Raw genomic sequence first — 230,686 nt, 5'->3', positions numbered from 1 at the left:
GTAATAGTCGCCCGATCGAATAACCACAAGCGGTCGATCAGCTTACTAAAAGAACCATATCGTTCATCATTCACTTGTATAGTTTGCACTTCGGGAATTTCAAGTTCAACATTGGTACACTCCACAGGGTTATCATCGAAAAAAACAAAACTATCCAACGAAAGAGAGAGTTCTTGCGATAAATCAACAATATTATTCGGTTTAGATGCCCAGTTGATTCTATATGCTGTAATATGGCTCTTCTTCAGGATCATATCTTCTCTAGTTTCAAAAACGTTCCAAACATCCTCTTCGTTATTTTTGCTGCAAAGACAAATGATCATGCCCTGCTTATACTGCTCCACGACGAATCTCTGCAAACCTAAACTTCTCTCGTCTAATACAATTCCTTCGGCACCATCTTCGGCACAGACTCCCTGCCATAGTGTATTATCGCAATCCAGGATAATCACCTTGTGCATTGGCTCTGAAAGAGAGCTTATCTTCCGGCATATGGAAGTTCCGATCACACAGAAAAAGGAGTAACTATAGGGAATCTGAGCAGTATTATCAGCATATTCATCATAGTATGTTTCAATGTCGAGACCATTTTTAATTTGATTTGAACTTAAATTGTGTACATATTTAAGGTCAGCTATTTGTGATTCCAGTAATCCCTCTAGATGAGCAAACAGCTCCGAATTTTCTGCAATGATCTCAGGGGATTCAGGACATATACATGTAATTAAAGGCAACGGATTGTGTGAAGAAAACCGTCTGATAGCCTGGATCAATTCTTCCACATTTTGCTGGAGCTGATCACTCTCTTCTACAGAGAACTTAGATCTTCTTGTCCCTGTTAATAAATCTGATATTCGAACAAGCAAGACATTAACACCGTTTGGATTGGATGAGAGAAAACTAGATGGGTCTAACAACTGCAGAAAAACTTGATGAGATGGTGCAAATTTCACGTGCGCAGAATACTTCATTTTTTTATTCCAGTAAACGATAGACTCTTCTACCATATCTGAAGTGAACGTGGAGGCTATCACTATATTAGAGATACTTTGTTTTCTTTCATGAATTCTTTTCAAGAGAGAAACTCCATCACCTTGAAACTTTAGGGTTGGGTTATCCATTCCTTTCTCCAGAATATTGATGAATAATTCAGACAACTCTTTAATCGTTTCTTGAGCAAACAAAGCTGCATTGTATCCAAAACTTCCTACGAGTTCACCTGCAACATTCTCGGTAAGCGTAACAAATAGATCAAATTCTGTTTCACACTCTGAATAAGCTACCGGTTGTACGGACAAAGAAGAAGATGAGCAATCCGCCATATCCACTTTCAAATAACTAAACATAACTTGGAAAATCGGATTATGATGAATGCTTCTTACAGGGTTCACCATCTCAACGATCTTCGAGAATGAAATATCTTGATTGGATAAGGCCGATAGAACCGTTTTACGAATACGTTGAAGTAATATTTGAAAAACCGTATCTTCTTCGACCACTATACGGAGTGGCATGGGTTGAGCGAAAAAACCTATCGCTTTTTCAAATTGTGGGGATGATCTCCGATCCAAAGGAGTACCAATAACCAAATCATTTTGGCTTGAAAATAGCTGTAACATTGTTGCAAAAGCCGTGAGCATAGTGACATATGGCGTTACTCCTTGTTCCTTACAAAAAATACGCATACGATCAGATAACTCTGCGGAAATTTGGAAAGTATGTTGCTTGCCTTTAAAGTTACGGATTTCAGGTCGCTCGTAATCCACTGGCAACTCGAGTAATAGGGGTGCATTCTTCAAATGCTCTTTCCAGTAATGAGCCTGATTCTCCAGATCTACACGCTTCATTCGCTCTTTGTCCCAAGAAAGATAATCCGTAAATGCAATGGATCTAGGCAACTGAACTTCTTGTTCTGGCGAACTGTATATTTGTAGCAAATCATTCATCGCTATAAACATCGATTTCAAATCTGCGATTAGATGATGCGAAACAAAAAGAAGCGTAAATTCGTTACTCTCACGTTCAAACACGGTGATTCTTGTCAGTGGAGCCTTTTGTAAGTCAAAAGGTTTGCTTGCCTCGTGAACTAGCATTCTCTCAAGATCATCACTTTCGACACGATGATGGGTGAAACTGCATGCCATATTTTCTTCATCTGATACCTCTTGAAATACAACATCATCTTCCATATGAAAAACAGTTCTAAAGGTTCCATGTCTTCTCAAAAGTTTTTCCCAACTTTTTTGTAATCGTGGAATATTTAAATTGCCTTTAATCTCGAATACAACTGGCACCTGTAATTTAAAATCACTTATACTCTCAACAAACCAAAGCCTTTTCTGATCTTCTGACAACTCAAATTGAGAGACGTCCTGCAAGGGAATGTCTACATCGATTAACGTAAGCTCTGATGACATAACTATGTGGATTAACCCATGAATAGATAACTCTTCTGAGAATAGAGTTTCTATATCCAACCTCACACCAAATTCACTCTCAATGAGAGAACGAAAACTAATCATCTCAATCGAATCAAGGCCAAGAGAAGACAGAGGAAGCGAGCGTTCCAAATGAGTCGTTTGGACCCCACTTTGCATTAATAGATGCTGTAACCGTTCTCCAATGTATTCTTGCCGATCCGTATCATCTAAGCTTTGAAGTTTTTCTTTAGTCAAACCTTGCTTATCGGTAGTGTGTTTAGAAAATAGATCTACTTCTTGCTCTATATGGCTTTGGATCACTTTTAACTGCTGTGATTCAAATAACTCTTTACAAGCAGAACGCATCACTTTACCGCTGGATGTTTTAGGAAGTGAACCTTGCTTAATAAAAATAATGCTGTGAGCCTTAATACCAAAGTGTGATGATAGTGCTTCCCTCATTTTGTTTGCTAATGGATTGGTGGACTCCTCCCGGTATTGGCGAGATAGTTCCTGGACTATAACTAACCCTTCTGTCGCTTCTGTGGTTGTAGCAAAAGCAGCACAACCCATAGAAACAAATGCCTTGTCCAAAGACTCCATTGTAAATTCGATATCGGATGGATAATAGTTTTGCCCTCTTATAATAATTAGATCTTTTAGTCTGCCGGTGATGTAAAGTTCATTTTTATGAAGAAATCCTAAATCTCCAGTCTTATAAAATGCTCCCTCATTTTTAACATTCATACGATCTTCAAACATAGGCATAACATGTTCTTCGTTATAATACCCTTTAGCAACGCTCTCACTTCTTACACATACTTCTCCAATTTCCCCTTCAGAACAGATCAGAGAGGATTCGGGGTCTACTATTAGTAGTGACTGGCTTTCATATGAAACTCCACAGCTCACTAGGGGAACAGTTTGGGGATGGTCAGGTTCAGTCGCTGAAAACTTACCCTTCTTCAAATTTTCCCGATTTGCATACAACATTTTGGAGGAATCATCCAAGTGGCCGCCTGTAACATATAACGTTGACTCAGCCATACCATAACATGGTAAAAAGGATTCAAACTTAAATCCACATGGAGCAAACCTCTCGGCAAACTGCTTTAAGATGGAAGCTTGTATGGGTTCAGCACCTGTAAATGCAACCTTCCAATGACTCAAGTCTAAAGGTGACAACAGGTCATCTGAGATTTTTTTAAGACAAAGATCATAAGCGAAATTCGGCCCCCCACTTATCGTCACTTGAAGCTCACTGATGGTCTCCAGCCACTTGATTGGAGATTCAATAAAATCGTTTGGAGCCATTAAATATATAGGAAATCCTGTATATAGAGGTTGTAAAATTCCACCGATCAGTCCCATATCATGATAAGGTGGCAGCCAAACCATACCAACACTATCTTGACCACTATTAAAGGCGTCCTGAATCACTTGCGAATTATGTAACAAATTTTGATGACTAATCATAACACCTTTAGGATTACCTGTTGACCCTGAGGTGTACTGAAGGAAAGCTGTGTCCTCTCTTTCGATCCCCCCGGGTACCCATTCACTGATTAAAGATTTCGTATCATCTATACGATCAGTAGTCATATTAATCAATCCCGTGCCTTGAAAAGCAGCATTTATTTTAGACGCCCATTTTTCAGATGACAATGCGACCTTTGCACCCGAATCCTTGGCTATCTGCAACACTCTATTTGAATATCTTTTGGTCAATGGTGGATAGGCTGGCACCGCGATAACTTTCGCATACTGACATGCAAAAAATGAGCAGATATACTCTAGGCCAGGCTGTTGTAGAATCAGGACACGATCTCCCGGCTTTACCTCCATCAACAACGAGGAAGCAATCCGTCTCACCCGTGCTTCTAACTCTTGATACGTCATTGGACTCCGTCCATTATCATCTATGAACGTGTAAGCTATAGAATCTGGCTGAACTTTTGCCCGATAGCTGATAATATCCGCAAATGATGAGAATACACTGTTTATCGTTGAAGACATATAAATCACCTCATTAATTTTTTCAAATATGGAATGACAGCTTTAAAAGCTCTATATGCTCGATTTTCATTGGTAATTCAACTTCCCATATTACGAGGAAAAGAAAAGAACTACTTGAATAAGGTATTCATGATCAGCTTAGATACTTGGCTTATTTGGCTAAAAATATAAAAGTGGTCGCCAGGAAAAGTCGTTATTGTACATTCTGAATTAAAAAACGTTCCCCATTCGGACATCTCAGACTCCAAAAAAGACTCTCCTTCACCGTATAACACAGTAACTGCGCTATCTAGAGGTTCTCTACTAATGGGGGATTCAAACAATTCCAGAGCTTTGAAATCTGCTCTCAAAACAGGTAAATAAGTTTTCCGTAAAACATGATCATCAAAAATCTCTCGCGAAGTTCCACCAAGTTTATAAACCTGCTCAAAAAATTGCTCGTCAGGTAATTCATGAATCCAATGTGATTTCATGGTATGAGGTACTTTGGCGCTTGAAATAAATAAATGTTTGGGTAAACGTCTATTCTTCGTATATATTTTATGAGCCATTTCAAAAGCAATCCGGCCCCCCATGCTATGTCCAATAAATGCAAATTCCCCTTGATTCAGAATTTGTTTTATATTTGCATAAACATCCTCCAACATATCTTCCATATTATCCAGAAGAGGTTCGGAAAATCGGGTTCCTCTACCAGGAAGTTCCACTAAAATCAAATTCACAGGATGTTTCAGTTCTCTTTTTAACAAGTTATATGACATAGTTGTTCCACCGGCATGGGCAAAACAAAATAAATTCATGTTCTAAAACCTCTATTCTTGTGAACATCAGATTTGGCAACAGGGCTTTTTTTAAACTGAAATTTTCCGAAAAATCGCTTTTATTTCCCCTGTAAAGAAAGAAGATATAATGTTTTTATTCCTTGTTTAGAGAACCACGGTTTAATCGCTCCATTCCACCAATAATTAATAGAAATCGTAGCCTCGCGACTAATCGTATTGACCCAGTGCCACCAAAATAAAGGTATAAACAACATTTCTCCTGGTTCAAGCGTGCATTCATAATAAGGAACATCTTTATACTTAGAATGTTTACTGAAATCGGGGTTCAATGTGTTGATTGGGCTTAAGTTTGCATTTTTGGATCTAACCGATAGGGCATACAGATTGCGAGATTGTGATGGTTCAAAGAGAAAAACTTTTTTCTTTCCTGTTACTTGTGCCAGGAAGTTTGATGAGAAATCATAATGGATTGGAGTAATATTCCCGCCTGAACCAATCCAAAGATTAATCGTTGGACTGGGAGATTTGATATATATAGGAGATTGGATGTCATTCAGTAGTTCGGGAAACACATCCGGTAAAGATTTGTGTTGTAAATAATAGATCTTTTTTAATTTTTCCGGATTCTCTATCATGCTCAGATAGTCATGAAAATCCATTTGCTCATAGTCCGTCGCTTGCCAACCCTGTTCCGGCTTTGACGGGAACATCCCATTTTCAGACACGGCTACCTGTACCTTCTGATTACCAAGAGTTGACTTGAAATAGTCGGTTCCCCATTTCGACATAGCCGGCCAATCTTCCATCACTCCAGTGAGAACAACAGGTTTGCCTGGTATTAGATATTCTTTCAAAAACTGCTCATATGAAAGATTACTCCTTCTGCCAATTTCATTTCTGTTCATTTGATATCCTCCTGGTGGATTGAGTTTTTGGTTACCTGGATATTTATGGTGCGACTTGGGGAAGTTGCTCCCTTATAATTCATATCCGGAATGACTCCCAACCCTTTAATTGACATAAGAGACGAACTTTGCAACAAATGTTGTAAAAATAAACAGACTTGAATTTGAGCATACTGTTTTGCGACACACATGTGATTTCCCACACCGAAGCCAATAAGAGAATTAGGATTATTCATTTCCCCAACAGATCGCTCATAGCGTGAGGGATCGAATACGAGTGGATCATTGAAGTTCTGCTCGCATCGGTGACTCAAATAAATGTTAGCCACAGCGATACTTCCTTTAGGAATAAAAAAATCGTTGTATTGTACTGTCTCCATGGCATATCTAGCTACATAAGGAACAGGTGGATACAACCTTTCTACCTCTCTGACAAGATTTAAAGTATATGGCATTTGGTTAAAAATATGTGACGTGTCTAAAGAACTAGAGTTCACTTCTTGACTCACACGATCCATAATATGCGGGTAAAATACTAAGGCAGCAACCGCATAAGTAAGCATGTTAGCCAGATCTCCTTCTCCAAATTCCGTTAACATATAGGCGTAACCAATGAAAGTTTCCTCGTCCAATTTATCCTCTGAATTCTCGTACGCTTCTAGTAATGAAGTCAAAGCATCGTCTGACGGATTGTTTCTTCTCTCTTGAATTAATTGTTTGATAACATCCCATATCACGTCTTTTGCCCTCATAGCTTGTTGGTACGTACTATTTGTTTTGTTGCTCTCCTTCCCCCGGTTAAGAAGCAGCCAGTACCCCTTCATATATCTCTGATGAAGATCAGTCCCTGGTTCAATTCCAAGCATCGTTCTCAAAACAATATCCAAGGTTAACTCTTTCATTTCTGCAAATAAGTCAATTTCTCCATCCCAAGATGCAATTCTTTTCTTCATTAATGGTGACATCGAGGCAACATATTTCTCCAATTGCTTCGGTCGAAAAGCGTTCATTACAAGCTTACGATGTTGTTTATGTTCAGCACCATCCTTCGAGGCAAGAGACGGGGGGCCTGCCTCAGCGATGGGCTGACGCTGGAATTTCTCCACGCCGGTAGACATCATAAATTTACTAGCATGGATGCCATTCATCAGTGTGTACTTCTGGATTTGTACGATAGAGCCGTATTGATTGTGAAGCTCATTCATCAAATCAAGCACGTCTTGTCGCCAGATCAGACGAGATAAGTAAAATAAAGTTTTGAGAGCCCCCGGTCCGGGGGCTTGCTTCACATTTATGTTCTCCATTTGTTTACTCGTCATCTCGACTCCTCCATGCTTTTAATGACATCATGCATGTTTCGGTGGAAATAATATTCCAACCGTTCTTTAATTGAGCCTACCAATTGTTTCGCTGATGAAGTCTTAACATAGGAGGGGTGATACTCAAGTGTGATAACTAACTTCCCGTCACGGTTAAGGATAGCGTTTAATTCGATAAGATGTGACAGCTTATTACGTTTATCCCATACAGAAGCAAACTGTTCATTACACTCCTGTAAGCAAAGAGATTCCGGTACAATATCATTAGATTGCTGAGCATCACCAAAGTAATTAAATAAGATTTGAGGCTTTATTTGCTTCAATTGTTCATTCCGATGATAAGCAACGGCTAGTGTATAAGAAAAACCATTGGATGGAATCTCACGACGTTGCTCTGAGATACTGTTTATCACGTCAGAGAAGTCGGCATCATTCACATTGAAAACTGCAGGATACATTGTGGTAAACCAACCTACGGTTCGAGATACATCTACTTCAGGGACGATACTCTCTCTTCCATGTCCCTCCAAGTCGACCAAAATCTCTTCGAGTCCGTAAGCGCCTTTTACCCCTTCTAATAATGCCGCTAGTAAAACATCATGTAGGCTTGTACCCGTGTGATACTCCATAACTGAATGTTGTAATGCTATTGTCTCCTCTTTTGTAAACTCTACATATTCAAGCTGGTAGTCTTGCAACGTACCGTTAAAATCTCCATCATAAATTAAGCCTTTATTGGAATCGATCTGCATCCAGTAGTCCACATCTAGCGAGCTGTTTTTAGCATAACGCTCTAACTCTGTGCTCCAATCTAAGAAAGAAGCTGTCTTTAAAGGCAAAGAGTTGGATATTTGAGATTCATATAACTTTATAAAATCCTCAATAATAAATCTCCAGGATACTCCATCAATTAATAAGTGATGTACAAAAATAAACAATCGCTTTCCCTTTTCACAAAGATCAATCACCGTAGGCTTAAATAATAAATCGTGATGTAAACTGGTTTCCATCTGCATCTTTCTTGTTAATTCCAACATATAATTCTCTCTATTATCTTTTTCTACGAAGGAGAGGTCGACATATTCCATTTGAAGTGATACATCGTCATAACGTCTAATATATTGTTTAATTTCACCTTGCTCTTCATAGAAACAAGCTCTCAAGATGTCATGATGCTTAACAAGAGCCTTAAATGTGCTTTCCAGTAATTCAAGATCCACATCATCTGTGATCTTAAACATATGTGCCATATTATAGTAATGCGGATTGGGGTGTTGCCTTTCGAAAAACCATCGTTGAATAGGCGTTAGTGGCACAAACCCGTGAACTTCGTCTTGCTTGATCCACAGCTGTTTTTCTGATTGCATGTTCTGAACAATACGCATGACGTTTCTATATTTGAAAATATCTTTTACTCTAACCTGCATGCCTTGTTCCTGCGCCCTTGGCACGACCTGAAGAGCCTTAATGGAGTCCCCTCCTAAATCAAAAAAATCATCTGTTATCCCAATGGAAACCACATTTAAAACATTGGACCATATTAAAGCAAGTTTTTTCTCGGTTTCATTCCGCGGCACTTCCGTAATCTTCCTTACTTGATTCAACTCCTCTGGCACAGGAAGAGCATTACGGTCTACTTTACCATTACGAGTTAAAGGCATGGTCTCCACTTCGATAAATTGATGTGGCAGCATATACTCAGGGAGAGCTTTGGCAACATGTGCTCTAAGCTTCTCATCTGTCACTTTACTTCCATTCGTTTTGTAGTATGCATACAGTTGTTTGGTATCTCCTTGACAACCTCTATCTGTAACATAAGTTTCCTTTATCGCTGGATGAGCCAACATGACTAACTCAATTTCTTCCAACTCAACTCGATATGATCTGATTTTCACTTGTCTATCTTTTCTTCCTAAATATTCCAGATTACCATCAGGCAAGAATCGTACCAAGTCTCCCGTACGATATGCTTGGACAACCTCTTTTCCAGGGGGGTGAAAAGATATATATTTTTCTTTCGTCAGTTCATCATTTTTGAAATATCCTCTAGATAAACTACTTCCCGTAATAAGGAGTTCTCCTGCAACGCCTATTGGCACAATTGTCAGATGATCATCGACCACATAAATATTCGTATTTGAGATTGGTTTGCCGATCAAAGCGGTAGTGCGACCACCGAAATTATGTTCATTTAAATCAAATACGATACAACCTACTGTTGCTTCTGTTGGGCCATATTCATTGTAAATTAACTCAGGTCCTCTATTTAGAGAAAAGGCACGTCCTAACAAATTGGTCGTCAACGCTTCTCCCCCAACGATATATCTCGAAACCGGGACTTCACATGGCGCTTCTGTTAAATAAGATAGGTGAGCAGGTGTTAACTTCATGCAAGTGATGGTATCATCGAAGCTTATTTTTTCTAATACTTCATCAAATTCTCCATCGAACACCTTGATCGTTCCCCCACCTAACAAAGGAGCAAAGATGCTGGTTACGGTCAAATCAAAGGTTAATGGAGAATACAGAGGCATGACAGGCTGTATTCCATCGCCGAAATAGTGAGAAAGAGACCAGGAAATATAATTCACGATACTTTTATGTTCGACCATGACTCCCTTCGGTTTGCCTGTGGAGCCAGAAGTAAATAGGATATAGGCTAAGTCACTCGCCACGTGCTGTCGCTCGAAATGCTCTTGTTTCGTAAAAGTTAAAAGTTTACGATCATACTGTTCTTTGTATTTTTTCCCGCCATTGATGGATTGAAGGTTTTTATCAAACGTAAGAATAGCATCATATCGAAAGAGTGTCAGTTCATTTTCAATCGTGTAAATTTTATCACTTATTTCAACCGATTTTAGGGAAGCGAGATCGAGTCGCAGGTCACAGATGTACTCTTGGGGGATGAACAGTTCTGTTTCCCATTCTGTTTTTGTACGATACCGTGCACCATGTTCCTCTTTAAAAATCGCAAGAGTACTGATCAGTTCATCCTTTCGATTCTGATCCATAATATCTCCCAGAAAGATTATTCCCGTATCTTTTAGAAGTGGCGTGGCGTCCGCAAGTACATTTCTTAAATAATTGTGACCATTGAAACAATGGATAACACTATTCAATATGATAATATCGAAAGATTGCTCCATGACTTGAGAGATGTCATGAGCAGCCAACACCTTGAAGTCAACGTGATTTAAGTTTAACTCTGCAGCTTTTTGCTTGTTTTTCTCGATGATTGCCTCGGAAATGTCTGTTCCAAGATAATAGCCCACTTCTGGGGCCAACTTAAACAATGTCAGTCCAGAACCGCAGCCAATTTCTAATACTCTGACTTCAGGATGCAGATATTTCTCAAGTTTAAACATAACGTTATTTTTGTATTCTTCCATTTCGGCTGCACTCAGTAATTCACCAGTATAACTACTGACCCATCCACTGCCACCGATTTGATCATTATAAGTCTCGGCAACATAATCCCAAATCTGAGTGTTCATCAATTCACTCTGTTCCTCTTCTACTTCTTGCAGTATGTCAACACTATCCAAACAAACGTACGTGCGGAAGTTGGCACACTCCCATTGGAGTTTATTGATGGCTGCCAAAAACTCTTTTTGGGTCAATATGAGCTTTATTTCTGTTTCTTCAATAATTTGCTTGGAACGAAGCAAAGGCTGTTTGGGATCAATCGGGACATAGGCTGCACCTACAGAAAGGACAGCCATTAGCGAAACAATCATATCTACGCTATTGTTCATATATATACCGATAATATCTCCATTGTTCACACCAAGTGTGTTGTGCATTGCTTTTGCAAGCTGCTCCATATGTTGATGCAATTCCTGATACGATATCGAAGTTTCCCCTTGCATAATTGCAGTCCGTTCCGGATGTAACTGTACTTGTCTTTCGAACCATTCGTCCAGCGTCACTTCATCGATCTCTGTTGTTGAACCGCCCGAATACTTGAGCAATAGCTCCAATGAGCATGGGGAGACGAAATTAAGCTTGTGTAGAGGTTCCGCGGGTTGAATAATCAAATTCTCAAGTAAAGTCAAATAGTTAGCAACGAATGACTCTATCATGTCTTCACTATAAATATCTGCATAATATTCAAATGTACATAATAATGCGCCATCCTGCTCCTCGATAAAATCAAACTCCATGTCCCATTTCGTACTGATATGTTGCACTTCGTTTAGAACTTTGCTCTCAATATGAAATGCTTGATTATCGCTTTCTTCAAGCTTTATATTTTGCAGAACAACATTGATATTAAATAGCGGCGATCGACTCGTATCCCTTATCAGGTTAAGTTTGTCAACCAATAAATCAAACGGGTACTCCTGATTTTCGTAGGCCTCAATTACATTTTTCTTCACTCGTTGTAATAAAGCCTCAAAAGATTGTGTCTCATCAACTTCAGTACGCAGTGCAAGCGTATTGACAAAAAAACCTATAACGTTTTGATAATCATAATTCGTGCGTCCTGAAATCGGAGAACCAATGATCAGATCACGTTCTCCTGTATACTTATGAATGAGAGCAAATACAGATGACAACAAGGTCATATACAGAGTAGCCTTGTTTCTCTTTGAAAGTTCAATTAAGCTGGCAGCTTTGCTCGCTGGGATACGAAAAGGATACCTTGCCCCCTTAAACGTAAATACGGGAGGACGCTGTTTATCTCCTACAATTTCGCTTATAGGTAAGTCACCGGAAAGTTTCTCTAACCAGTAAGACTCCGCATCAGCAAACACGTTCTTATCAAAATTTTCCTTCTGCCATATACTATAATCCTTATATTGGTATGAAATTATATCTAATGGTTTTTCTTGTCCAGAGATCACCCCCTGATAGATAGCTATCAAATCATTGTAAGCAATATGTAGCGACCACCCATCTGCAACAATATGGTGGATGGATACGATGCAGTAATTCACATCTCCGCTATGAATTAACAAAGCACGAGCTAAAGGTCCCTCCAATAGATCAAATGGTTCATTTCGGAATTGATTAATACGGTCTAGCACATGTTCAACACGTTCTTCATATTCGAAAGAAACAGGTGTTTCATCTAATATTATCTGCACCAGTTCTCCATTTTGTTCTGAGAAAACAGTTCGGAGGCTTTCATGCCTTTGTACAAGAAGGTACCACGCAGTTCGAAAAGCAGAAACGTCCAGGTCGCCTTTTAGCTCGTACACTTGAGAAATGTTATAAGCGATCCTCTGTTCTTGAAGCTGCTCCATAATCCATAATCTCCTTTGTGCAAAAGAGACGGGATAATGTTGCTGCCCAGATACAAAGTCACTCTCTGTGAATGCTGGTTTTTGAACTGTATCCTCCAGAATAATGTTTACTAAATCGTTCACTGTAGGGTTTGTAAACACCATTTCATATGCAAAACTTTTTCCGAAATTTTTATTAATTGCATTCATTAGCTGCATTGCAAAAAGAGAATCTCCACCAAGTTCAAAGAAATCATCGTCATATTTAATGGCCGTAACACCCAATATTTCTTTCATAATAGATGCGACTTTCTGTTCAATATTTGTTAAATCAGGCATAGTTGAATTTGATGAAATTTCTACTTGTGCTTGTTCTCCAACTTGAAATGGAAGATTTACCGGGTTACCTTGCTCAACCCAATGTCTTTTTCTCTCCAATGGATATGCTGGTAGAGGAGTACGAACATATGCGCGATCTTCTAGAACCCACTTTGGAATTCCACCACGGATATATTCAACCGCTTGGTTATCATGAGCTTCGTCTAAATCTCCAGCCCCAGAGGATAACATTCCTTCAGAAAAGAAGACTCCAGCCCCTTCGAATACTCCTGAGCTAACCAAGGATCTTAACTTTCCTTTTAAGTCTGCTTCATCCATTGCAATGATCGCTAGACGACATTTGTGATGATGTCTTCCCGTCATCAACGTATAACAAATGTCACCCAAATCAGGTCTATCTTCATACGAAGAGAAATACCTTTCGAATCTAGCAATATATTCTGTTAACATTTTCTTGTTTTTGGCTGAAAGTACGAACAGGTATGGGGAACTGGACATATTCTTTATGGATATTCTTTCTGGAGCTTCTTCAAGAACAATATGCACATTGGTGCCGTTAAAACCAAATGCGCTAACGCCTGCTCTACGAGGTACCCCGTTTTTTGTTTCCCAGGGAGTACAACGATCCACCACATAAACTGGAGACTTTATAAAATCAATAAGAGTGTTCGGATTCTCGACATGTAATGTGGGTGGAATCATTTTATGTTTCAGTGATAAAACCGTCTTTATAAGTCCAGCAATTCCTGAAGCACCATTAATTAAATGGCCGATATTACTCTTGACTGAACCAATTCCACAAAACTGCTTTTCCGAAGTAAACTGGGCAAACGCTTTTGAGATGGCATTAATTTCAATAGGGTCACCTAATTTGGTCCCAGTACCATGCGCTTCCAGATAAGAAATAGTTTCCGGTTGTATCTTTGCCTGTTTCCATGCGGATACCATCATCTCCGCTTGTGCAGCAGGATTAGGAGTCGTTAAACCTGCTGAAAATCCATCATTATTAATCGAACTTCCCGCCAATACTCCATATACATAATCGCCATCTTCCAGTGCTTTACTAAGAGGTTTTAGGATAAGTGCGCCCCCTCCTTCACCGCGCACTACACCATTGGCATCATTATCAAATGTTTTGCATTTTCCAGCCTCGGAAGCAATTCCAACCTGATATGCGGTGTCTGTCGTTGTATCTACCGGGAACATATAGAGATTGATTCCTCCGGCTATGGCCATATCACATTCCCCTGTACGTAACGCCTGAATGGCATAGTGGACAGCTGCTAACGAGGATGAACAAGTTGTTGATACCGCTATGGCCGGGCCTTTTAAGTTAAAAAAATACGATATTCGAGATGCAATAAAAGGTACCAGGTTTCCTGGAACAGCAGATGGTACAGATTCACCTATCGCCATGCCATACTCATTGCTACAGTTACCGATATACACACCAGTCCTAGTGTTCGCTACCTTTGACTTACCGTAACCAGCATCTTCAAAGGCTTCCCATGCCATCTCCAAAAAAATTCTCTGTTGAGGATCAATATATTTCGCTTCGCCAGGTAAAATATCAAATATATCATTATCAAAATATTCGACTTCATCGATATAACCTGCTTTCCAATAGGGTTGATCATTTGTGAAGATATCAGGGTTAACCAATTTTAAATAAGGATCGGTATCCTTTCTTCGCTGCTCAGGGAACTCACCTACACAATCCACACCCTTAACTAAGTTGTCCCAAAATTCGTCTGTATTCCGAGCTTTAGGCATTCTGCAAGATAGTCCTATGACCGCGACTTGTTCGTCCTTGGAGACAGTAGATGATGACTTACCGTATGATTGAAGGAGGCTGTTTGCGACCTCTTTTGTAATTTCCTTATTTTTGAGCAATTGTAATACCGTCTTTATATAGTGCTCCATAGTACCCTCTTTTCTACTCTTCTGTATCAGAGTGGGGAATTTAAAAGAACCAACGTAAAGAATGTAATCCAAACCTGCCCTGCACATCCAACATGGATAGAGAACTTAACATTCAGCGCTCAGCGCTTATTAAGTTCTCCTCCTCTATATTCTTGCTTTTCATATTTCGGACTATACCATCTCTTCTTCAATCAAGTTTTTTGCGACTAACTGTGCAGATAACTCATTGATCCTACTTTTATACTCTTCTGAGGATGTATTTTTATGTTTCAATATACTTTTGATACATTGGTGAGCACGGATGAGAGCATGTTCAGAATCATCATTTAATAATACTTCATCTTGAATATGTCTTAATTCACGGTATAAATCAGCCACTTCTTTCTCTACCAGAGCATACTTCTCGTTTCGATTTTTGGTGGATACAGCGAATAATAAACATTTGTTAATAAACTGAGTAGGGGTCATGATTTGCCTGGAGGTTTCCCCCCTGCCCCAGACGTCTATTATTTTGTGGATTTTGTTTACATTCTCTGTAGAGAAACGAGTCATATCGGGAAAGTCTGATTGAATTAACTTGGTCAGCGTTTGTTTCGGCCCCACTTCCACCGTATGAGTAATTCCTTCTTCTCGCATAACCTGTATGGTCTCGAACCATCGGATCGGATTGATCACTTGATTTATAAGACTGCTTTTTAACTGAACAGGGTCATGAAAAGCAGCAGTCACATTCGAGAAAACCGGATATTTCATAGGACTGAAACGAATATTTTCTTCTATATAGTTAGCGAGAAATTCCGATGCTTCATGCATTAAGGGACTGTGAAAGGCTCCTCCCACCTTTAACAATACTGTTTTCGCTCCCTTTTGTTCCAAATCATTCCCTGCTTTAATTACGGCTGATTTGATTCCGGAAATGATCGTTTCTTTTGAAGAATTGAGGTTAGAAGTAACAACTACCCCATGTCGGGCATTTATTTCATTGCATACTTCGTACACTGTCTCGGGGGCACAATCAATGATAGCCATCATTGCTCCTTCCGATCGTAAAGCACAATCGGCCATAAATTGCCCACGCTTGTGAACAAGTTTAACGGCATCTCCCAATGATAGAGCACCTGAACAAGAAAGAGCTGAATACTCCCCTAAACTGTGTCCTGCCATACAATTCGGGATGAGCTTCGTTTCTTGCTCTAACACTCTGAATGTAGCAACACTCATTGTTAGAATTGCGGGTTGAGCAAACTCTGTACGAGTTAATGTGGACATATCTTGTTCGGAACACAACTTACCTACATCAAAACCAACAGATTCACTGGCTTCTTCAAAAGCCTCACGAGCCAGAGGGAAGGCATGAATCAAATCGCGGGCCATTCCTGCATATTGGGAACCTTGTCCTGGAAATAACAACGCAACTTTCAGCAATAGTTATCCCTCCCCTTTATTGTTTCTTCTGAATGAGCATCAGTGCCTCATCCAAAGAAATATCATCATTATCCAAATCATCTAATACGTCCAGAATTTCATAGTTCGTTTCGCTTCCTGCAGATACTTCCTGAACCACCCCAACCACTTGGCTCAGCAAATAATCAGCCATGGAAGCAATTGTCGGGAAGCTATATAAATCTCCTACTTCAAAACTTTCCGACACTTCACTATTTATCAAACGAATCAGTTTTACAGCACTCAGTGATGTTCCACCAATATCAAAGAAGTTTGCCTCCACATCCACTTTTTCGTAACCCAAAACATCCATCCATATCGCGTGTAGTTTCAGTACAAGCTCCTCGTAACTAATCTCTCCTAGAAAGATCTGTTGCTTCCCAAGCTCTTCGCGGGTAAGATCGGACTCCTCAATCTCTTGTAAAAGTTCATCTGAAAAACGAATTTTAATCATTGGTAGTAAATTCTTTGTCACCTGCAAATCAAAATCGGAAATAACAGTCAGGCTCATTTGCTTGTTCATAACTTGTTCAAACGACTCAATAAAGTTTTCATAGTTTAGTGGTGGAATAATCGTATCTCTAATCAAATATTCATGTTTATCCCCTGTTAGAATCTCCGTTAGGTTTAACGTAATCGTTTCTCTTCCCGATAAGGTTCTGTAATCTCCATAGGAATCCAAATAAGCATTAACCGTTGTGCAATCACCATTTTTGGGGCCTCCCATGATCGATGATATGGAGGACATTGTAATAAAGAAATCTAGTTTATCTTGTATTGTTAATTGGTCTAACAACCATGAGCCGTGTAATTTACTCATTACTGCTTCTTCAAACTGACCATCCGCCAGGTCTGCTATTGTTTTTCCATAGATCTGTTTAATGGCAAAAATAACTCCATCAATTCTCCCGAATTTTATACGGATATCATCCAAAGCTTTAGACAATGACTCATGATTGGTGACATCCACCGTCATGACTTCGATCTCCGAACCGGATCGTTCAATTTCCTGAAATCCTGTAATCTGATGAAAGAGTCGTATATTCTCATCCTTGCTTCTTAAAATGGTGTCCCAAGTGTCTCGCGGGGGAAGGGTACTACGATTGAGCATGATTAATTTTGCCTGCCCCTTGCGAGCTATATATTTTGCAACTTCAACCCCAAGATACCCTGCACCCGCTATGACATAAACTCCGTCCTTCTTAAATGGCGCTTGTCGATCAGGAACTTGGTCTAGGGAAGTCCGTTTTAGAATGGGTGTGTATCGTTTTCCTTTTCGGTAAACTACGACTTCGTCACGGTCATTTCGGCCCTTTAACAACTCCATCATCACCTGATCAGCAATCTGCTGGACGCTCTCCTCCATTGCATCCACATCCACTGTAAGGGAAGAAATTTTAGGATATTCCTGTGAAATAACTTTGACAAGCCCTGGTAATGTAGCTCTTACTGGATATACTTGCTCTTGTGTACCATCTATTAAATGGGCATAAGAAGTAATTACGTTAAATTGGAATGCCGCATCTACCTGTCGTTCTCCTAAAGCCTTCATCAAATATAATGCACTATATGAGCCTCTATACTGAGATTGATTCATCGACTCCAGCGATTCCATGCTGTCATCCTCAGGGTGCACTGTCCACATATGGAGCACTCCTCGGATTTTATCGATACGATCTACGCCGAGGGATTCAACTAAACGGACATAATGCCCTTTATCCGAAGCGTTTATTATGAATTTATTCTCACTTATTTGAAGGAATGATTCCCCCGCAACCAGTTCAATCACGATTTGTTCTCGTTTTTCCAGCAGCATTCGTAGTGTCTTTGATAGCTCCCCTTCGTCGGAGAATAACATCCATAGTCCCTGCTTCTCCATGCTAATTTGCTTCTGCACAGGATCTTTTTGAATCCAATCCGGTGTAAACAAAAATTGGCTTACATCGCGCTTAGGGCTATCGAGGTCATTAACCTCCAAGGGAGGCCAGTATCTTTTGAGGTCAAATGCATAGGAAGGTAACGGTATTTTCCAACTTGTCTTTTGCTCATACCAGAAATCCCAATCTATTGGAGTCCCTTTTGTGTAACATTCAGCCACAAGTTCACACTGACTACGATTCAACTGTGCCTTTTCCAATGCTGAACTGTTTTTTAGCTTTTGATCGTCAACAATAGCGTAGTATACTCCTTGTTGACTCAATGATTTCATAACCTCTTCATAGTTATCTCGTGTAACACATAGTTCCGATATTTTTTTAGAAAGATCCTCAATGGAGCTTGTAATAATTGCGATTCGATGACTATCGTGATCTCTGCACATATTGGAGGTATAACAAATTTCCGTCAGAGAAAAGTTCACATGATTACCCAAGAAATCAGAATAGCGATATAGAGTATCTACCAAAGATTTATCATTCTTCGCTGACAGGGTAAACACATGCAAACCTTCATACTGAAGAGGCTCAGAGCGAGTAGGTGCCTCTTCCAAAACAACATGGCAGTTAGTTCCGCTGATGCCAAAGCTGCTTACCCCCGCGCGTCTAGGTCCTTCATCCGACAACCAGTCCGTAAGATTATGGTTCACCCGGATAGCAGACTGTTCAAAGTTGATTAAAGGATTTGGTGTATGATAGTGAAGTGAAGCCGGTATTTTCTTATAATATATGCTTAGAGCGGTTTTAATTAATCCTGCCATGCCTGCTGCCGCGTCTAAATGACCTATGTTTGTTTTAACTGAAGCAATGGAACAAAATTGTTTTCTCTCTGTATATTTATTAAATGCCTCCATCATAGCCTGAGCTTCGATAGGATCTCCCAACTTCGTACCTGTGCCATGTGCTTCTATAAATTGTATTGAATTAGGATCTACTCCTGCCTGTTCCCAAGCACTGGTCAGGAGATCAACTTGAGCTTCTGGATTAGGTGAAGTGATTCCGTTGGATCGACCATCACTATTCACTGCACTTCCTTTAATGACAGCGTAGATATGATCTTTCTCACGCACGGCATCGGATAGTTTTTTAATAATGACTACTCCTGCACCTTCCCCAACATTGGTTCCGTTTGCTGACGCATCAAAACTTCTGCATCGTCCATCGGAAGACTCATTACCCATCTTTTGGTCATCGCTAAATACAGGAAGAAGAATGGTACTGATCCCACCCACGATAGCTGCATCTGATTCACCTGTTGCAATGGATCTACAGGCCTGATCCAGCGCTACTAAAGAGGAAGAACACGTTGTATCGATGACAATACTAGGCCCTTTTAGATTAAGGAAGTATGAAACTCGGGATGCAATGACTGCACCTAAGTTTCCAATAACTACATTTGGATCATCATTTGGAAGTAACTCCTTATAAACATTCTCTGCAGAATGACCTAAGAATACGGCTGTTCTCGATCCATTCAGTTTTTCCTTCGTATAACCGGCATTCTCAATTGCTTCCCAGACAACCTGAAGAAATAATCTTTGATTGGGATCCATACTTACCGCTTCAGCTGGAGTAATGTGGAAAAATGCCGGATTGAATTGGTCAATTCTGTCCAAATAACCACCGAGTCGAAGTGGTATATCTTTATATCTATCAAAAATCTCTTTTTTAACCCGCAATACGTCATCTTTACGCGATTCTGGAAAAGAGCCAATGGCGTCAGTTCCATGGATTAACATGTCCCAAAATTCTTCTAATGAATTCGCTTTCGGGAATCGACAGCTCATTCCAATAATTGCAAATGATTGATCCTCGGATTGAGAAGCTCTTTTCTTGCCCTCCATCAGTTCTTGTATATATTCCACGCCTTCTTGGTTTGAAATGGATTGAGATGCTACTTGTTGTAGTATAAATCGTTTAACCTTTTCCATTGTTTCGCTCCTTTGTGTTAACAAATTAAAGGTTGGATATTCGTTGTTCTGCAGCAGTGGTAGTAATTTTCCCTGCTCTAAGTTCTTCCATGATGACATCCAATGAATCTTTAATTTGTAACGATTGATTTGACTTCACCTGAATAAAATGGGCCAGCATATGAATTGTATTCTGGGCAAACAAATCGGCAACGGTAATCGGCACGCCATACCTGTTATCAATCACGTTATACAGTTTAAGCAGCAGGATTGAGTTCCCACCTAGATCAAAAAAGCTATCATGAATGCTAGAAATCTTTATATCTAAAATACTTCCCCATATTTCAATCAATTCGCTTTCAAGCTGCGTCTTCGGGTAAACCGGTAGACTCTCCTTTTCTTCACGTGCTAGCACAAGAAGAGCACGTCGATCAAGTTTTCCATTTAAAGTAAGTGGGAATTCCTTCAAACATTTAAACCTCGTAGGGACAAAAGCTCTTGGTAGCCTCCTTGCCAACTCCATTTTTAAGTTGTCCAGTCGCGCATCCCCTACATAAAAGGCGTAAAGATATTTATGAATCCCATCACCGATCACTAAAACAACGGATGCTTCGACACCCTCAATCCGGTTTAAAACACTCTCAATTTCTCCTACTTCTATACGTATGCCACCAACTTTTACCTGTCCATCTTCCCGACCGATAAACTCAACAACTTCCTGTTCTGTCCATCTAGCAATATCTCCTGTCTTATAGATGCGTCCCCCCTCTAAAAAAGGATCAGGGAGAAAACGTTCCTGAGTCAATTCAATGTTATGGAGATACCCTCTTGCCACTCCCTTACCGCCAATATACAATTCGCCTTCCACGCCTACCGGAACCGGCTCCATCTCTTCATCTAATATATAGTAACGAGAATTGGGTAAAGGTTTCCCAATAGGAACATTGCCATAGTGACTCTCGATATTACTATATTTGGATGAATAATAACTGGAGTCAATTGTTGCTTCCGTAACCCCGTAACTATTCACAATCTCAACATGGTTTCCGAATCGCTGTACCAGTTGTCTAAAATCCTGATCCGAAACTTTATCCGATCCTAAGATCAATAATTGCAGATCTGGAAGAGACAAATTATTACCATATATATATTCCATTAAAGGAATGATAAGAGCAGGTGTAGATTCGAACAGAGTAACTTGATGATGTAAAAGTAACTTATGCACGGATGGAAGCTCGAGTCGTTCATGATCCGGACATATAATTAAGGTTCCCCCACCAATCAAGCTTCGCATAAAATCTCCTGTAAATACGTCAAAAGAGATACCTGCTAACTGGAGAATTCTTACTTCACGAGAAGCGAGCTCATACTTGTCTTTCCAACTTTCGGTTACACTCAATACATTCTGATGTTCGACCATTACCCCTTTGGGTCTCCCCGTTGTACCCGAAGTGTAAATCACATATGCTAGCGATTCTGGTTGAATTCTTTTGTTGATATTCTCTAATGATTCTTTTGCTAGTTCTTGACTGAGATTATTTATGTTGATCAGTTCTGCAGAGCACGTTTCTGCAAGTGCTTCTTCATGGTTGGTTAAAACGAAGGCTGTCCTGCTATCTTCAACCATGTACTTGATTCGTTCTTTCGGAAAAGCGGAGTCCATAGGCAAAAATGCCCCACCTGCTTTCGAAATTGCCATGATCGATATTACAGCAGCAATGGAACGATCCATCCATACGCCAACAATATGCTCTGATCCAACTCCTTTTTGGAGCAAATACCGGGCAAGACGGTTGGATTGCTCATTGAGATATTGATAAGTAATGGATTCTTCGCCACACACTACAGCTGATTCATGGCTTTTCAATCGAGCCTGCTCTTCCAGAATTGTATAGATGGCTTGATGTTTTTGTATCTGAACAGGCTCGAAAGGGCTTAACCTATTCAAAAGTTCTATACTTTCCATTTTAGTTCTTTTATTCAATTCTCCTACATATAAGGATGAATTTTCTAACAAACGCAGTAAAAATCCCTTCATACCTTCAAGTAACTCCGTTGCTGTGTAATCTGATATTTGTTCCGTATGGTAACTTATTTCAATCACAACATTATTTGAAGGTTGTATCGTTACTGTAATTGGATAGTTGGTAACTTCACGAACTTGCACAGATTCGACTTTAACGGGCATAACCTCTTGTCCATAACTGGTCATAGGATAGTTTTCGTAAACGAGAATACTCTCAAACAGAGGTTCACTCTTCGTTAATCCACTCCATTCCTGAACACTTAACAATGGGGTGTGCTCGAATTGAGAAAGTTCTACTTGCTGCTCTTGAATACGCTGTAACCATTGAAGCACATCTAAGCTTTCTTCCACCTTGATGCGTACAGGAAGAGTATTGATAAACAAACCAATAGCTCCATTGATTCCATTCATATCTACTGATCGGCCTGAAACAACCATTCCAAACACAATGTCCTTTGACTTGGAATAGCGAGAAACAACCAATGCCCATAGCGCCTGAAATACCGTATTTTGAGTCATCTTATTTCTCTTAACAAATTCATGTAAATCATTCGATAAGTCGGTAGACAATTCGTACTTCAAAACCTTATAAGGTTCCGTTGTATCCGATTGCAACATATGCCCCCGAACGAAATGTTGTAATTCATAACCTGCGAAGTAACTCTTCCAAAATTGTTTTGCTTCAGTGATATCTTTTGATTGTAGGCGTGCAATGTATTGATCAAATTGTACAGCAGGATTAAGCTTTAAAGTCGTTCCTCTGCAGAAGATGTTATAAATTCGAAACACTTCGTCTAGAAGCAAGGATTGGGACCAGCCGTCAAGTATAATATGGTGGTGGCTCCAGACAAAGAGCTGTTCGTCACCTTTCATCCGATGCAACGATACACGCATAAGCGGGGCCTTCTCTAAACAATATCCTCGCTCAAGATCTTTCTTTAAATAAGAAATACGGAGCTCTTCTGCTTCATCTTCTGTTAAGTCACCTGCATCTAGGACAGATACTTTAAAGTCCAGTGTCTTGTGTACGATCTGCCTCGGTTGCTCTAGACCTTTCCAAATAAAGGATGTTCTTAATATGCTGTGTCGTTCAATTACTTTTTTCCATGCGCGTTCGAATGCTTTTATATCCAATTCCCCATACAGTTTACAGCTATACTGCTGCGAGTATTGTCCGGAATCCGGGGATAACACCGTGTGAAATAATAAGCCTTGTTGCATGGGAGATAGGAGATAGATGTCTTCGACATGATCAATATTAATAGCATGTGCTAAGCAATGTGACTGTAATGCACTGTACTCCGATGGACTAAACTCGGCTGCAGGATAATCCATTTCTGAAATAAATGCCTGTCCATGATTCACGCCCAGATGCACTATTTCATGTATGGCTGACTCCCATGCACTCAACAACGTTTGAACCGTCTTCTCTAAAAATTTTGCTTGACTGTACTTAGTGTGAATGGTTAATTTCCCATCTGAAATTTCAGAGTTAAATTCCAAGAGATAAGGCATTTGATTTTTTGGACTACGATAATCACCTGTGGGGTCGCTGCTCATTCGAATCTGTGTTTCCAGATTAGACGTAACATCCGTCTTTCCAAGGAAATTAAATAGGATCTGCGATGGTTCTATTTCTTTAGAATGAATCTGCGGTTGATCTGACAAATACTTGATAACACCATAACTTAGCCCCTTATGAGGCACTGACCTCAGTTTTTCTTTAGCATGTTGAATACACGCATGAATACTCTCTGACTCGCCTATGTTAAGCAGAATCGGAAACATTGAAGTAAACCATCCAACCGTTCTCGAGACATCAACATGATCAAACAAGTACTCTTCACGACCATGTCCCTCAATATCCACTTTTACGGGGTTAGCCTCATCAAGCCAATGGTAAAGTGCTCGGTTTAGAGCAGCTATTAATGATTCTTGAACTTTTAGTTTTGCCCTTTGAGGTAGTGTATGAGTTAAGTGTCCTGTAATCTCTTCGTTTAACCTCAGCGTTATGGTATGTGCGGTTTCCTCAGTAGCTACGCCAAATGAATGATCAATTGGCAATTCTTTGCCCTTACCAGTAATACTTCTCCAATAATTCACATCGTCTATGGGAATTCCATCGGATAGCGCTGATAGCTTCTCAGCCCATTCTTTATATGATGTCGTTTTAAGCGTAAGGCTTAGTTCTTTTTGACGTATAGCTTGATCGCATAACAGTATTAAATCTTCAAAGATGATCCTCCAAGAAACCGCATCTATGATCAAATGATGAACTGCAATGAACAAACGACTTTTTTGACCAGCTCCCAAATTGAAAAACTTGCATTGAATCAGTTGTTCATTCAAATCTAAAGACGCTTGGCATATCGTTGCATGTCTTTCTATCCGTTCCAGACCTATAATAGGGTCAATGTCTGTAAGGTCTATCTGCTCAAGAATGGAACCCGATATCTCGTTTGAGATGAATTGTTTCCATCCCTCTTCTCCCCTTATAAATCGAGTGCGTAATACATCGTGATGTGATACAAGCATTTGTAATGCTTCTTGAAGAATGGATACTGTTATGGAGGGTTCCGTCTCAAACATCATTGCCTGATTCCAGTGATGTGGTTCGTCGAAATTCTGTTCAAAGAACCATTTTTGGATAGGAGTCAGAGCCACTTCCCCGGTAACCTTCTTCTGCTCTGCTTGTACCTCCGTTTTATCTTTTGCCACCTTTGCAAGTCTTGCAATAGACTGATTTTGAAATATATCTTTGGCTGTGAGGTATATCCCTACATCCCTAGCTTTTGTAACCATCCGTATACTAGAGATAGAGTCTCCTCCGAGTTCGAAGAAATTATCATCAACGCCAATGCCTTGTACCGAGAGAACGTCCTCCCATATTTTAGACAATGATAGTTCCAATTCAGTTTCTGGCGGTGCGTTTACGGTTTGAACTGCTAAGGCAGGTTTGTATTTGGCGATCGTATTCCTATCCACTTTTCCGCTTACCGTTAGTGGAAACTTTTCAAGTTTTACAAATTGTCTTGGAATCATGTATTCTGGTAGCTTCTGTAACAGCCATTCTCTTAAAATAGAGCTTGAAATATCATTCCCATCATCAGTTAGGATATAGCCAGTCATTGAGCTTCTCCCATGATGATCTTGGTCAGCGATAATTACACAATCAGAAATATGATCATGCTCTTGCAGTACAGACTCAATTTCACCAAGTTCAATCCGTAACCCATTTATCTTAACTTGATGGTCCAGCCTTCCTAAATAAGCAATGGTTCCATCAGGTAGCAATTTCACCAAGTCTCCTGACCGATATAAGGAACAAATTACTCCATCTCCAAAGGAATGGGTAATAAATTTCTCTTCTGTTAACTCTTTTCGGTTCAAGTAACCTTTAGCTAACCCAACACCCTCAATAAATAATTCTCCTGGCACTCCAAATGGGACAATAGCCAAATTTGCATCAAGTACATGCAACTTAATATTTTTAATCGGTTTCCCAATCGTAACCATTTTATTTAAATGTTCTAGACTACACTCTTCCCAGCTCACATCAATAGAGGCCTCGGTAGGTCCGTACATATTAAACAACCTAGCCTCCAGTGTAGTTAAACATCGTTTCTTCAACTCATACGTCAATGCCTCTCCACTGCATATCACCTGGCGTAAAGAGTGACATTGCTGTACACTTTTTTCCTCAAGAAACAGCTGAAGCATAGAAGGTACAAAATGAATAATCGTTACCCTTTGCTGAATAATGGTTTGCACAAGATATTGCGGATCCATATGTCCATCCGGTTTAGCGAGCACCAGCCCCCCTCCATAGGATAAAGGCCAGAAGAATTCCCATACGGAAACATCGAAGGTATACGAGGTTTTCTGAAGCACACGATCCTCTAATTCCAAATGGAGTTCATCTTGCATCCACACAATTCGATTACTAACTCCTTCATGTCTTAATACAACCCCTTTAGGCATCCCCGTAGATCCTGAAGTGTACAGTACATATGCCGGATCCTCCATCTGCACATCGATAGTTGGATTCATTTCCTTAGATAAATCGATATATGCTTTATCACGCTCGACATGAATACACTCAACATCAAAATCAACAAAAAGTTGATCAACATCTCGGTGAGTAATAATCCATTCAAGTCCAGAGTCATTCACGATATATTGTAATCGCTGTTTTGGAAATGATGGCTCCAATGGCACGTATGCGCATCCAGCTTTTAATATGGCCAGCAAACTTATAATCATCTCAAAAGAGCGATGCATACTAATGCCTACAAACGAGCCTTGTTTTACACCCTTATTGATTAGATAATGGGATAATTTATTGGCTCTCTCATTGAGCTCTCCGTATGACAAGTGATCCCCCTCGAAGAATAAGGCAGATCTTGAAGGGTGCATTTCAGCGCGTTGAGTGAATAATTGATGTAGCCCTTTCAACAAATATTTTTTATCCGTTGCATTTCGGTCAATTAAAATAAATTGTTCTTCTTCTGGAGTAAGTAATTTCAACTCAGAAACCACTCGAGTTGGATCACTTGTAATATCTATCAACAAATTTTGATAGCTATTCAACATTCGTTCAATGGTTTCTCTGTCGAACAAGTCGGTTCGATACTCGATATAACCTGCCAGATCGTTCTCCGTTTCCACTATGGATATATTCAAATCAAACTTTGCTGTGTTTGTATCCATTTCGGTGAATTGAACTTCGAAATCCCCTAATTCACTTCTAGACTCCTTTATAGTTTGCACTCCAAACATGACTTGAAATACGGGATTGTAACTAGTCGAACGCTGTGGTCGCAGTGCCTCAATCACTTTTTCAAAAGGGATGTTTTGGTTCCCATATGCCAGTAAGCACTGTTGACGCACCTGCTCAAGCAAAGTTAGAAATGTTTGATTACCTCTTACATGGGTACGAAGCACAATATTGTTCAAAAAGCAGCCAATTAACTTTTCCGTACCAGAAGCCATTCGGTTTGATACAGGGCAACCGATAATAATATCGTCTTGACTCGTATACCGATAAAGCAACACATTGAATGCAGCCAGCAGTGTCATAAAAAGAGTGCAACTGTTATTCTGGCTTAACTCCTTAATTCGCTTATAACTTTCATGGGACAACTGAAAACGGAGGATGTCCCCCTTTGACGATTGAATAGCTGGTCTTGGTCGATCTAATGGAAGCTCTAGAACCTCAGGTGCACCAGTTAAAGTATTTTTCCAGTAATCTAGCTCTTTAGCGTAATGTCCAAGCTCTGTTGACTCTCTCTGCCAACAAGCATAATCCGCATACTGAAAGGGCAACTCTTCAAGCCTATTGGGACTTCGCTTTAATGTACATTGATAAAGTTGAAATATCTCGTTCCAAAGAATGGAGAAAGATAGCCCATCTGAAACGATATGGTGCATTGTAAGAAGTAGAATATACTTCTCTTCCTCTTTCTTTATTATCGTTATACGTAAAAGTGGAGCCGACTCCAAACTCAGGGGAGTACTGATTTCTATTTCGTATAATTCAGTGAGCTTGATTATTTGCATTTCCACAGACATATCTGATAAATCGATGTAATTCGCTGAATAATCCGATAATGGTAGAATGCACTGAACCGGACGACCATCAACTGTTTTGTACACGGATCTTAGAATTTCATGTCGATTCACTATTTCCTTGACACTTTGATTGAAAACAGATCTATCAAGTTTACCCGACATCGTTACCGACCAAGTTGAATTATAAGAAAAATCCCCAGGATCATATTGTTCTAAAAACCATATTTGTTCTTGTGCATAAGAAAGGGGGAGGAGTTCCCCTTCCTCTCTTCTTCCCTTTGTAATTTGAACAGGCATTGATACTTCACGTTGTTGATTTCTCATCTTGAGTTGCTTGGCTAGTTTTATCTTCTGTTCAGGGGTTAAGTTGCTTAGGATAAAGTTATTATTCTTTGTGTTTGTATCCATGTAATCCTCCTGTTCTTCACCTCATTGAACGTAAATCAATGAGCATGATCAGTCTAGTTTTAGCAGTCCCGATTACTCATCTCTTACAACGTTTTAATTCATTGATTTCTCTGGTTGTCTGTAAAGGCTTCTAAATCCCTCACTCCGCTCAATAAGTTCCTTTACATTCCCTTGATCGACGATTTGCCCGTCTTCCATGAACACAATACGGTCGGCCTTCTCAAACATAAGCGTACGGTTAGATACCACAATACAAGTGACTTCCTTAAGTTCCTTTAGTCTATGAATTAATTTCTTCTCCGTATCTACATCCAATGCGCTTGAAATATCATCCATGAGGAAAAGTTCACTGTTACGAACTAGCATTCTTGCAATCGCTATACGCTGGCTCTGACCACCTGACATTTTAACCCCTTTAGGGCCAACCAGAGTATCTAGCCCTTTCTCCATACCTTCTAGATCTTCATCAAGAACAGCCGTATAAATAGCTTCATTCAGTTGTTTGGCATCTACATCGATTCCTAGCAAAATATTTTCCCGCACAGTTTCACTAAACAATCTAGGGACCTGAGGAGTATATGAAGAAACCGGAGGCTGGAAAAATTGAAGTGGATTCTGGATCACTTTTCCGTTCCATAACAAAGCTCCTTGATCCGTCTTTAATAATCCTTGCAGCACCTTCAAAAGTGTAGATTTTCCCGAACCAATCCTACCCGTAATCACCACTAATTCTCCTCTTGATACCGTAAGATCAACGTTGTACACTCCTCTTTTGCTGTCTGGATATTCAAAAGTTACATCTTTCAATGAGAGTACCTTCAAGCTTTCTGTTGCATGTGTTTCACGTTCCTCAGAATCATCTGCATAGGTAACTAAGGATTCGACATTCTGTCCCTCTGTTAATTTTCTCATTCGATCAATGGAGATTTGCACGGTCTTATGTTTTGCTGTGAACCATCCAAATTTAGTGATGTATTGAGCAATTTGAGTTAAATAATTAACAAATAAAACAAATTCACCAACAGAAAAATCGCCTGCTCTCATTGAGCCTGCTGCAATAAACATGATTCCTCCGATAGTTAAACTTGAAATATTATCGTTAATTGATCCTAATATCGATACCATAGTTGAGTTTTTGACACCATTGGTTTGACGTAACTTGTTGAGTTTTTCAAATCTCCGCATAATCGGCCCTTCTGCCGAAGCCAACTTAATGCTGGAAATTCCACCAAGCACTTCTTCCAAGAAATTCACAACACTTCCATCACTATCTCGGGATAATTTGTAATATTTCTCGATACGCTGATTTAACAACTTAGCGACAAACAACACACCACACAATGGAAGAAGAATTAATGCTGTCAGAACAGGGTCAATTGAACATAGGATTGTAATCGATACAGAACAGAATATTAAAGCTGCCGTACCATCGATCCAATATTCAAGATAATGAATTACTGCGTAGGCATCATCTCTTATGCGATTCATGGTGTCCCCGGTACCATTGCTCTTACCACCACGGATAATATTTCTGAGCATATTTTTCCTTAACAATAAAAGGTATCCGAATTGAATAATTCCCCATGTAAATAAACTAAATACATTCGTAACGATTCGCGCAACAGCAAGAGCTAATACCCCGACAATTAAAAAATTAGTGGATATCGAAGAATCTCCAGTCAAGGTTTTAAACAGCTCAGAGATAATTAAGCCCGTACCCATAGAAAGAGTAGTAAACAGAACAAACAAAATTAAGTTAATAAAAAAAGCCCATTTTCGAAAGCATATAACCTTCCAAATCATTTGAAATGTATTCATACAGGTTCCTCCATTCCAGACTGAAGCATTTTGTGAAAAACGCTCTGCGGATCCTGCATAAGTGCTTGCGTATTTCCATGTTCAACAATACTTCCCTTATCTAATACAATAATTTGGTCCGTCTTAAGAACTGTTTTTAGCCGATGAGCGATGACGATACCAATTCGATTTTCCAGCAATTTGTCTAACGCGGTCTCTAAAAGTTGTTCTGTCATCGGATCGATACGCGAAGAATACTCATCGAGCAATACAATATCTGGTTGTCTCAAAAAAATCCTGATAAACGCAAGCAGCTGAGATTCGCCTGCCGATAAACCATCACCACTATTTCCGATTTTCGTATCCAAACCGTTAGGCAACCTCTCGTACCATGAGCCTATACCCAAACTTCTAATGACCTCTGTTAGTTCTTGATCTGAGTATGATTCGTCGAAATAGGTTATATTCTCACGTATGGTTCCTTGGAACAGTTGCACATGCTGTGTAACATAAGCAATTTTATTTAATAGTGCCTGCTCGTCTATAGAGGTTATATTCACACTATTCAGTTCAATTTTCCCTCTGGTAGGCGAATACATTTTGCACAATAATCGAATAATTGTACTTTTTCCACTTCCAGACCTGCCAACCAGCCCCAATACATTGCCTTGAGCAATAGAAAAGGAAATTCCCTTCAGCACATTTGTATTGGAATCATATGAGAAATCTACATCCTCAAACCGAACATTTTGAATCGGGGAATCCAAACTCAATTCTGCCGAATCCTTTGTTGATACCAAAGTGGAATTATCCATTAATTTCATAATACGGCTAATGCTAGCCGAAGCGCCGTGGAGATACTGCAATTGATATGTAATTTGTTCTAAAGGTTTAAAAATCAGCTCTGTATATAAAAAGAACAGGAATACGGTACCTATAGAAATTTCATTTTGATTATAAAGATACACGCTTACAGAAAACGTTATCACATATCCAAGGGCAATTAGAATAACACTAGTTCCCCATACCGTTACTCTTCCTGCAACCCATGAATTCCTGCTTGCCTTAAAAAGGCTATCGTGAAGGTTGTAGAATTTTTTCATTACATAATTGCCTGCACCATTTGTATGAATATCTGTTGCGCCGTTTATTCTTTCCTCCATAAAGCCGTGATATTTCGTACTTTCTTCACGCTCTTTTAGAGAATATTTGAACACTACTCCCCTAGAAGCGATCAACAACCATAAAGTAACTATAGAAAATACCAAAATGACTGTTCCCATCAGCCAGTTTTCAATATAAAACATGGTGATAACGCCTATTAACAGAAGCATATTACTTAAAACCTGGAAGCAAAAATGCGATAGCAAAGTAAATAAGTTGTTACAATCTGCCTCAACTCTCTCAAGCATTTCACCAGAGCTGTGTTCATTAATGTAGGCTACGTCACGTTTCATAATTAACTGCAACAATTTCTGTTTTAGAAGATTCGTGGCTTTCCATCCTACACTATCCCCTAAATAAACCGACAAAATTTGATTTAGTTGTAACACTATAGTTGTCAATGTGAATATACCTGCTGCTACTAACAGTGCGTTCCAACTGCCCCCTTTTGTTGCAGTATCAATAAAATATCTAACCACCTGAGGATTAAATACCGTTAAGGCTACACCTAAAATGATGGAAAGTAACAGGAAGATAACCTTTCCTTTTTGAACTCTTAAATAAGGAATGATGAATGAGTAAAGCACCCTTAGTTTCCGCCCTTCTGTAATCTATATTCTTTTGGCAAAACAAAATCGTTTTCGATATGTAAATATGGAATAAGATTTTAATCATTTATGAACATCCAAGACATTTTAAAACGAGTTCAGAAACTTAAAATGTTGCCATTGGGAACAGTTTATTTGTCATCAAACATGAGGAGACTCCAAATTGAAGTGTGTATAATGGGGCATCGGATTACTTCGAAAATTGAACATTTTCATTATTTTCCTTTTATAGAATATATATAGATTTCAGTATACTGGAAGGGAAAATTGATGTCAATAACAGTAAAAACCATCATTATTTTATATTATTCACCTTCAACCAATAGTATAAATTAAGTAATCCAAGGCCCTCTACTATTCTCTAAAAAAACGACAAAACAGCTCTATATCTTTAAGTAGATAGAGCTGTTTAAGTCAGGTAAACATTTAGTTTTTTTGAAAAACTAGAAGACAACCGCTTGGTAGCCCAATGACTACCCTATATGTAGAAAACTAAAAATAACTGTCCCCACCTCCAAAACCCCCAAATCCCTTACCCCACAAGGCTTCACCGCCATTTCGTGTCCCTAAAGAGTAGAAGACCTAGAAGACCGCCTGAGAAAAGCAGGGCCGCTTCGAATTAATAGCTATAGGTTTGATTAAATATAGATACGCTCCAATGAATACCAGATGGTAATTCCCTGCAAAATAACTACTTACTGATTCCCATATCAAACGACTCCCTCTGTTAAGACTATAAGCTTCAGATCTCACAATTTTCTTACTTAGTCTTTTCTTTAGTTGTTGCATCAAAATCTAAAATACCCAACTCTTTCTTCAATGTCACCATTCCTGCCACTCCATCAAGGAGATTATCTTGAGCAAGTGCAGTATCCGTATTCATTTCTTCGATGTCTTTCAGTTCACCTTTGGAGTAAAAGTTACTGAGCCTCCACATCGCATTAGATTTGAAGGTATAAGCATACTCAAAATCTTCTTGAATGCTCTTCAACTCACTTTTTCGTTCTGTAGTTAGCCCTCTTGGAATATCAATATCTTTAATCTGATTTGCCGCCACTCTATACTGTCTTTCAGCTTTCTCGATCAGCTCTAAATTCGGCATGGCTTCTATCGAAAAATTTTTCAATTCTTCGGCTACTTCTTTTCCCAATTTCGATAGACCCTCATCAATTTCATTAACTTGCTTTTCAAATTCAAGGACAATTTGACCTTGTTCTTCAACAGAGCCTTCGCTAAAATGTTGAACAACACTATTGCAGCCTCTAACAATGAGAATGACCAAGAAAATCAACACGATAATAAAAATAGTTCCCCATGTACTACCCGACTTTTCTTTACTCATCTGAATTTCCTCCATGTTGAATGAATGATAGTGTAATTATTAGACGTGAGATTCTACCTTTCTCCCTTGATCATAGCTCCAAATTTTTTCTCATCTTGCTATCACTCCTCATATTGTTAATACTTTCAATTCATACCGCTATCTATTATGTCGGCAGTTTAGTAGGTAAAATTTACTATATAGATAACAATTAGTGACGGTATTTCGAAATAAATCTCATGTTGACTTGATTTCATGAACGGTAATATCAGGACTATAGGTGAAAATGCGAATTTGGATGGAATAGATGCTTTGTTTTAAACATTAAAAGCCGAATACAATTAGTCTAAAATCCTGATAAGCATTCGGCTCGAAAGTATGGTTTATAACCCAGAATTTGATTTTTTCACGCAAAAAAAAGACTACTCGTGATAATCAATTGGGCTTAATCCGTTTTCAAGTTCACTCCATTCAAATACTTCGTCAAACTCATCCAAGACGTCTAACTCGTCTTCAATGTGACCATATAAATCCTTAAACTTATCTCCATATTTCTTTTCATATTCATTTATTTCTGAAATAAGGAGAGTAGTACGTTCTTCCATTGATTGCTTCTTTTTACAGGCAAGTTAGTTAGTTCAGGTGTACTATCCTCATCGAAACCTTCATTTAACATTCTTGAGGCAATTACTTGTTACGTTATTTTCTATGTATTAGCTTTTATATCAGATGGTTTGTATTTATCTTTCTCTAGCTCACTTAATGCTCCTTGTGAAACACCGATCATCTGTGAGAATTCAGTTTGATTGAGTTTGTTCAATTTCCTAATATATTTTAACTTTTCTCCTATACTCGTCATTTGTTCCACCTTCTATCCCAAAAAGTAATAAAACAAAAAAACAGCCCTAAGAGATGAATATTAGGACTGTTCAAGTTAACAAAAGATTATTAAGTTTGACTGGCTTTGTAGCATTTTTAAAGTCTCATTTTAAGGTTGTAAGTTGTCTCAATCGTTAATTTAACTAGTCTCAATTGATGTTATAAACCACATTGGTGGCCCAATGACTAGCCCATCCGCTGCCGCATCGCCTCAAACAACAAAATCGTTGCTGCCATCGCGGCATTAAGCGACTCGGCTTGTCCTTGCATCGGAATCGTAATGGCGTCATCTACGAGCTGGGCCGTGGTGGCGGAAATGCCTTTGCCCTCATTGCCAATGACCAGCCATACCGGCTGTTTAAAATCATAACTATAGCACGAATGTTCTGCCTGCAACGAGGTGCTAACCAACCTCACACCTGCGGCTTTCGCCTCAGGAAGCAATGACTGCAGTTCGCCCTCTACAATGGGCAAATGGAACAAAGAACCCATCGTTGATCGAATCGTCTTTGGGTTATAGACATCCGCACAGCCAGCACCAAGCACGACACCTGCGGCTCCCGCAGCATCCGCACTACGAATAATCGTGCCCACGTTGCCCGGGTCTTGCACACCATCCAGTACAACCACCAATCCTTGCTGCTCTGCAATCAGGTTTTTAAACGGCTCTTTGCTTTTCCGCACGATTGCAAATACCGGCTGAGGGGTCATCGTATCCGTACATTTGGCAATAACGGCAGGAGACACACTGACCCATTCGACTCGCTTCAGTGGGTTCTCCAGCCCAGTCAATTCCACTGGCACACCATGCTCACCATCGTACACGATACACTCCAGATCGGCTCCGGCACGCAGCGCTTCCTGCACGAGATGAATGCCTTCGATTATATATTTATGTTGACGGGTTCGATGCTTTTTTTCCAGCAACTGAGCCCATTCTTTTACACGTGTATTTTGCGGTGATACAATATCCATCGTTCCATCCTTCCCGTTTGCGGGCTTAAATTGCTTGTCTGTTTTTATTTATAGCTCAATTCGTCTCATTTCACTTCGGATAGGCCAGTTCCAGCTTGGTGAGATGATCCTTGTGCCCCACAATAACCAGCACATCCCCATCTGCAATGCGATCCTCCGCATAAGGAGAAATGTTCATCGAACCCCCGCTTTTAATTGCCATGACATTACAGCCAAATCGTGCCCGGATGTTCAACTCAAGCAGGTTTTTGCCAATCATCTGCTCGGATGCTCTGATCTCCAAAATGCTGTAATCCTCGGATAACTCAATGTAATCCAGGATGTTCGGAGAGGTCAGATGATGCGCTACACGCAAACCCATGTCCCGTTCCGGATATATCACTTTGTCCGCACCAATCTTCTGCAGCACCTTGCCATGCAGCTCATTCTGAGCTTTTACGATCAGCACCGGTACACCCATATCTTTCAGAATCAGAGTTGTCAAAATGCTCGCCTGTATATCTTCACCAATTGCCACAACGACTACATCAAAATTCCGTATGCCCAACGCTCGCAGCGCTTCTTCATCCGTTGAATCTGCTGATACCGCATGGGTCACCACATTGGACATTTCCTGTGTCCGCTGCTCGTTCGTATCAATGGCCAGCACGTCAAATCCCATGCCGCTCAGTGCATTGGCTACACTTGACCCAAATCGTCCCATGCCAATTACAGCATATTGTTTCTTCGCCATCAGGGTCTTTAACCTCCCGCTACATTACGGCAAAACGCACCAGTTCCAGTGCGATGCCAACGTAAATAATCCTTCGTAGTATACCACAAAGACAGAGAAACTTGAATGCGCTCACCCATCACAGGGAACAGTAATACTGCAGCCGAATAAACCGAGGAGGGAATTGCGATGCCCATTACATTAAGCCTGCGTGAAGCGATTGTTCATAAGGTTCATGACAAAAGTGATGACCAGCTCCGAGAGATGATCGAAGGTTCGGTGGACGGACCCGAAGCAGCGTTGCCCGGACTTGGCGCCATTTTCGAAATGATCTGGAAGAACACAGAACCTGCCAAGCAGGAGGAACTGATTCAGATTGCGCAGGAGCATCTGCACACCATTCCCGTTCAACCACTTCGTTAATCGAAGCATTGGCGGGTTAAGGGAACCATCATACCGTTTGTTTCGTCTGCAAAATAGTCCCCCCTAACCCGGCAGGTTTATACCCGCCTCCTAGGGTAAAGCAAGAAATCCCTCCACCAACCGGCGGAGGGATTTCATTATATCAGGATCACATTAAGGCGCAGTTTCGAGGAACTTCGCTGTCGGATTTTTATCTATCGCTGTTCTCATCGCATACTCATTCTCGAAGAGTACAACATAGTTCCCTTTTTTATCTTTGACCAGGGCAGAGTTAATCCGGAATTTACTCGGATCTAAGTTCTCATCCACGATCCAGCGGGCGAACTGATACTGCATCCGTTGCAACTGTACATCTACCCCGTATTCACCCTTCATTCGGTATTCGAATACCTCGAACTGGAGCTGACCAACTACGCCCAGAATGGTCTCATCGAAGCTCACCGTGTTGAACACCTGAATTGTGCCTTCCTCTGTCAGCTGATCAATCCCTTTTTGATACTGTTTGTGTTTTAGGGCATTTTTAACCGTTACTTTGGCAAAAATCTCTGGTGAGAACGTTGGCAGCTCATCAAATATCACTTCACTACCCTGACTCAAGGAATCTCCAATCCGGAAAATACCCGGATCAAACAGACCAATAATATCACCTGCGTATGCTTCTTCAACAATATCCCGATCTTGTGCGAGGAACTGCTGTGGCTGGGACAGCTTGATTTCTTTGCCCACACGATTATGCTTCACACTCATGCCACGCTCGAATTTGCCTGAAACAATTCGCAAGAAAGCGATACGGTCACGGTGAGCGGGATTCATATTCGCCTGAATTTTGAATACATATCCAGTAAACTTCTCACTCGTCGGTTCGATCTCGCCAGCTGTACTACGACGAGGCTCTGGCTTCGGAGCAAGCTCCAGGAAGTTTTCTAGGAACGTCTGTACACCAAAATTGTTAATCGCACTCCCGAAGAAAATAGGTGTTAGCTCACCACGTTGAACTTTCTCCATGTCGAACTGGTCTCCTGCAACATCCAGAAGTTCAAGCTCCTGACACAGTTGATCATGCAGGTACTCACCCGCCATCTCACGGATAATCGGATCTTTGTATCCATCGACTTTTTGCACTTTGATCGTCGAGTGATCGTCACCTTGGAACAACTCCACCTGATTTTTCATCCGATCGTATACACCGCACAGATCGCGTCCTGTTCCGATTGGCCAGTTCATTGGCACAGAGCGGATACCCAGTACGTTCTCCAATTCCTCCATCAGATCAAAAGGACTTTGTCCCTCACGGTCAAGCTTATTGATAAAGGTAAAGATCGGAATCCCGCGCTTTGCACATACTTGGAACAATTTGATCGTCTGTGCCTCGACACCTTTGGCCACGTCAATCAGCATGACCGCGCTGTCGGCAGCCGTTAGAGTACGGTACGTATCTTCACTGAAATCCTGGTGACCAGGTGTATCCAAAATGTTAACCCGATGATCCAGGTAGTCGAACTGCATCACAGAGGACGTAACCGAGATCCCCCGCTGTTTCTCAATTTCCATCCAGTCACTTGTTGCGTGTTTGCTGGCTTTCCGAGCTTTAACCGTTCCGGCAAGGCGAATCGCCCCCCCGAACAACAGCAGCTTCTCGGTTAAAGTTGTTTTACCCGCATCGGGGTGAGAGATAATGGCAAACGTCCGACGTTTGTCCACTTCCTTTTGAAGAATGTTATTTGCAGCTTTGCTCATAGCGTCTATCCCTTTCATCCGTTCATTCACGTTAATCCGGTCATCACCGGTCCATAGATCACAATTTAAACTTTCAAATAAAAGCTTTATAACTTTATGACACCCGGCTAAGCCGGTTGATTATAAACTCGCATGTAATCCTCATCATCAAGGTACACGATAAATTCATTTTACACATTTACAATGGAGTTCATCCTTTCAGATCGGTGCTTCCATTCATGTTTATTCCCTCGTTCTCAATTCAACTCTCCTATTGTACCATAATCTGTGCCGAAAATAACCGATTACGTTCCACCAATTCAACACTTTTCTTCGCAAAAAAAGAACCCTTCCGCCATTCAACTGGCATCCGGGTTCCTCTCATTCCTTACAGATCATTCGATTTTAGAAAATCAGTGCATCCAGCGCATATTGCCCGCCGCCTGTCAGAGCCAGTGCTACACCCACCACGAGAATTGCCAGGTTATACTCAAATCCATTCTGTGTAGACCAGTAACCGTTAGCACCGTGTACTTTCACAATGGCAATCACCATGGTCAGTGCGATCAGAATGCCGCCTACAGGTGTCAGCAGACCCAGCGCCAACAATAATCCACCGCCGAATTCAGCAAGTCCAGCCAGCAAAGCAACCAGTGCACCAGGTTTCATACCCATCGATTCAAACCAGCCGCCTGTACCTTTGATTCCGTACCCGCCGAACCATCCGAACAGCTTTTGTGCACCGTGCGCCATAAACGACAAACCAATCACCAAACGAATCAACAACAATCCTACATCCAACATCATTTTCTTTTTCCTCCATTCGATATATACAAAATAGTATTCTTAGATTAAAGATATTATGCGAAATTTTTTTCATGATCCTTGTATGTCGCAAACCCCTTCAAATGGTTTACCTTTTATCTCATGAATGCTCCCCTGCTTCGGATTCCTATAAGATGTATTGCCTGAACTCCGCAGGTCATTTGCTTAACTCTTTAACTCATGTGTCGAGTATAAGTTATCAGCTTACTTTTTGTCAATAACTTAATTTAAATTATTTTTTTTCCTTTGGCTGTACCTCTTCACTGCTCGTAAATTCCAACCCAATTTCAGGCTAAAAAAGCCCGGAAAACCGCATCCCATGCGATCTTCCAAGGCCCAATTCTCTTATGCTCCATTTCCTTATGCTCTTAACTATTCACATGCCAAATGACGCTGTCTTCATCCTGCCCGTTCACAGGCCACCAGTGGAAACCGTCCTGCTCCAGCAGCTTGGCTGTCGCCTCTGGCCCCCACGTTCCTGCCGGATACGTATGCAGTTCACCTTGATTGCGCCCCCAAGCGGCCGCGATCCGGTCAATAAAAGACCATGCTGTCGCCACTTCATCCCAGCGGGTGAAGTACGTAGAGTCGCCTTCTGCTGCATCATGCAGCAGACGCTCATAAGCCTCGGGCGAGTTGATTCCGATCATGCAGCTCTGGCAGAAGTCCATCGCCAGCGGCTGAATCTCGGAATCGGAGCCCGGCTTTTTGGCATTGATTTTGATATAAATGCCTTCCATTGGATTTACCCGAATCACGAGCAGATTCGGCTCCAGCTTATATTTTTTACCGAGGTATACGTTATTCGGCATGGATTTGAATTCAACCACAATCTCCGTCGTTTTCACCGGCAGACGTTTGCCTGTCCGAATATAGAACGGCACGCCAGCCCAGCGGAAGTTGTCTACGAATACTCGTGCTGCAAAGTACGTCTCCGTATTCGACTCCGGATCAACCTTGTCTTCCTGGCGGTAGCCCGGAAGCTGTTTGCCGCGGGACTCTCCTTCTGAATACTGAGCACGTACCACGTTGTTACGCACATCTTCATCGGACGTAAACTCGCGAAGAGAACGAAGCACCTTCACCTTCTCATCCCGAATATCCTCCGGAAACAGACGGCTTGGCGGCTCCATCGCAATCATCGTTAACATCTGCAGCATATGGTTCTGCCCCATATCACGCAGGGCACCGGAATGGTCATAATATCCGCCGCGCTCCTCCACACCCACCGTCTCTCCCAGTGTAATCTGAACGTTGGCGATATGTTTATTGTTCCAGAGCGGTTCGAAGAAGGCATTCCCGAAGCGGATTACCTCGATGTTTTGCACCATTTCCTTACCCAGGTAGTGGTCAATCCGATAGATTTCCTCTTCCTTAAACACCTCTCGGATCTGTTCATTCAGCTTCTCTGCCGATGGCAGATCATATCCAAACGGCTTCTCAATCACCAGACGATTCCAGCCCTTACTCTCCAGCATGCCGCCATCCCTCAAACTATACGACACATTGCCGAACAATTCAGGTGCGAGCGCCAGATAGAACAGCCGATTCCCCGGTATTTTGAACTTAGCCTCCAACTGTTCGGTCTGCTCCCTCAGTTCCCGGAACCCGTCGACATTGTTGATGTCCAGTGATTTGTATTCAAAATGCTCGGCAAAAGCATTCCATTCCTCAGAATCTCCTGCCGGATATCGGCAGAACTCCTGAATGGATTGCAGCAGATCGTCCCGGAACTCTTCCTGTGACCTCGGACGGCGTGCTACGCCAATAACCGCAAAGTCCTCGGCAAGTTTGCCCTCACGGTATAAACTGTAGATGGCCGGAAACAACTTTCGGCGGGCCAGATCGCCCGTTGCTCCAAAAATGAAAAATACTGCACCTGGTGTCTGCACTTCATTTTGCATCGGTTTATTGTCCATAGGCTCCTCTTTCTTCCGGGAAGACCTTTTGATCCACTGCTTCCCGAGCTATGTAGTCGTGTTCATATGCACAGTTTCTGACAAGTAACTGACAATTACCAGCAAGTCCCATCTTGGATGTGATGCCATTTTAGCATATCAACTGCCTGGATGCAGCTAAAATATCATTACCTCGATCACTCAATATTCAATCGTAATTATCGGAAAACCTACGGTAATACGAGCATCATCCTGCCCACTCACTTGATGCACGGCAAGCTGCATATTTAACAGATGAGAGCCACTTTGAATCTCTAAAGGCAGATCAGATGCCTCATAGGAAATACTTGTTGTAGCTGTATCCTCATAACGCTCAACTTCAATCACGTCCAGTTCAAGAGAGAGCTTGGCTTCCATTGCCGCCAACCGTTCACCAGCCTTTATCTCCACCCCAGCCTGAGCAGCACTTGATGAATCTGTAGTGATTTCTTTATCATTCCCTCCAGTCATCTTACTCAACTTACCCTGCACGGACATATTCCAGCTTGCTTTCAAGCCAAGTCCAGTCATTGCTTCTTCCACCTGCCCCTGCCAAGCAAGTAAGGACTGGCGATCCATATCTGCTCCTCCGGACAACTGCACAATAATATAGTAACCATCATGATCCGTATCCGCCACGTTAAGCAGTACCTCGATCTCCTTTTTAGCAGAACCCACTGTGCCCTCGCTGCGATATACATCATGTCCGGTTTGCCGAACTTTCACGGGTGCTGCCAGTTCCAGCTCCACTGCCAGCTTTGCAGCATGTGCATGTGCATCACCTTTACCTCCGGCCTGCCATTTGATCACCCACTCATCTGCTTCGTTTATAACCACACCTGCTGTATGTAACAACTGCTCTAATCCTGCTACTTCGGAAGCTTGCTTGTCTGCTACTACGTTCTCTGCATATACCTGTGTAACCCCGATTAAAATGATAATGGCTATTGCAATGACTCCTGTATTCATCCAACGTTTTAACAAGTGAATTCCCCCGTTCGCTCTTCTATTCTATGAATCTATCAACAGCATGCCCCCTCCCGCTTGACGTATACTGCCTCTATAGAACTTTCCCTAATCATATAAAACAAAAAAAGCCCATCCGCCAAGTTATAGCAGATCGAGCCTCCTGTTCAATTTACATTACATATTGCATTCTCATACGGTATCTTACTCGGCTAATCCATTCTTGTAAGCATAGATTGCCGCCTGCGTGCGGTCATCCACACCCAGTTTTGCAAGCAGATTGGTTACATGGAACTTAACTGTCTTAATACCGATAATTAGTTCATCCGCAATATCCTGGTTGGACTTGCCTTGAGCCACCAAACGCAGAACATCCATCTCCCGATCGGTTAACTCCTCATGTAAAGGTGCTGCCGCTTGTGGCTGTCTGAACCGATTCATCATTTTGGACGCCACCTGCGACTCCAGCACGGACTGCCCACGTGCAGCTGCACGAATGGCGTCAGCCACCTCATTGGCTCTGGATGTTTTCAGCAGATAGCTGAAAGCTCCAGCTTCAATGACCGGATACATTTTCTCATCGTCCAGATAGCTTGTTAACACAATGACTTTGCATTCCGGGTTAATCTTGAGCACCTGGCGAGTGGCTTCAATGCCATCCATGCCATCCATGACAAGATCCATCAGCACAACGTCAGGCTTATATTCTTGGGCAAGCCGAATGCCTTCCTCTCCACTTCCAGCTTCACCGATCACTTCGATGCCGTCTTCCGTATCAAGTACTGCAGCAAGACCTATACGAACCATCTCATGGTCATCCACGAGCAATACTCTGATCGACGTTTCCGTCTCCGTTTCGACTTCCGGTTCCATTGACATGTTCTACCTCGCTTTCATCGTTCACCAAAGGGATCGTAATCTCAATTCGTGTTCCTTTACCAGGCGCCGTCACAAATTGTATCGCTCCCCCAATCTCCGTTACTCGTTCCCTCATATTCGCCAGTCCGTATGAAGCCTGCTTCTGCTCATCCAGATCAAAACCTTGCCCGTCATCCCGAATAAGTACACGAACCGAATCCACTCTCCGCTGTAACCGAATCTCCATTTTCTCCGCTTTTGCGTGACGCAGTGTATTCGACATCGCTTCCTGCACAATCCGGAATAGATGATTCTCAATTCCTTTGATCAAGTGAATATCTTCATCCATCTCCAGCACAATCTCCATCGGCACTTTGGTTTTTAGTTCCAGCACCAGATCACGCAGTCCCTGTTCCAGATGTTTACCTTCCAGGTAGACCGGCCGCAAATGAAGTAATAACGCCCTCATCTCGGACTGTGCTACCGAAGCCATTTCCTCAATCAAAGCAACCTGACGCTGTGCCCGATCAAAATCCTTCTCCATCTTCCGGCCTACCGCTGTTGCTGTCATCGAGATCGCAAATAACTGCTGTGACACCGCATCATGCAATTCCCGTGCAAGCCGTTGTCTTTCCTCTACAATGGCTGTAATTCTTGCCTGTTCAGCCAGCTGCGCATTGTTGGTGGATAACCTCTGGAGGGAAGACACCTGATCTTCCCACTTCTTACCAATCCGGCCGAGTTGTTCACTAAGCCGACCTACATCATCCTCACCGAGGTCGGGTACCGTACGGGAGAGAGACCCTTTTTCCCATTGCAGCAAGGTTTCCCTCAACAATTCAAGCCGCCTTTTGACCCTGTAACTCTGATAAAATCCAAATATTGCGCCAATACCAATCAAGAGCAGTAACAGAGCCAGCCCGGATTGAATTAGATGACGCCAGCCTGCAAATGGAGCCAGATAACCATATGTATACAATACATACAAAATGACAGCAAACACAATGAAAACAAGGAGGATCCCTTCACGCATACTTCGGGTAACCATATCGGTATGTTTTCTGTCCTTCATATCCGGGATTCCTCCTTTTCTCATTCATTTCTTAGTACTACGGATTATGAATGTTTAAGTCGCCAACAATATACGAAATAACAAATTTTACTTTATGTTCACTGGACTCGTACCCAGGAGTTCTCCATATCAATTTATTCATCATACCACTATCCTGCTCACCCAGCAGATTGATTCGGCCAAATAGAACGGATGCCTCGATCTCCACTCCATAATCTTCGGGTAGGATCAGACGTACATTGCCCATAACACCTTGAAGCAGTACAATGGTTTGTTTCTCCTCGGGAATCGAGAGAGACAAGTCTGCGTTAACTTCACCGATGGCGTGCCACAGGCTCATGCTACGCAGTCTCCAGGAGGACTGATCCCAGTAATAACGGGCCATGAAATTTTGTTTTTTCATGACATCATCATGCAGATGAATCTTTTTGTTCTTGGAATAAAAATAAGCTAGCGATGCGAGTACAATTAAAAAGACAATCATCAAATTATCCAGCAGCAACAAGGCTGCACCAACACCAAGATAACGATAACCTTTAGGCGTTTCCCCTTTTCGAATCTGAAGCATTCCCACCGTTAACAGAATAAGTGCGGCAGCCGTCAACAGGTTCATATTCCGGTTAAAGAGCATCAAAAAACCAACGACAACAATAATGACTGCAAGCCAGTGGCTTCTTTTACTCATCTCTGCCGCACCTCCTCTGTGAGTTGATCTTCAATATTCAACGGAAAAGCCATAGCAGGCAATGAAGTCCTGTATGGCTTAACTTGTGTTCTACGAATCGTACATGATACACGATCTATAGAATATCATATTGTCCATCAAGCGAACAGTTATTCTTTAGTAGTATCGCTCGCTTCATTTTTGGAGCCGTTACCCATTTTGTTTTTCAGAGCCTGCAATTGCTGATCCACTTTGAATTGTTTCTCCAAATCAACCGGATTCGTGTACGTCGAGCCTGTATTGAGGTATGGTGCACGGGCTACATCAGCTTCAGCTTCAAGCTGCATGATCTTCTCTTCCATCCGGTGGAATCCAAGGGATGCACTTCCACTTTCAATGGAATGCAAGCTGTTGATGGAAGACATTTGTTTTTTAGCTTTAGCCATCTGTGCACGGGATACAAGTTCATTCCGTTTGTTACGCATTTTGTAGAACTCATCTTTCATGTCGTGAAGCTGTTGCAACAGATCTTTTGCCTGTGCTTCAGATTGAGCATGCAGCTCACGATATTCCGTAATTTTTTGATCGAAATAGATCTTCTCTTCCAGCAATTTACGAGCTACTTCTTCCTGACCATTCGACAGAGCTGCTTCGGCTTGGGACTCGCGCTGTACCGAAGTACGTTCTGCTTCATCCAAACGTTGCTTCATACGGCGCTCATTAGCCATTTGTTTAGCTACAGTTACCTCAGCCTCATGAATTTCGGCCTCCATATCACGCAAATACTGGTTCAACATTACAATCGGATCTTCAACTTTATCCAACATTTCATTTACAGATGCCTTCGTCATATCCTTAATCCGTTTAAATACTCCCATTTTACTTTTCTCCCTTCTCGTAACGAGATAGTTTTTGGCGAAGCTCTTCCACTTCTTTTTTCAGTGCCTTTTTCTCAATATCTTTCATCATGGAATCCAGTTCACTTTCTTGCTGAATTCCTGTTCCGTAAGCGTTGTTGTCATAGGAACGTGGGCCGGGTTGCGGTCTGCTGTTATATCCCGGGCCAGGGCCAAAACCAGAACCTGGTTGATTAGGATTGCTGTTAAAAGGATCTCTTGGTGCCTGATGATCATAACCACCATACCCTCTGTCAGGGCCAGCACCCGGGCCGTAACCATATGGATTATATGGTGGATACGGCTCTTTCGGTACCACGAGAGCGGCGATGAAGTAAATTAACAACGTCGTGCCCCCGGTTGCAAAGATACTGATGACGAAGATGATCCGCAGCAGCGTTGAATCCATTCCAATTGCTTCGGATATGCCGCCGATTAGACCGGTCATCATTCGGTCACGCGTTGAGCGATACAGTTTGCTCATGTGCTTACTCCTTTCGTTTACTTATAACTTCTCCCATGATAGGAACCAGATCCGTACGGATCTGCATAATGAGGTTCCTTGGGTACAACCAATGCCGCGATGAAGTAGATGAATAGAGATGTACCCCCCGTTGCGAAAATGCTGATGAAGAAAATGATCCGTAGCAGCGTAGAACTAAAACCAAGATTTTCAGATATGCCGCCGATCAAACCTGTCAGCATACGATTACGCGTTGAGCGGTATAATTTATTCATGTGACTACTCCTTTTTATCGTTATTTAGCTTTTGCTTCAAACGCTCCAGCTCTTTGTCCAGTGCAGAAGATGACATGCCTCCAGATAATTCCGAACCATCCTGGCCCATCCGGCGGATTTCCCGGAGACTTTGTGCTTCATATTCAAGATCAGAAACTTGATCATCCAACTTGTTAAACATACCAGGTACGTTTTGACCACTATAGTTTCCTCGCTGATTCATTCGTTGCTGTAATTGGATCGTTTGCATACGAGCGTAGTAATATTGGCGTTTACTATACACATTCTGATACTCTGCCTTCAACTGACTGATCTGCTCATCAAGTTCCTGCAATGCGGCAGCACTCTGCGTATATAATTCATTGTATTGATCCATTTTTTCCTCATGTAGAATTTTCTCCTGCAGAGCCAGCTTGGCGAGATGTTCTTCACCTGCTTTCAAAGCCATGGATGCCTGTTCTTCTCGTTTGTTAACCATAGCTGCTGCCTGATCTGCCTGCTGTTTCATTTGTCTTGTATGACTTGCATACTGATGTCGAAGCTTTTCGGCTTCTCCAATGTCTTGGCGGGTCGAGACCAGGAACTGATCAATCAGTTTAACGGGATCCTGACTTTGCTCCAAATGTTCGTTCAGACTAGCTACGGTAATATCCCGCATTCGACGAAATACACTCATTATGTTCTGTCCCTCCTTTTACTTGATCGTAACCTTACTCAATAGCGGCGACGTGAGTTGCGATTGTTGCTCAGCATCGAGATACCAAAGATAATCAATCCAATTGCGATAATCGGCCCGATCAGCCAAGACAGTTTTCCTATCAGAGATAAGATACCGATGATAAGAACGATCCATCCAAGCGTTACATTTCCTCGTTTAACTCCGTAATACCCTAGTGCAATCATCAGGATCGGAATCAGGTAACCCATCAGATGTCCAAGCAATGGTGTTAACTTTCCGAAGAGGATCAGTACACCAATTGCAATCAACACAATCGCCCAGCCATTTCCCTTGTTCATTCTCATAATTGTTGTTCACCGCCCTTCTCGTTTTCTTTGTTTTCCATTTCAATATTCGCTTGATTCGGGTGTTCAAAACTCGCTTGTTTTTGTTTCCGTGTTTCTTGTTTAACCTTATGTCCTTATTCTAGGGGATTTTGCGGCTTTTCAAAACAGACTACGGACGGTTTTTGATCCTAGACTCAGGTCGGGGATCACCTTCGACCTCGGACTATCCGCGGGCTAGACCTGATATATTTACTGCCTTACTTCACTCCGAATACCTGTTATTACCCGTAAAAATGGTGACACTTGACGGAAGTCTTGCATGCTATTATGAAAGACACCGTTATCCCTATATGTACGTGCATTACACATTTCCGTTTCTTAAATTACTTTTTTATCCAAATAAACAAAATTTAGATTGTTCTAATTGGAAGCGTTTACTAAAATAAAGAAGAACGCTATTATCCATCAAGGAGTGAACCTGTGCGAACGATAAGTTATCTCCACAAAATGATAATCTTCGGGCTTCTGTTAAGTACAGTCCCGATCCTGCTAACGGGAATTGCTGCTTTTATTTACTCTTCCAGCCAGTCTGAGTTGCATCGGACACAAGCAAATGAACAGCTGCTCGAACAGCTACAGTCCAATGTAGAGCATAAACTCGCTACAGTCAGTTATATGCTGGACCAAGCTGTGCGTTCCCCGATCACACTTCGTTCTCTTGCAAACTCTAATTCATTGGAACGGATCGGCCAGTTACAAACGGACGACGTACAGACAGAGTTCCAGCATATGAAATCTTGGGAACCTCTGCTGGATATTATCCTGGTCAACCAATCCAAAGATTGGCTTATTAATCATGCGGGGCTCTACGCAAACACTAGCTTCCCTTTATCACTGCCAATGAAAGATCTGATTGCGAATACATTGACTTCCGGATGGCAACTCGCCCCCTCGTCCATTTTTAATAATGAAGGTGATAACGAGTCCCGATTCTCCGGTCGACGTATTTCAGGTAAAGGCTGCATTTATCATATTACGCTTGCAAGAGCGATTGCGGATGTGAGTGCATCATCTAATGCAGCGTTAGTCGCTGGAATTCCGGCGTGTTATATGCAACCCCCCCTGGCGCAATCTCCAACGACGGAAGCTTCTGCCTCTGGTTTGATTATTATAAATCGGGAACAACGGGTCATTGCTCACCCAGATGCATCTTATATTGGACAACCTATGTCTGCCATAGGCCTGATTGATCGAAAAAACGGGGAACACATTCAGGCGTTAACACCTGTCATGTACTCAGAGGCTTATGCTGAGCGTGAAGTACAGGTTGCCAATGCAGATTATTCCCTAACCTACAGCCCATCTACATTAAAAGGCTGGACATATATTCTCATCTCGCCCGAGAACACATTGACTAGAGACTATATCAAGATCGGGTTCCATACGCTGTATATCAGTATGGCCATACTCTTGCTTTCTCTGCTTCTTGCCTGGCTGGGTTCCAAACGGATGCTCGCACCAATTCGTCGGATTCTTGCTCAATTAGGCGATAATATCATCGTAAAAGGGCATTCTACGTTGCCGCAACAGGCTGTGAGTTCACCTAATGAGCTAGATCAGATTCAAATGGGTGTCACACAGTTATCCAATGCACGCTCTCAATTGGAATCTACTTTAAATCAGCAGCAGATACAGATTCGCACTTATTTTATGATCCAGCTGCTTCAGGGTAGAAACTGCTCCAATACATTACATGACACATTACGAGAACAAGGTTATACCCCACAGCTTTCAAGGTGGCAACAAATTGCCGTCATTGCCCTTCAACCTGAACTGATGAGCCACTCCAGATACACCATGGAAGACCGCTCTTTGCTCTTATTTGCAATCCAGAACATACTTGAAGAAACCCTTAAACCTGATCAGCAGTTGCTTCCGATTGTACTGGAACAGAATGTTGTAACGGTGGTTGGTAGTCACGAGGAAGATCTAACGCTGTTTTCAAAACCACTTTTGCTATTGATGGAGCAATTGCAGCAGCAGATTAGTGAGGTTTTGGATCTGAAGGTCAGTATCGGCGCAAGTCAGCCACGTCGTTTAATGAAACATATCCCGCAGGCATACAATGAGGCTATTGATGCCTTGAAACATCGGATGCGGCTTGGGACAGGAATAATTGTGCAATACGAACAGCATGATTTGTCTTCCGCAGCTTGGGCCATGGCTTATCCGGAAGCACTGGAGTATTCACTGCTCCAGTCTATACAACAAGCTGACGAGGCTCTGGCATCCACACAACTGACCGAGTTGCTTGAGACGTTATTTTCTCTGGAATGTACTCCGGAAGAGTACCAGGCCGCATTGATGAGGCTGTTGACACATATCTTGCAGTTAACTCAAGAATCGGGCATTCGGCTCGCTCAGATCAGTCAGAGCCACCGCTCCCTTTTCCAAGAGTTGTTTGTTTTGCAGTACGCAGCTGAGGTCGAGCATTGGTTCAACCACCAGGTGATCCAGCCTGTCATTCAACTTTTCAAAGAAAGACAGGTTGCACAATATCAGCTCATTTCAGAGAAGATCATCGCTATCATCCAGCAGGATTATGACAAAGATCTTACGCTAGACGAATGTGCTACGCGGCTTCATTACAACGCTAATTACTTAAGCAGTGTTTTCCGCAAAGAAACCGGGGCTTCATTTAGTGAGTATCTGACCAGATATCGACTGAAAACTGCCAAAAGATGGCTGGATGAGAGTGATTGGACGGTGAAAGAGATCGCCGAACGGCTTCGCTACACCAATCCGCAAAACTTCATCCGTTCCTTTCGGAAATGGGAAGGGGTGACTCCTGGAAGATACCGGGAGCGTAAGAGACATGCTGATTTTTCAAGTAAAGGTTAGACCCTGGAAAGGTACAACACCGCGCTGTCAAAACTCAACGTTGATCCTTTGACTGTCACGTCAACCTTCTATAGAAGAAAAACAACATTCAAGGAATTTCGTTCCCTTGAATGTTGTTTTGAAAAACCGCTATGAAGTAGAGACAACGGAATAACATAAACGTTGCAAATAATCAGCCAACTTGTTCCATTGATTACTCATATAGAAATGATTGCCCGATAATTGGACCAGTTCAAACTCTTTTTCGGTTAATAATGCCCACATCTGCATGTCACTTATGTTCACTCCGAAATCCTCTGTTGCGTGAATGCCATAGATTGGGACCGAAATTTTGTAGGCTTGGGTTAAGCTAAAATTTCTGACTGCCACCAGATCATTACGAACAGCTGGAATGATCAGCTCCAACATCGTTTTGTCTTCCAGGACCATATCATGCAATCCACCGACAGATTGCAGATATTCGATGACGGACTCATCATCATCCAATTTTTTATATTTTTTATTATCCTTTCTGGTCGGGGGTGTATGACAAGACACAACCAGTTTCTCTATGGAGGTCAGCATATGAGCATTACGATGTAACATCTGATAAGCAATCAGAGCTCCCATACTATGTCCAAATAAAATGGTCCGTTTGCCCCCGTCATCCATTGATCTGAGCACATCGGTTATCCTGTCAGCATAATCATCAATATTATCGACCATATCCTCCTGAAGTCGTTCTTGTCTTCCTGGATACTGAATGATGATACACTCCACATCAGCACTCAAAAATCCCACCAGGTCTCGATAATAATTGGCATTACCACCCGCGTGTGGTAGAATCACTAATCTTACAGACGAACCAGCATGATCACGAAATGTTCTGATCCATTTTTTTGCTTCATTCCATTGCATTTTAGTTACCCACAATGGTCTTGATCACATAATCTTCTTTATTAATATCACGCGAATCAGCAAGCATCATTTCTCCTTTTCTTGCTTGATTCAGAAGTGCAGGGTCCAACTCAGCGATCAACAGTTCAGCTTCATCTGGAGAACCATCCACAATATTATCACCCAGAGGGTTCCATACTCCGCTATGTCCACATGCATCCCAAACCCCTGTTTTCCCTACATGATTGCACATTGCTGTAAAGATTGTATTATCCAACGCACGGGCTGGAAACCATACTCGTGACTCTTTATACCCCATTCCTTTGCTAAAAAGAGAACTACCCATATATACATGACAGCCATTTTGAGCTAAAGCACGAGAATGTTCAGGAAAACCAGCATCATAGCAAATCCCCATACCAACATTCCAGTCTTTAATGGTAACGATAACCTGCTCATTATTGGTACTAAAAATTTCTTTCTCCGTTTGAAATAGATGTGACTTATCATATACACCTACTTCTTCACCACTGGAATCAATAATAATTGAAGAGATAAAAACCTCCTGTCCTCGCTTAACAGGCGTTCCGATGATCGCCCAGATTGCATACTTTTTGCATGCCTGACGCAGCTTTTGAATTCGTGCATCATTCAACTGAATCGTATGTTCAGTCAAATTAGATTTGACGATATCGGGTACATAGCCAGTGAGATATTTTTCAGGAAACATGATGATATCCACATTATTTTTTCCAGCTTTCTCAATCATGTCATAAGCCCTGTTCACATTTTCTTCGATATTCCCGTCCACCGCAGAACACTGTGCCAGCGCAATCTTTAATTTCTCTGTTGGAAAAACATCTTGTTGCACATCTATCATATATAGCTCCTCCTAAATTTAAACGATCCCCTTCTCACTCCAGGTTCCTTGAATATACTTCACAACCTCGGAAGGAATACTTCTCAAGAAGTAATGCCCGCCTGTTTCAAACTCGAATAAATCAACTTGGTCGATCCAGTTGCCCCAGTTGAACCATAGTTCATCATAACCCTCTGTAATCGGATCATCCTTGGCAATGACAATGGTGGTAGGTGTATGAACTAATTTTTCCATGTTATTCCACAGTTTTCCCAAATAAGTGTTGGCTTCGATGGAATCATGTTTAAAAATCTCGACAAGCTTGGACTCGTAACCATCACCCAAAGATGACAAACTGCTTGTACCACTCCACTCCGAATACAGCTCAGCTATATCCGAGAACTTCAGGTGAGTCGCATTGTTGACACGCAATTCACAGTCTGCCTGGCTAATCATATTTTTGGCTCCTAAGAAGAGTTTCTTCGGATACAGGTTTTTCGCCTCTAGTTTTCTGACAACTTCGAGAGCCAACGCGCTACCAACACAATGCCCCCATACCATGAATGATTTATCTTTCATCGCTGAAGATATTTCTTCAACCAGGCGATTCACTGTGTCATCAAAACGAACCAAAGTGTTGTTTTCCAGGTTAGGGTCGTGGCCCGGTAATTCAACAGCAAAAACAGATAAATCAACGTTACACCTTTCAAATTCTTTTGCCATTGGAATAAAGTTCAGGGCATTCCCCCCGGCATACGGTATAAATATGATGTTCTGTTTCGAATCACTTGATTTGCTTAAGCATGTTAGAAGATTAGCATCATGAAGTGTTTTCTTTTCCTTATTAGCAAGTTCACTTGCAAGTTCAAAGAGAATTGATTTTTGCATAATTTGTTTCAAAGAAACATCCTTCTTCAAGAAAAGAGACACTTTCATCGCCGCTAAAGAATTGCCGCCAATCATGAAGAAATCATCATCCCAGTTGAGATCCTCTTTGGATTTTTTGAGGACATTGGACCAGATATCTTTAACACGATCTATCGCTTTCTCTAATTCTTGATCAATTTCCAGGTGCAAAGGCTCTTCTTCATGTTTCAATGTAGGTGATTGCGATGTATTCGCATAGGTGTTGAATTCGTCTAGCGTTCCCTCCTCCAATTGCACATGATGGCCTTCCGTTGTGCGGTTAACCATTCCCTCAAGGATATCCACAAAAATGCGACCAAAAAACGTGATATCTTTCGTGTCATATTTGGAGGTGTGATAGTGCAGACTCAATTCGATTTCATCTGTGTAAAAATGTCTTGAGTATTCGATTCGTAGCGGGAATTCTGTAATCGCCGCTGCTCTTACATCTATATTATCAAAACCTGGAAGACCGCGTAAATCCTTCAAGGAATAAAAATGTGTAAAATTAAATACCGTTTCAAACAAGATATCTCTTGAGGACAGGTCTTGTTTTACTTGTGCCATCGGATAACGTCTGTAAGGCAGAATGCTGGCTTCCACATCATACACATTCAAGATCAGGTCCTTCCAACTAAAACTGTTCTCCAGATTCACCCGGAATGGCATCGTATTCAGAAAGACACCTAATGCATTTTCTGAACCCAGAAGTTCAGGTCTACCCCCAATTTCATATCCCATAAATACGTCATCTTTGCGTGTCAGGATCGAAAGAAACTTTACATGGGAGGCGAGCAAAATATCTTTAACAGGCACTTTAAGGTCTTTAGCCAGCTTCACTAGCTTTTCCGAGAGACCCTCGGGTAATTGAATATCCTGAAAGACGACTTCATTTCCCTTCCGTGTATTTTCCTCTCGACGACGTGGGATAAAACCTTCTGGAACATCCTTCAGCATATCTGCCCAAAATTGTTGATGTTCTGCCGAATTGACCGCTTGCTGCTCTAAGTAGATAAATGTTCGATTGTGATTGTTACTTTCGAGCAGTCCGTCACGGGGATCAAGCCCGCTCATCATGTCAAAATACGTTTTGAACAAGAAGGTATGGACTTTATTCATGCTCCACCCGTCCAGGGCTGAATTATGCTGGCTTATACTATATTTGTACTTGGAATCGCTTAAGATATGGAGGTGGAGCTGAACGAGTCCGGGTTGATCCCACTCAAAGGCACGGTGCTGTTCTTTCCAGAACCACTCCTCATACATATCCTCTTTCTCTTTTTCCGTTTGCAGACCACGCAGGTCATACACATTTAAAGGCAATTTATCGATCTCTTTGTGTACGATTTGAAGGTACTCCGAGTAATGTTCAAGATCGTAACTTGTTCTGAAAATCGGCTGAGTATCCACTAACAATTTAACGGCTTTTCTAAACGTAGGCACATCGATGTTGCCATCAATCGTATATGTCACGATATCATGATAGTTGTTATCACCTTCCATAATATTGCTTTGATAAACCAGTCCGGACTGCAGCATGGACATCGGATACGCATCTTCAATTTCATCCGGAATTCGAACTCGATCTTCCTCTTTAATCAATTGAAAATTCGTAATCTGTTTATTCAGATCATCATCCTGTTTAGCATTCAGATCTACATGTTTAATCAAATCCTGGATGGTAGGATACTTAAACAATTGCTGAAAAGTAAAGCTCAGTCCATTTTTATGTGCAAGTGCAACAACGGACACAAAATTGATGGAGTTTCCACCTAACGCAAAGAAATTTTCATTGACACTTATATCCGAAATGCCTAATACATCTTGCCAGATTTCACTCAGGAGTTTTTCTTCTCTCGTTTGTGGTGAAATTTTCGCCTCGACACCTCTAACCTTACTCATGTCAATTAGCGACTTCCTATCGACTTTTCCGTTTCTCGTCAGCGGAAATTCACGAAGGATGAACGTTTTTTCCGGGATCATATATTTAGGCAATTTCTTCGCCAATTGTTGATTAATATCGTTCACGTCCAACGTTACATCCTTTTCGATGACAAACGCATATAAATGCAACATCTGGTCCGCTTCCAAATTGGTTAATACCAGGGCATCACTAAGATCAGGCAGATCGGTCAAAGCCGTTTCAATCTCGCCCAGTTCGATTCTGTAACCTCTCACTTTCACTTGACGGTCATTCCGGCCAAAGTATTCGATGGTTCCATCATGTCTGATTCTCGCTAAATCCCCGGTTAGATATACTTTCTCTTCTTCCAAAGACGGCAAATCAACAAAACTGCTCGCCGTTTTCACATGATCATTAATGTATCCTTTTGCAACACCTGTTCCCGCGATCGCCAATTCCCCTACCATCCCGACCGGTCTTAATCTTCTCTGCGGGTCCAAAATGTAAATGCGAGTGTTATCAATCGGTTTACCAATAGGTAAAGGATTTTCAGCAACAGTTGTTCTATGCCACGTCACATCTACCGTGGCTTCTGTTGGACCGTACAAATTGATGAGCTCGACGCCAGGCAACAATTGATGAAACTTTTCGACGTGATTTGGAGACAACGCCTCTCCACTACAAAAAACTCGTTTTAACGTCTGAATTGGGCCATACGATAAAGAATTATCCACATAATCCAAAAATGCGTTCAACATGGAAGGCACAAAATGCATCGTTGTGACCTTATTGGCTTCTATCGCTTTAATAATTGCAATGGGATTCGCTTCTTCATTGGCTGGTAGAACGGTCACCCGGTTGCCAGTAATAGCCCACCAAAAAATCTCCCATACGGAAACATCGAAGGTCGAGGGGGTTTTATGCAAGATCACATCATTTTGATCTAATGTAAACTCATTTTGCATCCATTCCAGTCTGTTAATGACACTCTGATGTTTGATTTCAACCCCTTTGGGCGTTCCCGTAGAACCGGATGTGAATATGACGTATGCCAAGTCTTCAGGGGAAATGGTGACGGTACTATACTCAAAATTTGTTTTGTATATTTCACTAATCTCGAATCGATTCGTAGGATTCATCTCAATACCTGAACGATGCTTGTCCAGATATAAGACAGTTTGGCAATTAGCTTGTTTCAGAATCACTTCATTTCTCTCTTGCGGGGCTTTGGGGTCAAGAGGAAGATACGCTCTGCCAGAAAGAATGACACCAAAAACAGTGACCAGGAAATCAGTGGAACGCTCGCACAATACAGCAATGATCGATTCAGATTGTTCCGTATGATGTTGAATGAATGCAGCAACTTGCTTCGCCTTATGTTCTAAGTCTTTATACGTAAAACCTTGCTCATGGCTTACGATGCTCTCACTTTTCTCATGTGTACGAAAAACACGCTCCATCAAGCTCACTAAACTATCGGAGTCCGAGAATTGTTTCGCAGTCTGGTTTAACATGTCATAACCTGCCGCATCCTCTTGTTGAAATAAATCAGTGGATTCCATGCTCTCGTTAGCATGAGCTGCGATCCATTCAACGAGGTAAGCTATTTTTGCGGCCATATGATCCAGTGTTTGGATCATGTAGTGAGAAGACTCTCCCGCCACAGTAAGTTTCCAGTTGTCTCCATCCGTGTTCTCAAAATTATAGGACAACAGATTCTTCTGATATATATCTTGCAGATCCTTCGTTTGGTCCTGATTTTGAATGATATTAAGTTGGATCGGTGTAGATGGAACAATCAGGTCTGTTGGATAATCTCCATACTCCTTGTTATTCAGCATTGTTCTTTGAAGCTGATTAAACGTCCCTCTAAACGTTACCTCTTGCTGAATTTCAGCTTGAAGCGGAAACTGCGAGATCCCCTCCCTGTCATATTCGGCGAAACCGATCAAGAGATCGTTATCCACCCCATTTTCAATGGCATACAACAAGGTGCACACAACCAGAGTAAATACTTCACTTGAATTGGATATGTCACATTGTAAAGCAATACAAAGCTTCTCTATATCTGTTGCATGAAGCTTGATATGTGAAAGATGATAATGCCCGGTACGTGAGTCTGATCCTATTTTTCGATAGTCAGGTAATAAGTTGGTTGGGATTGCTTCTTGTAATGACTCTTTCCAATACGCTCCAGCTGCAGGCATTTTTAATGCGGCAATCTTTTTTTGACCCAGCGTTTTCTCTTTGGTTATCATATGAATCTCCTTTTCATTATCGACTATTCACATTCATATCTTATAATAAATACAAAAATTAAATTTTTATCCCAACCAAGGCATCAAGAGTTTCTTTGAAAAGCTCTTCCAAACTTCTCATCGTTTCATATTCAAATAAATCTGCGAGGTATTCCCATTCGACTTCCAAAGACTCACCCATGTCATAAACTTGCATGTTCAACGCAAACATACCTTCATGTGGAATGAGCGGTTTGATCAAAACAGACTCTCCCAGGAAATTCACTTCAAGAGATTCCTTTTCGTGGTATGCCATCAACGTTTCCTGAAGATGGGTGTCACCCATCTTTCGTTTCAACTTGTAAATGGATTCAACAGGCACATTCTGATTTCGTTGAGACTCTCTTAGCTGACTGACAAACTCCTGGATAACTCCATCTGTGACTTCTTCGGATTTCGAAAGGACCCATAACGTATTCGTCAGCATGGATACAGTCGGTATACTTGAGACTCTGGAATACTCTCGACTAGGTGTCGCAAAGCTTACATTCTCACTCCCTGTGATCTGGTGTAAGAATTGTGAATATCCGATAGCGAGCGCTTCAAACATCGTGATTTTGTTGTCTACACTCCATTGTCTTAATGATTTAGTCCGATGGATGCCCAGGGTAAACTCCATATGTTCGTTTCGATTGGAGACACCCTCCACATCCGTAATATCCAAGGGCAACTGACCCATGCCTTTATATTCACGGAAAATGTGTTGCCAAAATAATTCAGACAACTCCTGGTTTTTATAAAATTCACTGCTTGATTCTTCAATAAGTGTAGAATAATTCACGGGTAGTATTGGAAGTTCCTGATCGAGATATAAACGGTTTAAGTCCTCTACAATTACGTTCAAGGAGAAGCCGTCTACGACAATATGATGAAAGTCCATAAACAGCCAAATCCCATCATGGTTTCGAATGATCTTGAATTTATAGGGGTAATCATGTTGCAGGTCGAATGGAGTGATGAGCTTAGACAGTTCAAGCTGGGTGGAACTTTCTGTCACTTGAACACTGTGATTTTCCTGAATGATCTGAAAAGCCTTGCCATCCCTGAAAACAAATCGTGTTCTTAAACTGTCATGACGATGGATCAGCCTGTTTATGGACTGCTTCAGCTTATCCGTATCAATCATCTCTGGAAGTTTAAGAAGCAGAGGGATATTATACCTTGTCGTATCTGGATTAATGGTGAAATCAATAAAAATGGCTTCTTGTTGATTGAGCAGATTCAAATTTTTCTCTTCACTTGTCGATGAAAGCATAGCGACAGGTTCACGAGTTTCCTTTTCCAAAACAAGCTCAATCAAGGCATCGATGCTCGGACTCATCAGGAGATCCATTGGTTCAATATCAATCTGGAATTCCTTATTTATGCCATCAGCAATATATATACTGGTCAAAGAATCCAACCCGATTTCAAAAAATGAAATTGAAGTATCCTTGATCGTACAATTCATGCTTTTTTCAATGATTTTAATGATTTTGGTTACTTTGGTGACTTGTTTCTCCGAATCCGATTCATGTTCTTCCGGCACATCCTCCATGAATTTTTCAGCATAAAATAAACTTTGAATCTTCTTGTAATCCAGCTTTCCATTCGAATTCATCGGGAAATGATCAACAACACATATCTGAGTTAATACAATATGGGAAGGAGCTACCTTTTTGAACTGAACTCGAATCTCTTCTTCCGATAACGTCAAGGAGTTCTGGAGTACAACGCAACACCCTAACCCTTTCTCACCGTCCCCATTTTCAATGATCGTTACGGCCGAGGATTGAATGCCAGGAATGCCGTTTAACAACTCTTCGACCGCATTCATCTCAATTCGAAACCCACGAATTTTAATCTGACGGTCTTTTCGCCCTTTGAAAATGACGTTACCGGCATCGTCTATCGCTGCCAAGTCCCCCGTTTTGTATAGCTTTCCTGCGCCGAAGGGATTTACGATAAACTTCTCTTCCGTTAAATCTTCGTTGCCGAGATAACCAGCAGAGACACCTTTACCTCCAATCAGAAGCTCCCCCACACCGTTAGGTTCTACAATAGAAAGGTTCTCATCTACAACGTATACCGTTGCATTTTTGATAGGTTTGCCAATAGGAATAAAAGATTCTTGAATCATCGCATTCATTTTGTAAATGGTTGAAAACGTGGTACACTCCGTTGGCCCGTAACCGTTATAAATCGTGAGGTGGGGATAACGCAAGAGCACTTTGTTTACATCTCTGGGGTGCACAATATCGCCACCAACAATCAACTCTTTTACATGTGTGAACAAATCCATATTTTTCTCGGCAGCAATGGAAAAAAGCGGAGCTGTCAACCACATCAAATTGACTTGATATGTTTTGATTAATTCAGCTAGGTAGTTGAAATTCGTAACTTTATTGAAATCGGGAATAACTAACGTCCCCCCGTTCAGGAGGGCCCCCCATATCTCAAAGGTCGATGCATCAAAAGTAGGCGTCCCTGTCTGGAGAATAACATTTTCACTGGAGAGACGGAGACAAGCATCTTCCGTGATCAGATTAATAATGTTGCCGTGGGTCACTTTAACCCCTTTAGGAACCCCCGTAGTACCCGATGTGAACATAATATAAGCGATATCACTTTCACTTACATCATACTTCGTTTCATCAACTCTAGAAGTTGGAAGAGCTTGCCTTGTGATCGTGTTTATGATCGATATGCCCGGAATGTTCAAGTCTGTGTCTGTAAAAATCAATGAGATCGCAGCAGAACGAGTGAGTGTTTCTAAATAACCCTCATTTTCTTTAATCGATAAAGGAATATAACTGGCACCTATGGTCGTTAACGCGATAATCGAAATCACATAATCAAGACTGTTCTTGAGATGGACTCCAATACGGTCGCCAGACACCACACCGGATTGCACAAAAAGCTCAATCCGTTCGCTAACTCTTTTATCTAATTGCTGATAAGTCAGTTCTTCGTGCAGATAAACAACAGCTATATTGTCAGGATACTTCGCTACAATGGCTTGAAAATGCGTACCCAAGCTTGCTTTCCGATTATTGTTCTCCATTTATTGCAACACTTCTTTCTGTTGAGTTGCGATTACGGGTTTAACTTGATTACGAATCAGATTAACGGTTGAACCAAATGAATTGAAATCATCAGATTCTCCAAATACGATACCGATATTATTCTCAGTACCTAAGCGTGAGTCGATGATATCGTCTTCTTTTTTAGTCATTTGAATATGGGTAACATCCTGGCAATCACGGATGATATCAAGTCCGTTTATGCCTTGATAAATTCCATTTTCGATAACAGGTGAGGTCAGGAATACTTGAAAATATACCTTTTGAATAGAAGAAGGCTGAATCACCACTTCTTGATTCAAACAGATTTGCAACGTACTTTTGATTAAATCTATTCCGGTTGCTCTCTTCAGTATTTCAGAAACATAGCCACCCATTCTCCCGTTGACTTCGATGATTTTGGGTCCTTCATCCGTAATTTTGATTTCCGTGTGGGTTGTACCACTTGTAATGTTAAGTGCCTTGATGGCTTCTGCCTCTACGGATCTAATTTGATCCTCCATTTCCGGGGAGAAGGGATGAGGTAAAAACATCCCGCTCTCTGAAAAGTTCTGCGTTAAGGGTAGTTTTCCGGTAATGGAAACTTGGGTTGAAATCCCCTCTTGATGAATCGATTCCACTGAAACATAATCTCCATAGAACGAATGTTGAATATCCTCTGTGCCAGCTAAAAATTCTTCCAACACATATTCGTGATCTAAAGGGAATTCATGAATTACATTCTGCAATTCTTCATAGGAATTCACCTTTTGGGTCCATTTACTTCCTGCTCCTATAACAGGTTTAATGATTGCTGGAACGCCTACTGCCAATAAACTCTGTCTCATGTTTTGTTTATCCAGTCGGGTAAACTTGACAGCAGTGCCTTTACTTTTTGAGAGAATCTCCCTCTGCCTGAATTTGTTTACTAACACCTCAGTAGTTTCCACAGAGTTACCAAATAATCCGAGTTTCTCTATGAAAATAGCAGTCTCTACCAATTTATATTCACTAAAAGTAGTAATCCCTGCTACTTGTTCATCACGAAGAATCTTTTCTATATCATGATCTGAACAATTTTCGATGTTATACGAATTTGCGAATTTCTGTATCATTTTAATCTGCAATAAGTCATTTTCGGGACAGTCCTCTTTATATAGAAAAACCAGTTTACATATTCCAACGGAAGCGGCTTGAATGGATAGCGGCGTGGCAGAACCCGTGCCATAAAAAACAGCTACTTTCGGAAGCATATTGCCCGTCATACTCTCACATCACCCCATTCTTTTTGTTCTAAGAAGGTTCGCATACGATTTGGCGATGAATGCAAATATAACTCTTTTAGCGTCAGATCTGGACTTACCTTTTGTTTTAACTCCGATAACAAGGACACCGCCAGCAAAGAATTTCCTCCGCAATCAAAGAAACTATCTTCATCCGTAATCGGTTTGCCCAAAATCTTAGACCATATATCCAGAAGGACATTCTCACCCGATGTGGAGTTCTTCTCTGACTGATACGGTTCATTTTGTTCGTTAATCAGCTTTTTAAAGTCCACTTTTCCATTGATGGTTAGTGGTATTTCATTAACCTGCACTGAATTTGAAGGAATCATATAAGAAGGCATCACCTGTAATAATATTTCTTTCATTTCATTAGAGCTGTACGCCTTGTTGCTTTCAAAAAAGGCCAGAATTTGCTTATGTTCATCAGCATGCTTTTCTGTGTTATGAACCGTTACCACCACATCTCTGACGCCTGGAACACGACTGATTTGTTTTTTAATCTCATCAAGTTCAATCCGATAACCCCGAATTTTGACTTGACTGTCTATTCTACCTAAATAATCGATACTCCCATCCGATTTCATTCTTCCAAGATCTCCGCTTTTGTACCAGCGTTCCCCTGAAGTTTCATCGATAATGAACTTCTCTCTATTCAATTCAACTCTATTCAAATAACCTTGGGAAAGGCCCGCACCACCAACCCAAATCTCCCCCTCAACACCGAGCAGACAAGATGCTCCATCTGCATCGCGGATAGATATCTTCCAACCTTTGATAGGCTCACCAATACTCTGACTACTGATATCCAGATTCTTTTTGAGTATATTCTGATGTGTCACGTGTACTGTCGTTTCAGTAATGCCATACATGTTTACCAGTCTGCATTTGCTTGAAGAGTACCTTTGGAACCATTTTTTAAGCTTGGTGTTATCTAATGCTTCCCCTCCAAAAATGATCAACCGTATTGAATTTAAACGAGGTGTTCGTTGTTCGGATTCAATATTTTGCAAGGCATAAAAAGAAGATGGTGTCTGATTTAATACGGTTACCTTATGTTCAATCAGCAACTCATAGTAATCATACAGAGATGTAGCTGTTTCTCTTGGAACAACAACCAATTTGGCGCCTGTTAATAAACTTCCCCACATCTCCCAGACCGAAAAATCAAATGAAGATGAATGGAACATCGTCCACACATCATTCGCTGAAAGCTCAAATTCTTTTTGAGTAGCTTCGATCAACGATATGATATTTTCGCAAGGGACTTGTACCCCTTTCGGTACCCCCGATGTTCCAGATGTGTAAATGACATATCCCGATTGGGGAGTATATGCGGGAAGTGGAATGTCATGAATTTGTTCCAGTTTGGTTTGTTGCAATAATTCCGCAGGATGTATCTTGATATAATTCGTATCTTCAAAGTAATGACTTAGATTAGAGATAAAGAACTGGGCTGCAGAGTCTTTTAGAATAAAGGATATCCTCTCGGCAGGATAGTTAGGGTCAACAGGAATGTACACACCACCAGCCTTGATTACACCGATCATTAATAAAATAAGCTCATGATCCTGGTTTACAGAGATAACGGCCTTGTCTTCCGCGTTAAACCCTTCTTTAATCAGGCGTTTGGCGATAATATCACTTCTCTGTTCCAATTCTTCAAAAGTCATATTTCCTTGTTGGTCAGAGAGAGCTATGTTATGAGGATACAACTGTACGATCTTTTTCAATCGTTCCAATATGTTTTCTTGTGATGATTTATTCGTCTCTCTAATGTAAGGGGCCATTAACTCTTCTACATATGAAGCCATAGTCGAATTTGATACAGAGTCCGAAGTCGTTAAAACGTATTCAAGCATCGTACCAAACTGTTTGAGCACTTCCGCATCCATCATGTCGGCATTTGCCTGCAATGATAGTGACTGGACGATCCCTGCATTTTCTTGCACGACCACAGAAAGCGGATATTTAGGGCTTAGATAAGGCGTATACTCATATTTCTCATGATCAACATCAATGCAAATTATTCCAATGGAGTATGCGATATGATTATCTTTTTGTTCGGCATGTTGCTCAGTGTTGATCGTTCCGTCTGTGTGCAGTTTTCCTTTTATGACGGTTTGTCCTGCGAGGGTTAACTTATTAAAATAGACATCAAGGTCGTCAGAATTGTATATATTCAACGTTGTAGCCAACGCTGCACAGATACTCTGATGTTGAAAAGTAGACTTATAGACCGCTTCACCCTTTAATTGATAAATACTATACTTGTGAAACTGTTTAACGGGTCTCTCAGCAGGTAGAGGAACTCCCCACTTGACTGAAGCGCTTGTGCGAATTGCCTCATCGCTTATTTCCATATCATTCATATCAATCTCTCGCCCAATGATATTATGATATAGTTTCAACAACCCGAATAAGTTGGCTTTCGAGAGACTCGCTGTCAATACCAGATCTGCTTTGTTTTCATGCTGAATGAGAGTACCTCTGACTTTGTCTATGAACCCTATTGGACGTACTTGTTCTCTTTGCAAATATTTCTCGAACATCTCGGCATTGGCAACTTGTTCAAATGTAAGATACAGATCATGCTGATTCACATTCGCTGCATAATCATAAAATGCTTTCAGTTCGTCTTGCATTAGATCTTTAATAACGAGTACGTTTGTTTGAGTGGAGGTCTGCACAACATCTTTTGTTTCCAACATATTGATCTGATTGACCATATCGTTCTCCCCTTTATTTGGCTGAATACCCTGCATCGACCGTAATGTTTGTACCCGTCACCCTCTTCGACTCATCGCTAGCCAACCAAACAGCAGCCTCTGCAACATCAGTAGGGGATACAACCGTATTCATAGCGACAGATTGCAGGTCAATCTCTTCCTGTTCACCCAATTGAATGCCTAAAGAGTCGGCTACAACCTTGGTCATACTGCCATCTACGAATTCATCATCGTATACAGGCCCAGGGCAGATCGCATTAACCCTAACGTTATCCATCGCATAATCCAATGCAGCAGACTTGGTTAAACCAACGAGTCCATGCTTGGAAGCAACGTATCCGGCAAAATGTTTATAACCTAGCAGTCCAGCTGTCGAGGCAATATTGATGATGCTTCCTTTTTTCTGCCTGATCATAATGGGGGCTACCGCTCGAATCATTCTCCACGGCCCTGATAGATTAACATTGAGTAAAATATCCCACTCGTCACTTGAATATTCATGTGCTGGCTTACCCGCCGGAGCTCCAATCCCTGCATTATTAATTAGAACATCGATTCTTCCAAAACGATGAATGGCTTCTTGCACCAAAGCAGAAATCTCATCTGCTTTGGTTACATCCGCATGTTTTTTGAATACATTAACACCAAGTTCTCTGCACATTTCCTCCGTACCATCCAATTGACTTGATCGAGCAAGATCATATGGCACAGAATCCATATTTCTTCCTATATCCGAGATGATGATATCTGCGCCCTCTTTGGCAGCTTCAATCGCACAAGCCTTCCCTATACCTCTGCCAGCACCTGTAATGAGGACAACTTTATTTTTCAATCTATCCAAGTCTACTCACGACCTTCTACGTAATTTAACAAGCTTTTTTCGATGACTTCAAGAACAGATTCAGCCTTGTCGATTAGATACATGTGCTCCCCTTCAACTTCGTAGAGATTGTAATCTTTGGACGTATGCTGCTTCCATTGTTCAACCTCATGCTTACTTACGAAAGTATCACTCTTTGCATAAATCCCCGTAATCGGGATGTTGATCACCTCATGACTCCTCGGATATTCCATATCCATTTGAAAATCTGCCTTGAACGTTGGCATCAAAAGCTCCTTCAATTCAGGAATATTAAATGCCTCATTTCTAAGTCCCGTCAGCTCTTCAACTTTGTTAATAAACTCATCATCTTGATCGAGATCAATACCATATTCACGGATACTGCTTGGAGAATAAGCCGCTGAAGCAAACAGATGTTCAATTTTTAGCTGAGGGTCATTCTCAAGTCTTTTAATCACCTCGAATGCTAATGTAGACCCCAGGAAACAGTGCCCCAAAAATGCGAGCCTTTTGTTTGCATACTTCTCTCCGATCACCCGAGCATAGTGGTCTGCTGCTTTATGCAAATTGGTGAATGGATCTTCACCGATCTCACGTTCTCTTCCAGCCAGTTGAATAGGCACCACTTCAATTTCAGAAGGCATTTTTTCATTCCATTCACTGTAAACACTGGCTCCGCCACCGCCAAACGGGAAACACATAAGGTAAATCATATTTTCATTATTCATTGGTAATCTCCTATACTAATTTTTTTTTGATCTCCTCAATCTGAATTCCTTTAGATAAATAGTCTTGTCCAAATGCAAAATTCCGGCCGACCAAAAAAGAAACAAGAGAATAGGTGAAAAGAACAATGCCCGATGCCATAAGTCCATACTCTATGGAGATATCAAACATATGTGAAAGTACTGGAATTAAAGTAATGGTCAGCAAAGATACAATAAAGTTTTTCACCGAATTGATCCGTCCCATAAATTCCGCTGTACTTCTTTTCTGTAGATTCGTATTAAAAATGGTAATGGAAAATGAATTGGCTGAGCCATACACAACCATTAGCAAGAAAGCAAAAATGACATGAACGTTAATGGAGAGAATGATAAGAATGGCCGACTGTAAAAGTAGACCTACTACAGCTGAATTGTTCGTACCCAATTTTTTAGAAAAACTGGCGATATAGGCAACGATAATCATTGAACCTATCGCAAATCCACTATCAAACAGAGAAATATAAAAGCTGTTGTCATTATAGTGAATCGCAACTACCGGAATGAGCATAAGGTTGAAAATATTAACCGCCATATAGTCACCAGAACTGATTAGCAAATGCGCTAACACGCTCTTTTCCTTGCCAATCTCTTTAAACAAAACCTTCCAGTCTCCAAAAAAATGGGCACTTATACTTTTATGCTCTTCCTTTTGTTCCTTCACCTTTTTATGGAATTCGATCAATTTAAAATTCAGAGCAGAGAGGAAGAACAGACTACCGGCAATAATTAACGCTGCAGCTGGGCTCATGAAAAAAATAATAGAAGCAACAATAGCACTACCGATGAGTTGTCCTGCTTGAAAAAGAGTGGTAAGAATGCTGTTAGCTTGTAACAGCTCATCCTTGTCTTTGACGAGTTCAGGGGTTAATGTGAACTGTGCATTAGAAAAGAATGGCACAACAATATTCACAATAACGAGAATAACAAATAAATATCCAAGACTTGTATCTGGAATGAAAAAGAAAAGTGCACCTGCTCCTACGATAAGTAAACCTTTAGTAAAATCACTAATGACCAGAATACTTTTCTGGTTACTGCGGTCCACCACTGTCCCCGAAATAAATTGCACCACAAACATCACAACGTATTGAAGAATAATGACAATACCTATTGAGGTTGCACTATTCGTTCTATCGTATAATAACTTGCTAACGGCAATAAGCTGCATTCCGCTTCCTATGTTCGAGATGAAAATAGCCAAGGCTAATAATCGTATATTTCTTGCGTTTTTCAAAAAGCTTAAAAGCATCTTTCCGTTTTTCATCATCTTCTCCTACTTTTCTTATTTAATTTTCAGCCCAGCTTCTACCTCGAACTGGATGGAATTCAAAAGGTGATTGGAAATTCGATTTACTTCGTCATGAGAATCACCTACTACAACGAAATGTCCTACTCGATCCCATGAAGATTTGACAACTGGAATGATGTCCCCTACATTCTTGTCAATGGACCAATCCACCACCTCAGGAATCATCAAATTTTCGATTCCCTTGATTTCTTTTAGTTCACCTGCTGGACAGGTAAAATATCTTACTGAACTTACCTTTGCAACTTTTTGTGAAATATGGGTATCTTGTTGCAACAATATCATTGAGTATTCCTTTAAAAAATCAAATTCGTAAGCGTTACTAATCAAATCATAGATATAATCTCCCGGCATCCTCCCTGCACACTCTACCAAAACTGGACCACTGTCCTGCATTTTCCATTCTGAATGTAACAATCCGGATCCGATTTCGAGTTTTTCAACTAAGTTATGCTTCTCTTTCAACAATGCCTCCCGGTCTGCCTCAGATATATTTGCTGGAACAATATGCCCCTCTTCAACAAAGTTATCATCAAACGTTATTTTCTCGGTCACATTCGAAAAGATAATTTCGTTATCTCGCACCAGTGTCTCTACACTAAATTCTGGTCCATCCAAATATTCCTCCACAATGTTCTCCCGATTGATTGTTCTGGAAACCGTAATCTTCGGGTTATCAAGAGCAGTCGTTGTATTCTGCCATGCTTTCTCAATATCACTTGGGGATACAATCTTACTAATCCCTATGCTGGCCTGCAATGTGGCTGGTTTTAAAATCAACGGCTTGCCTTTATAGAAATCAAAAAGTTCATCTACTCGATCTACTTTTCTGAATCTTGGATGGGGAATACCATAACGTTCACATGCTTCTCTCAACAAAATTTTATTGGTTAAAATTCTGGCATTTTTTTCTCTTAATCCCGGTAAACCTAACGCATCAGCAATTTTACCTGTTGCTCTAACTGCATAATCTTTTGATGGGAAAACAGCATTAAATTGTAATTCTTCATGAAGTTTTTGGGCAATGGGTACACAATCTTCGGAATCAATGTAGTTTCCAAATACAACTTTTTTGATTAATTTACTTTCAAATTCGCTAAAGTTATTCTTTTCAAACAACTCTTCCTCTTCGATGATGTAAACTTCGATATCGTCACGATCTTTGTAATGTTTCAGAGCAACCATTGAAAAGCCGATCATTAGAATTCTTTGCTTCATTTTTTTATTACTCTCCTTCTATAAATACGTTTTATTTGCACTCAAAAAATACGTAGCAACGTAATAGCCGCACGAAGCAATAAGCACGTTTTGTCGTTGTTTAAAGTAGATATAACAAAATAACATAGCAAAACCTAGCAAAATCATTTACAGTCATTAGACTTTCGTGAGACTGAATATCGTCCTGTCATTGATTTCATGCTTTCCTTTCGAACGTTAACAATTCAAAGTCTATCTTAACAATGAATCACCCAGACAAAGCAGAGCCCTAGTCACTGACCGCTCCAACTTGACACTAATCTTTAAAATGTGCACAATTCAATGAGTCCCTGGTCTGTGATGCTTGATGACTTTCAACAAGGTTTATATGGATATCCGACTGACAAAATTCCCTGTAAAACCACCAAAAAGCATGCCCCATACAACAAATACGTCGTAACGAAGCACAATTCAGGTATAGTGGGACAAACACTCTTCACTTTCAAGCCCAACTATTACAATAGTGTATTGACTAGTTAACACTTACAGTATCCCTATGTAAATTCTATGCTGCGCTCTGATCAGGGCTAATGTATACGGTATCTGTGCCCACAAATTGTTTCATTTGGCATTTGTGCAATTGCAGCATGTGACATCTGTTCTAAACCATTGTTTCTACAAGCTATCCTGTTCTAACAATGCTTTCTGTTCAAAGTGGGGAAAACGGATTAAAACGAATGAAGTAGTGTACAAGTGGAGTAAAGTCTTTTCACCTCCTAAAGGGTCCAAGATGAAAATCCATAATTTCCTCAAAATACATAATTCGCTAAAAAAACAACAATACCTTCAAAACATGTGTTCTAATTAAGTATTTTAAGTATTTTTGTATAAAATTTCAAGTTTTTTCTTTTGATTTCGTCAACGATAAGAGTAGGTCTCTGGTTTACGCAGCTATATCAAGAGTTTATTGGGAGATTTGAACTGTCAAATACAAAAAACACAAAAGGGAGTAAAGGTATCCCTGTTGTGTTGTCTTTTAAAAAAGTTTTACAATTCAACGAGTACATGGACTGATCACCATGTGTTCTGCACAGACTTATCCGACTGGAGGAATTCCCAGCAATTTCTCCAGAAAGAAATGCTTGTTGCTGTAGTGTCGCTAGCTCGAGCGAAACATCTGAGGGCCACGAGGAACAAGTCCTGTTGAATCAGGCTCCAACGTAATCGCAATGGAGTCATAGCTCCATGCATGGTTACCCATAGGAATTGCGAGTACAGCAAGCCCCATCTGATTTTCCACTTTCAGCTTGCCTGCGTTCTGGGACGCCTGATCCTTGTTCAACCATACTTGATAAACCTCATCCTTCTCCGTCTGTGGAGGATTGAACAGATAGACTACAAACTGTTGATTCTTCCCGGTGCCTACAATACAAGCTACCCCATAACTGCTCCCAGAGGTCAGTGATTCAAGCTTTACAACCTTTTGTATCTCTGAAGTAGGCAATTCAATCGAATTCATTAAGGTTACGGGCTGTTCCGTGCGTTCTCGAACCATAACTACATTTCCTAACAAACTAGCACCAAGAAGAATAAGTAAAGATGCTGCTGCGAGATTCATTTTTTGATGGTGAAACCGCTTGGTAGAGCGCTCTATTCTACTATTACTTTTAACTTCTACAAAATCGGACACAGCGGTTTCGTTGCTTTTCCCCCATGCTGCTTCCATTACCTGTTTTTTTAAATCGGTTGGCAACTCCACTTGTTCCAGATGCGTTGGAATCGCCTCCCAGCCTGGCCGTAGTTGTTCTAATTCAAGCTTGCATGACTCACAGGTAACAAGATGCCTTTCAAAACCTTTGCCTTCTTCTGAGCAAGGATCGGATAGATATTCCAGCATGTATGAGCAGACCGTTGTTGACGACATTACCACTCTTCCCCTCTCGCAAGCAGATGCTTACGCAGTATTTTCAGTGTCTGGTGAAGTCGGCTTTTTACTGTGCCCAAAGGCTCCTGATAGTGCGCTGCTAACTCACTCAAGCTGTATCCTTGCCAATAAAAATGTTCCAGCAATTGAAGTTGTTGTTGAGAAAGAAAGGCACGCATTCCTTTGATCTGCTCCTTCAACAATAGTTTTTCAACTTGGCTTTCGACCGATAGTTCAGCAAGTTCTGCAACTCTCTCCAACTTCTCGGCTGCATAATATGACACTAGCTGGCTCGACGGACTGCGTTGTTTACGCAGCCAATCGATTGCCAAATTACGTGTAATCGTGAGAATCCAATTTCTAAACTGACCCTTATTCGGGTCAAACTCAGCCTCTGTCGTCCATATTCTTACAAACACAGACTGCACCACTTCCCGAGTCCCCTCCTCTTGTTGAAGGGACTTCCAGGCAAATGAGTATATGAGAGAAGCATAACGATCATATAATTCTGATAACGCTTCTTGCTTTTTTTGTCTAATCAGTAAAGTTAACTGATAATCGGAATACTCCTTCATATTGAAAAGTCTTCCCCTCTCCTGTCAGGTCGATCAATTTCGAACACAGGATTACTTGGAGAGGACTTTAATTACCCCTTTCATTCTCGGGTGAGGCCCACAGTGATAATTGATCTCGCCCGCCTTTTTAAACGTAATCACAGATTTCTCGCCTTCACCAAACAGTCCCGTATTGAATGAATCATCCGCTGCAACAACAGAATGTTCCACTTGATCCTTATTTACAAACTCAACACGATCACCAACCTTGATCTTCAGCTCTGCGGTTTGAAATGTAAAATCAGAGATTTCAATTACATAAGTCTTGCTTTTCTCTGTTTTGGTATCTGTGGTTTTTTTACTCTCTTTAGCAGATTTAGAAGCATCACTTTTCTTCTTAGTGGACTTCTTTTTACCTGGAGTTGCAGGTACCGATTTCTTCGGTTGGGTTGGTTTGGTTGTTTTATTGGCTGTTGAACCCGTCGCTTGTTTTGTAGATGGCTTCACATCCTTTTTGTCAGTACTCCCCGTCATGTGATTGTGAGCCGATGCTTCTGCACCAGCTAACTGAGGCAACGTTAGACATAGTCCCAATACCAAAATTAAAGATAAGTATTTTGCCGATTTCTTCATTATTGCTTTCCTCCCTAATAGAAATGTCGCGTAACATTGTATACAAACCTAAGAAACGAATCAAACCGATTATAGGTTTGATATGTCTCAACTTTTTTTGAAGAGACTCATTTGCATAACAAAAACAAAAAAAGTTTCTCAGATTATATCTGAGAAACTTTTTAATAATACCGGCGAGAGGACTCGAACCTCCACGGTTTCCCACTCGATTTTGAGTCGAGCGCGTCTGCCATTCCGCCACGCCGGCATATTTAGTTATAGCATATAGTTTTAATAAAATATGCTGGAGGCGCCACCCAGATTCGAACTGGGGATAAAGCTTTTGCAGAGCTGTGCCTTACCACTTGGCTATGGCGCCTTATTATGGAGCGGACGACGGGAATCGAACCCGCGACCCTCGCCTTGGCAAGGCGATGCTCTACCGCTGAGCCACGTCCGCATAATGGCTGGGGATATAGGATTTGAACCTATGCATGACGGAGTCAAAGTCCGTTGCCTTACCGCTTGGCTAATCCCCATTAGATAACAAAGGGGCGATCGAGGGGAATTGAACCCCCGAATGCCGGATCCACAAACCGGTGCGTTAACCACTTCGCCACGATCGCCATATAAAGTACATTCACTAGAAAATAAATTGGCAGGGGCAGCAGGAATTGAACCCACACCAACGGTTTTGGAGACCGTTGTTCTACCTTTAAACTATGCCCCTAAAAACTGGTGGAGGATGATGGATTCGAACCACCGAACCCGTACGGGAGCAGATTTACAGTCTGATGCGTTTGGCCACTTCGCTAATCCTCCAGGATTACATGGTGCCGGCGAGAGGACTTGAACCCCCAACCTACTGATTACAAGTCAGTTGCTCTACCAGTTGAGCTACACCGGCTTATTAAGTTATTCTGTAAAGGTGGCTCGGGACGGAATCGAACCGCCGACACGAGGATTTTCAGTCCTCTGCTCTACCGACTGAGCTACCGAGCCATAATAAAGTTTAAGCTTGAGTCGCTACACTTTATCCAGGGCATCAGTGCCATACAGCAGATGTAGTGAACAACTTCCCTCATGTTAAAACTTAAATGGCGGAACCGACGGGATTCGAACCCGCGATCTCCTGCGTGACAGGCAGGCATGTTAGGCCAACTACACCACGGTTCCAGATCACTTTCACTTAGGAAAGCTTTAATTGCGGGGGCAGGATTTGAACCTGCGGCCTTCGGGTTATGAGCCCGACGAGCTACCGGGCTGCTCCACCCCGCGTCATTAAAATATATATGGTGGAGGCTGAGGGGATCGAACCCCCGACCCTCTGCTTGTAAGGCAGATGCTCTCCCAGCTGAGCTAAGCCTCCGAATAACACATTTATGATCTTACCATAAATCTGATGTTAAAATCAACTCTTTTTTGAAGTGAGGATTTCATCATCCCTTGTTGAAGCTTTAGATATGGCTATGACCCGTAGGGGATTCGAACCCCTGTTACCTCCGTGAAAGGGAGGTGTCTTAACCCCTTGACCAACGGGCCTTGCTAAAAAAGTATTATGGCGGAGAGAGAGGGATTCGAACCCTCGAGACGCTTGTGACGCCTACACGATTTCCAATCGTGCTCCTTCGGCCAGCTCGGACACCTCTCCATGGCTCCCCGAACAGGACTCGAACCTGTGACAACTCGATTAACAGTCGAGTGCTCTACCAACTGAGCTATCAGGGAATATGTTTCAGAGTGTTGTTCTCTGAAAACTAGATTCGAAACGAAACTCACGCAAACTCAAACGTGCTATTGGATAAGCCCTCGACCGATTAGTACTGGTCAGCTCCATGCATTGCTGCACTTCCACCCCCAGCCTATCTACCTCGTCGTCTTCAAGGGGTCTTACATACTGGGAAATCTCATCTTGAGGGGGGCTTCACGCTTAGATGCTTTCAGCGCTTATCCCGTCCGTACATAGCTACCCAGCGGTGCTCCTGGCGGAACAACTGGTACACCAGCGGTACGTCCATCCCGGTCCTCTCGTACTAAGGACAGCTCCTCTCAAATTTCCTACGCCCACGACAGATAGGGACCGAACTGTCTCACGACGTTCTGAACCCAGCTCGCGTACCGCTTTAATGGGCGAACAGCCCAACCCTTGGGACCTACTTCAGCCCCAGGATGCGATGAGCCGACATCGAGGTGCCAAACCTCCCCGTCGATGTGGACTCTTGGGGGAGATAAGCCTGTTATCCCCAGGGTAGCTTTTATCCGTTGAGCGATGGCCCTTCCATGCGGTACCACCGGATCACTAAGCCCGACTTTCGTCCCTGCTCGACTTGTAGGTCTCGCAGTCAAGCTCCCTTATGCCTTTGCACTCTTCGAATGATTTCCAACCATTCTGAGGGAACCTTTGGGCGCCTCCGTTACTCTTTAGGAGGCGACCGCCCCAGTCAAACTGCCCACCTGACACTGTCCCCGTACCCGTTAAGGGCACCAGGTTAGAACCTAGATACGATCAGGGTGGTATCCCAACGGTGCCTCCACACAAGCTGGCGCTCATGCTTCTAAGGCTCCCACCTATCCTGTACAGATCGTACCCAAATTCAATATCAAGCTGCAGTAAAGCTCCATGGGGTCTTTCCGTCTTGTCGCGGGTAACCTGCATCTTCACAGGTATTAAAATTTCACCGGATCTCTCGTTGAGACAGCGCCCAAGTCGTTACGCCATTCGTGCGGGTCAGAATTTACCTGACAAGGAATTTCGCTACCTTAGGACCGTTATAGTTACGGCCGCCGTTTACTGGGGCTTCGGTTCACAGCTTCGGATTACTCCTAACCACTCCCCTTAACCTTCCAGCACCGGGCAGGCGTCAGCCCGTATACTTCGCCTTACGGCTTCGCACAGACCTGTGTTTTTGCTAAACAGTCGCTTGGGCCTTTTCACTGCGGCCCCCTCGTGCTATTCACACTACCGGGGCACCCCTTCTCCCGAAGTTACGGGGTCATTTTGCCGAGTTCCTTAACGAGAGTTCTTCCGCGCGCCTTAGAATTCTCTTCTCACCTACCTGTGTCGGTTTGCGGTACGGGCACCTTCATCTGGCTAGAGGCTTTTCTTGGCAGTGTGAGATCATGACCTTCGCTACTGTAATTTTCGCTCCCCATCACAGCTCAGCCTTACGATGTGCGGATTTGCCTACACATCAGCCTTACTGCTTAGACGGACATCCATCAGTCCGCGTCACTACCCTACTGCGTCCCCCCATTGCTCGTAACGATTTACGGTGGTACAGGAATTTCGACCTGTTGTCCTTCGACTACGCCTTTCGGCCTCGCCTTAGGTCCCGACTTACCCTGAGCGGACGAACCTTCCTCAGGAACCCTTAGGCTTTCGGCGGATCAGATTCTCACTGATCTTTTCGTTACTCATACCGGCATTCTCACTTGTATAATGTCCAGCGCTCCTTGCGGTACACCTTCAACCCTTATACAACGCTCCCCTACCCCTGGATCGACTTCACTCCAGCTTCGAAGTCCTGTGTTTATCCCCTGAGAAACATTTGGTCTTCCAAGATTACAACCCTTGTCTGACAAAAATGTCCTTGTGGTAAACACCGCCTCAAAGAAGCAGTGAAGTCGATCCAAGCCATAGCTTCGGTGGTGTGTTTAGCCCCGTTACATTTTCGGCGCAGAGTCACTCGACCAGTGAGCTATTACGCACTCTTTCAATGGTGGCTGCTTCTAAGCCAACATCCTGGTTGTCTGTGCAACTCCACATCCTTTCCCACTTAACACACACTTGGGGACCTTAGCTGATGGTCTGGGCTGTTTCCCTTTTGACAATGGATCTTAGCACTCACTGTCTGACTCCCGGAAGTAAGTCTATGGCATTCGGAGTTTGACTGAGCTTGGTAACCCTTGCGGGCCCCGCACCCAATCAGTGCTCTACCTCCACGACTCTGTTTTCCGAGGCTAGCCCTAAAGCTATTTCGGGGAGAACCAGCTATCTCCGAGTTCGATTGGAATTTCTCCGCTACCCCCACCTCATCCCCGCATTTTTCAACATGCGTGGGTTCGGGCCTCCAGTGCGTGTTACCGCACCTTCACCCTGGACAGGGGTAGATCACCCGGTTTCGGGTCTACGTCCACGTACTATGGCGCCCTATTCAGACTCGCTTTCGCTGCGGCTCCGGCTCTTCACCTTAACCTTGCACGGGAACGTAACTCGCCGGTTCATTCTACAAAAGGCACGCCATCACCCCTAAAACGGGCTCTGACTTTTTGTAAGCACACGGTTTCAGGTTCTATTTCACTCCCCTTCCGGGGTGCTTTTCACCTTTCCCTCACGGTACTGCTTCACTATCGGTCGCTAGGAAGTATTTAGCCTTGGCAGATGGTCCTGCCGGATTCATACGGGGTTTCACGTGCCCCGCACTACTCGGGATCCGTCTCGGAGGGAACCAACTTTCAACTACAGGGCTTTTACCTTCTTTGGCGGGCCTTTCCAGACCTCTTCGCTTAACCGGTTCCTTTGTAACTCCATGTGAGACGTCCCACAACCCCAAAGAGCAAGCTCCTTGGTTTGGGCTTCTCCGCGTTCGCTCGCCGCTACTGACGGAATCACTATTGTTTTCTCTTCCTCAAGGTACTTAGATGTTTCAGTTCCCTTGGTATGCCTCTGCACAACCTATGTATTCAGTTGTGAGTAACTGGATATTACCCCAGCTGGGTTTCCCCATTCGGACATCCCCGGATCAAAGCTTGCTTACAGCTCCCCGAGGCAGTTTCGTTGTTCGCCACGTCCTTCATCGGCTCCTAGCGCCTAGGCATCCTCCGTGTGCTCTTAGTAGCTTAACCATTGCGCTCGCGTTCGAGCTGTTGCTCCGCTTGGTTTGCTTGCGCAAAGCCAAAAGTCGCTCCATTTCGATCACTCGCTCCAGCAATCTACCGTTTTTATTGAAACTTGTTATACACAAGTTCAGCTAAAAAGGAATGTTCTAATTCGCGTTTGTTTCGTTTCGATATCTAGTTTTCAAAGAACAAATCGTTTCATTCGGGCCGTTCACAAGAAGTGTCGGTCGAATAAACGAGAAGTGTTGAGAGTTTGAACTCTCAAAACTGAGCAACGAGTGAGTTAAAAGCTTTACGAAGTAAAGCTCGCTTCGGAAGTATACTTCCTGAAGACTTTTTGAATGTTTCCACGCAGGAAACGATTCTCCATAGAAAGGAGGTGATCCAGCCGCACCTTCCGATACGGCTACCTTGTTACGACTTCACCCCAATCATCTATCCCACCTTCGGCGGCTGGCTCCTTGCGGTTACCCCACCGACTTCGGGTGTTATAAACTCTCGTGGTGTGACGGGCGGTGTGTACAAGACCCGGGAACGTATTCACCGCGGCATGCTGATCCGCGATTACTAGCAATTCCGACTTCATGCAGGCGAGTTGCAGCCTGCAATCCGAACTGAGACCGGCTTTGTTGGGATTGGCTCCATCTCGCGATTTCGCTGCCCGTTGTACCGGCCATTGTAGTACGTGTGTAGCCCAGGTCATAAGGGGCATGATGATTTGACGTCATCCCCACCTTCCTCCGGTTTGTCACCGGCAGTCTATCTAGAGTGCCCACCCGAAGTGCTGGCAACTAAATATAAGGGTTGCGCTCGTTGCGGGACTTAACCCAACATCTCACGACACGAGCTGACGACAACCATGCACCACCTGTCTCAACTTTCCCCGAAGGGCACCTGATGCATCTCTGCTTCGTTAGTTGGATGTCAAGACCTGGTAAGGTTCTTCGCGTTGCTTCGAATTAAACCACATACTCCACTGCTTGTGCGGGTCCCCGTCAATTCCTTTGAGTTTCAGTCTTGCGACCGTACTCCCCAGGCGGAGTGCTTAATGTGTTAACTTCGGCACCAAGGGTATCGAAACCCCTAACACCTAGCACTCATCGTTTACGGCGTGGACTACCAGGGTATCTAATCCTGTTTGCTCCCCACGCTTTCGCGCCTCAGCGTCAGTTACAGCCCAGAGAGTCGCCTTCGCCACTGGTGTTCCTCCACATATCTACGCATTTCACCGCTACACGTGGAATTCCACTCTCCTCTTCTGCACTCAAGTCACACAGTTTCCAGTGCGATCCGGGGTTGAGCCCCGGGATTAAACACCAGACTTACATGACCGCCTGCGCGCGCTTTACGCCCAATAATTCCGGACAACGCTTGCCCCCTACGTATTACCGCGGCTGCTGGCACGTAGTTAGCCGGGGCTTTCTTCTCAGGTACCGTCACCTTGAGAGCAGTTACTCTCCCAAGCGTTCTTCCCTGGCAACAGAGCTTTACGATCCGAAAACCTTCATCACTCACGCGGCATTGCTCCGTCAGGCTTTCGCCCATTGCGGAAGATTCCCTACTGCTGCCTCCCGTAGGAGTCTGGGCCGTGTCTCAGTCCCAGTGTGGCCGATCACCCTCTCAGGTCGGCTACGCATCGTCGCCTTGGTGAGCCGTTACCTCACCAACTAGCTAATGCGCCGCAGGCCCATCCCCAAGTGACAGATTGCTCCGTCTTTCCAGTTCCCTTCAGGCGAAGAAAACAAGTATTCGGTATTAGCTACCGTTTCCGGTAGTTGTCCCAAGCTTGAGGGCAGGTTGCCTACGTGTTACTCACCCGTCCGCCGCTAACTATCCGAGAAGCAAGCTTCTCTTCAAGTCCGCTCGACTTGCATGTATTAGGCATGCCGCCAGCGTTCGTCCTGAGCCAGGATCAAACTCTCCAATGAAGATGAATTTGGTCAGCGTCGTTAAACGCTATCAAACTCATCGGGGTATTGAAAAGAGCGATAAGCTCATTTTGAATCTGACGAGATTAAAAATCTCATTTGTGCTCCAGTCGATCCAAGCCAAGGCTCGTCTCAAACTTTCGCGTTCATTCTGCAAGCAGAATGTTCACTCACTCGTTGTTCAGTTTTCAAAGATCAAACACGATTTGTTTACTTCTTTTTCGTCTCAACCAAGTTTCGGCGGCGACTTGAATAATGTAACACATTTCGTTTGCTTTCGTCAAGAACATTTTTTAATTTTTTTTATTAAGACTCTTGTTCTTCACTTTCCCTCAAGTAAATTCATCATCTACTGACGATTCGCTCATTTGGGGAACGAAATATAATGTATCATATTTCCCAGACCGGAGTCAACACCAAACATATAAATTATTAAACAAACAAAAAAGGAAGGTTTCCCCTCCTTTATATACCACTTCACATATCTGATGGACAAAATAACTCAAGTCTCAATCCAATAGCGAATTTCCCGGCCTTCCCCCTCCAGAGAAGGCCATCCGGCTGATTCTTTTACAATAGAACGAAACACAAGTTTACGAAGAACCAGAGGCAAGTCCTTGCGAACAAATCTTAATTGAGGATGATGGACAAGTTCATTCATACTCCATGGTTCTTTACGGCTTCTTATCACACGCAGCAGGAGTTCCGAGCATTCTACCATTTTAGACATGACGGAAAACTCACAGGCAAGCAAGACAAGCTCAACACGCTGTTCCAAAGTCTCGGAACTTACTGTTAGCTCCTGATACAGTTTCCACAACGCACGATCCAGTTGCTGTACATGAGTCCAGACAGCATGATCAGGGTAGATGCCCTGTTCAATAAGTACAATCCTCGCCCAGTTTCCCAGAGCTTTCAACGCATCATAATAGGCATCGACAACATGCCCCTGCTGGATATGGCGTTTGGCCTCAACGTACATTCTTAGAAAACTGGTGAACTCATGAAACAGTTTTTGCTCACGCAACTCATTTCCGAATGAAGATAATTCTTCCCGCAAGTTACTAATCGAATTATCTGTTTCCCAGATAATCTCCCCTTCAATCAGGCATTGCATGAGATCATCATGTTCTCCAGTAACTGCAGTAATCTGCAAATCAGACCGACTGACATAGATCAACTGATAACGAAGATCACCGTATCTGTAATGTTCCACCGTTGATATGGATTGATCTGTGTTGTGTACGATCAGTACCAGTAAGTCAAAATCCTGAATCAGGGAGCCGTGGAATCGCTCTCCCGGGTGGGAATAAGCGATAGCCCCAACTGCCCCCTTCTCTTCCGACTGCTCGGACAAAAAAGCAAGGTTCTTTAATTCCACGATTCCCTCCATACAATTTATACAATTCATGGCAGTCTAGCGCCAAGTCAGTTATAATGTAATTCTACACGAAGCACCACGTTTCCTTCTTTTTCAGGTCCAATACTACTCATACGATAGGAGCATTTTTCATGATTTTTAAATCAGCTAAAATTAATGCTTTTCGCACTTGGGGATTACTACTAACCATGTTAGGCATGGGCCTAATGATACTGGGGACAGCCGGAATAGTGTTCTGGGGACATGCCGGAAAGGTCATCGCAGCTGTTGGTCTTGTAATTGGCCTTGTTGCCATGCTCGGCAGTCTAATCATTTATTTCTGGGCAGGCATGCTCTCAACCAGTGCTGTACAGGTTGATTGCCCGGAATGCGGCAAATTAACAAAAATGTTGGGTAAGACAGACCGTTGTATGTTCTGCCATACGATTCTTACGATGGATCCGAACAAAGCCAATACGATGAGCCCACCTTTGAATACACCTACTCCACCCGCCGCATCTTCGAAGTAACTTCTCAACCACTCTGGAATCCCGCTGTTAATTCACTTTCTGAATAAGTATTCGACACATTAAAAAGCCCCGGTAACTTTACCGGGGCTTTTGCTATATTACAAACTATAACAATGATGAGTTCAAAATCATTTAGAATAACCAGCTTGCTTGAGTGTTTCCCATGCCGAGGCATTAGCAAAGCTTCGGTTCCATGCAGCCACTCCGCCAAGTTTCAACGAAGAAATAAGATCTACCCGTGCCTGCAGGGAAACTGCATCTTCGATCCATATTTTTTTGACAGCACCATCTTCCTTATACTCTACATAATTCTGCCCACTTGCTTGATCCAGAACAGGTTTAAGTTTCTTCTCCTTAATCAACTCCTGTACGGTGTTCATACCTACAGCTTTGGAGGATACTTTAATCTCACCCTGTTCGTTCGCTTTTTCAGTCCAAATCCGTGTGTACAGAGGAACGGCCATAATCAGCTTGTCCGAAGGCACCTCATCTTCTTCCAGTATGCGGCGCATCGAAGACTTAGTCCACGGGAGTGAGGCTACCGAACCAGCTTTTGGACTGGCTGCCCAGTGCTCATCATACGCCATCACCACGATATAATCAGCAAACGCTCCTAATCCGCGACGATCTAAAAAGGCAGACCACATTTCACTATTTGATTTTGGCGTGACATCCACCGATAACATTAGTCCATGAATGCGGGCCATCGCTTTCATTTCTCGTACAAATTGAGTCACATTCACTCCATCCTCAGTGTGCACATTCTCAAAGTCGATATTAATGCCATCCAGCCGGAACATTCTCGCATACTCCAGCATCTGCTCAATGATGTGTGTACGCTTGGCGTAGGTAGACAGTGCCTCCTTGGTGATTTTCGGATCAAAACTATTATCCATCAGCCCCCATACTTCCATTCCTGAGCGATGGGCCCAGTTCACATAGGATTGATTTCCTTTGCTTTTCACTGTTCCATTGCCGTCCGTAATATGGAACCATGTTGGGCTCACCACATTAACCCCAGGCATTTTACCGATGGATCCTACATCTGGCTGACGATTATAGACAGCTTCCCAGACCAAGTTGATCGGTTTGTTTTTCCACTTTTTCTCCGCAGCAGTAGGTGTAAATTTCGGGAGGCCCAGCGTCTTTTTCTCACCCAGAACGATATGATCATTATCTACATAACCGGCATAACCATTATCCATCTGTACAAAGCTCTGATCTTTGCCCGTCTGCCAGACACGCACTCTTGTATTCTGCTGCATATCAGTAAGAATGGGCGACGATTCCTCTCCTCGCTTGTATAGCGGAACTGTCTGATCTTCTTTGGAGGACAGGGTATCAATCGCAGCGTATTGTATCGTATCTCCACCGCGCATCAAGATAACTGCTCCTGTTGCAGAGTCTTCCTGCACGGTCAGGCCGTATACCTCTTTCAGCGGTTGAAGCGGAATATACGCTTCATTCCCCTTAACCTCCGGCTTTACCTTCATCGGATAATTTTGATGATTCAGCTCTGCCTTGGTACTCCCCTCTTTCATATGAAGTACTCGCTGCGGGGAAGCAATAATAATATCCCCGGAATCAGGTTCGTACCGTATGCCCGGATCAATGGTTTCTTGCAGTACCTTTACGGGCAATTTGAGCTGCGCACCTGTACCAGAAGCTTCCTCATCCATCAGCTGCCCATCCACAAAAATAGGCTGATTTCTCCCGAGCCAATCCGGATCTTCATGAACTTTGTTTAACCATACACTGGTTATAAGCCAATAGGCACCACCAGCCACCAGACAAGCTCCGAGTAATCCCGGCCAAAATGAACGTCGTTTACGACGTGTATATTTATTTTTTCTACCCAAACGAGTACCTCCGTTAATTCCAAAGATGATGTTGAACATAGGCATAAACAAATAATAAATAAATTAACAAATAATACAATCAAAAGGATATTTACTTCAGAACCCAGTATAAATAAAAAACGTGAAGAATCCATACCGAATTCCACACGTTAATATTGTAAATCATCTCTATTGATCCCTGCAACTTTTGCACACACCATATACTTCCAATCGGTGACCATGTACTTCAAATCCCGTGCTTGACTCTGCCTGAAGCTCCACAATCTTCAACGAAGGATAGCTGAAGTCTTCAATTTTGCCGCATTGGTCACATATTACATGATAGTGATCCGTCACATTAGCATCAAAACGACTTGAATTATCTCCGTAGGTCAATTCCCGAACCATACCGGCTTCCAGAAACATTTTTAGATTGTTATACACGGTCGCCACGCTCATACTTGGAAACTGAGGTTCAAGCGCCCGGTAGATCTCATCGGCTGTCGGATGCCCCATCGATTCCATCAAATAGTTTAATATGGCATGACGCTGGGGTGTAATACGGACACCGGTCGTTTTAAGCTGCTCCAACGCATGTTGGACACGTGTTGCCATAAAGCCCACCGCCTTACCTTTCATTCTCTGTGTGAAAAATGTGAATCCTTCACTCTCTATACAGAGTATTGTTTACCGGCTGTTCACAACGACAAATGCTCGTGCGCGTCATGTAACCTTGCCAGTGTATATTTATTGTACGGCGATTGCAAGTTTATTGTCAACGCGACGATGCGGGAGCTTCCGTGGATTCCTCCTGGGAATTTTGGCCTTCATTCGTCGTCTGTTGCCCATTCCCATTCGTTTCTTCAGCGCCCGTGGATAGGCTTTGCGGTACAGGAACCTCAGGATTACGATGCACCGTCAGATCACTGTTCCCTTCAATTTTGATCCTGTACTCTCCTTCACCAAGCTGCCCTTCAATCGTTTTGTTTTTTACGTTAAACGGCATGTCTGTCCGCAAATCACCGTAACTGCTGGAACCGGTCAGACTGTAATCACCGCGCTCGGGGATCATCACGTTAATCGCTCCGACGGCACTGTACACATCCCAATCTCCGCCAACTTTGGTGGAGACAATATGAATACTACCATTGAGGGACTGGGCTTTAACGGCCAAGTTGGCACTGTCCAGTGTAATATTTCCATTCCGTGTTTCGGCTGTATACTCACCAATGGAGTCTGTAATGCTGACATTTCCCATTTGCGTGGTCAAATCTACATCCCCCGAAACCCCGCGCGCTTTCATATCCCCGCGATTACTGTCCAGGTCCACATTGCCTATAGCGTTAGCTACGATCACGTCACCGTTCAGCGTTTTCCCTGAAATATCGCCGACCGCATTCGTAATTCGAATTCGCCCATTACCTGTCTCGGCAAGAATAGTTTTGATGGCTTCAGGACGGTTTAACAAAATTGCACCATTCGATGTGCGGATATCCAGATTGAAACGGCGGTCGTCTGGAATAGTGATCGTCATATTCATGCGTGGCTGCATTTTTTCATTTTCACCATATGCTTTACCTGTCGCTTTGATATGAATAACTTTATCTCCTTCTGCTTCTACGAAAGAAGCCGCTGCTACCGCCTTGGCCTGTACATCAGACGCTTGATCTACCCAGACAACAGTATTTACTTTAACCTCATCCGTATCTCCACGCTGGAGCGTTATATCTCCATTTACACCTTCAACCACGATATCCGAAGTATCCATACGGACAGGAACTCCAATCGTGACCTTATCTTCCTTATAACCGGCAGCCTGACTATAGTCCATTGAAGCTGCTCCCAGATTAAGACTAACTCGGTTCCACAGATGCATGTAGTGATCCTGTTCAGTCACAATAAATACAGAAGCAGTTAAAATCAAAGATGCCAAAATGCCTTTGGCATCCGGTTTAAAACGAGCTTTTTGGCGCTCATCTGACGGGGTTAAACGATCTACATCTCGTTTACCTCTCCCACGTGTCCACAGGAACAACAAGATCCATTCCACACCCAGAGCCACAAGCAAAAACGGCCACCAATCCACGAATTCGTAGAGGTAATCTGTCCCCCACTGTTTATCCATAATAAGCAGTACACCAACAGCAGCTATTAGAGCAGCAGCCGTATAACGTCCAACCCGGATTTTACGGTTCATTCTTTTCCCTCCTTCCGTCCATTATCCGTTCTCTATGTTTTCTTCTTACGCAGCATAACCCAGAATTCCCGGCCAAAAAGTACTAAACCGCCTGCGATCATCAAAATGGCAAAAGAATATCCACCGTACATAGCAATCATCTCTTGAAACCAGCGTGGTTTGCGGAAAAAGAGTACCATCAGTGAACCTCCCACAATTAACAGAAGCCCAAATGAAATACCGCGCTCCCACACCATCATTCGCTCCCGTTCAGCACGTTCGCTGGCTAGCGGCTTGTCCATATTACCTTGCATTACCGCTCGGCGCCTGCGCAGCATAACCCAGTCAGCCGATTGCAACACATCATATACGTTGTAAAAGTAGATTACCGGAATACAAAGAGCCAGCAAGATCAGTAGAGGCACATTAATCTGTATACCGATGGACGAGAAGTATAATAGAGCGGACAAATCAAGCAATACAAGCAATATAAAAGTTAAGCCCCGCATGTACAGACGCAAATAGATATGTCCCAACCCCGGAATGATGGCACTTAACAACCCGGCAATAAATTTGTGTGTTTTATTCCGTACCTTCTTGGGCTTTCTAGTCTTTCTTGTTCTTGCGAGGTGTGGATGTGCCTTCTTCATAACATGCTCCTTTCGTGAGAAATAGCCGATATCCTCATTTATGCATTTGGTTAGATAGTACCCTAAAGCGTCCAAAGAGTAACTGGAAGGAAAATGGATATTAAGAAACACCCTCCGCTATTCCTGCGCACGGAGGGTGTTGATTTCTTTTATTCAATAGATACTCTGGTCATGTGTTCCCACTGCCTTAACTTGGAGACAATCTGTATCGTTTTTAAGTCATGCGGCACTTGAACGTGCAGCACGATTTCTATTTTTCGCTCAACGGATACGACCTCTGCAAAAGCCAAATCCGGTTCATTCACCGTAACTTTACGAATTCTGATCTTTTCCTGCTCCATAAAAGAGGAGACCTTCTCTAATATCCCTGGTTCGGACAAGGTGTGGAGGATAATGACATGCAATTTGTTGCCACGCAAGTACCTGAGCTCTAGTTTGTTAAATACCCAAAGATTCAAGAGTACCAGCACGGTGGAGACGATGGAGGCAAAAAAGAACCCCGCACCCGCAGCAAGACCAATCGCGGCAACGACCCAGATTGACGCTGCAGTCGTGAGTCCCGTAATGGACTTCCCGGTAAAAAGTATCGTTCCCGCACCCAAAAAGCCGACACCGGTAATAACCGCTGTAGCGAGACGCGCCGGATCAATCCGTACGTTTAATTCATGTGCAAAATCTTTGAAACCATAAATAGACAGCATCATAATTAGTGCCGATCCAAGACATACCAGAATATGAGTACGAAGACCGGCAGCATGATTGGATCTCTCACGTTCCAAGCCAACCAGCCCACCAAGCAGCATCGCCAGCAATAAACGAAGCAAAATATGCCATTCATCAATAAACCAAGGATTACTCAATATCGTAGTTCCCCCTCTAAGTTGTTCACATACTTAAAACTTATTCTTATGAAATGTTGTTAATTCCACTCCAGGTGCAATCTGCGCAGCTTCCACTGGCTTAAAACCAAACTTCATATATAGATTCACCGCAGCAGTATTAAGCGTTCCGGTGGAAACGATGTACCGAGGCAGGTTGGGGTGTTCTTCAAAAACATGCTCCATTAGCGATGCAGCAATTCCTTGGCGGAAATGGTTGGGATGTACCATCATACGTGTGATGGTTAGTGTATCCCGTTCTTCTGCAATCACAGCAACCGCACCAAGTAACTCTCCATCCTGCTCGTCTACACATCCATAAAATGTTTCTCCGCAGTTCTGCAATGTCTCGATTGTGTCAAGCAAAGGTGGAATGTCTTGAAATCCGATAATTTTTGCTTCCAGCCGGTAAGCCATATGCTGCAGCCTCCACAACTGGGTTAACATGTCTTCATCACGCAATGACAACGATTGAATTCGCATCGTTAAGTAGCTCCCTCGTATCAGGCTGAATAAACCGTTAAACCGAAATAACACAGCGCATCAGGGTATTTCATAACAAAAAAGAGGCTGTCACAGGGACCAGCCTCTTTCTGTCCGGCCTCACCGGAAGGATTAGCGGTTCAGTACATCTGTAAGCAGTTGGTTGGCGAGGGCTGGATTCGCCTTGCCTTTACTTTCTTTCATGACCTGACCTACGAGGAAACCAATCGCTTTTTGTTTACCGGCCTTATAATCCTCAACCGATTGCGGGTTGTTCGCAACGACCTGTTCGACAATGGCAAGAATGGCTCCTTCGTCACTAATTTGCACAAGTCCTTTTTCTTCAACGATCTGCTGCGGAAGCTTACCGCTCTCGAGCATTTCCTTGAATACGGTTTTAGCGATTTTGCTGTTAATGGTGCCTTTCTCCAGCAATCCAATCATCTCACCGAGCCCTTGCCCCGTCAGCGGAACTTGTGTTACCTCAAGGTTGTTGGTGTTAAGATAACCTAACAAATCCCCCATAATCCAGTTGGAGACGGATTTGGCATCCTGCGTATATTTCAAACTATCCTCGAACAGATCTGCAATCGCTTTGGAGGAAGTGATGACCTCCGCATCATAACTTGGCAGACTGTAATCTGCAGTATAACGGGCTTTACGCTGATCCGGCAACTCAGGAATGGAAGCTCTGATACGTTCCTTCCACTCGTTATCAATATGCAATTTCACAAGATCCGGGTCCGGGAAGTAACGATAATCATGCGCTTGCTCTTTGCCACGCATCGACAAGGTTTTGCCCTGAGCCTCATCCCAGCGGCGTGTCTCCTGAACAACTTCGCCGCCGTCGTCAAGAATTTCAGCCTGACGATACTGCTCGTACTCCAGCCCGCGCTGTACACCACGGAAAGAGTTCATATTTTTCAACTCCGCCCGGATGCCCAGCTTCTCCTGACCATGTGGACGCAAGCTGATGTTAGCGTCACAACGAAGTGACCCCTCTTCCATCTTCACATCAGAAACATCACAGTACTGCATGATCGCACGTAATTTTTCCAAATACGCACGCGCTTCTTCCGGAGAAGAAATTTCCGGCTCGGATACAATCTCCACGAGCGGAGTTCCGACACGGTTAAAGTCAACAAGGGAGGCATAACCACCATCCACATGTGTGAGCTTACCTGCATCTTCTTCTAAATGCAGACGTGTGATACCGATCCGTTTCGTCTCGCCATTCACTTCGATATCGATCCAGCCATTCTCACCGATTGGCTGATCAAATTGTGAGATCTGATACGCTTTAGGTGAATCCGGGTAGAAATAGTTTTTACGGTCAAACTTGCTGACATCAGCAATCGTGCAGTTAAGTGCCATTGCAGCTTTCATCGCATAGTCAACTGCCTGACGATTCAATACTGGCAGTACGCCCGGGTGGCCGAGACAGACCGGGCAGGTGTGTGTATTGGGGGGAGCTCCAAAAGCGGTGGAGCAGCCACAGAAAATTTTGGAGTTGGTATGTAACTCCACGTGGACTTCAAGTCCAACGACCGTTTCATATTTAGATGCGGACATTTCTTATTACCTCCGTTCCGGGCAGTCTACAGCTGCGGACGCTGCTTGTGGAATGCTGTATTTTGTTCATACGCATGCGCTACGCGCAATACGGTTGTTTCATCAAAAGCTTTACCGATAATCTGCAAACCTACAGGCAAACCATCTGCAAATCCACATGGAATGCTGACCGCAGGAACACCCGCCAAGCTGACTGGGATCGTCAGGATGTCGTTCAGATACATCGTAAGTGGATTGTCAACTTGAGACCCCATCTTAAATGCAGTTGTAGGTGCAGTAGGTCCAATAATCACATCATATTTGGCAAATACATCATCAAAGTCCTGTTTGATCAATGTACGTACTTTCTGAGATTTCAAATAATACGCATCATAATAGCCGGAACTGAGTGCATAGGTTCCGAGCATAATACGCCGTTTTACTTCTGGACCAAAGCCCTGACTTCTGGATTGGTGGTACAGATCCAGCAAATTCTCCGGATTGTCTGCACGCACACCATAACGTACACCGTCGAAACGAGCCAAGTTGGATGAAGCTTCAGAAGAAGCAAGCAGGTAATAGGTAGCCACTGCATATTCGGTATGCGGCAAAGAAACCTCTTCCCATGTCGCTCCAAGACCCTCCAGCACGTTAAGTGCGGCCAAAACAGTTTCTTTGACTTGCGGGTCAACACCTTCACCGATGTATTCCTTCGGTACGGCTATGCGCAGTCCTTTCACATCACCCGTCAGTCCGCTCAAATAATCGGGAATATCCACCTTGGCAGATGTCGAATCTTTGGCATCATAGCCAGCAATGGCTTGCAACACATAAGCAGAATCTTCTACATTTTTGGTCAAAGGTCCGATCTGGTCGAGTGATGACGCAAATGCCACCAAACCAAAACGGGAAACCAGTCCGTACGTTGGCTTCAATCCAACAACTCCGCAATAGGAAGCAGGCTGCCTGATGGAACCGCCCGTGTCTGATCCAAGTGTGAAGTACGCTTCTCCTGCAGCAACGGCCGCTGCAGAACCACCTGAAGATCCGCCCGGAACACGATCAAGTGCCCATGGATTATGCACAGGAGAGAAGCTGGAATTCTCGTTGGAACCACCCATGGCGAATTCATCCATGTTAAGTTTACCGAGGGTTACGGTATCGGCTGCTTTCAGCTTTTCGACAACTGTTGCATCATACACCGGGTCGAAATTACGCAGGAACTGACTTCCACAGGTGGTACGCAGTCCGTTCGTCACAATGTTATCTTTAATACCTACAGGCAAACCAAACAGCAAACCTTTCTCCTCACCACTGACAAGTCGGTCATCAAGCTGACGAGCGCGAGCGCGTGCATTCTCCTCGTCCAGTGTTAAATAAGCCTTCACCTTGTCATCATGTGCACCGATATTCTGATACGCCTGATCTACCAGATCGCTGACCGATAGTTCTTTTGCGTGCAGTTTGTTATGTAACTCAGGCAATGATTGTTCAAATAAACTCACAGTGCTTGTCCTCCTTCCAATTATCCGTTATTCCATGACAGCAGGTACTTTGAACTGCCCGTCTTCTTCATCTGGTGCGTTGTGCATCACCTGTTCAATAGACAGGCTTTCCTTGGTTTCATCTTCACGCATCACGTTGCTGACATGCAAAACGTGAGTTGTTGGCTCAATGTGGTCTGTGTCCAGCTCGTTCAGCTTCTCTGCATATTTTAAGATCGCGTTCAGCTGACCTGTCAGCGTCTGTTCTTCTTCAGCAGTCAGATTAAGCCGGGCCAGCTTGGCCACATGCTGAACGTCATTATTTGAAATACTCATTACCGGATGCCTCCTTCATTCGTTCTGTGCTTGAGATAACCCCGCAAACGAAGCATTCGTTTAACGGGCTAAAGTCCCAAGATAACTTTTCTAATTATAGGTGAGATAGTTCGACAATTCAATGTAAAAGCAAAAAAGGAGCCAGCATCAGCCGACTCCTGAACAATCTAATTCTTAAATCCATGCACGCAGGTTAACCTGCTTTATAAAATCCGCCTGGGACATGACATCATTCGCGGTTTCTTCTTCCTCTTCCACAGCTTGAGGGTCACCGTTCATCAGATGATGAAACAGCTTCTCATTATGTGTTGCAAGGGCGTAATCTATCAACGCTTCTCGCTCGACCCGCTCAGCTTCCTGCTTCAGCAGAATCTCTTCCAGATCGACGTCGCCGGATGGAACAAAAAAGTTCCGATTCACGAGCGGCACACGAAGCACGTAATCGAACGCATTGTCCGGATTTCGGTCATAAGCGATGATATATCCAAATTCCCCTACAGGAAGATTCTGCTCAAACGCATCCGCGACGATGACAACCTTCTCTCCTAATCGCAGCATCGTCTAACCTCCTGGTAGTCTATCATTCATATTTATTTGTATAGTCTACTAGAAAAGAATAACGATGTCTAGGAATACTAGAATTAAACAACATATTTGTGCAAAATCTTTTTAAAGATCTCCTTAAGGTGATATCTGCTCGTTCCCATATCATCAGTTATGTTTACTTTTTACCGTGTCGATTACGGTCGGTACGAATCACAACCAACCAGTAAATGAGCAGGGGACCGGGAACGCTGATCATTCCCCACAAACCCCATAACCAGGGAAAACGTCCACGTTTGCGTGCATCTTGAAAAATCCATGTTCCTTGAAACAAAAGCAGGAGCGCCAGGAACGCAAGCAGAACTGGAGGAATCTCTGCCAAAGAATAGTGAAGCTTATTCATGATGCATCGTCTCCTTCCGTTGCCGGACGAGCCATAATGTGGCTGCTATGACAGCAATGACAGTACCCAAAACTTGTATGCCCAGGTACACGGCAGGAGAAGAAACAATCAGCAACGTTCCCAGTGTAATTACCATCAATGCCACGAGCCAGAAGCAGATGAGTTCAACCAGATTGGCTCTGCGCTTCAGTCGTCTTTGTTCCCTGACACGGGATTCGAGTGATGCCAATGAAGGAATATCTGCCGGTTTACAGACATCGTCCAGTGCTTTCATCGACTGCTGTAATCGCTGCACGATTTCCTGATCCTGTACTTCGTTCGATGTGCTCATTCTATTCCAGCTCCTTTCTCAATTGACGGAGACCATAAGCTGTCCGCGACTTGGCTGTTCCGGCAGGAATGCATAACATCTCTCCAATCTCATCGTAACTATATCCATAATAGTGCTTCAGCAATACCGTAATGCGATGCTCAGGGGTTAGTCTTGTCATCGCATCCATCACATCCGTCCATTCCTCGTTTCGACTTTCGAGATGCCAACGAAAACGGCGTATCGCCTGATGTCGGATCAACTCAAGCCAGCTCTGCTCTCTCTTCTTTCGTCTGGTTCTGTCAATGTAAATTCGGGTTGCGATAGTGATCATCCATGACGAAAATGCTGATGTACCATCATAACGCCGAATGTTTTCCATGCAACGAACCATGGTATCCTGCACAATTTCTTCAGCCATATTAGAATCCATCGTAACTTTTATAAGATATTTATACACAAATGAATAATGGCGCTGCAATAGTGCTGCTAGTGCGCTGTCATCGCCTTCTGCCGCTCTGCGCACTTCCTCCAATTCAGCTGTTCTCATCCGAATGATCACCCGCTTCATGTTCAGTCTTAAGGTAATACGACAGGCTCCACCGAAACGTTCAACACAAACTCTCAAAATAAAAAATCTCAATGGCTTCATACATTTCAATAAAATAAATACGACAATTTCCCGGGCAATCAGACTCCATTTCGGTAATCTTGCAATTTGTCGAACCACCGCTGATTGTGAGCTCCATATCGTAATACATGGCTACTCCAAATATTTTGCTGAATGTTACGGGCTTTCTTATTGTGATGGACAGGAGTAAGGCTGGTATTAGGTATGTAAGTTTTCTGGAAAGCTGTTTCTTGAATAACGGATCGTATGACAGAATTCAAGCCCAGCGGGTGCTCATCAAGACTTGTATACTCCGTTGGTTTCTTCGCTGGGATTACTCTTAATTTCTCCACATTTATTTCCCTCACTCTCGTTCACTTCATTTTGGGTCTTTCTTCTACAATCTTCTTATAATCTACTCTACTTATCATTACGTATTTCCACTCGTTCCTGTCATTTTGCTAGCCGAAAATGGGCTGAAAACAAAAAAAGAACGCAAACCGGGTATAGACCACAGTCTGCGTGCTTCGCGAGTTAGGGTGTTTCTATTTAACGCTTTAGTTAAGTGATGCCTTAACGCTTGTAACAACTAATTGCTATTCTAATGAAAAAGTTGGCACTTGTCCAGACTTAATTCACATATTCTGTCGAATCATCTTGCAGGAACATACGGGTTATTCTGTTTCTCATAACCTATCGTTGTTTTAGGACCATGTCCCGGGTACACCTTAACCTCATCGGGGAATCGATACAACTTGTTCTGAATGGAATCCACCAGATCGCGTTCACGCCCACCTGTCAGGTCCGTTCTGCCTACACCCATGCGGAACAGCACATCTCCGGCAAACAGATCATTTTCACAAAGTAGACTTACACTACCTGGAGAATGTCCTGGTGTATGGTACACCTGAAACGTGTGGCCAAGCAATTGCAGCTTCTGACCTTCATCCAGGGCATATTCTGCCGGAGCGGCAGTGATGGGTGGTGTTACCTGCGGCCAGTTCAACGATCCGTTCAGCTTGGCTGTAGTCAGCCAGTCACTTTCAAGATCATGCAAGTAAACAGGACATCCCTTCAGTTTGCGAATCTCCTCTACACCGCCCATATGATCGAAATGAGCATGTGTCAAAAGTATAGCTTCAATCTCCAAATCCTGAATCGCCTTAAGCAGCGGACCAGGATTCATACCAGGATCAATAATAACAGCTTTTCCCGGATCCTCCCCCTGTAACAGGTAGGCGTTCGTCTGCAGCGGTCCGAGCGTAAATGTACGAATGTTCAACATATGGATTAAAAACCCGAAATCAGCTCACGCAACTCACGAATGACTACTGCATGGGACTCCGTTCCTTCCCCGTAACGTTTCAGAATCTCTTTACGCGTCTCTGCCATGTTATCCTGGTAGTCAGCAGCTTCACGATCAGGATTCAGACGTTTGAACTCCACCATCACTTCTTGTACGTGCTGCGGACGAGGTCCCCATTGACCTAACACATGTCCGCCTGTGTCTGCTACGATCACAATCGGCACAGAACGGCCACCCATCGTCAGGAATTCATCCATCACTTCCGGATGATTCTCCATAATCAGCACTTCGGTTGGGATGCCGGAAATCTCCAATGCCTGAAATACAACCGGAATGTTACGCACAACGTCACCACACCAATCCGCTGCCAGGATCAACACGCGAAGGTCGTCACGATGGTTCAGACTTTCGAAAAATTCACGATCCTCTTCACTTGACCAGACAAAGCTATCGTAGTTGGCCTGAAATTCACTCTGATTTTTGGTCATGCTTGCGATAAATTCCTTCGGAGGCAAACCTTTACCGAATTTGTGAGATAAGTTAGGTTTGGACATTACTTCACACTTCCTCTCTTTTTACGTACATTCATCCATTTAATAACAACATAAATAATCATAAGAGCAAGCGCAACAAGAAGAATCGGCGTAATAAAAGGGGCTGCTTTCTCATCTACATGCTTCCACTGATCCCCGAGAATCATCCCTAAATATATAAACAATGCAGTCCAAGGTATAACAGCGAGTGTGGTAAGCAGTATGAATTTGCCTGTGTGCATTTTTGTGATGCCCGCCGGAATCGAAATGGCGTGTCTTACGACTGGAACAAATCTGGCTGTGAAAATAACACCTGTACCATACTTACGGAACCACTCTTCGGAATGGTCGATGTGTTTTTTCTGGATCAATATGTATTTACCGTAGCGTTCAAGTACAGGTCTGCCGCCATAACGACCGATCCAGTAAATAAACAGTTGAGCGAGCACCCCGCCCACTGTGCCAAAAATCATCGCACCGAAGAAGTTAATGTTATGCTGAGAAACGAGAAAACCGCCATATGCCAACACAATTTCACTTGGAATAATCTCCATCATTAATCCGAGCATGATGCCGAAGTATCCCAGACTTTGAATCCAGTCGAATAATTGGCTGACAATGTTATGAATAACGTCCATCTCAACCCTCTTTCTTTTCCCTGAAATGGCGGTGCCCTGAAGCACCATGGATGTTCGTCCTTATTTTATCACAGGCATCTGAACGTGGCTACTTGTGAGAGCGGGACAGTATCCCGCCGGCGTTGCTCCGCATATGGTATAGGGAGAGGAGTGTGAGAATGTGTCATTCAAATCTGCGCCCGGATCTCCCCCGGTCAAACATAAGCAATCCGGCCAAAACTTGCCCTCTGCCCGCGGTATTCGCCGTGCCTGCAGCAAGGAATTGTACCGGACAGCCAAAAGATTAAAATTGTACGTCTCTCCGGAACGTATGAAGCAGGCCGAAGAGCAATACTATACGAAAGTTATTGCGAACCTGCTCTGGGTTGGAGAAAACCGCAATGACCGCAAAAAACTGTGTGAATGGTGGAATACCGAAGTCAGCGCAGACATTGCTGCGCTGTGGGACGTTGAGGTTGAACCGCTGAAAGAAGCATTCAAACACGCCTTTGGCGGTTACCGTCTGTAAAAAGAAAACCAGAACAGGCAGGCAGATATCCCCTCTTCCGCCTGTTCAATATTTCCCAAGACTCCAACGGGCCCTTTCAAAGGGACCCATAGCAATTCTGCGCAAGTTCTCACCAGCAGACGAAGCTGAAGCGTGCAGTAGGAAACGACGGTCGTTACGCATACGTTTTGAATTCACCTGTGTTGCCAGTTCTTTATAGCGTTCAAGCATTTGTATGCCTATAACCGCAGTCTGCTTAGCTTCCCAAGTCTGGCCTTCTGAAATCTCACGCATCGCCGCATGCTCCATCCAGTATAGCACCGCTCTCCAGGTTTCAACATCATAACGATTCAAAGCGGTGGCTGTGATAAAATACTTTCCCGCTTGCTTCCCTTCCCCTAAGTGCGATGCCAAACGTCCAAGCTGCAAATAAAGATCAGGATCTTTCGGCGAATAGGACAAGCCGTCCAGTAAAATGGGTTTGGCTTCCGCTTGAGGAAGTGTACGCGCAAGAGCAATCACCAGATCAGGCCGAGTGGGATTCAAGCGATATGCTGATTTGAGATGTTCGACACTTGCAGTCGTCCCTATCGGCTCAGCCAGCGCGTAACGATACTGCATATCTGCCCATGCGTAACGGGCTGTCATCCAAACGGTTCCTCCAAGCCAGCAGGCAAGTAAAAACGCGGCTATATATCGTTTGAAAGGCGCCAGCTTTGAACAGCTGGCTCGCAAAGTGAGATGGTACGCGTAACGCTGAGATTGGCGTGGCGTGCTCGCAAGTTTCACAGTCGGAGCAAAAGTGCCATTCGTGAACGGTTGCGGTGAGGCTGACTCCCCTTCTGTCCTCAGCGCAACCGCCCATGCTGCGAGCCAGATGAAGAGCATCCAGCTGAGCGAGTAGCTCCAGTCGAAGTCCACGGCTCCATGCAGGACGAAGACAAGCACGGGTGGCAGCAGACGCGGACCGAAGCGGCGGATGCTGCGCAGGGTGAAGAGTATCCACCCTGCAATCGGCGCGATGCCAAGCAGGCCCGTATCCAGGGCCAGATCGAGCAGTCCGCTGTGAACCTCGCCGCCAACATACGGCGAGGACTGGATGGCGCGGAACATGTTGCGCCATGTCTCTCCCCCGTGGCCGAGCCAGGCGGCCTCGGCCCATAGCTGCAGGGCATCCCGCCACATCTGCAGGCGGGATGCCCCTGTGCCGACCCCCGCCGCGAAACGTTCGGCGGTGGAGGCCGCGGCCATAAGTGCGGCGGCGATGCACGCCAGCACCGTGGCCGCCATGGCAGCGGCACGCCCGGCTCGGGCACCGCTGTGCCAGAGACGGCACAGCAGCAGCGTGCCGAGCAGCGCAGCTGCCCACGCCCCGGCCAGTGCCAACAGGCCGGGCACGGGTGCAGGCGCCAGCTGGGCAGCAGCCAGCTGGCGGTACAGCCAGGCCGCGCACGCCAGGGGCGCGGCCAAGGCCAGCAGCAGCGGCAGGCGGGCACCACGCCGCTGCAGGGCAAAGGCGGCGGCCGTGGCACAGCCGGCCGCAAGCCAAGCGCCGCGCGACTCGCTCAGCAGGAGCGCGGCTTGCGCGGGCATGAGCGGCAGCACCGCCGCGAAGAGCCGGCTGGCCGGGACGGCTCGCCCGGCCAGCACCGCTGCGGCGGCTGTCAGCCGCTCCAATGCGTACATGCCAACGATGGCACCGTACGCATTAGGGTACTGCAGCAATCCGCCGAGCCGGGCGCCGGCGGAGCTGATCTCGGGGTCGGCTATCCGCATGACACCGTAGGCCAGCGGCAGCACACCGCACACGGCCAGGATACCGCTTAGTACAAGCATGCCGCCTGCCAGCTGCCAGCCAAAGGCAAACCAGCGCAGACCACACTCACTCGCGGCCAGCAGTGAAGCGAGCAAGGCAAACATCGCAAGCAGGCTCCAGCGCAGCATTTCATGGATGCTGCCCTGTGTACTCACCGAGCCTGCCCAGGCATGTATGGCATAACACAACATCATTGCCACAGGAAACACTACATTGGTATGACCCCATTTTCCCAGATGCAGTGATTCCATACGCACTAAACCTAGGTCAACATGTTTCTTCCCCAACGTTCTCCCGATGTACACCACTAGAAGAATCATCGCGATCGTTCCGGTCATCAGAATAACGGGATACAAGTCAACAGAATTAAATAAACCTCTGCGCATACACCCTGCCAGTAATATAGCCACTGTGCTTAAGCCTAAAACTACAGTCCGTTTTGACCCTGTAGACCTCTTCCCACTTCCTCTTCCTTCCATACTGATATTAAAACTAGATGTAGATGACTCCTGGCCGGAGATAGAGGTATGGCATGGACTGGCTATATCGTTATATGTATTGCTTTCTCCTCTCAAATAGCACCCGTTTTTCGGAAGCTCCTTCATTCCACACCTCCTTTCTTTCTTTCAGCAATTGAATAAACAAAAAAGGCAGAAGGCTCCCGATTTCGGGTCCTTCTACCTTATTTCCACCTAGCCGTCAGATCAGTTCATGATTTACAACGGAATATGCATCCTGACTTATGCAAGTAAAACCTTTATCCTAAACACACATTCTCACTTATTTATGGGATAAACGATTTTATTTTTATTCATCTGGAATCACGCACATATCGCTCATATTCTTCATCTTGCACATCGAGTAAAACGACCCTTGCAGCAGTATGTCCATTTCCTTACTTTTACAGACCACTTATGCGGCAGACGTTTCAACCTCAGTCTTTCTGGTCATTCTCGATCCATCTTGGTTTATCCATCACATTCCCGGAAAAAATCAATGAAGAGTACACTTCGCAGACCGCTCCAAGTTTTCCCTGTCCACTTTTCCATTAGATTTGCTTCCTTCAACCGGCAGCAAATCTGCACATGCACGCTCCAGGTATGGGTCAGCATGGATAAAATCACGGAAAGCGGTGTATTCACTCCACATCTCCTCGACTTGTCCAGCCTGACCGCGAACGGCACGAATCAGAATGTTTTTCGGTGTATTTTCCAGATCAATGAATTCGAGCAACTGTGTCTTGTATCCCATCACATCGAGAAGTTTGGCGCGAATCGCATCCGTTGCCAGTGCGGAGAAGCGCTCCTTCAGAATGCCATGGGACAGAAGCGGGTTCATCACCGAAGATTCGACTTGGTCATACAGTTCATGCTGACAACAAGGAACCGACAGAATGACAGATGCTCCCCAGCGCACCGCTTTCTCCAGTGCCGCATCCGTAGCGGTATCGCAGGCATGAAGTGTAACGACCATATCCACTTCGTTCAGCTCATCATAATCCGCAATGTCCCCAACGAGGAATTTCAGATCACCATAATGCAAACGTCTAGCCAGATCATTACAGTGCTCAATAACATCCGCTTTTAAATCGAGACCGATGATGTTGAGTGAACGTCGCTGCTGTACAGACAAATAATGATACAAGGCAAAGGTCAGATAGGACTTACCGCAGCCAAAATCCACAATTGTCAGCGGACGTCCTTCCGGCAGATGGGGGATCACATCCTGCACCATCTCAAGGAAACGATTGATTTGCTTGAACTTGTCGTATTTGCGTGCAAGCACACGTCCTTCCTCGTTCATGATCCCAAGTTCAACGAGAAATGAAACAGGGACCCCCTCTTCCAGCACATATTGCTTTTTGCGATTATGGGACAGATCTACGGCTGTTTTGGATGGAGATTTGGTCAAAATGGACACTTTATATTTTTTGCTGATCAGAATTTGATAATCTGCCTCTGCCGTACAGAGCAATCCCTGACGAAACGTCTCTTCACATAACAAAGTCATACGCTCTAACGCTTCATCCGGGGTCAAATTCTCATGCAGCACTTTATTCGCGTAGTGAAAAGCAAACTGGTAATGAAGCTGATTTTTCAGCGTAACCGGCTTCACCTGCACTTTGGTAAACGAGACATTGTCCCGTCTGCGCAGCTGACTTAAGGTCGCCGTAATCAGCGAGTTCTGTTCAAAAATATCATGTATAAGCTTTCGCAACGAATCCACGGGGTACATCTCACTTTCGGTTTGGTTTGGTCAACCGTTACCATACCATAATTCTGTTTCCTCTCCAAGTGAAGAGCCTGGTCTCCATCTGTTTAACCATTCGCCTACTGACGTTTGGTCTCCAGCGCTTTAATCTGTGCCAGTCCCTCATTGACCTCGTCTCGCGGCAAACCGCCCTGTTCAAGCTGCTCATCCGTAAGTTCGGTTAACCTCTGATAAAATGCTTTTGCATCTTGCTCATACTGTACAGGATACTCCGCGCCAAGATGCAGCAACCTGTACCACCCATTCTCGGCTGCATCATATCGCCCCTGCTGCTCCCGGTATAACGCAAGCTGCTTTTCCGTTCGGGCAGGAAGCTCATATCCCTGAATCTGTTCCATGACTCCGTCTATACGTTCAGGCGCTTGCAACAGTTTGGGGTTAGCCCCGTGATTTAAGGCATATAGGTAAAAATGTAAAGCTCGCATCAAACGCATAAGCGCTGCATCCTCTGCCTCCATTTTCTCCTGATCATCCATGCCCTCGACTCTGGCTTTCTCCTGATAGATATATGCCTCTTCCTCAATAAGTCTGGCCGCTTGCTGCAGATTGTCCACTTCAATGACACCGCGAAAACGGAACATTTCAATGACATCTTCTGCAGGCAGAGAGTTCAGCAAAGACAGATTCATGCCAAATTGTCTGCGCATTAGCTCATCCAGTTCAGACAAGGCCTCCGCATGTTTTCGCTGTTGTTTGAGCGTAAAAGCCTTGCCAATTGCCTCTGTCATATCCTCCACCATTCGGAGCAGGTAATCCTTCCTGAACATCGGTGTGCCCCCTTATGTCTTCAATCATCTATCACATAATTATGTATCGTGTATCCATACTTTTTATTTTAATTCATGCCGTGAAAAAAAGCGAAAGTCCAGCTTGCTCCTGCTTCAGATGCAAGGCAGCAAACCAAATCAAAGCCCCTGCTTGTCCACATGGACATACAGGGGCTTGGTATACTTACAATGATTGAGTACGTTTCATCGTAAACTTTCTCACTTCTCCAGACAGACCTTTACGTTTATCTATTTCCATTCCACTTCATTGAGTTGAATGACTTCACAGTTAGTCAGACAAACCGGCCATAAACTGTTTAATCACCTGAATCAATTCTTCTGGTGCTTCATACATGCTCATATGTCCTGCACCTGCAATCGTAGCTTGAACAATATGAGGCTTATCACTCGTAAAGGTGCGTTCTGGCGGAATCAGACCATCCTTTTCCCCTGCCACAAGCAGTACAGGAAGTGGTGTAGCCGATAACACATCACGACGATCCGGGCGTTCACGCATAGCCAGTGCTGCACCAACTGCACCTTGAGGGGCAGTCTGGTAACCAATTTCCTTCACACGATTCACATGTGTCGACAACGACTCCACATTTTCCGGTGCAAACAGACCAGGAACCAGCCCGTCCACAAAGTTCACAATGCCTTCGCTCTGAATCGTGGATACTGCGCGCAAACGTTTCTCCTTCGCCTCTTCACCGTCGGGGAACGCTGTTGAATGGATCAGACCAAACGCATTCAGACGCTCCGGGTGATGCTGTGCAATTGAAAGCGCAATATATCCGCCCATGGAATGTCCCAGAATGACCGCTTTTTCCACACCTATTTCATCCATCAGCTGCAGCACATCATTGCCCATCTGTTCAATCGTGTAACTGCCAACCGGTGCATCCGTTTTGCCGTGCCCACGCAGATCAGGTACGATACAACGATAGCTGCGTGCCAGCTCCGGCAACACCTCATCCCAATAGGATGAACTGCCGCAGTATCCGTGAAGCAGCACTAGTGCTTCTCCCTTACCCTGCTCAGCATAACAAATCGTCGTTCCATCACACATCACTTTTTCCATATTAATCCCTCTCTCTGCGCGAATGTAATATTTCAGGTTGTATATTATTAAGCATTCATCTCATGAATGAAACGTTTCTCGTGCAATCCAGGCCTCTGTTACCGCGTTGGCAATCGTTTGAGACATGCCTATAACAAGGTGAAGTGAAGTCATCTGCAAAATAGAATACGGTCTCGGACCGTTAGCATTCACTACTGCGGCTACACTGTATTCTCCAACAGGTGGCAACTTGCCGCCAACGGATTGGGCAGGATAAAGAGGCGTTCCTGAAACATAGTATGTCCCGGCAGCATCTTTTGGGCCTAAACATGCATCAATTGCAATTACGGTATGGTGTGCCGGTATCTGTGCCAACCGCTTTTCCAGTGTATCTGCATCACAAGGAGCAGCCAGCGTGCCAATCACATGAGGTATACCGCATTCCTCCAGCAGTGTACCCGTCAGTGGTCCAAGTGCATCCCCGGTGGAACGATCTGTACCGATACAGAGAAACGTAATTTCATCCAGATTGTGGAGCTGGGAGATATACTTGAAAAAAAGGACAAGCTGGTCTCCAGGCACTCCTTTACGTATTTCTCGATTCTGTTGCCTGACAAGTTCACGTTTATATAAGGCCAAGCTTGATTCCCTCCTGCTGACTCTGATCTGACTGACAACTCCAGTGCAATCTTGTCTTCCAGTCATTTCGTTCTATTCTCACATTGTAACCGATGCTCCGTTCCCCCGCAAAATCATTGGCTTGTACCCTTCCACTCATGCTACAATAACAAGAGTTTCCGAGATGGAAAATGAGCAAACCATCCCCGTAGATGGAAAGGATGAAGTTAACGATGGATTTAACACAAGCAACAGTAGAAAATATGGAATATATGATCGAAGCCATCAAGACCAAGCTGCGGATGGCCAGTGGTGCCGCTATGCAAGGTTCAGGATTTCCGCTTGAGAAATATGAGGATCTGCAAGATTTGTATGAGATGGTTATCGGAAAAGAGCATCTGAGCATCTCCGAGGTGGAAGCTGTTGCTTCTGAACTCGGTAAACTTCGTAAATAAGTTACACACGCTGGATTCTGCCTTCACATCTGACAGTATTGCAGCAATAGAAAAGGACCTGTCTTACATCAGAACACTGATGCAGGACAAGTCCTTTTGATTTTTTATAGTCTATGCGCTTGCTTAATCCAACCTTGTTGATCCAATGTGCGAATATATCAAGGTCAAGGTAAATCAACAAGAACAAACTCGGCAGGCTCGCTGCCTGCACTTGTCATCTGAAGATCACAGCTTTTGTGAATTCGAGCCGCATCTCCGGGCTTGAGATTAAAATGACCATCGGAACACTGGATTTCAAGATGCCCGTTAATGAGGAACAAATGCGTCCGCCGATCCTCATGTTGCGGATACATCAATTTTTTGCCTGACTCCAGCTTAGATAGATAACAGGTGACGTCCTGAGCAATGCGGAGAGAATCCTCTTCCAAGCGTTCATCCGGTTGATCTGACATACCTGACACTATCGGACAAAGACGGTTCAGCTGTGCGGATTCTTCTATTTTGCGATATGCATAAGACGGTTTCAACATTCGCTGGGAAGGCAGAAACCACATCTGCAGGAAACGTACCGGTTCATCCGTCGCCGGATTGGTTTCAGAGTGCTCTACACCTGTACCTGCACTCATCACCTGAACTGTCCCCGCTTCCAGCAGCTGTTCTGTACCCATACTGTCTGTATGCTTAAGCGTACCTGATATCACATAACTGACAATTTCGAGATCATGATGTGGATGTTTCTTAAAGCCTTCCTGCGGCATCAGTATGTTGTCATTATGAGCTAACAGACAACCAAAATGGGCATTGCTTGGATCCTCATAATCTGCAAAGGAAAAGCTAAATTCACTGTGTATCCAACCTCGATCCGACGTGTGCCTTTCTTCCGATGTCACTACTTTAATCATATTCATCCACCTCCAGAGGATTGGAACTGCCTTATCGCAGTGATCCATGCGTGTTTAGAATTGTATAGGTCAATACCAGTTGGTATGTGATCTTTACCCGGGGCCCGGTCATTCTAATCAAGCTCCTTCCAAAGGTTATACGCTATCTTTTTATGAGTGGAGCACAAATTCACTATCCATCCGACCTACTAAAGTTCCTGCATCATTACGAATGTCTGCAGGAAATACTTCTGCCAGGCGGGCAATGGTTTTGGGATTGGAATAGTTCAGTTGCTTCAATATCGATTGTGCAATGGAAGCCCATTCTTCCTCAGAGCCATCCAGCACTTTGAAGGTGATACCAAGTCTCTCTTTTTTCAGCGCGAAACCAAATACACCCTTGAATCCACCCTTGGCAACAATATTATCGTCCTCCAGCAACACCGAATCCACCCGATTCGTGCCACCTACCATAAGAGGGTGCTGATTCATCGCAGAAGTAATTGTCTTCACAGCGATGCGTGTGGACTCATCTTCAATGAGGTCAGGACAAGCCAGCTTAAGATACGCATTGGAGAGCGCGGACAGCGGCAATGAAAATACCGGAAAGCCGCAGCCATCCGTCCCGAGTTGAATTTCATTTTCTTTAATACCAGCAAGACCGGCCAATGTTTCAAGGATTTCCCGTTGCACTGGATGTCCTGGCTCGGCATAGGTGTCCAAATCAAGCTTTTTCATCTGGCTGTAACCTAATATCCCCAGATGTTTACCCGAACAGTTATGCAGTATTCTGCGTTTCTCTCCTTGTGCGCGCAACCAGTTATTGCGACTTTCCTCATTAAGCGGGTAGCTTGGCGCACAGACCAAACATTCCTCACCAAGTCCAATTTTACGAGCTAAATGTTCCAACACCTGAATATGTTCCGGTTCTGAGCGATGTGATGAAGCCATGATGGCAATCTCATGGGCCTCAAGGTTATAGTGGTGATCCATTCCCGCCCGAATTCCAGGGATCGCCTGAAATGGTTTGGCAGACGAACGTGTAAACGCTCTGAAATGAGGATTACCGACTGAATATGCAACCTGCCCATGCTCATCTGTAATACATATGTGTCCGTAGTGGGCGCATTCCATCACGCCTGCACGGTATTCTTTAACTAACAGCGCACTTTCCATGCGAGTTTCTCTCCTTCATAGTGCCAATTTCATATATATAAAATCCAGTTTATCTCTGCTTTGCTTCATGGCGCCGCATGGGATATCCTCATTAGTATAGTACAAAAACGACGGTTTTACAGTTTTTTCGACAGACGTTTCGGGTAAAGCTTTATCAGCCTTACTGAAGGACTACACTTTTATAGAAGGAGATACGTTTCATGCTACGTAATTCTCAACATCTCTCATCTGAACCGCCACATGTCGTCCCTTTGCGATCCTTGGTGAAATATATCCTCATTGCTTCGCTGCTGAGCGCAGCCATTGTGCTGTTATTGGCAGGTCTTGGAGCCATACTCGGCATGGATCATTTGATTCAGCTGGATAGTCAGATCCAGCAAATGTTTTACCTGCATTCGCAATCTCGCCTTTCTCTGCTGCCTTACACTTCATTCATCACAGCGTTAGGTTCGTTTAAAATATCAGCGCTCGCCGCAGCGGGATTCGCACTATTGTGTTTTGCACAGCACCGTCCCAGAAGCACCCTATATGGGTATGTAATCTGTGCAAGCTTTTCCATGATGTGGATTTTGAACACTCTGTTAAAAGAGGTATTCAGACGAAGCAGGCCCGAACTCGATCACCTTCTCGTTGTACATGGATATAGTTATCCCAGTGGTCACGCCATGATTTCAATGGGGTTTTACGGCATGCTTTTTGTCATTTGGGCCGTAGAATGCAAGAAACAGGACTTACCTGGAAAATGGCTTCCTGTCTTTTGCGGCATTCTGTTTATTTTGTTGATTGGTCTGAGTCGAATCATGCTGGGAGTTCATTATCCTACTGATGTCTTTGCCGGATTTGCTGCCGGATTCGCCTGGATTTTATGTATGATTCAAGGAATAAAACGATCCGTTTCCTGATTCACTTCCTCCAATTTCCATTCTATGCATCCTGCCATTAGTTGTTTCACCACGTTGCACGGCGTTTATATACGAAGTAAGCAAACGCGAACAGATAACATCCTGCATCAAGTTGAAAAGGAGGCGGTTGTTATGTGGGGCATTATTATCAGCATTGTCATGGCGATTATTATCGGTTTGATCGGCGATGCACTTGCCGGTCACAACATGCCGGGCGGCGTGATAGGTGCAATGATAGCCGGATTTGCCGGAGCTTGGCTGGGAGCCCTTTTGCTTGGTAACTGGGGATCCATTATCGGTAACTTCGCAATCATTCCTGCCATCATTGGTACAGCTCTCTTTGTTTTCTTACTGGGGCTTGTGTCCAGACTGCTAAGACAGGCTGCCTGATTCGGGTTAGATGGTGTTCGTTGTTTCGTATTTGTTTTCCAATTTGAAGAAGGAGTGATTAGACATGAATAAAGCAGAAGAGCAATATCCTGTACAAACGGGTTCCACTTTCGCCAAAGGTATTTTCATCGGAGGTTTGCTGGGCGCTGCCGCTGCCTTGCTTTTCGCCCCTAAACCAGGACGCGAACTGCGTGGTGATCTTTCGGAGAAGGTAGGCATGGTTACTGACCGTACGAAGGAAGTAGCAACAGTGGTTGGAGACAAAGCTTCTGAAATTGCCAAAACGGTATCATCCAAAACGTCCGATCTGGCTAGAACGGTGAACCAAGGTCGTAATGATGTTATGGACTCCGTAAAAAAAGCATCTGCAGACGTTGCTGAGGAAGCAACGCGTGCATCTGAAGAAGTAGCTGCCGCTTCCGTGGAAGCGAAGGAAGATGTGCGTAAACAATTGAACTCGACAAGCCTGTAAGGCCTGATGAGATCGAGCAATAAATAGCCAGCTGCATTCCAGCTGGCTATTTTTTATCCAGAGCGAACGGAGGAATGACAGATATGAGTAAAGTCACGATCAATGGCAATCCCCCGGTAACAGGGGGAACACCTGCACAGCAGTATGATACCAGTGAGCATCCATTCGAATTGCGTCATGAGGTCAAGCGCCTGAACACACGGCTCGATCAGATTGCGGACAGTTTGGAGAGAGCACAGATCAAAGACATCATTGAAAATTACAGTAGTCCCAAAAAACGAATCATTACGAACTTTACCGCTGGTATGGCTCGCGGGCTTGGGTTGACTGTCGGTACATTTGTTGTGCTCGGTTTGCTTGCCTATATCCTTAGCCAATTTGTTAATATGCCTATTGTGGGTAAATATATCGCGGATCTTCTCGGTTACATCCAGGATTACAAAAAATAAAAGAGGGGCAGCCAGTCTGTGGCTATCGCTTTCCCTCTTTTTCTCTGTCCCGGTTTCCCGGAGCGGAAGACTGGGCAGATTTTACTTTCAACAAATCCCCTGTCCATCCTTTCATCATCATCCATATATACATGCTAACCATGCTGCAGATAATCAGTGCAATGACCAGTACGACTCCCCATGTCTTGTCGATCAGGGGCAAATTCTCAAAATTCATCCCCCATATGGCACCTGCTGCTGTTGCCGGTGTGAATACAGAAGTAACAATTGTCAGTGTCTTCATAATCTCATTGCCACGTACGCCAGATATGGCATTGTCTATCGAAATTAAGGTATCGATCTCCTTTTCATAATGCCGGAACAGACATTCCATCCGTTCGACGCGATACTGAAGCTGTTGATAGAAGCGATTATCTGTAATTTCTTGAAGGTAAGCTTCGCGGGAAGCTGCCATTAATTCGGTATAAGGAATAAACAGATTACTCCAGTACAACAATTCAAACCGGGCCGCCAGAATCTGATCCATCAATGTACGTGCATTGCGAGTCTCCATTCTCCGTTCCAGATCACGCAGATTCATCTCAAAACGATCCATGCCCACATGATAATAATGAAGAATCGCTCGAAAAAGAACAAACATGCCTTCTCTGGCCTGAGTACATTGTTGCAGCATGTGCATACGTTCGCCCGATTTCATGATTCCCCTCGTATTGTCATCCAAATTGAGCGTAACCAAATTGAATTTATCGACATAAAAAAACATCTGATTATCTCTTCGTTGATCATTTGTTTCATTCTTCACGGCATATAAAAAGGAACCGAAAATAACCGCATCTGTGCCGTTAAAATAACGAACGGACAAGTAGTTGGATTCAGCTTCCGAGATTTTGTTTAGCCAATATTGCATCGCTGGAAAAGCCTGCTCCAGATCATGAAGTGCACTGTCCATACTACTGGAATCCGGAGCTACCCAATCCCACCACTGCCACTCCTCAGAGAAGAACAACTGATCGCGCCGAGCCTCCAGTTTGATCTGATCCACCATATATTCCTCCTGACATGTTAATTCATGTGTCGCCGGGATTCCTCCAGTCAATTCAAAAAGGACACGTATGCAATCCAGTGCAATACCGTGTCCTCGTTAAGCCGTATTGGGGCAACCATAGGAATGATCTATCATAGCATAGAAGCGTTAGACATAATCTGCTTCAGTTTCTCCGTAGCCCGTTTCTGAATCCGGGATACACTCATCTGTGAGACACCCAGCTTCTGGGCGATAGCCCGCTGTGACTGTCCATCCTGGAACGCTAAAATAAGTACTTTCTGTTCTTGCTCCTTGAGCTGTCCTAGTGCCTGCTGCAGATCCATCCGTTTCTCAACCGAATCAAAGTCATTCACATCTGCGCTGATCAGTTCACCTAATGTCGCTGCACTGTCATCCTGAGATAAAGGAGAATCCAGAGAAACATAGTGGTAACACTCCCGGCCAGCCAGAACTTCAATGGTTTCCTCCGGAGTAAGATCAAGATATTCTGCAATCTCGTTAACCCCGGGGGATCGTTCCAGCTTTACCGTCAGCTCATCAATGGCATGCTGCACTAATGCCCCTTTTTCCTTGATTCTTCTTGGCACTTGAATGTACCATGACTTATCCCGAAGATAATTCTTCATATGACCGATCATGCTTTTCATCGCATAAGGTTCAAATGGAATTCCCAGATTGATGTCGTATTGCTTCAGCAATCGAATCAAAGCCATTTGGCCTGTCTGGTACAAATCCTCATATAAATCCGGTCTATTACGGGCAATTTTACCCGCAGCCATTTTGACCATCGGTTCATACTTACGGATAAGAACAGTGGCGATTTCGTTGTCCTGTGTTTGTTGGTATTCCCAGATCAAACCAATCGCTTCAGACATGGACTCTGGGGGAGTCACTTTTTCATTCATACTTTCTCCTCACTTTTGGCAAGACGTTTTACGAGTACCACTTTCGTACCTTTGCCCGTCTCACTCTCCACACTGACATCATCCATCAAGGCTTGCATGAGGTAGAACCCAAGTCCACCAATCTGAGCATCTGTCAGATCTTTATCATGAAGGCCGGAACGAGTTACAGCTGGATTCACATTCTCGAAGCTGGCACCCTCGTCTTTGACAGTAATAGCAAGCACTTCGCCATTCACTTCAAATAACACTTCTACCATGCCACCTTCATGAGAGTAGGCATACAATACGGAGTTGTTACATGCTTCGGATACAGCAACCTTCATATCCTCAATGTCTTCATACGAGAAACCCATTTTGGACGCAACACCATACAGATTAAGTCTTACAATATCCACATATTCAGCTGTCGCCGGTAAATTAAGAGTAATTCTTTGGACTTCTGCATTCATTCCTTTTTCGATCCTTTCCTATTGGGAATTCTTCTGTGTAACAAAGAATTTGGCTATACCCGTCATATCAAAAAGTTTCTGAATTTGCGCAGGAACTTCCTGTACTTCAAAGCGAGCTTCCATTCCATGTCTGGCCTTGAGAACAGATAACAGGATACCAATCCCTGTGCTATCAATGTACTTGAGATCTTTCATGTTAATAAACAGATCCTGCTCCTTGTTATCCACGAGCGGTTCCATTACCAAACGGAAGTCAGGAGCAACCGACAAATCCAGTTCGCCAGTCAGATACACTGTGCATACACCGTCATGTGTTTCGGTTCTTGCATTGAATTTTTCATTTTTATTTGTATTCATTAGACATCTCTCTCCTGATCAATGGTTTCCTTACTTTATAACCCAACTTATGCACTAGTGAAACAGGAAACATAACTGGTAAAAGTTTCAATTCGCCTGGTTCATTGCTGAAGCGCCCGGATTCATAACCTGATGATTCTTCTGGAAATGTGCAAGCTTCTGTTTAACACTGCCCATTTTCACCGGTTTGCTGATATAATCATCCATTCCTGCTGCTGTACAGCGTTGCTGAATACCTTCCATCACGTTAGCCGTCATCGCTATAATGACAGGTTGCTGCTTTTGGGTTAAGCTCTCACGTATGCGTCTAGTGCATTCCAGACCATCCATCACCGGCATCTGCAAATCCATAAAAATAAAGTCATATGAGGACGTGCTCTCCATCACCATGTCCAGTGCTTTTTGGCCATCTTCCGCAATATCCGAAAGAAGCCCCAGTTTGTGGAGCATGATCGCCATTAATTTCTGATTGATCGGATGGTCATCCACGATTAATACCGTAGGATGTTTATCCTCTTTTTTTACCTCTGTCAGCTTCTCTTCGCCATTGCCCTGCACCAATTCTCTTTCAACGTAACGCTTGGCCTGGATGGTGAATACAAAAGTAGCGCCCTGCTTTTCTGATATATCCAGATAGATCTGTCCACCCATCATTTCAACCAGCGTCTTGCAAATGGCAAGACCAAGACCTGTTCCGCCATATTTTCGGGTCATCGACGTATCCAGCTGGGAGAACGGCTGGAACAAGCGATCCACTTTATCTGGAGCAATGCCTATTCCGGTATCCTTGACAGCAAACTCCAGCGACATATTTCCATCCTGCTCCCCATTCACGGAGACTATCAGATAAACCCCGCCATGATCCGTGAACTTTACCGCATTAGCAATTAAATTCAGCAGTACCTGGCGAAGCCGCGCCATGTCTCCATAGACTAATTGAGGCACAGCATCTTCGAGGAAATAATCCAGCTCCAAGTTTTTCTTGCCAGCTTCTGCAGCAAACAAACCAAGCACTTCCCGTATGCAGGAAACCAGTTCAAACGGATGCTCCTCCAGCTCCATTTTGCCGGACTCCATCTTGGTAAAATCAAGAATGTCATTGATCACCGTAACAAGTGCATCGGCACTGCGGCGAACGATATCTACATATTCCTTCTGATCTTCCTTCAGCTCGGTTTCCATCAACAGGTCGACCATGCCGATGACTCCGTTCATCGGTGTACGGATCTCGTGACTCATCATCGCCAGAAACTCTGTTTTGGCATTAGCCGCAATCTCGGCCTCTTCTTTGGCCTGCACAAGCTGCTGATTCATCTTCTCCAGTTCCTGGGTCTTCTGATGAAGCAACATCGTCTGTGTCTTAAGTCTTTTGTTTGAGATAAACATCTCCACAAACCCCTCGATTTTGGACTTCAAAATCTGGGGAATAAACGGTTTGACCATATAATCAATGGCCCCCGCCGAATATCCGGCAAACAGATGCTCGGCCTCTCTGCTATTTGCCGAGATGAAGATGATTGGCACTTCTTTGGATTTGTCTCGTGCCTTAATTAATTTCGCTGTCTCAATCCCGTCCATTCCAGGCATCTGCACATCAAGTACGATGACCGCAAATTCGTCTTTCAGCAAACAACGGAGTGCCTCTTCTCCGGAGTTTGCCTTAACGAGTTTGTACCGTTCTGATTCCAGAACTGCTTCAAGTGCAAGCAGGTTCTCAGGGCGGTCATCTACCAATAATATGTGGATTGGTTCATTGAGCCCCATAGCTAAGCCTAACCCCCTATTTGATCTTCCGGTATATTTTTTCGGTCCGGTCTAACGGCTCATAGGCATCACTATATTCTGTAAAATGAATGGATTCTTTCGATCCCAGAACTAGAATACCGAAGTGACTCAAGCTCTCATGAAACAGCCCGTGCACATGGTTCCGCAGCTCATCGTTGAAATAAATCATGACATTGCGGCAAAAAATTACATTAAACTCATTAAATGACCGGTCTGTTGCCAGGTTATGCTCGGCAAAAATAATATTTTTCTGAAGAAACGGGTGAAATATAACGGAATTATATTTCGCTGTATAGTATTCGGAGAAGGCTTTTGTGCCCCCTGACTCCAGATAATTTGTTGTAAACAACTTCATTTTCTCAATACCGTATACGCCTTCCTTGGCCTGTTGCAGTGAGCGGTCATTCATATCCGTTGCGTAGATTCGTGCTTTGTCATACAGACCTTCCTCATGCAGCATAATCGCCATGGAATACACTTCTTCACCTGTAGAGCAGCCTGCATGCCATATCCGGATATACGGATAGGTTCTTAGAATAGGAATGATTTTTTCCCGAAACATGCGGAAAAGCGACGGGTCGCGAAACATTTCTGTCACCGGTATGGACAAGTTCTGTACAAAACGCTCAAAGGATGAACGATTGTGCAGTACCTTTTCCTGCAGCCCGGATATGCTTTTCACACCCTCTGCATGTGCGTAGTGCCATATTCTTCGTCTCAGGGATGGCAGCGCATAATTTCTGAAGTCGTACCCATACAAACGATGCATTCCCTCCAGCAGCAATTCAATCTCGATCAATTCACGCTCTTCATCTTGCGGTATACGAACCGTATCTGCTCCCGTTTCGTTAGGTTCCCACGGTGTCATAACTTCTCTCCACTTCATCATTGGTTACTTGCGTATGCGTTATTGTCCTTCATTACCCAAACCATACGCTTACGAATACAACCATACCCGCATTAATGACAACAATTGATCGGTTTGAATCGGTTTTTTCACATAATCGGATGCTCCAGCCTCAATACATTTCCCTCGATCCTCTTTCATCGCCTTGGCTGTGAGCGCAATAATCGGCAATTTATCAAATTTCGGATTCTGTCTGATCCGTGTCATCGCTTCGTAACCATCCATCTCTGGCATCATCATATCCATCAGCACCAGATCAAATTCCGAATTTTTCTCAAGTGCTTCCAATGCCTCACGGCCGTTCTCAGCAAACGTAACTTCCATACGGTACCCTTCAAGCACACTGGATAATGCAAACACATTTCGAATATCATCATCGACAAGCAGGATTTTCTTCCCCTCGAACAAGGTTTCTTTATTATGCAGCTTCTGCAAAATACGGCGTTTGTCTTCAGGAAGGTTAGCTTCTACCCGATGCAGGAACAATGTCGTCTCGTCCAGCAGACGCTCCGGTGACTTCACGTCTTTGATAATAATGGATTCCGCATATTTGCGAAGTTTCATCTCTTCCTTGGAATCCAGCTCTTTTCCGGTATATATGATAATAGGCAGATCATTCAGATATTCATCATCGCGAATCTGGTCCAGAAGCTCGAATCCCGTCATGTCCGTCAACATCAGGTCCAGCACCATGCAATCGTAACGTTGGCTGTGCAATTCATTCAGTGCCTCCTGGCCTGTTGATACGGCAGTAATGACAACATCATCATGGCCAATCAATTCAATGATTGCTTTACGCTGAATCTCGTCATCTTCAACAATGAGCAATCGTTTCAACTGATTTTCCGTATAGGATTCGATATGAGAAAATGCTTTATCCAGTGAATCCTTGCTGGAAGGTTTTTTAAGATAGGCAATGGCCCCCATCATCAACCCTTGTTTCATATCATCAACAACCGAGATGACATGCACCGGAATGTGACGTGTCACTGAACTGCTCTTCAATTCGCCCAAAATCGTCCATCCGTCCATCACAGGTAATTGAATATCAAGAATAATCGCATCAGGCAAGTATTCACGGGCCATCTCCAGTCCGGCATCCCCTTGAAGAGCAACCAATGCCTTGAAGCCCCGGCCTCTCGCCATATCCATCAGAATATGGGCAAAGTTCACATCATCTTCGATGATCAGCAACGTTTTGTCACCTTCAACAATGTTATTCAGATCATCCTCAATCCGGGTGGCTTCTGAACTGTGAGCAGGGGATAGATCAACTACACGGCTTCGTTCCGGCTCAGCTGCAAGAATGGATTGTTGTGATGAATGAACAGGTTTAATATCTGGTAACCATTCTTGCTGTTGTTCTGAGGATACCGCTGCTTCTCTCGCTGCTTCTCTCGCTGCTTCTTCCTCTGTCAATTCGGCCTGTTCATGATTATCCGGCAGGAACAGCGTAAAGGTGCTTCCCACACCTTCGGAAGATTCCACCTGTATTGCCCCGCCAAGCAGACGTGCCAGTTCTCGGCTGATCGACAAACCAAGGCCCGTACCACCGTATTTACGACTCGTTGTACCGTCTACCTGTTGGAACGCTTCGAAGATCAGATCCGTCTTGTCGGACGGAATGCCAATCCCGGTATCTTTGATGCTAAATCCGAGATATTCCTGATTTGTATTCAGATATCCCGGCAATTCCTCAGGTTTCATACGCCTTGCAATCAGACTTACCGAACCTCGATTCGTAAACTTAAACGCATTGGACAACAGATTTCGTAAAATTTGTTTCACCCGGTGACTGTCCGTATAGATCCACTCTGGCAGGGAGTTATCAAAATCAAAATTGAGATTCAGCTCTTTCTTGTTGGCCATCGGGCCAAAGTTCTGGGTGACAAAACTGGTCAGTTCATCCAATCGAACAGTCTCATAATTGATATCCATCTTGCCTGCGTCCACTTTGGATAGATCCAGAATCTCATCAATCATCTTCAACAAGTCTGCACCGGACATATAAATGGTTTGTGCATATTCCTGCTGTTTGCTGCTGAGATTGCCATCCTTGTTCTCCGACAATAACTGAGACAATATGAGCAGACTGTTCAGCGGAGTTCGGAGTTCATGCGACATATTTGCCAAAAATTCTGACTTGTACTTGCTGGTCATCGACAATTGCATGGCCTGCTGTTCCAATTGCGTCTTCGTTTTCTCAATTTCATCATTTTTCTCTTCCACTTCACGTACCTGTTCTTCAAGCGCACGCGTCTTGGCGATCAGCTCTGTATTAAAATGCTCCAATTCCTCCTGCTGACGCTGCAGCAGTTCCTCAGAACGTTTAAGTGCATCCGTCTGTTCTTCCAGATTCTCATTGGTACGACGTAGTTCTTCCTGCTGTGTCTGCAACTCCTCGGATTGCACCTGCAACTCCTCTGTAAGCGCCTGAGATTCCCGCAGCAATTCCTCCACACGAAGACGTCTCCGAACATTGTTAAGGATGACCCCTAAGTTCATGATCAGCTGTCCAAACAGCTGCTTGTGCATCTCACCAAAACCTTCGAAGGAAGCCAGTTCCACTACACCAATCAGTTCGTCCTCAAACACAACCGGATAGATCATAATTCCTGCAGCTGGTGCCGAACCCGAAGCAGAGCCGATGTTCACATATTGATCAGGTGTATAATCAAGCACAATTGGATTCATATCCAGCGCCGCCTGACCGATCAAACCTTCCCCAATCCGGTATACCTCTTTGCCAAGCTCCCCATTCTCTTCAAAAGCGTAAGAACCATATCGTCTCAACTCATCTGGATGTTTCTCCTCATCAATGAGGTATACCACGCCTAGCTGAGCACCAAGTACCGGTGTGAATTCGCTAATAAACATCTGGGAGATTTGACGAATGGAGCCTATTCCCCGAAGAAGTTCAGGAACTCTCGCAATATTGGAACTCATCCAGTTCTGATCCTGCTGGGCCTGTACATAAGCTTTTTCGATCTCCAGCTTCTCTTCCAGATCGTTAGAGACTTCTTTGAAAACGTTGGCAATCTGGCCGATCTCATCGGTTGACTTGATTTGAATCCGGCGGATCGTTTTATATCGACCTTTGCCAAAACTCGTAATCATCATCGATACCGTATTCAGACCACGTGTAATGCTTGGAAGTACCCAGAGAATAATACCCAGCGCAAGCAGTAATCCGGCGACCATAATGCTTATTGTAATCTGAACCGCTCTGGTATATGCGGCATTGGCGACCTTGATCTCGGCATCAATCTCCTGGTCCTGATAACGAGACAACGCATTCAGACTTTCCACCGCTTCCTTCTGAACGGCAAGTCCAGTAGAGTTGCGATAGTTATTAGCATCCTCCACCCGACTCTGGGACATCAGATTAATTACTCTTGCAGCATAATTCGTATAGGCATCCCACGCATTATTCACGCGATCTACGAGTTGATGCTCCGTGGCAGTGTCCGCCCGGTTTTTAACCTGCTCCAGATAACGGGCACCTTTTTCCTTCATTTCCTTCAAATCAGATTCTGTCGCACTGACTGAATTGCTTGGATTTAACAACAAGTTAGCCAGCACTTTGGCAATATCATTGACTTCCCCTCGTGCTGCTGAAGTAAATCGCACTTTAAGATAACGTTCCTGATACATCTGATCAATCTGTCTATTACTGCTGTTCAGCCGCTCGTAGCTCACAAAGGTGAGGGCAATCATAATGACCATCAAGGCGGTAAAACCAATCAGCAGTTTATTCCTGATTTTCATTCTGTTTGCGCCCCTTTATCCAACGTAATCCAGACCAGACATTTATCATCGTCCCTTTCCAGATTCAACTCGTCGTCGAAGAACAATGCCTGCATCGCTTCTTCATTCCACTGATGGGAGCCTTTTAATTGTTCTTTCAGAAACTCAAGCTGCTGCTCTTGATCACCCTGAACCGCTTCAAGCAAACCATCGGTATACATCGCAATATGGCCCGTGCCTTCATAATGAATGGTCTGTGGTTCAATATCCATTTTGTCGAACAATCCCACCGGGCAACATACGCTGTCAAATGAAGTTACACTGCCGTCACTACGGAAAAATAAAGCTGGTGGATGACCGGCATTCACATAATCAATCCGTTTCATCCGGGTATCCACGACTAGATAGATCGCTGTAAAGTAATACTGCACCAGTTGTTTTCCCAGATGCAGCTGATTAAAGCGTCGATTCAGCTCTTGAATCACCTTCTCCGGGTCAACATATGTCGTTACTGTATCCTTAAGTACGGATGCAATAAACATTGTGAACAGGGATGAAGATATACCATGCCCCATCATGTCCAGAAGCAGTACACCATACCGTTCCTCTCCGAGGGGAAACCAGGAATAGAGATCACCAGCAAGCTCAAAAGATGGTTTATAGATGGCATGTACCTGAAACAACGGATCTTCGATCGCATGACTGAGCACGGCATTTTGTACCATTGCTGCCAGCTTCAACTCATCCTGAATCCGCTGGTCACGTTCCTTGTGCCAGTCTTTCTCCTGTTTCAGACGTAATGCCAGTCGGATTCGGGCCATCAGTTCCACTTTGTTAATCGGCTTGGTTACATAATCGGAGGCCCCTGCATCCAGTGCTTCGGCCAGCTTCTTGGAATCACCGATCGCGGTCACCATAATAATCGGGATGTCTTTCAGATTTTCGAATTTTTGCACAATGCTGCATGCTTCAATTCCGTCCATTTCAGGCATCATCATATCCAGTAAAATCAGGTCAATATCCGATTGTTTCGGACGCATTTCGCTGATATCCGCACCAATTCCCAATACTTCGAACATATCCATAGCTGAGCTTGCTGTCACAATATCGCGGTAATTCTCTTTTTTCAAAATCTCTCGAATGATAATGACATTTGTCGGATTGTCGTCAACAATAAGTATTCTCATTTCTATCTCCTTATCTGTGGCGTCCGGGTTTGTCGAACATTATGCATTCAACGAACAACCTTATTTATACAAATTTTGCGTTCAGAGAGGCGGTAGACATAACAATTCCTAGTATAACTATAATGATAAAACCAGAAAATGACTATCAGAAAAAAGCACCATCAAAGCCAATTCAACTTTGGATAATCAACGTTTTTGCAGCGATTTATTACAGAGGTATCGCTCACTCATAACTTGCAAAAACATAGATAAGGAATGGGGTTTACCCCATTCCTTATCTATGTTTTTGATTAGGTCTTCCCCATTTAACCGCAGAACGTTTGGTGAACTAACAATTCTACGTTAAGGGGGTGAAAATCAGTCTTTCTTTTTGGCAATAATCAGTACCTTGCCTTTATCCAATTCACTCTCATAGAAGTCAGCCTCGGCTTCTGTAAATCCCATCGATACAATCTTGGCCCGAAGTTCGTCACCGCGTGAGCGGAACAAATTCGCCATGGAATCAAATAGTCCTTCTTCCTTAATACCGATCTCTTTAGCATCTGCAGTATCTGCAATGCGATCTGTACGATCCTTCTCATGTGCAAGAACGAAGATATGATCAGCCAAGTATCCAGTAGTCTGCAACTCTTTCACCGCTTCTACTGCTTGAACTCCGTTTTCTACCACTTTGGCATAAGCCTGTGCGTTGGTTGAATCCATCGTTTCCACTCTCCTCTGATATAATCTTCTTTATCGAGCTCTTATAGTATATAACCATACTATTTTACATTGAAACGAAAGCTGCATCATTCATCTCAGGTAACCGTATCGTCAAAAAAGTCAACACCTTCAATCTCGCTAGAGCCTGGTTTCATATACACTTTGATTGCATACGAACCGCGAAGATACACTTCTCCATCCTCAGCAACATAATAAGGTTTGCCCAGTGCTTGATGAATGGCTTCGATTTGCATCGGAATAGACTTCCCATTCAACTTCAGATCATCATATGAACCATCGACATGTACATATTGAATTATGCCTGTATCTCCACATATCCCAACATGCATATCATCGAAATGATATTCCGGGCATCCCAGATAGGGATCTTCTTTGATCTTGACTGGCTGCCCCATATTGGCAAATAATTCTTGTTTGCTGTCCTCCAGTGAAATGCCATTCAGAGTCCGGAACTGCTCGAACGTCTCGGACTGATCAGAAGCCAAGCTTACCTCGGGCATCTGCTCCTCCGTTACCGTCCATTGCAAGTCTTGAGCAGCAGGTGTTGCTGCCGGTTGAACGGAAAAGGGAGAAATTACGCTAAACATCGTCACTAGCAGTAGTTTCATCATGATTCTCACCCTTTCATCAGGTTCATCACCGCCCTGAAGGTTTCACCGTATTTCAGAAAGCGGTCATGTTATTTGCGCATCCGTTGCCACACATTAGCTGCAAGATCAATATATTTCACCCAATTCTTCCCGCCCTTTGCTTCATCGTGATATGTAGCTTCATAGGATTGCAGGGTACGTTCAGCGGGCGTTGCAGGTGGAGCCGTTACCTGGCTGGATTCAGACGTTTTGCCTGCTGTTGCTTTGGATTGCTTCGTCTGAAAGCGAGTCATCAGTGTAGTGGACACCTGCTTGGCTGCTGCCGTAACTTCACTTAGTACTTCTCCCAGATTCTCAACCGACTCCATCACCGGGTCAATCTTTTTCATTTTGTGTTGCACGTCAGCAGTGATGTCATTGGCATGTCTTACAGTCTGTTTTACTTCATAGCTGAGCTCATCAATGGTCTTCTGCACTTCCTGCAGCGTCTCGGAGACATTGTCCAGTGAACTCTGAGCCGATTTTAATGTGCGAATCAAAAAGAAAACCAGTACAGCAAATGCCACAGCAATCAGGGCCACGCTTAGTTGATAGATCATAAAAGAACCTCTCTTTCCATGTTTACGTCGGTTTGTTATTGCTATAGTTACCCGTGCCTTTCCCGGGCGAAACAAAAGAGAATCGCTCCTCCAGCGATGTATAGAAGAAGAAAAAAACACCATGTTTCAAGTCATTTCACCTCGGTTAAGGTTAGACTACACAGGGCAGTGAGACAGCACAGTTCACGCCACAAACTTTAACACGAAAGGATGAATTATCATGTTAAGATGGTCTGTTATTTTTCTGATTATCGCACTGGTTGCCGGAATCTTCGGGTTTTTCGGGATTGTTGAAGCGGCTGCTTCGATCGCAAAAGTATTGTTCTTCATCTTTGTAGTACTCTTCGTCATCTCCCTCATTACGGGACGAAGCCGAATGCGATAAAAGCGGATCTCTGAATCTGGATCATTGCATTACATGCAAATGCCGATGATGCCTCCGGGCACGTCGGCTTTTGTGCGCTCTAAAGACAGGTACACTTTTCTATTTATGTATTACACTCCCTCCTGCTTTATTCCAATATGAACCGCCGAAGAGTCCTGAAAAAACAGGACTTTAATGATATAGCCAGCCCGATTTCATACCACGAAAGTCTGATTTTTACAGGCTTTCTATATACCCACATATGCGCCAGTTGACTCTGGAGAAACCAAGAAAAAATTGTTATAATTTGTGATTCATAGACCAGCTTGCTTGGTTACTTTTATCACAGGACAACAAAAACTACATATCTAACCGAGGAGGAAGAACAAATGAAAAAAATCGTAAGTTTTGCCGCTGCTTTAACATTGATGGGTTCCATGGCTGCCGCTGCAGGTGCTGAGGAAGCGGTTACCGGCACCGTAGCCCCAACAACTTCGGGTACTGAAGCAACTTCTACGACACCAGCACCAACAACGCCGGCTGTAGAAGTGAACAAACCTGCTGTAGAGACCATTGAAGGCAAAGCAGAGACCGTAACAGGTACAACTGTTGATTCTACAGGTACTCAAGGCACTTCAACTACAACAGAGACACCGTCCACAACAGACGATAAAATGTTTGAAGAGCCAATTGTAAAACCGGGTGATGAAGTTCTGATGCCAACGATGCTGCTTAACTTGCTTGAGCGCACATGGTTCTATGATGCACCAAACGGCAAACCGATCGGTGCGTTGAGTGCTCAAGTTGTTGATACAACGGGTGAAGTTGTTGACGGATTCGACGGCGGCGAATGGGTTCAAGTGTACACTTGGAAAGGCAAAGCTTGGATTCACGTTGCTATTCAATAATATCGTATAATCGTTTCTAACATAAGTAAAGAGGACAGTACGCAGCATTGCGTCTGTCCTCTTTTGATATTTAGTTACAATCATCCCTGATTCAACAAAAAAATTATGTCCATTCTGTTTCTTCAGATCGTGGCTCAACATGCACATGAACATGCATAATATTATGTGATCGTTTCAGACGTTCCTCCACCTGATCGCAGATTTCATGCCCCTGTACCAGCGTTAATCCTCCATCCACTTCAATAACTACATCAACCAGAACATGACTGCCATGTACTCGTGCCTTGACGTCCTTGATCATTTCGACACCAGGGACCCGAGCAACGGCAGATCTCAAATCCATTAATTGCTTTTGATCAAACCCGTCCGTGAGCAGATGAGTCGAATCCCGGAAAATTTCCCAAGCTGTTTTGCAGATCAACAGACCTACGAGGATGGCAGCCACTTTATCCAGCCAAGGCAGTCCAAATTGTGAACCGATGATGCCAATCGCAGCACCGATACTTACCCAGGCATCTGAGCGATTATCTTTGGCCGCTGCCAGTAAAGCTTGGCTGTTAATCTGTTTGGCCAGACGGGAATTGTAACGGTATACCCCCAGCATGACTACTGCACAGATCACAGCTACGCCTGCTGCCCAAAGATTCGGCACTCCATAATCACCTGCATACCATGAACGAACTGCTTCGACCAACACCTGAAGTCCTACAACCGCCATAATAAATGAGGCAATTAATGCTGCGATCGTCTCTGCCCGAAAATGTCCATATGCGTGATCCGAATCTGGCGGTTTTTGCGAGATACGCAGCCCCACCAACACCGCAACAGATGCCACAATATCTGTGGCATTATTGATGCCGTCGGCGACCAAAGCACTGGAAGCAAACAAATATCCGCAGAGCAGCTTAAAAGCAGATAAAACGAGGTATGCTGCAATGCTGATCCAGGCTCCTCGCTCTCCTTTACGTATTTCTTCATAAGCGTTCAACCGGAACACTCCTTTTCATATTTCCAATACAGTTTTCTCATGTTACCAAATGCAGATCGTGTGGGTCTACAGAAACAGTTTTGCCGAGGAGCACTGCTGTAGGTAAGCCGAAACAAAGTTTCCGGAAGGCAGGGCTATAGCATGCCAGAAACAAAGTTGGCTCAGGAAAAAAACGGGTGAAAACTGGCATTTTATCAGGTTGCCCTTGTGAGGCTATTATAAAACGTATAAAATGAGTACATCCCGTCCAATTTGGACGGCTTACTGCAAGACCGGGAGGGATATACAATGAGCGAAAATAATGAACCGAAAAAGGTCAGCCTGCAAGATGCGATCCGTCAAAAGCTGGCACAAAAGAAAGAGCAGCAAAATTCCGGTAACCAGTCCGGTGCTTACTTTGAAGGTGGCCCTAAAGCCATGAAAAGCCAGAACAACAAAAAGCCGAACAACCAGCGTCGCCGTACAGGCGGGTCTTAGGTTAACGCCGGCATAAGAGCTGTAAATCAGCATCAGCATGACAAAAAAACCGCAGGCCCTCCACTTGGAGGACTTGCGGTTTTTCGCTTGCAGTTATTTAAAGTGAATTTAAGCTTCCACTGGGTACATTTTGTTGCGCAATTCTTTGATTTCGTCGCTTTCCAGATACTCGTCATAGCTCATTTGGCGATCAATCAGGCCTGTTGGCGTAATTTCGATAATCCGGTTTGCAATTGTCTGAATGAACTGATGGTCATGGGATGTAAACAACATCGTTCCATCGAAGTCAATCATACCATTATTTAATGCAGTGATGGATTCGAGATCCAAGTGGTTCGTTGGCTCATCCAGAATCAGTGCATTTGCACCTGTCTGCATCATTTTCGCCAGCATACAGCGAACTTTCTCTCCCCCGGAGAGTACACTAGCCTTCTTCTGGGACTCCTCACCGGAGAACAGCATGCGGCCCAGGAAACCACGCAGATACGTTTCATCCTGATCTTTGGAATACTGACGCAGCCAATCTACGAGTGTCATATCCACACCATCAAAGAATTGGGAGTTATCTTTCGGGAAATAAGCCTGAGTCGTCGTCACACCCCAAGTATATTCGCCGCTGTCCGCTTCCGTTTCACCCATGAGTATATCAAACAACAGTGATTTGGCATTTCCGTTCGGGCCAACAAATGCAATTTTGTCACCTTTGTTCACCACAAAGCTCACATCATTCAACATTTCCACACCATCGACGGATTTGTGAATACGATCTACCGTCAGCAATTGTTTACCTGCTTCACGCTCAGGCTTGAAGTTAATAAACGGATATTTACGGTTGGATGGACGAAGGTCATCCAATGTGATTTTGTCGAGTTGTTTTTTCCGGGAAGTCGCCTGTTTGGACTTCGAAGCGTTCGCGGAGAAACGTTGAATAAAGGCTTGCAGCTCTTTAATCTTCTCTTCTTTTTTCTTGTTGGCATCCCGCTGCAGAGCAAGTGCCAATTGGCTGGACTCATACCAGAAGTCATAGTTACCTACGTACATCTGAATTTTACCAAAGTCAATATCTGCGATATGTGTACATACCTTATTCAGGAAGTGACGGTCATGGGATACAACAATAACGGTACCTTCATAATCCATCAGGAAATTCTCAAGCCATTGAATGGATTCGAGATCCAAGTGGTTGGTAGGCTCATCGAGCAACAGGTTGTTTGGACGGCCAAACAACGCTTGTGCCAGCAATACGCGGACTTTTTCGTTCCCGCTCAGCTCTATCATTTTTTTGTCATGCATGTCACGATCAATGCCCAGACCGATCAGGAGTGCCGCTGCATCCGGCTCAGCATCCCAGCCGTTCTGCTCAGCGAATTCCCCTTCAAGTTCACCTGCACGCAAACCGTCTTCTTCTGTGAAGTCTGCCTTCGCATACAAAGCATCCTTCTCTTTCATGATGGAATACAGACGAGCGTGACCCATAATAACCGTTTCGAGAACCGGATACTCATCATATTCAAAGTGGTTTTGCTTCAAAACGGCCATACGTTCGCCCGGGGTGATGTGCACCTCTCCCGAGTTGGCTTCAATCTCACCGGACAAAATTTTCAAAAACGTTGATTTGCCGGCTCCGTTCGCACCGATCAGGCCGTAACAGTTGCCTGGCGTGAATTTGATATTCACATCTTCAAAAAGTGCACGTTTTCCGTAGCGGAGCGTGATACCGCTTGTACTGATCATTAAGCATACCATCCTTTATTGGTTAATCTGCATACTGCATGAATAGCAACCTGCGTAAAATCATGGATTCAATATCCGATGCCTATTCTGGCACCATATTATAACACAAAAAAGCGGCAAATTCGAAAATCAGCCGCTTTTTACGGATTAAAGTTTTGGTAAATATGCTGTTCATGCACGTATGTTTATAGATTACCATATCTGGCTAGCTTTTGTTAGCCCCATTAACATACTCTTTATGAGATTTGGTTAAGATAGTGTCGTCTGAATTGCCCTAAGACTAATCATTCCTCTTCAGCAGCTTCGTGCCGGATGCGAAGTGTCTCACCATGCCCGAGCACCCGAATTCGTTCCTTGGCAATCCCCAGTCGCTCACGCTCCATCTCCAGCCGATCCAATGCTTCCTTGGGTGTATCATCGGCCAGCTTGAATGTCCCGTAATGCATTGGCACCATTAACTGTGATCCTGTTTCCACAAACCCTTGCAAAGCTTCCTCCGGTGTCACATGCTGAGACGTCATGAACCATTCGGGGTCGTACGCCCCAATGGGCATCAGTGTTACGCCAATGTCAAAGCGTTCTCCAATCGTTTTGAACTCCTTGAAATATCCCGTATCTCCGACAAAATATAGGACAGGCGGATCAGCTGCTGCTTGTTTTTCACCGCTGGTTTTGTGCGAATCTGAAGCGGATGAAATAGACCCGTTTGCCATCTCTCTCTCCGCTACCTCTGCGTTCTCTTCTGACACTTGCACAGCGTGATTAGGCTCCAGTACATAACCGCCCCAATGAGACGTATTTGTATCAAATAACGTCCGGCGTGTCCAGTGCTGGGCAGGTACAAACGTAATCTTCACTCCACCGCGCACCGTATGCTCCCACCATTTCATCTCTTGACACCGATGGAATCCCTTACGGATCATTTTGCGTTTCAAGCCGTCCGGCACAATCAGCATTGTCTTCGATGTAATCAGCTTGCGCAGGGAAGCGAGATGTAAGTGATCATAGTGTGAATGAGAGATGAGTATGACATCGAGCGGCGGAATATCCTGAATCGGAATGCCAGGGGCACCGAGCCTGCGTTGAAACCCCATTTTCTCCGCCCACACCGGGTCGGTCACAATATTCAGTCCATAATACTGGATGAAAAAGGTGGAGTGTCCGATCCACGTTATGGTTGTTTCGTCCCGGTTGGCATGTAAGTAATCCAGCTCAGGATCATGCTTCGGGACTTTGTAGGAATAGTCTTTTACTTTGCGGCGGCGCTGTTCTCTCCACTGCTTGAACTCCTTCAGCGTTTTGTCTGTACTGACATTATCGATATTGTTATAACGAATTTTGGGCATGAAGGGGCCTCCTCCCTTCCTCAGTTCTTAACATCAGATTACCCGTATCGGAAGTCGACGCACCATCTGGAACAAGCACAGCGGTACCAATCAATCCTTTGGATTTTTGTATAGCGCCATATAAACAAACAGAAAGACAATCGCAGCCACCATAATCAGCGGAGGAGCATACATAATCGTAAAGGTCTCAAAGAAGCTTAGCCCCGTGATGCCCGGTATGCCTTTTACCCCTTCATCCAAAAGAGGCTCCAAGTGCATCTCCAGATCGGCGCCGGTCGGCCAGGCAGACCTCAACCATGTAAACTGCTGTGGTAACAAGGAAGCTAGCATATACGTGATATTTGAAATGGTCGTCGCAAACATGGCGGAGTCATCCTTTCTTTTTCCCGGCGTTACCGCGTACATAATTGGCATCAAACAGGAACAACTTCATAATTAACACCAGAGACGGAATAAGCACCAGTAGCCCCAGACTGAACGCCGTAATTAGTGCAATGCCCATCGTTCGGTTCGTAAAGCTGTCATAGATGTTAATGTACGGATACAGAATATACGGCAGATGGGAGCGACCATATCCATACCACGCAAAGGCAAACTGCAACATGACTGCGATAAAACACCAACCCAGATATTTCTCTTTCCACACGAGTGATACCGCAATGACAAAACAGATAAACGATGCGATGAACATCCAGGACATATCGATCATACGCTCGAAGTGAGCAGGATTTTGTTTGTTAATCTGCAGAAAAGCGAGAAAACTCGCAAAAATCGTGGGCAGGCTCCACAGCAGCGCATATTCCCTTAGAACACCAAAGGCCGGCTCGTCTCCCGCCCGCTTTGCGTAATAGGAAAGGAACATTGCCGAGATATACAGCACGCTCACCAAAGCCAGCAATACAACAGACCACGTATAGGGATTCGTCAGAAATTCACGCCAGCGAAAAAACACCTTTTCGCCGACCTGCTCTATGATTCCACCTTCGGATATCGCCAAAATGGTGGAGAACACCGCGGGAATAAGTAATCCCGTTGCTCCGTACAGTGCCAGATAGATTTTGCTGTTTTTCCCGTGGTTTCCATAGGTGTTGTAAGCATAATACACTCCACGGATGGCCAGAAGCACAATCGCCAGAGAACCTGGAACAAGCAGGGCTGTACCGTAATAAAATGCGCTGTCTGGATAGAAGCCGACTAACCCCACCACAAAGAAAATAAGAAACACATTCGTCACTTCCCACACCGGAGACAGGTAGCGCTGAATGATGTTATGAATTTTGTTTTCATGTCCAGTCAATATGCTGTAAAAGCTGAAGAAACCCGCGCCGAAATCAATCGACGCTACGATCAGATACCCGAACAGAAATGTCCACAATATCGCGATGCCCGCAATTTCAAAGTTCAATGCACGATACCTCCTTCCAGTCCAAGTGATTCAAGCTCCTTCTCCGCTTCCTTGTTCCGGAACAGCTTGCTGATGACACGGATGCATGAGAAGCACAGTACCAGATACAGCAGGATAAACAATACTAGCATCCACCCCACCGAAGTGGAGGTTGTTGCCGCTTCAGACACCTTCATATATCCGCGCAAAATCCAGGGCTGTCTGCCCACCTCGGCAAACATCCATCCAAGCTCAATAGCAATCATCGCCAGTGGGCCAAGAAACACAATGCCAAGCAGCAGCCACTTCGGATAAGGTTTGCGTCCCGGCAACCAGCGACGCAGCACGTAGAGCACCGGAATCAGCAGAATGATGACTCCTGTTGTGACTTTCAGGTCGAACATGTAATGGATGGACAGCGGCGGTCTAAGGTCGGCTGGGAACTCTTCCAGTCCCTTCACTTCCGTATCTGGTCGGTTGCCTGCCAAAATACTGAGTGCATACGGAATCTCAATCGCATATTTGACCTCATTGTTTTCGTCCAGAATACCCCCATAGACAAGAGGAGCTTCCTTCATCGTTTTGAAATGCCACTCGGCGGCAGCCAGCTTCTCCGGCTGATATTTCGCCAAAAATTTACCGGACGAGTCACCAATCATGACAGTGCTGATCGCAAATACAAGCGCGGATATCGTCGTGAGCTTAAGTGCTTTTTTGTAATACACATGATCCCGTCCGCGCAGCAAGCTAAACGCTGCTATTCCCGCCAGTACACCCGCACTTAAGGTGTAGGACGAAGCTAGCACATGGGATACTTTAGTTGGTGTCGCCGGGTTCAGCATGGCGGCAATCGGATCAATATCTTTCATAATGCCGTTAATCAAGGTGAAGCCTTGCGGCTGGTTCATGAAAGAATTCACGGTTGTAATGAAAATCGCGGAAGCGGATGAGCCGAGAGCTACTGGAATAAGCAACAACATATGCGTATATTTCTTTTTGAAACGATCCCAGGTGTACAGATAAATTCCGAGGAAGATCGCTTCCACAAAAAAAGCAAATGTCTCCATAAAAAGCGGCAACGCAATAGCTTGACCGGCGACACGCATAAACATGGGCCACAGCAGACTCAGCTGTAACCCGATGGATGTGCCTGTGACTACACCTACAGCGACGGTAATGACAAAACCTCTTGCCCATCTGCGAGCCAGTAGCGTGTAATGAATATCGTTAGTGCGTAGTCCCCGCCATTCAGCCAAAGCAATCATGAGCGGAACACCTACACCAATGGAAGCAAAGATAATATGCACAAACAGGGTCAGACCGGTTAGTATTCGGCTGAGCAGTACAGGGTCCAGAGATGACATGGGTACACTCCTCTTTCGACGTAATCGTTATCAATGGTTCGCATATATCGTTATGGGTTATGTACGACAGTGGATCCGTTCGGCCAGAACGGGTCCTTAATAACTCATAATGCGGATGATGCTTTTGACCACGGCATACAACACGACCACAGCTGCCACCAGACAGACGATGATGAGTGTTTTTTCTTGTTTGCGAAACATATACGTGTTGTCCTCCTTTTGCACAGGATGCAAATTATGGCGCTATATACAGTGTGCAAAATTTCCTGTTTTTTTATCCCGGATGACGAAAAAACAAAATAGAATGATGAAAAAACAAATAGAACGATCAAAGAAAATAAAAAAAGCTTTTACCTTTCTGCACGGTCGCGTGCCAAAAGATAAAAGCTCACCTTACTATAACCGTATTAACTTTCAGTTAGGAAACTAAAGGACAACGTCCTGTTTGGGCAACCGAACTTTGAACGTACTGCCTTTCCCCGGGACCGACATGAAGGTCAGGCTCCCGTGATGATCCTCCACGATTTTGCGAGAGATATATAAACCAAGGCCCGTTCCGCCGATTTGACGATGATCCGAATTATCTACACGATAAAACTTGTTAAACAACAAATCCTTCTCACTCTCGGCAATACCTATACCGTAATCGCGTACATCGATGCATAGTGCCCCTTCTTCTTCCCATAATGTTACGTCGATCCGATCTGCTCCGGGAGAATATTTCACTGCATTACCAATCAGATTATGCAGCACTTGCACGATCCTGTTCTGGTCCGCATAAGCAAAGAGGTCACCATTGAAAGCATGCACATAGATCCGCTGAGAAGACTTCATGTTCCATTGCTCTGCCACACCCTCAACCAGCTCCACGAGTGGAACATAGATCATATGATAGGTCATACCTTCATTATCAAGACGTTGGATATCAAGCACATCATCCAGCAGGCTGCTCAGACGTTTGCCTTCAGACGAAATCGTCTCCATGAACTCTTTGCGCTGGGATGCCGGGAGGTCGTACATCAACATCAGCTCAACATACCCCATGATAGTGGCTACAGGTGTACGAAGCTCATGAGAAACAACACTGATGAGCTCATTTTTCATCCGGTTCAGTCGCTCTTCTCCGGTCAAGTCACGAAATACAAGCAGGAAACCATGATTTTTCCCCGGTACATCCATCTGTTTCATGTACAGTGAAAATACACTTTGCTCTACATTGTCAAAACAGAAATTGGTCTCGATGAAAGCTTCTTCTCCATTAATAAATGCTCTTGTCTGTTCCGTCAGATTGAAGTTGTCAGTCTGAACCATTGAATCGATGGCTTGAGCCAGGTCAGTTATGGATTCTCCCAAGAAATTACCCAGTCCAAACATCTCTTCTATTCGGCGATTCACAATCGTGATCGTGCCTGAACGGTCAGACATGACAAGTCCTTCGCGAACCGATTCAATGAATTGTTCACTGATATCGCGCTGTTCCTGAATCGCTGCCTTCTCTTGGAACAGCTCCAGGTTAAGATGCTCCAACACAAGGGCATGACGCACCCGATCTTCTTCGGCACGAGTACGTTCTGTTATATCCTTGATGAACAGATTGTACAATATTTCATTTTTCCCCAATTGAATCTCTACAATTTTGTACTCAATCGGAAATACAGAGCCGTCATTGCGAATACCTGATATTTCGTCAACCGTCGTATACCTCTTGCCATCGACATATTCATATCGCTCCAGCATCAACTTAATTTCCTGAAAACTAATCCCTTGGAAAAGAGAGGGTGCTTCCTTCTGCAACACAACCTCTTCCCGCCCCGATCCAAACATTCTTTCAGCCTCAGGGTTAAATTCAATGATCACCCCTTGGGAATCAACCGAGATGATGGCATCAATTGAGGACTCGATAATGGCACGCTTAATTCCTTCGCTATTCTTAAGTTCCTTCGTGCGGGCAACCACCCTGTCCTCCAGTGTTAACTTATCAAGTCGAATTTGTTCGAATTGTTCAAGTAACACATCCGCCATTTTGCGTAAGTTACCAATGAGAATTTGCACTTCGGTCACATGGCTGCTTGGCCACTCCATCCCTCCGTTTCGAAACAGCAGACGAGGCAGAGAACCTGTCAGCCGGGTCAAGCGCAATAAGGGACTTACCACCTTACTACTCAAAGGAGCTGCCACAAGCATGGATGTCACGATAATAAAAAATAAAGATTGCAACGTCGTCAGGTAGATTTTTTCAATCTGCGTGTAATACTGGGACGAATTGGTTTCAACAAAAACCTGATAAGGGGTATTTGCTGTTTCTTCAGCCTGATATATGAAAGAAGCATGTTTCCAATATTCCAGTATGTCACTGTAATGAGCTCTCCCTGAACTTAATAGACCTGGGCCGTTCCTCGATGTTAACACCTGAAAATGATCCAGATTTATGAACTCCCCCGGCCGAAATTCAGGGAGTCCAGAAACAACAATTACATCATGCTGATCCAGCAAAATCACATTCATACGCAGCAAATGATGATAGCGCTCCACATTTTCAGCCAGGTTATCCGGTGTTACATATTTTTGATCCAAATCCTGAACGACTGCACTCGCTGCTTGTCTCATATCACGTAGAATAGCTTCATGTATTTGGCCTAATTGTCTGCGACTATCCACAGACAACAGAATAAGTGATACAAACACCACAAAAGCAACCACATATTTAAATGCAATCCTCGATAATGGAATCGTGCCCGCGCGTTGCTCCTGCTGTTCTCCCAAAGTGATCCAGAAATCAACCACAATACCTGCAATCAGGGCATTTACCATGCTAACGACAGCAATATATATATATTCATATTTGGCCACTTCCGCACTCAGACCTAATACATAATATCCGTAACCCATTGCTGGAAACAGCAGCACAATCCAAAACACCGCGTTAGCCTTGATGAGACTACCTTTTTTATAACGCACCTGCCAGCCCAGCATCCAGATCAACTCTATGAAATGTGTTATCATGACATACAGGTTATGCGTGTCCAGGCCCAAAATCAGGCTTTTAAACAGATAAATTAACGTAAGTGTCACAAAACCGTAGATTCCTCCGTATAACCGAAGAGCAACCAACGCCGCAGCACTACTAATTATAAATTGCACACCATAGAACAGTGTAAATGGAAAAATGGCACTTAACGTACCAAGGATGACCAGAAGGCATGTTCCAACCCAAGGTCTTCTCAATTGCAGTACAATGCGATTCAACAGGTTTTTTGCTCCGGTTATCCCGTTCATAGGCTTTTGTCCTCACCCTTGACTCGTTGTATTCCTGCCCGTTCTGGTCTCTCAAACAACATTTGTTCCCCCTAATACTGGCGATAACTCTAAACCTTTTCCCCCTTAAATGACTCTGATCCATTATACTGTAATTAACATTCGTTGTACGTATGGGAAAAATTATGATTCTGCAAAAAAATAAACTCATGATACACTACAATATCAAGCAAAGTCATTTTGCAAGTTAGTGCTACTTCCTATATTCTGGAATAGAAACATTAAATTTTTTGCAGTATTTAAAAGCATTTCCTCGTATTTTTTTAACAAATTTTTGTCTCTCAGGAGTGTGAAGCTATGTCAATCAAAGTACTTCTTATAGAAGATGAAAAGAATTTAGCGGATATGATCGCTTTTTTTCTTGAGGAGGAAGGATACATAACCGAGCGGGTTCACCACGCCCGTGAAGCACTTCATCTATTTCCGCAGTTTCAACCTGACATTGTCGTAACAGACTTGATGTTGCCCGAGATTGACGGTAACGAGCTTGTTGATGCTTTTCGACAAAATTCTACGGTTCCTGTACTGATGATATCCGCAAGCACCATGCTGAATGATCGACTTCGTGCCTTGCATAACGGAGCTGACGATTTCCTTTGCAAGCCGTTTAGCTTGAAAGAGCTGGACGCCAGGATTAAAGCGTTGCTGCGTCGGTCGATTATTACGTATCAGGATAAAACCGTCAAAGAGAATTCAACCACTGAAGAGATCGGTCACATTAATGTGAATGAATACAGGAGAACTTTATTTGTGAATGGCATTGAAATCGATGTAACCCATATTGAATTCGAGATTATGAAGGAATTGTATCGGAATCCGGGCAAAGTTTTTACCCGTAACGAACTGATGGATCGAATTAAAGGCTCGGAACGCGCCTATCTTGATCGAACCATTGACGTACATATCTCTAGTCTTCGCAAAAAAATAGAGCCCGACCCCAAAAATCCCCGTTATATTAAAACGGTATGGGGTACAGGCTATAAATATATGGTCTAGTTGGCCATCGATAAAGAAACCGGACAACTGTATAAACAGCTGATGTAAACACCATGCCTCTTTCGTTCTACCTTATGTACAAAACGGAAGGCATGGTTATTGGTGCTTCGTATCCAAATGTGTGCAGCCACTGCTCGATGCCCCTATCCAATTGATCGGGGTCTTGTTCATTCCAGAGTAACATCTTTACAACACCAGTACCCGTAATCTGCTGCAGGTGGCGTTTACGAATCAATGATTGAAAATCGGTAATGACCAGTACAGGAACGTCTGGCACAAAAGCACGAATGGCCTTCGCTGCAGATACAGCCTGTTCGCCGTTCCTGTAATCCACAATGCAAAAACGGGAATCTTCCCAATCCCCTCTTCCTGTTTCCTTTACTGAATCTGATGGCGCAGAAGCAATCCAACCCTCAAATAATTGATTGATTTTCTCATAATCAATACAGCGCTCTCCATCCGTTAGCACAGTAACAGGCTCCATAAGTATAACCTCCATTAGCTTCTTCCTTTATATTGTGCCAGCTTTCATTTAAAAATGTTTGTGCACGAACATGAAAGAAGTGTTAACAATCTTCGTACTTCTTCACATACCTACGCCGATGCTTCTTCACGACATGTAATTTCGCAGTTTTCCTGATTTCATGTAGAATAGAGGTATCCGTTAAAATAGAGGTATCCGTGTGATTTATTTTACGGGAGGTTATGTATCAAACTGCTATTATAGGAGGTTACACCCATGAATATAGTTTCTATTGAACCAACACCAAGTCCAAATACGATGATGCTGCATCTCGACGAACGTCTGGAAGACGGGATTCGTAGAACCTATACACTGGACAACGAACGTTCTGCCCCGGCTTTTATTCGCCAGATGTTACATATTCCAGGCGTGAAAAGTGTATTCCACACAACCAACTTCGTTGCCTTGGATCGTAAAGGCAATGCAGACTGGTCTGTTATTCTTGGTGAAGTACAGAGCCGTCTGGGTCAGGAAAGCGTGAATCTGGACTGGATTGAATCCGAAGATGCTACAGGTGAACACTTTGGAGAGGCACAAGTTTTTGTTCAGTTTTTCCGCGGAGTGCCGATGCAGATTCGGGTTAAAGCCGGAACGAAAGAGGAACGTATCTCACTGTCAGATCGTTTTGTCAAAGCCGTTACGGAGGTTGCCAGCGCTACGCTGATCAAAGAACGTAAACTAAGCGATTACGGAGTAAGGTACGGTGAGCTGCCAGATATTGCGCGTGAAGTCGAACAAGAACTGGAAGCGGCCTACCCGCCGGAACGATTGGAGCAGGTCATTCAGCAAGCTATTGCTCATGGTACCAATACGGAAGAATTTGTTGAGCACCGGCGTGCACTGGAGGGAGCAGAACTGGAAGCAGCCCTTCAGAGCGAAGACTGGAATGTACGCTATGCCGCACTGGATGGTATGGAGCCAACAGAGGAAAGAATACCTCTGGTAGCTCAGGCGCTACGTGACAGCAAAATGCAAATTCGTCGCTTGGCCGTTGTCTATCTAGGGGATATTCGTACACCTGAGGCGATGGAGCTTCTGTACGAAGCGCTTCGGGACAGTTCTCCCGCTGTACGTCGTACTGCTGGCGATACGTTGTCAGACATCGGTGACCCTGCTGCCACACCTGCGATGATTGAGACGTTAACGGACAAGAGCAAACTTGTGCGCTGGCGTGCAGCCCGTTTTCTGTATGAAATCGGAACCGAAGAAGCGGAGCAGGCTTTACGTCTCGCCGCGGAAGATCCCGAATTTGAAGTGAGCTTGCAGGCCAAAATGGCGCTAGAACGTATCGAGTCTGGTGAACAGGCCGCCGGAACTGTGTGGCAACAGATGGCAGGACGGAATAAAAAGCAAGATTAATCTGTTCTTCCACATGTTCTTTACGGAGCCATTTAGGGAACAACCCAACATTTGTTATTGCACTGTAAAACGATGAGCGGTATACTTGTTCTCTGTTTGATTAACATGTTACACGCTGTTTGATGCGTGATTTCTAATTTCATAAACAATAGATACACCTCATCCATTGCATGGTGAGGTAGAGGTCGCGGGTGCGATCAGTACGCTGAGGGAGGCGCTTGGAGCCGCTTTTGATATCAGCCGAAAGGTGTACCCGCCGAAGCTCGCTGGACGTTCCTTTATCGGTCTGGTGAGCTGGGGCTGTAGCCGAAAGGTGCAGAACTGTCACAGCAAGCATTCATATCTTTTTTTCTAAAAAGGTATGAATGCTTCTGTGTTGAGCTATCTTAATCATCTGGGACGTGGTGCGGATATGGATATCAAGACCGCTGGCTCGTGCCTGTGGTCTTTTTTTTGGTTTATGGAGTTATGATCTGCATCAGCATTACAAATGAAGGAGTGTTTCCATGCAAGACCGCAACAAACATTCACAAACAACAACCAATGAACCTACCCTGAAAAAAGGATTGCGTGCACGTCATATGACCATGATTGCCCTCGGCGGCTCCATCGGTACCGGGCTGTTTCTGGCAAGTGGTACAGCGATCTCCACTGCTGGCCCTGGCGGAGCATTAATTGCCTACGCGGCTGTGGGCATTATGGTTTATTTCCTGATGACCAGCTTGGGTGAACTTGCAACCTTTATGCCGGACTCCGGTTCTTTTAATACGTATGCGGCTCGTTTCGTAGATCCCGCTCTTGGCTTCGCTATGGGCTGGAACTTCTGGTACAACTGGGCGGTAACGATTGCCGCCGAACTCGCTGCTGCTACCGTTCTGATCAAATACTGGTTCCCGGACAGCTCATCCATGTTATGGAGCTTACTGTTTCTGGTATTGATCTTTGCCCTAAATATCCTGTCCGTCAAAGGGTATGGGGAATCGGAATATTGGTTTGCTATTATCAAAGTAGCTACCGTCATCATCTTCCTGAGCGTCGGCGTCTTGATGATCTTTGGCATTCTGGGCGGTGAAGCTATCGGCTTCAGCAACTTTACCATCGGGGATGCGCCATTTCACGGCGGGTTCTTCACTGTACTTGGCGTGTTTATGGCCGCCGGTTTCTCCTTCCAGGGAACGGAGCTAATCGGTGTAGCCGCTGGTGAAAGTGAAAACCCACGCGAAAACGTGCCTCGTGCCATTCGCCAGGTCTTTTGGCGTATTCTGATCTTTTACATTTTGGCCATCACTGTAATCAGTTTGATTATTCCTTACACTCACCCGAACCTGCTCAAAGGTGATCTGGAAAACATCGGTGTCAGTCCGTTTACACTGGTCTTCGAAAAAGCAGGACTTGCCATCGCGGCCTCTGTTATGAATGCTGTCATTCTGACTTCGGTGCTCTCAGCCGGTAACTCCGGTATGTACGCATCAAGCCGGGTACTCTACGCCCTTGCCCGGGATGGTAAGGCACCACGCTTCCTTGGCAAACTGAACAAACGTGGTATTCCGATGAATGCCTTGCTCGTCACAACCGCCGTTGGCATGCTCGCATTTCTGGCTTCTCTTTTCGGTGACGGCATCGTGTATACATGGCTACTGAATGCATCCGGTATGTGCGGCTTCATTACGTGGCTGGGTATTGCGATCAGCCATTACCGCTTCCGCCGGGCATATGTTGCGCAAGGCCGAGATCTGAGAGATCTGCCTTACCGTGCGCGGTGGTTCCCGTTTGGACCCATCTTTGCTTTTGTCCTGTGTATTATCGTTATTCTGGGACAGAACTATCAGGCATTCATAGGTGATCATATCGATTGGAGTGGAGTCCTTGTCGCTTATCTGAGTGTGCCGCTATTCCTGGTTCTATGGCTTGGTTACAAATGGATCAAAAAGACCAAAGTTGTCCCGCTACAGGAATGCGACTTCTCACCTGCTGAACCATCAGGTATCAGTGAATAGATCCCGAAAATGCTTGATTATTTGTTTAACACATTGAATATCACAAAGAGCGCTCCGGATACCGGAGCGCTCTAATTATTGAGAACATGTCGCTTCTTTCTATATTTCATCCATAGATGTGTGACTGAAAACCTGATTCAGTCCCTTACAGGGTCCAATTAATTTTGACACGCAGGTCTGTTGTATCTTCCATCTTGGAGACAAAATAAGAGATCGACTTCATCCCTAGCTGATACAGATCCTGTAAATCTTCAATCAGACTGCTCTCCGTCCCTTTATATCTGAATGTCAGCGAAGTACCGCCCTCTTTCAGTACACTCTGAACTTTGGTTTTGAGCACTGCCCGTTCCTTGACTGCACCCTGTTCATCGTATAGAGAGTACTCCAGCGTATGGTACAACTTCTGATATACCTCCTGCTTATTTCCATCCTTCTCCGCCAGTTTAAGCAAAGCCTCACGGTAAGGTGCATATGCCGCAGGGTACTTGTTCTTGCCTGTCCAGACATGGTCACGCGCCATCTCTTTATCGCTTAACAAATAATAATTATGGCTCACTACGCCTTTGCGATCAGGTGTTGGATCATCCCATGTGGTATCCAGGTGATACCATTTGCCATCCAGTTTCACCAGATTCCAGGCATGAAGCTGCCCGCCTGCTTTGCCTTCGACAATACGATTTTCAATCCCTACTCGCTCCAGCATGCGGTAAGTAAGCAAGGAGTATCCTTGACATACGGTACTGCCTGTCGCCAGTCCGTCGTAAGCCGTATATTTTTGTAATGAGGTATCATAAGCAAGATTCAGCACAATCCAGTCATGAATAACTTTGACTTTCTCATGGCTAGTCATGCCGGGTTTAATAATTTCTTTGAGCACACTAGCTACTTTCTGATTCACATAATCGGTCTGTGCCTTCGTCTCCCGGTAAGTAAGGGTCACATCCACCTCGGCTGACGTGTTCGAACCTTTATAATTAAACGCATAACTTTTCACTGTATATTGAATGTAGGGATCGCTCTTCATCGCTTCATCGATGGAAGTCTGCAGCTGTTTCTTAAGGCCCTTCACATTTCCTTTGTAGGTGAACACCACTTTCTCTGTACGTTGTGACATCGCATTCAACAGTGTCTGACGCAAATCCGTCGCTGTAGATAGTTCGGACGTTCCTGACGCAGCAACCAATTGATCCAGATCAACCGTACGCGGCAGCCAAGCGGCAACAAGACAGCCTGCCAGCAACATTGTGATCACTCGTCTACCGTTCTTACCCATGAAAGGACCCCACCCCTCTTCGTCGCATTCTCATGCCCTATTGTAACATAAAAGGTCTTGCATTCCTTATTCTATATTTCTCATATTGGTGTAATCAATTTGAAAAGGGACCTTCTCGGAAGGCCCCTTAATCCTCAGTTACATTCATCATGTTTCCCGCTTCTCTTCATCCTATGTCTTCCAAAAGCAAATTATGAACTGCTTTTGGATTCGTACAGATTCGTAGAAGTTAGTTAAGTTTGGAATTAATAAAGTCGGCTGCCACTCATAAACGTGTCCGTCTTGCCCTGTAACTTGGCAAGTCGTTCCAGTACTTGAGAGGCTTCAGCTACCGTTACTTTGCGTGCAGGCATGAATCTCCCCTCAATGGAAGGTAACAAACCAAGCTTCAGGCTCAAGGAAACGGCTCCCTTATTGTTGATCGCACTTGCATCTGCAATGTTAGGCAAATCTGACGGCTGCATATAGAATCCAGCGAGCTTCTCATAACGCAGAATTCGCATCAGCACTACAGCCAATTCTTCACGTGTCATTTCTTCTTCAGGTTTTAACTGCTTTTCAGGGTCAGCACCACCAATCCAGCGTTGATCCATCAGGACCTTCACTGCCTTGTAATACGGACTCTCTATAGTCACATCAGCAAAAAGTTTGTCATTGCTATCACTGTTATAATACATATCCATGTTCGGATTAATTGCTCTGGCCAGATAATTGAACCAATCCCCACGGGTAATGACCCGATCCGGGAACACACGCTCCTGCTCATCGACCAATAATACCTTATGCTTGGTCATGTTACGCAAGGCTGATTCAGCAACGTGACCCGCAATATCTGTTGGTTCTACCTGAGATTCTGCATGGTTCACACCGTACATGAAGAACCATTGGCCTGTATTGGCATCAAGCAGTTCGTTCAAATTATAGAGAGATTTCTTGCCGCTCACAGGTACATAAGCCAAATTCACTCCGACAGGTGCAGGCTCACTTGAACCCAAACCATATCCACCGTAACGGGCATAATTCAACATTAACGTATACTTCTTCAGATAAAGCTCCTTGGCTTCTTCGTAGCGGATTGCAGGTGTGGTATCTGTCGGAAGTTGTTCAGGTGATGCCGCCAAACGTGTATAAAATTCGGGAATGTTCCCGTTGTTCTTCACCTGTACCTGTGCCGTGTCGTCCTGAACCCGAATTCCATTCAAATAACGCTGAAACACAAATGTACGAGCATCGTCTATTTCAATGATTCTGGCCAGTTGATACTGCTCTTTTGCTTGCGGCACAGTGGCAATGATCGTATTCATCGCCAGCTTCTCAGCCTGTTGTAGAGTAACTGTCTTACTCTCCTTCTCTTGAGAAGGCTGTTTCTGTCCCATCTCTGGTCCAACCCGTTGCATCATGTTGTAGCTGTAGACCTGTCCGGTAACCGCATCGACCTGAGCCGAAATATCACGCATGAACATATAGGATATGTTTGCATTCCGGTTGCTCCAGCTCAGACTCCATACTTGATTGTTCCCGTTGCCATAGTAACCTTTGGTTAATTGGCTGTGCTCGAGTTTATAATCCTTGGGAATGTCAAAACTCGCTGCAACTCGCTCTACTGCCTGTTGCACATTTAAGCGCTGGCCGCTGGCTGCGGTAAACACAGGCACATTACCTGTCACTTTTTTATGTTGCGGTGAATTGCTCTTGTCCACGGCTTTTCCGGTCAGCACGTCAATTCGGTCTAACGTGTTAGCATTAATCGGCCCCATACTATCACCCTTGGGTAAATAACCAAGAACGTATTGCTGTCCCTGTCTGGAAGATAAATTTTCTTTGGATATATATGCCAGTTCGACATCAAAACCATCCTCAAACACTTTTCTGGCTTGCTCTTCCGATGCCTTCGGCTTGGAGGAAGGATATTTCGCTGAGATCGTGGATCGTGAATACGATGTTGCCTGTCCGCTCTCATCCACACTTATGTAGACTGTCTCTGCATCCGAAATGACCCCGTCATGTTTCAGGTTGTATACAAATTGATATTGATTGCGGCCAAACAGCGCTTGCTGCTCCACGGGTGAATATTGGTCTCCTAGCGGCACATACTGTCCTTCCTTAAGTCCAGGAATCGCCTGATGCAATAGTTCCAAAGCGGTTTTCTCAGCTTCTTCCTTGGTCAGTTGAACATCGGCTGCCGATGATAGCTGGCTCTCCACAAATTCGGATGGCAAATGTACGCTAAGTACTTCCCCAGTACCTGCATGTACACTTGCGCTGAAACCTATGGAGTGATTGCCTTGTACAATTTGGAATCCAATATCCCATACCTTATAATCCGGCGGCGGAAAGGAATTGGTTACGTCAAAATTGGCAGACGAAATGGTCGCTTTTTTTAATACCGGAAAAAGCTTTAATATATTGTCAGCGGCTTGCCTGGAAGAGATCTTTGCACCCTCCGGCACGTCCTTGCTTGTTACGTCTAATTGATCATGTTCCCCCGACACTGTTTCTTTCACTGACCCAGCTTCCGCCTGAGCAGCGGATGCACTCCCCGTCATACCCGGTACCTGTGTTGTAAACAGTAGTGTTGCCATTGCTGTTGCTGCGGCTTTGGCTGTAAACGTTTTAAGTCGTGTGTTCATGTTCCAATCCCAACTCAAAATGGTTACCTCTCCCTTCAATTTCATGCAGAATGCATGATGAATACTTTTGCATGAATATTGCCATTCTATTCTATGATACCATAAGCTTCCTTTTTAATCGCTGTTTTCCGGGCAATTTTACAATTGTGAATTTTTGTATAATGTAAAGAAACAACAAAAAAACGCCAATCAGGTTGGCGTTTATCTCTATCATCCTGTTCTATGATGCAGATCTGTTTCGCTCTGCTCTGATGTAGCTCCTTCATGTGCAGTAGAATCTGAAGTAGAACAAACATGTGTTTTCAAGAACGGAATGACAGTTTCCCAGAAAGCGGGGTCTTCCTCGGAGCAGCTATGACCTTCGCTGTTGACCCAAAGATGTTCTACAGGAGGATCAGCCTTGGACATAAAATATTCCAGTTCACTAGGCGGAATAAAATTATCTCCTTTGGAGTGGACCATCAATAGTGGCAATTGCATGCCTCTTCGCCGCTCATTCAGCATCATTACCGCATCATTCTGCTGATACGTCTTCAAGGACTCACCCAGCCGCCAAAACCAAATTCGAGGGATCAACTGTGCCAGCGGGAATAGAGGTAAACGCCGACGTCTCAGTTCCGAACTGACGATCACCTGAAACTGGGATGGCATGGAATCAGTGACCACGGCCGAAACTGGAATGCCTTCTGTTAATGCAAGAATCGTTCCCAGTCCACCAAGGGAATGCCCTAAAACACCGATAGCTTTCGGGTCAACCTCAGATCTGCCCGATACATACGCCAGCGCAGCCAGCAGATCATCCCTGAACAGATAGGCTGATGCAGCGCGTACTTCATCACTGGCGCCATGACTGCGCACATCATACATGAACAGTGCATATCCAGCTTCCCAGATCGGGCGTGCATATCGCAGTACACGAGAGCGGTTAGAACCCCAACCATGTGCGATAATGACGAGCGGCCAAGGTTTTGGCACATCGGGGCTCGCTGGAATAAACCAGCCTTGCACCTGTCCCCCTCCACTCTCAAAGGTGATATCCTCAAAGGGCATCGGCGGCGTCAAGGTAATGGGTATTTTTTGGGGCGTCTGACTTTTTACTGCAGCCTGCCATAATCCTCCTGCTGTTACTGCAGCCACTGCCAACATACCACCTATCATCGTTCTCGCTTTCACAAGGCCTCTCTCCTCTCTGGCTACTGACATATGCTCATCATACGATAACATGATCAACTGCACATTAAATGATCTCCATTTTTTGTATAACGAATAACCATGTAAGCTCTTTTTATATTTACCCATTGTTCTTGACTTGCCTTCGCTTTCCTGGACATCAAACCTTTGGATCGGTCGCTTTCTTGACATTTCTCCTATCCGCTACCTGTTCACTTATTAGTCCGTTCTCGTATTAGCGGCTTTTACAAAGGCCTGTGCGCAAGCTGCAATTTGCGTGCTATCTCCCGTTGCTAAGGCTTGTTTTGGCAAAAGAGCACTACCCAAGCCTACCGCGGCTGCACCTGCCTCATAATAGGCAGCAATGTTCTCCAGCGTCGCTCCACCCGTTGCAAGCAGTGGGATATGATCGAGAGGTGCCTTGATCTCACGCAGATATGGAATACCGAGACTGGCCAGCGGAAACAACTTAACAACTCGTGCCCCTGCTTCATACGCAGCTACAATCTCCGTTGGTGTCATGGCCCCGGGCCAGATCTCTACACCGTGTTCTACAGCATATTCAATGACAGACAGATCGACATTGGGGGATACCAAAAATTGTGCCCCTGCGGCCACGGCTTCCTTCGCCATGCTCACATTGAGTACTGTTCCTGCCCCAACATAGGCTTGTCCTTCGTGACGTTCGCGCCAGTCTGCAATGATCTGATGAGCATCCGGTGTATTCAGTGTCACTTCCATCAGACGAATACCTCCATCAGTCATGCCCTGTCCCGCCGTCACCGCTGCTTCCCGGCTTATGCCGCGCACGATCGCGACCAGTCTCGATTCCAATAATACTTCAGTCAGGTTCATATCGATTCACTTCCCCTTGCATCGTTCAGATTCGGCAGCTGAGGATCCCTCATGGGGTTCACCGCTTTTCCGTTAAACACTATTGTAATGCATAGGCTCCCCCGGACGAAATATATTTAATCGATAATAGGAGCTGTGAGCAAAACAGAAATAAGTCTACCCGTGGTATCAGAACGATCGTGAAGTCAAGGCATTTTCATTTTGTCATTGCAATTATTAGAGCTGATTCCGTTAGGCATAACATCACATTTTCTAACGATCACCAGAAACCTTATTTGGCCTGATTCGCCACTTTTTATTTTCTAACAATCACGAGAGAGCTTATTTGCTCAAATTAGTGATGATTTTGCCCCATGATGTGCATTTTTGGCGAAATAGCGTCTGTGGAGATCGTTAGATTCTCAAACCCTCAAAAAACCTTGAAATAAGCTCTCCTGTGATCGTTAGAATAAAGTCCGATCCAATTACCCGGGCACCTCAACGCGCTGCAAAAAACGATCAAATAAGTTTCCCCAGGATTGTTAGAGCTTTGGGCATTACTGACAATGTCTGGCTTGCCACTTGTTTCAATGGTGCATGATAAACAATTGCCTTAATTTTGGTTTTCAAAATAGATACAAGAAAACCTCTTCATCGCGAAGAGGTGGACTCTTTTATCCTTAGGATTCATTCCGGTTTATTCTGATTTATTGAAAAAGAGGAGCTACAAACGCAATATTTTCCGTGCATTACATGCATTATGGGAACTAACGTGCTGATCATATTATCGCTATTAAAGTCCATTAAGCTAAACTTTATGCGTTCTCCATTACATTCTCCTTCGTCAAATCCTTAAAATATTGATCATTATATAACATGCTTGGATGTGTTGGATGATAGGCCAGTGCAATATCGTTGTGCTCTTTCGCTTTTGCACGGTTGCCCATTCGATCATAACATACACATAATTGCAGATGCGGCATCCAGGTCCACGCAGCTTCATTCAGTACAACCATCGGATCAGCCGGACGAATGGCCTTAGTAGCCTGTTCGTACCAGAACAGCCCCTGGCGGTAATCTTCTCTGTCGACAAAATAACCCCCGAGACGGCAGCACACTTCAGCTCTCGGCAGATCATAAGCAAAGGCCCGAAATAAAGCTACTACTTCCCGTTCCGGGCGTTTCAGTACTGACTCGCAATCCGCAATTTTTTGACAGGCTGCAATCCGATCTTCCACCCACCCTAGTCCGGTATCCAGAAATTTCTCGTAATACGTTATGGCTTCTTCATGACGAGCGTGGTCTTTCAGTTCATTGCCGAAATAATATAGATCACGGGGCGAAAACTCTTCACCAGCCTGCTCCCGTTTACGATAAATGCGTAGATTGCGATCCGTGTGTACCTTGTCTTTCTTGTGGGTCACAGCTACATCACTATGCAGCAAATTGCCTGCTACAGCCAGGTATTCATGTACTGCCCCAATCCAGCGAAACTGGCGATCCCGTCTCACCAGACGATTCCGCCGCAAACTGTACGCGACCTTGCCCTCAGGCGTGAATGACAGGTGGTAGTCCATCGTGACACTATCCACTGCCGGATCAAGAGACCGTTTCAGTGTGATAAGCTTGGCACGATCCTCCGGTTCAAACACATCATCAGCATCGAGCCACAATATATATTCGCTGGATGCCTGATCAAAGGCAAAATTCCGTGCCGCAGCAAAATCATCCACCCACTCAAAATCGAAAATACAATCCGTATAACGAGCCGCGATCTCTCGTGTACGATCCGTGGAGCCTGTGTCCACGATGACGATCTCATCGGTAATACCTTTTACCGAGTCCAGGCATCTGGCGAGGGAGGTTTCTTCATTTTTCACAATCATACATAAGGTAATGCTAATTGTCTCTTCGCCTCGTCGGATTCTGCGGTTATAGGCCGCTGCCCCTGGCAATTCAGACAAACGATAGATGTGATAGGCTGGATGGTGGGTATCTACAAACAATTGGAAACCGTACGCCTGAGCACGAATACAGAAATGACGATCCTCTCCCCAAAAAGACACATTGGGAATGCGGTCAAAATTCACTCCCGCAGCAAGCACAGACCGCCGAATGAGTGTACAGGCACCTAAACCGCCTACTTCATAACACCCCGGAATGCGCAGCTGATTGAGGAAAGCACTCGTTTGTACATCCTCGTCTTCCACCTCTGTTCCCACGAGAGCGGAACCGCCGCGGCGATAGAGAGAATATTCATCCTGAAGCCATACCTGCGGCATCTCCTTCGTTCCCGGCTGCCAGCGGGTCCAGAAGATATTGGAGATGATCTCTTTCCCGCTATTGGCAAGCTGTTCAAGAGTTTTCGGGTGCAGTACCAGATCGGAATCGACCAGGAACACGGCATTATAATTATGCTTACGGGCGTACTCTAAAATGTTATTTTTCAACCTGGCGACTCGCCATACCTGTTCGTTCTGCCAATAGTGTCCTCCTTCATCCTTGTTATAGTTCCCTTGATTCCACTCGTCCGTACTCTCTATATCATTCAGCTCACGAGCATGAATCACCGTACCGTGATGTTGAAGCACAAAATCATGCAGCATTTGGGATGAAGCTTCTTCCTCATTATCATCCACAAACAAGTAGTCCGTATGGACCTTCGTTCGTTCCAGCCTTTGCAGGGAATCTAAAAATTCATTCAGAATAGCTGCTATCTGCCTTACGGGACTAGCAATCAGAATACGCTCTTGGATACCTGGTACAGTGTCCTCCTGTTTTTGCTGCAGCTGTTGTTCTCCCTTCTGCTCTTTCTCCATAAACACACTCCCCTCCCGTTAATCCAACCATGCCATAAGCCGCGGCTCCGCATCCAATATCGATTCATACTGCTCCTTCCAGCCATACCGCGCCTCGGGATCAAGTGATTGGTATCTCAGATATTTGCGAACACGATCTTCCTCTCTAGCCCAGCCATAATGCTTGACACGTGGTTCATGACATGCATAAGGCAGATGCTGAATACTTATTGGGAATCGGCCGCAGTGCTGAGGTGTTTCCTTCCATTCGCAGACCATCCCGGGACGATATCTGACGAGGAATGGACGATAATACACATGTGCCTGCCAAAAGGTATCCTCCCGGTACGCTGTCTCGCTCCACATATCAAACAAACGGAAATAAATCGCTTCTTCTGATCCGCTTAACATCTCATCACGCAAGACCCCAAAATCCGGCGTTAAAATCTCGTCTGCATCCAGATTAAGAATCCACTCCGGGTTGGTTTCAATCGTTTCTTTCCATTGCTGCTTTCTCAGACTCACCTCATCGGAAAAAAGGGAGACCGGATTCTCCACTAACACAAGGGGGATACCTTGTAAAAGTTCTCTGCACATGGTAGCCGTTCCATCCGTGCTTCCGTCATCAATGATGACAGCCCGATCAATCCATGGACGATGTGTCTCAATTGCCTGTCTGAGATATCGCTGCTCTTCGTTACGTACAATCATCGACAAGGTGATGTGCGGTCTCTTTCTTGCTAGCTGTTCCTGTTCCTGTTCTTGTTCCTGCTCTTGCTCTTGCTCTTGCTCTTGCTCTTGCTCTTGCTCTTGCTCTTGCTTATGTTTCTCCAACTCCTCACCCCCCACGGTTCCTGTTTCTTTGATAGATCCGAACGCTCTATTTCCAATCTATGCTAAACCGGAATCGGGTTATGCAGGGTAAAATGTTTCACATCACGCATGAGCCGACACCATTTTCGCACACCTCGTAATGTTTCCAGTTCGCGGTGTCCCGCTTATGACAAGGATGCTCAACCACATGTTCAAAAGATCGTATCTGTAGCTTCATACTTCGAGTTGAATCCTGCACATCACAAAAAGAAGCACTCGCTTGGCGAATGCTTCTCAAATGTTTATTTTACCTAACCAAATATTTCTATAAGTTTGCTCCTGAATATCGATTGATGCCGGCACCCCATTCTGCTTTAGCGGTACGCCGCCAGACGATCATTCAAACCACGTGTCTGTCCATACACCTCTTGATAGAGGGCAAACAAACCATCATATACTGCAACTGTCTCCGGGTTCGGAACATAGGACTTCGCTGGACGAATAAATGCCGTTGCACACTCTTGCATCGTCGGGAACCAGCCACTGCCATAAGCCGCAAGCATTGCCGCGCCCATCGCCGGGCCTTGTTCGCTCTCCAGCTTCACAATCGTTGCATTGAAAATGTCAGCCTGCATCTGCAGCCAGGCTTCGTTTTTGGCTCCGCCACCAATCGAGATAACCTCGTTAACCATCTTGCCCGCACCACGCAAAATATCAATCGACTCACGCAGCGAGAACGTGATGCCCTCCATGACCGCACGTCCGAAGTGTTCCAGCTTATGCCCGGCATCCATACCGATAAAACTGCCGCGGATATTCGCATCCGGGTGAGGTGTTCGCTCCCCGACGATATATGGCGTGAACAGCAGACCGTTGCTTCCTGCCGGAATCTGGTCAATACCTTGCAAGAGCACATCAAATGATTTGTCCGCTGCGAAGGTGTCTTTAAACCAGGAGAGGCTATATCCTGCCGCCAGTGTTACCCCCATAATATAGAAGGCATCTTTCTCCCCATGATTAAAAAAGTGCACTTTCCCTTCGAAATCCAGGTCTTTCCGTTCTTCGTACGAGAGCACAACCCCGGACGTACCGATGCTGCACATCGTCTGCCCTTCACTTAGAATGCCTGCACCAATCGCACCGCAGGCATTGTCCGCGCCACCAGCAAATACTTTGGTTGCTTGCGCCAAGCCTGTTTGCTCTGCAATCTCAGGCAGCAATGTACCGACTTCATCGAAGGATTCAACCAGGCGTGGGCAAAGGGACATTGGGAGATTAAATGCCGACGCAATCTCCGTGCTCCACTGTTTGCCTGCCACATCCAGCAGCAATGTGCCCGCTGCATCGGAATAATCCATGGCGTAGTCGCCTGTCAGGCGAAAACGGACGTAGTCTTTGGGCAACAGGAACAAGGCCGCTTGTTCCAGCAATTCGGGTTCATTTTCCTGTACCCATAATATTTTAGGTAGTGTAAAACCCTCTAACGCGCGGTTCCGGGCAATGTTAAGGAGTTTGTTATCCAATACTTTCTCGATCCGGCGGCACTGTGCTGTCGTTCGGGTATCATTCCACAGGATGGCATTGCGCAGTGGTTTGCCTTCCGCATCCACCAATACTAACCCGTGCATCTGGCCGGAAAAGCTCAATCCTTCGATTTCGGAAGGCTGCACGCCTGATACCTCCAGCAGCTTGCGAAGCGACACGATGGTCTGCTCCACCCAATCCTCTGGATTTTGTTCACTATATCCAGCCTTAGGCTGGTACAGAGGATAAGCCTCCGATGCTTCAAATGCCACTTTGCCTTCACGATTGACCAAAACGGTTTTGACCGCGCTCGTTCCGAGATCGACGCCAATTACATAACTCATAAGTATACTCCTTTCGTTTGTACGGGATTGAACGGAAATATGGAGCGGCATGGAAGGTCACTCCGTGTGCCTCTTCTAACGTTGCATTCAAACGGTACAACCGTACTCGTTTGAAAAAAACCGTCTCCGCCTTCCCAAAGGAAAGCGGGGACGGTTTGAATGTCACGCTTATTCAACGTCCAAGGTGCAAGATTCGCTTGCACCAAGTAGGGAGAGGTATGATTCCTGCTTGATGCGCGCCAATGATTAGGCATAGGCAATTCGCTTTGGCATGAAACGATCCTTCCTCTATGACTTTTATCGAGACGTGTCTTGAAACCCACTGAAATGCATCTTTTACCCCCTTTTCGCCCCATACTGCGTCACTTTCCCTTGACGTGCCCCGGCACGCCTGCGGTAAACTTCCTGGTTTGGAACGAAAATTCGGCAAAATCTGCTTCCTTCAGCGTTTTCAGACCCACCCTAGTCAGCCAGGATGTATTGGTTGAGTTTTGCTCTCAGCAATTCCTGACGTCCAGATTGGTTTTTGCGTGGGTTTTCGTTGTTCAATGCATACTCAGCGAGGGAAGCAAGTGTTGCTTTACCTGCCAGGACATCTGCACCGATGCCTTCGTTGAAGCTGCTGTAACGTTGCTCAATAAACTCATCGAATACGCGATCTTCGATCAGCTTGGAAGCGACTTTCAGACCTTTCGCATACGTATCCATACCCGCGATATGAGCGAGGAACAGATCCTCAGGTTCGAAGGAGCCACGACGAACTTTAGCATCGAAGTTCACGCCGCCTTTACCCAAACCACCGTTTTTCAACACTTCATACATCGTCAACGTGGCGTCATACATATCAACCGGGAACTCGTCCGTATCCCAGCCAATCAACAAGTCGCCTTGGTTTGCATCCAGGGAACCGAGCATGCCATTGATACGTGCTACGCGGATTTCATGATCAAATGTATGACCTGCCAGTGTTGCATGGTTGGCTTCCAGGTTCAACTTGAACTGTTTGTCGAGATCATATTTTTGCAAGAATGCAATGCAAGTTGCTGCATCAAAGTCATATTGGTGTTTCGTTGGCTCTTTTGGTTTAGGCTCAATCAGGAACTGAGCATCAAAACCAATTTCCTTCGCATAATCAACAGCCATATGGAACATACGAGCAATGTTGTCTTGCTCCAATTGCATATCCGTGTTCAGCAATGTGTCATATCCTTCACGGCCGCCCCAGAATACATAGTTTTCTGCACCGAGACGTTTACCTACTTCCAGACCTTTTTTGATCTGAGCCGCAGCGTGAGCATATACATCAGCATTACATGTGGAAGCTGCACCAAACATGAAACGTGGGTTAGAGAACATGTTAGCTGTATTCCAAAGCAGCTTTTTGCCGCTTGCTTTCATATGCTCTTCCAATAAATCAACGATGGTATCGATGTTGCTGTAAAATTCACGCAGTGTTGTGCCTTCTGGAGCCACGTCTACATCGTGGAAACAGTAGTAAGGCAGGTTCATTTTTTCCATGAATTCAAAAGCTGCTTCCACACGAACTTTCGCTTTATCCAAACCGGAGTAGCTATCCCATGAACGTACTGCTGTTTCAGCGCCGAACGGATCACTACCACCTGCTGTTAATGTGTGCCAGTATGCCATACCAAAACGTAAGTGCTCTTCCATCGTTTTGCCAGCGACTACTTCTTGCGGATTATAATGTTTAAAAGCAAATGGATTCTTGGAATCTTTACCTTCGAATGCAATTTTATTAACGGATTCAAAATAGGCCATGTTGTAAAATGCCTCCTCAATAGTTTTGAATATAGTTTTAAAAGAAATCGTTTACACCGTTATCCTAACACATCGATTTTACTTTGTCTATCGGTTAAACAAAGTAAAAATAAAATTGTTTTTTCCCCGTTCGTTTACGTATAATAGTCGAATAGCTTCTTAGCGGATATACATGAAATCCTTGGTTACAAAGAATAGGAGTGCCTTAACCATATGAAAATTACCGGAGACCAGATGCTGGTCAAAAAAATAAATAAGTCGATCGTACTGGATACGATCCGCCGTCACGCCCCCCTTTCCCGCGCCAAATTGTCCGAAGTGACCGGTCTCAACAAAGCAACGGTTTCCAATCTGGTGGCGGATCTGATCAGCGATGAGTTGGTGCAGGAGATTGGGCCAGGAGAATCCAGCGGGGGACGCAAACCTCTCATGCTGCTTTTTCGAGGTACGGCTGGATATGCAGTTGGTCTAGAGCTGAGCGTAACCCGTTTGAAGGGTGTGCTTACCGACCTTGAAGGTCACATTGTTGCCGATTATGCAGTTGACCTGAAGCAGCGGGATGCAGCAACTGTATTTGAACAACTAAAACGGGCTGCAGATTATCTGATTGAGCAAGCTCCCTCCTCTCCACATGGAGTAATCGGTATTGGTATTGGCGTTCCAGGCATGGTGGATGAGGGTGGAACCGTGCTGTTTGCACCCAACTTGGAATGGGAAATGGTACCCTTGCGGGCCATGATGGAAGAAAGTTTCAAACTTCCTGTCACGATTGATAACGAGGCCAATGCAGGAGCGCGAGGCGAACTGAATTTTGGCGCAGGGGTTGGCGTACGTCATCTGATCTATATCAGTGCAGGCATCGGGATTGGTTCAGGCATTATGGTTGATGGTGAATTATATAAGGGAGCCTGGGGTTACGCTGGCGAGACTGGACATATGTCCATTGAAGCAGAGGGTCTGCCTTGCTCTTGTGGTAATCGGGGATGCTGGGAGTTATATGCCTCGGAAAAAGTATACGAGCACCCGGATCAGCAGCATCTTCCTGCACACACAACCAAGGAACTGATTGAACATGCTCAGGATGGACACGAAGCTGTGTTAACCTTATACAATACCATCGGACGCAAATTGGGCGTTGGTATTACCAACATCGTCAATAGCTTTAATCCCGAACGCATTATTATTGGCGGGCCACTTTCGGAGGCCAAACCATGGATCGAATCGACACTCAAACAGGTGGTAGAAGAACGCACATTGCCTTATCACCGTCGAAGCTTGCAAGTGGAATGGGCTGCGCTCGGCAGTCGTTCAACCCGAATCGGTGCTGCTTATTCGGCAATATCCCAGTTTTTAGGTAATGTACGCGTCTCTGTTTAATATTCAGCTAAAAATATATAAAATTGACAAGATTTCGCCCCATTTCCTCCCTTTTTGTTAAAGAAATCCAGAGGTATAATGAGACTATGTGATTTTTGTCATGGCAGCGCTCTCGTTGCTGTGTTATCCGATAATGAAACGGAGTGAAAACTCGTGACCTACGTGGATACATCAGATATCTCGGCGCCAGTATTTGTCACCGTACTCCTGTTCCTGATTGTGCTTGCGCCCCTGTTCAGCCTGGGCATACTTCGATTTTTTCAGAGCAAAAAGAAGGCTGGTATCATGTACATGCTGTCAGGCTTACTGGTGTATGTCGTATTTCAGACGTTTATGAGTATTTTTTTCTAGCAGAAACTTCTCTACGCCTGAATGCATTTCTGTACTCACAAGCAAATGATGTTTCTCCGACAAAAAAGGAGACGCTTATGCGCAATGTCTTTAAGTCTAGACGTTGCCTTACGCGTCTTCTTTTTGTTTTTCTCCAATTGTTCCAACATCGGAAAAATTAAAAAGACCGTACCTTAAACGGTACGGCCTCTTCCCAATCATACTTCTATATTCAAACGGCTCGCGCGAACCGGAATAGCTTAGTTCTTATATGCGCATACAGATTTTTGTACAGTTTTTGAATACAATCTCTATACAAATCTCATCTCGCTCCACTTAGCCAGCCTACATACTAGCAAAGCGTTAATTAAGCGTCCAATGCTTTGGCAAATTGTGTTTTGTTCATGCCCAGAATACGGTGTTCACCGATAACAGTCAGAGGCACGGCACGTACACCCATGTCCCATACTTGTTGTGCGAACTCATCGCTTGTTTCGATGTTGCGCTCTTCATAAGCAATACCTTTGTCAGCCAAGAAAGACTTGACGGATTTGCAGTTCGGGCAGTTCGTGGATGTGTATACAATTACGTTTTCCATGTTCGATTCACCTCATAATGATTATTTGATTTATACGGTTAATTATTTATAAGCTTAATAAAGCACTATTCAAACACCGGACTTTCACATTGTGATCCAATATCCAGCTTATTTAGAAGGTTACGAATTACAACGCTACTGCGCTGTGTTCCAGACTTTCAATGAATTTCTCGGTGTCCATCGCAGCCATACATCCGCTACCTGCAGCTGTAATTGCTTGTTTGTAACGTGTATCCTGAACGTCACCACATGCAAATACGCCTGGAATGTTTGTTTCAGAAGTACCTGGTGTAGTCAAAATGTAACCATGCTCGTCTGTAGTAATCTGACCACCAAGGAAACCTGTGTTTGGTGTATGACCAATCGCTACGAATACGCCGCTTGCCGGGATGATTTCTTCTTCACCTGTTGCGTTGTTGAGCACTTTCAAGCCAGTTACGCCGTTGTCGCCAGCAATCACTTCAAGTGGTGTGCGGTTTAGTGCCATTTCCACTTTTTCGTTGCTACGTGCACGATCTTGCATGATTTTGGAACCGCGCAGTTCTTCCCGACGGTGCACCAAGGTTACTTTGGAACCGAAACGGGACAGGAAGCTCGCTTCTTCCAGCGCGGAATCGCCGCCGCCAATAACGATGATTTCTTTGTTACGGAAGAAGAATCCGTCACATGTCGCACATGTGCTGACACCGCGACCTACGTTTGTTTCTTCTCCTGGAATACCCAGATATTTAGCAGATGCGCCTGTAGACAGGATCAAAGTTTCAGATACGAGTTCGCCCATACCTTCGACTTGGATCTTAAATGGACGCTCGCTCATGTCGATGTTGTTTACCCAACCCGTACGGAATTCTGCGCCAAAACGCTCTGCTTGCTTACGCATGTTATCCATCAACTCAGGACCCATGATGCCATCAGGGAAACCCGGGAAGTTCTCCACTTCCGTCGTTGTTGTCAACTGTCCGCCAGGTTGAGGTCCTTCAATAACAAGTGGGCTCAGGTTGGCGCGTGCCAAGTAGATTGCTGCTGTCAGCCCTGCAGGGCCTGTTCCGATAATAATTGATTTATACATGTATAGTTCCTCCCCCAGGTTCTGCAAAAAGGTCAGGTTCTCCGGCATCAAAAGGGCGAGCCTTTGCATACACTAAAACGAATAGCCCAAGTCATGTCCATAACAACTGCCTGCGAATATGACGATTCACCTATGCAGAAACGGAATTCTAATTTATAATCATTCTAATCTGTTGTTCATTATGATCTCTTTTAAGTACGGTGTCAATGCTCGGCAACGATTATGAAGAAGTCTTCATCAGGAGGGAATTTGGAAGCATGAATGACGCTCTACTAGGCAGTTTTATTTCGGCCATGTCTACCGGACTTGGAGCCGTACCGATTTTATTTATGCGTAAAATATCACATCGTCTGCGCGACATTCTGCTCGCTTACGCAGCGGGCATTATGACCTCGGCATCAGTGTACAATCTCATTCCCGAAGCGCTCGGGCAGTCCAATATGTTTGTGCTCGCTTTTGGCATTATGCTCGGAAGCCTGGTTCTACTTATACTGGAGATGCGAATACCGCACGTAGATCTGGAAAACCCAGAGAAAATGCCTTTCAAAATCGAAGGCAAAGCCTTCATGATTATTGCAGCCATCACCATGCATAACTTGCCGGAGGGATTGTCTGTCGGTGTAAGTTATGCAAGTACGGATGAGAATCTAGGAAATCTGATTGCCTTTTCTATAGGACTACAAAATGCACCCGAAGGTTTCTTGGTTGCTCTCTTTCTCGTCAATCAGAACATCGGCCGCTTCAAGGCTCTTGGCATTGCAACACTGACCGGAGCTGTAGAGATTATAACAGCCATGATCGGATATACACTGAGCAGTCTGGTTGCTGGCCTCGTGCCTTACGGTCTTGCATTTGCGGCAGGCGCGATGATGTTTATCGTCTACAAAGAGCTGATTCCCGAGAGTCACGGTGATGGCAATGCGCGAGCTGCTACGATCTCGTTCCTGTTTGGTCTGATTACGATGATTGGGCTGACTGAGTTGTTCTAAATGGGAACATAAGTTACTGAGTTGCTTGAACTTAAACGGAAAACCAAAAGAACCCGACAACAGCCGCAAGCTGAAGTCGGGTTCTTTATTTAGCCATAAATGAAGATTCCATGAAATTACTGAAATTGTTGAAATCATCTGTAAACCATCAATCCATTCTTTTCATCCAAACGATCAAGATCGAATAAATCGAATCAGTTCGGCATTGTATTTTTCCAACTCATCGTAAAAGGCACCGTGTCCACTCTCTTCAAACACAACCATTTCAGCCGAAGGGATCGCTTTCTGCATCTCTTCAGCGAATTCGAACGGGCAGATTTCATCTTTTTCACCGTGGAAAATGGCTGTTGGCACCTGGATCGTTTCCAGCTCCCCGCGTAAATCCTCATCCCGCAGCGCCATCGCACTGCTGATCGTACCATAAGACGAAGCTTCCATACCGAGTGCATGGAACCATTGCATGAATGGCTCGCTATGCTCCTTCGCAAAAAACATCCCGCCAAACGTGTCCAGCAGCTGCGGACGATCCACAAAGATCGGCTCAATAATCTGCTCATTTAGTTCATCCTGCGTCAGACCGTACGGGTAACCTTCACGCTGCGTAAATACAGGCGCCGCTGCTGACAGCAAGGCTAACTTTGATATGCCGTGTCCTTGATGACGCGCCATGTAATGTGCCGCGATGGCACCACCCATGGAGAATCCAGCAAGTACAGCTCCTGTCAGCTCCAGATCATCGATAACGGCACGCACATCGTCTGCCATGCGGTCATAATTATATCCGGTGGATGGCTTATCGGATAGACCATAACCTCTGAAATCCATCGCAATTGCCCGAATGCCGTGCTTTGGCAGCACATTCAACTGGTATTCAAACATTTTATAATTAACAGGCCAGCCGTGCAAAAACAGCACCGGGGTCCCTTCACCAATATCTTCAACATATACTTTTACATTTGGTTCTACTTGTACGTAACGGCCCATTGTTCACAGCTCCCTTTTCGTTGGTCATTAGTAATTAACGTTAGCAAGATACGTTGTATCGTCTCTTCGACTATTACCCTCTGACCACAGGTTCAAACGAAAGCTGCCAGACCAGCTAGGTTCGCCTGGATGGTCACATTACATACTTTTCAATGATAGATAACTTTATCTCAGCAGCCGAAGTCCATTCAGAATCACCAGAATGGTACTGCCTTCATGGCCCACCACACCAAGTGGCAAAGCCACATCTTGTAGGAAATTTCCTGCGATTAACGCCAAAATAACTGTAATGGCAAAACACATATTATACTTCACCGTGCGTTCTGCTCGCCGAGCCTGCCCAATCACCCAAGCAATCTCTTCGATGTTATCGTTCATAAGTACAGCATCCGCTACCTCAATTGCCGTTCCGCTTCCTGACAAGCCCATACCCATCCCCACTGTTGCAGCAGCAAGTGCCGGTGCATCATTGACCCCATCACCAACCATCAGCACATGACCATATTGCTCGCGGAGCGCTTGCACCTGTTTGACCTTATCTTCAGGCAGCAAATCTGCATAGACCAGACTAACCCCGGTTTCACTGGCAATGACCGAAGCCGAACGGGCACGATCACCTGTTAACATCGCTACTTTCACGCCCATACTCTCCAGTTTCTGCACAGCTACAGCCGCCTGTGGACGGATCATATCTCGCATCGCAATCAAACCCGCAAACTCACCATTGACGGTTACAACAGATATCGTTTTGCCTTCCTGCTCAAGACGGGTGCATACCTCTTCCCAGTCCACCGCGCTGTTTCCAGGTACTTCATCGGCTGCGGACTCCACAGCTATCCCATCCTTCAGTTCGCCAACTAGCGTTACAGCCAGTGTATCTGCGGCTCCTCTCTCCTCCTTCGTTGGCATCATTTGTGGCCATACCGTTCCATCCAGTCGTCCAATTTTCCATATTACACCGTTCACTGTTCCTTCAATGCCGTGTCCTGTAATGGACTGCACATGCTCTGCTTCTTGTAGAGATAAATTCTCCTTGCCAGCCTGCTCCACAATCGCCCGGGCAAGAGGATGTATTGAGAGATTTTCAACGGAGGCCACAGCAGATAATAACTGTTCCCTGCTTACGCTCGGTACAGTCAGGATATCCGTTACTATAGGTCTTCCCATCGTGAGTGTACCTGTTTTGTCAAAAGCAACCACCTTGGTGTGTGCGATATTCTCCATATGTGCCCCACCCTTGAACAAAATGCCACGGCGCGCACTGCTGGACATTGCAGACAGCATCACAGGCATAATCGAGGACACTAGCGCACAAGGTGATGCCACCACCAGAAAGACCATCGCTTTGTAAAAAGCTTCATTCCACGTCCACCCCAACAGTAACGGTGTTCCAACAATAACAAGGAGCGTGACCCCTACAACAATGCGTGCATAGATGCCTTCAAACCGTTCCATAAAACGCTGTGAATCCGGCACCTCGGCTTGCGCTTCCTCCACCAGTTTAATGATTTTTCCGAACAGAGAGCCCTCAGCCGACTTGGTGACCTCGACATATAAAGCACCCTCACCGTTCACTGTGCCTGCATAAACTTCGTCCCCTGCACTCTTATCGACTGGCATGGACTCTCCCGTAATCGACGATTGATTGATGAAAGAACTCCCCCGATAGACCAGACCATCTGCAGGAATCAGTTCGCCTGGTTTCACAAGCAGCAGATCTCCAAGCTTCAAATCCTCAATAGCCACCACATTCATTTGTCCATCCTCGATCCGCAGTGCGGTCTCCGGTTTAAGTGCCAGCAAAGAGGAAATATCTTTGTGACTTCGCTCCGTTGCGTAACTTTCCAACGCCCCACTAAGTGCGAAAATAAAGATTAACATCGCGCCTTCATTCCAGTAACCAATCGTCGCTGCCCCGAGTGATGCGGCAATCATAAGCAGATTAACGTCCAGATCACGATCCTTAACCAACGTTTCGATGCCTTCCTTGGCCTTCGACCAGCCACCAATCGCATAAGCGGCGATGTAGAGCATCACAGACAATGTTGCAAAATAAGGTGCAATGCCCCATGCAATCAGCATCATAACGCCACTGCCCAGCGCCGCCTGCATCTCCTTGTTCTGCAGCATCGCGCGGAAGTTCGGTTTCTTGCCTCGATTAGGGCCAGGTGTATGGGCAGATTGCTGCTTGGCTTGCTGTTTTCCTTGTAAAGGCTGATGTATCGCTTGCATATAAATCACGTTCCCTTCGTATGGTTTTGAGCGTAATAACACTACTTGTTGATTTTGTATTGAGAATGAGAGCCATTGTTAATGCCCTAAAAATGGCACATGCTGCTGCGGGAATCCCGCAGCAGCATGGTTTAGAGGCGATTTTGCATTCTCAGCGGATCAAAGATCCAATGAGAATGATAATCATTTTTGTACTTATGCAATTATTTTTACTCAATACAACTTTTGCTCAATTATATGCCTGTTCTGTTCATTTGTAAATGGGTATTTCAAGCTAACGATCCGTAGAGGCTCTATTTATTACATTTAGCCTATTTATCGCTCCCATATGCTAAAAAATGTCTAAATAGCCTCGCTGGTGATCGTTAGATTTTAAATCTGGGTAAAATGGGGAAAATAAGCTCGGTGGAGATCGTTAGCGCTTTTGCGGAAATCACATAGCGCAACAGAGCAAATCCAATAGTCATGCTCCCCTGCAACAGCATAAAATCAGAATCTCTCACATGAGTCGCTCTCTAATGCCACCCTCTTCTCAGATTCAATGAATTCTTCTTCATCTTCTCCTCCTTATACCTTCTCATTCCACTAGGGAAATTGAACAAAGACAAAGACATGCTAGTTTGCGTGGTAATAACCACAAAACTTCTCAAACCAAAAAACTGTCTACACAAAAAGACCAAAGCACGCTAACGCGACTTTGGCCTTCAATGTACATGGTTGTTTCTTTTCTTTTACAACACTTAAATTCTGTTACCACACTCAAATCCATTTTACATGTTTCGATACACTTACAATTACACCTTACTTTTTACGCACCTACACTTGCACCTTGGCTCGCTTTAATCGCTTGCTCCAGATCATAAATGATATCCTGAACATTCTCCGTACCGATGGACAAACGAATCAATTCCGGATTTACGCCAGCTGCTGTTTGCTCTTCCTCCGTCAACTGGGCATGTGTTGTGCTTGCCGGATGAATGATCAATGACTTGGAATCACCTACGTTGGCGAGGTGAGAGAACAATTTTACACTTTCGATCAATTTACGTCCTGCATCTACTCCGCCTTTAATTCCGAAGGTCAGGATTGCACCTTGTCCTCTTGGCAGATATTTCTGCGCCAGCTCATAGGATGGATGACTTGGCAGACCAGCATAGCTCACCCACAGGACATCCTCATGTTTCTCCAGAAACTCTGCAACTGCCAGTGCATTGCTGCTATGACGTTCCACGCGAAGATGCAATGTCTCCAAACCTTGTACCAACAGCCAAGAGTTAAATGGTGAAATGGACGCTCCCAAGTCACGCAGCAACTGCACACGTGCTTTAATAATATAAGCAATCGGGCCAACGGCTTCCGTATACACAACCCCATTATAACTTGGGTCCGGTTCAGTCAATCCCGGGAATTTACCGCTTGCTTTCCAGTCAAATTTACCACTGTCCACGATGACACCACCGATGGATGTACCATGTCCGCCAATGAACTTCGTCGCCGAGTGAACTACGATATCCGCTCCATGCTCAATTGGACGAAGCAAATACGGACTAGGGAATGTGTTATCTACGATCAGTGGAATCCCATGTTCATGGGCAATCGCTGCTACGGCTTCAATATCAAGTACGTTACCTTTCGGGTTACCAATCGTTTCAGCGTACAACGCTTTTGTTTTCTCCGTAATCGCAGCGCGGAAGTTCTCCGGATCACTGGAATCTACAAACTTCACACCAAGACCCAATTTCGGCAGTGTTGTGGAGAACAGGTTATACGTACCCCCATACAGGCTCGCCGAGGACACAATCTCATCACCAGCACCAGCAATGTTCAACAATGAGAACGTAATTGCTGCTTGACCCGAAGCCGTCGCCAATGCGCCTGCTCCACCTTCCAGAGCCGCAATCCGCTGTTCAAATACATCGGTTGTCGGATTCATCAGACGTGTATAGATATTGCCAAACTCTTTCAAACCAAACAGATTAGCGGCATGCTCCGTATCACGGAATCCATAAGATGTTGTCTGGTACAAAGGTACAGCTCTAGATTGAGTTGTTGGGTCAATCTCTTGACCTGCATGAATAGCTAATGTTTCAAATGAAAGCTCACGTTCGTTTGACATAATTCTGAATCCTCCCTTGATATATGCACTCTTTGTGCATCCTGTTCTCAATTCCTGATTTCTTGATGTCTTCTCATGGCAGCTTATGTTTTCCATATTCTCTCACAAGATGTCGGTTTTGAAAAGAGTTATTTCCGATTTTTCCGATAAGAAATGTTAATATGTAAAATACAATCTTGCTGTACTAAAAAAACCTTTGCCGTAGCAAAGGTTTTCAGTTCATTCGTCGTTAGAACTTCTACTAAGCTCTCATTGCATTTTTGTAGCTTCATCATTCAGCATAACATTTTTCATCCGCTAGTGGAACGGACTGCTGACCGATTCTCTACTAGTCGTTCAACTCTCTCTCATTACACCTTCACAGAGTTCCATACCTCTCGCAGATGCTTGGCAGCAGGTACAGCCTCTTCTGCATTCACACCTTCCAGCGAGATATCAATGTGTGGTTTATACGTTTTGAGCAATTCAAAGAACAATGGATAGTCCAGAATCCCCGCTCCAGGAACAGGGTTATACTTCTCTCCCTGTGTATTGAACGCTACATCCTTCGCATGAATTACGATGATCCGCTCGTATAACTTCTCCATCACTTCACGCAGAAATGCGCCTTGATCTGCCGTATGGTGATGCTTGATCAGATTACACGGATCAAACAACATCCCCAGATTCGATGATGGAATCTCTTCAAACAAACGAGTCATATGTTCATGCGTATGAAGCGTATGAGTCGCTACCGGTTCAATGGCGGCATGTACGCCCCATTTTTCGGCTTCTTCTGTGATTTCCTCTAGCGTATCTTTCAGAACGCTCCAGGATTTCGCATCATATGTGTCTGGAAAGGAATCCCGATATGTGGTTCGTTCTCCTGTTTCCGTTGCAACCATACTGCAGCCAAAATCCCGGGCATAACGCAGATGTTCCTTGAACCGATTAATATCTGCACGCCGGCTTATAGGATCGGGATCAATCGGGTTGATATAACAGCCCAGAACGGCAATTTTCACTCCACGACTTGCAAATTGTTCTCCGACCTCATTAGCAAATCCAGGGCTTAATTTGCCATTCGCAGAATCCATATCTGACAACGCTTTGGCAAGAGCCAGCTGCACGGAGTTAAATCCGTTATCCGCAATGATTTGTGCCAGCTCAGCTGTAGGCCGTTTACCAAACGTATGGGCTAGAATGCCAAGTTTCATCTCATTGCCTCCTTCTGCAAAACGGACTTCGAAAGACGAATTAACGTGCCATCCATCCGCCATCGACATTCAGTACGTGACCATTCAAATAATCCGATGCCGCAGAAGCCAGGAACACAACCGGACCTTTCAGATCCTCTGGTGTTCCCCAACGACCTGCTGGAATACGCGCTGTAATATCGCGGTAACGATTCTCGTCCGCACGAATTTGCGTTGTATTATCGGTTTCCATATAACCTGGAGCAATACCGTTAATCTGAATGCCTTTGCCAGCCCACTCATTGGCAAGTGCCTTTGTCAACCCGGCAACGCCATGTTTACTAGCAGTATATCCCGGTACATTAATACCGCCTTGATAAGAAAGCATCGATGCAATGTTAATGATTTTGCCACTTCCACGTTCAATCATATGTCTGCCTGCCAACTGGCTCAGGAAAAATACGCTGTTCAAGTTCAGAGCAATAACGTCATGCCAGTCCTGATGTGCGTGATCCGCTGCCGGAGTACGGCGAATAATGCCGGCATTGTTGACGAGAATATCAATTCTGCCTTGGAACGCGAGCGCTTTTTCAAACACAGCTGACAGTTCCTCTTCCTTGCTCAGATCAGCTTCGATGATATACGCTTTGCGTCCCAATGCTTCTATAGCACTAGCCGTCTCTGCCGGTTTGGAGTAAGACACGAGCACTACATCTGCTCCCGCTTCTGCGAGACCAACAGCCATCCCTTGTCCAAGTCCTCCTGAAGTACCTGTCACCATTGCAACTTGTCCGCTTAAATCAAATGGGTTCATCAACAATTCCTCCGCATGTCTTTGATATGCAAACAACAACATTATATGTTCTGATATTTCATTCCGTTAAAAGTGCATGAAGTTAACTTTGGTAATCCACGTTGACACCGCTCTGCCTGTATAAAGCTGCTGTCTCTTCGTCCAAATTCCGGTCGCTGATAATATAATCCAGTTCAGAACACTGTGCAAAGGTTCGGAGCGCAAATTGCCCGAATTTGTAATGATCCACCACGCCGAATACCTGCTGTGCGGCAGTGATCATCGCTTTTTTCAGCGGAACCAAATCCCCTGTATAGATCGACAATCCAAATTCGGGATGCAGCGCCGTTGTTGAAATGAAGGCTTTGTGAATGTTCAAACCGGAGATAAACGCCGCTGTATCTTCACCCACCAACATATTACGCACACGCGCTCCTCCAGGAACGACCAGTCGCACCTGCTCCTTTTTGGTTAGCTCTGCAATGATGTACAAGTCACTTGTGATCACCGTAAGCGGCTGGTTGTCCAACCGCTTGGCCATCTCTAACGTCGTGCTCCCGCCATCCAGTGCTACAATGTCACCAGGTTTAATGTACGCAAGAGCACGTTCTGCAATCTCGGTTTTCTCGGACTGGTGTTTCTCCAGTGCCCCGCGGCTGTTCAAAATACCATATTGGTCATTCTGAGCCAGCATGGCTCCGCCGTGTACACGCACTAGCAATCCCATACTCTCCAGCTTGTCGAGATCCTCTCGCACCGTTTTGCCAGTCACCTGCAACAGCTCGCTCAGGTCACTTACCGTGACCTCCTGGCGTTCCAGCAGAGCCTCCATGATCTTTTCATGTCGTTTCAATGGATTCATCTAATCAACTTCCTATTTCTTTCTTATTTCAGATCCTTCATCGCTACGCCGTCCATGTCCTCGAACGTTTGGTTTTCTCCAGCCATTGCCCAGCAGAATGTGTAGTTGCTTGTGCCCACACCACTGTGAATGGACCAGCTTGGAGAGATGATCGCCTGACGATCACGTACAACGAGGTGACGCGTTTCGGTTGGCTCGCCCATCATGTGGAATACAACACCATCTTCAGGCAGGTTCCAGTACAAGTATACTTCGGAGCGGCGGTTATGCGTATGTGCCGGCATCGTATTCCACATGTTACCTTTGTTCAGTTCAGTGATCCCCATGACGAGCTGACAGCTCTTGATTCCGCCTTCACCTTGGTGAATGTAACGGTAGATCGTACGTTCATTGGAGCTTTCGATGCTGCCGAGGTGATTCGGCTGTGCTTGCTCTTGAGTTGCTTTTACCGTTGGATAGGTATGGTGAGCTGGTGTAGAAACAAAGTAGAACTGAGCTGCTTGCTCTGTGCCATTGCTCTTGAATACCACTTCCTTAACCCCTTTACCAATGTAGAGGCATTCTTTGGCTCCAATCTCATACACTTCTCCGTCCGCGGTTACTGTACCTTGTGCACCCACGTTGATGATACCGATTTCACGGCGCTCCAGGAAAAAGTCGGTTCCGATATCCTTCAGGTTTACTTCAAGGGTGATGTCCTTGCTTTGCGTCACTGCAGTTCCTACGATGTAACGATCCACATGGGAGTACACCGTTACCAGTTCGTCTTTGGCAAACAATTGCTCCATGAGGAATTCCTCACGCAAACGCGCTGTATCATACGTTTTCACTTCATTCGGGTGTGCTGCATAACGGTTTTCCATCTGTAATCCATCCCTTTCGTCTTGTGAATATTGTTTATTATTGTTTATTAAAGTTCATATAAGTTTATTTTAGTTCATTTTGTATCTTTTGTGTACCCTTATTTTATGGATAGTACAAATTATTGAATCGTGTTGGCTATTTTTAGTAATGTCACGTAATCATATAGCGGTTCGAGGTTATTGTTTTTTCCGGATACCACAGCGTAGGTTAACCCCTCATATCTCCAATATATGGAACTTGCTTCTGCATTTCCTTGATCCCATGTCTGCGAACCGTTGGTTAACTTCTCGCCTATCTTCCCTTTTGGAGGGGTATCTACCTTCGAGTTGGTTATCAGCAAAATTAAATTTAAATCCTCGTCCTTGTTTGCATACGTAATTTCTACTGCTTCGTATGTTCCATTCGTTTCTAAAAGCCGAGTGGATTGTTCTGTTACTTCGAACGGGACGACCGGTTGCTTGATTTTAAAAGGAACCCTGGATTCCGCCTCCTGCAAAGAAACTTCAACCGCTGGAGGGTTCGGCTCCACATCACCCACCATCGTGTTGCTCTCTGTTTTTTTCGAACAGGCAGATAATATAACCAAGACCATACACAGCATACATAGACATCGTACTCTCTTCGAAATCTTCATATCATCACCTCGTATATCTATTTCAGTCCCTAAAATGGAACAACATCCCAAACATAGTACTAACGTAACATTAAAAAATCTTCTATGTAACCACATATGCAGGCCAGCACCATTGTTCAACCTACACACTTACCTCCGCTAAAATAAAAAATAACCTTCCTGCCTGAAATCCAGACAAGAAGGTTATCGGGTAAAACATATTAATGTGCAACTGCGTTGTTAAGCATGATCCAGATGGAACCAATAACGATAGTCATCATGATCAACAGGCCAAAAACAAGGGCCATGACGTTCCAGCGTGGTTTCTCTGTCTCACGGATATGCATGAAGAAGAAGAGTTGAACCACAAACTGCAATGCTGCCGTACCGAGAATGACAATCAGTGTTCCTGTTTTGCCCATCATGTCGTTCAGCACCACGACCAAAGGAATGATGGTCAGAACGATGGACAGGATGAAGCCGATGACATACGACTTCAATGAACCATGCTGTTCGTGGCCGTGCGCATCATGTGAGTTGTGCCCTGCCATCTTACATCACCCCCATGAGATAGACGATCGACAGGAGGAAAATCCATACGACGTCCAAGAAGTGCCAGTACAAGCTGATTACGTTGATTTTACCACGAGTTACATCGGTAATACCCCGTTTTTTCAGTTGCAACATCAGTCCGATCATCCAGATCAGACCCAGCGATACGTGAAGTCCGTGAGTACCTACGAGGGTAAAGAACGCGCCGGATGCTGCACTTGTTGTGTAGCTAAATCCTTCGTGAACCATCTCAACAAACTCATAAATTTCCAGTGCGAGGAAGCCCGCGCCCAGAACGGCTGTAACGATAAGCCAGTTAATCAATTGTTTCACTTTGCCTTGGTTCATGGCCAGAACAGCAAGCCCGCTCGTAAATGAACTTGTGAGCAAGAGAAACGTCTCGGCGATTACGCCAGGCATTTTGATCAGTTCAGACAAAATCGGTCCGCCCGCCGTATTGTCACGCAACACAATAAAGGTTGCGAACAATACGGAGAACAGGATAACGTCGGAAATCAGGAAGAACCAGAATCCGAGAATTTTCATTTCCTGTGGATCATGGTGGCCATGGTCATGACCGTGTGCATGATTCTCACCGTGCTTAGCGGCTGCTTGAGCCATTTATACCGACCCCCTTAACGACGCTTCGGTACGCTTGATTTCATCGACCGGAATATAATAATCCGTATCGTAAGAGAAGGAACGAGCAATCATACAGATACCTACACCAGCAAGTCCGAGAATCGCCATCCACAGCCATCCAAAGACGAAGCCGAAACCAGCTACGAACCAGAAGACAGACATAATGAACGGAATCGAGGAATTTTTCGGCATATGAATTGGCTCATATACTGGCTCAGGCGGATGAATGCCTTTCGCACGACGTTCTTTCTCTTCCCACCACTCATCGATATCATCTCCGCGCGGTGTAACAGCGAAGTTATACTCTGGAGCTGGTGAAGGAATCGACCACTCAAGTGTACGACCACCCCATGGATCGCCAGAAACTTTGAGTGTTTTGTATTTGCGAATACCGTCTGCAATTTGTGCAACCTGGAACAGGAATCCGGCACCCATCAGGAATGCCCCGATCGTGGACACAAAGTTCAGTTCCCACCAGCCAGTATCCCAGCCGTATGTGCTCAGACGACGTGTCATACCCATTAGACCGACCGCATACTGCGGCATGAAGCAGACATAGAAACCAATATTCCAGGTCCAGAAGGCCCATTTCCCAAATCTGTCTGGAAGTTGGAAACCGAACATTTTAGGCCACCAGTAGTATAGACCTGCAAAGTATCCAAACGCTACACCACCGATCAATACCTGGTGGAAGTGGGCAATCAGGAAGTAGCTGTTATGGAACTGAAAGTCAGCAGGTGCAACAGACAACATAACCCCTGTCATACCACCAACGATAAAACATGGTATGAAGGAAGCAGTCCAGAGCATCGGTATATCAAACCGAATACGTCCACGGAACATGGTAAACAACCAGTTAAAGATTTTAACTCCCGTAGGAATAGCAATCAACATGGTAGTAATAGCGAAGAATGCATTCACGTCTGCTCCCGAACCCATCGTGAAGAAGTGATGCGCCCATGTAAAGAAGGACAGGAAGCTGATGATTAACATTGCAAATACCATTGACTTGTAACCGAACAATTTTTTCTTCGAAAATGTACTTACAATCTCTGAGAATATACCGAAAGCAGGTACCACTACGATATATACCTCAGGGTGACCCCACATCCAGATGAGGTTGATATACATCATCGGGTTACCACCCAAATCAAGTGTGAAGAAATGCGCCCCGGCAAACCTGTCAAGGAAGAGTAGCGCAAGTGTTACCGTCAAGATCGGGAATGCAAATAAAATCATGATGCAAGTGGAGAATACCGACCATGTAAACATCGGCATTTTCATCCATCTCATGCCTGGCGCACGCATCTTAATGATCGTGACCATGAAGTTGATACCCGTAGCCAGGGAACCGATACCTGATATCTGGATACCCCATATATAGAAGTTCTGTCCTACCCCCGGACTGTGCGACAGTTCCGACAGTGGCGGATAACTCAGCCATCCCGCATCCGGTGAACCACCGATAACGAAGGAAAGGTTGAACAACATTGCACCCAAGAAAAACAGCCAGAAGCTGAGTGCATTCAGAAACGGGAACGCAACGTCTCTTGCTCCGATCTGCAGAGGTACGATAACGTTAAATAGACCAAACATAAATGGCATCGCCATGAACAGGATCATGATCGTGCCGTGCGTTGTGAAGACCTGATTATAATGTTCAGGATTTAGAAATTCACTGTTAGGTATAGCCAGCTGAAGACGCATCATCAGCGCATCCACACCACCACGGAACAACATGATAATGGAAGCGATGATATACATGATACCGATCTTTTTGTGATCGACAGTAGTTATCCAGTTACGCCAGAGCCAGCCCCATTTTTTGAAATAAGTTAGCACCGCTACAATAGTGATCATGGTAATTCCGATAGCTACCATCGCACCATAAATAATCGGATCACCGGTTACGAAAAACTCCGATGCAAACTTTTTAAGTCCCTCTAACATTGGGGGCCTCCTTTCGAATCTTTAGTTAGCACTCTTGTCATCGTCTTGATTATCGGTAGAATTTTGAATGGCTCCAGAAGCTTCATTTGAACTTCCGTGCTTACTGTGAGCACCCTTACCGTCAACCACATACTTGGTTACAATATTCTGGAACAATCGCTCAGGGAAAGAAGAATAATAAGCGACATTGCTTGTTCCCGGTTGTGCAAGTGCGTTATACCCTTCTTGCGTCAGTGCCTGGGAATTTTGTTTCACTTCGTTTACCCATTTGTCAAACTCTTCGTCCGATGTAGCATTCACATCAAAACGCATTTTTCCAAAGTGCTCACCAGTGAAGTTAGCGCCTGAACCCCAGTACTTACCTTCATGATCTGCCTGAAGATACAAGGTCATCGCCATACCCGACATCGTATAAATCTGTCCACCCAACTGCGGAATCCAGAAGGAATTCATCGGTGAATCCGCAGTAAGTTCAAATTTCACGGGCCGATCTGCCGGAATATTCAGTGTGTTGACTGTTGCAATGCCTTGCTCCGGATACATGAACAACCATTTCCAATCCAATGATGAAACTTGGATGGTCACAGGTTTTTTTTCTGAAGCGAGCGGTTTGGAAGGTTCCAAATCGTAGGTATAACGCACAGTGATGATTGCGATAATCCCTACAATTATAATTGGAATCGTCCACCACACAACCTCAGCCTTGGTGCTGTGGGACCAGTTAGGACTATACGTTGCTTTACTATCCGGCTTGTCACGATACCGCCACATGATGACAAAAGATAAAACAAGCACTGGTACAATGATCAAAGCACACAATAACGTCGTAATCACAATCAGGTCTCTCTGCGAGGTACCCACAGGTCCCTTCGGATCCATAACAACGTACTGCCCGCCTGCAAGCATTGGCCAGACAATTAATGCAATTGTAACCAACGTCAGGACAACCGGAATAATAATCCGGGTTAGCGACCCAGGTTTCTTGTTCATTTTGATCCCCTCTCCTTAAATTCGCTCATACTGAAAAATCAGTATACTACTCTCTTCGTACTAAAGATATCAGAAATGAACAACTTTTTTGTTCATGTTAACAAATTTGTCGATTTTACACCTCGAATGTGTGAATTTTTTCTCACAAATCGATTGCATGCTTGATATTTGTACATTGTAATTTATACACATCATGTCACAAAACAAAACCCTTTGCAGTCCCGTTGAACAATGTCAACGAATCCGCAAAGGGCTTTATTGACCGGATTCCAGGTACTTATCCAGTCTTATTATTAACGAATCGACGCAAGATTATAATCAGTCGGAGTTTTCGTCTTCCTCGCGTGTATGAACAAGGGCAATCGCTTTGGCAATAACGTAAATAAACACACTACCTACAAGGAATCCAATACCGAGCATCAAGCCAAGATTACGGTCGTTAAAATCATTCAAGTTAATCAGGCACAGTACAACTCCTGTGATGAGTGCAACCCATGCCAGAACCGTCATCGTCAAAACTGCACGATGCATATTTTTATCTTTACGCTCCAATTGGCTGACCATTGCTGTTTTAGATGCCATAGTAAACACTTCCTTTTCCCTTTTTGTAAGTGCTTTCCTAGTACCAATATACCACATTAGTATGAATTTTAGTCAAGAAATGTTCAAATTTATTTCTCATTTTAGACACTTTATTTCTATGATACTTATTGACAAACATGAATGTAATTCATTCTTACTTCTTATAACCCAAAAATTCTGTTTTTATAACAGAAATATATGCCAAAGCCTTTGAACGATCTATGAACTTCATTTTTATCTGTCACCAAAGAAAAGACGGCCTATCGGAAAAGTCCGACAGACCGCCTATATATAATAGAAATAACTTGATTTGGTTCATAAAGTAAATTAGTTCCGAATGTCAAGCCAATTGTTCTTGATCACGCTCTGATACCAGTAGAAGCTTTCCTTTGGCGTTCTTACAAGTGAACGAAAATCAACGTGCACCAAACCAAAGCGCATCCGGTAACCTTCAGCCCATTCATAATTATCCATTAGCGACCAAGCCATGTACCCTTTCAGGTTGATGCCGTCATTGATAATGCGATGGATTTGAGCCAAATGCTGCTCATAATAAGAAATGCGACGATCATCGTTAATTTTTCCATTTTCCAGATCATCGTTGATACATGCGCCATTCTCGGTAATATACACATCCACGTTGCCATACTTTTGCAAGTAATGCATGAATTCATACAAACCGCGTGATTCCACCGGCCAGCCGATGTCCGTTTTAATCAAACCCATGTTCATTTCTTCAGATTGAAGCACACCTGCTTCCGGATTATAACGATTAATGCCCATCGTATAATAGTTAATGCCCAACAGATCAATCGGCTCTCCGATAATTTCCATATCTCCGTCTTGAATCGGCACCGTTGCTCCTGCCTCCGCAAACCAGTCCACCAGAAACTGTGGGTATGCCCCCTTATAAATAGGATCAAGGAACCAATCCGTATTCAGTGCAATCGCACGGTCACATGCTGCCTGATCTTCAGGAGACTTGCTGTACGGCTCAGCCCAGCATACATTAGGAGCGATACCAATCTGACCGGTAATACCCATACGACGGAAGGACTGAACCGCTTTACCATGTGCAACAAGCAGGCCGTGAGCCACGTTAATTGCCGTTTGCACATCTTTATTGCCTGGCGCATGAATGCCCAGCATGTTGGACAGAAATGCAATACACCATGGTTCATTGAAGGTCAGCCAGAAGTTGATTTTGCCCGAGAATTCTTTGAAGATCACTTCTGCATATTTCACAAACGCATCCACCGTTCTGCGATTACCCCAGCCTCCGTCATCCTCCAGCGTCTGCGGCAGATCCCAGTGATACAGTGTGAGAAACGGTTCAATACCAGCATCCAGCAAGGCATCCACAAAACGATGGTAAAAGTCCAGACCTTCACGGTTGATCTCACCATCTCCGTCTGGAATAATGCGCGGCCAAGCAATAGAGAAACGATACGTGTTGATGCCGAGCTTTTTCATCAGTTCAATATCTTCTTCGTAGCGGTGGTAGCTGTCACAAGCAACGTCGCCATTGTCACCGTTAAATACTTTACCAGGCGTACGTGCAAATGTATCCCAAATGGATACTCCGCGTCCCCCCTCTTGCGCAGCACCTTCAATCTGATAGGACGCAGTTGCTGTTCCCCAGCGGAAATCTTGCGGGAATTGGAAAATGGTCATGGCTAAAATCCTCCGTCTCTGATGACACACGGATCGTATACCCAGCGGTCATTCTAATTAATAGTTTTGAACGTGAGGCTCATTCCGCCTCGGCTTTGATATGTCTCCAAATAAAAAATAAGGCAATTTGCTAAACCAGTTTCCTAAAACGTTTTCGAAAATAAGTAAATAAAAAATCAATTCATTTCTTCACTGGATAAAACTAAAAAAAAACGGCATCTTCATCTCTTTCCTGTACTGGAAGTGCTTACAATAAGAGGATTATATTCGATTTCAAAAATGTCGTCAATGCTTCTACTCACACTTTTATACAAAAAGACCCTCAAAGCGAGGGCCTCCTTCGAACTAATTTAACTTGAATGAAGAAAATAACATGTATTATTTCACATTTTTCCCTGTCCATAGAGATACACGATCTTTGATCCATTCCGTGTATTGTTTCTCCATCTCCACTGCACCAGCTTTATCCAATTCAGCGAGGAATGCATCATAGGTTGTATCAAAGTTCGCTGGTGAAGTCAGAACAGCTTCCGGAATACGTTTGCGGACGATGTCCTGTGTTTTCTGGAATTTCACACTGTAATCAGTACCGGAAGGTACGGGCATATTATAGGCTGCTCCCCACTCTTTCAGCTTCAGATCATCTTCAGAAGGGTAGAAATCTTTCCATGTCTTAATGCCGTAAGCTTTCAACGTTTCCTTCTCAGCCGCTGTGTACCCAGCCTGGATCTGCTCCGGGAAGTTGGTTGTATAATAATTATCCGTTGCATCCTTCACACCATCACCGTATCTGGCACTGAAAATGTTGTACATGCCAATTCCCGTTTCTTTAGTGAAAGCGGAGTTATCATTCACTTTGCGATCCTGAATATCCTGCGGAATGACACGTTTGCCATCCTCTACTTTGTAATGTTCGTTTTCAATTCCCCAGTTTCTCAGAACTTGACCTTGTTCGGATGCAAGCCAATCCATGAACTTGATGATGCGAACCGGATCTTTGGCTGACGTTGTGATCCCGATGCCATATCCATCAAAGCCAGTTGGCTGGAACGTATGGTCTACGATATCCTTGTTCAGAGAGACGGAGAAGTGAGCATACGTGCTGTCATCCTTACCTGCGGATTTCAGAGCATTCTCGGCTTCACTATAGTTCCACTCCTGATCAATCAGACCCAGAACACGGCCGCTAGCAATTTTGGACTTGTATTGGTCATCTTTTTGCACAAATGTATCTTTGTCCAGAAGACCTTCGTTGTACATTTTGTTCAACCAGCGGAAGTACTCTTTCTCCTCTGGACGTTTGTAATGAAGCATCGCTTCATACGTCTCAGGATTGATATAATACTCCCCATCGTCCGGTGCACCTGTTGCCTGGAAGGCCGGATTCGTAACGGTGATCATGATTTTCCAATCATCAGCATTCAGCGTCAGTGGAATCATTGGCTGACCGTCCATAGTAGGGTGTTTTTCATAATACGCACGGAGTACATTTTCGTAGTCCTCCAGTGTTTTTACTTCCGGGTAACCCAGCTCTTTCAGTACCTTTTGCTGGATTTCAAATCCGCCCGTAGCATCAAAGACAACGTTATCTACTCCCATGTTGGTCGGGATCGTATAGATCGCTTGATCTTCGGTGCTGTATTTCAGACGGTTCATCTGGTCACCATAGATTTTTTTCAGGTTGGGAGCATGCTTCTCAATCAGATCCGTGAGGTCAACCATGGCTCCGGCATCCACTAGCTTCGACAAGTTTCCTTTTGGAAAAATCATATCCGGATAATCGCCGCTGGCTGCCATCAGCGCAACCTTCTGGTCACCGCCATTGTTGACATCATACTCTGCTTCAATGGTAACGCCTGTTTGCTTCGTAATCTCTTTGCCAACCGTATCCTGCATGTTGTTCCAGGTTGGACTTGGGTCCGCACCAAAGAACGAGATCGTAATCGGGTCGGTACCACTGGATTTGGCTGCCTCTTTGCTACCGGAGTTACCGCATCCAGCCGTAACCAACATTGCACTAGCCAACATTAACATCGCAAACGTCTTGGGTGTCTTAGCTGTCATTCTGACTTTCATTTTGCCTCTCATTTGTCTATCTCCCTTATTTATGAAGGTTTTATCTGTATAACAGGCTCAGAACCTGTGAATACCACATTTTTATTCAAGCCATGCTAATTCGTAATTTTTGATCGAACACATGCTTCAATCGTTATATTTCACTGAAACTTACTTCACATCTTTACCTGTCCAGAGCGATACACGATCTTTGATCCAAACTGTATATTGTTTTTCCATCTCCACTGCACCTGCTTTATCCAGTTCAGCCAGCAGTCCGTCATACAGACTGTCAAATTGATCCGGCTTTGCCAAGATCGCTTCCGGAATGCGTTTGCGGATAATATCCTGTGTTTTTTGGAAGGTTACGTTGTATTCGGTATCGGAAGGCACCGGCATGTTATATGCTGCTCCCCAATCCTTCAGTTTTAACTTATCTTCAGATGGGAAGAAATCTTTCCATGTCGTAATGCCATACGCTTTCAACGTCTCTTTTTCCGCTGCTGTATATCCAGCCTGAATCTGTTCAGGGAAGTTTGTTGTGTAGTAGTTATCTGTGGAATCTTTCATACCATCACCATATCTGGCACTAAAGATGTTATACAGTCCAACTCCAGATTCTTTCATGAACGCGGAGTTATCGTTAATTTTACGATCCTGCACATCATCGGGTACGATGCGTTTTCCATTCTCTACTTTGTAGTGCTGGTTCTCAACACCCCAGTAGCGGAGCAGTTGACCTTCATCGGAGGCAAGCCAATCCATAAATTTGATGATCCGAACCGGATCTTTTGCAGATTTTGTAATCCCGATGCCGTAACCGTCAAAACCTGTGGGTTGGAACGTGTGATCCACAATATCCTTGTTTAGTGAAACAGAGAAGTGAGCATATGTGCTCTCGCCATTGTTTTTGGACTTCAGAGCATTCTCTGCTTCACCGTAGTTCCACTCTTGGTCAATCAGACCGAGAACGCGGCCACTCGCAATTTTGGATTTATACTGGTCATCCTTCTGAACAAACGTATCTTTGTCCAAGAGACCTTCGTTGTACATTTTATTCAACCAGCGGAAATATTCTTTCTCCTCTGGACGTTTGTAATGCAGCATGGCTTCATAGGTTTCAGGGTTGATATAATATTCACCATCATCCGGTGCACCTGTTGCCTGGAAGGCCGGGTTTGTAACCGTAATCATAATCTTCCAGTCATCCGCATTCAGCGTCAGCGGAATGGTAGGCTGTCCATCAATGGTTGGATGTTTTTCATAGTAAGTTCGCAGCACATTCTCATAATCTTCAAGAGTTTTCACTTCAGGATAACCCAGCTCTTTCAACACTTTCTGTTGAATCTCGAATCCGCCGGTGGCATCGAATGCTACGTTACCTACACCCATGTTCGTTGGAATCGTATAGATGGCCTGGTCTTCCGTGCTGTATTTCAGACGGTTCATCTGGTCGCCGTAGATTTTCTTCAGGTTGGGTGCATGCTCTTCAATCAGATCGGTCAGATCAAGCATTGCACCTGCATCCACAAGCTTCGACAAGTTTCCTTTAGGATAGATAATATCAGGGTAATCACCACTCGCAGCCATGAGAGGAATCTTCTGGTCTCCGCCGTTATTTACATCAAATTCAGCTTCAAGCGTAACACCCGTTGCCTTCGTGATCTCTTGCCCGACAGCATCCTTCATGTTGTTCCAGTTTGGACTCGCATCTGCTCCAAAGAATGTAAAGGTGACTGGAGTTGTTGTATCCCCCGTATCCACCGGTTTCTCTGAATCTGATTTCCCTCCACTGTTGCATCCTGCTGTAACGGCAAGAGCGCTGGCTAACAAAAGCATTGCAAATGTTTTTGGTGTTCTGCCCTTCATGTATAATCCCCCTTTTGGATAAAATGAAGCTGTGTATTTGTACAACAGGGCTCGCCTGCTCATACCATATTCGGGTGAATCCAATCTTCTTCTCAGATCCAATGTCATTAAAAGCGCTTACTTAATTTCCAGTGAATAAGGGATACAAATCCGACCTAACCAATGCTTTTTTCACTTTCAAGTTGATTCAGTTTCTTTCCTTCTGGCGAGCTTTTTAATAGTGGACAAGTTATTGTAAGTGCTTTCACAGTTGAATCATAATCGTTAAGAAAACCCTTGTCAATAGCCAATTATAAAAAAATAAAACGGTTTCACTAAAACGTTTTCTGTATAAAACAAACCCGGTAGTCCGGGTTATATTTTATTTTTCAAGTGGACATGTCTGTAGAAGTTCAACACTAATCAGCGTTCCACAAACGAACACGATTTTGAATCAATATGGTATATTGTTTTTCCATTTTTTCTGCTCCTGCCTGGTTCAGTTCAGCGATCATGCCATCATACATGGCATCAAACTTCTCAGGTGAACTTAAGACAGCTTCGGGAATCCGTTTGCGGATAATATCCTGTGTTTTCTGGAAAATGACATTATAGTCTGAGTCCCCTGGTGTAGGCATGTTATATGCAGCTCCCCAAGGTTTAACCGGGAATTCCTCTTCACTCGGGAACAGATCCTTCCATGTTGACGCCCCATATGCCTGAAGGGTATCCTTCTCCGCTTGAGTATACGAAGCTTCAATCTGTTCAGGGAAATTTGTCGTGTAATAATTGTTCGTAGAGTCTTTCACGCCATCTCCATAACGTCCGGACATATTTTTATATAGTCCGATGCCAGACTCTTTTTGGAACGCGGAAGCATGGTTTGTTTTCCGTTCTTGAACCGCTGCCGAAATGACACGCTTGCCATTCTTGATCTCATAGTGCTTACCTTCGATGCCCCAGTTCATCAGAATCTGACCTTCTTCGGAAGCTAAATAATCAAAGAACTGGATGGTACGCACCGGATCAGGGTTTGAAGTCGTAATTCCTACCCCCCAGCCGGATACAAATCCCGTGTCCTGAAAAGAATGATCTTTCAACTCCTCGGACAGTGTCACCGGGAAATGAGAATAAGCTGCCTCCGCCCTGCCCGACGATTTCAATACGTCCTCTGCATCGGCATACCCCCAATCCTGATCAATGACACCCAGTACGCGTCCGCTTGCAATCTTGGATTTGTACTGATCCGATTTCTGTACAAAGCTTTCCTGATCCAGCAAACCTTCGTTGTACATATGATTCAACCAGCGGAAGTACTCTTTCTCTTCCGGGCGCTTGTAATGCAGCTTCGCTTCATAGGTCTCCGGGTGAATGTAGTACTCGCCGTCATCCGGCGCACCTGTCGCCAGAAAAGCTGGATTCGTGACCGTGATCATGATTCGCCAGTTGTCCGCATCCAGCGTTAACGGAATGGTCGGCTTGCCATCCGTCATCGGATGTTTATCGCTGTATGTTCGCAGTACTTTTTCATAGTCTTGAAGTGTACGAACCTGCGGGTATCCTAATTCCTTCAGCACACGATGCTGAATACCGAACCCTCCGCCAGCGTCAAAATACTTCTGATCCACCGCATAATACGTCGGTAGCACATAAATGGCCTGATCCTCGTTACTGTATTTCAACCGATCCATGTAATTACCATATAGCTTCTTCAAGTTGGGAGCATGCTGTTCGATAAGGTCAGTCAGGTCCAGCATCGCTCCAGCATCCACCAGTTTACTGAGTTCACCCTTCGGTGACACGATATCTGGATAATCCCGGCTTGCTGCCATCAGGGAAATTCTGTCCTGTCCCCCGCTAACGGCAAATTCACCGTTCAGGGTAATGCCTGTTTTGGCTGTAATAACCTTGCCTACTTCATCCTTCATGCCATTCCAGTTCAGACTCGGATCAACACTGAAAAAATCAAATGTAAGTGGTGATGGTGCATTCTGTCCCCCGCTTGTATCCGTAAGCGACGTTTTACCGCCTACACCTCCATCGCAAGCTGTAAGCAAAAGTAAAGCCAGAACCGGCGCCAATGTGACCTTCCATTTGAAACTGGACATAATGGTAATCCTCCCTATTTCATACGTCTGTCTTATACGGAACGATCTGTTCCTCTCTATAGCATCACGAATGTCCTTCTGCCGCCGCGACCGACAAATCTACCTGTGACCGAGTGGCAGCAGTCTGGATATCCTGAGCTCATCTATATAAGCACTTTATTATAGGTGTACAATCCATTATTAAGCCAGTCTTTACATCTGGATATAGGTCTATGCTTTTACCGCTCCAAGCGTCATCCCGCCAACAAAGTACTTTTGCAGGAACGGATACACAATCAGAATCGGAACTGTGACTACAATTGTAATGGCCATTTTGATGGATTCTGGAGAGATTTGTGTCATTTGCTGTGCCATATCATTGGCATTCCGTCCGGCTCCCGAACCTTGTTGTGTACTTTGCAGTACTTTCATCAACTCATATTGCAACGTTGTCAGATGTGCTTTCGAACCGTTATACAGATACGTATCAAACCACGCATTCCACTGACCCACTGCCAGGAACAAAGCAATTGTTGCGAGTACTGGCTTGCAGAGCGGCAAAATGATACGGTAATAGATTTTGAAATCATTTGCACCGTCCAGCTTGGCTGATTCCTGCAAGGCATAGGGCAGACCGTCAATGAATGAACGGATGATAAATACGTTCCAGGCACTGATCATGCCAGGCAATACATACACCCAGAATGTACCGATCAGGTTCAGGTCACGCATCAGGATGTATACCGGAATCAGACCACCCGAGAAATACATCGTTAGCGCCAGTGTTGTAGATACAAACTTCCGAAGACCGAAGTCAGGTCTGCTCAGCGTAAATGCAATCATGGATGAACTGATCAGTCCAAGCAGTGTACCTACAAGGGTACGCATAATGGAGATTTTCAAGCCTTGGAGCAAACCTTCATACTGAAAGATCGTCTGATAGTTCTGTAATGTAAATTCACGAGGCCATAAGTAAATTCCGCCGCGCACCGTATCCGCTGAGTTATTAAGCGAGATTGCCAGTACGTTAAGGAACGGATAGAGTGTTACAACCAGCACCATGGTCATCGCGAGGATATTGAATATATCGAACACTTTATCGCCCCGTGTAGCATTGAATGCTTTGTTCGCCATAATATCTCCCCCTCCCTACATGATGCTTTCTTTGGTGAATTTTTTGAACAAACCGTTGGCCGTAAACAGAAGGATGATGCTGACAACGGAGTTGAAGATACCTATCGCTGTACCATAAGAGAATCGTCCCATATTCAGACCGTAATTAAGTGCGTAGAGATCAAGGACTTCCGAGTAATCCAGGACCAGACTGTTCTGTAGCAAAAATTGTTTCTCAAAACCGATGCTGATCAGATGTCCGATGGACATGATGAACAATACGGAGATGGTTGTGCGAATACCTGGCAGCGTAATATGCCACATCTGTCTGAACCGGTTTGCACCGTCTACTCGGGATGCTTCATACAGCTCTTGGTCGATACCTGTGATTGCCGCCAGATAGATGATCGCATTCCAGCCGGTTTCCTTCCACATATCTGAAGCGGTTACAATGTACCAGAACAGATTACCCTTGGCCATAAATTGAATCGGCTGATCAATAATATTGAGACCGATTAACAAATCGTTGATAATTCCGCCATCCGTGGACAGCATCTTGGTAATAATTCCTGCAACAACGACCCAGGATACAAAGTGAGGAAGGTACGATACGGTCTGCACAGCCCGCTTGAAGAACATACCTTTCATTTCGTTCAGGAGGATGGCAAAGAGAATAGGCACGATAAAACCCACAACTAGTCCCATCAAGCTCATCGCAAGTGTATTTCGAAGCACCAGATAGAACCGATCATCACTGAACAATTCTACAAAGTGTTTAAAACCAACCCAATCCTGTTCACCAAACGATCTGGCAGGTTTATAGTTTTGAAAAGCCATCGTCCATCCCCATAGCGGAAGATAGTTAAATACAAAAACCCAAGCAACGAATGGCAATGACATAAGATAAAGATACTTCTGCTGTTTCATTCTGTCCCAAACTCCGTTACGCCTTGGCTTCAATGGCGTTTTGGAGTCACTGCCTCTTTTCGCGGAAGCGGATTTCTTTGTTAGCGTTTCCATCTCCGTTCCCCCTCCTCTGTTTTTATAAAATAATCATAATCGATAGAGCGTTTTCAAAATACCATCTGGATTTTAGAGAAAATCATATAAAAATTAGATATCCCCGGCTAAAATAAGACATTGAACCGTTAAAATTAGAGATAATCTAAACTTATTAACACTAAATAATCTATATAAAGGTTCATTTAACTTTATAAGGATAATAACGAAAACGTTTTTTAGAAATCGTTTACCTCCCTTCTCATACAGCAAAAAAGAGACCTTTACAGGTCTCTCGATGAATCCCATTGATCACAACGTAAATTGAATGGGCTGAAGTTTGAAAATGCCTAACAGCTCGGCAGCAGTAACGGAGCTTTCCGGCTGAAATTGCTCTCCGCTGACATAAGACAACATCTCTTGAAAAAGAAATGCAGCTTCAGGACGCTTCATTAAGGCTGTATCGGTAAAAGGAAGAGAGGACACCAGAATGCGCCCCTTTCCTGCTCTCGCCTCAAAGGCATAAGCCAGCCGTTTCGCCCGGTGAAAATGATCTACCACCTCGATCAACGGCGTAACTCCCTGCATGGTATCCAGGCATATGGCTGGCGTACCATTCACAAGATGATACCAGTGCCAGTCCGAGGCTCCATCCTGTGGAAAGGCTCCGAGAAGAGCCGTTTCTTTCTCCATGTGCATGCCCATCGTAGCGCCCGGCTGGGTAGCAAACATGAGATAATTCCAGAACACCGGCAGGTACTTCGTTTCCACCGAATCATACAGATCCGCTGCAGCTGGCATAAGCCAAACCCTGCTACCATTCAAGAGATAATCAAGCACATTGGAAGTTAGCGACTTCACGATTAACAGGTCATACTGGCCTTCTTTTAACAAGCGAAAGCCATCCACATGATCTGCACAATCATGATACGATTCGACCAACAGAGGCTCTAATTCCTTTACCGTATTCCAGATACGCTTCATATCTCCATGACGTTCACTCTCCATCTGCATCAGCGGGAAAGACCACCCATGCCAACCATTCTGAGCTGCCGTAACGACTGCCACACGATTAGGAGAATGAACAGTCGTATGATCAGAGCTACCGGGATGAATTGAATCATTCACATTCTGGCAACGCAGCTCAGCTTCCACTCGAAAAGCAGATACACACTCGACAGGTGCGTTGACCTTCACACTTCCAAGAGAAATGACCGAACCGCACGGGATATCCTCGCAGCTCCAGCCTCCTTCAGCAAGCGTCCGTTCGTCCGTAACAAGTCTCCAGTGAACGGCAGCATTCTTTAAGACCTCTTTGCCATAATGGGATATGCGCACATCAATTTCAATGGGTTCTCCCGCATAGTACGTGCGGTCTTTGGAAGCCAGAAGAAGGACTATATCAGCGTTAAATCGTTTCACTTCATCCGGTGTAGTTATTCCTTTATCCTCCCAAAAGACATCCAGAAAACCTGTGGTCGCATGCCCCTGCCCCGGAAAATCACGGATATCCAGCAGCTGAATGCCCGCTGCATCTGGCGTGCGTCTTACTCGCTCCATCGCTTCTTTAAGCGATCGCATCAGATGTGTTCCCGTTGCCTGCTGATATTGTTCCAGCTTTGCCATCATTCCTTTACGTGCGAGCGACGCTTCGACAGAATCTAACCACGTAGGACGAAGGACACCTGTATACTGCTCTCGTTCCTGCGGACGTACATACATCGTAAATTGCGCATGTTCATGCCCGATCACCGGATGTGATGCAAGCCGTGTAACTGCATGATAATCCAGCGTAGTATCCGGCACAGCCGACAAAACGGATTCCAGCGGGGGATGCCAGTTAAAAGACTGAATAAAATAATCGGCATCTCTTCCTTGAGCTGGAAGCTGCCCAAATCCGGTATTATCCGTATACAGTCTGGTGGGGTCTTTCTCCCTCGCTCTCGCAATCAGTGTATTCAGTTCCGGATGCCCGTTCGCACCAACCAGCTCATTGCCCAGTGAGAACAGAACAAAGGAAGGATGACGATGCAATGCCTCCAGCAGCCGATCCAGTTCTTGTGTCAGATACATCTGTATATCAGGAGGAGCTGATACATCCCGCTTCTCATAAAAGCGTGACCAGTGCGGTAGCTCCGCCTGCACAAGCATCCCCTCTTCATCGGCAGCCTCCCAGAACGGTTCCGGTGGACTCCACCCGTGTAATCGCACATGGTTGAATCCGTAAGACTTGGCCAAGCGAAACTGCTTCACATAATGCTCGTAATCCCAGACCGGATATCCCGTAAGCGGAAAAATGCAGCAGTCCACATATCCACGCAGAAAGATCGGCGTTTCATTCAGGACAAGCTGTTTTCCTCTTGCTGCAAAAGATCGCATGCCAAACCGCTGCTCCACCCGGTCAAGCTCCTGTTCACCTTCCTGCAGACGAATCACGGCCCGATATAAGGCCGGGTTCTCATCGCTCCACAATACGAAGGGGCTCGATGCACCAAGTGCAATGCGGCATGACGTTATAACCTGGTCTGCCTCTACCTCGTCGCTCCCAATATGATCATCACATTCAGCGTTTACACTGTTTCCTGCACAATCGATATGATGATGCTGGCGTTGGAGCCATGTGCCGTCTGGATGTTGGATATCAATCAGCAAGTGTAGCGGTGCTGTTGAGACTGGAATAGGAGTTCTCACCGTGCACTGAATCGCTATCGTGCCACTCGAAATATCAGGTTCAATACGCACGGTATGTATCCGCCTCAACGGTAGCCTTTCCAGACAAGCTCCTCCTGTAATACCTCCCCAGGCCGTAGCCGTATGCAAAGAGTGAATGTGGCTGCCCGCGAGAGGAAGCTTCATCGAATTATCGACCCAAACCTCCACACGGTTGATCTCCCCTGGCTTCACCCAATCCGTTACATCCCACGTCTGTTCCGTAAGCAGACTGTCCCTTTCGCCTGCTTCATTCCCATTGAACCAGAGCCTTGATGTCCAACGTACCCCTTGCAGTCTAAATACATAGTGCCCGCTCTGTTCATCAGGGGGGATATCCATATCCTGAGCATACCAGGCTGATCCCTCATACTCACGAATTTTGGTCCATGTGTCGATTCTGGCATACTCTGGTGTTTCTCCGTACCCCTGCTCTTCCCATGATCCCGGAACCTGAATCGTATTCCATAAGGCATCATCCTGGTGTGGAGGGTTGCATGGCGCAGCGTTCCCTCGTTCTCTTGGTCCTCCAGTCGGCGCAGCTAATTGAAATTGCCAGGTACCGTTCAAATTTACCGTATAACGTACATCAGCTTGATCCGTCCGATTCATATCCTGCAGCCATCCCTTCATCTGGACTCTTGTACTTTGTACAGTCAGTCTAAGGTGTAAGGCATTCATAAAACATTGCTTATTCCAGAAAGTGCATGGATTATATTATGATCATCTCCGGAGATGGATCGATGAATAATGAGTAGGTAACTCCCCGGAACACCGTGGGTCATTCATCTTCGTTGTCATAATGATTCGTTTCCCTCGTAAGAGATTACGATCTGGACTGTTTATATGCCGAAGGGGATTCGCCTACGTATTTCTTGAATTTACCGTGAAAATAGTCCACATTGGCATAACCTACTCTTGATGCCACCTGATGAACCTTTAACCCTTCATCAAGTAATTCTTTTGCTTTTTCGATCCGAACTTTATCCAGAAAAGCATTAAAAGATTCGCCAGTATGATTCTTGAACAATTTTCCGAGATAACTGCTGTTGTAATTAAATACCTCAGCCAGAACCTCTAACTTCAGATTCTCGCCCGGATTGCGCTGAATGAATTCAATCATCTGTTTCATCACCGTGTCCGTGCTGCCTCCGCCCATACGCTGAATTAGACGATTCAGGTGCTCCGTCGCCATCACTTTAAGATCAGCCATCGTCAACTGATGGTATACCTCATTAATCAGCACGGAGTGCTCCTGCATAATGGATTGCATATGCTGATTAGCTGCGGCAAGTTTGTTGAATGCAAGCGAAAACACCTGAGAGAATACGGTCTTGATTGCCTGCTCTGTCCAGTGATACGGAATCAGACGTTCCTGCATCTCTTCAAGCACACGCATGACCGATTCACTGCTGCGAATATCCAGGGCGTAATATAGCTTGTCTGCCAACTCAACTTCGTCAGGCTCCTGTACTCCGTCTGTTTCGATTAGCCTTCCGTCTCTTTCTGTACTTGTGGGAGAAAGACGCGCTTCATCCCAGCGTTTGATCCGTTGCTCTGTAAACAGAAAACGTTCTGCAAGCAGGCTGCTCGCCTGTGTGTACGATCTGGCAATCTCCGCTGTTGACTGTACCGGTTCTCCGGCAGCAGCGTACATGTGCACATTCCATTCTGCAAGTAATGTTTGCAATTCACCATAGAGACTCTGTGCAGAAGAATTCTGGATAACCGCTTCTTTAATTAATAGCCCCAAGCCGGAATGATATGAAAATACGATACCTCTTTCCTTCTGATCAAAGGTTTCAATCAGTTTGCGCTTCATCTCATTGCCCCGCTGCAGATCAAGCGCAGCATGAATCTCCAGCAAAATGACTTGATACTGCGGCCAGTGAAGTCCAAGACTGTCCTCTTCCTTGCTCTCTGTACCTTGCAATGAGTCGTACAGTAGCGCTTCAATCTGATGTTCCCTGTATACTGTATCTTCACCAGCATAGCGAGTCTGCGTTTCCCGTTCCTGATGAAGCTGCACCGCGATGCGTTCCAGCTCAGCGATGATCTCTTCTTCATCCACCGGCTTCAGCAGATAACCATCCACCCCGAAGCTGATCGCTTTTTTGGCGTAATCAAAGTCAGCATAACCACTCAAAATCAGAAAATGCGCCTCCGGTTCATGCTGACGGATCTCTTCGATGACTTCCAGGCCCGTCATGCCTGGCATCCGTATATCAATAATGGTCAGGTCAGGCTTCATTTCGTTGAAACAGGCAATCGCCTCGCGTCCACTTCCGGCTGTAGCCATGACCTGGAAGCTGTATTTTTCCCAATCGATAATCGTGGTCAGTCCCTCGCGAATGCTTGGTTCATCGTCTACCAACAATACTTTATACATGCTGGTTCCCTCCTGCTGGTAAGGTGAAAGAAACCTCCGTTCCTTCCCCATACACACTGTTGATCTGTAATCCGGCATTTTCTCCGTACGTCAAAGTCAAACGCTGATGCACATTGCGTATTCCAATCCGGCTCTTCTCCTGTTCTTCGGGCCCGCTGACAAACTGCATTACTTCTGCAAGCCGTTCTGGCGTGATCCCCGCTCCATCATCTTTCACTCGAACCTGAACCAGTCCATCCTCCATAACAATGTGAATATGCACCTGCACGGTTCCTTCTTTATTTTCTAGTCCATGCACAATCGCATTCTCCACAATCGGCTGTATGATCAACGGCGGAATATACATCTTCTCCACCTCAGGATCCAGAAGTATCTCAAACGCCAGCCGATCTCCATACCGGAATTTCTGAATTTCGAGATAGGAACGTACCATTTCCAGTTCTGCCCGGAAGGTCGTTTTGCCGCTGCCAATCTCCAGACTTTTCCGCATCAGCTTGCCTAGTAGCCTGACAATATTCGCAATCTCGGCTTCTCCCTTGATATGAGCTTTCATGCGAATAGATTCAAGTGCGTTAAACAAAAAGTGAGGATTAATCTGACTAGCCATCATTTTCAGTTTAATCTCTTTTTGGGCGATTTCCAATTGGTTGTTCTGTTCTGTTGTTTCGACGACCTGGGTCATCAGCTCATTAATACTTTTCACCATGTAATTGAACTGGCGCGACAATTGTCCAATCTCATCGTTCCCATCAATGCGCGAAGTGACATTCAAGTCCCCAAGAGCCAGCTTGTTCAGATGTTTACTGAGCCGGAGCAGCCGGTTCGAGGTGAGAAAAGAAATGATATACACCAGCAGCAGTGCAATCACCAGCACCAAGGTAATAAATATCATGCCGATCTGGCTAATCTGTTTGGCATCTTTGACAATATTTTTGGTAGCAAACACCGAGATGACCTTCAGTTTATTAAAGCTTGACCCCGGCCCCAGTTCATCAATCACAATATTGGAGGGTTCACCCTGGAAGTCAGCTTCAATAGTGCCTTTGGGTTGACTCTGGAGGTCGACGCCGAAATCAAGCTCGTCCAGCGTTTTGCCGACCAGTTCGGTATTTTTTGCTGCCACGACATACCCCTGCTCATCCGTAATCAACGTCTCGAACTGCTCCTGTCGCAACAAACCGTTGAGTTCTTCCTGATTGATTACAATCATAAGTACCCCTTCGGTCTTATATTCGGCAAAAGGAACCTTGCGCACCAGACTTAACCGGTGAACCGGATTGTCTTCGTTGCCAGGGATATAAAACCAGCCAATGCTCGTCGTTTTGAGCGCTTCCTTGTACCAGTAACTCTCCTTGGTTCGCTCATTGACCGGAATAAACTCCAGATTGTTAATCAATGTCGGGTTGGTTGAGTAAAAACGAATACCCGCAATTTCGCGATATAGCCGCCTGTATTCCTGAAAATCTTTATACGCGAGGTAAGCTGAGGTCAGCTCCCCCACACTTTTATACTGCCGATTTACGATCTCCTTGAGATCGGTATTAAACATAAGCAGATTGGATATGTCGGTAGGCACACGCAGCATGGTTGCCGTCTGGCTTTTGATTTTATCCACGTTGATGATCGTCTGTCCAATGGCATTATCCAGCGCCTGCTGACGAAAATAACTGGTGACCGCCAAGCCGATAATTAGCACCGGAATCATAACAACAAGCACATAGGAAATGAGCAATTTATGCTTTAATTTCAGATCATTTGAAATTCGAATCAGCCGTTTTAACATATATGCACCTTCCGTCATCTGTATAAGCGCTTACATCTCGGATCATTAGAACCAGGTCATTCTTACCTGCGCATTCATCATACCATATAAATGCAGCGTACGATTTGACATTAAAAAGGAGATATAGGACGAAGTTGTTACAGGCGTCTGGGTTCCTAATCAAAAAATATGCAGAAGCCAAAAAGGCACTCCCCTGATTGGGAATGCCTTCATAATCGCTTTAACATGTCTTTTCGATGTAAAAGTTCACGTTGTAATCTTAAGGACGAGGAGTGCTTACGCCGTTAAGAATCAGCTTCGGATGGATATCTGCGCTGAGTGATGCAGAAACCGCGCAGTATTTCTCTTCTGCCATTTGGATGGCTTTCCAGATTCGATAATCCGGGATATCACCGTCTACTTTGAAGATCAGGTCAATGGATGTGAACCCTTTTGGCATATCCTCGCTGCGTGTGCCTTGCGCTTCAATCTCAATCGAATCAATCTTGTCCAGAAAAGCATCCAGGATCATCGTAATGTCGATTCCCATGCAGCCGCCAAGTCCAGCCAGCAACAATTCCATCGGCGTAGCGCCTTGGCTGTCACCGCCATATGCCGCTGTGGCATCCATACCTACCGCATACCCTGAAGGTCCTTCGGAGGTAAACGCGCGTTTTCCCTTCCATACTGTTGTTACATTCATGATGTTTTCCTTCCTCTCCGTTAAAGTGTAAAAAAATTTCAAGAATGATTTAGGGGGTAGCCTAAAATTCGGTAATCTGCCGCAGGAACTGTCGTGTGCGCTCTTGCTCCGGATGTTCGAAAAAAGCTTCCGGGCTTGCTGTCTCTACAATAGAACCGTCAGCCATAAAGACAATTTTGTTCGCCACATTCCGGGCAAATTTCAGCTCATGTGTCACGACCAGCATCGTCATGCCTTCCTGTGCCAGCTCCTTCATCACTGACAGCACCTCTCCAACCAGTTCGGGGTCAAGGGCTGAGGTGGGTTCGTCAAACAGCATGACTTCCGGTTCCATCGCCAGTGCCCGTGCAATGGCAACGCGCTGCTGCTGTCCACCTGATAAACGGGAAGGATAAGCATCCTGCTTATCTGACAGACCTACACGATCCAGCAAAAGCCGTCCGCGTTCGGCAGCTTCGTCCCGTTTAATTTTTTTCACCGTCACAAGACCTTCCATTACATTGCCAAGCACCGTCTTGTGTGGATACAAGTTAAACTGCTGAAATACCATGCCGGTCTGACGACGAATCTCCAGTACCCGGGAACGCTGAACACGCAGCGGATCTGCACTGTTCACCACAATGCCGTTCACTTCAATCTGTCCGCCGGACAACTGCTCTAACCCATTGAGACAGCGTAGCAATGTACTTTTTCCTGAGCCGCTGGGCCCCAGCAGGACAACAATATCTTTCGCATCAACGTGCATATCGATATTGGTGAGTACTTCATGATTTTGAAACCGTTTCGTTAATCCAGTTGTTGTAATCACCCGGTTCTCTCCCCCTTTAGTAAGCCCGGGCAAGCCGGCGCTCCACTTGTTCCAGAATGGCCGAGAAGCCGATACTCATGATCCAGTAGATCACGCCGATTGCCAGATAAAATGGCATGTTCAGCGCATACTGCGACACCAGAAGCTGTGCAGAACGCAACAACTCCGTAACACCAATCGCCGCCACCAGTGATGTTTCCTTGAGCATACCAATAAAGGTATTGCCCATCGGTGGAATGGCAATGCGCACGGCCTGTGGGAAAATAATACGTCTCATCGCCTGAGCCGGCGTCATGCCCGTAGCGTATGCCGCTTCCGTTTGCCCTTTAGGCACCGCTTGAATCGCACCGCGGAACGTTTCGGACAGGAACGCTCCTGCGTTCAGACTGAGACCAAGACAAGCGGCGGTCAACGACCCAAGGGTTACACCATAGTCTACAAGCCCGTAATAGATAACGAATAATTGCACGAGTAGCGGGGTTCCCCGCATGATGGATACATAAAATCTGGCGATCAGCCTTAACCACATCGGCCCTTTAAGCCGGGCAATAGCTACAAGCACCCCGATGATAAAGGCAAAAAACATGGAGATCACCGTAACATAAAGCGTATAATAAGCCCCCTTCAGAAAGAAGGGGATATTCTCGAATATCAGTTCCATGGATCAAACTTCCCTTCGCCTTGCTGGTTCATTATTGCGCAGGCTCTTCACCAAACCATTTTTTGAAAATGGTATTGTACGTGCCGTCATCTTTCATGCCTTTCAATGCATCGTTCAGTGCAGATACAAGCTCAGGGTTGTCCTTGCGCACTGCAATACCTGCCTGGTCGCTTTTGATTGCTTCGCCTACAGCTTTAATTTTGAATCCATTGGCATCCACGATCGGTTTCAATGCGTACAGGTTGTTGATCGTTGCATCGATCCGTCCTGCGTTCAGGTCTTTCAAGGATGAGATAACATCATCGTACGTTTTGATTGTAAAATCTCCGACTTTGGGCAGCACTTCGTTACGCAGGTATGTTTCGTCATTCGTGCCCAAACCTACACCGATCGTTTTGCCTTTGAAGTCTTCCAGTTTGGTAATATCGTTGTTGTCTTCTTTGACAATGATTTTGACTTGGTTTGTGATATATGGATCACTGAAATCCAGTACTTTTTTACGGTCATCCGTAATCGTCATTTGGCTGATAATCGCATCCAGCTTTTTCGCTTGCAGACTTGGTGTCAGACCCGAGAACTCCTGAGACACAAATTCAACCTTAACACCGAGACGCTTCGCGACTTCACGTGCGATATCCGCATCAAATCCGTCCATCTCTTTCTTGTCATTCAGGAAGTTATATGGACGATACGTACCCATCATACCGACTTTGATCACACCTGCTGATTTGATCTGTTCCAGTTCGTTGCCACCAGACTGTGCTGCATTGTTTGTGTTGCCATTCTCCGCCGCTGGTTTGCTGCCGCACGCACTCAGTACGAGCACAACCATAAGCAGAATTGCGGTGAAAGACCACCCTTTGCGAATTTTAGTTCCATATGTGTTATTCATGACGTTAACTTCCTCTCATTCATCGTATGTTTCTCTTGGTGATTCCATTATTCCCTGTGACTGGCTTAATCATGTGAAGAAGTGTGAATGTCTATCCTGTCTGCCTCTTTTGCCTGAAAAATAAAACCTTCGACCTTGCCGACATTTATGTACCGAGCAGGCCGTAAAACTCAAAACTCGCCGCTTCAGCTGCTAATTCAGCAGCTTTCATCTCCGCGAATCGGCTATGCAGTTCCTCTGAACCAAACAACCAGCGTGAGATCATGCCCTCAATCATACTAACAAGTAATGCCGCACGGAGAGGTACATTCATGTCTGCTGGCAGCATCCCCAGTTCGATAGCTCGCTCCATGTTGTGGCGGAACGCTGTCTCCACCGCATTACGAGTCTTCTCAACCAGTCGCTGGACGGAATCTTCGGTCACAATACCTTTAAGTAACAACTCCATGAAATAGCGGTTCTGTGCAGCAAAGGTGAACAAAGCAGTGAATAGCTTCTCCGATGCCCCCACCATATCCTCAACCGATCCGGCATCCTTACGGTATCCTTGCCCTATGGCTTCCAGTAGTTGCTCTCTGCCGGTTAACAAAATCTCAGAGGCAATGGCTTCCTTACTTTTGAAGTGCCAATAAAAGGTTCCTTGAGCAACTCCGGCTTCGCGAACAATATCAGAGATTTTGGTCTGATGATACCCCTGGGTTGCGAAACGTTCCATCGCTATGCGAATAAATTGGTCCCGGCGTTCTTCTCCGGGTTCCAAACCGCTATGTTTAGCCATTCTTCAAGCCCTCCCGATTGATCAGTCAGTCAGTTAATGTATATCCTATTGGATAACTCGGTTTTTGTCAATATAGTTTTAAACAATGGATTACAAGCATAGAGTTGAAGTGCGAGACCATTCTGAGCATAATAGAGAATAGTCTTGTTCGAAAGAACAGACATCGTCATAGCAGGACAGGCCATATCGCTTGTCGTCTGCATCTCAAGGAGGAAGAGAATTGGACTTTATATCATCCATTATTATGGGCATCATCGAAGGTTTGACTGAGTTTTTGCCCGTGTCCTCTACCGGACACATGATTCTGACAGCTCATTTGCTGGGTCTATCAGAGGACAACGAGTCAGTCAAAACGTTTGAGGTGGTTGTCCAGCTTGGTGCTGTACTGGCTGTTGTTGTACTGTACTGGAACAAATTCATTGATATGTTTCGCTTCACTGGAGGCAAAAGGCCGTATTCCCGCCGCCTCAATCTGGGACATATCATTCTGGCGATGGTTCCTGCTGTTGTCATCGGACTTGTGTTCCGGGACTGGATCAAGGCTCACTTGTTTGGTCCACAAACCGTTCTGTACAGCCTTGTGATCGGTGGTATATTGATGATTGTAGCTGAACGCTGGAGCAACAAAAGCTCTCGTATTACCACACATGACGTTGACGATATTACCTATAAACAGGCGTTTGCTGTGGGTATGTTCCAGATTTTGGCGTTGTGGCCAGGCTTCTCCCGTTCCGGCTCCACGATCTCGGGCGGCTTGTTTGCCGGAATCAGCCGGGTAGCTGCGGCAGAGTTCACCTTCCTCGTGTCCGTTCCAATCATGATTGGTGCCACGGGATATGACCTGTACAAAAGCATTGATCATCTGAAGAGCGATGATTTTCTCATCTTTGCAATCGGCTTTATCGCTGCGTTCATTGTTGCCATGCTCGCAATCAAGACGTTCCTGTCCATTCTGAAAAGGTTGAGTCTGACCGTCTTTGCTGTGTACCGTTTTGTACTCGCAGCTGTATTTTTCGTGATCCTGATGATGTAATTCTTATAAACATCAAACAGATCAGTTGTTTTAAACAGAAATAGCGGCCCTGCTTCCGTATGGAAGACAGTGCCGCTATTTTAGTATGATTCATTATGTACATATACTCATCGAAATTCTATAGCATATTTTAAAATTCGATGTTATTCCCACCGGTCAGCCTGTATGCTCCGCTGTCTTTTCCGCTCTTTAAGTCTCCCCAACCATCGATATCTGTTCAACTTCTGTTCATGTAACATTTGTTTGACACCGATCATCAGTAAAAGATATCTGCGGTCATTATTATGGCTTAACTGGTGCATTTCCTCCAAAATCTCTCTGCTCATGCGCCTCTTGTTCACTCCAATATTCAGTTTGTTCTATCAGTATAACGGAACAGTACTGAACAAATTCTAAACAAGTTCCTGTTGATGTTATTCAGATGAAAGATGATAAATCATAATGCGAACGGAACAATCCCCTACTTGTCCAAAGACAAATAGGGGATTTAGTTTTGTTGTGTAACTATTCGAGGGATCATCATTAACGAATATAAGCACCAATCACCACATCTATGGCTATCCGGCTTACACTTTGGATTCAAGTGTCTCCAGGTACTCGGAGATTTGTGCAGGCGTTTTTGCCCATTTGCTGTGAAGATGTGCAAGCTTCTTGCCATTCTGGAACACGAGCAGGCTTGGAATGCCACGTACACCGTTCTCTTCTGCAAATGGCTGGAACTTTTCCGCATCCAGTGCATAGAACGATTTGTCGCTATGCTGATCCATAACGTCACCGATGAATCGATCCAGGTTTTTGCAGTCCGGACACCAGTTTGTATCAAATTTAATGACCGTTAAACCGTCGGAGTTAATCAGGTCGCGGTATTGCTGTTCACTTTGAATTCTTTCCATATAAGTTTCTCTCCTTATGTCGTTTTGTTATCAGTTGTTCATTGGTGTAGAAATGGTTCATCGTTCAGGCTACTCATCTTGCTACAACTGTTGCCTGACTTTATTGTACTTCAAATAGTTACATTTGAAAACAGGTAACCCACCCTTCAGCGATGTTGCGTATACCGGTTGGCAGGACTCTGCTCCCTGATGACCTGGATCTCGGCGGCGGTGAGCGGGGCTGACGAAGCAGCAGCAATGTTATGCAGCAATTGTGTTCTGGAGCTTGCTCCAGGCACGACAGCAGCAACAGCAGGGTGCGCAAGCGCATAACGGATCGCCGTCTGTGCCATGCTGCGATCATCCTTGACCAGTCCAGCCAGGCCTTGGCGAATGTGATGCAGCTGCTCTGGCGTGTAGTCTAAATATCCTTTATCCGCCTTCGCTGTTCCTGATTCTGCCAGTACACCACTGGCAACCGGGCCGCGAGCGATGACGCTAATTTCTTTTTGCTCTAGTAAAGGTAGTACTTCCTCTTCAGCCCGGCGATCCAACACACTGTATTGATTCATCACGCTGACAATGGATGATTTCCCTACATACTCCCGAATCACGTTAGGTCGAATGGAAGAGATGCCATAGTGTCGGATAAGTCCTTCCTTCTTCAACTCCTCAAATGCTTCAATGGTCTCATCGATTGGATCATCCAGCGTGCCTCCGTGCAACTGATAAAGATCAATATAATCGGTCTGCAGCCGTTTGAGGCTCTCATGCACAGCCTGCTTGATATAAGCTTTGGACGGGTCCCATGACAAACCTTCCTTGCCAGGAATACGGCGGTTTCCCACTTTGGTCGCCAGAATGACTTGATCCCGGCGCCCTTTGATCGCTTGTCCCACGATCTCTTCGTTCCGTCCGGCATCGTACAGATCGGCTGTGTCCAGCAAGTTAACCCCCAGATCCAGCGCTTCGTGAATCAGTTCCACCGCAGGTTTGACTTCCGTTCCAAGCGACATACAGCCCAGTCCGATCTCCCCCACCATGAATTCGGATGTGCCCAAACGATTTTTGCTCATGGTTGTGTTCAAACGACCATTTTCCATAAGTGCATCTCCTCTCCATACGTTCTGCAAGTATTCATTGTATCATTCTTCCTGGAAAAAATCGCATAATCGCTCATTCCCAATAACGTTCAGACAGCATATCAGAAAAACCCGGAACTACCATCCCAGGCTCTGTTAGTTATTTTATTACTTTTCATGACCTTACCTTAATTCTTCCACTCTCTGTTGTTAACTTCCACCCGTGGGGTAGCGGTACGAGATGATGATCCGTTCTTTTTCACCATATTGGACACCGTGCTAATGACCTTGTCTCGGGCCTGCTTATTCCTCATTAGATACGTCACTCCAGCTCCAATCGCCGTCATGAGCAATTTGCGTTTCGACATAGTAACTCTCCTCCTTCTGGGATTCATGTACATCGTGTCTTGTTTGAGTTTTACCCGATCTAGCGCAAACGAAACGATCTTAAGGCTTGCCTTCGTAAAATAAATCGTTTCCCCATCAGCCACAACCCTGATATCAGGTTCAACAGTACAAAAAAGATGATTACCGAAAGAACTAACATTCGGCAATCATCCTGATTCTTAAATATTGTGCTCCATTACACGAGGCTGTATAAGCTATCTCATGATTTCTTTGACTCAATCTAAGCTTTATTAGGCATCCCGTGATTTCATCCAGTTTAACGAGATGTTTGAGATCTGTGGACTCGTCATCAATCGGATGGTCGAGCTACGTGGCTCATCTCTTCATGTTTGTAGGTTGAGCCATCAGCGGTTAGATAAAAATGACCGGTCGGGTGCAGATCTTCGTTCAACTCATAGACAAGCGGAATGCCTGTCGGGATGTTGAGCGCCATCACGTCTGCTTCGGACAATTGGTCCAGATGCATGACAAGTGAACGGAGCGTATTGCCATGCGCGGAGATCAGTACCCTTTTTCCCGAAGAAACCATCGGTTTAATCTCTGCATCCCAGTATTCCAGCACTCGCTTGGACGTATCCATCAAATTCTCTGTACGCGGGATCGTGCAGCCAAGGCGTTTGTACTTGTTCAGATCCTGCACATACCTATCGTCATTCTCATCCAGAGGTGGTGGGGAAATGTTTATCGAACGTCGCCATTCATGAACCTGGTCTTCCCCGTATTTCAAAGCTGTTTGCTGTTTGTTCAGCCCTTGCAGCGCTCCATAGTGCCGCTCATTCAGCTTCCACGTCTTCTCAATCGGAATCCACATCAAGTCCATCTCATCCAGCGCAATATCTAGCGTACGAATGGAACGTTTTAATACCGAGGCGTAGGCACAGTCAAAATCAAACCCCTGCTCTTTCAGGATTTTCCCCGCCTTGCGCGCTTCACCATACCCATCCTCGGTCAGATCCACATCCGTCCAACCGGTAAACCGGTTTTCCACGTTCCACATGCTCTGTCCATGACGAATCAACACTATTCTGTACATGATATGACCTCTCCTTCCTTGGATACATTACCCGGAGAACCAGCGAACTTATACATCATTAGCCGTGTCCGTAATGGATGGATACAGCTCATTTCAGATCAATCAAAGCAACATTCATCATACGAATCGTTAATGGTATGCAATAAAATCAATAATACGGTGCCATCATCAGGTAAACGACTACACCTGTAGAGCTGACATACAGCCAAATCGGCATGGTCCAGCGTGCAATTTTACGGTGCTTCTGCAACTGGTTTGTCCAGCCCCATACTAACGTAAACAGCGCAAGCGGCACGATCAGGGCAGCCAGAATACTGTGTGTAATCAATATGAAGAAATAGATCGAACGAACGATACCCTCGCCGCCAAACTTGGACGTTTCCGGAGAAAGATAATGGAACGTCAGATACGTCACCAGGAACAGCAGCGTCGTTGAAAATGCCGCCAAAATAAAGCGTTTGTGCAGCTTGACGTTACGTTTAATAATCGCGATCAGCGCAGCAAGCAAAAAGATAAAGGTGAAACTGTTAAACACGGCATTAAAGCGCGGCAACACGGTAATGTCAAACGTCACCTCACCTTTGTAACCGATCGATGGTGCAAAAAACAATAACAAGATGATAACGTTAGCAAGAATGGAGATGGTAATAATAATACCTGCGAAATTTTTATTACTGGTCGGGGTCGCCCGATTGGACGTGTTCAGTCCCCCTGTATCCTTTTTAGCCAATGCAAAATCCTCCTCATATCCTAACTTTCTGTGTTCTATATCATTATATCGCGGCAATTCAGGGCTGTTAAGTGACAACACTCTGAACAAACATATGCTGCCTTTACGTATAAATGCCCGTTTGGAGCCTTTTTCATCCTTCTTCACACCGGTACTATTTTACCTGAGTCTGCAGATGTGGTATAATTAATGCACTTAATTACATACGCATCGACTATGGAGGAGCCTGTCACCAAGGGCCCCTCTTTGTCTTTTACAGGCATGGAACGGTAACTTGTTATCGTTGTTCCATGCCTTTTGTCTTTTCCAGGCTGGGACGGGTTGTTTCCCCTTGGAAAGGATATTCTAAGTACGTTGCGATCTGAGAGGAGAAATCGTCTGTGGAATTTATTTTAGCTCTTGTCCTTATTTTGATTTTCACTAAACTTGCCGGTGATCTGTCTGTCCGGTTAGGCCAACCATCCGTGCTCGGAAAACTGATTGTGGGTGTTGTTCTCGGGCCTGCACTGCTCGGTTGGGTTGAAAAAACTGATTTTGTACATTACATGGCCGAGATCGGCGTATTGTTGCTCATGTTTATCGCCGGTCTGGAAACCGACCTGGAGCAATTGAAGAAAAATTGGAAGTCCGCTTTCGCTGTCGCGGTGGGCGGAGTTATTTTACCTTTTATCGGAGGATACGGTTCGGCTGTTGCCTTTGGCATGTCGCAGACACATGCGCTATTCTTTGGTCTGTTATTCTGCGCCACATCCGTAAGCATCTCGGTGCAAACGTTGAAGGATATGGATCAACTCGGTTCTCGTGAGGGCACAACCATACTCGGGGCAGCCGTGGTAGATGATGTGCTTGTCGTGGTTCTGCTGGCGGTGATGATGAGTGTGCTTGGAACAGGTGGCGGAGACGTTTCCATTGGCTGGCTTATTGGCAAAAAGCTGTTGTTCTTTGTCATCATTATTGCCGCAAGCTGGCTGCTTGTACCACGGATTATGAAATGGATGGCTCCGCTACGTGTAACGGAGACTGTGATCACGGCTGGACTCATCATCTGTTTCGGATTCTCCTACTTCGCGGAATGGATGGGTGTTGCCGGGATTATTGGTGCATTTGCGGCGGGTATAGCTGTGTCTCAAACCAGCTTCAAACATGAGGTGGAGCAAAAGGTTGAACCGATTGCGTACAGCATCTTTGTGCCTGTCTTTTTCGTCAGCATCGGACTGAATGTAACCTTTGAGGGTGTTGGCTCACAGCTTGGTCTGATCGTTGTCATTAGCATCGTTGCCATTGTGACCAAACTTCTCGGAGGCGGGGCGGGAGCCAGGTTGACCGGTTTTGATCGTTCTTCTTCGATAGCCATTGGTGCGGGCATGATCTCCAGAGGTGAAGTTGCCCTCATCATTTCCTCGACTGGACTTGCATCAGGTTTACTTGATGCCGAATATTTTACCAGCGTAGTGATCATGGTCATTGTCACCACACTGGTTACACCCCCGTTGCTCAAAATCACGTTTGCCCGTAAGAAAAGGGAACAACGTGTGGAACAAGGGATTGAGGATTCCCATCGGAACGGGTGAGCAGCAGGCGGTAAGCGGGAGTAGCATCTAAACTGAGTCTGAGTTATACTTGGTTTAGTATTTGACCAGAATAGAACCAGTACAGAATTGGTACAGAAACTTCAAAAAATATACAAATCGAATGAAAATCTAATAAAATGAGTCACTGCATCAGTGAATTATTAATCAGTTGAGTCGTGAAGCACACGCCGCTTTGTCCATTTTTCCAACCTTCCAATCATGGAGGCAGGAAAGACTGGGCAAAGCGGCTTTTTACATTTATTTATCTAACTTGGTAAGGAGGATGTATGGTCATGAGCACAATAAATCAAAATTTTGATGAGGCATATGAAGAATGGATGAAAGCACTGCTCGCCAAGAAAATCAATCCAAGGATTCGTTCGCGAATCGAACAGGGTCTTGAACACGGGACATTGGAGTTTTTGCGCTCCGTCTGGTTCCCCGTGATGAAAAATTTCAACCATCTGCATCCGGAATGGGAAGTTCGAGATTTTCACAACGGCTATCGTTACCTCGATCTTGCCTACTTACCAGGGAACGGTGTAAAGGGGGGTATAGAGATTCAGGGTTACGGGCCTCACGCTCGTGATCTGGATGTGAGACGTTTCAAAGATCTCTGCTGGCGGCATTGTCTGCTAACATTGGATGATTGGACTTTTCTGCCGATTGCTTATCTCTCCATCAAAGACGAGCCAAAACAGTGCCAGCAACTCGTGCTGGCTTTCATGGGGAAGTTTATGGCGGCAGATGCACCAGCATCCTTGAACTGGTTGGATGCTGAGGCCGTCCGGTATGCGAGACGTATAATCCGGCCGTTTACACCTCTGGAGCTCGCAACACATCTGCGTATCTCTGACGTCCACACAAGACGGGTTCTCCGCAGCCTGTTGGACCAACAAATAATATATGTCGCAAGCGGCAATCAGCGGTATCGAACTTATGCTCTACGAGCGTAAAACGAGTAAGTGTATGTGCCTCGGACGTGTCTCGACTGCGCAGTCTTAGTTCCTGAGTGCAGTGTTAGCGCGTGTCATACACATAGTGAATGTGATTCCAATGTGTCACGTTGCACGTGTCTCCTTAGGCGTGAACGTTTCTCCACAATGTTCTTAGGTACTCATACTCCCTATGTGCATTGCATAAAACCAAATGTGACTCTATGGTCGTACAGCCCGATCTGCCGCTGATGACTAAATATCGTCTCAAAGTGTTTTAGCTGATGATTATGAAGTAGCCGCAGTCTTATGCGAAACCTTATGAGCAGCAATTTTTTTAACGATCACCAGAGACGCTATTTGGCGTATATTACACCTTTTTATTTTCTAACGATCTCAGGAGAGCTTATTTCGGTCATTTGGTGGGAAAACAGGTCTATTTATTGTATTTTTGCTGAAATAAGCTCTCTGGTGATCGTTAGAATTCCAGACAGCTCAAAACCGTGCAAATAAGCTCATCTGTGATCGTTAGAATTATTGAGGAAGAGTTTTACATCTAACTGGTCTATTCCAGTGGCTCTCTCGTTGATTAGTGAAATGGAATTGGCTTGTGATGGACTCGCTGTGAAGTTTGCTGATCTAGGATGGGCTTAGCGTAGAATAAAAACGAAATTAGTATAGTTCTGGTTTGGTTCTGGTTGGTTCTCGTTGGTTCTGGTTTGGTTCTATCGTGCTTCTAGTTGGGTTCTGGTGAATTTTTGCTGTTTCTTTCCTCAGAAAATACACAGCAAAAAAAGACCACCTTAAACGCAAAGAGGTCTTCAATCCTAAGATGTATTTTAGAAATTAGTCCGTCCGTCTGTCCTAAGGGTTGTCCAATCTAGGTTAACACACCCACATAGAAGCCAATCGAGATAAATACGACACACCAGGCAAAGGCACCAATACTGGATACAATAACATATCTGCTCATCGCCATACGGCTCATGCCGGAGAAGCAGCACATCAGATGACGAATACCTGGGATGAAATAACCGAGAATAATGGACCATGATCCATATTTCAGAAACCATGTCTCCACCCTCCTGAATCGCTTGGCGTTTACGCCGATCCATTTTCCATATTTATCAAACAGGGGCCGACCTGCTTTTCTGCCGATTGTATAACTCAGCAGCCCTCCTGTAAACGCCCCGCCAAAGCTGACTAAAATGGACGCGGAATAATTCAGAACCGAGATGGAGGCGAGATAACCAACAAAGGTCATCAGCACCTCATCCGGAATTGGCATCCCAATGACACCGAGAGCGAGTATACCATATATTGCAAAATACCCATATTGACCAATAATCTCTTTAGCAATTTCCATACTTGACTCGCTCCTTATTTCGGTTCCACAATATCCTTCTCATGAGAGGGCAGTATTTGCTTCAATGAAGGAAATCGGATTTGACTAACCATGAGACCGGATAACCCAATAATAACCATATACGCTACACCTTGATTAAAATAAGGACTCCACAGGGCGAAGAAGGACATCAGTCCGCCTGCAAACGTAATCGGCATTCCTACAAAACCGCTAACCGGTGTTTTCTGGCAGTTGTAACGCGCAAGACGAAGCGCTCCGCATACCGGAAACAGTGCCGTCAGTGCCATACCGATCATCCCAACTTCAGTCATCGAATTGAGGTACAAAATCAGCACGGGCGCTGTCCCGAAGGAGACCACATCGGCGAGCGAGTCTAGCGCCTTGCCAAAGTCCCCTTCGCAATGAAGCTTGCGTGCTGCATATCCATCAAACAAATCAAAGAACATCGCAACCCATATCATTGTTACAGCCAAGGCAAACTCCCCATGAATCGCCATAATGACCGCAAGCATCCCCGAACTTAAATTCCCCAAGGTTAAAATGGATGGTAAAGACTTCATAAAATATAACTTCCTTTCATACTAGGCTTTAGGAAATGTAATATAAAAACGTACGCCATCCGGTGTGTTCTCCACACCATAACCACATCCGTGCAGATCCAGAATCTGTTTCGCAATGGCTAGGCCTAACCCGGTCCCTCCCATTTTGCGATTGCGCGAGCGCTCTACACGATAGAACCTCTCCCATATAAATTGCCGTTCCTCTTCCGCAATGTGTTCGCCTTTATTCTCGATCGTGACGTGAACACAACCTTCGTGCCTGTTAATCTCAATCATTATATCGGTTTTCGGAACTGCGTGGCGTATAGCATTCATCATAATATTGTAAAATACTTGCTCCAGCTTGCTTCGATCCCCTTCAATGGTCTGCTCCGTTGTGGAGACAAGCACCACTTCAAGTCCTTTATCTTTCAACTGAGGCCCAAGGCGCCCAGCAATATCTTCAATCATATCCCCCAGAGCAACCGCTCCGATATTCAGTTGAATCGCGGCAGATTCCAGTCTGACCAGATCCAGCATTTCCTCAACCATTGTTTCCATCTTGATGGCTTCGTCTACAATGACTTCAATATAACGTTCCCGTTTGTTTTCGCTCACACCGTCTTTTAGCCCTTCAGAATATCCCTTAATAATACTGATCGGTGTCTTGAGTTCATGAGAAGCATCCGCAAAAAATTTACGCTGACGCTGTTCAATCTGCTGTTTCAATTCCATATCCGTACGCATCTGATCATTAGCCTGCTTGAGTTCCTCAAGCGTCTGGCCAAGTGTACCTGACAAAGCATTCAGACTGTCGGATAGACTGCCAATCTCATCCTTGCGCCGGATCGATGATTTCACCGTGAAATCCAGCGTGGACATCTTTTTCGCAACATGATTCAAAGCGATTAAAGGCTTGGTTATTATTCTGGACAGTAACAGCGCGAGCAGCAGAATCAGTACAAAGGCACCTATGCCAAAGTATCCATAAAATAAACGAGTAGCTTCATTTGCTTCCCGCATCTCCTGCAGGGAGGTGAGGGAGAAAATCAACTGCTGCTCCGCACCGGCACGGTGCACAGGAGCAATGGTAATGATGTTACGCACTCCGCTCCAGCTTTCTGTCCATTCTTCATTAATCATTTTGCCGTTAGACAGTTTTTGCTGATCTTCTGACGACAATGGGAATCGACTGTCCAGAGCCTGCACGAGCAGACCTTGTCTCTGACTCCAGGTAGAAAGATCCGGCAGCACAACTTCCGTTAGAACTCCCGTCCATTCCTGCACAGGTAACAGCGATTCTTGAAAAGTTTCTGTGCCCCATGCAGCAGAAGCTGCATTTTGAATTTTGAAGGGATACACCGTAGGTTCAGGTTTTCCCTGATCGCTGGAAGACCCTTTTACCGTCAGCTTTTGTCCAAATTTGAGATGCGACCTGATCCAGCCTGCATTTTCACTATTAATGAACAACGACAACGATACCTTCACACGTTTGCCGTCTTCCTGAAGAAGCGTGATATGAAAGGGATCATCCACCAGCTTGCCTGTGCTCGTTAATATAATGAGATGGGACTGATTTTGTCGCATGAATCTGCCCATTTCCTTCGCAAGTTGCATATCACTCCAGTGACTGGCAGAGTATTGCTGTTCGAACTTAGATAGCTTCTTTTTCATACTGGTAATCTTCTGATGCTGGTAGAAATCGGGGAACCAGATCAGCTGGGCAAGCACCGTTGTCCCATACAGCAGGACTACAAATCCGGCCATGACCAGAAACAGCTTCATCGTTACGCCATTTCTTCTCATGCTTCTGCCTCAAAACGGTACCCTGTGCCAATGACGGTACGAATGCACTTTGCTTCATCGCCCAGTTTACTGCGGAGTTTTTTGATATGCGTATCTACCACACGAGAATCGCCTTCAAAATCAAATCCCCATATCCGATTTAATATTGCTTCCCGGGATAAGACAATGCCCGCATTTCGAGCCAGATAGAGCAGCAGATCATACTCTTTGGGTGCAAGCTCTACCTCAATCCCGTTCCTCTCCAAACGTCTTGCCCACGGATCGAGGGTAACTTCGCCAAAGCGAATGGCCCCCTGCTCGCGCCCCACTGCACCTTCTACACGTTTCATCAGCGTCTCCGCTCGCGCAACCAGAACCCGGGGGCTGAACGGCTTGGTGACATAATCGTCTACGCCTAACTGGAATCCGTGAATTTTGTCATCATCCTCTGACCTTGCAGTGAGCATGATAATAGGTACGGCAGAAGTGGAGCGAATATGACCACATAATGTCCACCCATCCATTTCAGGCATTAATACATCCAGAATGACCAAATCCACCTGATGCAGAGCTAGCTGTTCCAGTGCCTGAACTCCATCCTCCGCTTCAATCACATTCCATTGTTCTTTTATAAAATAATCGGCCACAATCTCACGAATGCGGCTTTCGTCTTCTACCAGAAGCACGGTTCTGATCATGACCGACTCTCCTTCTCGATTTCTACACTTAATTTACCTGCTCCATGTGTCGTTCATGTGTCCTGGTACATCCAGATGAATCCAGTTTATACTCAGGAACCGGCTCCACCATATATACGATTAATATATACCAAAAGTTACTATTTTTTATCAAAATGAGCAAAATAAAAGCAGCCAACAGACAATATACGCTCTGTTGACCGCTCTTGAGATGTAATTCAGAATGTTTTTATCACAATCATATTCTGGTAATGTCGTCTTGTCCTAATGCGGGCTATAGTATTTCACCCTTGATTAAAGTTGATGCTCCAAACGATGTGCAACATGTAATGTAGGGCCAACAAAGCGGTTCAATGGGAACCCGCCAGCAATCGCTTTGGTTACAAAAGCTTTCCCTTCACGAACTGCCTCTTTCACGGAAAGACCACGAGCCAAACCGGCTGTAATTGCAGCAGATGTTGTGCATCCCGCACCATGTGTGTACCCGGAGCCGACAACATCAGCCTCGAACCACTCATAATTCGCCCCGTCATAGAGCAAGTCCATCGCTTTCCCTGGGTTAATCACACCGCGATCCTTAATCAAAACATGTTTGGCACCATGAGCATGAATGGTGGCTGCTGCAGCTTCCATCTGCTCTTTGGAGCGAATCGGGCCACTCTTTGCCAGTTGAGAAGCTTCGAACAGGTTTGGCGTTACGAGATCAGCACCTGGGAGCAAAAACTCAATCATAGCTTCTGTGTTTTCCGGCTGCAGGACTTCATCTGTACCTTTGCAAACCATAACCGGATCAATAACGATTTGTGGCAGACCGCTGCGGCGAATATGTTTGGCAACAAGCTCAATGATATCCACTGATCCCAACATGCCTGTCTTCATCGCATCAAAACCAATCCCATCCAGAACGGTACGAAGCTGCGCTTCTACTACGTTCAACTCAACAGGAAAAACCTGGTGATCCCATGTCTCAGGCTCCATAGAAACAACCGTTGTAAGTACGGTCATCCCGTAGACACCCAATTCCTGGAATGTTTTTAAATCCGCTTGAATGCCTGCGCCACCGCTCGTATCCGAGCCAGCGATTGTTAATGTTTTTGGAATCGTCATGGTCTTTCTAATCTCCTTCGTGTCTCAGTTGACACTATCCTATCCCTTGTAGGTGCGGATGTCAATGGCATGTCAAGTCAAGCGGAGCATGGTTTTTAGCAGGAAACGAGTCTTGTCTTCATTCAGATGTTTGATCAGTAACAGATCAAAAAAAAACTGACCAAGCAGACACTTGGACTTTAAGTGTGCTCCATCAGTTTTTTTGTGGTTATGCATGTTCACTGCGAATCCAGCACAATCCGATTGTACCCGATCCAGTATGAATGCTGACCACTGGAATAAACGGCATAATCTCTGTCTTCAAGCGAGGAAGAATTTCTGCGATCTGCTGTTTAATCGTATGGGCTTCATCATCATTGTTCGCATGCATAATACACACATGTTTAACTTTCTCCATGTCTTTCTTCAGCATATCGAGCATACGCTCTTTGGTACGTTTGAACGTCCGGATCTTCTCGTTCACCACCACTTTGCCTTCTTCAAACCGGAGCAACAGGTTTATTTTGAGCAGTTGGCTGATGATCATCTGTGTTCCGCTCACACGTCCGCTACGGTGAAGATTCTGAAGGCTGCCAGGAATCAGATAAAAAGACATGTTATCAATCATCTGTTCAATGCGGGTTTTAATCTCGGTAGCCGAGCATCCTTGCTTCTGCCATTCCAGGCCTTGCATAACCATCTCGCGAAGAGGATAGGCTCCTGCCTTTGAGTCAATTGCGGTAACCGTCACGCCTGCAATGTCCGCAGCCTGCATCGAGGTGTGGAGCGTTCCGCTAAGTTCCGTTGAGCAATGAATCGCAATAATCTCATCATACTTGTCCTTCAGTGACTCATACAGTTCAATAAATTCGCCAATCGGCGGCTGTGAACTGCTCGCTTGTGAAGAAGCTGCCAGTTTCTCATAAAATGTATCCGACGAGATTTCCTCGGTTTCCCGATAACATTCCTCGCCAAATACGATGCGCAGCGGCACGATATAGATATGATTTTGCTCCGCAAAAGCGGAATCGATTGTACTGGTGCTGTCGGTGACCCATGCAATTTTCTTCATGACATCCTTCTCTCTTGCCGGCTTTCGTGCTGGTATTCTACCAAACGTCAGGCACATGCCCGGCGGTTATTTTAAATTTAAATAAAAACAATTGTAAACGTTTGCGGTCTTACCTCTTAATTATAAAGGATTTCACCCCTACCTGTCTTGTGGCGCATTCATGAACAATCCTAAAATTCCAGTATTCTCTAAAAAAATGTCTTGCCTGTGAAGGGATAAATTGGTATGCTGTTGTCCTTCTCTCTTTTTCGCCTTGACTGAAGTGAACGGGTCCGCCGTTCAATCCACTTATCGGAGGTGTCATATGCTTTATTTTACGTTGGCTTCCAAAGCCTACGCCCGAAACCTGCAATATCGCGGGGCACACATGGTACATAACCTGGCAAGCGCCATGTTTGGTTACATGTACGCCTGTCTCTGGATCGGCATCGGGGCCGACCACCAGCTTGGAGAATACGGAGTTCAGAGAATGATCAGTTACATTGCATTCACGCAAGCATCACTCTGGATTTCAGGCTTCCTGACCAATGGACTCGGCATTCCGCTTAGTGTCAGGACAGGGCAGATTGCACTGGATCTCATGCGTCCGGTACATCTGTTCACTCACCTGATGGCACGGGAATGGGGGCAGATTGCCTACCAGTTCGTGTACAAAAGCCTTCCAATTTATCTGCTCTACTCCATCGTTTTTTCCCTGAAATGGCCTGCGGAGGCCGCCACAATAGGCTATGCCGCACTTGCACTTGCCGGCGCTGCATACTTGTCTATCTGCATGAATTACATCATCGGTGTCACATCCATGTGGACTACGGAATCCTCCTGGCTGCACTGGGCCAATCATGCCCTGATGAACCTGATGGCTGGTTTCTTCATCCCGCTGGAATGGCTTCCGAAATGGCTGGAACAACTGGCCTGGCTGTCGCCTTATCCTTTCTTGCTTTACGTCCCCACCCGAATTTACCTTGGTTTTGAAGATGGCTCCTTCCTAGGGGGAACCTTGCTTTGGTGTGTGTTCATGACCCTGCTCTGTCTTGCCATGACCAAAGTGTTACGTCGTAAAGTGGAGGTGCAGGGCGGATGAAGCCAATCTCATGGTTCCATTTATATAAAATACTCATTCGAACAAGCATCCTCAGCCGGATGCAGTACAAGTTCAATTTCGTGCTGGGAGCAATCCTGGCCGCACTTATTCAAATCTCCGAATTTCTAATGGTCGCGTTGGTACTGCACAAATTTGGTGCGATCAAGGGCTGGTCATTACATGAGATCGGTTATCTTTTTGCGATTATGACATTATCCAAAACGCTATATCGCACATTCGGCAATGAAGTGCATCATCTGGAGAAATATTTGGTGGGTGGTGAGCTGGACCAACTGCTGACACGACCTATGCCTGTCCTGCTCGCACTGATGCCGCAGAATTTCCGCATTATGATTGGTGAAGTGCTTCAGGGCGGATTCATTCTGTGCTGGTCGCTGGCAGGTATGATGCACAGTGGACAGATCGGCTGGACGGTTATTCCACTCTCTCTGTTTGTCATTGTGACTGGAGCCATCATTCTTTTTTCCATTGGACTCGCTACAGCGACACTTGGTTTCTGGACAACACGTATTGAGGAACTACAGGTCATTACAGAAGATGCGGCCCGCACAGCAGCTCAATATCCGCTCACCCTCTATCCCAAATGGATGTCTGGTCTTCTGCTGACCGCCATTCCCGTCGGATTTGTAAACTATATTCCCTCTCTCTACCTGTTGCGCGGTGAAGGCGGCGCCTGGGTACTGGCAGTCATTGCGGCGGTTGCGATAATCTGTTTGGCTGCAAGTTTACGATTCTGGGCGTTCGGTATGACTAAATATCAAAGCACGGGTAGTTAGAGAAGTTATATACATTGAACGATTCATTTACACATTAACGGAGAGGACAGGAAAAACCTGAAAATGCGAAGCTGAAAGCTTTCTGAAAGAAAGCTACATCGGAAGCATAGCGTTCGCCTTTATCACCGGATTTTAACCTTTGTTAAAAGGTAATCAAAAAATCTGGGGATAACCGCTACTCTCCAGGTTATTCTGTCATCGGAGCGTCTGTGTAAAAAGCATTTTTTCAATTTATATGAATTAACGAAGGAGGCGAAATACACATGAACATGATTACAGCACGCAATTTGCAAAAAGAATTCAAAACCCCTGTCGTGCGGGAAGGCAGCTTCTCAGGAATACGCACCTTGTTTTCACGCCAGTATGTGACCAAAGAAGCGGTACGTGATGTCAGCTTTGATATCCGGCAAGGGGAATTTGTTGGTTACATCGGCCCAAACGGGGCTGGCAAATCCACCACGATCAAAATGCTGACAGGCATTCTTCACCCCACCGGGGGTGAGGTACGGCTTGACGGAATGAACCCACATGAGGAACGACGCAGGACGGTTCGCAAGCTCGGCGTTGTCTTTGGACAACGAAGTCAGCTCTGGTGGGATTTACCTGTGAAAGATTCGTATGATATTTTGGCAGAGATGTACGGTGTGAGTACGGATGTCAAAAAGAAACGGCTGACCCAGTTCGCTGAACTGTTGGATCTCGAATCCTTCTGGGCTACCCCGGTTCGCAAGCTCTCCCTAGGGCAGCGTATGCGGGCAGATCTGGCGGCATCTATGCTGCATGATCCTGAACTGCTTTTTCTCGATGAACCCACCATTGGGCTGGACGTGAATGCAAAGCGAAATATTCGCCAGTTTTTGCGCACATTAAATGAAGAGTTTGGCAAAACCATTCTGCTCACCACCCACGACATGGATGATATCGAGCAGTTATGCAGCCGCGTCATGGTCATTAATCATGGACAGCTTACATATGACGGAACCATCGCTTCCCTTCGGGATACCATCGGTCTGCCTACACTGATCCGTGTCACCTTCCGTGGACGGGTTCAGCTGCCAGATGCATTGCCTTCCTCCATTCAGGTGACAAGTGTAGACAATCAGGTGCTCACTGCACTGGTGAACCGGAAGGAATGGCGTACGATGGACATTTTGAAGGAGCTGGAGCAGTGGGGAGAGATTGACGATATTGAGATGAAAGAACCGGACTTCGAGGATGTCATACACAAAGTCTATTGATTAGTCCTGGGTTGGCCTATTTTACGATGAAACGGGTTACAAGGCTGTTCGAACGCCGTTACAGGAGAGAGGGACATGACGTACTGTAGTAACGGAGGTGAGGGTCATGCTTGTGACCAAACATATTCTTGCTGCACCCAGTCCCTATGCTACGCCTTATTACATTGTACGTGGAACGAATCCCGGGCCCGTCATGATGATTACATCCGGAGTTCACGGCAATGAAACCGCCAGCATGGCCGCTGCACAGAAGCTTGCCGATGATTGTGCCTCGGGGCGGCATGTGATTCGTCGCGGAACCTTAATTATTGTGCCGAGAGTCAACCAACAGGCTTATGCGAAAAAAATCAGAGGCAAACCCGACCTGAATCGCACCTTTCCTCGCCGCAAGTCTGGAAAAGCCAAGCATCCACTGGCAGCCGCCGTGTTCAAACTTGCGCGTGAGTACCAGCCTGACTGGTGGTTTGATCTGCATGAAGCCAACGGTCTATCACAGCTCAGTCCACGTGTGCTCGGACAAACGCTGATCACCAACCCCGGCAGCTCTAGTGTACCAATCTGCCGCAGGGTGATTGAACGCATGAACCGCTCTATACCGGTGGGCAAGCATCATTTTAATCTGAAGCGGCATGAACTGCCGGGCTCTGCTCGGACAGCCGCTTCGAGACTGCTGCAAGCGAAGTCCGTTACCGTTGAAACCTGCTGGAGCCTGAAGCGTGCTGTACGGATCAAGTACCAGACGGAGATTGTGCATCATTTTCTGCGAGAAGCAGGCATGATTTGAGCAAAAAACAAAAACCACCTCCAATGCAGAAACCCCGATGATTGACATCGTGGGGTTCGCATTGGAGGTGGTTATTTGGGTATCATCGATTCTGCAGCATGGATTCCAGTATATTCTTGCCTACAGGCTCGAGAAACGTGAGCGGATACAGATCTTTTTTCGTCAAAAACTTGTAGATCGCATCCAGATACTCATCCACTCGATCAGCTGATCCAAAACAGTAATTGGATAATAATACGACACCTACACCCTGCTCCTTATGTATAGCTAAATAGCTGGTAGAACCAAAGGTACCGCCGTTATGCCACAAAATATCCTGATCTAACGCTGTATCCTCTTGCCACCCGAAGTATAATTCTGATTCTCCGATTCGAATAGGCACGTGACTTTGTTGTATGGCAGAGGCTAGCGGGTGGTCTTCATTGAGATTCGCCTGTACAAACAAACTCATATCATGAACAGATGACTTGACTGCTCCCGCTCCAGCGTGTACTCCATTAATATCCCAGTGAGGCATGACTTTCCCCGTTGATGTATGTCCATCCACCAATCGGCTATTCTGTTCTGTATTCAGCACAGCGGCAGTTTCCATCATGTTTAATGGATTTGTGATATATTTTTTGAGCAGATCGTCATATGTACTGTCTGTCACTTTACACAGAATGGTTCCTAGTAAGCCCACGCCTGTATTGGAGTATTCAAATGTACCGATCTGTTCCGCATAGTCAGCATCAGCTAAAAAGGAAAGCAAATCTTGCTCCGTATATCTGGAATACGGATTGTATCGATTTTTTTTCGAGGACAGGTTTGGTGCTAATCTGGGTAATCCAGAGGTATGGGTAGCCAGATGTTTCAAGGTCACCTTTTTCAAATAATCGTTCTTGCCCTGGTGTATGTACTTGCTGACTGTATCATCGGTGGAAAGCCGTTGCTGTTGCTCTAATTCTAATAAAAGTATACTTGTGAACAATTTGGTTAGGGAGCCGATTTCAAATAATCGGTGCTCAGGAGCAGCTGTGCTCTGCTTGGGCGGATTGCCAAATGAATGATATTCGATGTCTCCTTTGGTGACGATGCCAATCTCAAGATGAAGATGTTTTTTACCTTTAATATAGTCAGAAACAAAACCTTGTAAATCCCTCATGAACGATGATGCTCCTCTCTGGTGTGAACTTCTTAATCAAAATTGAGATCATACTAGCCAATCGATTATGGAAAATTAAATGATATATTCAATATATTCCTTATATTCGTTTCTTCTTCTCCATTTCCTGCTCGCTAAAAATTGCTTGTTTGCTCTTTAAATAGAAGAAAGAGCCGTGATCACGGCTCTTTCTTGTCCACTCTAAAGGACTGAATATAACTGTCGATATCGTCCTCTGGTGTAAGCAACAATCCGGCCAGATGTTTCTGCATCTGCTCCAGATGATCCATGTGCTGCTGAATGTCAGCTATACGCTCACGGACAAGTGTTTTCAACGTGTCTTTTTCCATATCTTCATTGCTCAGCAGCTGCAAGGTCTCCTGTATTTCTTTGAGTGAGTAACCAAGCATCTGTGCATCCTTGATAAATTTGACTTTGACCAGATAATCCTCGGTGTACACGCGATATCCATTGGAGGATCGATGAGGATTGGGAAGTATACCGCTGTCCTCATAATAACGAAGTGTTGCCATAGTTACCCCCGTCTTTTTGGCCAGTTGACCTCTTGTCATGGTATCCACACCCATCTCCACCTTTTCTAAAGACTTATTTCGCTTGTTGGTTACGTATCTTTGTATACTCGTTATCATAAGATGCTTCAGAGAATTTCTCCGAACTTCCTTGTAGTAGTGGCTGTGCTTTCCCTTTCAGATAACGGTCAAAAAAGGCAAGTGCATAACTTCTCGTTATATCGATATTATGCTCCGCAGACATGTCTTTGGCAAACAAACGTGGTGATATTAATGCAATATCGGTAAAACTCTGATGGAAAAATCCATCCACGGTCAGATAATAGGTATCATTCAGACTGTTCTTCATCACCTGTTTCAGATCAGGTTCAAATTCGGGATAGGATACCTTCTCATGCTCGGTAGGATTGGGTCCCAGACTTTTAGCTGTCTTGCCAGACATGATGTACATAAAAGGCTGTTTTAGCGACGACTTGGAAACACTGCCCCAGAATCCACCTTCCAAGCTGAGCCCTGCATGAAAACGTTCATCCTGTGCCAATGCTTCTGCTGTTGTCGCCCCGCCATACGAATGTCCCATAATGCCTGTGTGGCTCAGATCAAGCCTGCCTTCCAGCACCTGATTCGGATCATACACATTCCACTGTTCAAGCGTGTCGAGCACAAAACGGGCATCTGCTGCACGAATCCCTACCCCCTGCACGTTATATTGATACAGTTCTTCCGAGGTTGCGAACTCAGGTCCAGCATCATAAGAAACTGCACGCCCGTCCGGGAAGGTTACACGAGCCGACGTATAGGGATGATCCATCCCTACGACAATATAACCGTGACTGACCAGTTCCTCAACCGCAGTCATACTCTGGAAACGTGCAGACCGAACACCAGGAGAGAACAGCACAACAGGATAAGAGCTGCGTGCATTAGACATCGCTGCACCTTTCACCACATGTGTCGGTATCGTATCCAGATAACTGAATACTTGAGGCGGGATGCCAAACACCAGACTGATGGCTTCTCCCAATTCCGCAGGGTATGACTCCGGTTTAATGCCTTTTGCAGCCTCCGGATCGACTGGATACCATACATTAATCATTAGTTTCCGTTTGTCTCCGGCTTCAGGTGAAAGAGTCTCTTCACGGGATTCATCCACGATCTGCTGCGAAAATGTACCGATGGCCAATTGCCCCGTTGGCTTAGGCATCGTAAATGCCGGGAAATACCTGGTGAGCAGGCCTGATCCAACACCGGAGAAAGCAGCCAGAATGAGGATGAACAAGCTTCGAAGCCAGGTACGCCATGTTAACTTTTTCTTGTGTGGTACCGGTGCTATGCTTCCGACACTACGAGTCCATTTAATCACTTGAATGATTAACAGGGTAAAGAGTACGAGCGCAACGATGTAAGATGGCAATAACATTACGCGCAGTGAATCCAAGATAGCGTGCAACAGAAATGCGATGATCAAGGCAGTGAGCATGCCTATCGCAAGCTTCCGCTGTTTCGTATAAAACGGTAAACCTAGCGCCCCAGCTATCGTGACAAGTACGAAAATCCATTCGAATAATTTCATGATTTTTCCTCCAAACGTTGTTGTTACAACAAGAATAAACCTTGAAGTATACTTCAAGGTCAAGGATGAAGTTAAATTCATATGAAAATTATTCGACGGTTACCTTCGTACGTGGCATCGTGTGCATTGCACCTGAGGTTACGTGTGCCTGAACCACGTATACACCCGGCTCCTGAAATGTGTGTTTCACTTCATATACCCCATCGCCTGCCGAACTAGCCTTGACTGCCCCGCGAGCCTCAAGCTCATCGGCACTCATCATGCCTTGTTCGATGGAAGGTGCTACAGGTTCGTTCTGTTCGTTCCAGATTTGGAACTGTACATGATCTGCGTTATCTACAGGCTGGTCTCCCTGGGTCAGTTTGATCTGCAAAGCGACCTCTTCGTTCACCTTCGCCTGATCGGGTATCATCAGTTTCACTCGAATCATCTCTGGCATCTCGCCTGAGGCGGACTGCTCCGTATAAGAGCAGCCAGCGAGGATAAAAATCAGTATGAGTAAAGGCGTAAACCAGTGAGCTTGTCCCTTCATCACCATTGGTCCTTTCTGAGTAAGAAGATTTAAGAAGAACATTTAGACAGAAAATTTAAGAAGAACGCTTAGATAGAAGATTTAGGTGTTTTGCCGATTCCCCACAGCATGACGATAATGATGATAAATGCGATCAGAGCCAGCAGCGGAATCGTGATAAAACCAAACCAGTTCAAATAATCGGTGTAACATGGTACTTTGCCACATGCCACCGCGTTGCCGGTAGCCGAGAAGATGCGCTGAATCGTTACGTGATACAAGGAAATGCCGCCCCCGATAAAGCTGAGCGGGAGCACGTACTTGGCGATTCCCACATCATCCTTGAAGTACGCAATACCAAGCAGAATCGTTAACGGATACATAAAGATACGCTGGAACCAGCACAGATCACATGGCAGAAACTGCTTAATCTCACTTAAATAAAGACTTCCCAAGGTTGCAATAACAGACACAGCCCAAGCAATAAATAATCGGGTATCTACACTCCGTGCAGGCTTCTCTGAATTGGATGTTGCACTCATACCTCTGTCCTCCTCTTTCATTGTTCATTTTGAATCATTAAACATTACTTTGTATTCCTTGAGTTCACTGAATGCTTATGTAATTGATTACGCGATTAATTATACCAAATATTTGCTCTTTCAGGTGAATACAAAAAAGCTGCCACATGGGCAGCTTTTTCAGTTTGAATGTGAGATTGATTATATCAACTTATAACGTGTATTGAATCACAGTGTTGATTTTGCATTACGCTTGCCTTACATTGCTTTGGTCAGTGTAATGGAACCATCTTTTTGAGCCCATTTCACATTCCATTGTAGCAATTCTGCAATGAAACGCAGCGGTACTTGTGTACGTCCGTCGTTGTTAACAAAGACAGTAGAACCTACGTTTTTCTTCATACCGTTGACTTCCATGACCGTGTTGTTCACCCAGAATACGAGTGTATCATCACCAGCCATAACGGTAACTTGTTGCGCTTTTTTATCCCATTTCACCGTTGCGCCAATACCTTCACTCAGGAAACGCAAAGGGATATATGTTGTATTTTTCCATAGCACAGGTGTAGTGTCCATGTTCGTTGTTTTGTCATTAATTTTCAGCATTTTGCTGTTCAGCTTCATCCAAACGGTTGTCATGTCTGGCGCTGGCGCTGGTGTTGGTGCTGTCTCTTGGAATTTGTCGTTGAACTGAGTCACAATCGCATTACCGAGCGCTTGACCTACCCCGAACATCACTTTGTAACCTTCGCGATTTGTGGTGTAAGAAGCATCATAGTTGCCAGCTGCATATTGATCCAGCACTTTTTGCACTTGATTTTCATGCGTTGTCAGCGCTTGTTGTCCTGCTGCTTTTGGCAGGTTGCCTGCTGTTGCGGAATCCAGGAATGTAGCAAACTCCGTTGTGAAGCCGTCGATCCGTTTTTGCACAGCTGCACGTGCGGTAGCATCATTATCTTTTACAGCTTTAACATAATCACTCTGAGCATTAACATGGTTAGTCACCCAGATTTTTTCAAACGCATTCGCGCCTTCATTACCATAAATAGAAGCAATCGCAGCTTTGAAGTCCGCTGTATTTCCAGCTTCTGCGGTTACGAGGGCATTCGATGCTGCTGTGCGTCCATCATATTGCTCTTGCATTTGCAGAGCGGAAAGCGCAAAGTGTTCCGAAGCCAAGTGGTTGAGTGCAGATCTCAGATCAGCTGCTTTGGTATCCGCTTTGGTGTTGTTAAACTTCTCAGGCATTTGTGTAGTAATTGCAGTGGAAAGTGCTTTACTTACGTCAAACATTTCCTTGAAACCTTCACGATAAGCTTTGTAAGCATCCGTGTAATCTCCGGCTACGTACTCATCAAATACTTTTTGCACGAGGTCTTCATGCACTTTCAATGCTTGTTTAGCAGCATTTTTAGGCAATTTACCTTCTGTAGCCGTGCTCAGGAAGGTGGAGAATTCATCTACGAATCCGTTGATGTTATCCTGAGCTTGCTTGATGCCAGCCTGGTTACCCATCTTGGTTGCTTTCACCAGATCATCGGTGTATTTGTTATGTGCACGGAAGATCCGTTCGAATTCTTTGGCACCCGCCTCACCATAGAGGGAAGCGATTGCCGGTTGCATATCCAGTGCATTTTGATCGAGTGCTTTGTAAGCGGCATCTGCATCTTTGGCTCCATCATAAGCTTTCGCCATAGCTGTCACCGCAAGAGCAAAGTGCTCGGACAACAGATGATCCAGATTTGCTCTCAGGTCAGCCGCAGGGGTGTTCACGGATGCTTTCATCATCGTCATGGAAGTGGAAGTCTGTGGGGCAGAAGCAGCTCCCGCGATTCCTGGCATTAACAGCGACAAGCTAAGTACTGGTGCAATAAATGTTTTCATTTTCATCTTCATTGTGTGTCACTCCTTAAGTATGTTTTTGTTCCTTTGTTTCTTTGTCGTTATCTTCATAAGGTGTAACGCACGGTTCTCCATTCTGGATCACTCCGCAGACAAAAAAAATTGCAGCTTTCAGTAAAGAAATCCGCAAATGCTTGATACATCTATGTTTTTTCATTTAAATAAATTTAAAATTCTAGTGATCCGAGTCTAAAATACACAACTCAAGCTGTAATATCGCGTATGGATTTAATTCATACTTCCATCTACATGTGCATGTGCATGTGAATCCTTTAAATTCAGATCACACAAATTTCCTATATTTCTCAATAATAGCTTACATTGCGAGTAAACCTGAGATACAATAGAGTCAAACGCTCTCCATCGACTGGAAAAGGAGGTCAACTCATGACTTGGCTACCTTATGCTTTGGTTATCGGCATCGCCTTATTCGGCGGAATTGCTACACTTATCATCGGTAATTCGAAAGCCAATCGCATCAGTAACCCCGAATATGATCGCCGTACACGGCAAAATCTGAGTAAACTTACATATGTATACGTCGGCGCCGTAGTATTGGGCATAGGCGGGTTTGTCCTGTTTTTGTACAATTGATTGGGTTCCATGAACACTAAAGCAACATCTTCTTGAAAGTGGTAACTCTTCGCATGCCTTGCTCAATATACTCCACCATCGGGGAGGTAACTCCCCTCTCCCTGATCAACGCCAACCAGCCGCGCAGCACCCAAAGGTGGATTTGTTCATACAACCGTTCTTTTGTAAGTAGTCCTCCAGCTTCAGCATAACCTTCCATCACATCTTTCAACACCGAGAAACATTCATTCTCTGTTGCCGTTATAGATATCATCGAAGTTAGTACGGCAGCTATATCAAAATGTGAATCACCTCTTCTGACTTCTCCGAAATCAATCAAAAACGTCCCTTGTTTCGTAAATAACATATTCCATACACCCAGATCACCGTGTGTAACGGTCTCATCTCTCACGACATATCTCATACCTTGCTCCACCTGTTCCGCAAGTGAATTGGCGATAGCTGACGAAGATTCCCTTACTTCGTCACAGACTTGTGACCATAATAGAGACAATGCAAAGCGATCTGGCTGGTCAATAATTTCAAGCTTGTGAGCAGAATGGTGGAAGCGAGCAAGCATATTCCCGAATCCAACAAAATCTACCGTTGCCTGATCGTACGGTACCGTTTCTTCCACGTAGTACTGCAAATTATAAATTTCATCATTCAAATGAACATAGGACAACCCGTTCCGCGCAATCACCAGTGCTGGAGAGATGTTTTGTAATGACAGAACGTGTTGAAGTCTCTCTTCGTTTACAGCCTGCTGCTCATTTCTAAGTTTACGCAACACAAATCTACCTGCTGAAGACTCAATGCACTTTGCTTCAGAGCTTGTCCCCTGTTTCATCACTTCCACGCAATGTATTCGACCAATATCATAAAGCTCTTCAATAATGCGATGATTCATCCATTTCCCTCCCTGATATGAAACTCAAACAAGATGCTTCTTCTGTGACTTTTACATGACTCTGTCCGTTATGATGCAAAGATCGTTACACATGTTTACAAGTTGGAGATAATTCAGAATTATTCTGGATAAGTTCGGGGGGTAATATAAAGCCATAAGGAACAGCAAGACAACAAACAACCACAACCTAAAGGAGAGATATATGATGAAAAAGAACATGAAGAAATCCGTAGTTACGATGATGGTACTGGGTATGACCTTAACAGGAGCAGCTGGTGTTTTTGCCGGTACACAACTGGAGAAAATTTCAGCCTACCTGAATCATGGAATCAGCTTTAACGTAGACGGTGCAGCATACACACCAACGGACGGTAATGGTAAAAAACTTGCAACCATCACGTATAACAACTCAACTTATCTGCCAGTACGTGCGCTTGCCGATGCACTTCATGTGCCTGTAACGTACGATGGTGCAAAGAAACAAGTCATTATCGGTCAAACGAATAACAATCCATCTGCACTGACAAATGTAACCTATACCGCAGCGCAGAAAGAAGCAATCCAAAAAGCTTTTGCTCAATTCGATGGCTTTGAGACAGCGTATGCTCCGCAGCAGATGACTGCAGGTGATATGTTCAAAAGTGTTGCCGCTGGCGACGGTGTAAGCTTCATTTTCAACCATATGAAGGTGGATGTTTCTCCTAGAGACTATTCGGACGGCTACACGAGCAAAGAGGTTAAACTGTCCAACGGTGTTAGTGCAAAATGGTATACACCAAGCGATATCGGCATGTTGACCTTCAAGCTGGATGATCGTTATGTCACCCTTAGCTCGCCAGATCATAAGCTGTCCCAAGCGCAGTTGCAACAAGTGGCTGTGTCTGTACAAAAAGTAAAGGGCGACAATGATCAAGGCGTTACTGCTTTTGAAAATGTAAATTACTCCAAACAGCAACTTGATAATATCCGTAAATCATTTGCTCAATTCGATGGCTTCACCACTGCTTATGCACCACAACATATGGTTGCGGGAGATGCATTCAAAAGTGTTGGTGCAGGCGGTGATGGTGTGAACTTTGTATTCAACCGAATGAATGTAGCGGTATCTCCTAGAGACTATTCGTTCAGTTATGACGGCAACACGGTAAAACTGCCTAACGGCGTATCTGCGAAATGGTACACACCGGATAAAACCGACATGCTTACTTTCAAGCTGGATGATCGTTATGTCACACTTAGCTCGCCAAATAACCAATTGACGCATATTCAACTGGAGCAAATGGCAGTAGCTGTGCAAAAAGTAAAATAAACGTTCCTTATTTGATGTAACACATACAATAAGTATGAAAAACAACACACATACTAGATCGGCTCTTCCGTTCTCCAGACTTCGGGGCCGATCTGGTATGTATATTTTGTTTATGAAAAAGGTACAGCCGGAGGCTGTACCTGTGATCATGCCTATTCAAATTTGTTTTTATCAAACGGGGCCGGAAGTTTCACCGAGTACACATAGGTTGAAATTCCTTTTTTCCCGGGAACAATTACATTCACAATTCCGTCTTGTATTACATTCGCAGGGATTTTAGCTGTGGTGAACCCCCACTTTTTCTCGGGAATATCGGATACAGACAAGGTTCCGATGACTGTATTAAAATCCTGACTGGTAAACCATAACTCAGTCAAAGTTGATTCAGGATAATCATACGTGATCGTTCCGTCAAAATTCAACACTACACTTTCTAATCGGTCCGTTACTGTTGATTCCACTGTTCTTGTGTTTACCCTATCTAACTGGTAACCGTCACCAACACTATTCATCCATCGTGCATATGCACGAAACGCGAGATCTTTAGGAGCCATAGCCAGTTCAGTACCCTTTTCTTCATCACTCATAATCAATTCTGTACTATGAATTCCAACCTTCGTTTCTGAAACTTTCAATCCCAGATCCCTATTCCATTGACCTAATGGAATGAAGGTCTGATTGTATAAGGTTACCCATTGGCTTGAAGGTTTGTTTATGCTTGAAGAGCGTTGCCCACGAGTAAAGGTAATCCGGTCTTGGCTAAGCTGATATTGAATATGGAAGGCTTGTGTAAATTCTTGTAAAGGAACATAGTTCTGACCTCCCATATAGAAGGATGGCTGCCCTTTATACTCTAATACCCCATTGCCGGACTTAATCGCTACAGGCTCCATTGGAAAGAACATAGTTGAGAACTGAAACGAATTCCAGTGATTTTTCCAGTCACGATAGGTGTCATACTTCAATTTGAGATGTTTATTCTCTGAAATAACATATAAGGATGGCGGGTACCCGCCTGGGTTGGAGAAGTATTGTTCAATCACATACTCATCCTCGGTAACCCATTGGATGCTTTCTGTACGAGCTTTATACGGTGAATCATAGGAGCGAATTTTCTTTAGTGTTTTTAGATCGTAGACATGTACTTTGGATGATTCCATTTTACTATCCAGACCACTCTCCGTAACCAATACCAATGTCTTTCTTTCAGGAGAAATAAAGGAATGCACATAGCCAACACGCTCTTTTATCAGCGTTGTTTTTTTGCCATTTTTGGTCGCAATCACCATCCAGTCCGATTTCCGATCATGTACATTTCCATGCGAAACGCTAAGTTGCACATCCGAACTTGCCAGGAATGTTTTTGATGTCAGCTTTGTCTTCATATCATGCATCATCTGTAAATTGCTGACTTTGGCCTTCTGTCCCTTTACTCCACCATATTCCAGATAATGACAATCTTTTAACGTTGCTGTGCAATATACCCCGAAATTACGATTCTGTGGTATTGGAGATACCGCATATTTCGTGTCAGTAATCTCTCTTTCTTTAAATATTTTCCCGTTTGTATATACTTTTTTCCCCGTTACTATGGAGTAATACTGATACTTGAATACATTTTTCTCGTACATCGTATAAAACATGCCAAGCTGAGGCTCCAGAAAAATCCGATTTTCACTCTCATGAACCTTGCGAAGTGTGTTCGAGCTATAATCATACTCATACAAAACATAGTATTGCTGGTTCTTTTCCGTTGCATAATAAACGATGTATCCTTTTAAACCTGCTGGTGTATCACTGACGATCGGATCATAATGGTGAGAGGTTGTCGTCAAACCGGTATGTATTCGCGGAAGAACTGCCGGGTCTGTAAAATGGTACTCATTTCTTTTCATTTCTCCAGTATCAAAACTAGTCTTCACTGTCGTAACCGCTACTTCGGTGCCTCGGATCGCAAAACGAATGTTATGTTGAACCCGATCCGCAGATGAGTTCACTCGTTCTCCAGCCTGTGCACTTGGAGCTAGAGAGGTAGCGGATGCCTTGGAGAATCCATACACGTTAGACATCAACACAAACATAACAACAACACTGACTACAAACAACTTATACTCTTTGGACATACTTAACTCCTTCTCTATATAATGGATTGGATTGAGACTTGTTAAGTATATTTCCTTTATCTAAAAGTTTCATCACTATTTATTCCATATATGAAAATTATTTCAGAAATCAAAAACGAGATGTTCGTACAGCTTCATTTTAACAAAGCCTTATACCTGCTCCAGCTCTACCGAATGATTCCTTCCGTCTAGTGACGAAGTCTGGTCATTCTGCACTACACTTCAGGTTTATTCATGACTCGGCGCAGCCAGTAATACCGATGCAAGTCCATGACAAAGTGAAACACAACAAAGATAAGCATGTTATATACGCAAATCAAAATAACGACTACGGTCTGTTCTGTAACGACAGCCAGTGAAATGTTAGCCATCAGGTAGGTCCCTCCTGAAATCACGGCTATGACAGCGATAGGCATCCTGAAGTTTTTGTCTATTTTGTTAGGCCGAGGCGACTGCTTTAATTTTTGTAAACGAAACCTCACATATTGTATTAAAGTAAATACATACACCACGAAAGAACCAATCACATACCATGGCGTTGTCATGCCCAACGTCCCGTAAGCAAACTTCTGTATAACCACCATAAAACTGACTGAACAAACAAGTCCAAAAACACCACGAAACAATACATAATTGAATTGAAGTCTGCGTGGAGCAATAATTAGAGCGATGGCCCACAGGTTCATGATCGCTAATGGTGGCAAAAGAAGATACGCATAAAGAGATTGATATGGAACACTAAAGATCGGAATAAGCAGAAATACATTCAGGAAAAACAGAACCAGCGTGCCGGCACTGAGCCGAATTCCATCGGATGCATAGATTACCAGATAATCCTGGAACGTTTCTCGGGATATGACGTCCCCTCATACATGATCACGCCAGTAGCAACATTTGTTTTATGTGCCGAAGGTTCGGAACGATTGTTATTCGCCATCCAATTTCATATCCGCCAGACGGATCACTCGGCGATAATACAGAGCGTCCATCAAATCCTCCCAATCCAGGTCATCCACATTCACGTCCCGGAAAAATACCGAAGCAGAAGGAAGGAAACTAAGTAATGGCCCAGTTCCTCCACAGATCAGAGCCCCGCCATCTCCACCTTTTGGCATCACTTCTCCATCTGCACCCAGTGTAAGCTCATATTTGTATGGATCTCCAGCAAACTGTACACCGAAGAAGTTCGACAACTCCAGATCATAAAGGTGATGATTTTCTCCATCTGTTTCTGTATTAACCGACGCTTGCTCAGACTGAACCGGTCTCTCCGGCTTCCCCAAATGCCTTAATCTCATCGTATAGTCAAAGCTATCCCCCCATGGAAATAACGTGCGGCAGCCGCCTCCATATACGTACTCCCACTCATCTTCTGTCAACAAACTAAACCCGTCTGCCGTTTCTTCCCTTACAATGTCCTCCAACTCGATCCCTTCATTAAACCAGAGAATTCGAACCTCTCCTCTGTCTTGAATCAGTTTAAATACCAGGTGAAGTTCATATTCATTCAGCCCTGATTCCTTGAATTCGGCCAAGGCCTTAGGGAAATCTTCATACTCCTGAGCAAACGCTTCTTCCTCGGTAACCTCAATCCACCCTAAGGAGATTGTCTCACATTCTACAAGCATGGGGCCGATGTTGACTTCTCTAACAGGTGACATCTGACTAGCCAAAAATGAATCGACATTCTGTACTCCATATTCACTAACGGTTTCATGCAGTTCCTCAGAAGTTTCCTCATCCATTCCGTTATGCCACTTTTCCCAGCCCAATGTTACCTGATCACCTGGAACAAATACGAATCGCTGTTCATCGTGCGTAAACGCTCCGGTCTGAGTCCGCTGCCCATATCGTTCAAACGTTTGTAACCCCTCATACTTCATGCCTTCAGGCAGTTGAAGCTCAATGCGGCGCATCCACTCTTGCTTGTCCTGCTCGGACAGGCCTTGCCAGACATTTCTCGTTAATGCTTCCATCTCAATCCCACCTCTCATCACATCTCATGGTGTCTACTGCATTATTTAATGGATCGCCAAGCTCATTCATTCGATCGATAACTGATCGTTACTTCCCCGCGGCCTGCGACAACTGTAGTAATAATTCCTTTCGTTTCCCATCCGCCTTGCGTGCCATCGCTACCAGCTTTTCAGGCTTGCCAAAGATCGGGTAGAGCACACGCTGCACCTCATGCGATTCCAACTCCTCAACCTGTCCCAGCAGCCATTCAAGCTTCTCATTCTGCTCGAACTCCGGCAGCAACTTAAGCTTCAGTCCATCCGTTGAACGACGCAAGCTCTGTACAAGAACCGGCACAGAGTCTACTGTCACCCCATACTTTTCAACAAACGCAACGATAAACTTGTCCTGAATCATCTGATGTTCATCATCGACCTGTCCCATGTAATCGTTAATCAGAGGAAAATACTGTTCACTCGAAAGTCCAAGTCCAAAGACAGCATAACTGCCCGGCATCCCATTTTTCTCCCCTTCGGTATCGCCATAGAACTCAAATTCCTGGATGGCCACCCGCGCGTATTGCTCCAGAAGTGGATGCAGCTCAGGATACTCCAGAGCATTCGCAAAGAAACGATGTGTATCCGATTTGGCAAGCCCTTTGATCGGAAGATACTGCTTTACTTTGGATTTCAGCTTGATGTGATAACTCTTGGGGAAACCCTGCTCCAGCAAATGAATAATAAAGGAAAGCGCCTGTTGATATGCCTCTGGGCCTTCCTTGTGAATTACAATCGTTATACGTGCAAAAACATCATTGGCCTGGCACTCCACCTGCTCCAACTTAAGATGTGTATCTTCCGGCTTGTATGCCCCGCTGCCATTTGTCAACATCCGCTCTGCCTGCTCACTGCCCAGCTGCTTCGCCAGTTCCAAAAACTTGAGCCCCCTTGGCTTGCTGTAACTCGGTTCGAAACGCAGAATCATCACTGCTGCATAGAGTAGCAGATCCATGGGGTATGAACCCTCAGCCTGATTCTGATTCATATCCTTATTCGTATCTTTAAGCTTTCCGTCCAGCTTCTGACCCGGTTTCAACGTATATTCATTTTCACGATAATCTGAGATCTGCACGTTGAAATACTGCGGTAAAAACTGCTGCTCTGCCCATAACGTCAAAGCATAAATGATCGTATGGCGGTGCTCTGCAAGAGCGTCCTTTCGCTCCCGATTTAACGTTTCAATCCGTTCATATTGTCTGATGATCCATGCCGCATCCAAAGATGGAAACAACACGGGATCAAGCAGGTGTTTTGCCAAAAAGTTCGTATCGAGAGGTTTGGTCGGATATACGCCATTTTCCAGTTTTTGCTCCGTATACGTACGAATCCATTCCAGCAGCTGCTGTCTTTTCTCTTCATTGATGTATTCCAGCAGCGTAAGCTTCAGCATCCCATCACTCGTCGGGAACTTGCCTCTAAACGTAAACCGGTAATCAATCAGCGGTGTATTCGCCCATTCAGCCAATCTTTTCTGCACCACCTCAACCAGTCGCGGCTGAATTTCGGTTCGCACCAGTTCTTCTGTAAACCGGATCGTCTGCGTCGACAAGGAACCTTCATCCCACCCCATATCGAGGCTATCTACAATTGTTCTCCCCGGCTTATATAGAACAAAGATATCATTAAATAAGCCCATTTGTAGTGTCGTTCGTTGGATCGTCTGCTCTATATCGCTACGTACGGCCTGCTCATCAAACCAATCATTTATGGCCTGAATCATTTCTTCCAAAGCCTGCTCCAGCATTGTTTTCATTGTATCTCCAGCCTTCCCGTCATCCATGTTGTATGTACTCCTGTTTCAAAACTCTGACGCTTCTATTCCAAACGGCTCAGCAACCTGTTTATTGAAAAATAAAAATACGCATTAACGTTCGCATTCCACCTATATTTTACACGTTCAACTGCAATCAGAACAATAAGGCTTACGCACGGTTGTTCCCTGTCTAAACCTGATGACAAGTCTGTTCTTACGACATGAAACTTCGGAGAAAACACAAAAAGAACACCGAATTCAGACGTCAGCCGCCCCGTTTCGGTGTATTTATGAAATTAATTGTGGCGTGTCCGACTTTCGTACGATTACATAAAGACCATACTCCCATCCATCAGACGACGCGGAAAATGATTCATATTATAAAATACTCAGGCTATGTATTACAGCTCTTTCCAGAATCTTCACAACCGCTATATACTACAGATAACATGGCATACCTATGAAGGAGGGTACGATGATGCAGTTGACAGAACAAGGCATCTTACAGCTTGAAGAAAAGGATATCTCCAGCTTGTATTTTTACCGGGATCAAGATGGAATGAGCTTCGACGTCTCATTCCTGTTTGAACTAAAACTTCAAAACCTAACACTGCCTGCAGACCGTATTCAAGCTATTCATTTTCAGTTTGAGAAGGAAGAGGAACCACTCTACGAAGAACGGGAACGACTCGTTTCTGAGGTGCAGTCAGCCGTTCGTACACTTGACCCTAACTATGATGGTTCGATTGTGAAGTGAATCGTCTGGCATGGTTATATTCGTTAATTAATTCATCCAGCACCATCGACTGACGAATGACTTCCGGGTGCCACAGATTTGGATATTGATTTGCAATCTGGTAGAGTCTCTGCCTTGCTTTTTCAATACATTCCTGCAGGGTTTCTGGGTTCCTTACCATCGTTCTGCCCCCGATCATGCTGTATAATCCTCATCCAAAAAAGACCATCTAATATAATATTCGGAACAATATGGATTTTGGATTACCCTAATTTGGAATTTTTTATTTTTTTTTAAAAAGACAGCGATTTGGGCTTGCGGCTCAACCGATCACTAGATAACAAAAAACACCAGATTGGCTGAAAGCCGTGCTGGTGTTGAGCCTTTGAAACATAACATTATCTGAGTCCAATATCCGCAGAGCGATTATTTATCGTCTCGGTAAAAACATATTTAATCGCATCGATGGCGGCCTGTTCCGTATCCCCTGCACTTCGAATAAGTTCACTAACTCGCTGTACACTTTCAGGTTCTCTTGCATCCCACGCCACGGAATCATCAAGCACTTCAACAATCGATGTATAGATATCTGCAAGTTGTGTGTACTGTACGATCACTTGATCCATATCCGGCGATAAATGCTTAAGTGCTTTAACATATGTGGCTATATCTCCTCTTGTATACGCATAATAGCGAAGCACCGTTGCCGCTTGATCGCTCTCATAGTTTCCAGACTGCAGCACATCCCGAATGGCGGTGTAAGCAGCAGAACCGCAAGCATAATCTTGTGCTGGCAGCATATAGTCGTGCGTTTCCCATTTGTATACGGCCTGTATTAACGATTCCTTGCATACCTCCCACATATCGATGGATTGGTGAGCTTCCAGCACTTGATAGTACCAATATGGAGAGTTATTTAGGCCCAATACCGAGTAGGGTAAACGAATCACTTCATGACCAACCCCTGTGCAAAAAAACAGCACCTCTTTGTCATCGTCGTATCCGACAACTACCACAAATTGATCGTGCCACAGCACAGCCCCTGTCCCGCGGTCGATAGAAGCTTTGATATCATGCAAAGCTTGCTTCTGATAAAGCGGAAACGTTGGCTCAAAGGAAAATCCGGCAGATTGGCTCGCTGTCACTCCAATGAAATCGGCAGCAACAAAGTTCTCCGCCATCCAATTATACGCCCAGATCGATTCGGTCGTCAGACGACGATTCACCACCAAACGGAAAAGACTTGCTGTCATACCTGCAATCATGTGATGCGAGAGATCTGTCCACTTCTGGTGTAATAAAATACGATATAACGCATCTGTATAGGAGCCTGTTTGGTTTAGCCATGTATCTGTGCTTGAATGACTTGGGTTATCCGAGTTACCCTGAGGCGTCGGTTGAGTCGAATCAGCCAAATCAGCCAAGAATCTCATTCTCTTCATTGATAAGCCCTCATTCCTGCATCGATTCTGCCTGCCTTTCTTATCGGCCATCCCTCTGCCCCACTTCTACCGTGCGGAGTGTGTGCCCCAGCGAGGTACAGTAGACCGTTTACGATCCACATACTGCGCAGATATCTGCCGAAAAGAATCAACCGCCTGCGCTTCGAGCTGCTTCGCATGCTGTAACAACTGTGCTAGATATTCCTTGGCATCCGTTCGCAGCACAAGCCGGTTTTCATCCTGCACCAGATGTTTTCTCATCTGTCCGATCAGATCAGCAAGGCGTTCATAACAAATCGATGCCTGTTCCAGTTCAGTCCATAATCCGCGAACATCATGTAAATACATTTGAATTTCAGTACGCGATTGACAATACGAATCCAGAAGATAGGCTGCTCCTGAAGCATCGTAATCCCCAGAGCGCAGTGCCTCAATCCAAACGTCATACGCCAGCCGTCCGGAAGCTATATTATGATCAGGTAACAAACGATACGGAATATCCCAATCCTGGGTGGCCAGCCGCAAAGACTCGAGCACCATCTCCTGCTGCGTAAGTTGCACCTGATCACCGAAGATTTGACAGTACCAGAAACCTGTGAAATTCAATCCGAAATTATCATACAGTAAAATAAGCGGCTCTTGGCTCCAGCCATCCTGCACATAAAAGACCCGATCAGCATCATCATATCCATAAATGACACCAAACTCAGGAATCCAGTAGACGACACCTCTGCCTTCATCCAGACTGCGTCTGACCCAGTTCACAGCATCCTGTTGATAATAAGCAAATGTCGGATGGCGACTGCGTCCCCCATCATATATTGTAAATAGGCCGAGATTATCGATCCCGCCTTGATGCGCCACTCCCCACTGTCCGTAAGCCGTTACGGACATCGGAAGTAATCGCTTATGAACCGATAATTTAAAGGCCATGCCGGTATACCCTGCAAGCATGTACTTTTCTCCTTGGAATTGACCTGTATGCGTCAAAATCGCATGTAAGCTGTCCACATATGACTTGGATTCCCGTGTCATCACCAGATGCTCCAGCATTTTTTCAGCCAAGATGTTCTCCCCCATCCCATTCCCCGTTTAGCCGCCGTGTGATCTCTTCTGTTCGTTTCATAAACTTACGTCTGAGCCAGCCTGGGGAAAGCAGCTCCTCCCATTCCGCTGTATACAGATGCTGCAAGAATACGTCCGCATCATAAAATTCGATGGAACAGACCTGCCCTTGTTGATTCCGAATACGGTAACCTTGCCACAGCTCTGATCGCTGTACTTCCCGAAAACGAATCTCTGCCACGAATGGTTTGCGCACAGGCAGTGTATCCTCCCAATTGCTGATCCACGCATCCTGACGGCATTCAAAGTGTTCATCCAGCACCATCAGCTGCACGATGCTTTCCAGCCGAATCGCTGTCTGTTGCAGCGGGTCTGTCTCATAACCAATAACGTAGTCTGCATTAAACTGAGAGGTCATCTTCAAAGGATAAAAGGTCATCTGATGCTCCCCCTCGTGATCCTTGTAATAGATATGTACCTTTCGTGAATCATGGATGGCATGGGTTAACAATTCAAACCATTGAAGCTGCCTCGGCTGTGCTGTAAACACCGGGAACTGCTGTTGATCAGACGGATGCTCCTCCATTGTAAAACGTTCCAGCAAATGCGCTACCCGCTTCACCGCATCCGATTGATCATAGTTATAATGCCGATACCGATGAGCCAGATATTTCAGAACACGCTGCTCCTCATCCGTCATATATAAATGCGGCAGGCGGAATGTCTGATCCTCGTAACAATACCCTCGATACTTGGCTACATACATCAACGGAGCTCGAAGAGTATTTAACATATATTCAATATCACGCTGCGCCTGACGCCGAGAGATTTCAAATTGACGCGCCAAACCACCGCTGTTCGGAAAACGCCCGCTTCGAATCTGTTCATCAAACCAATGAATCCGATGCATGTTGCTCAAGCGATTCTCCCCCTGACTCATTCCAACGTTTATTCCTGTATTATATCAAAAGGACATAGCCTGTTCCGAAGAACAGGCTGGACAGGCTTTCCGTATGACTTTTACTTACGCGAATTGTCTGTGTCTGCTCTACACATGCGCTTCTGCCAGATCCACTCTGGACTGCACAGCTTTGGAGCATTTTTTGCAAACTTTCAGACTCGTACCATCTGTTTTCGTCTGCGTATACAACAATTTGATTCGTGTACTCTTGCATATTGGACATGTTCCCCGTCCTCTGGACGGAAGACTCCACAGAACGCGACCTCTTTTTGTTTTAGCCAATGGTTGTGAACCTCTTTTCAATAGGGTTTGTGTGTTCACCATCATTATAGGGGTGCTGGCACGACACAGAATGTCGCATCAGGAGCAATTTTTTATCGAGTCAATATGGAGTCATCGCGCATATCTATCCCAAAATAAAAAAATGTCCCTTCTTCATAAGGAAGAAAGGACATTCATTCGGACGAACCTGCACTTGTCTGCGCCGCAGCTTGGAGAAGAGGCTGTAGCAACCCTGGGAATCGCTCTTCCAGATCCTCAGACCGCAGTGTAATAAAATGCTGTGTTCCCTGTACTCGGACTCGGATCACACCCGCCTCCCGTAAGGTACGGATATGGTGCGACATCGTAGATTTCACAACACGAGCATGAAAATGACTACATGGTTGCTCCCCGCTTCTGGCGGCTTCGGCTACAATTCCGAGCCGGGTTGGATCGCTGAGCGCATATAGTATGGAAGAAAGCTCAATATCGGCCGCTTGCGGATGATGTAAAATTTTCATAAGGCAGTCTCCTTTTTTCAGACTATGCATTGTATTTTAACACAAATCCATGATATATTTCTAATGTTCGACACCAATCGAACTTATAATTTCGCATGCATCCCTTGTGTGAAGCACAGGGGCTGACATCATACACCATTTTGCAAATGTTACAAACCGTTTCTGAAATGTTGCGAAATACACACCATGATAGGAGGTTTTTATGAACAACACTGCTACTGCAACTCCGATGGAACGGACCGGCATACAGGAAGGATTAATTGTGGCGTTGCTCGGATTCACTGTTGTGCTCGTTGTAATGAACACGATGATGTTTAATCTGGCTCTGCCCAAAATTGCGGCTGAATTCAAGCTGACCTCCGTTGCTTCTTCCTGGATTGTTACGGGTTATTCTATCGTATTTGCGATTTCCTCAATTACGTTCTCCCGTTTATCCGATTTTGTGCCCATACGTACCCTGTTTACTACGGGACTTACCCTGCTTGGAAGTGCATCTGTCTTGGGTTTCTTCAGTGACCATTTCATTGTCCTGCTCATTGCCCGTCTGGTTCAGGCGGCAGGTGCAGCTTCCGTTCCGGGACTTGCGATCGTGCTAATTACCCGCTACATTCCGAATGATCGCCGGGGTAAATCCATGGCAGTCATCATGTCCGCCAGTTCGCTGGGTTTGGGGCTTGGCCCGGTACTGGGCGGCAGCATTACACAGTTTCTAGGGTGGCATGATCTGTTTATCGTCACAGGTTTAGCCCTATTTTTGATTCCTGTTTTTTATAAACTGTTACCACGAGAAACGCCGCAAAAAGGTTCCTTTGACCTGCTCGGCGCGGTCTTGCTTGCCATCGGTACAACCGGTATCCTGTTATTCCTGACTTCTCGTCAGGTCGTGACACTCATTATTGGGGTAACCGCACTGCTGCTGTTCTGGTTCCGCATTCGCCGCGCAGCTGATCCGTTTGTGCAACCTGCACTCTTCAAAGACAAAAAATATATGATCCTCAGCTCGCTGGGTATTGTATCGTACATTAACAACTTCGCTACATTGTTCCTGCTACCGCAGGTTTTGGCGCATCTCTATGGACTGACACCCGCACAGTCGGGACTTGTGATTTTCCCGGGTGCACTCATATCTATGCTGCTGTCCAACCGCATCGGGCGTATGATTGACCGTCACGGCAATACGTTGCTGCTGAAGTTTGCACCTTGGCTGCTCCTTGCGGCTGCCGGACTGTTCGCTCTGTTTGCAGACCAAAGCATCTATGCCATCATGGTTGTATACATGCTGCTCAGCGTTGGTTTCTCTTCCTTGACGACCAGCGTATCCAACGAGTTGTCAGGCAATCTGTCCATGGATCAAGTCGGCGCAGGAATGGGATTGTTCCAGCTCAGTCAATTTTTCAGCGGTGCATTCAGCGTAGCCGTAACCGGGGTTGCTTTGACCGCGATGCAGAACATACAGCTATCTTCGGCTTACAGCTTTATTTTCTGGGGTATGACGGCAGTCGGCCTCGCATCGGTTATCTTTTCGCAAATCTATCTGAGAATGCAGTCACGGAAACAAATTCTGAACCAAGGATAATGTTTACGACAGCATAAAAAAAACCGTGAGAGCAGGCTTCTGCTTTCACGGTTTTTGGTATCAGGACATCATACTGAAGCCCGAATTTGCTACTACAGATTTTCCCATTTCACACGCCTGATGTTCAATATCGATAATCTCCTGTACTTTGCCCAAGACCCGGTTTAACATCTGATGGCGTCGATCAACGTCTTGATATAGGCTTTTCAGCGTCATATTAGCTACCAGATTCCATCGTTGAGCAGCATACTCATAGTTGTGAATCAGTTTGGACAACTCAGGGTCATACGGAATACCTTCCCTTAGAAAGTGTCCATACAGATATCGATTGTTGCTGATCCCTGCCAAATCACCATACATATTATCGAGAAATTCTTCCTTCAATTCCGTCACATGTTCCATATAGCTGCGTGTAGATTGCACATATCGCTCAATCGCTGCAATTCCCACAACCGGATGGACCAACTCCTGCCAGCCACTCTGACTGCGAAGTTCTTCGGCCCCCCCTCCCAGAATTGTCTGATTGTGATGAAGCATTGCATAGAAATCTCGCTCCTGAACTTTCCGGGAAGCTTCTGAAATATCCAATGTCGCGTAACGGAATTGTCTCCCCTCACGGATCAATGGTGTACGTCCCAGATCAAGTGCCTGGATCAAGTCCTGCTCGTCCATGCTTCCTTTCAGATGATAGAAATCATCAATAAAACCGAATTTCCCATCGGTATATTCCGAGAGCACAATACAATGTGCCGAGTGCATTACATGGTACAATGAGTTGTACTGAAGATAAAATACATCCACCCATACAATCACAGGTTCGTTCTGATGGAGATGTGTAATGATCTGCTTAACCACGTCAGACAGATCATCTTTTCTGCGAATCTGAAGATCGATCTGATGGATGTGCCGTAACTCTTGCTCCACGGTCATGTAAGTTGGTGCCAGCTTCGGAGTTCCCCGCTCAGGGTCCTCGGAACACAATAAACCGCACTGCTTCCACACCGCCAAAAAAGGACTGAACTCTTTATAATTCAGAATGCAGCTCACACAGAGTGTAAAACAATCCTCACCTTCTGCATTGTTTTCCCTCGGTTGAATATTCATTCAGATCACTCCTTTCCCAGTGTCAATGCAAAGATATGCATACATGGATTGTCCGACATGACCAATGTGTCAAAGGATAATGCTTCCTCTAGTTGGATTTGCTGAAACCAGATGATTGGATGTACCGATGTAAGCAGTGCCCCTTTTTTTGTATACGACCCTCGAAAACGGTGCATGATCTCTTCATTGAACTTGGCAGTCGTCTCGGTCCAATTCGTGAGTTCCAGAGAGGCCCTCCCAACCCGTTCTTCGTTCCGTTCAAAGTAAATAAATTCATGGTAAGATCCATTGTCTGCCGCGCCTAAAATATAGAGCGTAGAATACTTGTCATCAGGGACATGAATGCGCTGGCTCTCCAGTTCGATGTTGTTAAACTGCTGCATGCTGTTAGGAAAACTGAAGGGAATATCCCTCCACTGTATATTTTCCTGATCTGCCAGTTCATCTGCCGGATACGACGATCCAAATGTCGTAAAATCTCCGATATTCTCGGTACCGGGATAACTAAAGCCGTTGTTGTTGTAGTGTTCATCCAAACGAAGTGGACAGTAAATGGTCATATGCTACACCTCCTGAAAATGTACATGCCGGATCATGTGGTCATAGAGCCAATTCCCTGACGCTGATCTCGAAACAATAGGTCATATATTTCGTGACGTCCGGCCAATTCCATATGAGTCCCATCAGCCACAATCTCACCCTGATTTAGCACGATGACACGCTCTGCATCCTGAATGGCCGAATACCGATGAGCAATAGCCAGCACAGTGATGGAGCCTGCAATCTCACGAACTGCCTCATTAATCTTCCTTTCGGCATCATTATCCAGTGCCGAAGTTGCTTCATCCAGTATGAGCATTTGCGGTTTGGTCAGGAGCACCCTCGCCAGCGCGAGTCGCTGTTTCTGCCCTCCGGACAGATTAATGCTTGATTCTCCCAGCATCGTATGATATTGATCTGGCAGACTTTCAATGAATTCGTCAATCAAGGCCATTCGGCATACTTCACGTATCTCTTCTTCTGAGGCCTTGGGCCGAACCAGCCTGAGATTATCCAGAATAGACATATTGAATAGTGTATTCTCCTGCATAACCACACCAATATGACGATGAAGGTACCCTGCTCCCACATCCTCGACAGGCACTCCGTCCACAAGAACAGCCCCCTGCTGCACTTCGTATTGTCCCAAGATCAGTTTAATCAGCGTACTTTTCCCTGATCCGCTTCGACCTGCAATAGCTGTATATTCTCCAGGCTTAATGCTAAGATCAAGCTCGTTCAGTACAACATCCTTGTTATTCGGATAACGAAAAGAGACATTTTTCAGTTCAAAATGTCCTTGGAATGGCGGCAGTACCTCCACTTTTCTCCCATAGGTTATTGGAAGTTCAAGCAGTTCCACGATACGTTCAATGGATGGGGTACTGTCATGAAGCTGTACATTAGAAGTATTAATCTCGTTAATATTGTTAATCATCTGCTGGTAATAGGTGAGGAAGACCAGCAGGCCTCCAATCGTCAGCTCACCCTGAAAAATTAACAAACCGCCGATGAAATATAAATTCATCTTGTTAAGAAAATCATCCTGAAACGTATAATATAATTCATTGGCATACGTGTAAGCCAGATGACGGAACTTGATCCTGCTAAATCGCTTCCAAAAGCCTACAAATCGAATAGACTCTTTTCGTTGCATGTTCAGGGCCTTAATTTCTTTCCAATGTCTGAAACTGTTCGAAATCCATGTCTCATACTCTCCGGTAGTCTGACGAAATTCGGAAACCAGCATTTTGGCGCGTTTGCCCAGTCGGGTACTAATGATAAAAGATACGGGAAGCATAATAAAACCGAAAAGGGCCATCTTCCAATTTAAAGAAAGTAGAATAATGGCATAGGCCCCTACACTAATCCATTTGAATGTATAATCGATCAGGTGCAGGAAGATAAAATCTTTAACCAGTGTAACGTCACCGTCTAATCTGTTCTTCAAATCCCCCGTACGATAGCTCTCATAAGAAGCTGGCTTCATCCGAAGCAGCCTTTTCCACATACCCACCTGCAGATCAAGCTTGGTCCTGCCTAACAGACGGTTTCTGTACATCGTTTGAAGACCTGAAGCCGCTGTCTCCAGCACAAACAGACCGAGATATCCCGCTAAAATATAAGGCAGTATGCCGAGATCACGCCCAATCATGACATGATCAATCAGCATCTTGTACAGATAAGGGATCATCAGGGCAATGACCGTCAGAACCAATTTCAAAGAGCCAAGAATCCATATTTGACGATTGGCATTGCGAATGAAGGGTCTGATTTTCCTGAAAAGCGAATAGCGGGAAGAGGCTGGTGTCTTCATCAAGACATCATTCCCTCCTTCCGAATGAAATCTTCCACAAACAGTTCACGGTAATGCTCGCTGTGTTCCAACAAGTATCTGTGTGTGCCTGCAGCCACAATACGTCCTTCATGCAGTACCACGACACGATCCGCATTCAATATAGAAGACAGGCGGTGAGCAATGACAATGGAAGCCCTGTCCCTGCTCAAGTGCTGCCAAGACTGTTGAATGGCTTGTTCGGCTTCATAATCAAGCGCCGATGTTGCCTCATCAAAGATAATCAAACAAGGCTGCTTCAGAAAGATGCGAGCTATGGACAAGCGCTGTTTTTGTCCTCCTGACAGCTCCATCCCTCCTGTACCAAGCAAGGTATCCAGCCCTTCCGGAAGGGAGCGAATAAAATCTCCGATATAGGCTTGGTCACAAGCCTCCCATAGCTGCTCATCATCTGCATGTGCACTGCCCAGCAGCAGGTTGTAACGAATGCTCTCATTAAACAAAATAGACTCCTGCTGCACAATACCCACACGTTTACGAAGACACGTCAGTGTATACTCCTCAATTAACCTGCCGCCAATCCGGATTTCTCCTTCCTCAGGGGTGTGATAGCCCAGCAGCATATTCACAAGTGTTGTTTTTCCTGAACCGCTTTTTCCTACAAGGGCAACCGACTCCCTGGCTCCAATATGAAGATGAAGATCATCCAGTACACGAGGACCGTTTTCATATCCAAACCGCACCTGTGCGAAGGAGGTTTCTCCATGCTGTAGATCCAGTTCAGGATTCCCGTCTGTCCGCTCTACTTCTTCCTCCAAGAGATCAAACACTTTATGCGACTGAACGGTTAGTTTCGGAAGGTTCACAACGGCCTCATAGATCGTCATCATGGACTGATTGTTTTTACTCAGATATGACATAATGGCAACAAAAACACCTGCGGTCAGCTGCCCCTGCACGATGAGCACTCCTGCAACCGCATAGATGCACAGATCGGACAGTAAAAATATAAACGCATTGGAACGGGTAGACATCCACTTCATGACCTCTGTCCGATTGTCCAGTCGAATTACATCTGCACTTTGTTCGACGAATAGGAGCGAAGCTCTTTTCCCGCTTCCCAAAAGACGGATATCCCTCATACCCTGCAGCATTTCCAGCATCCAACTGACGAAGTGACCGTACTTTCCACGCAAAACGGTTTGCTGTTTGGTCATTTTACGATTGAAATATTGGGACACCCATACCGAAACAGGCACAAGCACCATCATTGCCAGAGCAATATACGGATTGAGATAAAATAAAAGCACATAAGAAATCAACAGTTTAGTCAGTGGAGCAGCCATTTCAAAAATCATGACTTCAATCCACTGCATGATCGATTC

At 44.8% G+C, this 230,686-nt stretch carries 182 protein-coding genes, 15 tRNA genes, 2 rRNA genes, 1 pseudogene and 1 riboswitch (2 of these 201 running past the window's edge); of the genes and pseudogenes, 30 read left to right on the top strand and 170 right to left on the bottom strand.

All coding sequences use genetic code 11. The annotated features are described in order from the left end of the window. The 15 genes from ACR8BL_RS21805 to ACR8BL_RS21735 form a co-directional block, all read right to left on the bottom strand. Window positions 1–4,436: the 5' portion of an HAD-IIIC family phosphatase gene (locus ACR8BL_RS21805; protein WP_434749490.1), read on the bottom strand. The gene continues 1,123 nt to the left of window position 1, outside the view; 4,436 of the gene's 5,559 nt are visible here — the first part of the coding sequence; its start codon is at window positions 4,434–4,436; the stop codon falls past the left edge of the window. 110 nt (window positions 4,437–4,546) lie between these two features. Next, window positions 4,547–5,236, bottom strand: coding sequence for a thioesterase II family protein (locus ACR8BL_RS21800; RefSeq protein ID WP_434749489.1), 690 nt, complete (start codon window positions 5,234–5,236; stop codon window positions 4,547–4,549). 80 nt (window positions 5,237–5,316) lie between these two features. Further along, the gene (locus ACR8BL_RS21795; RefSeq protein WP_434749488.1) at window positions 5,317–6,123 is read right to left on the bottom strand and encodes a cupin-like domain-containing protein; all 807 of its coding nucleotides are present in this window, start codon (window positions 6,121–6,123) and stop codon (window positions 5,317–5,319) included. Beyond that, window positions 6,120–7,442 (bottom strand): cytochrome P450, encoded by a 1,323-nt coding sequence (locus ACR8BL_RS21790; protein WP_434749487.1) that lies wholly within the window; start codon window positions 7,440–7,442, stop codon window positions 6,120–6,122. The genes ACR8BL_RS21795 and ACR8BL_RS21790 overlap by 4 nt, the downstream gene beginning before the upstream one ends. Further along, a complete protein-coding gene (locus ACR8BL_RS21785; RefSeq protein ID WP_434749486.1) occupies window positions 7,439–14,932 on the bottom strand; it encodes a condensation domain-containing protein in 7,494 nt (2,497 codons plus the stop codon). Before ACR8BL_RS21785 ends, ACR8BL_RS21790 begins: the two co-directional genes overlap by 4 nt. A gap of 171 nt (window positions 14,933–15,103) precedes the next feature. Next, window positions 15,104–16,357: an ACP S-malonyltransferase gene (gene fabD, locus ACR8BL_RS21780; RefSeq protein WP_434749485.1), complete on the bottom strand. Its 1,254-nt coding sequence runs from the start codon at window positions 16,355–16,357 to the stop codon at window positions 15,104–15,106. A gap of 16 nt (window positions 16,358–16,373) precedes the next feature. After that, window positions 16,374–20,240 (bottom strand): beta-ketoacyl synthase N-terminal-like domain-containing protein, encoded by a 3,867-nt coding sequence (locus ACR8BL_RS21775; protein WP_434749484.1) that lies wholly within the window; start codon window positions 20,238–20,240, stop codon window positions 16,374–16,376. Between the two features lie 25 nt (window positions 20,241–20,265). After that, a complete protein-coding gene (locus tag ACR8BL_RS21770) occupies window positions 20,266–28,224 on the bottom strand; it encodes an amino acid adenylation domain-containing protein (protein WP_434758269.1) in 7,959 nt (2,652 codons plus the stop codon). A 93-nt stretch (window positions 28,225–28,317) separates the two neighbouring features. Next, entirely contained in the window at window positions 28,318–30,042 is a 1,725-nt protein-coding gene (locus ACR8BL_RS21765; protein ID WP_434749481.1) for an ABC transporter ATP-binding protein, read from the bottom strand. Beyond that, window positions 30,039–31,772 (bottom strand): ABC transporter ATP-binding protein, encoded by a 1,734-nt coding sequence (locus tag ACR8BL_RS21760; RefSeq protein WP_434749480.1) that lies wholly within the window; start codon window positions 31,770–31,772, stop codon window positions 30,039–30,041. The genes ACR8BL_RS21765 and ACR8BL_RS21760 overlap by 4 nt, the downstream gene beginning before the upstream one ends. Window positions 31,773–32,553: 781 nt before the next feature. Continuing rightward, entirely contained in the window at window positions 32,554–33,135 is a 582-nt protein-coding gene (locus ACR8BL_RS21755; RefSeq protein WP_434749479.1) for a hypothetical protein, read from the bottom strand. Window positions 33,136–33,536: 401 nt separating this feature from the next. Continuing rightward, complete coding sequence (locus ACR8BL_RS21750) at window positions 33,537–33,719, bottom strand: hypothetical protein (protein WP_434749478.1); 183 nt, start codon at window positions 33,717–33,719, stop codon at window positions 33,537–33,539. A gap of 101 nt (window positions 33,720–33,820) precedes the next feature. Further along, complete coding sequence (locus tag ACR8BL_RS21745; RefSeq protein ID WP_434749477.1) at window positions 33,821–33,973, bottom strand: helix-turn-helix domain-containing protein; 153 nt, start codon at window positions 33,971–33,973, stop codon at window positions 33,821–33,823. Window positions 33,974–34,179: 206 nt separating this feature from the next. Next, entirely contained in the window at window positions 34,180–34,968 is a 789-nt protein-coding gene (locus ACR8BL_RS21740) for a TrmH family RNA methyltransferase (protein ID WP_434749476.1), read from the bottom strand. 70 nt (window positions 34,969–35,038) lie between these two features. Then, the gene (locus ACR8BL_RS21735) at window positions 35,039–35,701 is read right to left on the bottom strand and encodes a potassium channel family protein (RefSeq protein ID WP_434749475.1); all 663 of its coding nucleotides are present in this window, start codon (window positions 35,699–35,701) and stop codon (window positions 35,039–35,041) included. 168 nt (window positions 35,702–35,869) lie between these two features. Between ACR8BL_RS21735 and sspI the strand changes: the two genes are divergently transcribed. Further along, complete coding sequence (gene sspI, locus ACR8BL_RS21730) at window positions 35,870–36,103, top strand: small acid-soluble spore protein SspI (RefSeq protein WP_036673259.1); 234 nt, start codon at window positions 35,870–35,872, stop codon at window positions 36,101–36,103. Between the two features lie 153 nt (window positions 36,104–36,256). Here the strand turns inward: sspI and ACR8BL_RS21725 are convergent, their stop codons facing one another. The 12 genes from ACR8BL_RS21725 to ACR8BL_RS21670 all read right to left on the bottom strand — a co-directional run bounded on the left by ACR8BL_RS21725 (window position 36,257) and on the right by ACR8BL_RS21670 (window position 46,798). Beyond that, a complete protein-coding gene (locus ACR8BL_RS21725; RefSeq protein ID WP_434749474.1) occupies window positions 36,257–37,840 on the bottom strand; it encodes a peptide chain release factor 3 in 1,584 nt (527 codons plus the stop codon). A gap of 384 nt (window positions 37,841–38,224) precedes the next feature. Then, entirely contained in the window at window positions 38,225–38,623 is a 399-nt protein-coding gene (locus tag ACR8BL_RS21720; protein WP_053783291.1) for a DoxX family protein, read from the bottom strand. 389 nt (window positions 38,624–39,012) lie between these two features. Further along, window positions 39,013–40,563 (bottom strand): glucose-6-phosphate dehydrogenase, encoded by a 1,551-nt coding sequence (zwf, locus tag ACR8BL_RS21715; RefSeq protein ID WP_434749473.1) that lies wholly within the window; start codon window positions 40,561–40,563, stop codon window positions 39,013–39,015. A 180-nt stretch (window positions 40,564–40,743) separates the two neighbouring features. Beyond that, complete coding sequence (locus ACR8BL_RS21710; RefSeq protein ID WP_434749472.1) at window positions 40,744–41,565, bottom strand: YwmB family TATA-box binding protein; 822 nt, start codon at window positions 41,563–41,565, stop codon at window positions 40,744–40,746. Window positions 41,566–41,751: 186 nt separating this feature from the next. Beyond that, a complete protein-coding gene (locus ACR8BL_RS21705; protein ID WP_434753204.1) occupies window positions 41,752–42,420 on the bottom strand; it encodes a response regulator in 669 nt (222 codons plus the stop codon). Beyond that, complete coding sequence (locus ACR8BL_RS21700; RefSeq protein WP_434749471.1) at window positions 42,362–43,477, bottom strand: sensor histidine kinase; 1,116 nt, start codon at window positions 43,475–43,477, stop codon at window positions 42,362–42,364. Before ACR8BL_RS21700 ends, ACR8BL_RS21705 begins: the two co-directional genes overlap by 59 nt. Window positions 43,478–43,514: 37 nt before the next feature. Continuing rightward, the gene (gene liaF / locus ACR8BL_RS21695) at window positions 43,515–44,162 is read right to left on the bottom strand and encodes a cell wall-active antibiotics response protein LiaF (protein WP_434749470.1); all 648 of its coding nucleotides are present in this window, start codon (window positions 44,160–44,162) and stop codon (window positions 43,515–43,517) included. Window positions 44,163–44,311: 149 nt separating this feature from the next. Next, the gene (locus ACR8BL_RS21690) at window positions 44,312–45,019 is read right to left on the bottom strand and encodes a PspA/IM30 family protein (protein WP_434749469.1); all 708 of its coding nucleotides are present in this window, start codon (window positions 45,017–45,019) and stop codon (window positions 44,312–44,314) included. 1 nt (window position 45,020) lies between these two features. Further along, window positions 45,021–45,521, bottom strand: a complete 501-nt coding sequence (locus tag ACR8BL_RS21685) for a PspC domain-containing protein (RefSeq protein WP_434749468.1) — start codon at window positions 45,519–45,521, stop codon at window positions 45,021–45,023. A gap of 17 nt (window positions 45,522–45,538) precedes the next feature. After that, window positions 45,539–45,775 (bottom strand): PspC domain-containing protein, encoded by a 237-nt coding sequence (locus tag ACR8BL_RS21680; RefSeq protein WP_434749467.1) that lies wholly within the window; start codon window positions 45,773–45,775, stop codon window positions 45,539–45,541. 4 nt (window positions 45,776–45,779) lie between these two features. Beyond that, entirely contained in the window at window positions 45,780–46,451 is a 672-nt protein-coding gene (locus tag ACR8BL_RS21675; RefSeq protein ID WP_434749466.1) for a PspA/IM30 family protein, read from the bottom strand. A 38-nt stretch (window positions 46,452–46,489) separates the two neighbouring features. Then, window positions 46,490–46,798: a LiaF transmembrane domain-containing protein gene (locus ACR8BL_RS21670; protein WP_434749465.1), complete on the bottom strand. Its 309-nt coding sequence runs from the start codon at window positions 46,796–46,798 to the stop codon at window positions 46,490–46,492. 462 nt (window positions 46,799–47,260) lie between these two features. Between ACR8BL_RS21670 and ACR8BL_RS21665 the strand changes: the two genes are divergently transcribed. Continuing rightward, window positions 47,261–49,681: a helix-turn-helix domain-containing protein gene (locus ACR8BL_RS21665; RefSeq protein WP_434749464.1), complete on the top strand. Its 2,421-nt coding sequence runs from the start codon at window positions 47,261–47,263 to the stop codon at window positions 49,679–49,681. A gap of 129 nt (window positions 49,682–49,810) precedes the next feature. Here ACR8BL_RS21665 and ACR8BL_RS21660 read toward each other — a convergent pair whose 3' ends face one another. From ACR8BL_RS21660 to ACR8BL_RS21510, 31 genes are all read right to left on the bottom strand, one after another. Continuing rightward, complete coding sequence (locus ACR8BL_RS21660; RefSeq protein WP_434749463.1) at window positions 49,811–50,578, bottom strand: thioesterase II family protein; 768 nt, start codon at window positions 50,576–50,578, stop codon at window positions 49,811–49,813. A gap of 1 nt (window position 50,579) precedes the next feature. Next, entirely contained in the window at window positions 50,580–51,437 is an 858-nt protein-coding gene (locus ACR8BL_RS21655) for a carbon-nitrogen hydrolase family protein (protein WP_434749462.1), read from the bottom strand. Between the two features lie 18 nt (window positions 51,438–51,455). Further along, the gene (locus ACR8BL_RS21650; RefSeq protein ID WP_434749461.1) at window positions 51,456–56,483 is read right to left on the bottom strand and encodes an amino acid adenylation domain-containing protein; all 5,028 of its coding nucleotides are present in this window, start codon (window positions 56,481–56,483) and stop codon (window positions 51,456–51,458) included. 58 nt (window positions 56,484–56,541) lie between these two features. Continuing rightward, window positions 56,542–59,565, bottom strand: a complete 3,024-nt coding sequence (locus ACR8BL_RS21645) for an amino acid adenylation domain-containing protein (protein ID WP_434749460.1) — start codon at window positions 59,563–59,565, stop codon at window positions 56,542–56,544. Next, a complete protein-coding gene (locus ACR8BL_RS21640) occupies window positions 59,566–60,828 on the bottom strand; it encodes an ATP-grasp domain-containing protein (protein ID WP_434749459.1) in 1,263 nt (420 codons plus the stop codon). Continuing rightward, window positions 60,825–63,575: a non-ribosomal peptide synthetase gene (locus ACR8BL_RS21635; RefSeq protein WP_434758268.1), complete on the bottom strand. Its 2,751-nt coding sequence runs from the start codon at window positions 63,573–63,575 to the stop codon at window positions 60,825–60,827. Before ACR8BL_RS21635 ends, ACR8BL_RS21640 begins: the two co-directional genes overlap by 4 nt. A 13-nt stretch (window positions 63,576–63,588) precedes the next feature. Then, entirely contained in the window at window positions 63,589–64,416 is an 828-nt protein-coding gene (locus ACR8BL_RS21630) for an SDR family oxidoreductase (protein ID WP_434749457.1), read from the bottom strand. 2 nt (window positions 64,417–64,418) lie between these two features. Next, entirely contained in the window at window positions 64,419–65,144 is a 726-nt protein-coding gene (locus tag ACR8BL_RS21625; RefSeq protein ID WP_434749456.1) for a thioesterase II family protein, read from the bottom strand. A gap of 10 nt (window positions 65,145–65,154) precedes the next feature. Beyond that, a complete protein-coding gene (locus ACR8BL_RS21620; protein ID WP_434758267.1) occupies window positions 65,155–66,450 on the bottom strand; it encodes an MFS transporter in 1,296 nt (431 codons plus the stop codon). 15 nt (window positions 66,451–66,465) lie between these two features. Further along, window positions 66,466–67,707, bottom strand: coding sequence for an ATP-grasp domain-containing protein (locus tag ACR8BL_RS21615; RefSeq protein ID WP_434756427.1), 1,242 nt, complete (start codon window positions 67,705–67,707; stop codon window positions 66,466–66,468). Window positions 67,708–68,845: 1,138 nt separating this feature from the next. Beyond that, a complete protein-coding gene (locus tag ACR8BL_RS21610; protein ID WP_434749453.1) occupies window positions 68,846–69,610 on the bottom strand; it encodes an anti-sigma factor in 765 nt (254 codons plus the stop codon). Then, on the bottom strand, window positions 69,610–70,185 hold the full coding sequence (locus tag ACR8BL_RS21605; protein ID WP_434749452.1) for an RNA polymerase sigma factor: 576 nt from the start codon (window positions 70,183–70,185) through the stop codon (window positions 69,610–69,612). The genes ACR8BL_RS21610 and ACR8BL_RS21605 overlap by 1 nt, the downstream gene beginning before the upstream one ends. A 51-nt stretch (window positions 70,186–70,236) precedes the next feature. Further along, window positions 70,237–70,797: a plastocyanin/azurin family copper-binding protein gene (locus ACR8BL_RS21600; RefSeq protein WP_434749451.1), complete on the bottom strand. Its 561-nt coding sequence runs from the start codon at window positions 70,795–70,797 to the stop codon at window positions 70,237–70,239. Window positions 70,798–70,965: 168 nt separating this feature from the next. Next, window positions 70,966–71,044, bottom strand: a tRNA-Leu gene (locus ACR8BL_RS21595). A gap of 37 nt (window positions 71,045–71,081) precedes the next feature. Then, window positions 71,082–71,155 (bottom strand) — tRNA-Cys (locus ACR8BL_RS21590). Window positions 71,156–71,161: 6 nt separating this feature from the next. Then, window positions 71,162–71,236: transfer RNA gene (locus tag ACR8BL_RS21585), tRNA-Gly, on the bottom strand. Window positions 71,237–71,240: 4 nt separating this feature from the next. Further along, window positions 71,241–71,315: transfer RNA gene (locus tag ACR8BL_RS21580), tRNA-Gln, on the bottom strand. A 14-nt stretch (window positions 71,316–71,329) separates the two neighbouring features. Continuing rightward, window positions 71,330–71,402 (bottom strand) — tRNA-His (locus tag ACR8BL_RS21575). Window positions 71,403–71,432: 30 nt separating this feature from the next. Continuing rightward, window positions 71,433–71,506, bottom strand: a tRNA-Trp gene (locus ACR8BL_RS21570). Window positions 71,507–71,512: 6 nt separating this feature from the next. Further along, window positions 71,513–71,598: transfer RNA gene (locus tag ACR8BL_RS21565), tRNA-Tyr, on the bottom strand. A gap of 9 nt (window positions 71,599–71,607) precedes the next feature. Further along, window positions 71,608–71,683, bottom strand: a tRNA-Thr gene (locus ACR8BL_RS21560). A gap of 22 nt (window positions 71,684–71,705) precedes the next feature. Beyond that, window positions 71,706–71,778, bottom strand: a tRNA-Phe gene (locus ACR8BL_RS21555). Between the two features lie 96 nt (window positions 71,779–71,874). Continuing rightward, window positions 71,875–71,952, bottom strand: a tRNA-Asp gene (locus ACR8BL_RS21550). Between the two features lie 28 nt (window positions 71,953–71,980). Further along, a tRNA-Met gene (locus ACR8BL_RS21545) sits at window positions 71,981–72,054 on the bottom strand. Between the two features lie 15 nt (window positions 72,055–72,069). Next, window positions 72,070–72,145 (bottom strand) — tRNA-Val (locus ACR8BL_RS21540). 101 nt (window positions 72,146–72,246) lie between these two features. Then, a tRNA-Glu gene (locus ACR8BL_RS21535) sits at window positions 72,247–72,318 on the bottom strand. Window positions 72,319–72,335: 17 nt separating this feature from the next. After that, window positions 72,336–72,427: transfer RNA gene (locus tag ACR8BL_RS21530), tRNA-Ser, on the bottom strand. Between the two features lies 1 nt (window position 72,428). Beyond that, window positions 72,429–72,504 (bottom strand) — tRNA-Asn (locus ACR8BL_RS21525). 69 nt (window positions 72,505–72,573) lie between these two features. Beyond that, window positions 72,574–75,621 (bottom strand): 23S ribosomal RNA (locus ACR8BL_RS21520). A 366-nt stretch (window positions 75,622–75,987) separates the two neighbouring features. Then, window positions 75,988–77,543, bottom strand: a 16S ribosomal RNA gene (locus tag ACR8BL_RS21515). The 16S and 23S rRNA genes sit together here with 15 tRNA genes alongside, the layout of an rRNA operon. A 502-nt stretch (window positions 77,544–78,045) precedes the next feature. Then, the gene (locus ACR8BL_RS21510; protein WP_434749450.1) at window positions 78,046–78,924 is read right to left on the bottom strand and encodes a nucleotidyltransferase-like protein; all 879 of its coding nucleotides are present in this window, start codon (window positions 78,922–78,924) and stop codon (window positions 78,046–78,048) included. 131 nt (window positions 78,925–79,055) lie between these two features. On the opposite strand from ACR8BL_RS21510, the gene ACR8BL_RS21505 reads away from it, so the two are divergent. Then, window positions 79,056–79,433 carry a DUF2614 family zinc ribbon-containing protein gene (locus tag ACR8BL_RS21505; protein ID WP_434749449.1) on the top strand — a complete coding sequence of 126 codons (378 nt, stop codon included), beginning with the start codon at window positions 79,056–79,058 and terminating at the stop codon, window positions 79,431–79,433. A gap of 128 nt (window positions 79,434–79,561) precedes the next feature. Here the strand turns inward: ACR8BL_RS21505 and ACR8BL_RS21500 are convergent, their stop codons facing one another. From ACR8BL_RS21500 to ACR8BL_RS21425, 16 genes are all read right to left on the bottom strand, one after another. Next, on the bottom strand, window positions 79,562–81,292 hold the full coding sequence (locus tag ACR8BL_RS21500) for a glycosyl hydrolase family 18 protein (protein ID WP_434749448.1): 1,731 nt from the start codon (window positions 81,290–81,292) through the stop codon (window positions 79,562–79,564). Window positions 81,293–81,460: 168 nt separating this feature from the next. Then, complete coding sequence (perR, locus tag ACR8BL_RS21495) at window positions 81,461–81,886, bottom strand: peroxide-responsive transcriptional repressor PerR (RefSeq protein WP_434749447.1); 426 nt, start codon at window positions 81,884–81,886, stop codon at window positions 81,461–81,463. Window positions 81,887–82,046: 160 nt separating this feature from the next. Next, a complete protein-coding gene (locus ACR8BL_RS21490; protein ID WP_434749446.1) occupies window positions 82,047–83,468 on the bottom strand; it encodes a DUF4097 family beta strand repeat-containing protein in 1,422 nt (473 codons plus the stop codon). A gap of 32 nt (window positions 83,469–83,500) precedes the next feature. After that, a complete protein-coding gene (locus ACR8BL_RS21485) occupies window positions 83,501–84,097 on the bottom strand; it encodes a hypothetical protein (RefSeq protein ID WP_434749445.1) in 597 nt (198 codons plus the stop codon). A gap of 149 nt (window positions 84,098–84,246) precedes the next feature. Next, window positions 84,247–84,957, bottom strand: a complete 711-nt coding sequence (locus tag ACR8BL_RS21480) for an MgtC/SapB family protein (protein ID WP_434749444.1) — start codon at window positions 84,955–84,957, stop codon at window positions 84,247–84,249. 33 nt (window positions 84,958–84,990) lie between these two features. Then, window positions 84,991–85,458 carry a GNAT family N-acetyltransferase gene (locus ACR8BL_RS21475; RefSeq protein WP_434749443.1) on the bottom strand — a complete coding sequence of 156 codons (468 nt, stop codon included), beginning with the start codon at window positions 85,456–85,458 and terminating at the stop codon, window positions 84,991–84,993. A gap of 132 nt (window positions 85,459–85,590) precedes the next feature. Continuing rightward, window positions 85,591–87,030 carry an Asp-tRNA(Asn)/Glu-tRNA(Gln) amidotransferase subunit GatB gene (gene gatB / locus ACR8BL_RS21470; RefSeq protein WP_434749442.1) on the bottom strand — a complete coding sequence of 480 codons (1,440 nt, stop codon included), beginning with the start codon at window positions 87,028–87,030 and terminating at the stop codon, window positions 85,591–85,593. A 26-nt stretch (window positions 87,031–87,056) separates the two neighbouring features. Then, window positions 87,057–88,514, bottom strand: coding sequence for an Asp-tRNA(Asn)/Glu-tRNA(Gln) amidotransferase subunit GatA (gene gatA / locus ACR8BL_RS21465; RefSeq protein WP_434749441.1), 1,458 nt, complete (start codon window positions 88,512–88,514; stop codon window positions 87,057–87,059). A gap of 27 nt (window positions 88,515–88,541) precedes the next feature. Next, a complete protein-coding gene (gatC, locus tag ACR8BL_RS21460) occupies window positions 88,542–88,829 on the bottom strand; it encodes an Asp-tRNA(Asn)/Glu-tRNA(Gln) amidotransferase subunit GatC (RefSeq protein ID WP_434749440.1) in 288 nt (95 codons plus the stop codon). 174 nt (window positions 88,830–89,003) lie between these two features. Beyond that, window positions 89,004–89,387 (bottom strand): ATPase, encoded by a 384-nt coding sequence (locus tag ACR8BL_RS21455; protein WP_434749439.1) that lies wholly within the window; start codon window positions 89,385–89,387, stop codon window positions 89,004–89,006. Window positions 89,388–89,550: 163 nt separating this feature from the next. Beyond that, window positions 89,551–89,775: a sigmaY antisigma factor component gene (locus ACR8BL_RS21450; protein WP_434749438.1), complete on the bottom strand. Its 225-nt coding sequence runs from the start codon at window positions 89,773–89,775 to the stop codon at window positions 89,551–89,553. Continuing rightward, window positions 89,768–90,106, bottom strand: coding sequence for a YxlC family protein (locus ACR8BL_RS21445; protein ID WP_434749437.1), 339 nt, complete (start codon window positions 90,104–90,106; stop codon window positions 89,768–89,770). The genes ACR8BL_RS21450 and ACR8BL_RS21445 overlap by 8 nt, the downstream gene beginning before the upstream one ends. A 1-nt stretch (window position 90,107) precedes the next feature. Then, window positions 90,108–90,656: an RNA polymerase sigma factor SigY gene (gene sigY, locus ACR8BL_RS21440; RefSeq protein ID WP_434749436.1), complete on the bottom strand. Its 549-nt coding sequence runs from the start codon at window positions 90,654–90,656 to the stop codon at window positions 90,108–90,110. 691 nt (window positions 90,657–91,347) lie between these two features. Then, a complete protein-coding gene (locus tag ACR8BL_RS21435) occupies window positions 91,348–91,980 on the bottom strand; it encodes an MBL fold metallo-hydrolase (protein ID WP_434749435.1) in 633 nt (210 codons plus the stop codon). Window positions 91,981–91,985: 5 nt separating this feature from the next. Continuing rightward, complete coding sequence (locus tag ACR8BL_RS21430; RefSeq protein ID WP_434749434.1) at window positions 91,986–92,555, bottom strand: thioredoxin family protein; 570 nt, start codon at window positions 92,553–92,555, stop codon at window positions 91,986–91,988. Beyond that, window positions 92,555–93,172, bottom strand: a complete 618-nt coding sequence (locus ACR8BL_RS21425) for a DedA family protein (protein ID WP_434749433.1) — start codon at window positions 93,170–93,172, stop codon at window positions 92,555–92,557. The genes ACR8BL_RS21430 and ACR8BL_RS21425 overlap by 1 nt, the downstream gene beginning before the upstream one ends. 160 nt (window positions 93,173–93,332) lie before the next feature. Between ACR8BL_RS21425 and ACR8BL_RS21420 the strand changes: the two genes are divergently transcribed. Further along, window positions 93,333–93,680 (top strand): dehydrogenase, encoded by a 348-nt coding sequence (locus tag ACR8BL_RS21420; protein ID WP_434749432.1) that lies wholly within the window; start codon window positions 93,333–93,335, stop codon window positions 93,678–93,680. Window positions 93,681–93,725: 45 nt separating this feature from the next. On the opposite strand, the gene ACR8BL_RS21415 is transcribed toward ACR8BL_RS21420, so the two are convergent. From ACR8BL_RS21415 to yyaC, 5 genes are all read right to left on the bottom strand, one after another. After that, window positions 93,726–95,861 carry an O-antigen ligase family protein gene (locus ACR8BL_RS21415; RefSeq protein ID WP_434749431.1) on the bottom strand — a complete coding sequence of 712 codons (2,136 nt, stop codon included), beginning with the start codon at window positions 95,859–95,861 and terminating at the stop codon, window positions 93,726–93,728. 607 nt (window positions 95,862–96,468) lie between these two features. Next, a complete protein-coding gene (locus ACR8BL_RS21410) occupies window positions 96,469–97,710 on the bottom strand; it encodes a class I SAM-dependent methyltransferase (protein WP_434749430.1) in 1,242 nt (413 codons plus the stop codon). Between the two features lie 95 nt (window positions 97,711–97,805). Beyond that, the gene (locus ACR8BL_RS21405; RefSeq protein ID WP_434749429.1) at window positions 97,806–98,513 is read right to left on the bottom strand and encodes a DUF6483 family protein; all 708 of its coding nucleotides are present in this window, start codon (window positions 98,511–98,513) and stop codon (window positions 97,806–97,808) included. A 289-nt stretch (window positions 98,514–98,802) separates the two neighbouring features. Beyond that, a complete protein-coding gene (locus ACR8BL_RS21400) occupies window positions 98,803–99,594 on the bottom strand; it encodes an alpha/beta fold hydrolase (protein WP_434749428.1) in 792 nt (263 codons plus the stop codon). A gap of 60 nt (window positions 99,595–99,654) precedes the next feature. Further along, complete coding sequence (gene yyaC, locus ACR8BL_RS21395) at window positions 99,655–100,212, bottom strand: spore protease YyaC (protein ID WP_434749427.1); 558 nt, start codon at window positions 100,210–100,212, stop codon at window positions 99,655–99,657. A 212-nt stretch (window positions 100,213–100,424) separates the two neighbouring features. On the opposite strand from yyaC, the gene ACR8BL_RS21390 reads away from it, so the two are divergent. Next, window positions 100,425–100,646, top strand: coding sequence for a DUF1128 domain-containing protein (locus tag ACR8BL_RS21390; RefSeq protein ID WP_434749426.1), 222 nt, complete (start codon window positions 100,425–100,427; stop codon window positions 100,644–100,646). Between the two features lie 164 nt (window positions 100,647–100,810). Here the strand turns inward: ACR8BL_RS21390 and ACR8BL_RS21385 are convergent, their stop codons facing one another. Together ACR8BL_RS21385 and ACR8BL_RS21380 are read right to left on the bottom strand one after the other, a co-directional pair. Further along, window positions 100,811–101,548 (bottom strand): pirin family protein, encoded by a 738-nt coding sequence (locus ACR8BL_RS21385; RefSeq protein ID WP_434749425.1) that lies wholly within the window; start codon window positions 101,546–101,548, stop codon window positions 100,811–100,813. 150 nt (window positions 101,549–101,698) lie between these two features. Then, complete coding sequence (locus ACR8BL_RS21380) at window positions 101,699–102,703, bottom strand: asparaginase (RefSeq protein WP_434749424.1); 1,005 nt, start codon at window positions 102,701–102,703, stop codon at window positions 101,699–101,701. A 200-nt stretch (window positions 102,704–102,903) separates the two neighbouring features. On the opposite strand from ACR8BL_RS21380, the gene ACR8BL_RS21375 reads away from it, so the two are divergent. The 4 genes from ACR8BL_RS21375 (at window position 102,904) to ACR8BL_RS21360 (ending at window position 104,916) form a co-directional block, all read left to right on the top strand. Then, entirely contained in the window at window positions 102,904–103,605 is a 702-nt protein-coding gene (locus tag ACR8BL_RS21375) for a phosphatase PAP2 family protein (protein WP_434749423.1), read from the top strand. 132 nt (window positions 103,606–103,737) lie between these two features. Then, the gene (locus ACR8BL_RS21370; protein ID WP_434749422.1) at window positions 103,738–103,995 is read left to right on the top strand and encodes a GlsB/YeaQ/YmgE family stress response membrane protein; all 258 of its coding nucleotides are present in this window, start codon (window positions 103,738–103,740) and stop codon (window positions 103,993–103,995) included. Between the two features lie 64 nt (window positions 103,996–104,059). Continuing rightward, entirely contained in the window at window positions 104,060–104,467 is a 408-nt protein-coding gene (locus ACR8BL_RS21365) for a YtxH domain-containing protein (protein WP_434749421.1), read from the top strand. An 83-nt stretch (window positions 104,468–104,550) separates the two neighbouring features. Next, window positions 104,551–104,916, top strand: coding sequence for a DUF5665 domain-containing protein (locus tag ACR8BL_RS21360; protein WP_434749420.1), 366 nt, complete (start codon window positions 104,551–104,553; stop codon window positions 104,914–104,916). A gap of 22 nt (window positions 104,917–104,938) precedes the next feature. Here ACR8BL_RS21360 and ACR8BL_RS21355 read toward each other — a convergent pair whose 3' ends face one another. From ACR8BL_RS21355 to ACR8BL_RS21305, 11 genes are all read right to left on the bottom strand, one after another. Next, complete coding sequence (locus tag ACR8BL_RS21355; RefSeq protein WP_434749419.1) at window positions 104,939–105,961, bottom strand: magnesium transporter CorA family protein; 1,023 nt, start codon at window positions 105,959–105,961, stop codon at window positions 104,939–104,941. Between the two features lie 131 nt (window positions 105,962–106,092). After that, window positions 106,093–106,866, bottom strand: a complete 774-nt coding sequence (locus ACR8BL_RS21350; protein WP_342552793.1) for a sigma-70 family RNA polymerase sigma factor — start codon at window positions 106,864–106,866, stop codon at window positions 106,093–106,095. Further along, window positions 106,863–107,315: an anti-sigma B factor RsbW gene (gene rsbW / locus ACR8BL_RS21345; protein WP_434749418.1), complete on the bottom strand. Its 453-nt coding sequence runs from the start codon at window positions 107,313–107,315 to the stop codon at window positions 106,863–106,865. Before rsbW ends, ACR8BL_RS21350 begins: the two co-directional genes overlap by 4 nt. Window positions 107,316–107,333: 18 nt before the next feature. Beyond that, entirely contained in the window at window positions 107,334–107,672 is a 339-nt protein-coding gene (locus ACR8BL_RS21340) for an STAS domain-containing protein (protein ID WP_434749417.1), read from the bottom strand. 87 nt (window positions 107,673–107,759) lie between these two features. After that, a complete protein-coding gene (locus ACR8BL_RS21335) occupies window positions 107,760–109,436 on the bottom strand; it encodes a response regulator (protein WP_434749416.1) in 1,677 nt (558 codons plus the stop codon). A gap of 16 nt (window positions 109,437–109,452) precedes the next feature. Further along, window positions 109,453–110,325 (bottom strand): CheR family methyltransferase, encoded by an 873-nt coding sequence (locus ACR8BL_RS21330; protein ID WP_434749415.1) that lies wholly within the window; start codon window positions 110,323–110,325, stop codon window positions 109,453–109,455. 69 nt (window positions 110,326–110,394) lie between these two features. After that, window positions 110,395–114,132 carry a response regulator gene (locus tag ACR8BL_RS21325; RefSeq protein WP_434749414.1) on the bottom strand — a complete coding sequence of 1,246 codons (3,738 nt, stop codon included), beginning with the start codon at window positions 114,130–114,132 and terminating at the stop codon, window positions 110,395–110,397. Further along, a complete protein-coding gene (locus ACR8BL_RS21320) occupies window positions 114,129–115,298 on the bottom strand; it encodes a PP2C family protein-serine/threonine phosphatase (protein WP_434749413.1) in 1,170 nt (389 codons plus the stop codon). Before ACR8BL_RS21320 ends, ACR8BL_RS21325 begins: the two co-directional genes overlap by 4 nt. 357 nt (window positions 115,299–115,655) lie before the next feature. Further along, complete coding sequence (locus ACR8BL_RS21315; RefSeq protein WP_434749412.1) at window positions 115,656–116,000, bottom strand: general stress protein; 345 nt, start codon at window positions 115,998–116,000, stop codon at window positions 115,656–115,658. Window positions 116,001–116,095: 95 nt separating this feature from the next. After that, the gene (locus tag ACR8BL_RS21310; protein WP_434749411.1) at window positions 116,096–116,632 is read right to left on the bottom strand and encodes a hypothetical protein; all 537 of its coding nucleotides are present in this window, start codon (window positions 116,630–116,632) and stop codon (window positions 116,096–116,098) included. A 68-nt stretch (window positions 116,633–116,700) separates the two neighbouring features. Then, the gene (locus ACR8BL_RS21305; RefSeq protein WP_434749410.1) at window positions 116,701–117,210 is read right to left on the bottom strand and encodes a DUF948 domain-containing protein; all 510 of its coding nucleotides are present in this window, start codon (window positions 117,208–117,210) and stop codon (window positions 116,701–116,703) included. A 220-nt stretch (window positions 117,211–117,430) separates the two neighbouring features. On the opposite strand from ACR8BL_RS21305, the gene ACR8BL_RS21300 reads away from it, so the two are divergent. Together ACR8BL_RS21300 and ACR8BL_RS21295 are read left to right on the top strand one after the other, a co-directional pair. Further along, entirely contained in the window at window positions 117,431–117,595 is a 165-nt protein-coding gene (locus ACR8BL_RS21300) for a DUF1328 domain-containing protein (protein ID WP_434749409.1), read from the top strand. Between the two features lie 368 nt (window positions 117,596–117,963). Then, the gene (locus ACR8BL_RS21295) at window positions 117,964–118,482 is read left to right on the top strand and encodes a hypothetical protein (RefSeq protein WP_434749408.1); all 519 of its coding nucleotides are present in this window, start codon (window positions 117,964–117,966) and stop codon (window positions 118,480–118,482) included. Between the two features lie 103 nt (window positions 118,483–118,585). Here ACR8BL_RS21295 and ACR8BL_RS21290 read toward each other — a convergent pair whose 3' ends face one another. Next, window positions 118,586–119,470, bottom strand: a complete 885-nt coding sequence (locus tag ACR8BL_RS21290) for a cation diffusion facilitator family transporter (RefSeq protein ID WP_434749407.1) — start codon at window positions 119,468–119,470, stop codon at window positions 118,586–118,588. 288 nt (window positions 119,471–119,758) lie between these two features. Between ACR8BL_RS21290 and ACR8BL_RS21285 the strand changes: the two genes are divergently transcribed. Continuing rightward, on the top strand, window positions 119,759–119,947 hold the full coding sequence (locus ACR8BL_RS21285) for a hypothetical protein (RefSeq protein WP_090924473.1): 189 nt from the start codon (window positions 119,759–119,761) through the stop codon (window positions 119,945–119,947). Between the two features lie 108 nt (window positions 119,948–120,055). Here ACR8BL_RS21285 and ACR8BL_RS21280 read toward each other — a convergent pair whose 3' ends face one another. The 6 genes from ACR8BL_RS21280 to ACR8BL_RS21255 all read right to left on the bottom strand — a co-directional run bounded on the left by ACR8BL_RS21280 (window position 120,056) and on the right by ACR8BL_RS21255 (window position 129,051). Continuing rightward, window positions 120,056–121,681: an ABC-F family ATP-binding cassette domain-containing protein gene (locus tag ACR8BL_RS21280; RefSeq protein ID WP_434749406.1), complete on the bottom strand. Its 1,626-nt coding sequence runs from the start codon at window positions 121,679–121,681 to the stop codon at window positions 120,056–120,058. Window positions 121,682–121,965: 284 nt separating this feature from the next. Beyond that, window positions 121,966–123,027, bottom strand: a complete 1,062-nt coding sequence (locus ACR8BL_RS21275) for an MBL fold metallo-hydrolase (RefSeq protein WP_434749405.1) — start codon at window positions 123,025–123,027, stop codon at window positions 121,966–121,968. Window positions 123,028–123,117: 90 nt separating this feature from the next. Next, window positions 123,118–123,390 (bottom strand): cytochrome bd oxidase small subunit CydS, encoded by a 273-nt coding sequence (cydS, locus tag ACR8BL_RS21270; protein ID WP_434749404.1) that lies wholly within the window; start codon window positions 123,388–123,390, stop codon window positions 123,118–123,120. 7 nt (window positions 123,391–123,397) lie between these two features. Further along, window positions 123,398–124,432, bottom strand: a complete 1,035-nt coding sequence (locus tag ACR8BL_RS21265) for a cytochrome d ubiquinol oxidase subunit II (protein WP_434749403.1) — start codon at window positions 124,430–124,432, stop codon at window positions 123,398–123,400. Beyond that, complete coding sequence (locus ACR8BL_RS21260) at window positions 124,429–125,775, bottom strand: cytochrome ubiquinol oxidase subunit I (RefSeq protein ID WP_434756424.1); 1,347 nt, start codon at window positions 125,773–125,775, stop codon at window positions 124,429–124,431. The genes ACR8BL_RS21265 and ACR8BL_RS21260 overlap by 4 nt, the downstream gene beginning before the upstream one ends. A gap of 426 nt (window positions 125,776–126,201) precedes the next feature. Next, window positions 126,202–129,051, bottom strand: coding sequence for an ATP-binding protein (locus tag ACR8BL_RS21255; protein WP_434749402.1), 2,850 nt, complete (start codon window positions 129,049–129,051; stop codon window positions 126,202–126,204). A 336-nt stretch (window positions 129,052–129,387) separates the two neighbouring features. Here ACR8BL_RS21255 and ACR8BL_RS21250 point away from each other — a divergent pair, with 336 nt between their 5' ends. After that, window positions 129,388–130,086, top strand: coding sequence for a response regulator transcription factor (locus ACR8BL_RS21250; RefSeq protein ID WP_434749401.1), 699 nt, complete (start codon window positions 129,388–129,390; stop codon window positions 130,084–130,086). Between the two features lie 67 nt (window positions 130,087–130,153). Here ACR8BL_RS21250 and ACR8BL_RS21245 read toward each other — a convergent pair whose 3' ends face one another. After that, window positions 130,154–130,570, bottom strand: a complete 417-nt coding sequence (locus tag ACR8BL_RS21245) for a hypothetical protein (protein ID WP_434749400.1) — start codon at window positions 130,568–130,570, stop codon at window positions 130,154–130,156. Between the two features lie 255 nt (window positions 130,571–130,825). Here ACR8BL_RS21245 and ACR8BL_RS21240 point away from each other — a divergent pair, with 255 nt between their 5' ends. Together ACR8BL_RS21240 and ACR8BL_RS21235 are read left to right on the top strand one after the other, a co-directional pair. Further along, a complete protein-coding gene (locus tag ACR8BL_RS21240) occupies window positions 130,826–131,968 on the top strand; it encodes a virulence factor (protein WP_434749399.1) in 1,143 nt (380 codons plus the stop codon). Window positions 131,969–132,139: 171 nt separating this feature from the next. Next, window positions 132,140–132,360, top strand: a riboswitch (Lysine riboswitch). A gap of 114 nt (window positions 132,361–132,474) precedes the next feature. Then, window positions 132,475–133,965: an amino acid permease gene (locus ACR8BL_RS21235; RefSeq protein WP_434749398.1), complete on the top strand. Its 1,491-nt coding sequence runs from the start codon at window positions 132,475–132,477 to the stop codon at window positions 133,963–133,965. 145 nt (window positions 133,966–134,110) lie between these two features. Here the strand turns inward: ACR8BL_RS21235 and ACR8BL_RS21230 are convergent, their stop codons facing one another. From ACR8BL_RS21230 to xylA, 9 genes and pseudogenes are all read right to left on the bottom strand, one after another. After that, on the bottom strand, window positions 134,111–135,238 hold the full coding sequence (locus ACR8BL_RS21230) for a transglutaminase domain-containing protein (protein ID WP_434749397.1): 1,128 nt from the start codon (window positions 135,236–135,238) through the stop codon (window positions 134,111–134,113). A gap of 245 nt (window positions 135,239–135,483) precedes the next feature. Further along, window positions 135,484–137,868, bottom strand: coding sequence for a YcdB/YcdC domain-containing protein (locus ACR8BL_RS21225; protein WP_434749396.1), 2,385 nt, complete (start codon window positions 137,866–137,868; stop codon window positions 135,484–135,486). 210 nt (window positions 137,869–138,078) lie between these two features. Continuing rightward, a complete protein-coding gene (locus ACR8BL_RS21220; protein ID WP_434758266.1) occupies window positions 138,079–139,167 on the bottom strand; it encodes an alpha/beta hydrolase in 1,089 nt (362 codons plus the stop codon). Between the two features lie 90 nt (window positions 139,168–139,257). Continuing rightward, on the bottom strand, window positions 139,258–139,893 hold the full coding sequence (locus ACR8BL_RS21215) for a bifunctional 4-hydroxy-2-oxoglutarate aldolase/2-dehydro-3-deoxy-phosphogluconate aldolase (protein ID WP_434749394.1): 636 nt from the start codon (window positions 139,891–139,893) through the stop codon (window positions 139,258–139,260). Window positions 139,894–140,687: 794 nt separating this feature from the next. Next, complete coding sequence (locus ACR8BL_RS21210; RefSeq protein WP_434753203.1) at window positions 140,688–141,758, bottom strand: glycosyltransferase; 1,071 nt, start codon at window positions 141,756–141,758, stop codon at window positions 140,688–140,690. Window positions 141,759–142,181: 423 nt separating this feature from the next. Next, window positions 142,182–142,691 (bottom strand): annotated as a pseudogene (locus ACR8BL_RS21205) (hypothetical protein); the annotation flags it as partial. Window positions 142,692–142,709: 18 nt separating this feature from the next. After that, complete coding sequence (locus tag ACR8BL_RS21200; protein ID WP_434749393.1) at window positions 142,710–143,504, bottom strand: glycosyltransferase family 2 protein; 795 nt, start codon at window positions 143,502–143,504, stop codon at window positions 142,710–142,712. Window positions 143,505–143,857: 353 nt separating this feature from the next. Further along, window positions 143,858–145,351 carry a xylulokinase gene (gene xylB, locus ACR8BL_RS21195; protein ID WP_434749392.1) on the bottom strand — a complete coding sequence of 498 codons (1,494 nt, stop codon included), beginning with the start codon at window positions 145,349–145,351 and terminating at the stop codon, window positions 143,858–143,860. A gap of 462 nt (window positions 145,352–145,813) precedes the next feature. After that, the gene (xylA, locus tag ACR8BL_RS21190; protein WP_434749391.1) at window positions 145,814–147,130 is read right to left on the bottom strand and encodes a xylose isomerase; all 1,317 of its coding nucleotides are present in this window, start codon (window positions 147,128–147,130) and stop codon (window positions 145,814–145,816) included. Window positions 147,131–147,343: 213 nt separating this feature from the next. Here xylA and ACR8BL_RS21185 point away from each other — a divergent pair, with 213 nt between their 5' ends. Both ACR8BL_RS21185 and ACR8BL_RS21180 read left to right on the top strand, forming a co-directional pair. Continuing rightward, entirely contained in the window at window positions 147,344–148,507 is a 1,164-nt protein-coding gene (locus ACR8BL_RS21185) for an ROK family protein (RefSeq protein WP_434749390.1), read from the top strand. Between the two features lie 153 nt (window positions 148,508–148,660). Next, a complete protein-coding gene (locus ACR8BL_RS21180) occupies window positions 148,661–148,858 on the top strand; it encodes a hypothetical protein (protein ID WP_111268377.1) in 198 nt (65 codons plus the stop codon). 346 nt (window positions 148,859–149,204) lie between these two features. On the opposite strand, the gene ACR8BL_RS21175 is transcribed toward ACR8BL_RS21180, so the two are convergent. Both ACR8BL_RS21175 and trxB read right to left on the bottom strand, forming a co-directional pair. Then, complete coding sequence (locus tag ACR8BL_RS21175) at window positions 149,205–149,435, bottom strand: glutaredoxin family protein (RefSeq protein ID WP_056693307.1); 231 nt, start codon at window positions 149,433–149,435, stop codon at window positions 149,205–149,207. A 127-nt stretch (window positions 149,436–149,562) separates the two neighbouring features. Then, entirely contained in the window at window positions 149,563–150,504 is a 942-nt protein-coding gene (gene trxB / locus ACR8BL_RS21170) for a thioredoxin-disulfide reductase (protein WP_434749389.1), read from the bottom strand. Between the two features lie 257 nt (window positions 150,505–150,761). Between trxB and ACR8BL_RS21165 the strand changes: the two genes are divergently transcribed. Beyond that, window positions 150,762–151,493: a ZIP family metal transporter gene (locus ACR8BL_RS21165; protein WP_434749388.1), complete on the top strand. Its 732-nt coding sequence runs from the start codon at window positions 150,762–150,764 to the stop codon at window positions 151,491–151,493. Between the two features lie 174 nt (window positions 151,494–151,667). Here ACR8BL_RS21165 and ACR8BL_RS21160 read toward each other — a convergent pair whose 3' ends face one another. Both ACR8BL_RS21160 and ACR8BL_RS21155 read right to left on the bottom strand, forming a co-directional pair. After that, complete coding sequence (locus tag ACR8BL_RS21160; RefSeq protein ID WP_434749387.1) at window positions 151,668–152,477, bottom strand: alpha/beta fold hydrolase; 810 nt, start codon at window positions 152,475–152,477, stop codon at window positions 151,668–151,670. A gap of 165 nt (window positions 152,478–152,642) precedes the next feature. Beyond that, window positions 152,643–154,709, bottom strand: coding sequence for a heavy metal translocating P-type ATPase (locus ACR8BL_RS21155; protein WP_434749386.1), 2,067 nt, complete (start codon window positions 154,707–154,709; stop codon window positions 152,643–152,645). 20 nt (window positions 154,710–154,729) lie between these two features. Here ACR8BL_RS21155 and ACR8BL_RS21150 point away from each other — a divergent pair, with 20 nt between their 5' ends. Beyond that, window positions 154,730–154,969: a hypothetical protein gene (locus tag ACR8BL_RS21150; RefSeq protein ID WP_434749385.1), complete on the top strand. Its 240-nt coding sequence runs from the start codon at window positions 154,730–154,732 to the stop codon at window positions 154,967–154,969. Window positions 154,970–155,517: 548 nt separating this feature from the next. Here ACR8BL_RS21150 and ACR8BL_RS21145 read toward each other — a convergent pair. The 25 genes from ACR8BL_RS21145 to ACR8BL_RS21025 form a co-directional block, all read right to left on the bottom strand. Beyond that, window positions 155,518–156,825, bottom strand: a complete 1,308-nt coding sequence (locus ACR8BL_RS21145; protein ID WP_434749384.1) for a homocysteine synthase — start codon at window positions 156,823–156,825, stop codon at window positions 155,518–155,520. A gap of 350 nt (window positions 156,826–157,175) precedes the next feature. Next, window positions 157,176–158,021 carry a sugar phosphate isomerase/epimerase family protein gene (locus tag ACR8BL_RS21140; protein WP_434749383.1) on the bottom strand — a complete coding sequence of 282 codons (846 nt, stop codon included), beginning with the start codon at window positions 158,019–158,021 and terminating at the stop codon, window positions 157,176–157,178. 40 nt (window positions 158,022–158,061) lie between these two features. Continuing rightward, on the bottom strand, window positions 158,062–158,814 hold the full coding sequence (gene kduD / locus ACR8BL_RS21135) for a 2-dehydro-3-deoxy-D-gluconate 5-dehydrogenase KduD (protein WP_090924445.1): 753 nt from the start codon (window positions 158,812–158,814) through the stop codon (window positions 158,062–158,064). Between the two features lie 82 nt (window positions 158,815–158,896). Next, window positions 158,897–159,655 carry a DeoR/GlpR family DNA-binding transcription regulator gene (locus tag ACR8BL_RS21130; protein ID WP_434749382.1) on the bottom strand — a complete coding sequence of 253 codons (759 nt, stop codon included), beginning with the start codon at window positions 159,653–159,655 and terminating at the stop codon, window positions 158,897–158,899. Window positions 159,656–159,678: 23 nt separating this feature from the next. Further along, window positions 159,679–160,518 (bottom strand): 5-dehydro-4-deoxy-D-glucuronate isomerase, encoded by an 840-nt coding sequence (gene kduI / locus ACR8BL_RS21125; protein WP_434749381.1) that lies wholly within the window; start codon window positions 160,516–160,518, stop codon window positions 159,679–159,681. A 119-nt stretch (window positions 160,519–160,637) separates the two neighbouring features. Next, window positions 160,638–161,111 (bottom strand): hypothetical protein, encoded by a 474-nt coding sequence (locus ACR8BL_RS21120; protein WP_434749380.1) that lies wholly within the window; start codon window positions 161,109–161,111, stop codon window positions 160,638–160,640. 242 nt (window positions 161,112–161,353) lie between these two features. Then, on the bottom strand, window positions 161,354–161,683 hold the full coding sequence (gene cyoD, locus ACR8BL_RS21115) for a cytochrome o ubiquinol oxidase subunit IV (protein ID WP_434749379.1): 330 nt from the start codon (window positions 161,681–161,683) through the stop codon (window positions 161,354–161,356). A 1-nt stretch (window position 161,684) separates the two neighbouring features. After that, window positions 161,685–162,305, bottom strand: coding sequence for a cytochrome o ubiquinol oxidase subunit III (gene cyoC / locus ACR8BL_RS21110; protein WP_434749378.1), 621 nt, complete (start codon window positions 162,303–162,305; stop codon window positions 161,685–161,687). After that, a complete protein-coding gene (locus ACR8BL_RS21105) occupies window positions 162,306–164,276 on the bottom strand; it encodes a cbb3-type cytochrome c oxidase subunit I (protein WP_434749377.1) in 1,971 nt (656 codons plus the stop codon). 21 nt (window positions 164,277–164,297) lie between these two features. Further along, window positions 164,298–165,266, bottom strand: a complete 969-nt coding sequence (gene cyoA, locus ACR8BL_RS21100; protein ID WP_434749376.1) for a ubiquinol oxidase subunit II — start codon at window positions 165,264–165,266, stop codon at window positions 164,298–164,300. 318 nt (window positions 165,267–165,584) lie between these two features. Then, window positions 165,585–165,848 carry a hypothetical protein gene (locus ACR8BL_RS21095; protein ID WP_434749375.1) on the bottom strand — a complete coding sequence of 88 codons (264 nt, stop codon included), beginning with the start codon at window positions 165,846–165,848 and terminating at the stop codon, window positions 165,585–165,587. Window positions 165,849–166,175: 327 nt separating this feature from the next. Continuing rightward, the gene (locus ACR8BL_RS21090; RefSeq protein WP_434749374.1) at window positions 166,176–167,522 is read right to left on the bottom strand and encodes a GH1 family beta-glucosidase; all 1,347 of its coding nucleotides are present in this window, start codon (window positions 167,520–167,522) and stop codon (window positions 166,176–166,178) included. 378 nt (window positions 167,523–167,900) lie between these two features. After that, window positions 167,901–169,586: an ABC transporter substrate-binding protein gene (locus ACR8BL_RS21085; protein ID WP_434753202.1), complete on the bottom strand. Its 1,686-nt coding sequence runs from the start codon at window positions 169,584–169,586 to the stop codon at window positions 167,901–167,903. A 162-nt stretch (window positions 169,587–169,748) separates the two neighbouring features. After that, entirely contained in the window at window positions 169,749–171,446 is a 1,698-nt protein-coding gene (locus ACR8BL_RS21080) for an ABC transporter substrate-binding protein (protein ID WP_434749373.1), read from the bottom strand. A gap of 398 nt (window positions 171,447–171,844) precedes the next feature. Further along, window positions 171,845–173,533, bottom strand: a complete 1,689-nt coding sequence (locus tag ACR8BL_RS21075; protein ID WP_434749372.1) for an ABC transporter substrate-binding protein — start codon at window positions 173,531–173,533, stop codon at window positions 171,845–171,847. 210 nt (window positions 173,534–173,743) lie between these two features. Then, window positions 173,744–174,646 (bottom strand): carbohydrate ABC transporter permease, encoded by a 903-nt coding sequence (locus tag ACR8BL_RS21070; RefSeq protein ID WP_336121857.1) that lies wholly within the window; start codon window positions 174,644–174,646, stop codon window positions 173,744–173,746. 15 nt (window positions 174,647–174,661) lie between these two features. Further along, complete coding sequence (locus tag ACR8BL_RS21065; RefSeq protein WP_434749371.1) at window positions 174,662–175,645, bottom strand: ABC transporter permease; 984 nt, start codon at window positions 175,643–175,645, stop codon at window positions 174,662–174,664. A gap of 291 nt (window positions 175,646–175,936) precedes the next feature. Beyond that, complete coding sequence (locus ACR8BL_RS21060) at window positions 175,937–178,966, bottom strand: glycoside hydrolase family 2 protein (RefSeq protein ID WP_434749370.1); 3,030 nt, start codon at window positions 178,964–178,966, stop codon at window positions 175,937–175,939. 193 nt (window positions 178,967–179,159) lie between these two features. After that, window positions 179,160–180,722: a response regulator gene (locus ACR8BL_RS21055; protein WP_434749369.1), complete on the bottom strand. Its 1,563-nt coding sequence runs from the start codon at window positions 180,720–180,722 to the stop codon at window positions 179,160–179,162. Continuing rightward, window positions 180,715–182,505 (bottom strand): sensor histidine kinase, encoded by a 1,791-nt coding sequence (locus ACR8BL_RS21050; protein ID WP_434749368.1) that lies wholly within the window; start codon window positions 182,503–182,505, stop codon window positions 180,715–180,717. The genes ACR8BL_RS21055 and ACR8BL_RS21050 overlap by 8 nt, the downstream gene beginning before the upstream one ends. Before the next feature lie 259 nt (window positions 182,506–182,764). Beyond that, complete coding sequence (locus ACR8BL_RS21045; RefSeq protein ID WP_090924948.1) at window positions 182,765–183,187, bottom strand: OsmC family protein; 423 nt, start codon at window positions 183,185–183,187, stop codon at window positions 182,765–182,767. A gap of 61 nt (window positions 183,188–183,248) precedes the next feature. Continuing rightward, window positions 183,249–183,995 (bottom strand): amino acid ABC transporter ATP-binding protein, encoded by a 747-nt coding sequence (locus tag ACR8BL_RS21040; protein ID WP_434749367.1) that lies wholly within the window; start codon window positions 183,993–183,995, stop codon window positions 183,249–183,251. A 16-nt stretch (window positions 183,996–184,011) separates the two neighbouring features. Then, complete coding sequence (locus ACR8BL_RS21035) at window positions 184,012–184,656, bottom strand: amino acid ABC transporter permease (protein WP_123065900.1); 645 nt, start codon at window positions 184,654–184,656, stop codon at window positions 184,012–184,014. A gap of 31 nt (window positions 184,657–184,687) precedes the next feature. Continuing rightward, on the bottom strand, window positions 184,688–185,548 hold the full coding sequence (locus tag ACR8BL_RS21030; RefSeq protein ID WP_434749366.1) for a transporter substrate-binding domain-containing protein: 861 nt from the start codon (window positions 185,546–185,548) through the stop codon (window positions 184,688–184,690). Window positions 185,549–185,693: 145 nt separating this feature from the next. Continuing rightward, window positions 185,694–186,326: a TetR/AcrR family transcriptional regulator gene (locus ACR8BL_RS21025; protein ID WP_434749365.1), complete on the bottom strand. Its 633-nt coding sequence runs from the start codon at window positions 186,324–186,326 to the stop codon at window positions 185,694–185,696. Window positions 186,327–186,570: 244 nt separating this feature from the next. Between ACR8BL_RS21025 and ACR8BL_RS21020 the strand changes: the two genes are divergently transcribed. Continuing rightward, window positions 186,571–187,359, top strand: a complete 789-nt coding sequence (locus ACR8BL_RS21020) for an undecaprenyl-diphosphate phosphatase (protein ID WP_434753201.1) — start codon at window positions 186,571–186,573, stop codon at window positions 187,357–187,359. A gap of 566 nt (window positions 187,360–187,925) precedes the next feature. On the opposite strand, the gene ACR8BL_RS21015 is transcribed toward ACR8BL_RS21020, so the two are convergent. From ACR8BL_RS21015 to ACR8BL_RS20995, 5 genes are all read right to left on the bottom strand, one after another. Further along, entirely contained in the window at window positions 187,926–188,252 is a 327-nt protein-coding gene (locus ACR8BL_RS21015) for a thioredoxin family protein (RefSeq protein WP_434749364.1), read from the bottom strand. A gap of 146 nt (window positions 188,253–188,398) precedes the next feature. Next, window positions 188,399–189,307 (bottom strand): aldo/keto reductase, encoded by a 909-nt coding sequence (locus ACR8BL_RS21010; protein WP_434753200.1) that lies wholly within the window; start codon window positions 189,305–189,307, stop codon window positions 188,399–188,401. 194 nt (window positions 189,308–189,501) lie between these two features. Next, a complete protein-coding gene (locus tag ACR8BL_RS21005; RefSeq protein ID WP_434749363.1) occupies window positions 189,502–189,681 on the bottom strand; it encodes a hypothetical protein in 180 nt (59 codons plus the stop codon). Window positions 189,682–190,010: 329 nt separating this feature from the next. Next, window positions 190,011–190,754, bottom strand: coding sequence for a 2,3-diphosphoglycerate-dependent phosphoglycerate mutase (gene gpmA, locus ACR8BL_RS21000; RefSeq protein WP_434749362.1), 744 nt, complete (start codon window positions 190,752–190,754; stop codon window positions 190,011–190,013). 148 nt (window positions 190,755–190,902) lie between these two features. Continuing rightward, window positions 190,903–191,460, bottom strand: a complete 558-nt coding sequence (locus ACR8BL_RS20995; RefSeq protein WP_434753199.1) for a DUF420 domain-containing protein — start codon at window positions 191,458–191,460, stop codon at window positions 190,903–190,905. A gap of 404 nt (window positions 191,461–191,864) precedes the next feature. Between ACR8BL_RS20995 and ACR8BL_RS20990 the strand changes: the two genes are divergently transcribed. Next, window positions 191,865–193,055: a cation:proton antiporter gene (locus ACR8BL_RS20990; RefSeq protein WP_434749361.1), complete on the top strand. Its 1,191-nt coding sequence runs from the start codon at window positions 191,865–191,867 to the stop codon at window positions 193,053–193,055. A gap of 293 nt (window positions 193,056–193,348) precedes the next feature. Next, the gene (locus tag ACR8BL_RS20985) at window positions 193,349–194,011 is read left to right on the top strand and encodes a transcriptional regulator (RefSeq protein ID WP_434749360.1); all 663 of its coding nucleotides are present in this window, start codon (window positions 193,349–193,351) and stop codon (window positions 194,009–194,011) included. A gap of 859 nt (window positions 194,012–194,870) precedes the next feature. Here the strand turns inward: ACR8BL_RS20985 and ACR8BL_RS20980 are convergent. The 6 genes from ACR8BL_RS20980 to ACR8BL_RS20955 form a co-directional block, all read right to left on the bottom strand. After that, complete coding sequence (locus ACR8BL_RS20980; RefSeq protein WP_434749359.1) at window positions 194,871–195,356, bottom strand: DedA family protein; 486 nt, start codon at window positions 195,354–195,356, stop codon at window positions 194,871–194,873. A gap of 14 nt (window positions 195,357–195,370) precedes the next feature. Beyond that, window positions 195,371–195,916, bottom strand: a complete 546-nt coding sequence (gene pssA / locus ACR8BL_RS20975; RefSeq protein WP_434749358.1) for a CDP-diacylglycerol--serine O-phosphatidyltransferase — start codon at window positions 195,914–195,916, stop codon at window positions 195,371–195,373. A gap of 21 nt (window positions 195,917–195,937) precedes the next feature. Next, window positions 195,938–197,701: an ATP-binding protein gene (locus ACR8BL_RS20970; RefSeq protein WP_434749357.1), complete on the bottom strand. Its 1,764-nt coding sequence runs from the start codon at window positions 197,699–197,701 to the stop codon at window positions 195,938–195,940. After that, window positions 197,698–198,378, bottom strand: a complete 681-nt coding sequence (locus ACR8BL_RS20965) for a response regulator transcription factor (RefSeq protein ID WP_434749356.1) — start codon at window positions 198,376–198,378, stop codon at window positions 197,698–197,700. The genes ACR8BL_RS20970 and ACR8BL_RS20965 overlap by 4 nt, the downstream gene beginning before the upstream one ends. 294 nt (window positions 198,379–198,672) lie before the next feature. Beyond that, window positions 198,673–199,485 carry a bifunctional hydroxymethylpyrimidine kinase/phosphomethylpyrimidine kinase gene (gene thiD / locus ACR8BL_RS20960; protein WP_434749355.1) on the bottom strand — a complete coding sequence of 271 codons (813 nt, stop codon included), beginning with the start codon at window positions 199,483–199,485 and terminating at the stop codon, window positions 198,673–198,675. Window positions 199,486–199,693: 208 nt separating this feature from the next. Beyond that, complete coding sequence (locus ACR8BL_RS20955) at window positions 199,694–200,536, bottom strand: DegV family protein (protein WP_434749354.1); 843 nt, start codon at window positions 200,534–200,536, stop codon at window positions 199,694–199,696. Between the two features lie 304 nt (window positions 200,537–200,840). On the opposite strand from ACR8BL_RS20955, the gene ACR8BL_RS20950 reads away from it, so the two are divergent. The 4 genes from ACR8BL_RS20950 (at window position 200,841) to ACR8BL_RS20935 (ending at window position 204,436) form a co-directional block, all read left to right on the top strand. Then, window positions 200,841–201,617, top strand: a complete 777-nt coding sequence (locus ACR8BL_RS20950) for an ABC transporter permease (RefSeq protein ID WP_434749353.1) — start codon at window positions 200,841–200,843, stop codon at window positions 201,615–201,617. After that, window positions 201,614–202,414, top strand: a complete 801-nt coding sequence (locus ACR8BL_RS20945; protein ID WP_434749352.1) for an ABC transporter permease — start codon at window positions 201,614–201,616, stop codon at window positions 202,412–202,414. The genes ACR8BL_RS20950 and ACR8BL_RS20945 overlap by 4 nt, the downstream gene beginning before the upstream one ends. 269 nt (window positions 202,415–202,683) lie before the next feature. After that, window positions 202,684–203,652 (top strand): ABC transporter ATP-binding protein, encoded by a 969-nt coding sequence (locus ACR8BL_RS20940; protein WP_434753198.1) that lies wholly within the window; start codon window positions 202,684–202,686, stop codon window positions 203,650–203,652. A 106-nt stretch (window positions 203,653–203,758) separates the two neighbouring features. Then, entirely contained in the window at window positions 203,759–204,436 is a 678-nt protein-coding gene (locus ACR8BL_RS20935; RefSeq protein WP_434749351.1) for a succinylglutamate desuccinylase/aspartoacylase family protein, read from the top strand. Window positions 204,437–204,518: 82 nt separating this feature from the next. On the opposite strand, the gene ACR8BL_RS20930 is transcribed toward ACR8BL_RS20935, so the two are convergent. The 6 genes from ACR8BL_RS20930 to ACR8BL_RS20905 form a co-directional block, all read right to left on the bottom strand. Beyond that, window positions 204,519–205,580: a serine hydrolase domain-containing protein gene (locus ACR8BL_RS20930; RefSeq protein WP_434749350.1), complete on the bottom strand. Its 1,062-nt coding sequence runs from the start codon at window positions 205,578–205,580 to the stop codon at window positions 204,519–204,521. A 179-nt stretch (window positions 205,581–205,759) separates the two neighbouring features. Continuing rightward, window positions 205,760–206,167, bottom strand: a complete 408-nt coding sequence (locus tag ACR8BL_RS20925; protein ID WP_434753197.1) for a MerR family transcriptional regulator — start codon at window positions 206,165–206,167, stop codon at window positions 205,760–205,762. A gap of 19 nt (window positions 206,168–206,186) precedes the next feature. Next, window positions 206,187–207,683 (bottom strand): alpha/beta hydrolase family protein, encoded by a 1,497-nt coding sequence (locus ACR8BL_RS20920; protein WP_434749349.1) that lies wholly within the window; start codon window positions 207,681–207,683, stop codon window positions 206,187–206,189. Window positions 207,684–207,771: 88 nt separating this feature from the next. Further along, window positions 207,772–208,215 carry a FixH family protein gene (locus ACR8BL_RS20915; protein ID WP_434749348.1) on the bottom strand — a complete coding sequence of 148 codons (444 nt, stop codon included), beginning with the start codon at window positions 208,213–208,215 and terminating at the stop codon, window positions 207,772–207,774. Between the two features lie 68 nt (window positions 208,216–208,283). After that, window positions 208,284–208,736, bottom strand: coding sequence for a disulfide oxidoreductase (locus ACR8BL_RS20910; protein ID WP_434749347.1), 453 nt, complete (start codon window positions 208,734–208,736; stop codon window positions 208,284–208,286). 237 nt (window positions 208,737–208,973) lie between these two features. Further along, entirely contained in the window at window positions 208,974–210,605 is a 1,632-nt protein-coding gene (locus ACR8BL_RS20905) for a copper amine oxidase N-terminal domain-containing protein (RefSeq protein WP_434753196.1), read from the bottom strand. A gap of 399 nt (window positions 210,606–211,004) precedes the next feature. Between ACR8BL_RS20905 and ACR8BL_RS20900 the strand changes: the two genes are divergently transcribed. Further along, window positions 211,005–211,211, top strand: coding sequence for a hypothetical protein (locus ACR8BL_RS20900; RefSeq protein ID WP_434749346.1), 207 nt, complete (start codon window positions 211,005–211,007; stop codon window positions 211,209–211,211). A 16-nt stretch (window positions 211,212–211,227) separates the two neighbouring features. Here ACR8BL_RS20900 and ACR8BL_RS20895 read toward each other — a convergent pair whose 3' ends face one another. After that, a complete protein-coding gene (locus tag ACR8BL_RS20895; protein WP_434749345.1) occupies window positions 211,228–212,100 on the bottom strand; it encodes a phosphotransferase in 873 nt (290 codons plus the stop codon). 202 nt (window positions 212,101–212,302) lie between these two features. Here ACR8BL_RS20895 and ACR8BL_RS20890 point away from each other — a divergent pair, with 202 nt between their 5' ends. Further along, window positions 212,303–213,409 carry a stalk domain-containing protein gene (locus ACR8BL_RS20890; RefSeq protein ID WP_434749344.1) on the top strand — a complete coding sequence of 369 codons (1,107 nt, stop codon included), beginning with the start codon at window positions 212,303–212,305 and terminating at the stop codon, window positions 213,407–213,409. Window positions 213,410–213,561: 152 nt separating this feature from the next. Here ACR8BL_RS20890 and ACR8BL_RS20885 read toward each other — a convergent pair whose 3' ends face one another. From ACR8BL_RS20885 to ACR8BL_RS20870, 4 genes are all read right to left on the bottom strand, one after another. Further along, on the bottom strand, window positions 213,562–215,532 hold the full coding sequence (locus ACR8BL_RS20885; RefSeq protein ID WP_434749343.1) for a hypothetical protein: 1,971 nt from the start codon (window positions 215,530–215,532) through the stop codon (window positions 213,562–213,564). A 215-nt stretch (window positions 215,533–215,747) separates the two neighbouring features. Next, on the bottom strand, window positions 215,748–215,903 hold the full coding sequence (locus ACR8BL_RS20880) for a hypothetical protein (RefSeq protein WP_434749342.1): 156 nt from the start codon (window positions 215,901–215,903) through the stop codon (window positions 215,748–215,750). 555 nt (window positions 215,904–216,458) lie between these two features. Then, on the bottom strand, window positions 216,459–217,508 hold the full coding sequence (locus tag ACR8BL_RS20875) for a hypothetical protein (RefSeq protein WP_434749341.1): 1,050 nt from the start codon (window positions 217,506–217,508) through the stop codon (window positions 216,459–216,461). Between the two features lie 88 nt (window positions 217,509–217,596). Next, window positions 217,597–219,327, bottom strand: coding sequence for a DUF6138 family protein (locus ACR8BL_RS20870; RefSeq protein ID WP_434749340.1), 1,731 nt, complete (start codon window positions 219,325–219,327; stop codon window positions 217,597–217,599). 448 nt (window positions 219,328–219,775) lie between these two features. Here ACR8BL_RS20870 and ACR8BL_RS20865 point away from each other — a divergent pair, with 448 nt between their 5' ends. Further along, on the top strand, window positions 219,776–220,057 hold the full coding sequence (locus tag ACR8BL_RS20865; RefSeq protein WP_434749339.1) for a hypothetical protein: 282 nt from the start codon (window positions 219,776–219,778) through the stop codon (window positions 220,055–220,057). Here the strand turns inward: ACR8BL_RS20865 and ACR8BL_RS20860 are convergent. The 6 genes from ACR8BL_RS20860 to ACR8BL_RS20835 form a co-directional block, all read right to left on the bottom strand. Further along, entirely contained in the window at window positions 220,029–220,217 is a 189-nt protein-coding gene (locus ACR8BL_RS20860) for an aspartyl-phosphate phosphatase Spo0E family protein (RefSeq protein WP_434749338.1), read from the bottom strand. The two genes, ACR8BL_RS20865 and ACR8BL_RS20860, sit on opposite strands and share 29 nt — an antisense overlap. 217 nt (window positions 220,218–220,434) lie before the next feature. After that, a complete protein-coding gene (locus ACR8BL_RS20855) occupies window positions 220,435–221,478 on the bottom strand; it encodes a hypothetical protein (protein WP_434749337.1) in 1,044 nt (347 codons plus the stop codon). 66 nt (window positions 221,479–221,544) lie between these two features. Continuing rightward, window positions 221,545–222,543, bottom strand: a complete 999-nt coding sequence (locus ACR8BL_RS20850; protein ID WP_434749336.1) for a hypothetical protein — start codon at window positions 222,541–222,543, stop codon at window positions 221,545–221,547. Next, a complete protein-coding gene (locus ACR8BL_RS20845) occupies window positions 222,536–223,453 on the bottom strand; it encodes a helix-turn-helix transcriptional regulator (protein WP_434753195.1) in 918 nt (305 codons plus the stop codon). The genes ACR8BL_RS20850 and ACR8BL_RS20845 overlap by 8 nt, the downstream gene beginning before the upstream one ends. Window positions 223,454–223,591: 138 nt before the next feature. Then, window positions 223,592–223,786: a hypothetical protein gene (locus ACR8BL_RS20840; RefSeq protein ID WP_434749335.1), complete on the bottom strand. Its 195-nt coding sequence runs from the start codon at window positions 223,784–223,786 to the stop codon at window positions 223,592–223,594. Window positions 223,787–223,959: 173 nt separating this feature from the next. Continuing rightward, complete coding sequence (locus ACR8BL_RS20835) at window positions 223,960–224,286, bottom strand: ArsR/SmtB family transcription factor (RefSeq protein WP_434749334.1); 327 nt, start codon at window positions 224,284–224,286, stop codon at window positions 223,960–223,962. Between the two features lie 202 nt (window positions 224,287–224,488). Here ACR8BL_RS20835 and ACR8BL_RS20830 point away from each other — a divergent pair, with 202 nt between their 5' ends. Then, window positions 224,489–225,862, top strand: coding sequence for an MFS transporter (locus ACR8BL_RS20830; protein ID WP_434749333.1), 1,374 nt, complete (start codon window positions 224,489–224,491; stop codon window positions 225,860–225,862). A gap of 60 nt (window positions 225,863–225,922) precedes the next feature. Here ACR8BL_RS20830 and ACR8BL_RS20825 read toward each other — a convergent pair whose 3' ends face one another. The 4 genes in view from ACR8BL_RS20825 to ACR8BL_RS20810 are tightly spaced (at most 32 nt apart) and all read right to left on the bottom strand, a layout consistent with a single transcriptional unit that may run on beyond the window. Further along, a complete protein-coding gene (locus ACR8BL_RS20825; RefSeq protein WP_434749332.1) occupies window positions 225,923–226,966 on the bottom strand; it encodes a BtrH N-terminal domain-containing protein in 1,044 nt (347 codons plus the stop codon). 5 nt (window positions 226,967–226,971) lie between these two features. Beyond that, window positions 226,972–227,526: a hypothetical protein gene (locus ACR8BL_RS20820; protein ID WP_434749331.1), complete on the bottom strand. Its 555-nt coding sequence runs from the start codon at window positions 227,524–227,526 to the stop codon at window positions 226,972–226,974. A 32-nt stretch (window positions 227,527–227,558) separates the two neighbouring features. Further along, window positions 227,559–229,322, bottom strand: a complete 1,764-nt coding sequence (locus ACR8BL_RS20815; RefSeq protein ID WP_434753194.1) for an ABC transporter ATP-binding protein — start codon at window positions 229,320–229,322, stop codon at window positions 227,559–227,561. Further along, window positions 229,322–230,686: the 3' portion of an ABC transporter ATP-binding protein gene (locus ACR8BL_RS20810; protein ID WP_434749330.1), read on the bottom strand. Its footprint extends 402 nt past the window's final position; the window shows 1,365 of its 1,767 coding nt (coding positions 403–1,767); its start codon lies off the right edge, out of view; its stop codon occupies window positions 229,322–229,324. The genes ACR8BL_RS20815 and ACR8BL_RS20810 overlap by 1 nt, the downstream gene beginning before the upstream one ends.

This window comes from Paenibacillus amylolyticus (genome assembly GCF_051136285.1).
Lineage (GTDB): Bacteria > Bacillota > Bacilli > Paenibacillales > Paenibacillaceae > Paenibacillus > Paenibacillus amylolyticus_F.
Note: the sequence above shows the minus strand (reverse complement) of the source record. Positions and strands in the feature narration are given on the sequence as shown.

Bases quoted from the DNA above. Each gene is read 5' to 3' on its own strand.
- ACR8BL_RS21800 (WP_434749489.1), bottom strand. From the start codon at position 5,236: ATGAATTTATTTTGTTTTGCCCATGCCGGTGGAACAACTATGTCATAT.
- ACR8BL_RS21795 (WP_434749488.1), bottom strand. From the start codon at position 6,123: ATGAACAGAAATGAAATTGGCAGAAGGAGTAATCTTTCATATGAGCAG.
- ACR8BL_RS21790 (WP_434749487.1), bottom strand. From the start codon at position 7,442: ATGACGAGTAAACAAATGGAGAACATAAATGTGAAGCAAGCCCCCGGA.
- ACR8BL_RS21785 (WP_434749486.1), bottom strand. From the start codon at position 14,932: ATGGAGCACTATATAAAGACGGTATTACAATTGCTCAAAAATAAGGAA.
- ACR8BL_RS21775 (WP_434749484.1), bottom strand. From the start codon at position 20,240: ATGGAAAAGGTTAAACGATTTATACTACAACAAGTAGCATCTCAATCC.
- ACR8BL_RS21770 (WP_434758269.1), bottom strand. From the start codon at position 28,224: ATGGATACAAACACAAAGAATAATAACTTTATCCTAAGCAACTTAACC.
- ACR8BL_RS21765 (WP_434749481.1), bottom strand. From the start codon at position 30,042: ATGAATACATTTCAAATGATTTGGAAGGTTATATGCTTTCGAAAATGG.
- ACR8BL_RS21755 (WP_434749479.1), bottom strand. From the start codon at position 33,135: ATGAGTAAAGAAAAGTCGGGTAGTACATGGGGAACTATTTTTATTATC.
- ACR8BL_RS21750 (WP_434749478.1), bottom strand. From the start codon at position 33,719: ATGGAAGAACGTACTACTCTCCTTATTTCAGAAATAAATGAATATGAA.
- ACR8BL_RS21745 (WP_434749477.1), bottom strand. From the start codon at position 33,973: ATGACGAGTATAGGAGAAAAGTTAAAATATATTAGGAAATTGAACAAA.
- ACR8BL_RS21740 (WP_434749476.1), bottom strand. From the start codon at position 34,968: ATGGATATTGTATCACCGCAAAATACACGTGTAAAAGAATGGGCTCAG.
- ACR8BL_RS21735 (WP_434749475.1), bottom strand. From the start codon at position 35,701: ATGGCGAAGAAACAATATGCTGTAATTGGCATGGGACGATTTGGGTCA.
- sspI (WP_036673259.1), top strand. From the start codon at position 35,870: ATGCCCATTACATTAAGCCTGCGTGAAGCGATTGTTCATAAGGTTCAT.
- ACR8BL_RS21725 (WP_434749474.1), bottom strand. From the start codon at position 37,840: ATGAGCAAAGCTGCAAATAACATTCTTCAAAAGGAAGTGGACAAACGT.
- ACR8BL_RS21720 (WP_053783291.1), bottom strand. From the start codon at position 38,623: ATGTTGGATGTAGGATTGTTGTTGATTCGTTTGGTGATTGGTTTGTCG.
- zwf (WP_434749473.1), bottom strand. From the start codon at position 40,563: ATGGACAATAAACCGATGCAAAATGAAGTGCAGACACCAGGTGCAGTA.
- ACR8BL_RS21705 (WP_434753204.1), bottom strand. From the start codon at position 42,420: ATGGAACCGGAAGTCGAAACGGAGACGGAAACGTCGATCAGAGTATTG.
- ACR8BL_RS21700 (WP_434749471.1), bottom strand. From the start codon at position 43,477: ATGAAGGACAGAAAACATACCGATATGGTTACCCGAAGTATGCGTGAA.
- liaF (WP_434749470.1), bottom strand. From the start codon at position 44,162: ATGAGTAAAAGAAGCCACTGGCTTGCAGTCATTATTGTTGTCGTTGGT.
- ACR8BL_RS21690 (WP_434749469.1), bottom strand. From the start codon at position 45,019: ATGGGAGTATTTAAACGGATTAAGGATATGACGAAGGCATCTGTAAAT.
- ACR8BL_RS21685 (WP_434749468.1), bottom strand. From the start codon at position 45,521: ATGAGCAAACTGTATCGCTCAACGCGTGACCGAATGATGACCGGTCTA.
- ACR8BL_RS21680 (WP_434749467.1), bottom strand. From the start codon at position 45,775: ATGAATAAATTATACCGCTCAACGCGTAATCGTATGCTGACAGGTTTG.
- ACR8BL_RS21675 (WP_434749466.1), bottom strand. From the start codon at position 46,451: ATGAGTGTATTTCGTCGAATGCGGGATATTACCGTAGCTAGTCTGAAC.
- ACR8BL_RS21670 (WP_434749465.1), bottom strand. From the start codon at position 46,798: ATGAGAATGAACAAGGGAAATGGCTGGGCGATTGTGTTGATTGCAATT.
- ACR8BL_RS21660 (WP_434749463.1), bottom strand. From the start codon at position 50,578: ATGCAATGGAATGAAGCAAAAAAATGGATCAGAACATTTCGTGATCAT.
- ACR8BL_RS21655 (WP_434749462.1), bottom strand. From the start codon at position 51,437: ATGATAGATGTGCAACAAGATGTTTTTCCAACAGAGAAATTAAAGATT.
- ACR8BL_RS21650 (WP_434749461.1), bottom strand. From the start codon at position 56,483: ATGATAACCAAAGAGAAAACGCTGGGTCAAAAAAAGATTGCCGCATTA.
- ACR8BL_RS21645 (WP_434749460.1), bottom strand. From the start codon at position 59,565: ATGGAGAACAATAATCGGAAAGCAAGCTTGGGTACGCATTTTCAAGCC.
- ACR8BL_RS21640 (WP_434749459.1), bottom strand. From the start codon at position 60,828: ATGACGGGCAATATGCTTCCGAAAGTAGCTGTTTTTTATGGCACGGGT.
- ACR8BL_RS21635 (WP_434758268.1), bottom strand. From the start codon at position 63,575: ATGGTCAATCAGATCAATATGTTGGAAACAAAAGATGTTGTGCAGACC.
- ACR8BL_RS21625 (WP_434749456.1), bottom strand. From the start codon at position 65,144: ATGAATAATGAAAATATGATTTACCTTATGTGTTTCCCGTTTGGCGGT.
- ACR8BL_RS21620 (WP_434758267.1), bottom strand. From the start codon at position 66,450: ATGATGAAAAACGGAAAGATGCTTTTAAGCTTTTTGAAAAACGCAAGA.
- ACR8BL_RS21615 (WP_434756427.1), bottom strand. From the start codon at position 67,707: ATGAAGCAAAGAATTCTAATGATCGGCTTTTCAATGGTTGCTCTGAAA.
- ACR8BL_RS21610 (WP_434749453.1), bottom strand. From the start codon at position 69,610: ATGTCGTCAACAACGGTCTGCTCATACATGCTGGAATATCTATCCGAT.
- ACR8BL_RS21605 (WP_434749452.1), bottom strand. From the start codon at position 70,185: ATGAAGGAGTATTCCGATTATCAGTTAACTTTACTGATTAGACAAAAA.
- ACR8BL_RS21600 (WP_434749451.1), bottom strand. From the start codon at position 70,797: ATGAAGAAATCGGCAAAATACTTATCTTTAATTTTGGTATTGGGACTA.
- ACR8BL_RS21505 (WP_434749449.1), top strand. From the start codon at position 79,056: ATGATTTTTAAATCAGCTAAAATTAATGCTTTTCGCACTTGGGGATTA.
- perR (WP_434749447.1), bottom strand. From the start codon at position 81,886: ATGGCAACACGTGTCCAACATGCGTTGGAGCAGCTTAAAACGACCGGT.
- ACR8BL_RS21490 (WP_434749446.1), bottom strand. From the start codon at position 83,468: ATGAACCGTAAAATCCGGGTTGGACGTTATACGGCTGCTGCTCTAATA.
- ACR8BL_RS21485 (WP_434749445.1), bottom strand. From the start codon at position 84,097: ATGAAGAAGGCACATCCACACCTCGCAAGAACAAGAAAGACTAGAAAG.
- ACR8BL_RS21475 (WP_434749443.1), bottom strand. From the start codon at position 85,458: ATGCGAATTCAATCGTTGTCATTGCGTGATGAAGACATGTTAACCCAG.
- gatB (WP_434749442.1), bottom strand. From the start codon at position 87,030: ATGTCCGCATCTAAATATGAAACGGTCGTTGGACTTGAAGTCCACGTG.
- gatC (WP_434749440.1), bottom strand. From the start codon at position 88,829: ATGAGTATTTCAAATAATGACGTTCAGCATGTGGCCAAGCTGGCCCGG.
- ACR8BL_RS21455 (WP_434749439.1), bottom strand. From the start codon at position 89,387: ATGCTGCGATTAGGAGAGAAGGTTGTCATCGTCGCGGATGCGTTTGAG.
- ACR8BL_RS21450 (WP_434749438.1), bottom strand. From the start codon at position 89,775: ATGAATAAGCTTCACTATTCTTTGGCAGAGATTCCTCCAGTTCTGCTT.
- ACR8BL_RS21445 (WP_434749437.1), bottom strand. From the start codon at position 90,106: ATGAGCACATCGAACGAAGTACAGGATCAGGAAATCGTGCAGCGATTA.
- sigY (WP_434749436.1), bottom strand. From the start codon at position 90,656: ATGAAGCGGGTGATCATTCGGATGAGAACAGCTGAATTGGAGGAAGTG.
- ACR8BL_RS21435 (WP_434749435.1), bottom strand. From the start codon at position 91,980: ATGTTGAACATTCGTACATTTACGCTCGGACCGCTGCAGACGAACGCC.
- ACR8BL_RS21430 (WP_434749434.1), bottom strand. From the start codon at position 92,555: ATGTCCAAACCTAACTTATCTCACAAATTCGGTAAAGGTTTGCCTCCG.
- ACR8BL_RS21425 (WP_434749433.1), bottom strand. From the start codon at position 93,172: ATGGACGTTATTCATAACATTGTCAGCCAATTATTCGACTGGATTCAA.
- ACR8BL_RS21415 (WP_434749431.1), bottom strand. From the start codon at position 95,861: ATGCGCAGAGGTTTATTTAATTCTGTTGACTTGTATCCCGTTATTCTG.
- ACR8BL_RS21410 (WP_434749430.1), bottom strand. From the start codon at position 97,710: ATGTACCCCGTGGATTCGTTGCGAAAGCTTATACATGATATTTTTGAA.
- ACR8BL_RS21405 (WP_434749429.1), bottom strand. From the start codon at position 98,513: ATGTTCAGGAAGGATTACCTGCTCCGAATGGTGGAGGATATGACAGAG.
- ACR8BL_RS21400 (WP_434749428.1), bottom strand. From the start codon at position 99,594: ATGGAAAAAGTGATGTGTGATGGAACGACGATTTGTTATGCTGAGCAG.
- ACR8BL_RS21390 (WP_434749426.1), top strand. From the start codon at position 100,425: ATGGATTTAACACAAGCAACAGTAGAAAATATGGAATATATGATCGAA.
- ACR8BL_RS21385 (WP_434749425.1), bottom strand. From the start codon at position 101,548: ATGATTAAAGTAGTGACATCGGAAGAAAGGCACACGTCGGATCGAGGT.
- ACR8BL_RS21380 (WP_434749424.1), bottom strand. From the start codon at position 102,703: ATGGAAAGTGCGCTGTTAGTTAAAGAATACCGTGCAGGCGTGATGGAA.
- ACR8BL_RS21375 (WP_434749423.1), top strand. From the start codon at position 102,904: ATGCTACGTAATTCTCAACATCTCTCATCTGAACCGCCACATGTCGTC.
- ACR8BL_RS21370 (WP_434749422.1), top strand. From the start codon at position 103,738: ATGTGGGGCATTATTATCAGCATTGTCATGGCGATTATTATCGGTTTG.
- ACR8BL_RS21365 (WP_434749421.1), top strand. From the start codon at position 104,060: ATGAATAAAGCAGAAGAGCAATATCCTGTACAAACGGGTTCCACTTTC.
- ACR8BL_RS21360 (WP_434749420.1), top strand. From the start codon at position 104,551: ATGAGTAAAGTCACGATCAATGGCAATCCCCCGGTAACAGGGGGAACA.
- ACR8BL_RS21355 (WP_434749419.1), bottom strand. From the start codon at position 105,961: ATGGTGGATCAGATCAAACTGGAGGCTCGGCGCGATCAGTTGTTCTTC.
- ACR8BL_RS21350 (WP_342552793.1), bottom strand. From the start codon at position 106,866: ATGAATGAAAAAGTGACTCCCCCAGAGTCCATGTCTGAAGCGATTGGT.
- rsbW (WP_434749418.1), bottom strand. From the start codon at position 107,315: ATGAATGCAGAAGTCCAAAGAATTACTCTTAATTTACCGGCGACAGCT.
- ACR8BL_RS21340 (WP_434749417.1), bottom strand. From the start codon at position 107,672: ATGAATACAAATAAAAATGAAAAATTCAATGCAAGAACCGAAACACAT.
- ACR8BL_RS21335 (WP_434749416.1), bottom strand. From the start codon at position 109,436: ATGGGGCTCAATGAACCAATCCACATATTATTGGTAGATGACCGCCCT.
- ACR8BL_RS21330 (WP_434749415.1), bottom strand. From the start codon at position 110,325: ATGACACCGTGGGAACCTAACGAAACGGGAGCAGATACGGTTCGTATA.
- ACR8BL_RS21325 (WP_434749414.1), bottom strand. From the start codon at position 114,132: ATGAAAATCAGGAATAAACTGCTGATTGGTTTTACCGCCTTGATGGTC.
- ACR8BL_RS21320 (WP_434749413.1), bottom strand. From the start codon at position 115,298: ATGAGAATACTTATTGTTGACGACAATCCGACAAATGTCATTATCATT.
- ACR8BL_RS21315 (WP_434749412.1), bottom strand. From the start codon at position 116,000: ATGGATTCAACCAACGCACAGGCTTATGCCAAAGTGGTAGAAAACGGA.
- ACR8BL_RS21310 (WP_434749411.1), bottom strand. From the start codon at position 116,632: ATGATGAAACTACTGCTAGTGACGATGTTTAGCGTAATTTCTCCCTTT.
- ACR8BL_RS21305 (WP_434749410.1), bottom strand. From the start codon at position 117,210: ATGATCTATCAACTAAGCGTGGCCCTGATTGCTGTGGCATTTGCTGTA.
- ACR8BL_RS21300 (WP_434749409.1), top strand. From the start codon at position 117,431: ATGTTAAGATGGTCTGTTATTTTTCTGATTATCGCACTGGTTGCCGGA.
- ACR8BL_RS21295 (WP_434749408.1), top strand. From the start codon at position 117,964: ATGAAAAAAATCGTAAGTTTTGCCGCTGCTTTAACATTGATGGGTTCC.
- ACR8BL_RS21285 (WP_090924473.1), top strand. From the start codon at position 119,759: ATGAGCGAAAATAATGAACCGAAAAAGGTCAGCCTGCAAGATGCGATC.
- ACR8BL_RS21280 (WP_434749406.1), bottom strand. From the start codon at position 121,681: ATGATCAGTACAAGCGGTATCACGCTCCGCTACGGAAAACGTGCACTT.
- ACR8BL_RS21275 (WP_434749405.1), bottom strand. From the start codon at position 123,027: ATGCCCAAAATTCGTTATAACAATATCGATAATGTCAGTACAGACAAA.
- cydS (WP_434749404.1), bottom strand. From the start codon at position 123,390: ATGTTTGCGACGACCATTTCAAATATCACGTATATGCTAGCTTCCTTG.
- ACR8BL_RS21260 (WP_434756424.1), bottom strand. From the start codon at position 125,775: ATGTCATCTCTGGACCCTGTACTGCTCAGCCGAATACTAACCGGTCTG.
- ACR8BL_RS21255 (WP_434749402.1), bottom strand. From the start codon at position 129,051: ATGAACGGGATAACCGGAGCAAAAAACCTGTTGAATCGCATTGTACTG.
- ACR8BL_RS21250 (WP_434749401.1), top strand. From the start codon at position 129,388: ATGTCAATCAAAGTACTTCTTATAGAAGATGAAAAGAATTTAGCGGAT.
- ACR8BL_RS21245 (WP_434749400.1), bottom strand. From the start codon at position 130,570: ATGGAGCCTGTTACTGTGCTAACGGATGGAGAGCGCTGTATTGATTAT.
- ACR8BL_RS21240 (WP_434749399.1), top strand. From the start codon at position 130,826: ATGAATATAGTTTCTATTGAACCAACACCAAGTCCAAATACGATGATG.
- ACR8BL_RS21235 (WP_434749398.1), top strand. From the start codon at position 132,475: ATGCAAGACCGCAACAAACATTCACAAACAACAACCAATGAACCTACC.
- ACR8BL_RS21230 (WP_434749397.1), bottom strand. From the start codon at position 135,238: ATGGGTAAGAACGGTAGACGAGTGATCACAATGTTGCTGGCAGGCTGT.
- ACR8BL_RS21225 (WP_434749396.1), bottom strand. From the start codon at position 137,868: ATGAACACACGACTTAAAACGTTTACAGCCAAAGCCGCAGCAACAGCA.
- ACR8BL_RS21220 (WP_434758266.1), bottom strand. From the start codon at position 139,167: ATGGGTAAATATAAAAAGAGCTTACATGGTTATTCGTTATACAAAAAA.
- ACR8BL_RS21215 (WP_434749394.1), bottom strand. From the start codon at position 139,893: ATGAACCTGACTGAAGTATTATTGGAATCGAGACTGGTCGCGATCGTG.
- ACR8BL_RS21210 (WP_434753203.1), bottom strand. From the start codon at position 141,758: ATGATTGTGAAAAATGAAGAAACCTCCCTCGCCAGATGCCTGGACTCG.
- xylB (WP_434749392.1), bottom strand. From the start codon at position 145,351: ATGAGTTATGTAATTGGCGTCGATCTCGGAACGAGCGCGGTCAAAACC.
- xylA (WP_434749391.1), bottom strand. From the start codon at position 147,130: ATGGCCTATTTTGAATCCGTTAATAAAATTGCATTCGAAGGTAAAGAT.
- ACR8BL_RS21185 (WP_434749390.1), top strand. From the start codon at position 147,344: ATGAAAATTACCGGAGACCAGATGCTGGTCAAAAAAATAAATAAGTCG.
- ACR8BL_RS21175 (WP_056693307.1), bottom strand. From the start codon at position 149,435: ATGGAAAACGTAATTGTATACACATCCACGAACTGCCCGAACTGCAAA.
- trxB (WP_434749389.1), bottom strand. From the start codon at position 150,504: ATGTATAAATCAATTATTATCGGAACAGGCCCTGCAGGGCTGACAGCA.
- ACR8BL_RS21165 (WP_434749388.1), top strand. From the start codon at position 150,762: ATGAATGACGCTCTACTAGGCAGTTTTATTTCGGCCATGTCTACCGGA.
- ACR8BL_RS21160 (WP_434749387.1), bottom strand. From the start codon at position 152,477: ATGGGCCGTTACGTACAAGTAGAACCAAATGTAAAAGTATATGTTGAA.
- ACR8BL_RS21155 (WP_434749386.1), bottom strand. From the start codon at position 154,709: ATGCAAGCGATACATCAGCCTTTACAAGGAAAACAGCAAGCCAAGCAG.
- ACR8BL_RS21150 (WP_434749385.1), top strand. From the start codon at position 154,730: ATGGTTTTGAGCGTAATAACACTACTTGTTGATTTTGTATTGAGAATG.
- ACR8BL_RS21145 (WP_434749384.1), bottom strand. From the start codon at position 156,825: ATGTCAAACGAACGTGAGCTTTCATTTGAAACATTAGCTATTCATGCA.
- ACR8BL_RS21140 (WP_434749383.1), bottom strand. From the start codon at position 158,021: ATGAAACTTGGCATTCTAGCCCATACGTTTGGTAAACGGCCTACAGCT.
- kduD (WP_090924445.1), bottom strand. From the start codon at position 158,814: ATGAACCCATTTGATTTAAGCGGACAAGTTGCAATGGTGACAGGTACT.
- ACR8BL_RS21130 (WP_434749382.1), bottom strand. From the start codon at position 159,655: ATGAATCCATTGAAACGACATGAAAAGATCATGGAGGCTCTGCTGGAA.
- kduI (WP_434749381.1), bottom strand. From the start codon at position 160,518: ATGGAAAACCGTTATGCAGCACACCCGAATGAAGTGAAAACGTATGAT.
- ACR8BL_RS21120 (WP_434749380.1), bottom strand. From the start codon at position 161,111: ATGGTCTTGGTTATATTATCTGCCTGTTCGAAAAAAACAGAGAGCAAC.
- cyoD (WP_434749379.1), bottom strand. From the start codon at position 161,683: ATGGCAGGGCACAACTCACATGATGCGCACGGCCACGAACAGCATGGT.
- cyoC (WP_434749378.1), bottom strand. From the start codon at position 162,305: ATGGCTCAAGCAGCCGCTAAGCACGGTGAGAATCATGCACACGGTCAT.
- ACR8BL_RS21105 (WP_434749377.1), bottom strand. From the start codon at position 164,276: ATGTTAGAGGGACTTAAAAAGTTTGCATCGGAGTTTTTCGTAACCGGT.
- cyoA (WP_434749376.1), bottom strand. From the start codon at position 165,266: ATGAACAAGAAACCTGGGTCGCTAACCCGGATTATTATTCCGGTTGTC.
- ACR8BL_RS21095 (WP_434749375.1), bottom strand. From the start codon at position 165,848: ATGGCATCTAAAACAGCAATGGTCAGCCAATTGGAGCGTAAAGATAAA.
- ACR8BL_RS21090 (WP_434749374.1), bottom strand. From the start codon at position 167,522: ATGACCATTTTCCAATTCCCGCAAGATTTCCGCTGGGGAACAGCAACT.
- ACR8BL_RS21085 (WP_434753202.1), bottom strand. From the start codon at position 169,586: ATGACAGCTAAGACACCCAAGACGTTTGCGATGTTAATGTTGGCTAGT.
- ACR8BL_RS21080 (WP_434749373.1), bottom strand. From the start codon at position 171,446: ATGAAGGGCAGAACACCAAAAACATTTGCAATGCTTTTGTTAGCCAGC.
- ACR8BL_RS21075 (WP_434749372.1), bottom strand. From the start codon at position 173,533: ATGTCCAGTTTCAAATGGAAGGTCACATTGGCGCCGGTTCTGGCTTTA.
- ACR8BL_RS21070 (WP_336121857.1), bottom strand. From the start codon at position 174,646: ATGGCGAACAAAGCATTCAATGCTACACGGGGCGATAAAGTGTTCGAT.
- ACR8BL_RS21065 (WP_434749371.1), bottom strand. From the start codon at position 175,645: ATGGAAACGCTAACAAAGAAATCCGCTTCCGCGAAAAGAGGCAGTGAC.
- ACR8BL_RS21060 (WP_434749370.1), bottom strand. From the start codon at position 178,966: ATGAAGGGATGGCTGCAGGATATGAATCGGACGGATCAAGCTGATGTA.
- ACR8BL_RS21055 (WP_434749369.1), bottom strand. From the start codon at position 180,722: ATGTATAAAGTATTGTTGGTAGACGATGAACCAAGCATTCGCGAGGGA.
- ACR8BL_RS21050 (WP_434749368.1), bottom strand. From the start codon at position 182,505: ATGTTAAAACGGCTGATTCGAATTTCAAATGATCTGAAATTAAAGCAT.
- ACR8BL_RS21045 (WP_090924948.1), bottom strand. From the start codon at position 183,187: ATGAATGTAACAACAGTATGGAAGGGAAAACGCGCGTTTACCTCCGAA.
- ACR8BL_RS21035 (WP_123065900.1), bottom strand. From the start codon at position 184,656: ATGGAACTGATATTCGAGAATATCCCCTTCTTTCTGAAGGGGGCTTAT.
- ACR8BL_RS21030 (WP_434749366.1), bottom strand. From the start codon at position 185,548: ATGAATAACACATATGGAACTAAAATTCGCAAAGGGTGGTCTTTCACC.
- ACR8BL_RS21025 (WP_434749365.1), bottom strand. From the start codon at position 186,326: ATGGCTAAACATAGCGGTTTGGAACCCGGAGAAGAACGCCGGGACCAA.
- ACR8BL_RS21020 (WP_434753201.1), top strand. From the start codon at position 186,571: ATGGGCATCATCGAAGGTTTGACTGAGTTTTTGCCCGTGTCCTCTACC.
- ACR8BL_RS21015 (WP_434749364.1), bottom strand. From the start codon at position 188,252: ATGGAAAGAATTCAAAGTGAACAGCAATACCGCGACCTGATTAACTCC.
- ACR8BL_RS21010 (WP_434753200.1), bottom strand. From the start codon at position 189,307: ATGAGCAAAAATCGTTTGGGCACATCCGAATTCATGGTGGGGGAGATC.
- ACR8BL_RS21005 (WP_434749363.1), bottom strand. From the start codon at position 189,681: ATGTCGAAACGCAAATTGCTCATGACGGCGATTGGAGCTGGAGTGACG.
- gpmA (WP_434749362.1), bottom strand. From the start codon at position 190,754: ATGTACAGAATAGTGTTGATTCGTCATGGACAGAGCATGTGGAACGTG.
- ACR8BL_RS20985 (WP_434749360.1), top strand. From the start codon at position 193,349: ATGAGCACAATAAATCAAAATTTTGATGAGGCATATGAAGAATGGATG.
- ACR8BL_RS20980 (WP_434749359.1), bottom strand. From the start codon at position 195,356: ATGGAAATTGCTAAAGAGATTATTGGTCAATATGGGTATTTTGCAATA.
- pssA (WP_434749358.1), bottom strand. From the start codon at position 195,916: ATGAAGTCTTTACCATCCATTTTAACCTTGGGGAATTTAAGTTCGGGG.
- ACR8BL_RS20970 (WP_434749357.1), bottom strand. From the start codon at position 197,701: ATGAGAAGAAATGGCGTAACGATGAAGCTGTTTCTGGTCATGGCCGGA.
- ACR8BL_RS20965 (WP_434749356.1), bottom strand. From the start codon at position 198,378: ATGATCAGAACCGTGCTTCTGGTAGAAGACGAAAGCCGCATTCGTGAG.
- thiD (WP_434749355.1), bottom strand. From the start codon at position 199,485: ATGACGATTCCAAAAACATTAACAATCGCTGGCTCGGATACGAGCGGT.
- ACR8BL_RS20955 (WP_434749354.1), bottom strand. From the start codon at position 200,536: ATGAAGAAAATTGCATGGGTCACCGACAGCACCAGTACAATCGATTCC.
- ACR8BL_RS20950 (WP_434749353.1), top strand. From the start codon at position 200,841: ATGCTTTATTTTACGTTGGCTTCCAAAGCCTACGCCCGAAACCTGCAA.
- ACR8BL_RS20945 (WP_434749352.1), top strand. From the start codon at position 201,614: ATGAAGCCAATCTCATGGTTCCATTTATATAAAATACTCATTCGAACA.
- ACR8BL_RS20940 (WP_434753198.1), top strand. From the start codon at position 202,684: ATGATTACAGCACGCAATTTGCAAAAAGAATTCAAAACCCCTGTCGTG.
- ACR8BL_RS20935 (WP_434749351.1), top strand. From the start codon at position 203,759: ATGCTTGTGACCAAACATATTCTTGCTGCACCCAGTCCCTATGCTACG.
- ACR8BL_RS20930 (WP_434749350.1), bottom strand. From the start codon at position 205,580: ATGAGGGATTTACAAGGTTTTGTTTCTGACTATATTAAAGGTAAAAAA.
- ACR8BL_RS20925 (WP_434753197.1), bottom strand. From the start codon at position 206,167: ATGGGTGTGGATACCATGACAAGAGGTCAACTGGCCAAAAAGACGGGG.
- ACR8BL_RS20920 (WP_434749349.1), bottom strand. From the start codon at position 207,683: ATGAAATTATTCGAATGGATTTTCGTACTTGTCACGATAGCTGGGGCG.
- ACR8BL_RS20915 (WP_434749348.1), bottom strand. From the start codon at position 208,215: ATGAAGGGACAAGCTCACTGGTTTACGCCTTTACTCATACTGATTTTT.
- ACR8BL_RS20910 (WP_434749347.1), bottom strand. From the start codon at position 208,736: ATGAGTGCAACATCCAATTCAGAGAAGCCTGCACGGAGTGTAGATACC.
- ACR8BL_RS20905 (WP_434753196.1), bottom strand. From the start codon at position 210,605: ATGAAAATGAAAACATTTATTGCACCAGTACTTAGCTTGTCGCTGTTA.
- ACR8BL_RS20900 (WP_434749346.1), top strand. From the start codon at position 211,005: ATGACTTGGCTACCTTATGCTTTGGTTATCGGCATCGCCTTATTCGGC.
- ACR8BL_RS20895 (WP_434749345.1), bottom strand. From the start codon at position 212,100: ATGAATCATCGCATTATTGAAGAGCTTTATGATATTGGTCGAATACAT.
- ACR8BL_RS20890 (WP_434749344.1), top strand. From the start codon at position 212,303: ATGATGAAAAAGAACATGAAGAAATCCGTAGTTACGATGATGGTACTG.
- ACR8BL_RS20885 (WP_434749343.1), bottom strand. From the start codon at position 215,532: ATGTCCAAAGAGTATAAGTTGTTTGTAGTCAGTGTTGTTGTTATGTTT.
- ACR8BL_RS20880 (WP_434749342.1), bottom strand. From the start codon at position 215,903: ATGGCTAACATTTCACTGGCTGTCGTTACAGAACAGACCGTAGTCGTT.
- ACR8BL_RS20875 (WP_434749341.1), bottom strand. From the start codon at position 217,508: ATGGAAGCATTAACGAGAAATGTCTGGCAAGGCCTGTCCGAGCAGGAC.
- ACR8BL_RS20870 (WP_434749340.1), bottom strand. From the start codon at position 219,327: ATGGATGACGGGAAGGCTGGAGATACAATGAAAACAATGCTGGAGCAG.
- ACR8BL_RS20865 (WP_434749339.1), top strand. From the start codon at position 219,776: ATGATGCAGTTGACAGAACAAGGCATCTTACAGCTTGAAGAAAAGGAT.
- ACR8BL_RS20860 (WP_434749338.1), bottom strand. From the start codon at position 220,217: ATGGTAAGGAACCCAGAAACCCTGCAGGAATGTATTGAAAAAGCAAGG.
- ACR8BL_RS20855 (WP_434749337.1), bottom strand. From the start codon at position 221,478: ATGAAGAGAATGAGATTCTTGGCTGATTTGGCTGATTCGACTCAACCG.
- ACR8BL_RS20845 (WP_434753195.1), bottom strand. From the start codon at position 223,453: ATGCATCGGATTCATTGGTTTGATGAACAGATTCGAAGCGGGCGTTTT.
- ACR8BL_RS20835 (WP_434749334.1), bottom strand. From the start codon at position 224,286: ATGAAAATTTTACATCATCCGCAAGCGGCCGATATTGAGCTTTCTTCC.
- ACR8BL_RS20830 (WP_434749333.1), top strand. From the start codon at position 224,489: ATGAACAACACTGCTACTGCAACTCCGATGGAACGGACCGGCATACAG.
- ACR8BL_RS20825 (WP_434749332.1), bottom strand. From the start codon at position 226,966: ATGAATATTCAACCGAGGGAAAACAATGCAGAAGGTGAGGATTGTTTT.
- ACR8BL_RS20820 (WP_434749331.1), bottom strand. From the start codon at position 227,526: ATGACCATTTACTGTCCACTTCGTTTGGATGAACACTACAACAACAAC.
- ACR8BL_RS20815 (WP_434753194.1), bottom strand. From the start codon at position 229,322: ATGAAGACACCAGCCTCTTCCCGCTATTCGCTTTTCAGGAAAATCAGA.